At 67.9% G+C, this 224,402-nt stretch carries 223 protein-coding genes and 3 tRNA genes (1 of these 226 running past the window's edge); 102 read left to right on the forward strand and 124 right to left on the reverse strand.

The features are described 5' to 3' along the window. Together ASG37_RS11270 and ASG37_RS11275 are read right to left on the reverse strand one after the other, a co-directional pair. Window positions 1–1,519, reverse strand: partial view of an NAD(+) synthase gene (locus tag ASG37_RS11270; RefSeq protein ID WP_055759827.1) — the 5' portion only. The gene continues 536 nt to the left of window position 1, outside the view; 1,519 of the gene's 2,055 nt are visible here — the first part of the coding sequence; the start codon lies at window positions 1,517–1,519; the stop codon falls past the left edge of the window. A gap of 209 nt (window positions 1,520–1,728) precedes the next feature. After that, window positions 1,729–2,430: a murein L,D-transpeptidase catalytic domain family protein gene (locus ASG37_RS11275; RefSeq protein ID WP_321163618.1), complete on the reverse strand. Its 702-nt coding sequence runs from the start codon at window positions 2,428–2,430 to the stop codon at window positions 1,729–1,731. 170 nt (window positions 2,431–2,600) lie between these two features. On the opposite strand from ASG37_RS11275, the gene ASG37_RS11280 reads away from it, so the two are divergent. Both ASG37_RS11280 and ASG37_RS11285 read left to right on the forward strand, forming a co-directional pair. Beyond that, the gene (locus ASG37_RS11280; RefSeq protein WP_055759833.1) at window positions 2,601–3,200 is read left to right on the forward strand and encodes a L,D-transpeptidase family protein; all 600 of its coding nucleotides are present in this window, start codon (window positions 2,601–2,603) and stop codon (window positions 3,198–3,200) included. Beyond that, window positions 3,190–3,918: a hypothetical protein gene (locus tag ASG37_RS11285; protein ID WP_156349129.1), complete on the forward strand. Its 729-nt coding sequence runs from the start codon at window positions 3,190–3,192 to the stop codon at window positions 3,916–3,918. Before ASG37_RS11280 ends, ASG37_RS11285 begins: the two co-directional genes overlap by 11 nt. On the opposite strand, the gene ASG37_RS11290 is transcribed toward ASG37_RS11285, so the two are convergent. The 12 genes from ASG37_RS11290 to ASG37_RS11345 all read right to left on the reverse strand — a co-directional run bounded on the left by ASG37_RS11290 (window position 3,890) and on the right by ASG37_RS11345 (window position 19,355). Then, on the reverse strand, window positions 3,890–5,689 hold the full coding sequence (locus ASG37_RS11290) for a response regulator (protein WP_055759839.1): 1,800 nt from the start codon (window positions 5,687–5,689) through the stop codon (window positions 3,890–3,892). The two genes, ASG37_RS11285 and ASG37_RS11290, sit on opposite strands and share 29 nt — an antisense overlap. Then, entirely contained in the window at window positions 5,689–7,344 is a 1,656-nt protein-coding gene (locus tag ASG37_RS11295) for an ATP-binding protein (RefSeq protein WP_055759842.1), read from the reverse strand. Before ASG37_RS11295 ends, ASG37_RS11290 begins: the two co-directional genes overlap by 1 nt. After that, the gene (locus ASG37_RS11300; RefSeq protein WP_200909743.1) at window positions 7,341–8,384 is read right to left on the reverse strand and encodes a chemotaxis protein CheB; all 1,044 of its coding nucleotides are present in this window, start codon (window positions 8,382–8,384) and stop codon (window positions 7,341–7,343) included. Before ASG37_RS11300 ends, ASG37_RS11295 begins: the two co-directional genes overlap by 4 nt. An 8-nt stretch (window positions 8,385–8,392) precedes the next feature. Next, window positions 8,393–10,393 carry a response regulator gene (locus tag ASG37_RS11305; protein ID WP_156349130.1) on the reverse strand — a complete coding sequence of 667 codons (2,001 nt, stop codon included), beginning with the start codon at window positions 10,391–10,393 and terminating at the stop codon, window positions 8,393–8,395. 5 nt (window positions 10,394–10,398) lie between these two features. Continuing rightward, window positions 10,399–12,057, reverse strand: coding sequence for a methyl-accepting chemotaxis protein (locus tag ASG37_RS11310; protein ID WP_055759854.1), 1,659 nt, complete (start codon window positions 12,055–12,057; stop codon window positions 10,399–10,401). Window positions 12,058–12,060: 3 nt separating this feature from the next. Then, window positions 12,061–12,576, reverse strand: a complete 516-nt coding sequence (locus tag ASG37_RS11315; protein ID WP_055759857.1) for a chemotaxis protein CheW — start codon at window positions 12,574–12,576, stop codon at window positions 12,061–12,063. Further along, on the reverse strand, window positions 12,573–13,844 hold the full coding sequence (locus ASG37_RS11320) for a CheR family methyltransferase (RefSeq protein ID WP_200909745.1): 1,272 nt from the start codon (window positions 13,842–13,844) through the stop codon (window positions 12,573–12,575). The genes ASG37_RS11315 and ASG37_RS11320 overlap by 4 nt, the downstream gene beginning before the upstream one ends. Next, window positions 13,841–14,317, reverse strand: a complete 477-nt coding sequence (locus ASG37_RS11325) for a chemotaxis protein CheW (protein ID WP_055759863.1) — start codon at window positions 14,315–14,317, stop codon at window positions 13,841–13,843. Before ASG37_RS11325 ends, ASG37_RS11320 begins: the two co-directional genes overlap by 4 nt. 32 nt (window positions 14,318–14,349) lie before the next feature. After that, a complete protein-coding gene (locus tag ASG37_RS11330) occupies window positions 14,350–14,898 on the reverse strand; it encodes a molybdenum cofactor guanylyltransferase (RefSeq protein WP_055759866.1) in 549 nt (182 codons plus the stop codon). Beyond that, the gene (fdhD, locus tag ASG37_RS11335) at window positions 14,898–15,677 is read right to left on the reverse strand and encodes a formate dehydrogenase accessory sulfurtransferase FdhD (protein WP_055759869.1); all 780 of its coding nucleotides are present in this window, start codon (window positions 15,675–15,677) and stop codon (window positions 14,898–14,900) included. Before fdhD ends, ASG37_RS11330 begins: the two co-directional genes overlap by 1 nt. Further along, window positions 15,674–17,887 (reverse strand): FdhF/YdeP family oxidoreductase, encoded by a 2,214-nt coding sequence (locus tag ASG37_RS11340; RefSeq protein ID WP_235525202.1) that lies wholly within the window; start codon window positions 17,885–17,887, stop codon window positions 15,674–15,676. Before ASG37_RS11340 ends, fdhD begins: the two co-directional genes overlap by 4 nt. Window positions 17,888–18,170: 283 nt before the next feature. Continuing rightward, on the reverse strand, window positions 18,171–19,355 hold the full coding sequence (locus ASG37_RS11345) for an acetyl-CoA C-acyltransferase (RefSeq protein ID WP_055759874.1): 1,185 nt from the start codon (window positions 19,353–19,355) through the stop codon (window positions 18,171–18,173). A gap of 110 nt (window positions 19,356–19,465) precedes the next feature. On the opposite strand from ASG37_RS11345, the gene ASG37_RS11350 reads away from it, so the two are divergent. Continuing rightward, window positions 19,466–20,209: a prepilin peptidase gene (locus tag ASG37_RS11350; RefSeq protein WP_055759877.1), complete on the forward strand. Its 744-nt coding sequence runs from the start codon at window positions 19,466–19,468 to the stop codon at window positions 20,207–20,209. Between the two features lie 100 nt (window positions 20,210–20,309). Here the strand turns inward: ASG37_RS11350 and ASG37_RS11355 are convergent, their stop codons facing one another. Together ASG37_RS11355 and gntA are read right to left on the reverse strand one after the other, a co-directional pair. Then, window positions 20,310–20,897 (reverse strand): DUF1989 domain-containing protein, encoded by a 588-nt coding sequence (locus tag ASG37_RS11355; protein ID WP_055759879.1) that lies wholly within the window; start codon window positions 20,895–20,897, stop codon window positions 20,310–20,312. Next, window positions 20,894–21,580: a guanitoxin biosynthesis heme-dependent pre-guanitoxin N-hydroxylase GntA gene (gene gntA, locus ASG37_RS11360; RefSeq protein ID WP_055759882.1), complete on the reverse strand. Its 687-nt coding sequence runs from the start codon at window positions 21,578–21,580 to the stop codon at window positions 20,894–20,896. The genes ASG37_RS11355 and gntA overlap by 4 nt, the downstream gene beginning before the upstream one ends. Window positions 21,581–21,664: 84 nt before the next feature. Between gntA and ASG37_RS11365 the strand changes: the two genes are divergently transcribed. Beyond that, on the forward strand, window positions 21,665–22,147 hold the full coding sequence (locus ASG37_RS11365; protein ID WP_055759886.1) for a MarR family winged helix-turn-helix transcriptional regulator: 483 nt from the start codon (window positions 21,665–21,667) through the stop codon (window positions 22,145–22,147). On the opposite strand, the gene ASG37_RS11370 is transcribed toward ASG37_RS11365, so the two are convergent. After that, on the reverse strand, window positions 22,141–23,145 hold the full coding sequence (locus tag ASG37_RS11370) for a YihY/virulence factor BrkB family protein (RefSeq protein ID WP_235525192.1): 1,005 nt from the start codon (window positions 23,143–23,145) through the stop codon (window positions 22,141–22,143). The two genes, ASG37_RS11365 and ASG37_RS11370, sit on opposite strands and share 7 nt — an antisense overlap. A 212-nt stretch (window positions 23,146–23,357) precedes the next feature. Between ASG37_RS11370 and ASG37_RS11375 the strand changes: the two genes are divergently transcribed. The 3 genes from ASG37_RS11375 (at window position 23,358) to ASG37_RS11385 (ending at window position 31,412) form a co-directional block, all read left to right on the forward strand. Beyond that, window positions 23,358–25,493, forward strand: coding sequence for an autotransporter assembly complex protein TamA (locus ASG37_RS11375; protein ID WP_055759889.1), 2,136 nt, complete (start codon window positions 23,358–23,360; stop codon window positions 25,491–25,493). Beyond that, window positions 25,493–29,713, forward strand: coding sequence for a translocation/assembly module TamB domain-containing protein (locus ASG37_RS11380; protein WP_055759892.1), 4,221 nt, complete (start codon window positions 25,493–25,495; stop codon window positions 29,711–29,713). Before ASG37_RS11375 ends, ASG37_RS11380 begins: the two co-directional genes overlap by 1 nt. Before the next feature lie 253 nt (window positions 29,714–29,966). Next, the gene (locus ASG37_RS11385) at window positions 29,967–31,412 is read left to right on the forward strand and encodes a flavin-containing monooxygenase (RefSeq protein WP_055759895.1); all 1,446 of its coding nucleotides are present in this window, start codon (window positions 29,967–29,969) and stop codon (window positions 31,410–31,412) included. A gap of 127 nt (window positions 31,413–31,539) precedes the next feature. Here ASG37_RS11385 and ASG37_RS11390 read toward each other — a convergent pair whose 3' ends face one another. From ASG37_RS11390 to ASG37_RS11400, 3 genes are read right to left on the reverse strand one after another with little or no spacing between them, the layout of a single operon-like run. Further along, complete coding sequence (locus ASG37_RS11390; protein WP_055759898.1) at window positions 31,540–32,754, reverse strand: flavin monoamine oxidase family protein; 1,215 nt, start codon at window positions 32,752–32,754, stop codon at window positions 31,540–31,542. Between the two features lie 58 nt (window positions 32,755–32,812). Further along, window positions 32,813–33,967, reverse strand: a complete 1,155-nt coding sequence (locus tag ASG37_RS11395; protein ID WP_055759901.1) for an endo-1,4-beta-xylanase — start codon at window positions 33,965–33,967, stop codon at window positions 32,813–32,815. Next, window positions 33,964–35,280: an MFS transporter gene (locus tag ASG37_RS11400; protein WP_055759904.1), complete on the reverse strand. Its 1,317-nt coding sequence runs from the start codon at window positions 35,278–35,280 to the stop codon at window positions 33,964–33,966. Before ASG37_RS11400 ends, ASG37_RS11395 begins: the two co-directional genes overlap by 4 nt. Window positions 35,281–35,387: 107 nt before the next feature. Between ASG37_RS11400 and ASG37_RS11405 the strand changes: the two genes are divergently transcribed. Together ASG37_RS11405 and ASG37_RS11410 are read left to right on the forward strand one after the other, a co-directional pair. Then, window positions 35,388–37,526 carry an alpha-glucuronidase family glycosyl hydrolase gene (locus tag ASG37_RS11405; protein WP_200909747.1) on the forward strand — a complete coding sequence of 713 codons (2,139 nt, stop codon included), beginning with the start codon at window positions 35,388–35,390 and terminating at the stop codon, window positions 37,524–37,526. Beyond that, window positions 37,523–38,215, forward strand: a complete 693-nt coding sequence (locus ASG37_RS11410) for a DUF6445 family protein (RefSeq protein WP_055759906.1) — start codon at window positions 37,523–37,525, stop codon at window positions 38,213–38,215. Before ASG37_RS11405 ends, ASG37_RS11410 begins: the two co-directional genes overlap by 4 nt. 74 nt (window positions 38,216–38,289) lie before the next feature. On the opposite strand, the gene ASG37_RS11415 is transcribed toward ASG37_RS11410, so the two are convergent. The 5 genes from ASG37_RS11415 to ASG37_RS11435 all read right to left on the reverse strand — a co-directional run bounded on the left by ASG37_RS11415 (window position 38,290) and on the right by ASG37_RS11435 (window position 40,502). After that, a tRNA-Glu gene (locus ASG37_RS11415) sits at window positions 38,290–38,364 on the reverse strand. A 348-nt stretch (window positions 38,365–38,712) separates the two neighbouring features. Next, on the reverse strand, window positions 38,713–39,303 hold the full coding sequence (gene rplI, locus ASG37_RS11420) for a 50S ribosomal protein L9 (RefSeq protein WP_055759909.1): 591 nt from the start codon (window positions 39,301–39,303) through the stop codon (window positions 38,713–38,715). Window positions 39,304–39,314: 11 nt separating this feature from the next. Beyond that, window positions 39,315–39,539: a 30S ribosomal protein S18 gene (gene rpsR / locus ASG37_RS11425; protein ID WP_010543816.1), complete on the reverse strand. Its 225-nt coding sequence runs from the start codon at window positions 39,537–39,539 to the stop codon at window positions 39,315–39,317. A gap of 12 nt (window positions 39,540–39,551) precedes the next feature. Beyond that, entirely contained in the window at window positions 39,552–39,974 is a 423-nt protein-coding gene (gene rpsF, locus ASG37_RS11430; protein WP_055759912.1) for a 30S ribosomal protein S6, read from the reverse strand. Between the two features lie 150 nt (window positions 39,975–40,124). After that, window positions 40,125–40,502 (reverse strand): RcnB family protein, encoded by a 378-nt coding sequence (locus ASG37_RS11435; RefSeq protein ID WP_055759915.1) that lies wholly within the window; start codon window positions 40,500–40,502, stop codon window positions 40,125–40,127. A 169-nt stretch (window positions 40,503–40,671) separates the two neighbouring features. Here ASG37_RS11435 and fabD point away from each other — a divergent pair, with 169 nt between their 5' ends. The 8 genes from fabD to ASG37_RS11475 all read left to right on the forward strand — a co-directional run bounded on the left by fabD (window position 40,672) and on the right by ASG37_RS11475 (window position 46,477). After that, window positions 40,672–41,607, forward strand: coding sequence for an ACP S-malonyltransferase (fabD, locus tag ASG37_RS11440; RefSeq protein ID WP_055759917.1), 936 nt, complete (start codon window positions 40,672–40,674; stop codon window positions 41,605–41,607). Between the two features lie 86 nt (window positions 41,608–41,693). Further along, entirely contained in the window at window positions 41,694–42,119 is a 426-nt protein-coding gene (locus tag ASG37_RS11445) for a GxxExxY protein (RefSeq protein WP_055759920.1), read from the forward strand. 2 nt (window positions 42,120–42,121) lie between these two features. Then, window positions 42,122–42,859, forward strand: a complete 738-nt coding sequence (fabG, locus tag ASG37_RS11450; protein WP_055759923.1) for a 3-oxoacyl-[acyl-carrier-protein] reductase — start codon at window positions 42,122–42,124, stop codon at window positions 42,857–42,859. After that, entirely contained in the window at window positions 42,856–43,371 is a 516-nt protein-coding gene (locus ASG37_RS11455) for a hypothetical protein (protein WP_055759926.1), read from the forward strand. Before fabG ends, ASG37_RS11455 begins: the two co-directional genes overlap by 4 nt. Window positions 43,372–43,533: 162 nt before the next feature. Continuing rightward, window positions 43,534–43,770: an acyl carrier protein gene (locus ASG37_RS11460; protein WP_055760552.1), complete on the forward strand. Its 237-nt coding sequence runs from the start codon at window positions 43,534–43,536 to the stop codon at window positions 43,768–43,770. A 123-nt stretch (window positions 43,771–43,893) separates the two neighbouring features. Continuing rightward, window positions 43,894–45,153, forward strand: coding sequence for a beta-ketoacyl-ACP synthase II (fabF, locus tag ASG37_RS11465; protein ID WP_055759929.1), 1,260 nt, complete (start codon window positions 43,894–43,896; stop codon window positions 45,151–45,153). A gap of 5 nt (window positions 45,154–45,158) precedes the next feature. Beyond that, window positions 45,159–46,127 carry an endolytic transglycosylase MltG gene (gene mltG, locus ASG37_RS11470; protein WP_055759932.1) on the forward strand — a complete coding sequence of 323 codons (969 nt, stop codon included), beginning with the start codon at window positions 45,159–45,161 and terminating at the stop codon, window positions 46,125–46,127. Then, on the forward strand, window positions 46,127–46,477 hold the full coding sequence (locus ASG37_RS11475; RefSeq protein WP_156349131.1) for a hypothetical protein: 351 nt from the start codon (window positions 46,127–46,129) through the stop codon (window positions 46,475–46,477). The genes mltG and ASG37_RS11475 overlap by 1 nt, the downstream gene beginning before the upstream one ends. Window positions 46,478–46,774: 297 nt before the next feature. On the opposite strand, the gene eda is transcribed toward ASG37_RS11475, so the two are convergent. From eda to ASG37_RS11515, 8 genes are all read right to left on the reverse strand, one after another. Then, window positions 46,775–47,383, reverse strand: coding sequence for a bifunctional 4-hydroxy-2-oxoglutarate aldolase/2-dehydro-3-deoxy-phosphogluconate aldolase (gene eda, locus ASG37_RS11480; RefSeq protein ID WP_055759936.1), 609 nt, complete (start codon window positions 47,381–47,383; stop codon window positions 46,775–46,777). Further along, on the reverse strand, window positions 47,380–48,348 hold the full coding sequence (locus ASG37_RS11485; protein ID WP_055759939.1) for a glucokinase: 969 nt from the start codon (window positions 48,346–48,348) through the stop codon (window positions 47,380–47,382). The genes eda and ASG37_RS11485 overlap by 4 nt, the downstream gene beginning before the upstream one ends. A 40-nt stretch (window positions 48,349–48,388) precedes the next feature. Beyond that, window positions 48,389–50,212 (reverse strand): phosphogluconate dehydratase, encoded by a 1,824-nt coding sequence (gene edd, locus ASG37_RS11490; RefSeq protein ID WP_055759942.1) that lies wholly within the window; start codon window positions 50,210–50,212, stop codon window positions 48,389–48,391. Continuing rightward, window positions 50,209–50,913 (reverse strand): 6-phosphogluconolactonase, encoded by a 705-nt coding sequence (gene pgl / locus ASG37_RS11495; protein WP_055759945.1) that lies wholly within the window; start codon window positions 50,911–50,913, stop codon window positions 50,209–50,211. The genes edd and pgl overlap by 4 nt, the downstream gene beginning before the upstream one ends. 51 nt (window positions 50,914–50,964) lie before the next feature. After that, a complete protein-coding gene (gene zwf / locus ASG37_RS11500; protein ID WP_055759947.1) occupies window positions 50,965–52,425 on the reverse strand; it encodes a glucose-6-phosphate dehydrogenase in 1,461 nt (486 codons plus the stop codon). A 429-nt stretch (window positions 52,426–52,854) separates the two neighbouring features. Further along, window positions 52,855–53,781 (reverse strand): N-acetyl-gamma-glutamyl-phosphate reductase, encoded by a 927-nt coding sequence (argC, locus tag ASG37_RS11505; protein WP_055759950.1) that lies wholly within the window; start codon window positions 53,779–53,781, stop codon window positions 52,855–52,857. Beyond that, a complete protein-coding gene (locus ASG37_RS11510; protein ID WP_162233464.1) occupies window positions 53,778–54,671 on the reverse strand; it encodes an NlpC/P60 family protein in 894 nt (297 codons plus the stop codon). Before ASG37_RS11510 ends, argC begins: the two co-directional genes overlap by 4 nt. Continuing rightward, window positions 54,601–54,927: a MarR family transcriptional regulator gene (locus ASG37_RS11515; RefSeq protein WP_055760554.1), complete on the reverse strand. Its 327-nt coding sequence runs from the start codon at window positions 54,925–54,927 to the stop codon at window positions 54,601–54,603. Before ASG37_RS11515 ends, ASG37_RS11510 begins: the two co-directional genes overlap by 71 nt. A gap of 1,160 nt (window positions 54,928–56,087) precedes the next feature. Between ASG37_RS11515 and ASG37_RS11520 the strand changes: the two genes are divergently transcribed. The 5 genes from ASG37_RS11520 to ASG37_RS11540 all read left to right on the forward strand — a co-directional run bounded on the left by ASG37_RS11520 (window position 56,088) and on the right by ASG37_RS11540 (window position 60,686). Then, on the forward strand, window positions 56,088–57,338 hold the full coding sequence (locus ASG37_RS11520; RefSeq protein ID WP_055759958.1) for a lipoprotein-releasing ABC transporter permease subunit: 1,251 nt from the start codon (window positions 56,088–56,090) through the stop codon (window positions 57,336–57,338). Continuing rightward, on the forward strand, window positions 57,331–58,005 hold the full coding sequence (locus tag ASG37_RS11525; RefSeq protein WP_055759960.1) for an ABC transporter ATP-binding protein: 675 nt from the start codon (window positions 57,331–57,333) through the stop codon (window positions 58,003–58,005). The genes ASG37_RS11520 and ASG37_RS11525 overlap by 8 nt, the downstream gene beginning before the upstream one ends. Next, window positions 58,002–58,484, forward strand: coding sequence for a glutathione peroxidase (locus tag ASG37_RS11530; RefSeq protein WP_055759964.1), 483 nt, complete (start codon window positions 58,002–58,004; stop codon window positions 58,482–58,484). Before ASG37_RS11525 ends, ASG37_RS11530 begins: the two co-directional genes overlap by 4 nt. Before the next feature lie 97 nt (window positions 58,485–58,581). Further along, window positions 58,582–58,941: a preprotein translocase subunit SecG gene (secG, locus tag ASG37_RS11535; protein WP_055759967.1), complete on the forward strand. Its 360-nt coding sequence runs from the start codon at window positions 58,582–58,584 to the stop codon at window positions 58,939–58,941. 95 nt (window positions 58,942–59,036) lie between these two features. Continuing rightward, window positions 59,037–60,686 (forward strand): CTP synthase, encoded by a 1,650-nt coding sequence (locus ASG37_RS11540; protein ID WP_055759970.1) that lies wholly within the window; start codon window positions 59,037–59,039, stop codon window positions 60,684–60,686. A gap of 282 nt (window positions 60,687–60,968) precedes the next feature. On the opposite strand, the gene ASG37_RS11545 is transcribed toward ASG37_RS11540, so the two are convergent. Further along, window positions 60,969–61,442: an Hsp20 family protein gene (locus ASG37_RS11545; protein ID WP_055760558.1), complete on the reverse strand. Its 474-nt coding sequence runs from the start codon at window positions 61,440–61,442 to the stop codon at window positions 60,969–60,971. A gap of 234 nt (window positions 61,443–61,676) precedes the next feature. On the opposite strand from ASG37_RS11545, the gene ASG37_RS11550 reads away from it, so the two are divergent. Next, complete coding sequence (locus tag ASG37_RS11550; protein WP_055759973.1) at window positions 61,677–64,184, forward strand: TonB-dependent receptor; 2,508 nt, start codon at window positions 61,677–61,679, stop codon at window positions 64,182–64,184. A gap of 42 nt (window positions 64,185–64,226) precedes the next feature. On the opposite strand, the gene ASG37_RS11555 is transcribed toward ASG37_RS11550, so the two are convergent. Further along, window positions 64,227–64,766 carry an HdeD family acid-resistance protein gene (locus ASG37_RS11555; RefSeq protein WP_055759975.1) on the reverse strand — a complete coding sequence of 180 codons (540 nt, stop codon included), beginning with the start codon at window positions 64,764–64,766 and terminating at the stop codon, window positions 64,227–64,229. A gap of 96 nt (window positions 64,767–64,862) precedes the next feature. Here ASG37_RS11555 and dnaE point away from each other — a divergent pair, with 96 nt between their 5' ends. Both dnaE and ASG37_RS11565 read left to right on the forward strand, forming a co-directional pair. Continuing rightward, the gene (gene dnaE, locus ASG37_RS11560; protein WP_055759978.1) at window positions 64,863–68,447 is read left to right on the forward strand and encodes a DNA polymerase III subunit alpha; all 3,585 of its coding nucleotides are present in this window, start codon (window positions 64,863–64,865) and stop codon (window positions 68,445–68,447) included. 39 nt (window positions 68,448–68,486) lie between these two features. Next, window positions 68,487–70,073: a long-chain fatty acid--CoA ligase gene (locus ASG37_RS11565; RefSeq protein ID WP_055759980.1), complete on the forward strand. Its 1,587-nt coding sequence runs from the start codon at window positions 68,487–68,489 to the stop codon at window positions 70,071–70,073. Here the strand turns inward: ASG37_RS11565 and ASG37_RS11570 are convergent. Beyond that, the gene (locus tag ASG37_RS11570; protein WP_055759983.1) at window positions 70,070–71,287 is read right to left on the reverse strand and encodes a TetR/AcrR family transcriptional regulator; all 1,218 of its coding nucleotides are present in this window, start codon (window positions 71,285–71,287) and stop codon (window positions 70,070–70,072) included. The genes ASG37_RS11565 and ASG37_RS11570 overlap by 4 nt on opposite strands. A gap of 212 nt (window positions 71,288–71,499) precedes the next feature. Between ASG37_RS11570 and ASG37_RS11575 the strand changes: the two genes are divergently transcribed. Further along, window positions 71,500–72,585, forward strand: coding sequence for a catalase family protein (locus ASG37_RS11575; RefSeq protein WP_055760561.1), 1,086 nt, complete (start codon window positions 71,500–71,502; stop codon window positions 72,583–72,585). A 224-nt stretch (window positions 72,586–72,809) separates the two neighbouring features. Here ASG37_RS11575 and lexA read toward each other — a convergent pair whose 3' ends face one another. The 6 genes from lexA to ASG37_RS11605 form a co-directional block, all read right to left on the reverse strand. Beyond that, on the reverse strand, window positions 72,810–73,469 hold the full coding sequence (gene lexA, locus ASG37_RS11580) for a transcriptional repressor LexA (protein ID WP_055759986.1): 660 nt from the start codon (window positions 73,467–73,469) through the stop codon (window positions 72,810–72,812). A gap of 53 nt (window positions 73,470–73,522) precedes the next feature. Then, window positions 73,523–74,701, reverse strand: coding sequence for a molybdopterin molybdotransferase MoeA (locus ASG37_RS11585; protein WP_055759989.1), 1,179 nt, complete (start codon window positions 74,699–74,701; stop codon window positions 73,523–73,525). 165 nt (window positions 74,702–74,866) lie between these two features. Further along, a complete protein-coding gene (moaC, locus tag ASG37_RS11590; RefSeq protein WP_055759992.1) occupies window positions 74,867–75,334 on the reverse strand; it encodes a cyclic pyranopterin monophosphate synthase MoaC in 468 nt (155 codons plus the stop codon). Next, complete coding sequence (gene trpC / locus ASG37_RS11595) at window positions 75,331–76,107, reverse strand: indole-3-glycerol phosphate synthase TrpC (RefSeq protein ID WP_055759995.1); 777 nt, start codon at window positions 76,105–76,107, stop codon at window positions 75,331–75,333. The genes moaC and trpC overlap by 4 nt, the downstream gene beginning before the upstream one ends. Then, window positions 76,104–77,096 carry an anthranilate phosphoribosyltransferase gene (gene trpD, locus ASG37_RS11600; RefSeq protein ID WP_055759998.1) on the reverse strand — a complete coding sequence of 331 codons (993 nt, stop codon included), beginning with the start codon at window positions 77,094–77,096 and terminating at the stop codon, window positions 76,104–76,106. Before trpD ends, trpC begins: the two co-directional genes overlap by 4 nt. Further along, a complete protein-coding gene (locus ASG37_RS11605) occupies window positions 77,093–77,665 on the reverse strand; it encodes an anthranilate synthase component II (protein ID WP_055760001.1) in 573 nt (190 codons plus the stop codon). Before ASG37_RS11605 ends, trpD begins: the two co-directional genes overlap by 4 nt. Window positions 77,666–77,775: 110 nt before the next feature. On the opposite strand from ASG37_RS11605, the gene ASG37_RS11610 reads away from it, so the two are divergent. Beyond that, the gene (locus ASG37_RS11610; RefSeq protein ID WP_235525194.1) at window positions 77,776–78,180 is read left to right on the forward strand and encodes a hypothetical protein; all 405 of its coding nucleotides are present in this window, start codon (window positions 77,776–77,778) and stop codon (window positions 78,178–78,180) included. Window positions 78,181–78,230: 50 nt separating this feature from the next. Here ASG37_RS11610 and ASG37_RS11615 read toward each other — a convergent pair whose 3' ends face one another. From ASG37_RS11615 to ASG37_RS11625, 4 genes are read right to left on the reverse strand one after another with little or no spacing between them, the layout of a single operon-like run. Next, a complete protein-coding gene (locus ASG37_RS11615) occupies window positions 78,231–79,397 on the reverse strand; it encodes a GGDEF domain-containing protein (RefSeq protein WP_055760007.1) in 1,167 nt (388 codons plus the stop codon). A 52-nt stretch (window positions 79,398–79,449) separates the two neighbouring features. Beyond that, entirely contained in the window at window positions 79,450–79,614 is a 165-nt protein-coding gene (locus tag ASG37_RS17360; RefSeq protein WP_082448266.1) for a DUF2256 domain-containing protein, read from the reverse strand. Continuing rightward, the gene (gene aroB, locus ASG37_RS11620; RefSeq protein ID WP_055760009.1) at window positions 79,614–80,714 is read right to left on the reverse strand and encodes a 3-dehydroquinate synthase; all 1,101 of its coding nucleotides are present in this window, start codon (window positions 80,712–80,714) and stop codon (window positions 79,614–79,616) included. Before aroB ends, ASG37_RS17360 begins: the two co-directional genes overlap by 1 nt. Beyond that, complete coding sequence (locus tag ASG37_RS11625; protein WP_055760012.1) at window positions 80,711–81,262, reverse strand: shikimate kinase; 552 nt, start codon at window positions 81,260–81,262, stop codon at window positions 80,711–80,713. The genes aroB and ASG37_RS11625 overlap by 4 nt, the downstream gene beginning before the upstream one ends. An 88-nt stretch (window positions 81,263–81,350) precedes the next feature. Here ASG37_RS11625 and ASG37_RS17920 point away from each other — a divergent pair, with 88 nt between their 5' ends. The 4 genes from ASG37_RS17920 to ASG37_RS11640 all read left to right on the forward strand — a co-directional run bounded on the left by ASG37_RS17920 (window position 81,351) and on the right by ASG37_RS11640 (window position 85,296). Then, window positions 81,351–81,488 (forward strand): hypothetical protein, encoded by a 138-nt coding sequence (locus ASG37_RS17920; RefSeq protein ID WP_164490760.1) that lies wholly within the window; start codon window positions 81,351–81,353, stop codon window positions 81,486–81,488. Further along, window positions 81,469–83,283, forward strand: coding sequence for a hypothetical protein (locus ASG37_RS11630; protein ID WP_055760015.1), 1,815 nt, complete (start codon window positions 81,469–81,471; stop codon window positions 83,281–83,283). Before ASG37_RS17920 ends, ASG37_RS11630 begins: the two co-directional genes overlap by 20 nt. 154 nt (window positions 83,284–83,437) lie before the next feature. Then, window positions 83,438–84,337, forward strand: a complete 900-nt coding sequence (locus ASG37_RS11635) for a tyrosine-type recombinase/integrase (RefSeq protein WP_082448268.1) — start codon at window positions 83,438–83,440, stop codon at window positions 84,335–84,337. A gap of 11 nt (window positions 84,338–84,348) precedes the next feature. Then, a complete protein-coding gene (locus tag ASG37_RS11640) occupies window positions 84,349–85,296 on the forward strand; it encodes an acetyl-CoA carboxylase carboxyltransferase subunit alpha (protein WP_055760018.1) in 948 nt (315 codons plus the stop codon). Between the two features lie 99 nt (window positions 85,297–85,395). On the opposite strand, the gene ASG37_RS11645 is transcribed toward ASG37_RS11640, so the two are convergent. Further along, a complete protein-coding gene (locus tag ASG37_RS11645; protein WP_055760567.1) occupies window positions 85,396–85,572 on the reverse strand; it encodes a Flp family type IVb pilin in 177 nt (58 codons plus the stop codon). A 131-nt stretch (window positions 85,573–85,703) separates the two neighbouring features. Continuing rightward, window positions 85,704–85,895, reverse strand: a complete 192-nt coding sequence (locus ASG37_RS11650) for a Flp family type IVb pilin (protein WP_055760021.1) — start codon at window positions 85,893–85,895, stop codon at window positions 85,704–85,706. A gap of 59 nt (window positions 85,896–85,954) precedes the next feature. On the opposite strand from ASG37_RS11650, the gene ASG37_RS11655 reads away from it, so the two are divergent. Continuing rightward, a complete protein-coding gene (locus ASG37_RS11655) occupies window positions 85,955–86,353 on the forward strand; it encodes a (deoxy)nucleoside triphosphate pyrophosphohydrolase (RefSeq protein ID WP_055760024.1) in 399 nt (132 codons plus the stop codon). A gap of 34 nt (window positions 86,354–86,387) precedes the next feature. On the opposite strand, the gene ASG37_RS11660 is transcribed toward ASG37_RS11655, so the two are convergent. Continuing rightward, window positions 86,388–87,224, reverse strand: a complete 837-nt coding sequence (locus tag ASG37_RS11660) for a class I SAM-dependent methyltransferase (protein ID WP_156351497.1) — start codon at window positions 87,222–87,224, stop codon at window positions 86,388–86,390. 44 nt (window positions 87,225–87,268) lie between these two features. On the opposite strand from ASG37_RS11660, the gene ASG37_RS11665 reads away from it, so the two are divergent. The 5 genes from ASG37_RS11665 (at window position 87,269) to ASG37_RS11685 (ending at window position 89,641) form a co-directional block, all read left to right on the forward strand. Beyond that, complete coding sequence (locus ASG37_RS11665; RefSeq protein WP_055760030.1) at window positions 87,269–87,982, forward strand: ComF family protein; 714 nt, start codon at window positions 87,269–87,271, stop codon at window positions 87,980–87,982. Between the two features lie 31 nt (window positions 87,983–88,013). Continuing rightward, window positions 88,014–88,271, forward strand: a complete 258-nt coding sequence (grxC, locus tag ASG37_RS11670) for a glutaredoxin 3 (protein WP_055760033.1) — start codon at window positions 88,014–88,016, stop codon at window positions 88,269–88,271. Next, complete coding sequence (locus ASG37_RS11675; RefSeq protein WP_055760036.1) at window positions 88,268–89,092, forward strand: carbon-nitrogen hydrolase family protein; 825 nt, start codon at window positions 88,268–88,270, stop codon at window positions 89,090–89,092. Before grxC ends, ASG37_RS11675 begins: the two co-directional genes overlap by 4 nt. After that, entirely contained in the window at window positions 89,089–89,514 is a 426-nt protein-coding gene (locus ASG37_RS11680; protein WP_055760039.1) for a DUF1178 family protein, read from the forward strand. The genes ASG37_RS11675 and ASG37_RS11680 overlap by 4 nt, the downstream gene beginning before the upstream one ends. A 50-nt stretch (window positions 89,515–89,564) precedes the next feature. Beyond that, window positions 89,565–89,641: transfer RNA gene (locus tag ASG37_RS11685), tRNA-Arg, on the forward strand. 414 nt (window positions 89,642–90,055) lie between these two features. Here the strand turns inward: ASG37_RS11685 and ASG37_RS11690 are convergent. Beyond that, the gene (locus ASG37_RS11690) at window positions 90,056–90,601 is read right to left on the reverse strand and encodes a hypothetical protein (RefSeq protein WP_156349133.1); all 546 of its coding nucleotides are present in this window, start codon (window positions 90,599–90,601) and stop codon (window positions 90,056–90,058) included. Between the two features lie 41 nt (window positions 90,602–90,642). Continuing rightward, window positions 90,643–91,266 carry a GTP cyclohydrolase I FolE gene (gene folE, locus ASG37_RS11695; protein WP_055760570.1) on the reverse strand — a complete coding sequence of 208 codons (624 nt, stop codon included), beginning with the start codon at window positions 91,264–91,266 and terminating at the stop codon, window positions 90,643–90,645. Between the two features lie 201 nt (window positions 91,267–91,467). On the opposite strand from folE, the gene ASG37_RS11700 reads away from it, so the two are divergent. The 3 genes from ASG37_RS11700 to ASG37_RS11710 all read left to right on the forward strand — a co-directional run bounded on the left by ASG37_RS11700 (window position 91,468) and on the right by ASG37_RS11710 (window position 95,921). Next, window positions 91,468–94,122 (forward strand): TonB-dependent receptor, encoded by a 2,655-nt coding sequence (locus tag ASG37_RS11700; protein ID WP_055760046.1) that lies wholly within the window; start codon window positions 91,468–91,470, stop codon window positions 94,120–94,122. Window positions 94,123–94,265: 143 nt separating this feature from the next. Further along, window positions 94,266–94,547, forward strand: coding sequence for an SWIB/MDM2 domain-containing protein (locus tag ASG37_RS11705; RefSeq protein ID WP_055760049.1), 282 nt, complete (start codon window positions 94,266–94,268; stop codon window positions 94,545–94,547). Window positions 94,548–94,697: 150 nt separating this feature from the next. Continuing rightward, window positions 94,698–95,921 carry a threonine synthase gene (locus ASG37_RS11710; protein ID WP_055760051.1) on the forward strand — a complete coding sequence of 408 codons (1,224 nt, stop codon included), beginning with the start codon at window positions 94,698–94,700 and terminating at the stop codon, window positions 95,919–95,921. A 212-nt stretch (window positions 95,922–96,133) separates the two neighbouring features. On the opposite strand, the gene leuA is transcribed toward ASG37_RS11710, so the two are convergent. Then, complete coding sequence (gene leuA / locus ASG37_RS11715) at window positions 96,134–97,807, reverse strand: 2-isopropylmalate synthase (protein WP_055760054.1); 1,674 nt, start codon at window positions 97,805–97,807, stop codon at window positions 96,134–96,136. 146 nt (window positions 97,808–97,953) lie between these two features. On the opposite strand from leuA, the gene ASG37_RS18150 reads away from it, so the two are divergent. Beyond that, window positions 97,954–98,082, forward strand: a complete 129-nt coding sequence (locus tag ASG37_RS18150; RefSeq protein ID WP_268795741.1) for a hypothetical protein — start codon at window positions 97,954–97,956, stop codon at window positions 98,080–98,082. A 38-nt stretch (window positions 98,083–98,120) separates the two neighbouring features. Here the strand turns inward: ASG37_RS18150 and ASG37_RS11720 are convergent, their stop codons facing one another. From ASG37_RS11720 to miaA, 6 genes are all read right to left on the reverse strand, one after another. Continuing rightward, the gene (locus ASG37_RS11720) at window positions 98,121–98,726 is read right to left on the reverse strand and encodes a YceI family protein (protein ID WP_055760056.1); all 606 of its coding nucleotides are present in this window, start codon (window positions 98,724–98,726) and stop codon (window positions 98,121–98,123) included. 526 nt (window positions 98,727–99,252) lie between these two features. Continuing rightward, window positions 99,253–100,272, reverse strand: coding sequence for a ketol-acid reductoisomerase (gene ilvC / locus ASG37_RS11725; protein WP_055760059.1), 1,020 nt, complete (start codon window positions 100,270–100,272; stop codon window positions 99,253–99,255). A 55-nt stretch (window positions 100,273–100,327) separates the two neighbouring features. Further along, a complete protein-coding gene (ilvN, locus tag ASG37_RS11730; protein ID WP_055760063.1) occupies window positions 100,328–100,843 on the reverse strand; it encodes an acetolactate synthase small subunit in 516 nt (171 codons plus the stop codon). A 5-nt stretch (window positions 100,844–100,848) separates the two neighbouring features. Then, entirely contained in the window at window positions 100,849–101,043 is a 195-nt protein-coding gene (locus ASG37_RS11735) for a hypothetical protein (protein ID WP_055760066.1), read from the reverse strand. After that, window positions 101,043–102,788 (reverse strand): acetolactate synthase 3 large subunit, encoded by a 1,746-nt coding sequence (locus ASG37_RS11740; RefSeq protein ID WP_055760070.1) that lies wholly within the window; start codon window positions 102,786–102,788, stop codon window positions 101,043–101,045. The genes ASG37_RS11735 and ASG37_RS11740 overlap by 1 nt, the downstream gene beginning before the upstream one ends. Before the next feature lie 89 nt (window positions 102,789–102,877). Further along, entirely contained in the window at window positions 102,878–103,816 is a 939-nt protein-coding gene (gene miaA, locus ASG37_RS11745; protein WP_055760073.1) for a tRNA (adenosine(37)-N6)-dimethylallyltransferase MiaA, read from the reverse strand. Here miaA and serB point away from each other — a divergent pair. Next, window positions 103,809–104,687, forward strand: coding sequence for a phosphoserine phosphatase SerB (gene serB, locus ASG37_RS11750; protein ID WP_055760076.1), 879 nt, complete (start codon window positions 103,809–103,811; stop codon window positions 104,685–104,687). The two genes, miaA and serB, sit on opposite strands and share 8 nt — an antisense overlap. A 232-nt stretch (window positions 104,688–104,919) precedes the next feature. Here serB and ASG37_RS11755 read toward each other — a convergent pair whose 3' ends face one another. Continuing rightward, on the reverse strand, window positions 104,920–105,849 hold the full coding sequence (locus ASG37_RS11755; RefSeq protein ID WP_055760081.1) for an SPOR domain-containing protein: 930 nt from the start codon (window positions 105,847–105,849) through the stop codon (window positions 104,920–104,922). A 148-nt stretch (window positions 105,850–105,997) separates the two neighbouring features. Here ASG37_RS11755 and ASG37_RS11760 point away from each other — a divergent pair, with 148 nt between their 5' ends. The 3 genes from ASG37_RS11760 to ASG37_RS11770 are packed head-to-tail and all read left to right on the forward strand — an operon-like array spanning window position 105,998 to window position 108,395. Then, window positions 105,998–106,699 carry an AAA family ATPase gene (locus ASG37_RS11760; protein ID WP_055760084.1) on the forward strand — a complete coding sequence of 234 codons (702 nt, stop codon included), beginning with the start codon at window positions 105,998–106,000 and terminating at the stop codon, window positions 106,697–106,699. Next, the gene (locus tag ASG37_RS11765) at window positions 106,699–107,124 is read left to right on the forward strand and encodes a hypothetical protein (RefSeq protein WP_055760086.1); all 426 of its coding nucleotides are present in this window, start codon (window positions 106,699–106,701) and stop codon (window positions 107,122–107,124) included. The genes ASG37_RS11760 and ASG37_RS11765 overlap by 1 nt, the downstream gene beginning before the upstream one ends. Beyond that, window positions 107,121–108,395 (forward strand): SPOR domain-containing protein, encoded by a 1,275-nt coding sequence (locus ASG37_RS11770; RefSeq protein ID WP_055760088.1) that lies wholly within the window; start codon window positions 107,121–107,123, stop codon window positions 108,393–108,395. The genes ASG37_RS11765 and ASG37_RS11770 overlap by 4 nt, the downstream gene beginning before the upstream one ends. A 43-nt stretch (window positions 108,396–108,438) precedes the next feature. On the opposite strand, the gene ASG37_RS11775 is transcribed toward ASG37_RS11770, so the two are convergent. The 6 genes from ASG37_RS11775 to ASG37_RS11800 form a co-directional block, all read right to left on the reverse strand. Then, window positions 108,439–109,647, reverse strand: a complete 1,209-nt coding sequence (locus ASG37_RS11775; RefSeq protein ID WP_055760090.1) for a dihydroorotase — start codon at window positions 109,645–109,647, stop codon at window positions 108,439–108,441. Next, window positions 109,644–110,633 carry an aspartate carbamoyltransferase catalytic subunit gene (locus tag ASG37_RS11780; protein ID WP_055760093.1) on the reverse strand — a complete coding sequence of 330 codons (990 nt, stop codon included), beginning with the start codon at window positions 110,631–110,633 and terminating at the stop codon, window positions 109,644–109,646. The genes ASG37_RS11775 and ASG37_RS11780 overlap by 4 nt, the downstream gene beginning before the upstream one ends. An 11-nt stretch (window positions 110,634–110,644) precedes the next feature. Beyond that, window positions 110,645–111,580, reverse strand: a complete 936-nt coding sequence (locus ASG37_RS11785; RefSeq protein WP_055760096.1) for a cobalamin-binding protein — start codon at window positions 111,578–111,580, stop codon at window positions 110,645–110,647. Between the two features lie 182 nt (window positions 111,581–111,762). Next, window positions 111,763–112,296: a hypothetical protein gene (locus ASG37_RS11790; protein ID WP_156349134.1), complete on the reverse strand. Its 534-nt coding sequence runs from the start codon at window positions 112,294–112,296 to the stop codon at window positions 111,763–111,765. A gap of 56 nt (window positions 112,297–112,352) precedes the next feature. Then, window positions 112,353–112,823: a Holliday junction resolvase RuvX gene (gene ruvX / locus ASG37_RS11795; RefSeq protein ID WP_055760102.1), complete on the reverse strand. Its 471-nt coding sequence runs from the start codon at window positions 112,821–112,823 to the stop codon at window positions 112,353–112,355. Next, window positions 112,820–113,932 carry a DUF3089 domain-containing protein gene (locus ASG37_RS11800; protein ID WP_055760105.1) on the reverse strand — a complete coding sequence of 371 codons (1,113 nt, stop codon included), beginning with the start codon at window positions 113,930–113,932 and terminating at the stop codon, window positions 112,820–112,822. Before ASG37_RS11800 ends, ruvX begins: the two co-directional genes overlap by 4 nt. Before the next feature lie 247 nt (window positions 113,933–114,179). Here ASG37_RS11800 and ASG37_RS11805 point away from each other — a divergent pair, with 247 nt between their 5' ends. The 3 genes from ASG37_RS11805 to ASG37_RS11815 are packed head-to-tail and all read left to right on the forward strand — an operon-like array spanning window position 114,180 to window position 116,943. Beyond that, window positions 114,180–114,974 (forward strand): type III pantothenate kinase, encoded by a 795-nt coding sequence (locus ASG37_RS11805; protein WP_055760108.1) that lies wholly within the window; start codon window positions 114,180–114,182, stop codon window positions 114,972–114,974. 44 nt (window positions 114,975–115,018) lie between these two features. Continuing rightward, window positions 115,019–116,659 (forward strand): ribonuclease J, encoded by a 1,641-nt coding sequence (locus tag ASG37_RS11810; RefSeq protein WP_055760111.1) that lies wholly within the window; start codon window positions 115,019–115,021, stop codon window positions 116,657–116,659. A gap of 20 nt (window positions 116,660–116,679) precedes the next feature. Continuing rightward, window positions 116,680–116,943: a DUF1467 family protein gene (locus ASG37_RS11815; RefSeq protein ID WP_055760114.1), complete on the forward strand. Its 264-nt coding sequence runs from the start codon at window positions 116,680–116,682 to the stop codon at window positions 116,941–116,943. 323 nt (window positions 116,944–117,266) lie between these two features. Here ASG37_RS11815 and ASG37_RS11820 read toward each other — a convergent pair whose 3' ends face one another. The 3 genes from ASG37_RS11820 to ASG37_RS11830 all read right to left on the reverse strand — a co-directional run bounded on the left by ASG37_RS11820 (window position 117,267) and on the right by ASG37_RS11830 (window position 122,141). Next, on the reverse strand, window positions 117,267–117,656 hold the full coding sequence (locus ASG37_RS11820; protein ID WP_200909753.1) for a GNAT family N-acetyltransferase: 390 nt from the start codon (window positions 117,654–117,656) through the stop codon (window positions 117,267–117,269). A gap of 219 nt (window positions 117,657–117,875) precedes the next feature. Beyond that, the gene (locus ASG37_RS11825) at window positions 117,876–118,958 is read right to left on the reverse strand and encodes a biotin carboxylase (protein ID WP_055760116.1); all 1,083 of its coding nucleotides are present in this window, start codon (window positions 118,956–118,958) and stop codon (window positions 117,876–117,878) included. A gap of 57 nt (window positions 118,959–119,015) precedes the next feature. Then, window positions 119,016–122,141: a hypothetical protein gene (locus ASG37_RS11830; RefSeq protein WP_055760119.1), complete on the reverse strand. Its 3,126-nt coding sequence runs from the start codon at window positions 122,139–122,141 to the stop codon at window positions 119,016–119,018. Window positions 122,142–122,221: 80 nt separating this feature from the next. On the opposite strand from ASG37_RS11830, the gene ASG37_RS11835 reads away from it, so the two are divergent. Then, window positions 122,222–122,512, forward strand: a complete 291-nt coding sequence (locus tag ASG37_RS11835) for a hypothetical protein (RefSeq protein ID WP_055760123.1) — start codon at window positions 122,222–122,224, stop codon at window positions 122,510–122,512. 6 nt (window positions 122,513–122,518) lie between these two features. On the opposite strand, the gene ASG37_RS11840 is transcribed toward ASG37_RS11835, so the two are convergent. From ASG37_RS11840 to ASG37_RS11865, 6 genes are all read right to left on the reverse strand, one after another. Continuing rightward, complete coding sequence (locus ASG37_RS11840; RefSeq protein WP_055760126.1) at window positions 122,519–123,886, reverse strand: hypothetical protein; 1,368 nt, start codon at window positions 123,884–123,886, stop codon at window positions 122,519–122,521. Between the two features lie 73 nt (window positions 123,887–123,959). Beyond that, the gene (locus ASG37_RS11845) at window positions 123,960–124,502 is read right to left on the reverse strand and encodes a CHAP domain-containing protein (RefSeq protein WP_055760129.1); all 543 of its coding nucleotides are present in this window, start codon (window positions 124,500–124,502) and stop codon (window positions 123,960–123,962) included. Window positions 124,503–124,613: 111 nt separating this feature from the next. Then, window positions 124,614–125,258 (reverse strand): DUF6975 family protein, encoded by a 645-nt coding sequence (locus tag ASG37_RS11850; protein ID WP_055760132.1) that lies wholly within the window; start codon window positions 125,256–125,258, stop codon window positions 124,614–124,616. A gap of 161 nt (window positions 125,259–125,419) precedes the next feature. Beyond that, complete coding sequence (gene rpoD / locus ASG37_RS11855; protein ID WP_055760135.1) at window positions 125,420–127,459, reverse strand: RNA polymerase sigma factor RpoD; 2,040 nt, start codon at window positions 127,457–127,459, stop codon at window positions 125,420–125,422. Between the two features lie 168 nt (window positions 127,460–127,627). Beyond that, window positions 127,628–129,433, reverse strand: coding sequence for a DNA primase (gene dnaG, locus ASG37_RS11860; protein ID WP_055760138.1), 1,806 nt, complete (start codon window positions 129,431–129,433; stop codon window positions 127,628–127,630). Between the two features lie 54 nt (window positions 129,434–129,487). Further along, window positions 129,488–129,940 carry a GatB/YqeY domain-containing protein gene (locus ASG37_RS11865; RefSeq protein WP_055760573.1) on the reverse strand — a complete coding sequence of 151 codons (453 nt, stop codon included), beginning with the start codon at window positions 129,938–129,940 and terminating at the stop codon, window positions 129,488–129,490. A 146-nt stretch (window positions 129,941–130,086) separates the two neighbouring features. Here ASG37_RS11865 and carA point away from each other — a divergent pair, with 146 nt between their 5' ends. From carA to ASG37_RS11885, 5 genes are all read left to right on the forward strand, one after another. Beyond that, window positions 130,087–131,277 carry a glutamine-hydrolyzing carbamoyl-phosphate synthase small subunit gene (gene carA, locus ASG37_RS11870; RefSeq protein WP_055760141.1) on the forward strand — a complete coding sequence of 397 codons (1,191 nt, stop codon included), beginning with the start codon at window positions 130,087–130,089 and terminating at the stop codon, window positions 131,275–131,277. Beyond that, window positions 131,274–131,558, forward strand: coding sequence for a hypothetical protein (locus ASG37_RS17695; protein ID WP_156349135.1), 285 nt, complete (start codon window positions 131,274–131,276; stop codon window positions 131,556–131,558). Before carA ends, ASG37_RS17695 begins: the two co-directional genes overlap by 4 nt. Before the next feature lies 1 nt (window position 131,559). Further along, the gene (carB, locus tag ASG37_RS11875) at window positions 131,560–134,892 is read left to right on the forward strand and encodes a carbamoyl-phosphate synthase large subunit (protein ID WP_055760144.1); all 3,333 of its coding nucleotides are present in this window, start codon (window positions 131,560–131,562) and stop codon (window positions 134,890–134,892) included. A 93-nt stretch (window positions 134,893–134,985) separates the two neighbouring features. Further along, window positions 134,986–135,462: a transcription elongation factor GreA gene (gene greA / locus ASG37_RS11880; RefSeq protein WP_055760147.1), complete on the forward strand. Its 477-nt coding sequence runs from the start codon at window positions 134,986–134,988 to the stop codon at window positions 135,460–135,462. Between the two features lie 5 nt (window positions 135,463–135,467). After that, window positions 135,468–136,124 (forward strand): rhomboid family intramembrane serine protease, encoded by a 657-nt coding sequence (locus ASG37_RS11885; RefSeq protein ID WP_235525195.1) that lies wholly within the window; start codon window positions 135,468–135,470, stop codon window positions 136,122–136,124. A 31-nt stretch (window positions 136,125–136,155) separates the two neighbouring features. On the opposite strand, the gene ASG37_RS11890 is transcribed toward ASG37_RS11885, so the two are convergent. From ASG37_RS11890 to ASG37_RS11910, 5 genes are all read right to left on the reverse strand, one after another. After that, the gene (locus ASG37_RS11890) at window positions 136,156–136,377 is read right to left on the reverse strand and encodes a DUF4170 domain-containing protein (protein WP_055760580.1); all 222 of its coding nucleotides are present in this window, start codon (window positions 136,375–136,377) and stop codon (window positions 136,156–136,158) included. 83 nt (window positions 136,378–136,460) lie between these two features. Then, the gene (locus ASG37_RS11895) at window positions 136,461–136,892 is read right to left on the reverse strand and encodes a DUF883 family protein (RefSeq protein WP_055760150.1); all 432 of its coding nucleotides are present in this window, start codon (window positions 136,890–136,892) and stop codon (window positions 136,461–136,463) included. Further along, a complete protein-coding gene (locus ASG37_RS11900) occupies window positions 136,889–137,194 on the reverse strand; it encodes a hypothetical protein (protein WP_055760153.1) in 306 nt (101 codons plus the stop codon). Before ASG37_RS11900 ends, ASG37_RS11895 begins: the two co-directional genes overlap by 4 nt. After that, complete coding sequence (locus ASG37_RS11905) at window positions 137,191–137,526, reverse strand: phage holin family protein (protein WP_055760156.1); 336 nt, start codon at window positions 137,524–137,526, stop codon at window positions 137,191–137,193. The genes ASG37_RS11900 and ASG37_RS11905 overlap by 4 nt, the downstream gene beginning before the upstream one ends. Before the next feature lie 7 nt (window positions 137,527–137,533). Next, window positions 137,534–138,091, reverse strand: coding sequence for a hypothetical protein (locus tag ASG37_RS11910; RefSeq protein ID WP_156349136.1), 558 nt, complete (start codon window positions 138,089–138,091; stop codon window positions 137,534–137,536). 145 nt (window positions 138,092–138,236) lie between these two features. On the opposite strand from ASG37_RS11910, the gene eno reads away from it, so the two are divergent. Together eno and ASG37_RS11920 are read left to right on the forward strand one after the other, a co-directional pair. Further along, window positions 138,237–139,511 carry a phosphopyruvate hydratase gene (gene eno, locus ASG37_RS11915; protein WP_055760159.1) on the forward strand — a complete coding sequence of 425 codons (1,275 nt, stop codon included), beginning with the start codon at window positions 138,237–138,239 and terminating at the stop codon, window positions 139,509–139,511. 134 nt (window positions 139,512–139,645) lie between these two features. Then, window positions 139,646–140,560: a hypothetical protein gene (locus ASG37_RS11920; RefSeq protein ID WP_055760162.1), complete on the forward strand. Its 915-nt coding sequence runs from the start codon at window positions 139,646–139,648 to the stop codon at window positions 140,558–140,560. Between the two features lie 64 nt (window positions 140,561–140,624). On the opposite strand, the gene ASG37_RS11925 is transcribed toward ASG37_RS11920, so the two are convergent. Then, on the reverse strand, window positions 140,625–140,993 hold the full coding sequence (locus ASG37_RS11925; RefSeq protein ID WP_055760165.1) for a tRNA-binding protein: 369 nt from the start codon (window positions 140,991–140,993) through the stop codon (window positions 140,625–140,627). 63 nt (window positions 140,994–141,056) lie between these two features. Here ASG37_RS11925 and ASG37_RS11930 point away from each other — a divergent pair, with 63 nt between their 5' ends. From ASG37_RS11930 to ASG37_RS11940, 3 genes are all read left to right on the forward strand, one after another. Beyond that, a complete protein-coding gene (locus ASG37_RS11930; RefSeq protein WP_055760587.1) occupies window positions 141,057–141,413 on the forward strand; it encodes an FtsB family cell division protein in 357 nt (118 codons plus the stop codon). 98 nt (window positions 141,414–141,511) lie between these two features. Continuing rightward, a complete protein-coding gene (gene pdhA, locus ASG37_RS11935) occupies window positions 141,512–142,561 on the forward strand; it encodes a pyruvate dehydrogenase (acetyl-transferring) E1 component subunit alpha (protein WP_055760168.1) in 1,050 nt (349 codons plus the stop codon). Between the two features lies 1 nt (window position 142,562). Further along, entirely contained in the window at window positions 142,563–144,002 is a 1,440-nt protein-coding gene (locus tag ASG37_RS11940; RefSeq protein ID WP_055760171.1) for a pyruvate dehydrogenase complex E1 component subunit beta, read from the forward strand. Window positions 144,003–144,060: 58 nt separating this feature from the next. Here ASG37_RS11940 and ASG37_RS11945 read toward each other — a convergent pair whose 3' ends face one another. From ASG37_RS11945 to ASG37_RS11955, 3 genes are read right to left on the reverse strand one after another with little or no spacing between them, the layout of a single operon-like run. Continuing rightward, on the reverse strand, window positions 144,061–144,759 hold the full coding sequence (locus ASG37_RS11945; protein ID WP_055760590.1) for a TadE/TadG family type IV pilus assembly protein: 699 nt from the start codon (window positions 144,757–144,759) through the stop codon (window positions 144,061–144,063). Window positions 144,760–144,797: 38 nt separating this feature from the next. Beyond that, entirely contained in the window at window positions 144,798–145,388 is a 591-nt protein-coding gene (locus tag ASG37_RS11950; protein ID WP_055760173.1) for a TadE/TadG family type IV pilus assembly protein, read from the reverse strand. Beyond that, the gene (locus tag ASG37_RS11955) at window positions 145,385–147,355 is read right to left on the reverse strand and encodes a TadE/TadG family type IV pilus assembly protein (RefSeq protein WP_055760176.1); all 1,971 of its coding nucleotides are present in this window, start codon (window positions 147,353–147,355) and stop codon (window positions 145,385–145,387) included. The genes ASG37_RS11950 and ASG37_RS11955 overlap by 4 nt, the downstream gene beginning before the upstream one ends. A 106-nt stretch (window positions 147,356–147,461) precedes the next feature. On the opposite strand from ASG37_RS11955, the gene ASG37_RS11960 reads away from it, so the two are divergent. From ASG37_RS11960 to ASG37_RS11975, 4 genes are read left to right on the forward strand one after another with little or no spacing between them, the layout of a single operon-like run. Next, a complete protein-coding gene (locus tag ASG37_RS11960) occupies window positions 147,462–148,097 on the forward strand; it encodes a squalene/phytoene synthase family protein (protein ID WP_200909755.1) in 636 nt (211 codons plus the stop codon). Window positions 148,098–148,149: 52 nt separating this feature from the next. Then, on the forward strand, window positions 148,150–148,617 hold the full coding sequence (locus tag ASG37_RS11965) for an EF-hand domain-containing protein (RefSeq protein ID WP_055760183.1): 468 nt from the start codon (window positions 148,150–148,152) through the stop codon (window positions 148,615–148,617). A gap of 31 nt (window positions 148,618–148,648) precedes the next feature. Next, window positions 148,649–149,083 (forward strand): MerR family transcriptional regulator, encoded by a 435-nt coding sequence (locus tag ASG37_RS11970; RefSeq protein WP_055760186.1) that lies wholly within the window; start codon window positions 148,649–148,651, stop codon window positions 149,081–149,083. Window positions 149,084–149,087: 4 nt separating this feature from the next. Continuing rightward, window positions 149,088–150,890 carry an acyl-CoA dehydrogenase C-terminal domain-containing protein gene (locus ASG37_RS11975; RefSeq protein WP_055760190.1) on the forward strand — a complete coding sequence of 601 codons (1,803 nt, stop codon included), beginning with the start codon at window positions 149,088–149,090 and terminating at the stop codon, window positions 150,888–150,890. 51 nt (window positions 150,891–150,941) lie between these two features. On the opposite strand, the gene purC is transcribed toward ASG37_RS11975, so the two are convergent. The 3 genes from purC to ASG37_RS11990 all read right to left on the reverse strand — a co-directional run bounded on the left by purC (window position 150,942) and on the right by ASG37_RS11990 (window position 153,575). After that, complete coding sequence (gene purC, locus ASG37_RS11980) at window positions 150,942–151,721, reverse strand: phosphoribosylaminoimidazolesuccinocarboxamide synthase (protein ID WP_055760193.1); 780 nt, start codon at window positions 151,719–151,721, stop codon at window positions 150,942–150,944. An 85-nt stretch (window positions 151,722–151,806) separates the two neighbouring features. Further along, on the reverse strand, window positions 151,807–152,640 hold the full coding sequence (locus ASG37_RS11985; protein ID WP_055760196.1) for a hypothetical protein: 834 nt from the start codon (window positions 152,638–152,640) through the stop codon (window positions 151,807–151,809). A gap of 71 nt (window positions 152,641–152,711) precedes the next feature. Continuing rightward, the gene (locus tag ASG37_RS11990; protein WP_235525196.1) at window positions 152,712–153,575 is read right to left on the reverse strand and encodes an alpha/beta hydrolase family protein; all 864 of its coding nucleotides are present in this window, start codon (window positions 153,573–153,575) and stop codon (window positions 152,712–152,714) included. A 177-nt stretch (window positions 153,576–153,752) separates the two neighbouring features. On the opposite strand from ASG37_RS11990, the gene ASG37_RS11995 reads away from it, so the two are divergent. The 3 genes from ASG37_RS11995 to ASG37_RS12005 are packed head-to-tail and all read left to right on the forward strand — an operon-like array spanning window position 153,753 to window position 158,444. Then, on the forward strand, window positions 153,753–154,334 hold the full coding sequence (locus ASG37_RS11995) for a TetR/AcrR family transcriptional regulator (protein ID WP_055760202.1): 582 nt from the start codon (window positions 153,753–153,755) through the stop codon (window positions 154,332–154,334). 60 nt (window positions 154,335–154,394) lie between these two features. Further along, entirely contained in the window at window positions 154,395–156,647 is a 2,253-nt protein-coding gene (parC, locus tag ASG37_RS12000; RefSeq protein ID WP_055760205.1) for a DNA topoisomerase IV subunit A, read from the forward strand. Window positions 156,648–156,704: 57 nt separating this feature from the next. Further along, window positions 156,705–158,444, forward strand: coding sequence for a putative bifunctional diguanylate cyclase/phosphodiesterase (locus tag ASG37_RS12005; protein ID WP_082448278.1), 1,740 nt, complete (start codon window positions 156,705–156,707; stop codon window positions 158,442–158,444). Here ASG37_RS12005 and ASG37_RS12010 read toward each other — a convergent pair. The 4 genes from ASG37_RS12010 to ASG37_RS12025 all read right to left on the reverse strand — a co-directional run bounded on the left by ASG37_RS12010 (window position 158,414) and on the right by ASG37_RS12025 (window position 161,317). After that, a complete protein-coding gene (locus tag ASG37_RS12010) occupies window positions 158,414–159,613 on the reverse strand; it encodes a CCA tRNA nucleotidyltransferase (RefSeq protein WP_055760208.1) in 1,200 nt (399 codons plus the stop codon). The genes ASG37_RS12005 and ASG37_RS12010 overlap by 31 nt on opposite strands. After that, on the reverse strand, window positions 159,604–160,194 hold the full coding sequence (locus ASG37_RS12015) for a CoA pyrophosphatase (protein WP_055760211.1): 591 nt from the start codon (window positions 160,192–160,194) through the stop codon (window positions 159,604–159,606). Before ASG37_RS12015 ends, ASG37_RS12010 begins: the two co-directional genes overlap by 10 nt. Further along, entirely contained in the window at window positions 160,191–160,754 is a 564-nt protein-coding gene (locus ASG37_RS12020; RefSeq protein WP_055760213.1) for a DUF1285 domain-containing protein, read from the reverse strand. The genes ASG37_RS12015 and ASG37_RS12020 overlap by 4 nt, the downstream gene beginning before the upstream one ends. Before the next feature lie 65 nt (window positions 160,755–160,819). Beyond that, window positions 160,820–161,317: a GNAT family N-acetyltransferase gene (locus ASG37_RS12025; protein ID WP_055760216.1), complete on the reverse strand. Its 498-nt coding sequence runs from the start codon at window positions 161,315–161,317 to the stop codon at window positions 160,820–160,822. 114 nt (window positions 161,318–161,431) lie between these two features. On the opposite strand from ASG37_RS12025, the gene ASG37_RS12030 reads away from it, so the two are divergent. Together ASG37_RS12030 and ASG37_RS12035 are read left to right on the forward strand one after the other, a co-directional pair. Continuing rightward, complete coding sequence (locus ASG37_RS12030; protein WP_055760597.1) at window positions 161,432–161,803, forward strand: dihydroneopterin aldolase; 372 nt, start codon at window positions 161,432–161,434, stop codon at window positions 161,801–161,803. Then, window positions 161,800–162,558 (forward strand): SDR family oxidoreductase, encoded by a 759-nt coding sequence (locus tag ASG37_RS12035; RefSeq protein ID WP_055760219.1) that lies wholly within the window; start codon window positions 161,800–161,802, stop codon window positions 162,556–162,558. The genes ASG37_RS12030 and ASG37_RS12035 overlap by 4 nt, the downstream gene beginning before the upstream one ends. Here ASG37_RS12035 and ASG37_RS12040 read toward each other — a convergent pair. Beyond that, window positions 162,546–163,412, reverse strand: a complete 867-nt coding sequence (locus tag ASG37_RS12040; RefSeq protein ID WP_156349137.1) for a hypothetical protein — start codon at window positions 163,410–163,412, stop codon at window positions 162,546–162,548. The two genes, ASG37_RS12035 and ASG37_RS12040, sit on opposite strands and share 13 nt — an antisense overlap. A 222-nt stretch (window positions 163,413–163,634) precedes the next feature. Between ASG37_RS12040 and ASG37_RS12045 the strand changes: the two genes are divergently transcribed. The 5 genes from ASG37_RS12045 to ASG37_RS12065 all read left to right on the forward strand — a co-directional run bounded on the left by ASG37_RS12045 (window position 163,635) and on the right by ASG37_RS12065 (window position 166,741). After that, entirely contained in the window at window positions 163,635–164,327 is a 693-nt protein-coding gene (locus tag ASG37_RS12045; protein WP_055760222.1) for a TonB family protein, read from the forward strand. A gap of 84 nt (window positions 164,328–164,411) precedes the next feature. Next, the gene (locus ASG37_RS12050) at window positions 164,412–165,209 is read left to right on the forward strand and encodes a MotA/TolQ/ExbB proton channel family protein (protein ID WP_055760225.1); all 798 of its coding nucleotides are present in this window, start codon (window positions 164,412–164,414) and stop codon (window positions 165,207–165,209) included. 75 nt (window positions 165,210–165,284) lie between these two features. Next, window positions 165,285–165,770: an ExbD/TolR family protein gene (locus ASG37_RS12055; RefSeq protein ID WP_055760228.1), complete on the forward strand. Its 486-nt coding sequence runs from the start codon at window positions 165,285–165,287 to the stop codon at window positions 165,768–165,770. Window positions 165,771–165,782: 12 nt separating this feature from the next. Then, window positions 165,783–166,211: an ExbD/TolR family protein gene (locus ASG37_RS12060; RefSeq protein ID WP_055760231.1), complete on the forward strand. Its 429-nt coding sequence runs from the start codon at window positions 165,783–165,785 to the stop codon at window positions 166,209–166,211. A gap of 158 nt (window positions 166,212–166,369) precedes the next feature. Beyond that, the gene (locus ASG37_RS12065) at window positions 166,370–166,741 is read left to right on the forward strand and encodes a hypothetical protein (protein WP_055760235.1); all 372 of its coding nucleotides are present in this window, start codon (window positions 166,370–166,372) and stop codon (window positions 166,739–166,741) included. 132 nt (window positions 166,742–166,873) lie between these two features. Here ASG37_RS12065 and tyrS read toward each other — a convergent pair whose 3' ends face one another. After that, window positions 166,874–168,097, reverse strand: coding sequence for a tyrosine--tRNA ligase (tyrS, locus tag ASG37_RS12070; protein WP_055760239.1), 1,224 nt, complete (start codon window positions 168,095–168,097; stop codon window positions 166,874–166,876). A 105-nt stretch (window positions 168,098–168,202) separates the two neighbouring features. On the opposite strand from tyrS, the gene ASG37_RS12075 reads away from it, so the two are divergent. From ASG37_RS12075 to ASG37_RS12090, 4 genes are read left to right on the forward strand one after another with little or no spacing between them, the layout of a single operon-like run. Further along, entirely contained in the window at window positions 168,203–169,324 is a 1,122-nt protein-coding gene (locus ASG37_RS12075) for an anhydro-N-acetylmuramic acid kinase (protein ID WP_082448279.1), read from the forward strand. 9 nt (window positions 169,325–169,333) lie between these two features. Further along, complete coding sequence (locus ASG37_RS12080; protein WP_055760243.1) at window positions 169,334–170,509, forward strand: hypothetical protein; 1,176 nt, start codon at window positions 169,334–169,336, stop codon at window positions 170,507–170,509. A 36-nt stretch (window positions 170,510–170,545) separates the two neighbouring features. After that, complete coding sequence (locus ASG37_RS12085; RefSeq protein WP_055760246.1) at window positions 170,546–171,640, forward strand: DUF2336 domain-containing protein; 1,095 nt, start codon at window positions 170,546–170,548, stop codon at window positions 171,638–171,640. Beyond that, complete coding sequence (locus tag ASG37_RS12090) at window positions 171,637–173,001, forward strand: sensor histidine kinase (protein ID WP_055760250.1); 1,365 nt, start codon at window positions 171,637–171,639, stop codon at window positions 172,999–173,001. The genes ASG37_RS12085 and ASG37_RS12090 overlap by 4 nt, the downstream gene beginning before the upstream one ends. A gap of 10 nt (window positions 173,002–173,011) precedes the next feature. Here the strand turns inward: ASG37_RS12090 and ASG37_RS12095 are convergent, their stop codons facing one another. From ASG37_RS12095 to gltX, 4 genes are all read right to left on the reverse strand, one after another. After that, window positions 173,012–173,437 (reverse strand): hypothetical protein, encoded by a 426-nt coding sequence (locus tag ASG37_RS12095; protein WP_055760252.1) that lies wholly within the window; start codon window positions 173,435–173,437, stop codon window positions 173,012–173,014. A 68-nt stretch (window positions 173,438–173,505) separates the two neighbouring features. Beyond that, window positions 173,506–173,712: a hypothetical protein gene (locus tag ASG37_RS12100; protein ID WP_055760256.1), complete on the reverse strand. Its 207-nt coding sequence runs from the start codon at window positions 173,710–173,712 to the stop codon at window positions 173,506–173,508. Continuing rightward, the gene (locus ASG37_RS12105; RefSeq protein ID WP_055760259.1) at window positions 173,712–174,995 is read right to left on the reverse strand and encodes a citrate synthase; all 1,284 of its coding nucleotides are present in this window, start codon (window positions 174,993–174,995) and stop codon (window positions 173,712–173,714) included. Before ASG37_RS12105 ends, ASG37_RS12100 begins: the two co-directional genes overlap by 1 nt. A gap of 19 nt (window positions 174,996–175,014) precedes the next feature. Next, window positions 175,015–176,445 (reverse strand): glutamate--tRNA ligase, encoded by a 1,431-nt coding sequence (gltX, locus tag ASG37_RS12110; RefSeq protein ID WP_055760262.1) that lies wholly within the window; start codon window positions 176,443–176,445, stop codon window positions 175,015–175,017. A gap of 65 nt (window positions 176,446–176,510) precedes the next feature. Between gltX and ASG37_RS12115 the strand changes: the two genes are divergently transcribed. Both ASG37_RS12115 and ASG37_RS12120 read left to right on the forward strand, forming a co-directional pair. Beyond that, complete coding sequence (locus ASG37_RS12115; RefSeq protein WP_200909759.1) at window positions 176,511–178,616, forward strand: ComEC/Rec2 family competence protein; 2,106 nt, start codon at window positions 176,511–176,513, stop codon at window positions 178,614–178,616. A gap of 53 nt (window positions 178,617–178,669) precedes the next feature. After that, entirely contained in the window at window positions 178,670–179,665 is a 996-nt protein-coding gene (locus tag ASG37_RS12120) for an SDR family oxidoreductase (protein WP_055760265.1), read from the forward strand. Window positions 179,666–179,698: 33 nt separating this feature from the next. Here ASG37_RS12120 and dcd read toward each other — a convergent pair whose 3' ends face one another. From dcd to ASG37_RS12140, 4 genes are read right to left on the reverse strand one after another with little or no spacing between them, the layout of a single operon-like run. Then, complete coding sequence (dcd, locus tag ASG37_RS12125) at window positions 179,699–180,253, reverse strand: dCTP deaminase (RefSeq protein WP_055760268.1); 555 nt, start codon at window positions 180,251–180,253, stop codon at window positions 179,699–179,701. Continuing rightward, window positions 180,250–180,696 (reverse strand): cytidine deaminase, encoded by a 447-nt coding sequence (locus ASG37_RS12130; protein ID WP_055760271.1) that lies wholly within the window; start codon window positions 180,694–180,696, stop codon window positions 180,250–180,252. The genes dcd and ASG37_RS12130 overlap by 4 nt, the downstream gene beginning before the upstream one ends. Beyond that, entirely contained in the window at window positions 180,693–181,364 is a 672-nt protein-coding gene (locus tag ASG37_RS12135) for a GH25 family lysozyme (protein WP_055760274.1), read from the reverse strand. Before ASG37_RS12135 ends, ASG37_RS12130 begins: the two co-directional genes overlap by 4 nt. Next, window positions 181,361–181,843, reverse strand: coding sequence for a UPF0262 family protein (locus tag ASG37_RS12140; protein ID WP_055760277.1), 483 nt, complete (start codon window positions 181,841–181,843; stop codon window positions 181,361–181,363). The genes ASG37_RS12135 and ASG37_RS12140 overlap by 4 nt, the downstream gene beginning before the upstream one ends. Window positions 181,844–181,922: 79 nt before the next feature. On the opposite strand from ASG37_RS12140, the gene ASG37_RS12145 reads away from it, so the two are divergent. Beyond that, a complete protein-coding gene (locus ASG37_RS12145; RefSeq protein WP_055760280.1) occupies window positions 181,923–183,434 on the forward strand; it encodes a replicative DNA helicase in 1,512 nt (503 codons plus the stop codon). 199 nt (window positions 183,435–183,633) lie between these two features. Here ASG37_RS12145 and ASG37_RS12150 read toward each other — a convergent pair whose 3' ends face one another. From ASG37_RS12150 to ASG37_RS12190, 9 genes are all read right to left on the reverse strand, one after another. After that, window positions 183,634–184,083 carry a hypothetical protein gene (locus tag ASG37_RS12150; RefSeq protein WP_055760283.1) on the reverse strand — a complete coding sequence of 150 codons (450 nt, stop codon included), beginning with the start codon at window positions 184,081–184,083 and terminating at the stop codon, window positions 183,634–183,636. Between the two features lie 93 nt (window positions 184,084–184,176). Then, the gene (locus ASG37_RS12155) at window positions 184,177–184,956 is read right to left on the reverse strand and encodes a phosphoadenylyl-sulfate reductase (RefSeq protein WP_055760286.1); all 780 of its coding nucleotides are present in this window, start codon (window positions 184,954–184,956) and stop codon (window positions 184,177–184,179) included. Continuing rightward, window positions 184,949–185,374, reverse strand: a complete 426-nt coding sequence (locus ASG37_RS12160) for a DUF934 domain-containing protein (protein ID WP_055760289.1) — start codon at window positions 185,372–185,374, stop codon at window positions 184,949–184,951. The genes ASG37_RS12155 and ASG37_RS12160 overlap by 8 nt, the downstream gene beginning before the upstream one ends. Further along, window positions 185,367–187,001 carry a nitrite/sulfite reductase gene (locus tag ASG37_RS12165; RefSeq protein ID WP_055760293.1) on the reverse strand — a complete coding sequence of 545 codons (1,635 nt, stop codon included), beginning with the start codon at window positions 186,999–187,001 and terminating at the stop codon, window positions 185,367–185,369. Before ASG37_RS12165 ends, ASG37_RS12160 begins: the two co-directional genes overlap by 8 nt. Window positions 187,002–187,037: 36 nt before the next feature. Next, entirely contained in the window at window positions 187,038–187,334 is a 297-nt protein-coding gene (locus ASG37_RS12170) for a DUF2849 domain-containing protein (protein ID WP_055760609.1), read from the reverse strand. Next, window positions 187,331–188,119 (reverse strand): uroporphyrinogen-III C-methyltransferase, encoded by a 789-nt coding sequence (cobA, locus tag ASG37_RS12175; RefSeq protein ID WP_055760296.1) that lies wholly within the window; start codon window positions 188,117–188,119, stop codon window positions 187,331–187,333. Before cobA ends, ASG37_RS12170 begins: the two co-directional genes overlap by 4 nt. A 195-nt stretch (window positions 188,120–188,314) precedes the next feature. Beyond that, window positions 188,315–189,643 (reverse strand): glycoside hydrolase 5 family protein, encoded by a 1,329-nt coding sequence (locus ASG37_RS12180; RefSeq protein WP_055760299.1) that lies wholly within the window; start codon window positions 189,641–189,643, stop codon window positions 188,315–188,317. Window positions 189,644–189,900: 257 nt separating this feature from the next. Continuing rightward, window positions 189,901–191,310, reverse strand: coding sequence for a succinylglutamate-semialdehyde dehydrogenase (astD, locus tag ASG37_RS12185; protein WP_414888155.1), 1,410 nt, complete (start codon window positions 191,308–191,310; stop codon window positions 189,901–189,903). A gap of 342 nt (window positions 191,311–191,652) precedes the next feature. Further along, the gene (locus ASG37_RS12190; RefSeq protein WP_055760302.1) at window positions 191,653–193,143 is read right to left on the reverse strand and encodes a protein adenylyltransferase SelO family protein; all 1,491 of its coding nucleotides are present in this window, start codon (window positions 193,141–193,143) and stop codon (window positions 191,653–191,655) included. Window positions 193,144–193,161: 18 nt separating this feature from the next. Between ASG37_RS12190 and ASG37_RS12195 the strand changes: the two genes are divergently transcribed. From ASG37_RS12195 to ASG37_RS12215, 6 genes are read left to right on the forward strand one after another with little or no spacing between them, the layout of a single operon-like run. Continuing rightward, entirely contained in the window at window positions 193,162–194,040 is an 879-nt protein-coding gene (locus ASG37_RS12195; RefSeq protein WP_055760305.1) for an alpha/beta fold hydrolase, read from the forward strand. Then, the gene (locus ASG37_RS12200) at window positions 194,037–195,173 is read left to right on the forward strand and encodes a glycosyltransferase (protein WP_055760307.1); all 1,137 of its coding nucleotides are present in this window, start codon (window positions 194,037–194,039) and stop codon (window positions 195,171–195,173) included. The genes ASG37_RS12195 and ASG37_RS12200 overlap by 4 nt, the downstream gene beginning before the upstream one ends. A 26-nt stretch (window positions 195,174–195,199) precedes the next feature. Then, window positions 195,200–195,694 carry a hypothetical protein gene (locus tag ASG37_RS12205; RefSeq protein ID WP_156349138.1) on the forward strand — a complete coding sequence of 165 codons (495 nt, stop codon included), beginning with the start codon at window positions 195,200–195,202 and terminating at the stop codon, window positions 195,692–195,694. 18 nt (window positions 195,695–195,712) lie between these two features. Beyond that, window positions 195,713–195,907 (forward strand): hypothetical protein, encoded by a 195-nt coding sequence (locus ASG37_RS17700; protein ID WP_156349139.1) that lies wholly within the window; start codon window positions 195,713–195,715, stop codon window positions 195,905–195,907. A gap of 60 nt (window positions 195,908–195,967) precedes the next feature. Next, window positions 195,968–197,371: an NAD(P)H-dependent flavin oxidoreductase gene (locus ASG37_RS12210; RefSeq protein WP_055760613.1), complete on the forward strand. Its 1,404-nt coding sequence runs from the start codon at window positions 195,968–195,970 to the stop codon at window positions 197,369–197,371. Next, window positions 197,371–197,850, forward strand: a complete 480-nt coding sequence (locus ASG37_RS12215; RefSeq protein WP_055760312.1) for a hypothetical protein — start codon at window positions 197,371–197,373, stop codon at window positions 197,848–197,850. The genes ASG37_RS12210 and ASG37_RS12215 overlap by 1 nt, the downstream gene beginning before the upstream one ends. Window positions 197,851–197,877: 27 nt before the next feature. Here ASG37_RS12215 and ASG37_RS12220 read toward each other — a convergent pair whose 3' ends face one another. After that, complete coding sequence (locus tag ASG37_RS12220) at window positions 197,878–198,072, reverse strand: hypothetical protein (protein WP_055760315.1); 195 nt, start codon at window positions 198,070–198,072, stop codon at window positions 197,878–197,880. 129 nt (window positions 198,073–198,201) lie between these two features. On the opposite strand from ASG37_RS12220, the gene ASG37_RS12225 reads away from it, so the two are divergent. Further along, window positions 198,202–198,882 carry a glutamine amidotransferase gene (locus ASG37_RS12225; RefSeq protein ID WP_055760617.1) on the forward strand — a complete coding sequence of 227 codons (681 nt, stop codon included), beginning with the start codon at window positions 198,202–198,204 and terminating at the stop codon, window positions 198,880–198,882. Window positions 198,883–198,888: 6 nt separating this feature from the next. Here ASG37_RS12225 and ASG37_RS12230 read toward each other — a convergent pair whose 3' ends face one another. Next, the gene (locus ASG37_RS12230) at window positions 198,889–199,101 is read right to left on the reverse strand and encodes a hypothetical protein (RefSeq protein ID WP_055760318.1); all 213 of its coding nucleotides are present in this window, start codon (window positions 199,099–199,101) and stop codon (window positions 198,889–198,891) included. A gap of 107 nt (window positions 199,102–199,208) precedes the next feature. Continuing rightward, window positions 199,209–200,213: a 2-hydroxyacid dehydrogenase gene (locus ASG37_RS12235; protein WP_055760321.1), complete on the reverse strand. Its 1,005-nt coding sequence runs from the start codon at window positions 200,211–200,213 to the stop codon at window positions 199,209–199,211. Between the two features lie 95 nt (window positions 200,214–200,308). Here ASG37_RS12235 and ASG37_RS12240 point away from each other — a divergent pair, with 95 nt between their 5' ends. From ASG37_RS12240 to ASG37_RS18195, 5 genes are all read left to right on the forward strand, one after another. Continuing rightward, window positions 200,309–200,794 carry an SH3 domain-containing protein gene (locus tag ASG37_RS12240; RefSeq protein WP_055760324.1) on the forward strand — a complete coding sequence of 162 codons (486 nt, stop codon included), beginning with the start codon at window positions 200,309–200,311 and terminating at the stop codon, window positions 200,792–200,794. Window positions 200,795–200,994: 200 nt separating this feature from the next. Next, window positions 200,995–203,223 carry a S9 family peptidase gene (locus tag ASG37_RS12245; protein ID WP_055760327.1) on the forward strand — a complete coding sequence of 743 codons (2,229 nt, stop codon included), beginning with the start codon at window positions 200,995–200,997 and terminating at the stop codon, window positions 203,221–203,223. 73 nt (window positions 203,224–203,296) lie between these two features. Then, window positions 203,297–204,652 carry a DUF418 domain-containing protein gene (locus tag ASG37_RS12250; protein WP_055760330.1) on the forward strand — a complete coding sequence of 452 codons (1,356 nt, stop codon included), beginning with the start codon at window positions 203,297–203,299 and terminating at the stop codon, window positions 204,650–204,652. A gap of 59 nt (window positions 204,653–204,711) precedes the next feature. Next, window positions 204,712–205,737 carry an aspartate-semialdehyde dehydrogenase gene (locus tag ASG37_RS12255; protein WP_055760333.1) on the forward strand — a complete coding sequence of 342 codons (1,026 nt, stop codon included), beginning with the start codon at window positions 204,712–204,714 and terminating at the stop codon, window positions 205,735–205,737. A 102-nt stretch (window positions 205,738–205,839) separates the two neighbouring features. After that, window positions 205,840–206,523, forward strand: coding sequence for a methyl-accepting chemotaxis protein (locus ASG37_RS18195; protein WP_055760336.1), 684 nt, complete (start codon window positions 205,840–205,842; stop codon window positions 206,521–206,523). Between the two features lie 24 nt (window positions 206,524–206,547). On the opposite strand, the gene ASG37_RS12265 is transcribed toward ASG37_RS18195, so the two are convergent. Continuing rightward, window positions 206,548–207,195 (reverse strand): YitT family protein, encoded by a 648-nt coding sequence (locus tag ASG37_RS12265; protein WP_055760338.1) that lies wholly within the window; start codon window positions 207,193–207,195, stop codon window positions 206,548–206,550. A 137-nt stretch (window positions 207,196–207,332) separates the two neighbouring features. Here ASG37_RS12265 and ASG37_RS12270 point away from each other — a divergent pair, with 137 nt between their 5' ends. After that, window positions 207,333–208,088, forward strand: coding sequence for an alpha/beta fold hydrolase (locus tag ASG37_RS12270; protein ID WP_055760342.1), 756 nt, complete (start codon window positions 207,333–207,335; stop codon window positions 208,086–208,088). Between the two features lie 114 nt (window positions 208,089–208,202). Here ASG37_RS12270 and ASG37_RS12275 read toward each other — a convergent pair whose 3' ends face one another. Both ASG37_RS12275 and ASG37_RS12280 read right to left on the reverse strand, forming a co-directional pair. Then, window positions 208,203–208,598 (reverse strand): VOC family protein, encoded by a 396-nt coding sequence (locus tag ASG37_RS12275; protein ID WP_055760345.1) that lies wholly within the window; start codon window positions 208,596–208,598, stop codon window positions 208,203–208,205. Window positions 208,599–208,610: 12 nt separating this feature from the next. Further along, window positions 208,611–209,279 (reverse strand): glutathione S-transferase, encoded by a 669-nt coding sequence (locus tag ASG37_RS12280; RefSeq protein WP_200909761.1) that lies wholly within the window; start codon window positions 209,277–209,279, stop codon window positions 208,611–208,613. Between ASG37_RS12280 and ASG37_RS12285 the strand changes: the two genes are divergently transcribed. Next, entirely contained in the window at window positions 209,266–209,481 is a 216-nt protein-coding gene (locus ASG37_RS12285; RefSeq protein WP_162233465.1) for a hypothetical protein, read from the forward strand. The two genes, ASG37_RS12280 and ASG37_RS12285, sit on opposite strands and share 14 nt — an antisense overlap. Before the next feature lie 51 nt (window positions 209,482–209,532). On the opposite strand, the gene yihA is transcribed toward ASG37_RS12285, so the two are convergent. The 6 genes from yihA to ASG37_RS12315 form a co-directional block, all read right to left on the reverse strand. Next, the gene (yihA, locus tag ASG37_RS12290; RefSeq protein WP_055760351.1) at window positions 209,533–210,204 is read right to left on the reverse strand and encodes a ribosome biogenesis GTP-binding protein YihA/YsxC; all 672 of its coding nucleotides are present in this window, start codon (window positions 210,202–210,204) and stop codon (window positions 209,533–209,535) included. Further along, the gene (gene yidC / locus ASG37_RS12295; protein WP_055760353.1) at window positions 210,201–211,898 is read right to left on the reverse strand and encodes a membrane protein insertase YidC; all 1,698 of its coding nucleotides are present in this window, start codon (window positions 211,896–211,898) and stop codon (window positions 210,201–210,203) included. The genes yihA and yidC overlap by 4 nt, the downstream gene beginning before the upstream one ends. A gap of 27 nt (window positions 211,899–211,925) precedes the next feature. After that, the gene (gene yidD, locus ASG37_RS12300; protein WP_055760623.1) at window positions 211,926–212,138 is read right to left on the reverse strand and encodes a membrane protein insertion efficiency factor YidD; all 213 of its coding nucleotides are present in this window, start codon (window positions 212,136–212,138) and stop codon (window positions 211,926–211,928) included. Window positions 212,139–212,167: 29 nt separating this feature from the next. Next, on the reverse strand, window positions 212,168–212,515 hold the full coding sequence (rnpA, locus tag ASG37_RS12305; RefSeq protein WP_055760356.1) for a ribonuclease P protein component: 348 nt from the start codon (window positions 212,513–212,515) through the stop codon (window positions 212,168–212,170). A gap of 5 nt (window positions 212,516–212,520) precedes the next feature. Further along, window positions 212,521–212,655, reverse strand: a complete 135-nt coding sequence (gene rpmH / locus ASG37_RS12310; RefSeq protein WP_055760361.1) for a 50S ribosomal protein L34 — start codon at window positions 212,653–212,655, stop codon at window positions 212,521–212,523. 105 nt (window positions 212,656–212,760) lie between these two features. Next, on the reverse strand, window positions 212,761–213,000 hold the full coding sequence (locus ASG37_RS12315) for a hypothetical protein (RefSeq protein WP_055760626.1): 240 nt from the start codon (window positions 212,998–213,000) through the stop codon (window positions 212,761–212,763). A gap of 429 nt (window positions 213,001–213,429) precedes the next feature. On the opposite strand from ASG37_RS12315, the gene ASG37_RS12320 reads away from it, so the two are divergent. The 5 genes from ASG37_RS12320 (at window position 213,430) to ASG37_RS12340 (ending at window position 218,478) form a co-directional block, all read left to right on the forward strand. After that, a complete protein-coding gene (locus tag ASG37_RS12320) occupies window positions 213,430–214,935 on the forward strand; it encodes a YifB family Mg chelatase-like AAA ATPase (RefSeq protein WP_055760629.1) in 1,506 nt (501 codons plus the stop codon). Between the two features lie 25 nt (window positions 214,936–214,960). Further along, window positions 214,961–215,419, forward strand: a complete 459-nt coding sequence (locus tag ASG37_RS12325; RefSeq protein ID WP_055760364.1) for a DUF805 domain-containing protein — start codon at window positions 214,961–214,963, stop codon at window positions 215,417–215,419. 39 nt (window positions 215,420–215,458) lie between these two features. Beyond that, a tRNA-Leu gene (locus ASG37_RS12330) sits at window positions 215,459–215,543 on the forward strand. A gap of 75 nt (window positions 215,544–215,618) precedes the next feature. Beyond that, entirely contained in the window at window positions 215,619–215,987 is a 369-nt protein-coding gene (locus tag ASG37_RS12335) for a PilZ domain-containing protein (RefSeq protein WP_055760366.1), read from the forward strand. 136 nt (window positions 215,988–216,123) lie between these two features. Further along, the gene (locus ASG37_RS12340) at window positions 216,124–218,478 is read left to right on the forward strand and encodes a glycosyl hydrolase family 95 catalytic domain-containing protein (protein WP_055760369.1); all 2,355 of its coding nucleotides are present in this window, start codon (window positions 216,124–216,126) and stop codon (window positions 218,476–218,478) included. A 64-nt stretch (window positions 218,479–218,542) separates the two neighbouring features. Here ASG37_RS12340 and nhaA read toward each other — a convergent pair whose 3' ends face one another. Continuing rightward, a complete protein-coding gene (gene nhaA / locus ASG37_RS12345) occupies window positions 218,543–219,697 on the reverse strand; it encodes a Na+/H+ antiporter NhaA (RefSeq protein ID WP_055760371.1) in 1,155 nt (384 codons plus the stop codon). 96 nt (window positions 219,698–219,793) lie between these two features. Between nhaA and ASG37_RS12350 the strand changes: the two genes are divergently transcribed. The 3 genes from ASG37_RS12350 to ASG37_RS12360 are packed head-to-tail and all read left to right on the forward strand — an operon-like array spanning window position 219,794 to window position 222,837. Continuing rightward, window positions 219,794–221,161, forward strand: a complete 1,368-nt coding sequence (locus tag ASG37_RS12350) for an FAD/NAD(P)-binding protein (RefSeq protein WP_055760374.1) — start codon at window positions 219,794–219,796, stop codon at window positions 221,159–221,161. 40 nt (window positions 221,162–221,201) lie between these two features. Beyond that, window positions 221,202–222,056, forward strand: coding sequence for a fatty acid desaturase (locus ASG37_RS12355; RefSeq protein WP_055760377.1), 855 nt, complete (start codon window positions 221,202–221,204; stop codon window positions 222,054–222,056). Continuing rightward, the gene (locus tag ASG37_RS12360) at window positions 222,049–222,837 is read left to right on the forward strand and encodes a phosphate/phosphite/phosphonate ABC transporter substrate-binding protein (RefSeq protein WP_162233466.1); all 789 of its coding nucleotides are present in this window, start codon (window positions 222,049–222,051) and stop codon (window positions 222,835–222,837) included. Before ASG37_RS12355 ends, ASG37_RS12360 begins: the two co-directional genes overlap by 8 nt. A gap of 4 nt (window positions 222,838–222,841) precedes the next feature. On the opposite strand, the gene epsC is transcribed toward ASG37_RS12360, so the two are convergent. Beyond that, a complete protein-coding gene (gene epsC / locus ASG37_RS12365) occupies window positions 222,842–223,759 on the reverse strand; it encodes a serine O-acetyltransferase EpsC (protein ID WP_055760632.1) in 918 nt (305 codons plus the stop codon). Between the two features lie 134 nt (window positions 223,760–223,893). Continuing rightward, the gene (locus tag ASG37_RS12370; protein WP_055760383.1) at window positions 223,894–224,157 is read right to left on the reverse strand and encodes a hypothetical protein; all 264 of its coding nucleotides are present in this window, start codon (window positions 224,155–224,157) and stop codon (window positions 223,894–223,896) included. Window positions 224,158–224,402 lie beyond the last annotated feature (245 nt).

The following is a 224,402-nucleotide window of genomic DNA, read 5'->3' on the forward strand; positions in this document are numbered from 1 at the left end:
CGTAATGGCTCATCTGGTCGCCGACGCCATAGGTACACCAGCCCAGCGCCAGTTCGGACAGGTCGCCGGTGCCGAGTACGATCCCCTGCCGCTGGTTGGCGAGGCGGAAGAGATAGTCGGTGCGCAGCCCCGCCTGCACATTCTCGAACGTGACGTCGTAGACCGCTTCGCCGCGCGCGAAGGGGTGGTCCATGTCGGCGAGCATCTGGCGCGCGGCGGGGCGGATGTCGATCTCCGCGCCGGTGATGCCGAGCGCGTGCATCAGTGCCCACGCATTGGCCTTGGTCGCCTCGCCGGTCGCGAAGCCGGGCATGGTGAAGCCGAGGATGTCGCTGCGTGGGCGCTCCAGCCGGTCGAACGCCTTGGCGGCGACGATCAGCGCATGGGTGGAGTCCAGCCCGCCCGACACGCCGATCACCAGTCGTTTGGTGCCCGAGGCGACGAGGCGCTGGCGCAGCGCCTCGACCTGGATGTTGAACGCCTCGTAACAGTCGTCGTCGAGCCGGTCGGGGGTGTTGGGCACGAACGGGTAGCGCCGCACCGCGCGCATCAGGCCGATGTCGGTGAAGCCCGGCCGGTGATCGAAGGCGATGCGGCGGAAGCGGGTTTCGGGATGGCCGTTGGCGGCGGCGCAATCGTTGAAGGTGCCGTTGCGCATCCGCTCCAGCCGCAGCCGGGCGAGATCGACATCGGCATAGATCGCGCCGTTCGCCCGGTCGAACCGCTGCGACTGGGCGAGCAGTTCGCCCAGTTCGTGGATCATGCCCTGGCCGTCCCACGACAGGTCGGTCGTGCTCTCGCCCATGCCCGCCGCCGAATAGACATAGGCCGACAGCGTGCGCGCCGATTGCGAGGCGCACAGCAGTTCGCGTTCGCGTGCCTTGCCGATGACGATGTTCGACGCGCTGAGGTTGCACAGCACCAGCGCCCCCGCCAGCGCCCCGGCGGTGGAGGGGGGGAGGGGCGCCCAGTAATCCTCGCAGATTTCGGCGTGGAACACGAAGTCGGGCAGGTCGCTGGCCGCGAAGAGCAGGTCGGTGCCGAACGGCGCGTCCTGTCCGGCGACGCCGATCGACAGGCCGGTCAGGCCGACGCCGGGGGCGAACCAGCGCTTCTCGTAATATTCGCGGTAGTTGGGGAGGTACGTCTTGGGCACGACGCCCAAGATGCGCCCGCGCGATACCGCCACCGCGCAATTGTAGAGCCGGCCGCCGCGCCGCAGCGCCGCGCCGAGCAGCAGGACGGGGTTCAGGTCCGCGCTGGCGGCGACGACCTCGGCCAGTGCCGCTTCGGTCGCGTCGCACAGCGCGTCCTGAAGATGCAGGTCGTCGATCGCATAGGAGGTGAGGTTGAGTTCGGGAAAGACCAGCAGGTCGGCCCCGGCATCATGCCCCTCGCGCGCTAGGTCGATCGCGGCGCGGGCGTTGGCGGCGGGATCGCCGACGCTGGCGGGCGGCGTGCAGGCCCCGACGCGGAGCAGGCCATGGGTGTGGATCGAGGCGAAGAGGTGCGCGGTCATGGGCGCGATTGTACCGGCGCGGGTGGGGGGATGCCAGCGCGAAGGGGTGGTGGTTTGGGGGCTTCGATACCCCTCAGCGTCACCCCGGACTTGTTCCGGGGTCTACCTCGCCGCAAACGATGACGATGGAGGCGCGACGGGCATCGCCTGTTGCCCGGTGGACCCCGGAACAAGTCCGGGGTGACGACGGTATGAGGGGTGGCTGGGCGTTACACCTTGGCGGCGTAGAGCATCCGCCCTTCGCCGATCAGGTCGAACACACGCGCCAGATCACCCTCGGCGACCGCGAAACAGCCCTGGCTGCGGCCGAGCTTGCCGTGCTGGGCGATCATTTCCGGGTTGGCATACCATGCGCCGTGGATGACGATCGCGCGCATCAGCGCGTTGTCGTTGGTCGGATCGAGGCCGACCAGCCGCTGCGAGCGGCCATGCTTGCCGATATAGTAATTGTCGGTGGTGAACGCGCCTTCGGAGGTCGCGTTGGAATCGGGGATGTTGCTGAAGCGTTCGAGCTGGCCGCGATGCGCCGGGTCCGATCCGCTGCCATGCGTCACGCGCATCGCCGATACGACGCCGCTGTGCATGTCGATGAACTGGAACCGGGGGTGCGCCGAATCGAGCGCGAAGTCGGCGATGACGATGCGATCGGTGCGGCGCAGCCTGTGCGAGTGGCGGTCGAGCGCGGCGACGGCGCGTTCGAACAGCTTGGGATTGACCGTGGCCGGCGCGGCCATCGTCCGCACCGGTTGGGCGGGCATCCGCGCCAGCGACGGATAGGGCGCATGCGGCACCGGAGCCGAGGCGACCGGACCGACCGATGGACGGACGCAGCCCTGTGTCAGCAGCAGACCGGCGAGCCCGCCCGCCGCCTTCAATACCGCTCGCCGCGACCGAACCTCTGCGTCCTGCATCCACATCCTCGTGATTCCGCTGTTCCGTATAATTAAACGACTACTGGAACCGGTTCAATTGTCGGCGGTTTGTGCGTTCCGCCGTCTGCCGCAGCGTTGCAACGGCCGGTCGCCTGCGTATCGTTAACGGCGCGTTTGCCAAACCCGATGCGCTGTTCGATAGTGTGGCGATGCGACTGTCTCTGGCCCTGATCCTGTCGGTGCTGCCGTGCCCTGCGATGGCGCAGGACGCGGACACGCTGGCGATCGAGCGGGCGGTGCTGACGATGCGGCCGGGCGACCATCGCTGGGCCGACGATCCGGCGCAGGGCGGTGAGATCAGCATGGTGGTGAGCGTGCCGATGCAGATGGCGTTCGTCTATCGCGGCGATCGGCTGGTGGGAGCGTCGACCGTGTCGACCGGCAAGCCGGGCAAGCGCACCCCGATCGGCGAATATGTCATCCTGCAAAAGCGGCCGTTCCACCGCTCCAACCTCTACAACAACGCGCCGATGCCGTTCATGCAGCGGCTGACATGGGGCGGGGTGGCGCTGCATGCCGGCAGCCTGCCGGGCTATCCTGCGTCGCATGGCTGCATCCGCATCCCGACGCCGTTCGCGCGCGCGCTGTTTCAGGTGACGCGGCTGGGCGGGCAGGTGGCGGTGGTGAACGAGGTCATCGCCTTTCCGGCGCGGCGCCCGGCGGATGCGGCGCCGGTGCTCGACGGCACGATCGCGGGCATGCTGGCGGCGCGTGACGACCGGGTGAGCGGGGGCGGGCGTGCGCGCTAGAGTGGCGATCGGGCTGGCGGCGTTGCTCGCCGGATGCGGTGGCGCGCCGTCGCCCGCGCCCGAACCGGTCGCGACCGTCGTTATGTCGGTGGCGACGCCGACGCCGACGCCGACGCCGGTCCCGACCGCGACCTCGGCAATCCCCGATGCGGTGACGGCGACGACCAACGAACCTTTTTATGCCGCCGCGATCGATGGCGATGCAATCCGCCTGTCGGGGGTCGACCTGCCCGAGCGGCGGCTGGCGATCGTCGCGCGCGACGCGGTGCCGGACGGGCGGCGGTGGCGGGCCGAGGGCGTCAGCGTCACCGTGACCGACCGGGCGTGCGCGGACGACATGTCGGGCGAGCCGCGCCCGTTCCGCAGCGTGTTGACGGTGGGCGGACGGACCGCGCGCGGCTGTGCCTTTCCGACGCCGCGCGCGCAGGCGACGATCCCGGCGGCGTTCCTCGGGCGGTGGGATCGCGACGCGGCGGCCTGTGCCGCGCCCGCCACCTCGATCGAAGGCGTGACGATCTCCCCGCGCGAGCTGCGCTTCCACGAAAGCCTTGGCGACGTGACGGCGGTGACGCCGGTCGCCGGGGGCGTGTCGATCGCGGTGGCCTATAGCGGCGAGGGCGAACGCTGGACGACGCGGCAGACGCTGCGAGTCGCGGGCGACGTGCTGACGATCGCGGGCGAGGGCGCGCCTATCCGCCGGGTGCGCTGTCCACGTTGAGGACGCCGGCGATCGCCGCGTGCAACTGATCGCTGCTGAACGGTTTGGTCAGGACGGGCAGATCGACCTGCCGTTCACCGATCTCGGCGAAGCCGGTGATGAGCAGCACCGGCAGTCCCGGACAACAGGCATGGACCCGCTGTGCCAGCTCGACGCCCGACAGCAGCGGCATGGCGTAATCGGTGATGAGCAGGTCGCAGCAATAGCCCGGCCGGAGCGCGGCGAGCGCGCGGTCGGCGGTGGCGCAGGCGGTGACGTGATGGCCCATCGCCTCGAGCTGCGCGGTGACGACGTGGCGCACCTCGGCATCGTCCTCGACCAGCAGGACGCGGCGCGGCGCAACCGGCCCGGCGGCGGCCGCCGGTGCGGCCAGCGCTTCGGCAGCGACCGGCGGGAGCCAGAGGTGGACGGTGGTGCCTTCCCCCAAACGGCTGTCGATCGTCACCTCGCCGCCCGCCGCCCGGGCCATCGCCCGCACCATCGGCAGGCCGAGCCCGGTGCCGACCCCCTGCGCCTTGGTGGTGAAGAACGGTTCGAACACCCGTTCGCGCAAGGCATCGTCGATGCCGGTGCCGGTGTCGCCCACCGAGATGCGGACGAACGGACCCGACAGGCCGGGGGCCATGCCGGTGGCGTCGGCAATGTTGGCGGTGGCGATCGACACGATCCCCTGACCCCCCATCGCGTCGCGCGCGTTGATCGCGAGATTCAGGAGCGCGAGTTCGAACTGCCCCGGATCGGTCCGTACCGCCCACGCCGGATCGGCGAAATCATAAGTGAGGCGGATGCGCCCGGCGGCGGTGCGGACGATCAGTTCCTCGACCGCGCGGATCGCCGTGTCGGGGTGGAAGGTTTCGGCGGCAAGGTCGCGCTGGCGGCTGAAGCTGAGCAGGCGGCGGGTGATCGCGCTGCCCCGCCCCGCCGCTTCGCGCGCGGCGGACAGAAAACGCTGCAGCCGGACGGGATCGTCGATCCGCCGCTGCGCCAGTTCGAGATTGCCGAGGATGGCGGCGAGCAGATTGTTGAAATCATGCGCGATCCCGCCTGCCAGCGTCCCCAGTGCCTCCAGCTTTTCCGACTGGTGCCGACGCCGCTGGGCGAGGCGGCGTTCGGTGTCGTCGCGCTCGATCCGCAGCAGGAACCGCCGGTCGGGCGGGCCGAAGGGAATGCGCTGAACCAGTGTCCAGCGTTCGCCGCCGCCGGCCTCGCCGTCCTGCCGTTCCTCCTCGGCCATCGCCTCGCCGGCCAGTGCGGCCCGATCGGCGAAGTCGGCGGGAGCGCCGTCGCCGCGCACGACGGCGCCGTCGTGGTCGAGGATGACGACATGGTCGCCCGAGCTGCGCATCAGCCCGTCGAACGCCGCCCGCTCGAACGCCAGCGCCCGGCGCAACGCGAAGCGGGTCGCGGCGGCATCGATCATCGCGCGCAGCGCGTCGCCGTCCCACGGCTTGTTGGCATAGCCGCTGATCGCGCCGTCGTTGAGCGCGGCGACGACCGCCGACAGATCGGCATAGCCGGTCAGCAGGATCGCCTCCGCATCGGTCGTCGGCCGCGCCTGTCCCAGAAACTGGCTGCCGGTCAATTCGGGCATCCGCTGGTCGGAGACGATCACCGAGATGTCGGGGTTCGCCGCGACCAGCCCCAGCGCCTCGACCGGCGAGGTGGTGGCGAGCACCCGGTAGCGATCCTCGAGCAGATCGGTCAGCGCGACGAGGATCTCGCGCTCGTCATCGACCAGCAGCAGTAGGGGCGGGGTGCCGGGTTTTTCCATTACGGCCGTTCCGGTATCGTGATTACGAATGCCGCGCCACCCTGCGCGGCGGTTTCGATGGCGATGGTCCCGCCGTGCGAGCGGACCACGCCGTACGCGATGGCGAGGCCGAGGCCGGTGCCGGCCCCGACGTCCTTGGTGGTGAAGAACGGTTCGAACACCCGTTCGCGCCGGTCGGGCGGGATGCCGGGGCCGTTGTCGGCGATGCGGATGGTGAAGCGGCCGCCGTCCGACGCGGTCGACACGGTGATGTGACCGCCGGCGGGATCGACCGCGTCGGCGGCATTGGCGACGATGTTCATCACCACCTGATTGACCAGCGCCCCCGAACATTCGAGCAGCCGCAGCGGGCCATAGTCGCGCGTCACGCCGACGGTGCCGAGCCGCGGGGCGAGCAGCGTCAGCACCGAATCGATCGCTTCGGGCACGTCGATCCGCGATACCTCGCCATCGTCGAGCCGCGAGAAGCGGCGCAGCTTTACCACCAGTTCCTGGATACGGGTAAGGCCCGAGCGGATCGAGTCGAGCCGGTCTGACGCCTTGGTCAGATGCGTCTCGCGCGTCGCATCGTCGGTCGCGCCGCGCGCCGCGCCGACCGCGCGTTCGACGGTCGATTGATGCGCGAGGATGAAGGCGAGCGGGTTGTTGATCTCGTGCGCGATGCCGGCGACCAGTTCGCCGAGCGACGCCATCTTGGCCGATTGCACCAGTTGCGCCTGCGTCTCGCGCAGCAGCGCGTTGGCCCCGGCCAGTTCGGCATTGGCATGGGCGAGGCGTTCGGCCGATTCGGCCTCGGCCCGCGCCTGCGCCAGCGCCACCGCCTGTGTCCGGTCGCGCTCCAGCGCCGCCGCTTCCTCGTCGCGGGCGAGCTTGCGGCGGACGATCGCGCGGATGCGGACGAGCAGCATGTCGCCGTCGCGCCCCTGCGGCACCACGTCGTCCGCCCCGGCGGCGAGCCCGGCGAGGACGGTCGCGGGATCGGCATCGTCGGTCAGCGCGACCAGCGCGATGCCGCTGGCGCGCGCGGTACGGCGCGCGTCGAGCAGGCGCGTCGTCTGGAACCGGGTCGCGCCATCGTGTTCGACGATCAGGATGCCGTCGGCCCCGTCCGTGTCGATCGCGGCGAGCGCCGCGACGCGCGTGCCGATGTCACCGACGTCATAGCCATCGGCGGTCAGCCGCACGAACAACGTGTCGCGGTCCGCGCTCACCCCGCCCAGCAGGAACAGGCGGGCGCGGCGCAGCGCGGGGGCGGGGCCGTCCTCGACCGGGCGGGACCGTGCCTGCCGCAGCAGCGCGCGGACCCGCGAGACGATCAGTTCGCCGCCGCCGCGCTTGGGGACATAGGCGTTGGCACCGCTGTCCAGCCCCTGCCGTTCGATGTCGGACGCATCGTCGCCGGTCAGCATCAGGACAGGCAGGGTACGGGTCGCGGTCGTCTGGCGGACGATACGGACCAGTTCGTCGCCGTTCATGCCGGGCAGGCGATAGTCGACGACGAGCAGGTCGGGGCGGCGGACGTTGAGCATGCCGAGCGCCGTTTCGGCGTCGCGCGTGCGCTCGACGGTCATGCCGGCGCGTTCGAACATGCGGCGCAGTTGCAGCGCCTGCGTATCCGAATCCTCGACCAGCAGGATCGACGCGGCGTCGCTCATGCCCGTCGTTCCACGATCCGGCGGACATGCGGGCCGATCATGCCGAGCGGCAGCGAGAGGGCACCGGCGCGCTGCGCGGCGGCGGGCATGCCATAGACGACGGCGGTGGTCGCGTCCTCCGCCACCGCCGATCCGCCGGCCGCGAGCAGGGTCTGGACCCCGGCCCCGCCATCATCGCCCATGCCGGTCAGCACGATGGCGAGCGCCGCGCCGTCGAGCGCGGTCGCCCCGCTTTCGATCAGGCGGGTGGCCGAGGGGCGCTGCCCGCCGACCGGTGGGTCGGTCGAGACGGTCATCGTGCCGGCGCAGCCGATCGTCAGGTGACTGTCGCCCGGTGCCACATGGATGGTGCCAGGGCGCGGCAGGTCGCCGTGACGGGCCAGTTCCACCTGCTGCGGCACGACGCTGCCCAGCCAGTTGGCAAAGCCCTGCATGAAGCCCGCCCCCATGTGCTGGACGAGCAGGATCGGCAGCGGAAAGTCGGCGGGAAGCGCCGCGAACAGCCGGGCGAGCGCGGGCGGCCCGCCGGTCGAGGCGGCGACCAGCAGGACGCGGGGCGCGCGGGTGCGCGGCGGCATGACCGGTGGCGACAGCGCCGGTTCGCGCATCCGCCGGCGAACCACCGCCACCTCGCTCATGATCGCCAGTTGGGTGCGGATTTCGGCGGCGACCTGCACATAGGCGGCGTCCGCCAGCCCGACCGGCTTTTCGACGACCGACAGCGCACCGGCGCGCAACGCGTCCATGCTGTTGCCCAGTTCGCCGCGATCGATCGAGGCGGAAATCACGACGATCGGTGTGGGATGATCGGCCATGATCCGCCGCGTCGCTTCCAGCCCGTCGATGCCGGGCAGGCGGATGTCCATCGAGATGACGTCGGGCCGGACGCTCGGGATCGCGGCGATCGCTTCCTCCGCGCTGGCCACCGCCGCCGCGACGGTGAGGCGCGGATCGCCCGCGACGATATGGGTCAACAGACGGCGGACGACCGCCGAATCCTCGACGATCATCACGCGGGCGGGGGTGGTGCGACGTGGCATGAGGGACGTCAGAGCAGTTGCTGGACCACGCCGATCAGCGTTCCCTGATCGAAATCCTGCTTGGTGACATAGGCATCGGCCCCGAGGCCGAGGCCGCGTTCGATGTCGTCGGGGCTGTTGCGCGAGGTCATCATGACGACGGGTAGCGTTTTCAGTGCCGGATCGTTCCGTATTGCAGCAAGCAATCCGAACCCGTCCATGCGCGGCATTTCGACATCGGCGACGACGAGGTCGATCGCATCGATGCCCGAGCGCAGCCGCTCCAGCCCGGCAAGGCCGTCGACCTCGACCAGCACGCGGTAGCCCTGCGCTTCGAGGATGCTGCGTTCCAGCGTGCGGGTGGTGATCGAATCGTCGACCACCAGGATGGTGCGCGTGCGCGCCGCATCGGTGGCGGTCGCGGCGGGCAGCAGCGGCATGCCGGGGCGGTCGCGCACCAGTTGCGCCGGATCGAGCACGAGGACGACTGCGCCGCCGACCAGCACCGTGCCCAGCACCAGCGGCACGTCGGCGGCGATCGCCTGCGGATCGCCGACCAGCAGCGCGCGGACTTCGCGCAAGGTATCGACCACCAGCACGCGGCGCTGCCCGTCGGCAATGAGCACCAGGGCATTCAGCATCGTACTCCCGGCGCCGTGCGCTTCGCCCAGCACGTCGCCCAGCCGCGTGACCGGCACGGGATCGCCATCCACGACCAGCATCGTCGCATCGCCGCTGGCGTGCAGGTCGGCGGGCGCGATCCGCCGGACATGGCGGACCGCGTCGGCGGGCAGCGCGCAGAGCATCGTGCCCACCTCGACCAGCAACAGCGTGCGGCGGGTGAGGGTGAGCGGCACGGTGAGGCGGATCGCGGTGCCGCCGCCCGCCGCCGGGGCGATCGTCGCCGATCCGTGCAGCCGCCGCGCCGTCTCCGCGACGACCGACAGGCCGATGCCGCGCCCGGCGACCTCGTCCAGCCGATCGGCGGTCGAAAACCCCTGTTCGAACAGCAGCGCGTGGAGTGCCGCCGGGGCGGGACGCGGCGCATCGGGCGCGATCAGGCCGGCGGCGCGCGCGCGGGCGAGGATCGCGCCGTCGTCCAGCCCGCGCCCGTCGTCGCGCACGGTCAGCGTCAGCCGGCCGCGATCGATCCGCGCTTCGATCGCGATCAGCCCCTCGTCGGTCTTGCCCGCTGCCACGCGGACGCCGGGCGGTTCGATGCCATGGCGCACCGCGTTGCGCAGCAGGTGGAGCAGCGGATCGCGCAAGGCGGCCAGCACCCGCCGGTCAGCCTCGCCCTCCACGTCGGGCAGCAGCAGCCGCGCGGTCTTGCCCTCGGCGGTGGCGAGGTCGCGCACGGCGCGTTCATATCCGTCGAACAGCGTGGCGACGGGTTGCAGCAGCAGCCGTTCGCCGTCGCGTTCCAGTTCGGCCGAGGAGCGTTCGAGCTGGTCGGCCAACCGGCGGTGCAGGCGGCGGATGCGCTCGGCCTCGGTCGTCGCCTGCGCGACGCGGCGGACCGCCTCGGCATTGCCGCCCTGCGCCACCAGCGCCTGCAATCCCGCCAGATCGTCGCACAGCGCCTGCAACCGGTCAGTGACGGCACCCTGATCGGCGATCTGCGTGGCAAGGACGCTCAGCGACCGGCCGAGCCGTTCGACGCGGTGGCCGGGCAGCGCGACGCGGCGATCATCCTCCGCCACGGGCAGCGCGGGATCGGGGGCGGGGGCCGCGCCGTCCTCGATCGCGTCGGCATATGCCCGCAGCGCAGCGATCGTCGCGGCATCGAGTGCCGCCTCGCCGCGCTCGACGCCGAGCAGCAGCGCCTCCATCTCGTGCGCCGCCGCCTCGGTATCGGGCAGGTCGACGGCGCGCGCCGCCCCCTTCAGGCTGTGCGCCCGGCGGCTGAATTCGCGCAGGTCGACCGCGCGGCCGGCATCGGCATCGGCAAGGCTCCCGCGGATGCCCGCCATATGCTCGGCCAGTTCCGACGCGAACGCCGCCAGCAATTCAGCCTCAAGCTCGTCCACGACGGTTACAGCCGATAGCGTTCGGTCAGCGACACCAACGTGCGCGACAGGTCGCTGAGGTCGCCGGCCGCCTGATCGAGCTGGCGGGTCGAGGCGGCGGTCTGCTGCGATGCCTGGCGGATGTTCTGCAGCGCGATCGTGACCTGTTCGATGCCGATCTGCTGCTGGTTGGTCGACGCGACGATCTGCTGGAAGGTCTGGACATTCTCCTGCACCCGCGCGGCCAGTTCCTCGATCGCGGCATGGCCCTGATCGGTGCGTTCCTTGCCAGAGGCGATGCGCTTGACCGCTTCCTCGGTCAGCATCACCGACGAATTGATGCCGCGCTGAATGTCGCCCAAGATCGAGCGGACGTTGCGCGTCGCGCCCTTCGCCTGATCGGCCAGCATCTTCATTTCTGCCGCGACGATCGCGAAGCTGCGACCCTGTTCGCCCGCCGCCGCCGCCTCGATCGAGGCGTTGAGCGCGAGCAGATGCGAGCGTTCGGACACGTCGTTGACGGTCGCGATGATGTCGCCGATTGCCTGCGTCTTTTCGGACAGGGCGACGATGTTGGTCGCTACCGCCTCCGCCTGATCGCGGATCGCGTCCATCGCACGCGCGGTGTCGGCGACGGCGGTGAGACCCGAATCGCTTACCTGCGCGGTCGCCTGTGCCGCCGCGATCACTTCCTGCGCGCGGCGGCTGATCTGCGCGCCGCTGTGGGTGATCTCGTCGACGGTCGCCGCTGTTTCCTGCACCGCCGCCAACTGTTCCTCGACCGAAGCGGCCTGTTCCTGCGTCGAGGCGCGGATTTCGGTGGCGGCGGCGTTCAGGTTCTCGGTCGCGGCGCGGTTCTGGGTGGCGATGGTGCGTAGCCCCGAAACCATGTCGTTCAGGGTAACGCCCAGCCGCCCCAGTTCGTCCTTGCCCGTGGCGGCGGTGGTGGTCGACAGGTCGCCGCCGCCGATCCGGCCGACGAAGCCCATGAACTCGCTCAACGGGCCTACCACCGACCGGCGGATCGTCACCGCGACCACCACGCTGATGACGACCGCGAGCAGCAGGCCGATCAGGATCGAGCGCCGGCTGGTATCATATACGTCGCGCGTCGCCTCGCTGCCGCGCTGGATCGCGATGTTCAGCGTCTCGCGCGCCTGCGCCAGCCGGGCGACGGTCGCGGCATGATCGCGCACGATGCCGGTTTCGGCGGCCAGCACCGCCGCGCGATCCCCGCCGCGCACCGCCGCCAGTTGCGCCTCGACATCGCCGCGCGTGCGCGACAGCGCCGCTTCGGCGTCGCCCAGTTGCGCGACCATCCGCGTCCATTGTTCGGCGCGCGCGTTGGTGATCGCATCGGCGCGGTAGCTTTCGGCGGCGCGCTGCTGTTCGGCGATGTCGCGGGTCGCATCGTCGATCGCGGCGCGCCATGCGACCGTGCCGTCGCGCACGCCCGCCGTATCGTTGGTCAGGAACGCGCGGACGATCGTGCCGCGCGCCTCGACCTTGCGCGACAGCGCCTGATCGATCCGGCCGAGCGCCTGGATCGAGGCAAGGTCACGCCCGACGATCTGGTCGACGGTCGTGCGCACGTCGCCGATCTGCGCCAGCGCATAGACGCCGAGGGCGAGCAGGATGGCGGTGATCGCGGCGAACCCCGCGGCGATGCGGGTGGAAACGGACAAGGCTTATCCTTCCTGAAGACGCTTCGGGAGCAGGTGATCGATCAGTTGCGCAGGGTCGATCCGGGTCAGGCGATCACCGCCGCCGGTATCGACCAGCCGGGTGAGCGTCGGGGGTGCCGGATCCACGCCCGCGGTGACGACGCCGAGCAGCCGGTCGACCGCCAGCGCGATACGCGGCTTATCGTGGCGCAGCACGATCATCGCCCCCGCCGCCGTCGCCTCGCGCCCCAGTGCGGCGGCGGGCGCGAACAGGTTCACCACCGCCCCGCGCCACGCGACCAACCCCAACAAAGCGCCCGGCGTCTGCGGTACGCGCGACACCGGCGGCAGCGCGGCGACGGCGCGCACGTCGCCGATCGGCAGGGCATGGGCGATGCCGCCCAGATCGAAGGCGAGCAGCGTTTCGGTCGGATGGGCGGCGGTGTCGCCTGCCTGCGCCACCCGTCGCTGCCGATCGCGCAGCACGGCGGCGATCGCGGCGTCGTCCAGCCCGTCGGCGATGATGGTGAGCACCGTCACAGTGTGGTAATCGCGTGGCGGGCGGCGGCGGCCATCGCGCCGGCGGTCATCCCCTCGCCCTCGGCCAGTTCGGCATCGGGCGGAAGGGCGGCGGCGACGCGCAGCGCGTTGGTCAGGCTGCGGCGGCCATCGTCGGTGCGCCCCTGCGCCAGCAGGTGCCGGCCGAGCAGATAATGCGCCATCGCGAACGACCGGTCGAGGTAGAGCGCGTCGCGAAAGCCGCGCTCGGCCCGCTCGCGCTCGCCCGCCGCCATCGCGCCGAGCGCGGTGAGGTAGCAGGCGACCGCATCGGGCGCGCGCGCGACGACTGGTGGCGGGACGGGCGGCAGTGGCACGGCGCGGGGCGGCAGCGCGATGCGTGGTTCGCGGCGGACCGGCGGGGCGACCGGGCGGGACGGTTCGGGCGCCGGCGCGGACGGGCGCGGCACCGAGCCATGCGGGCGATAGGCGAGGATGCCGCCGACCTGCACCGGATCGGCCACGGCATCGAACGTCGGATTGGGTTCGGCATGGCCGAGCAGCAACAGCCCGTCGCCCGCCAGCCGGTCGGCCAGCGCGCCGACGATCCGCGTCGCATCGTCATGCGCGAAATAGATCAGCACGTTGCGGCACAGGATCAGGTCGTAGCCATCGAAATGCAGCGGCGCGGCATCGGCGATCATCGCCATCAGATTGTGCCGTTCGAACCGGGCGATCCCGCGATAGCGGTCCTTCAACCGGTAGCGGTCGCCGCTGCGGTCGAACAGTCGGGCGCGTTCGGCCTCGCCCAGCGTGCGCAGCGACCATGCACCATAGTCGGCCTGCCGCGCGACCTCCAGTGCCGCCTCGTCGATGTCGGTGCCGGTCAGCGCGACCCGCCAGTCGGCGATGGCGTCGCCCAGCAGGTCGGTGAGCAGCACCGCGATCGAATGCGCTTCCGCGCCGGTCGAGCAGCCGACGCTCCAGATGCGCAGCCGCTTGTCCATCCGGTGCGCCTCGATCAGCGCGGGCAGGATATGCGTCCGCAGCGCGTCGAACTGTTCGGCGAAGCGGAAGAAGAACGTCTCGTTGATCGTGACCGCGCTTTCGAGGTGCGGCCATTCGTCGCCATCGGCCCGCAGCAGCCGGTCGCGATAGGCGGCGAGCGTGGCGTCGCCGCGATCGGCCATGCGCTGCGCGATGCGTTCGAAAAGCTGCCCGTCCTTGTCGATATAATAATGGTGGCCGGTGCGTTCGATCACCATCGCCTTCACCTGCGCGAAGACGGGGTCGTTGCGCGGCAGCGTCATGCCGCCACCCATTGGTTGCGCCGCGCGGTGGCGGCGGCGGCAAGCCGGTCGATCGTATTGCGTTCGGCCGACAGCAGCAGCCGGTCGGGATCGATCACATGCGCGACCGTGTCGCCGACCGCCAGTTCGCCGATGATCGCTTCGTTCAGGCTGAGCGTGGGGTCGATGTCGCCGACCTCGCCCGACACGACATCTTCCGCGCGGTCGACCAGCAGGCAGGGAGCGTCCGCGCCCTTCAGATGGACGAGGTGTGCGAACAGCCCGACCGGCCCGACCGGCGCGGCGGGATCGAGCAGCGCCAGCGGGTGGAGCACCGCCACCATTTGCCCGCGCAGATCGATGAAGCCCAGCAGCGGGCGCGGCAGCCCTGGCGTCGTCTCGACCGGCAGCAGCGGCAGAACGCCACGCACCGCCGCCATCGGCAGCGCGAGCCGCTGTGCGCCGGTGCGCAGGATCAGGAAGGGGCCGGTCATCCTGCGCGCTATATCGATCGGGGGACGGCCTGTCAGTCGTGTTGCGCAAGCCGCGCGAGATCGTCGGCGGTGTTGACGTTGGCGATGGCGGGCGCGGCGACGGCGGTCGCGCCGATCCGGTCGCCGAACGCGCGGACCGATCGCGATCCGGTTCCGGCGAGGAGGGTATCGAGCGCGGGCAACGCAGTGGCGGGCCACCAGCCGATGACCGGCAGGTCGGCGAAGTAGGCGGCGCTCCCCTCCCTTCCAGGGAGGGGAGCGGCGTTGAGCAACTGACGCAGATCACCCGGCAGGAACGGGGCGTCGCACGGCACCGTCAGGACGTGCGTGAACCCTCTCACCACCGCATGATGCAACGCCCCCGCGATGCCGCCGAGCGGCCCCAGACCCGGCGCGGGGCGATCGGGTACCGACGCCAGCGTGCCATGATCGCGCCCGACGACGACGACCGCATCGACCTGTGGGGCAAGCGCGTCCGCCACCCGGTCGATCAGCGCGCGTCCGTCGAGCAGCGCCAGCGCCTTGTCGCTGCCGAAGCGGCTGGCCTGCCCGCCGGCGATGATCGCGCCCAGCACCCGCATCACGACGCCAGCATCGCGTCGCCGCGAACGGCAGTGCGCAAGGGAAGCCCGGCGGTGGCGGCGCGATCGATCGCGAGGCTGGTCGCGGCCGACAGGGTGGCGAGCAGCGGGCAGCCGGCCAGCACCGCCTTTTCGACCAGCTCGAACGAGCAGCGCGACGAGAGTAGCGCAAAGCCGCCGTCCCAGTCATGGCCCTCGCGCCGCATCGCGCCGATCAGCTTGTCGAAGGCATTGTGCCGGCCGACATCCTCGCGGACGAGACGGATCGTGCCGTCGGCGGCGCACAGCGCGGCGGCATGCGCGGCCCCCGTCGCGCGCGACAGCGGCTGATGGTCGCGCAAGCCGGCGGCGGCGGCAAGGATCGCCGCCGGCGTCGCATCGCTATGCGCGGTGAGCGGCGGCAGCGGCCGCAGCGCCTGTTCGAGATTTTCGATCCCGCACAATCCGCACGACGATTCGGACACGCGATGGCGCACCCGTTCGGCGACGCGGTCGTGGCGGTCGGGGATCAGCGTCAGGCGCAGCAACGTACCGCGATCGATCGCATGCGCGTCCACGTCGACCAGTTCGCCGCCATGGTCGATCAACCGCTCGGCCAGCGCGAACCCGGTCGCGAGGTCGGCCAGATCGGCGGGCGTCGCCATCAGCACAGCATAGCCCAGCCCGTCGATCTCGATCGCGACCGGCGCCTCGACCGCGACCGGCTGGTCGGTGGGCGAGGGGGTGCCGGCAGCCGCCACCCGCGCGAAGCTGCGGATGGCGCTGGGGGCATCGCTCATCCGGCGTGGATGCGGACCGGCACGGCCTTGGCCGCCGGGGTCTTCGATTCGCGGTCGTGCCAGCCGATCGGGATCAGCGGGTTGAGTTCGGGATAATAGCCGGCGATGCAGCCGTCGGGCAGGTCGAACGGCACGACCTTCAATCCGCCGACGCGGCGGTCGATGCCGTCGTCGCCATCGCCGACGATCGTCACCATCTGACCCTTATGCAGCCCGGCCTTGGCGATCTCCTTCGGGTTCATCATCACCACGTCGCGCGTGCCCGAAATGCCGCGGAAACGATCGTCATAGCCATAGATCGTCGTGTTGAACTGATCGTTCGACCGCAGCGTGATGAGCCGCAGCCGGCCCGGCGCATCGGGAATATCGGTGCCCGACAGCGTCTTGGGCACGGTGAACTCCGCCTTGCCGCTCTGCGTCTTCCACACCCGCTCGCGCGCCGAATTGCCGCGATAGAAGCCGCCGGGGGTGAACATCCGTTCCTCGAAATCGTGGAACTCTTCCGGATAGGTCAGCTCGATCTGCTTGCGGACCTTCGCATAGTCGGCGGTCCACCCGTCCCAGTCGACCTTGGGGTTCGGCGCCAGCGTCGCCTTGGCGATGCCGGCGAGGATCGCGATCTCCGATTTCAGATGCTCGCTGGCCGGCGGATGAGTCGCGATCGATCCGTGGATGTGGCTGAACGTATCCTCGATCGACACGATCTGCTCGCCGCCGGCCTGCACGTCGACCTCGGTACGGACAAGGCAGGGGAGAAGATAGGCGACCTTGCCGTTGATGAGGTGGCTGCGGTTGAGCTTGGTCGCGATCTGCACGGTGAGGCGTATCGCCGGCCACGCCGCCTCGATCCGTTCGAGATCGGGGATCGCGCGCAGGAAATTGCCGCCGAGCGAGACGAAGGCGTCGATCTCGCCCTTCAATATCCCTTCGCAGGCGGTGACGGTGTTGTGGCCATGCTCCATCGGCGGATCGAAGCCGTAGAGTTCGCGCAACCGGTCGTTGGGCACCAGTTCGGGCTTTTCCGAAATGCCGACGGTGCGCTGGCCCTGCACGTTGCTGTGCCCGCGCACCGGCGACATGCCGGTCCCGTCGCGGCCTATATTGCCCTTCATCAGCAGCAGGTTGACGTAGGTCGCGACATTGTCGAACCCGTTGACCTGCTGCGTCAGGCCCATGCCGTAGATGCCGATCGTCCGGTCGGCCTCGACATAGACCTGTCCCGCCGCCTCGATCGCGGCGCGGGTCAGGCCGCTCTCCGCCTCGATCGCCGCCCAGTCGGTCGCGCGGACCATCTTCGCGAACTCGTCGAAGCCGTTGGTATGCTGTTCGATGAAATCGACGTCGAGCACATGGACCCTGTGTTCGGCCCAGCTCCGGTCCTCGGCAGCAAGGACGTGTTTGGCGAGGCCGATCATGACCGCCACGTCGCCGCCGGGGCGGACCTGATGATATTGGCACGAGATCTTGGTTTCGGCGCGCGTCGCCATCTCGAACGGGTTCTGCGGATCGGTGAAGGCAATCAGCCCCGGTTCCCTGACCGGATTGAACGTCACCACCTTGCACCCGCGCTTCACCGCGTCGCGTAAAGGATGGAGGAAACGCGGGCTGTTCGATCCGGTGTTCTGCCCGAAGAAGAAGATCGCGTCGCACGATTCGAAATCATCGAGGATCGAGGTGCCGACCGGCGCGCCGATCGTCTTCTTGAGCGCGACCGAGGTCGTCTCATGGCACATGTTCGAACTGTCGGGCAGGTTGTTGTGGCCATAGAGCCGCGCGAACAACGCCCACAGATACGAGGTCTCCAAGCTGGCCCGGCCCGAGGCGTAGAAGATCGCCTTCTTCGGATCGATCGCCTTCAATTCGGCGCCGATCGCGGCGAACGCCTCGTCCCAGGTACATTCGACATAATGGTCGGTCGCATGGTCGTAGCGCAGCGGATGGGTCAGGCGACCTTCGTGTTCGAGGTCGAAGTCCTTCCAGCGCTTCAGTTCGGTGACGCTGTGCTTCGCGAAGAATTCGGGGGTGCAGCGGTTGGGGGTCAGGTCCCACAATGTCGCCTTCGCGCCATTCTCGCAGAATTCGAACGGGTGCGGCTCGGCGGGCTTGCCCCATGCGCAGGAGGTACACATGAACCCCTTCGACTTGTTCTGGCGGGCAAGCTGGGCCAGCGCGGCGGGGCGGTTCTTCTCCTTGCCGAGAATCTTCGACATGCCCTTGACCGAACCCCAGCCGCCGGCCGGACCGTCATATCCAACCGTATCTTCGCGATCCGCCACGCTTGTTCCTTCCGGCTACGCCTAAGCGTAGGCTACGCCGGGGGATGCTGGAAAGTTCCGCTGTAGCGTGGGAGGGTACGCTCCGCTTGTCGTCCTGTCGTCACCCCGGACTTGTTCCGGGGTCCACCGATCGGCCAACGATGCCATCTGACGATCGCGGGACGGCGCGTGCGGGCAGGTGGACCCCGGAACAAGTCCGGGGTGACAAGGGAAGTCGTCAGTCGAGTAGTTCCATCGCCATCGCCGTCGCCTCGCCGCCGCCGATGCACAGCGAGGCGAGGCCGCGCCGCTGGCCGGTCGTCTCCAGCGCCGAGAGCAGGGTGGCCAGCACCCGCACACCGCTCGCCCCGATCGGATGGCCGAGCGCACACGCCCCGCCGTGGATGTTGAGCGTATCATGCGACAGCCCGAGGTCGCGCATCGCGATCATCGCGACGCAGGCGAAGGCCTCGTTCACCTCGAACAAATCGATGTCGCCCACCGACCAGCCGGCGCGCGCCATCGCCTTGCGCATCGCGAACACCGGGGCGGTGGCGAACTTCGCGGGGGCATGGGCATGGCCGGCATGCGCCACGACCCGCGCGACCGGGGTCAGCCCCAGCCGGTCGGCGACCGACTGTCGCGTCAGCACCAGCGCCGCCGCCCCGTCCGAAATCGACGAGGCGTTGGCGGCGGTGATCGTGCCGTCCTTCGCAAAGGCGGGTTTCAGCGTCGGGATCTTCGCCACGTCGCCGCGCGCGGGCTGTTCGTCCTCGCGTACGCTCGTCGTGCCCTTGCGGCCGGCCACTTCGACCGCGACGATCTCGCGGTCGAATGCGCCCGATTTCTGCGCGCGCTGGGCACGGTGGAGCGATTCGATCGCATAGTCGTCCTGCGCGGCACGGGTGAACTGATACTCGGCCGCCGTCTCCTCGGCGAAGCTGCCCATCAGCTTGCCCGGATCATAGGCATCCTCCAGCCCGTCGAGATACATATGGTCGAGCAGCCGGTCGTGGCCGATCCGCGCGCCCGAACGGTGACGGGTCGAGAGGTATGGCGCGTTGGTCATGCTTTCCATGCCGCCCGCCACGATCAGCTCGGCCGATCCCGCCGCCAGCGCATCGGCGGCCATGATCGCCGCCTGCATCCCCGATCCGCACATCTTGTTGACCGTCGTCGCCTCGACATGGGTCGGCAGCCCCGCGCCGAGCGCCGCCTGTCGCGCCGGGGCCTGTCCCAAGCCGGCGGGGAGGACGCAGCCCATGTAGATACGCTCGATCGCCTCGCCCGACAGGCCGGCCCGCTCGACCGCCGCGCCGACCGCCGTCGCGCCGAGCTGCGTCGCGCTCGCCCCGGCAAGGCTGCCCTGGAAACTGCCCATCGGCGTGCGGGCATAGGACAGGATGACGATGGGATCGGACATCGGGGCTCTCCAAACACGATTATGTTTCGTTTGATACCGTATCTAGGGCGTGGGTTCGGGGGATGCCAGCGGCGTTGCGTCGGCGGGTCGGGCAGGGGATAGGCGGCATCATGGTGAGTCCTCTCTTCTGGCCGATCCTGCTGGGACTGCTGGGCGGCGTATTCGGCAGCTTTATCGGCGCGCTGGCGATCCGCTGGCCGGCGGGACGAAGCGTCGCCGCCGGCCGATCGGCATGTGACGGGTGCGGGCGGACGTTGCGGCCGGTCGAACTTGTGCCGATCGTCAGCTTTCTCGCCGTGCGCGGTCGATGCCGGACCTGTGACGCGGCCATCGCGCCTGGCCAGTTCGTCACCGAAGTGCTGGGCGCGGCGATCGGCATCGTCGCCGGGCTGGTCGCGCCGGGGATCGACGGGGTGGCCGGCGCGACGTGCGGCTGGCTGTTGCTGGCATCGGGCGCGATCGATCTTGCCGCCTTCTGGCTGCCCGACCGGCTGACGATCGCGCTGGCGCTGGTGGCGTCGTTGGGGGGACTTGGCGGAATCGCGCCCGATTTCAGCGACCGGGCGATCGGCGGGCTGGCCGGGTTCGGCAGCCTGTGGCTGGTGGCGACGCTCTATCGCGCGACGCGCGGGCGGACCGGGCTGGGCGGGGGCGATCCCAAGCTGTTCGGCGCGATCGGATTGTGGCTTGGCTGGCGTGCGTTGCCGGTGGTGTTGCTGGTCTCGACCGTCGCCGGGCTGTGCGTCGTGGTGGCGATGCGGATCACCGGGCGCGAGGTAAAGGCGACCGACCGGTTGCCGCTCGGCACGCTGCTCGCGATCGCCGCCTTCCTCGTCTGGAGTGTTGGCGGTTAGGGCCGGATCGACATTCAACGAAATGCCGTCCCAATTTTCTCCCCTCCCTGACAGGGAGGGGAGACGCATGAGCCGCCGTCCGGCTGAATGTCGATCGGTCCTAGGCCGGTTCGATGCGATACTCGATCGGCTTGAAACTGCCGCCATTCGACGCCGGAGCCGAACAGGCGGTGAGGCCGATCACCAGATTCATGGCTGCGCGCAAGGTGATCGAATCGCCCGCCTTGCTGACCGGCGGCAGGACCGACAGCTTGCCCGTCGCGCCATCGACCGGCACGTTCATGAAGCAGTTGAACGCCACCGGTATCCGGTCGGGCACCACGCCATACGGTTCGAGCGCCGCCGCCAGATTGCCGAAACAGCCACGATGCGGCGGCAGGTCGGGATAGAAATGGTGGAAGGTGTCATAGGAGCACGGCGTCAGCAGGAAATCATGCGTGCCGACCGTATCGGCGATAATCTCCAGCATCACCCGGCTGCGATTGGAATAGAGCGCGTGGCCGGTCGTCAGCCGGATCGTCTCGGCATAATCGAGCGTCCGCCCCGACGAGATCACCTCGTCCAGATCATCGGCGTTGAACGCCAGCAGGTCGGCGACCTGTTCCCCCTTCTGATCGATCACCACCAGCGTCTCGCCTTTCGCCAGCCGGAAGGCGGTGCCCGACCGTTCGGGGATGGTCGTCGTCACTTGGCCTCCCCCGAATAGTGGAACGGGCAGGCCCAGCGGTCATCGACCACGCGCCCGCTATATTGCCGCGCCTCGCTGGCGGCACCATGCCGTTCGAGCATCGGGTTGCGGCTGCCCGCCAGCGCCTCGTCGCGCACGAGAATCTTCTCGCGCATCGTCTCGTACTTGCCCTCGGCGCGCAGCCGTTCGAACTGGTCGTGCAGGTTGAAGACCAATGTCGGCCGCTCGAACCGGCGCGCCGGGCGGCTGGCATTGGGGTGCAGCCCGACGATGAAGAACGCCTCGCCGCCGAAGCTCAGCGAGAAATGCGGATTGTCGGGATCGGTGCTGACCCGCGTGTCATATTCCTGCCTGCGCCACACGTCCTTGTCCGACAGCGACTGGACCCGCTGCCACAGCGCACGCTCGAACGCATTTTCGCTCAGGTCGTCCGGCCCCTCGAAGATCACCGCGAAGCTGCGGTACATCGCCCGGTCGCGGCGATAGGCCTCGGCAAGCCGCATCAGCGCATCGTGGATGCGGACATCGTCCCACGCGCTGTCGATCCGCGAGCAGACGAGCACGTCGAGCGTGCCCTTCGCCATCGCCGATTTCGCCCCGACGCAGGGAAAGACGCGGTCGTCGACATGGGCGAACAACATCGCCTGCAGGCGATCCTGCGCTTCGTGCTTCCAGTTGAACATCGCGGAGGTCCCGGCCCGGTTGTTGGACGAACACTACGTTTCGCTGCCGTTCCCGGTTCCAAGTCGTTGACGACCCGTCACTAAATGGTAACAGTCGGGGTCGTGAACAAACGGCTGCTCCTCGACGATTTCCTGCCCTATCGCCTGTCGATCGCGTCGAACCGCGTATCCGACGCGGTGGCCTCCACCTATCGCGCGCTGTTCGGGCTGCGCATCCCCGAATGGCGGCTGGTGACGGTGATCGCCGAACATCACGGCATCACCCAGCAGGCGCTGTGCGTGGCGACCCGGATGGACAAGGTGACGGTCAGCCGCGCGGCGATCGCGCTGGTCGATCGCGGCCTCGTCGACCGCCATGCCAATGCCGGCGACCAGCGTTCGCACCTGCTCGCGCTGACCGAGGCGGGGCGGACGCTCTACGAAGAGGTGGCCCCCCGGGCGCTGACGATCGAACGCGACCTGTTCGCCGGCTTCACGCCGCAGGAGATCGAGGTGCTGCGCGACATGCTGGCGCGGATTCAGGACGCCGCCGACGTGCTGGAGGAACGCACCGCCGCCGCTCAATAGGCGCCACGCCTGGGCTTCAACTGGCGCTTGCTCGGCAGTGTGTCGGCCAGCCGCGCGCCGCGATGGCCCATCGGCCGGGGATGACCGACGGTCGAATCGATCGCGGTCTGGCGTTCGGCCTCGGCATTGATCTCCGCGCCGATCAGGATCGCGAGGCTGGAGACGAACAGCCACATCAGCAGCACGACGACCGCGCCGAGCGCGCCATAGGTCGCGTTGTAATTGGCGAAATTGGCGGCATAGACCCCGAAGCCGACCGTCGCCAGCAACCACAGGATTGTGGCGGCGACCGATCCGACCGACAGCCAGCGCCATTGTGCCCGCGTCCGGTCCGGCCCGTAGCGATAGGCAAAGGCGATGCCCGCGCTGGTGATCGCGCCCGCTACGCCCCAGGTGACGATCTGGATCATCACCGCGCCCGCCGTACCGAGGAACGCGACCGCGCTCTGCAACCATGTCAGCACGCCCGCCGACACGATGCCGACGATGACCGCGAAAATCGCCGCCAGCGTAATCATTGCCGACAATAGCGTGGTGGTGACGATGCTGCGTTCGTCCTCCTCTTCGTAGATCACGTTCAGCGCCTGGATGATCGCGCTCGCCGCGCGCATCGCGCCATAGACGGCGAGCAGCAGCGCGATGACGAGGCCGAGGCCCGCCTGCCGCGACGCGGTGGTGACGACCGCGATCAACTGGTCGGAGATCAGTCGCGCGGCATCGGCCGGCACCAGTTCGAAGATCGTCTGCATGTGCCGCGCGACCGTGGCGGTATCGGCGACGAGGCCATAGGTCATCACGATCGCGCCGAGCATCGGCACGATCGACAGGAACGCATAAAAGGCGACCCCCGCCGCCATCAGCGTCAGATTGTGATAGCCGACCATGGTGTAGACGCGCGTTAGAATCGCCTTCCACGCCGCCCATGGATGCGCCCATGGATGGGTCGATCCACTCCCCGGAATCGTGGCCGGATCGATTTGCGTCCTGCTTTCCGTCACATCAGTCCCCTTCGCCGACATGCAACGCCCGCACCGCAAAACGGATGCAAGTGGGTAGAAATGAACCAAATCCGCCGAACGCGCGTTTGGGGTCGCAAGGGGGGTTGTGCGCTGCAACCCAAGGTTGAACGACACGGGGATAGCAGTTGGCGGAAATTCGCGCGCGCACGGTCGCTATCCTGCTGGCAGGAACGATGATTCCTTGCGGAGTCATGGCGCAGACGGCCCCGTCGGTATCGACCGACCGTCCGCAAACCACCATGCCACCTGCCAACACCGACGACGGCCCGATCGTTCCCGATGCCGAATTCGATGCGGCGTTGCCCAGCCTGTCGGGCGACATCAACGCCCCGCTGGAACCGATCGCCGGGTTCGAGGCATCCGCCGCGCCAAAGCCCGCGACGACGACCACCGCCACGGCACAGGCCGCGCCCGCGCCGGTCCGCCCGACGGTGCCGGCGACGGAAAACGCCGTCGTGCCCGAAACCCTGCCCGATGCGATACTGCCCGAGGCGGCCGAACTGGCGCAGCCGCTGCCGCCGCTCGGCACCTTCGACGTGACCCCGGTCGAGGTCGCGGGCGTCGATGACAAGCGTGCGGTCGAAATCCGCTACGACACCGTCGTCAAGGGCCTCGACGCGATCGGGGGGACGGCGCAGTTCCGCGCGCTCTCCTCGCTGGAGGAAGGCGACGGCAAGGCCGCGAACGCGACGATGGTGCAGGCGCGCGCCAAGGAAGACGAATCGCTCGCGCTGCGCATCCTGCGCGCCAAGGGATATTACGACGGCACCGTCAGCTCAATGATCGAACAGCCGCAGGGCGGACGCATCCGCGCGGTCGTGACCGCGCTGCCGGGCAAGCTCTACACCCTGTCGTCGATCCGCATCGATACCCAGCCGACGGTGCCGCCGAACCTCGTCGACCGCGAACTGCCGCTGAAGGTCGGCGATCCGATCGACGCCGAACGAATCCAGGCGGCCGAGGCGAACGTCAGCCTGAAGCTGCCGCAACAGGGCTATCCGTTCGTGCAGGTCGGGCAGCGCGACATCCTGCTCGACGATGCGACGGTGACGGGTGGCTACACCCTACCGGTCGATACCGGGCCGCGCTCGTCGTTCGGCACCTATTCCACCACCGGCAAGCTGGCGTTCGATGCCGAGCATGTCGGCGTGCTGGCGCGTTTCCGGCAGGGCGAGCTGTACGACAATCGCAAGGTCGACGATCTGCGCGCCGCGCTGGTCGCGACGGGGCTGTTCTCCAGCGTCTCGGTCGAACCGCAGCGCACCGGACAGGTCGCCGCCGACGGGACCGAGGCGGTCAACCTGCTCGTCCGGCAGGACGCCGGCCCGGCGCGCACGCTGGCGGGCGAGGCGGGATATGGCACCGGACAGGGGCTCCGGGTTGAGGGATCATGGACCCACCGCAACCTGTTCCCGCCCGAAGGCGCACTGATCGTGCGCGGCGTGGCGGGCACGCAGGAACAGGGCGCGGGCGTCACCTTCCGCCGGTCGAACGCCGGCCGGCGCGACCGCACCTTCCAGATTCTCGCCAACGCCAGCCGCAGCAATTACGATGCGTTCGAGGCGTTCACCGGCACGCTCGGCATCCGCTGGTCGTATGATTCGACGCCGATCTGGCAGAAGCGCTTCACCTATGCCTATGGCGCCGAACTGATCGGCACCAACGAGGACACCTACGACTTCACCGTCGGCGAGCGTCGCCGCCGCACCTATGGCATCGCCGCGCTGCCGCTGTTCGCCGGGTTCGACACGTCGGACAATCTGCTGAACCCCACCAAAGGCTTCCGCGTGAAGCTGAACGTCAGCCCCGAAGGATCGGTGTCCGACGGCGTGCGCCCGTACGGCCGCTTCATGGTCGAGGGCACCGGCTATTATCCGATCGGGCAGAGCATCGTCATCGCCGGGCGCGCCCGTGCCGGATCGATCCAGGGGATCGACCGCGACGACCTTGCGCCCTCGCGGCGCTATTACGCCGGTGGCGGCGGATCGGTGCGCGGCTTCGGCTTCCAGGAACTGGGTCCGCGCACCCCCGAGGTGGACGAGGACGGCAACAACCTCGCCCGGCCGATCGGCGGGCGCAGCCTCAACGAATTCGCGATCGAGGCGCGCTACCGCTTCGGCAACTTCGGCATCGTGCCGTTCCTCGACGCGGGGCAGGTGTACGAAGGGGCGTTGCCCGATGCGTCCGACCTGCGCTTCGGCGCGGGGATCGGCGGCCGCTTCTATACCAATTTCGGGCCGATGCGGGTCGATGTGGCGACGCCGATCGCCCGGCGTCCCGGTGAGTCCAAAATCGCACTCTATATCTCGATCGGGCAGGCATTCTGATGGCCGAGGATTACTCCGCGACCGAGACCGTCGTCGTGCGCAAGCAGCCGCTGTGGGTCCGCATCCTGAAATGGATCGGCATCGCCATCGCCGTGCTGTTCGTGGCGGTCGTCGCGTTGGTCTTCGCGCTCAATACCGGACCGGGGCGGGGCTTCGTCGTCCGCCAGCTCGACGGGTACACCACCGCATCGGGGCTGAAGGTCAATATCGGCCGGATCGACGGGTCGCTCTACGGCGCGCTGACCCTTCGTGACCTGCGGCTGTCCGATACGCGCGGCGTCTTCGCCTATTCGCCGCAGGTCGCGCTCGACTGGCGGCCGTTCGCCTTCACCAACGGCCATGTCGATGTGCGCAGCCTCACCAGTCCGCTGGTGCGCTATGCGCGCAACCCGGTGTTGAAGGATACCCCGCCGGGCGATCCCAACGCGCCGCTGCTGCCCGATTACGACATCGACGTGAACCGTCTGCGCGTCGACCGGATCGAGGTCGGCCCGGCCGTCACCGGCCAGCGCCATATCGCCCGGATCGACGGTGCGGTGCATATCGCCGATCGCCGCGCGCAGGTGTCCGCCAACGCGCTGACCATCGCCGCGCCGGGCTTGGGCGGCGGCGACAGCGTCACGCTGAAACTCGACGCGGTGCCCGACGACGACAAATTCGATGTCGATGCGCGCGTGACCGGCCCGGCGAACGGCATGATCGCCGGCATGGCGGGTCTCAAGCAACCGATCGCTGCGACGATCGACGGCCGGGGTAGCTGGACCAACTGGCAGGGGCGTCTCGCCGGCACGCTCGGCGGGCGTCCGCTCGCCGATCTGACGATCACCGGCCGCAACGGCAGCTTCACCGTGCGCGGATCGACCCAGCCGGGGCTGATCCTGCAAGGACCGGTCGAACGGCTGACGTCGCCGCGCCTCGACGTCGCGATCGACGCGACGCTCGCGGACCGCAAGGCCGATACCCGTATCCAGCTTCGCTCCAGCGCGCTGGCGGTCAACGCCGCCGGCATCCTCGATCTCGGGGGCAGCCGCTTCGGCAATTTCCGCACCGAGGCGATGCTGCTGACGCCGGGCGCGATCGCCCCCAATCTCAACGGTCGTTCGGTCCGGGCGGCGGTGGTGCTCGACGGCGGCTTCGGCACGCCGACCGTGGACTACAAGATTCAGGCGGCGGCGTTGGGCTTCGGCGAGATGGCCGTCGAACAACTGTATGCCGAAGGGCGCGCGACCGTCGACGCCGACCGCATCCTGATCCCGATCAAGGCGCGCGCCAAACGGATCACCGGGCTGAACGCCGCCGTCGGCGGGCTCGTCACCAACGTTTCGATCAACGGCGATCTGGCGATCAACGGCGATCAGGTGCTGTCCGACAATCTGCGCATCCGTTCCGACCGGATCGATGCGACCGCGATCGTTGCCGCCAACCTGTCGACCGGGCGCTATACCGGCGCGATCAAGGGGCGGATCAACGACTACGAAGTCGCCAGCATCGGCATCCTCAACCTGTCGACCGACGCGAACCTCTATGCCGCGCCGAATGGCGGTTTCGGCATTAAGGGGCGGGTGGTCGCGCAGACCACGCGGCTGTTCAACGAAGGCGTGCGCAATTTCCTCGGCGGCAATGTGTCGACCACGCGGGTCGATGTCGGCGTCGATCCGAACGGGCTCATTACCTTTTCCAACCTGCGGATGAACGCGCCGCAGTTCCGCATCCTGAACGGGTCGGGCCGCTATGACCCGGCGGGGCCGCTGCTGGTCAACGCGCAGGCGGTATCGACGCAATACGGTCCGCTGACCGCGCAGGTGACGGGCAGCGTCGCCGCACCGCAGATCCTGTTGCGCGCGGCCCGGCCCGGCGTCGGCATCGGCCTCGTCAACCTCGAAGCAAGGGTACGCGGGATCGGCGACCGTTATGCGATCCAGGCGAGCGGCGGCACCGATTATGGTCCGTTCCGCGCCGACGTGCTGGTTTCGACCGCACCGCGCCTCGTCGCCGATATTCGCTCGGCGACCTTCGCCGGCATGAACATCGACGGCCGGGTCGAGGCAACGAATGCCGGACCGTTCGCCGGCCGGGTCAATTTCGCCGGATCGGGCGTGGCGGGTGTCGCGCGGCTCTCGGCACAGGGCCGCTACCAGCGCGCCGATGTGAACGCGCGCGCCTATAACGCGGTCATCCCCGGCGACATGGGGCTGCGCATCAGCCGTGCGATCGTCACCGCCAGCGCGGTGCTCTACGACCAGCCCGAGATCGTCGCCGACGTGCAGGTCGCCAATTTGTCGATGGGCGACTTCGTCCTCGAACGCAGCCGCGCCAAGGTGAATTATCGCGGCGGCAACGGACTGGCGCAGGTCTTCGCCGAAGGATCGTCGGGCGTGCCGTTCCGCGTCGCCGCCAATGCCCGGTTGCAGCCGAACGAATATCTCGTCGCGTTGCAGGGCGTCGCCAACAACATCCCGTTCCGCACGATCAACCCGGCGCGGATCACGCCTGCGACCGGCGGCTATCGCCTCTACCCGACGCGGATCGACTTCGCGCAAGGCTCGATCCGTGCGGCGGGCGTCTATGGCAATGGCATGTCGATCCAGACGCGGCTCGACCGGCTCGACCTCGGCATCGTCAACGCTTTCGTTCCCGGCACCGGGATCGGCGGCACCGCCACCGGCAGCCTCGATTTTGCGCAGGCCGCCGATCAGAGCTTCCCGCGCGCCGATGCCCGGCTGACCATCCGCAATTTCCAGCGGACCAGCCTTGCCTCGGTCTCCGAACCGGTCGACATCGTGTTCGCCGGCGACCTCAGGCCCGAAGGCGGCAGTGGCCGGGCGCTGATCCAGCGCGGCACGACCACGGTCGGGCGGATGGTCGCCAACCTGCGGCCGTTGCCGCCGGGCAGCGGGTCGTGGGTCACGCGGATGCTGGCGGCGCCGCTGTCGGGCGGTATCCGCTACAACGGCCCGGCGGGCGTGCTGTTCTCGTTCGCGGGGCTGGCCGACCAGCAACTGACCGGCGCGATCGGCATCGCCGCCGATTTCGGCGGGCGGGTGCAGGCGCCGCAACTGACCGGCGTGGTCCGCGCCAATACGCTGACCTATGAGAATGAGACGCTGGGCACGCGGCTGACCAACCTCGGCATTAACGGGCGCTTCACCAACGACCGGTTCGAACTGGTGCAGTTGCGCGCCACGGCGGGCGAAGGCACGGTCGCGGCGCAGGGAAGCGTCGGACTGGCGGCGAACAGCGGCTTCCCGGTCGATATTCGCGCGCAGTTGCGCAATGCCCAACTGGCGCGGAGCGACGCGCTGGGAGCATCGGCCACTGGCGACGTCCGAATCCAGAACGGGGCGGACGGCGGGCTGATCTCGGGCGATCTCGTCATCCCCGAGGCGCGCTATCAGATCATCCGCCAGGGCGCGGCCGAAGTCCCCGAGCTGACCGGGGTGCGCCGCAAGAGCGACGCGACCCGCGCGGCGCAACCGCCGAGACAGGCCGCCGCTTCGGCCGGGCTGTTCCGCCTCGCGCTGCGTGTCCGCGCCGACAACCGGCTGTTCGTGTCGGGCATGGGCCTCGAATCCGAATGGGAGGCCGATCTGCGTATCGCCGGCACCTCGGCCGCGCCGACGATCAACGGACAGTTGCGCCTCGTGCGCGGCACCTATTCGTTCGCCGGCAAGCGGTTCGAGGTCGAACGCGGCAACATCCGCTTCGAAGGGTCGGACTTCACCAACCCGGTGATCGACATCTCCGCCACCACCACCGCCGAAGGCGTGACCGCCGTCATCAACGTGACCGGCACGGCGCAGGCCCCGCAGATCGCGTTTACCTCGACCCCGGCGCTCGCGCAGGACGAGGTGCTTTCGCGGCTGCTCTTCGGCAGTTCGGTGACGAACCTGTCGGCGACCGAGGCGATCCAGCTCGCCGCCGCGCTCAATTCGCTGCGCGGATCGGGCGGGGGCGGGTTGAACCCGCTCGGCAAGCTGCGCTCGGCGACCGGGTTCGATCGCCTGCGCGTGCTGGGCGGTGACGAGGCGACCGGGCGGGGCACCAGCCTTGCGGCGGGCAAATACCTGACCGACGACATCTACATCGAGATCATCACCGACGCGCGTGGCTTTACCGCCACGCAGATCCAGATCGCACTGACCAAGACGCTGTCGGTGCTGTCGCAGACCGGATCGTTCGGCGGATCGAACGCCTCGGTACGCTACAGCCGCGATTACTGAGCGTTCGTTTGGAAACTAGCGGAAGCGCGGGTTTCTTGTGCGGTGCCGGCCCGCTCCCCCTCGGGTCCTAGCAAAGTGTTACTTTGCTGGGCTACCCTCTCCCGACCACCCAGCAGGATACTCAAGTGGGTGGTCGGGAGGGGGGAGCGGGCCGGCACCGTAAAACGCGCAACCGCGCTTTTCAAACAGCCTCTTCGCTTGAGCCGATCCCCCGGTTGAGGGCATAGCGGCGGCGCAAGGAGAGGCGGCCGCTATGCCCGACAAGTTCGATGTGATCGTGGTGGGGGCAGGGCTGTCGGGCATCGGCGCGGCGCATCACCTGCAACGGCTGTGCCCCGATCGCAGCTTCGCGGTGCTGGAGGGGCGGGGCGCACTTGGCGGCACATGGGACCTGTTCCGCTATCCCGGCGTGCGATCGGATTCGGACATGTTCACGCTCGGCTACGGCTTTCGGCCATGGGCGGGGGAGAAGGCGATCGCCGATGGCGCGACCATCCGCGACTATATCGCCGACACCGCGCGCGAGAGCGGGATCGATTCGCACATCCGCTATCACCACCGCATGGTCCATGCCGCCTGGTCGAGCGCCGACGCCCGCTGGACGCTGACGATCGAGCGGCCCGACACGGGCGAGACGACGACGCTGTCGTGCGGCTTCCTGTATCTCTGCACCGGCTATTACGATTATGCGCAGGGCTATCGCCCGACCTTCGCCGGGGAGGGGGATTTCGCCGGGACGATCGTCCATCCGCAATTCTGGCCCGCCGATCTCGATTACAGCGGCAAGCAGGTCGTCGTGATCGGCAGCGGCGCGACGGCGGTAACGTTGGTCCCGGCGATGACCGACCGCGCGGCGAAGGTGACGATGCTGCAACGCTCGCCGAGCTATGTGCTGACTACGCCCGCGCGCGATCCGTTGCTGGGCGTCCTGCGCCGGGTGCTGCCGTGGCGTGCCGCATATGGCATCGCCCGCTGGCTGCGGATCGGGATCAGCCAGTATTTCTACGTCCGCTCGCGCCGCAAGCCCGAGGCGGTCCGCCGCTGGCTGCTGAAACAGGTCCGCGCCGCGCTGCCGCCGGGCTATGACGTCAAGAAGCATTTCTCACCCAGCTATGATCCATGGGACCAGCGGCTGTGCATTGTCCCCGACGGCGACCTGTTCCGGGTGATCCGCGAGGGGCACGCCGAGGTCGCGACCGGCCATGTCGACCGTTTCACTGCTAGCGGCATCCGCCTGACCGACGGCACCCACCTCCCCGCCGATGTGGTCGTCACCGCCACCGGCCTCGAACTGCAACTCTTCGGCGCGGCGACGCTGTCGATCGACGGGCAACCGGTCGATCCGAGCAAGGCGATGAACTACAAGGGAATGATGTTCAGCGACCTGCCGAACCTCGCCTATGCGTTCGGCTATACCAACGCCTCGTGGACGCTGCGCGCCGACCTGACCGCCGCCTATGTCTGCCGCCTGCTCAACACGATGAAGGCACGGGGTGCCGTGCAGGCGACGCCGCGTATCGCCGATACCGATCTGACCGAGGAGCCGCTGCTCGACTTCACCTCCAGCTATGTGAAGCGCGGCATCGACCGGTTGCCGCGGCAGGGATCGAAGGCGCCGTGGCGCGTCCGGCAAAGCTATCTGCGCGACCGGATCACGATGCGTTTCGGCGACGTGACCGAGCAGATGGAGTTTCGGTAAGGGGGCGAAAGGCTCTCCCCTCCCTGACAAGGGAGGGGGTGGGGGTGGGTAGGTTTGGGGCGGATGCTGTCGTTCCCTCGCAGGCCGACCCACCCCCGGCCCTTCCCTTGTCAGGGAGGGGAGTCTTTCAGTCCCGAAGCAACACCTCCGCCGCCGCGACCCCGGTCGCATACGCCCCATGCGCGGTCGAAAAGTCGGTCGGCGACACCGCCTCCCCCGCGATCAGGATATGGTCGTGCCGCCGCTCTCCCAGCACCGCGCGCGCATTCGCATGGCCGGGCCGCGCATGGCTGTACGATCCGCCGAAATGGCTCGCCCGGCCCCATGCCGATCCGGCGATCAGCGCCATCCGGTCGACCAGCCTTGCGCCGAGCAACGCTGCCAGTTCCGCCTTCGCGAAGGCTGCCGCGCCGTCCAGCCCCTCGCGCTCCAGCGCCCGCGCGCCGCTGCCGCCGACGAAACATTCGACGACCGGTCGCCCGAACGGGCAGAGATAATAGCTGCCCGTCGCCGCGCGGTGCGGATTGCCGAGCAGATGGCTCTCCGCCGCCAGCCCGTGATCGTCGGGCAGCGCGAAGAACAGCTTGTCGGCCAGCCCCAGCGGCAGGTGGCTCGCGGCATGGAGGCTCGGGTCGAAACACCCCGGCAGCGCGATCCCGCCACGCGACAGCACCGCGGTCGATACGGTGATGATCGCCGCGCGCGCCTTCACGCTGCCGCGCGGCGTGACGATCGCGACGCCGTCCGCGCGTTCCTCGATGCCCCGGACCGGTGTGCCAAGGTACAGCGGCACCGGCGGCAGGCTGGCGGCGACCAGCGTGCCATAGCCATCGGGCAGCCGCCAGTCGTCGTCGGTCGCCGCATCGTCATAGGCAAGGTAATCGGCCACCGAGAGCGAGGCGAGATCGGCCCCGTTCAGATAGCCCGACATCGCATCGAGGAAGCCGTTCCATGGCCCGGCGGGGTCCAGCGCGTCGGCGGCGCGGTCGCTCGCCGGTGGATCATTCCGCAACCGTGCCTCGAACGCGGCGCGCGCGGCATTCGCCGCCTGCCGCTCGGCGGCGGAGAAACCGAGGTCGCGGTACTGCTGGCCCCAGCTCGGACGGCTGCGATCGATCGCGAACCCGACGTCCCCGGCGATGGCGACCCACGGATTGCGCCCGGCCGAATGGAGATAGCCGCAGCCGAGATCGAGCGTCATGCCGTCGATCGTGACGCTATGCGCCCGCCCGCCGACCCGGTCGCCCGCTTCGAACACCGCGACCGATCGCCCGGCGGCATGGAGCGCGCGCGCCGCGCCGATCCCGGCGGCACCGGCTCCGATGATGGCGACGTCGATCATAAGCGCGGGTCCTGTCGTGACGGACCGCTACAGTGCGCCATCCGTGGCCGGGTTCCGCTCAGATGATCCGTAGTTCGCGTGCATTCGCCAGCGCGCCGACCATCGCGCCGTACAGCGGCTTGGGCGCGAAGCGGTCGTCATAGGGGCAGCCACGGTTGATGACCGCATCGGTGCGCGGCTCGAACGTGCGCAGCCAGCTATAGCGGTCGCTCATCCCCCATGCGAGCACGTCGCGCAGTTGCGGGTAGGACAGCATGATGTCGAGATAGGCGCGCGCGAAATCGGCGACCCCCTTGTCGCGCGGGGCGATCGCGGCGGGCAGGCCCTTGTCGCGCACGTCGAATTCGGTGACGATCAGGCGATACCCCATCGCCACCACCGCATCGAGGAAGCGGCGCCATTCGGGCTCCAGCCGCCGCGCCAGCGCGCCGGCATCGGGGCTCGGCGCGAACAGCCCGATATGCGACTGCACCCCCAGCGTATCGACCGGCACGCCGCGCCGGCGAAATCCTTCGAGCAGTTTGAGCACGCCGGCGCGGTGCTTCCCGTTGCCGTCCTCCCAGCTCATATAGTCGTTGTAGACCAGTTCGGCATGCGGCGCGGCGGCGCGGGCGGTGCGGAACGCATGGTCGAGCACCGCCTCGGTCCCGCCCATCGCGGTCGACAGCGACGTGACGCGAAGGGCTCCGGTATCGGGATCGACCGCTTCGTTCACCACGTCATAGCTGGTGATCTTGCGGCCATAGCGGCGGGTGACAGTGTCGATATGGCTGGACAGCACCCGCGCTCCCTCGCTCGCCGGACGCGCGCCGTAATCGTAGTTGTTGAGCCACGCCGGGAACCAGCGCGAATAGGCCCAGAGCAGCGTATGCCCGCGCAAGGCGAAGCCGTTGGCCACCGCCCAGTCGACCATCGGGTCGAACCGGCTGAAATCGAACAGGTCGGGGGCAGGGCGGATCGCCTGCCACTTCATCTCGTTCTCGGGCACCAGCACGCTGCAGTCGCGGCGCAGCAGCGCGGCATAGGCCGGGTTGGCGAACGAGGCGCGATCCGCGCCCGCCGTGCCGAAGGCGAACGCCGATCCGAAGCGCCGCCCGCGCGACTGGGCGGCGGCGTTCAGCGTGTCGGCGGGCGCGGCCAGCGCCGGGGTGGCCCCGGCGGCGAGCAACGCGGCGCCGCCCGCCAGCGCCTGTCGGCGATCGATCATGGTCATGCGGTGACTTGCCTTGCATCGACGGGGGTGTAGCGGGGAACGATCAGGTGGATCACGCCGACCGCGACCAGATAGGCACAGGCGGCGACCAGGAAGATCGGTTGATAGCTGCCGACCGTTTCGAGGATCATGCCCGCGAACTTCGCCATCAACATGCCGCCGACCGCGCCGGCAAGTCCGCCGATCCCGATCACCGATCCCGCCATCCAGCGCGGGAACAGGTCGCCGGGCAAGGCATAGAGGTTGGCCGAAAACCCCTGATGTCCGGCGCAGGCGAGGCCGATCAGCCCTACCGCGATCCACATGCTGGGCGCATGGGTCGCAAAGGCGATCGGCACCGCGCACAGCGCCGCGCAGACCATCGCCGTCTTGCGGCCCCGCCCGATCGACATGCCCCGCCCGATCAACCGGGTGCTGAGCCACCCGCCCGCCACCGATCCGACATCGGCGAGCAGATAGACCGCGATCAGCGGCGGCCCGAACTGCTTCATCGACAGGTTGAACGATTTGGCGAAATAATCGGGCAGCCAGAACAGGAAGGTCCACCACACCGGATCGATCAGGAACCGCCCGGCGATATAGGCCCAGGTCTGGCGGATGCGGAACATCCGGCTCCACGGCACCGCCCGCTGCGGCTCGACCGGATCGGCCTCGATCCACGCCAGTTCCTCCGCCGATAGCGACGCCTTGTCGCGCGGCCGGCGATAGAAGCCGAACCATGCCGCCAGCCACACCAGCGACAGTGCGCCGGTGATCCAGAACGCGGCGCGCCACCCAAGATCGAGCGTCACGACGATGAACGGCACCAGCAGCGGCGTCAGCAGCGCGCCGACGTTCGACCCGGCGTTAAAGATGCCGATGGCCAGCGCCCGCTCGCGCTTGGGAAACCATTCGTTGGTCGCGGCGATCGCGGCGGGGAAGGTGCCCGCCTCGCCCGCCGCCAGCGGCATCCGCGCGAGTATCATGCCGCTGGTCGAGGTAAAGGCGGTGTGCAGCACATGGCCGACCGTCCACACGATCATCGCCAGCGCATAGCCGGCCTTCGCTCCCACCTTGTCGACGATCCGCCCGGCGACGACATAGGCGAGGCCATAGGCAAGCTGGAAATAGAAGGCGAGATCGGCATAGCCCGTTTCCGACCAGCCATAGGTCTGCGCCAGATCGGGTTTGAGCACTGCCAGCACCAGCCGGTCGACATAGGACAGCACGACCGCGAAGAAGAGCAGCGCACACACGATCCAGCGCACCCGGCCGGCCGGCTTGGCCAGCGGCGGCAGCGAGGAGGCCGGCGATTCGGGCGGATTCGGGGACATGCGCTCTCCTGTACGCCACGTTCTCTGACGTGGTAGCGCTACCATGACCGTCATGCTATGCCACTGTCAACGCCGTCGGTCAGACGGGACGAGAAAGAGGATGCGGCATGGTGAAATGGATCGGGCTGGTCGCGCTGGCGGGTATGCTGTGGAGCGCGCCAGCGTGCGCCGAGGATGGCTATGACCTGTGGCTGCGCTATCGCGCGTCGCCCGCCACGACCGCGCAGGCTGCCGTAGCGACCGGCGTGGTGCGCGACGAACGCGACCCGACGATCGATCTCGCCGCCGCCGAACTGGCGCGCGGATTGTCGGGGCTGATCGGGCGCAGCGTCGGCGAATCGGCGATCGGCGACGGCAGCGTGGTGATCGGCACGCCGCGTTCGCCGCGCATCGCTGCGCTGCGCCTGCCGCTCGAAGGGCTGGGGCGAGAGGGCTATGTGCTGCGCTCGGCAACCATCGACGGCCGGCGGGTGACGGTGGTCGCCGCCAACGCGCCGGTCGGCGTGCTGTACGGCAGCTTCCGGTTGCTGCGCACGCTCCAGACCGGGGCGTCGATCGCCGCGCTGAACGTGCGCGACCGGCCGAAACTCGATTTGCGCCTCCTCAACCACTGGGACAATCCCGATCGCTATGTCGAGCGCGGCTATGCCGGGCGGTCGCTGTGGGACTGGCAGAAACTGCCCGGCTTCGCCGATCCGCGCTATACCGAATACGCCCGCGCCAACGCCTCGATCGGGATCAACGGCACGGTCCTCAACAACGTCAACGCCAGTGCCGACATGCTGACCCCGGCGTTCCTGCCGAAGATCGAGACGCTCGCCGGCATCTTCCGGCCATGGGGGATCAAGGTCTATCTGTCGGCGCGCTTCTCTGCCCCGATCGAGGTCGGCGGCCTCAAGACCGCCGATCCGCTCGACCCGCAGGTCGCGGCATGGTGGAAGGCGAAGGCCGATGAGATCTACGCGCGCATTCCCGATTTCGGCGGCTTTCTGGTCAAGGCCAATTCGGAAGGCCAGCCGGGCCCCGGCGACTATCACCGCAGCCATGCCGAGGGGGCGAACATGCTCGCCGCCGCGCTCAAGCCGCACGGCGGCGTCGTGATGTGGCGTGCGTTCGTCTATGCCAGCGAAAAGCCCGAGGACCGCGTCCGTCAGGCCTATAGCGAGTTCGCGCCATTGGACGGCAAGTTCGCCGACAACGTCATCGTCCAGGTCAAGAACGGCGCGATCGATTTCCAGCCGCGCGAACCCTTCCACCAGCTTTTCGGCGCGATGCCGCGCACGCCGCTGATGATGGAAGTGCAGATCACCAAGGAATATTTGGGCTTCGCCACCCATCTCGCCTATCTCGGCACGATGTGGGAGGAGGTGCTCAAGAGCGACACCTACCGCCCCCGTGCCGGCACCACCGTCGCCGACACGCTCGAACGCCCGGTGCGGCCCGGCGCGCCGACCGGCATCGCCGGGGTGGCCAACATCGGCACCGACCGCAACTGGTCGGGATCGCAGTTCGATCAGGCCAACTGGTACGCCTTCGGCCGGTTGGCGTGGGACCCGCAGGGGTCGGCCGGCGAGATCGCACGCGACTGGGCGGCGACGACGTGGAGCCCCGATCCGGCGGTCGTCGCCCCCGTCACCGCGATGATGCTGCGCTCGCGCGAGGCGGTGGTCGATTACATGATGCCGCTCGGCCTCAACCATCTCTTCGCGACCGGCCATCATTATGGCCCGGGGCCATGGGTGAACGATCTGGCGCGCGAGGACTGGAACCCGACCTATTTCCACAAGGCCGACCGCAGCGGCATCGGCTTCGACCGGACCCGCACCGGCAGCGACGCGGTGTCGCAATATGCCCCGGCGCTGACGCGGACCTGGGGCGATCCGAAGCGGGTTCCCGAAAAGCTGCTGCTGTGGTTCCATCACGTCTCGTGGGACCGGCGGATGGAATCGGGCCGGACGCTGTGGGAGGAACTGGTGGCGCACTACGATCACGGCGTGGCCGAGGTCGCGGCGATGCAGGAACAATGGGCCGCGCTGGAGGGCAAGGTCGATCCGCAGCGCTTTGCCGAAGTCACGCAGTTCCTCGCCATCCAGCGCGGCGAGGCACAATGGTGGCGCGACGCCTCCATCGCCTATTTCGCCGAGGTGTCGGGCCGGCCGCTTCCTGCCGGCACCGTGCCCCCGCCGCAGCCGCTCGCCTATTACAAGGCGATCCGCACCCCCTATGCGCCGGGCAACGGCAAATGATCTTCGCGCTCGATCCCGCCGCCGCGCCGCGTACCGCGCGGATCGGGACCGAGCGTGAGCCGCTGCTGCTGATCGACGGCGCGCTGCTCGATCCGCAGCGGCTGGTCGAGATCGCCGCCGCCGGCAGCTTCGCTCCGGCCTATGGCCCGGCAGGCGGCTATCCCGGCATCCGAGCGCCGATGCCGAGCGCCTATGCCGATACCGTGGTCCGCGCGCTCGACCCGCTGTTGCGCGATGCCTTTGCATTGAGCGACGTCCGGCTCGGGCGTGCCGAATGTTCGTTCTCGATCGTGACCCGCCCCGCCGCCGACCTCGTCCCCACGCAGCGCGCGCCGCATGTCGACACGGTCGATCCGCTCCAGTTCGCCATCCTCCATTATCTGTGCGATCCGGCGCATGGCGGCACCGCCTTCTATCGTCACCGCGCGACCGGGTATGAAACGCTGACCGCCGATCGCCTGCCGCAGTATGAAGCGGTGCGGGCAGGGGAGGCGGACCCACCCGGCTATATCGACGGCACCACCCCCGCATTCGAACAGACCGCGATCGTCGCGGGCCGCTGGAACCGGCTGGTCGTCTATCGCAGCCGGGTGCTGCATTCGGGGCAGGTCCATGGGGCACTCGATCCCGACCCGCGCCGGGGGCGGCTGACCGCGAACATCTTCCTGACCTACCGCGCGAATGGGTAGCGCACGATCGCCCCGGCGCCGTCGCGGAACCCAATGATGGAGAGGTGGCGGAGCATCATGGTGCCCGGAACCGCTGGTGACCCCTACGAGAATCGAACTCGTGCTTACGCCGTGAGAGGGCGTCGTCCTAACCGCTAGACGAAGGGGCCGTGTAGCGGAGCGCGGCCTCTATGCCCGATCGCCGTTGCCGTCAAGCGGCTTGTCGGCGGGAGCAAACGCCTTTTGTCATCGGTCGCCCGGGAAAAGTTGCGGAATGATATTCATCTCCGCGAAACCTTTCGCGCGTTCCGGCTTTGAAACGCCAAACTCTCCATGATCGGATCATCGCATGAGCAAGGCCGTTCCCGTCATCCTTTCGCTGATTCCGCTGGCCGCCGTCATCGGTGCCTGCGTGGCCTGCCCGTAAAGCCCCACCGCTTGCCACACACCATAACGAAAAAGGCCGCCGGGATCGCTCCCGACGGCCTTTTCCATTAATCCCGAAGGACAGGGCTGGATCAGCCCTGCTGGCCCTCGTCCGCGTCGTCGCGGGCGATGTCGCCCGGCTCGGCGTTGGGGTCATAATCCTCGGTGAAGCCGGCGTCGTCACGCTCGAACATCGATGCCATGACATCGACGCCCTGCGCCTGCATCTCGGCCTCTTCGGGCGAGCGCGCGACGTTGACCTTGACGATCGTCGTCACTTCGGGGTGCAGCGCGACCTTCACGTCGTACAGGCCGATGGCCTTGATCGGACGGTCGAGCACGACCTGCGACTTGTCGACCTTGTGGCCGTCGGCGACGAGCGCGTCGACCAGATCGCGAACTGCGACCGAACCGTAGAGCTGGCCGGTGTTCGACGACTGACGGATCAGCGTGACCGACACGCCTTCCAGCGTCTTGGCTTCGGCTTCCGCGTCGGTACGACGGGCGGCGTTGTCGGCGACGATCCGGTCACGGTTCGCCTCGAACACCTTCTTATTGGCTTCGTTGGCGCGCAGCGCCTTCTTGCGCGGCAGCAGGAAATTCCGGGCGAACCCGTCCTTCACCTTCACCACGTCGCCGATGGCGCCGAGCTTCTCGACGCGCTCCAGCAGAATGACGTCCATGGGGGCGCTCCTTACTTAACGATGTAGGGCAGCAGGCCCAGATGACGGGCGCGCTTGATGGCCTGGGCCAGTTCGCGCTGCTTCTTCGCGCTCACCGACGTGATGCGTGAGGGGACGATCTTGCCACGCTCGGACACGAAGCCCTGCAGCAGCCGGACATCCTTATAGTCGATCCGGGGAGCGTCCTTCGCGGAGAAGGGGCAGCTCTTGCGGCGGCGGAAAAACGGACGTGCCATGGGTGTTCTTCCTTACGCTTCGGCGTCGGCGGGGGCCGACTGCTCGCGGTCGCGGCGCGGGCCGCGGTCATCACGGTCGCGGCCACCGCGACGTTCGCCACGCTCCGAACGCTCGCTCTTGCGCATCATCACGGTCGGACCTTCCTCGTGGCCGTCAACCTTGACGGTCATGAAGCGGATCACGTCCTCGTTGATCTGCGTCTGACGCTCCAGCTCGGCCACGACGTCGCCCGGCGCGTCGATTTCGAGCATGACGTAATGCGCCTTGCGGTTTTTCGCGATGCGATAGGCGAGGCTGCGCAGGCCCCAGGTCTCGGTCTTCACGACCTTGCCGTTCATGTCCTGAACAATTTTCGTGGCGGTTTCCGCCAGCGCGTCCACCTGCGCCTGTGCCAGATCCTGGCGCGCAAGGAACACGTGCTCGTAGAGAGCCATATTCTGATCCGTCTGTTGGCCGATCGCTGACGCCGCGCCAATCGCGGTCGCCCCTCCGGCTGTCGTCGTCAAATGCAATCCGGGGCGGCAGGTACGACCTGCCACCCCGGATGCTCATGGCCCATACCCGAATCGGGCAGGAAAGCAAGGTCAGTTCAGGATCGCGCCGCCGATCACCGCGCCGATGACCCCACTGGCCAGCGCGACCAGCACCGCGTCGTTGCCCGAGCGCACCCACTGATAGCCGCGCGGCGGGGCATAGACGCCGCGCTGGCGATAGCTGCGGTAATCGATCACCCGGTAGTTGGCGGCGCGGTTGCGGTCGAACCGCTGGCCGCGCTGCCACTTGGCATAGCGTGCCGGCTGCTGACGGACCACCGTCTTGCGGACGTTCTGGCCGTGGCGGTTCTTTTCGACCACGACCGTGCGGCCGGGGCGTTCCTTGATGACGGTGCGGCCCTGCGCCGACGCTGCCATCGGGGTGGCGAACAACGACGCGGTCATCGCGGCAAGGATCAGCTTCTTCATCGTACAGGCTCCTGATTGCGTTTCGATGAAGCCAAGATGGGCGCCCCGTGTCGCAGGCGTTTGTCGCAAATGCCGCAAAACGGTCGCATCCTGTCGCGAGCCCGCCCCTTGCGTTCAGCTTGGCCGAGCGATTAGGCGCGCGGGCTTGGAATTTGCAGGAGAGACGGCGATGCGGGCATTCATCTTCCCAGGGCAAGGCAGCCAGTCGGTCGGCATGGGCGCAGCCTTGGCCGCTGCCAGCCCCTATGCGCGCGAAGTGTTTCAGGAGGTCGACGACGCGCTCGGCCAGCATCTCTTTCGCCTGATGGCCGACGGCCCCGACGCCGACTTGCTGCTGACCGAAAATGCCCAGCCCGCGATCATGGCTAATGCCATCGCGACGCTGCGCGTGCTGGAGCGCGAGGGCGGCATCCGCTTGGCCGAAAAGGCCGATTTCGTGGCGGGCCACTCGCTCGGCGAATATACCGCGCTGTGCGCGGCCGGTGCGCTCGACCTGTCGACCACCGCGCGGCTACTGAAGCTGCGCGGACAGGCGATGCAGGCGGCGGTGCCGGTGGGCGAGGGGGCGATGGCCGCGCTGCTCGGCGCCGATCTCGCCAAGGCGCAGGCGCTGGCGGAAGCGGCCGCGCAGGGCGACGTCTGCACCGTCGCCAACGACAATGATCCGTCGCAAGTGGTGATCTCGGGCGCGAAGGCCGCGATCGACCGCGCGGTGCCGCTGGCCAAGGAAATGGGCATCAAGCGCGCGGTGATTCTGCCGGTGTCGGCCCCGTTCCACTGCCCGCTGATGCAGCCCGCCGCTGATGCAATGGCCGAGGCGCTGGCGAAGGTGACGCTGTCTGCCCCGCTGGTCCCGCTCTACGCCAACGTCACCGCCGCCCCGGTGGCCGATGCCGATACGATCCGTCGCCTGCTGGTCGAACAGGTGACGGGCATGGTCCGCTGGCGCGAATCGGTGCTGGCAATGCAGGACGCGGGCGTCACCGACTTCGTCGAACTGGGCGGCAAGGTGCTCGGCACGATGGTAAAACGCATCGCCCCCGACGCCACTGTCACCAGCGTCACAACGATGGCCGACATCGAGGCTTTGGTCGGGCGGTTGTAAGGTCGGTTCACGCGGAGGCGCGGAGACGCGGAGGCGCGGAGACGCGGAGACGCGGAGGCGCGGAGACGCGGAGACGCGGAGGAAGTATGGACCTGGAAGCGGTTTCCGGTGATGTGGTCGACGTTGCCCTGCGACTGCACCGGGAACTGGGGCCGGGGCTTCTCGAAAGCGTCTATGAAATGCTGCTTGCAGGACGGCTCGAAGCAATGGGCTACGCCGTCGTCCGGCAACAGCCGATCGACGTCATCTTCGACGGCCTCCGCTTTGAAAAAGCATTCAAGATTGATCTGTTGGTGGCCGGACGGCTGCTGATCGAGATAAAATCGGTCGAAAAGCTCCTTCCGGTCCATGGGAAGCAATTGCTGACCTATTTGCGCCTGACCAAACAGCCCGTAGGGCTACTCATCAATTTCGGCGGCGAAACGCTCAAGGAGGGGCTGCGCCGGATCGTCAACGACTACCGCCCCTCCGCCCCTCCGCGCCTCCGCGTGAATCAATCTTCCGGAGAATAACGATGTTCGACCTAACGGGAATGACCGCTCTCGTCACCGGCGCCAGCGGCGGCCTCGGTTCCGCCATCGCCAAGGGCCTTGCCGCGCAGGGTGCGCGCCTCGCGCTGTCCGGCTCCAACCAGGCCAAGCTCGAAGCCTTCGCCGCTACCCTTCCCGGCGATCACGTCACGCTCGTCTGCGACCTGTCCGACGGCGCGCAGGTCGACGCGCTGGTGCCGCAGGCGGTGGCGGCGCTCGGCAAGCTCGACATCCTCGTCAACAACGCCGGCGTCACCCGCGACAACCTCGCGATGCGGATGAAGGACGATGAATGGGATCAGGTGATCCGCGTCAATCTCGAAGCCGCGTTCCGCCTCTGCCGCGCCGCCGCCCGGCCGATGATGAAGGCGCGCTTCGGCCGCATCGTCTCGATCACCTCGGTCGTCGGGCAGACCGGCAATCCGGGGCAGGCCAATTACGCCGCGTCAAAGGCCGGCCTCGTCGGCATGTCCAAGGCGCTGGGCCAGGAACTCGCCAGCCGCGGCATCACCGTCAACTGCGTCGCCCCCGGCTTCATGGCCTCGGCGATGACCGAGGTGCTGCCCGAGGCGCAGAAAACCGCCCTGCTGGGCAAGATTCCCACCGGGGCGCTCGGCACGGGCGATGACGTGGCGGCGGCGGTCGCCTATCTTGCCAGCCGCGAGGCCGGGTACGTTACCGGGCAGACGATCCATGTGAACGGCGGGATGGCGATGGTATGAGCGTATTTCTGATGGTCGCGGCGATGGCGGCGGCGGGCGACGGCAATGTCGTCAAATGCGCGGTCGCCAAGATGCCGAAGCTCGAACTGGCGAAGCTCCAGCAGGGCATGATCGTCGGCGTGCTGGAGGGCAAGAAACCCGCCCCGCCGATCGAGGCGCTGGTGAAGAAGGCGCGCGCCCATGCCGCCACCTGCCAGCCGGGCACCGGCAAGGCCGATACCCGCGCGGGCGAACTGGTCGTCACCAGCATCGCGGTCGAGGCACTGGCCTCCGGGCTCGGCGCCAACGGCGTCGATCCGGTGGCGATCAACCGCCGCCTCAGCCAGACCCCGCCCGCCGTCCTCAACGCCTTCCTCGCGCGCAAGCAGACGGCGGAGGTGGATGCGTTCATGAACGGCATGCTGGAACTGGCCGGTGCCAAGAAGGCGCAGGTGCGCGTGCAGCGGCTGATGGGCGGCTATGCGTTCAACGCCGCGACGCTGGCCCGGCTGTTCGCATCGCGCGCGGCCTGAGGGTTCGGTTGAAAACTGGCGGAGGGGGGCGCCGGTGCCGCGAAATGCGCTTCGGCGCATTTCCGAACGGACCCCGATGAAGCCGCGCCGGGTCTTGCGCGCGGCATTCGTGCGTTCTAGGGGCGTTCAGGAATACACCCCGCAGGTGAAGAGGGAATGAATATGAGCGAGACCGCCGAGCGCGTGAAGAAAATCGTCGTCGAGCATCTGGGCGTCGAAGCCGAGAAGGTCACCGAGGACGCGAGCTTCATCGACGATCTGGGCGCGGACAGCCTCGACATCGTCGAGCTGGTCATGGCGTTCGAGGAAGAATTCGGGGTCGAGATTCCCGACGATGCCGCCGAGAAGATCACGACCGTCAAGGACGCGATCACCTATATCGACGAGCACAAGGGCTGATCCGGCCGGGGCGGCCTGGAGCCGCCCCGCCGACATGCCAGAGAGTTTCACGGCCCCCCGTCCCGGCGTAAAGCCATGGGCGGGGGGTCGTTCGTATCGACGCTGAACGAAAGAGGAATGCCCATGCGCCGCGTAGTCGTGACCGGCCTCGGCCTCGTGACCCCGCTGGGTGCCGAGGTCGAGGTCGCCTGGAAGAACCTGATCGCCGGTAAATCGGGCGCGGGGCCGATCACCCATTTCGATGCGTCGAACCAGAAGTGCCGCATCGCGTGCGAAGTGAAGCCCGCCGGCCATGAATATGGCTTCGACGCAGGGCTGCGCGTCGATCACAAGATCCAGCGGCAGGTCGATCCGTTCATCGTCTTCGGCATCGACGCCGCCGGACAGGCGCTGGAAGACGCCGGCCTGACCGACATGACCGAGGAAGAGCGCTACCGCGCCGGCTGCTCGATCGGTGCCGGCATCGGCGGCCTGCCCGGCATCGCCAGCGAATCGCTGGTGTGCGAGAACAAGGGCCCGTCGCGCGTCAGCCCGCACTTCGTCCACGGCCGGCTCATCAACCTGATCTCGGGTCAGGTTTCGATCAAATACGGGTTGATGGGGCCGAACCACGCCGTCGTCACCGCCTGTTCGACCGGCGCGCACTCGATCGGCGACGCCGCGCGGATGATCGCGATGGACGATGCCGACGTGATGCTCGCCGGCGGTTCGGAGGGCGCGATCTGCCCCTTGGGCATCGCCGGCTTTGCGCAGGCGCGTGCGCTGTCGACCGCGTTCAACGATAGCCCCGAAAAGGCATCGCGCCCCTATGACCGCGACCGCGACGGCTTCGTGATGGGCGAGGGTGCCGGTGTCGTCGTGCTTGAGGAATATGAGCGCGCCAAGGCGCGTGGTGCCAAGATCTATGCCGAAGTCATCGGCTATGGCCTGTCGGGCGACGCCTATCACGTAACGGCACCGCATCCGCAGGGGTCGGGCGCGTTCCGGTCGATGGAAATGGCGATGCGCAAGTCGGGCCTGTCGCTGACCGACATCGACTATATCAACGCGCACGGCACCTCGACTCCGCTGGGCGACGAGCTGGAGCTGGGCGCGGTGCGGCGGTTGTTCGGCGATGCGATCGGCGACATCGCCATGTCGTCGACCAAGTCGGCGATTGGCCATCTGCTGGGCGGCGCGGGCGCGGTCGAGAGCATCTTCTGCATCCTTGCGATGCGCGACGGCATCGTGCCGCCGACGCTCAATCTCGACAATCCGTCGGAAAATTGCGCGGGCGTCAACCTCGTCCCCCACACCGCGCAGGAGCGCAAGGTGAAGGCGGTGCTGAACAACTCGTTCGGCTTCGGCGGCACCAACGCTTCGCTGGTGATGAAGGCGCTCTGAGCCCCATGCGCCGGATCGGTTGCCTCGGCCTGATCGTCGGACTGCTCGGGATCGCCGCGCTGTTTGTCGTGATGCAGGGCTGGGGCGGGGCCGGTCCGGCGACGCGGACGCTGACCGTCGTCATCCCCGAAGGCGCGAGCCTGACGGCGGCGGCGGGCGAACTGGAAAAGGCCGGGGCGATCCGCTCTGCCGATCGCTTCCGCCTCTACGCCCGTTTCCTCGGCAGCGGCGATCCGATCCGCGCCGGCGAGTATCAGGTGCCCGCCGGCCTCAGCCAGTCGGACATCCTGAAACTGCTGCAAGGCGGCCGCACGCTACGCCGCTTCGTCACCGTCCCCGAAGGCTGGCCGTCGGTGCTGGTGCAGGAAGCGGTCGCCAAGGCACCCCAGTTGGAGGGGCCGACCCCGCTTCCGCCCGAAGGCAGCATCCTGCCCGACAGCTATGATTATCAGCGCGGTGACACCCGCGCCGCCTATGTCGCGCGGATGCAGGCGGCGATGGACCGCTACCTCACCGCCGCATGGGCCAGCCGCAAGCCGACCACGGTCGCCAAGACCCCGCGCGAGGCGATCATCCTCGCCTCGATCGTCGAGAAGGAGACGGGCAAGCCGTCCGAACGGCGGATGGTCGCGGCGGTCTATTCCAACCGGCTCCGCATCGGCATGCCGCTTCAGGCCGACCCGACCGTCATCTACCCGATCACGAAGGGCAAGCCGCTCGGCCGACGCATCCTGCGCTCCGAACTGCTGGCGAAGAATGGCTACAACACCTATGCCTCGCGTGGGCTGCCGGTCGGGCCGATCGCCAACCCCGGCCGTGCCTCGATCGACGCGGTGCTCGATCCCGAGGACAGCAAGGCGCTGTATTTCGTGGCCGACGGCAGCGGCGGCCATGTGTTCGCGAACACGCTTGCCGAACACAATGCCAACGTCCAGAAATGGTATGCCATTCGGCGGGCGCGGGGAGAGATGTGATGCGGAGGATGGTGCTGGTTGCCGCGCTGGGCGTGGTCGCGCAGCCCGCCGTCGCCTGCACCGTCTCCAGTCCCTATCGCCCGCTAACTGCGCGTCCGGCGGGTACCCAGACCGCGCTGCTGGTCGATGTCGTGTCGCTCGACCTGCGCCGCTATCCCGCGATCGCCACGGTCCGCATCGTGCGCGGCGGCAAGCCCGTCATCCGCACCATCCCCTATTGGCGCGCGATCTGCGGCGGCCGCCGCGATCCGGCGAAGGGCGACCGGCTGGTCGTCTATCTACACGGGTCCGACGCGCTCGGCTGGGCGACGCCGGCCGAGGCGAAGAGGCTCGAGCGCAGTTTCGGCTGAACCCTGCTCTCCTCCCTGACAAGGGAGGGGCCGGGGGTGGGTAGGCCCGCGAGGGAACGGCTCACCTGCCACCGGCCGACCCACCCCCAACCCAGTTTCGGGTGAACAGTGCCCCGCACTGTTCAGGTCATGCCGGGGGCATGACCGACCCGAAACTCTTGTCAGGGAGGGGACGGACTTGTTCCGGGGTCCACCGTGCCGCGAACGCACGGATCGCGGTGTGTGCGGAACCGTGGACCCCGGAACAAGTCCGGGGTGACGGTAGCGGTCGCTACAGGGCGGCCGCTACACTAACTCTCACCCCCGCAACCCACTCGCCGCATGCGCGCGCGTTTCGGTTTCGGCATGGGTCGCGCCGACGATCCAGCTTCCGCCGACGCACAGCACCGGATCGAACGCCAGCCATTCGGGCGCGCTCGCCTCGGTGATCCCGCCGGTCGGGCAGAATTTCGCCTGATAGAAGGGCGCGGCCAGCGCCTTGAGCGCCTTCAGCCCGCCCGACGCCTCGGCCGGAAAGAATTTGAAATGGGTGAGCCCAAGGTCCAGCCCGCGCATGATGTCGCCGGCATTGGCGATGCCCGGCAGGAACGGCACGCCGCTGTCGAGGATCGGCCGGGCGATTGTCTCGGTCAGGCCGGGCGACACGATGAACTCGCTGCCCGCATCCATCGCCTGCGCGAACTGCTGCGCGCTCACCACGGTCCCGGCACCGACGATCGCGCCCTCGACCTTCTTCATCTCGGCGATCGCTTCCAGCGCGGCGGGGGTGCGCAGCGTGACTTCCAGCACGCGCAGGCCGCCCTTCACCAGCGCCTCGGCCATCGGTCGCGCCTGTGCGGCGTCGTGGACGACCAGTACCGGGATGACCGGGCTGGTCTGCATAATCTCGGCAATCGAAACGGTCATCGTGCGTGCTCCTGCGCGAAGGCTGCGGCGGCCCCGAACAGGCCGGGCTGGGGATGGGTGATGAGCTTGACCGGTATCCCGGCCATCAACGTCTGGAACCGCCCCTTGGCGGTGAAGCGCGTGCCGAAGCCCGATTCGAGCAGATGGTCCTTGAGGCGCAGGCCGAGGCCGCCGGCGATCACCACCGCCTTGGCCCCCTGTGCCAGCGCCAGATCGCCCGCGACCGCGCCCAGCGTCAGGCAGAAGCGGTCGAGCGCGGCGACGGCGATGCTGTCGGTCCCCTCCAGCGCGGCGGTCCAGATCGTCTTGTCGTCGCTATGCGGCACCGACACGCCCTCGATCTCGGCCAGCGTCTCATACCATGCCACGATCGACGGCCCGGCGCAGGCGCGTTCGGCCGACCCCCGGCCATGCGCGCGGCGCAACCGCTTGAGCAACGCATCCTCGATCCCGTCGAGTGGCGCGAAATCCTGATGCCCGCCCTCGGTTTCCAGCACATGATAGCGTTCGTCGGTGCGCAGCAACTGCGCCACGCCGAGGCCCGTGCCCGGACCGCAGATCGTCACCACGCCGCGCGTCGGCAATGGCCCTTCCGGGCCGCACAGATGGATGAAATCATCGTCCGACACCTGGGCCACGGCATGGCCGACCGCGCCGAAATCGTTGATGATCGACCACACGTCGACGCCCAGCCGCTCGTTCATCAGCGGCGGGCGGATGATCCACGGATTGTTGGTCAGCTTGATGAGCGTGTCGTTGACCGGCGAGGCGACGGCAAGGCTGGCGGCACGCGGCAGCGGCCGGCCGAGATCACGCTCGAACGCACGCCACGCCAGTTGCAGGCTGCCATGCTCGGCCACCTTCTGCGTGACCGGTTCGCCCAGATGCACCACGCGCCCGCCCGCGACCTCGGCGATGGCGAAGCGCGCGTGCGTTCCGCCGATGTCCACCGCTACGACTTCCATAGCCTCTCCTCTTGTCGTTCTTTGGGGACGGCGGGCTGTTTTACAGCCCCGCCGCCGCCAGCATCGCCGATCCACCGGCTTCCGCCTCGCTGGCACCCTGGCGCATCATCGCGAAAATCTCGCGACCGGTGCCATCGGCGGGCGGCGGCACGGGCACATGCTCGCGCGCGGCCCATTCGTCGGCGGGCACCAGCGCCTCGAGCGTATTGGCATTGGCATCCAGCCGGATGACATCGCCATCGCGCAGCTTACCGATCGGCCCGCCGCCTAGCGCCTCGGGCGACAGGTGGATCGCGGCGGGCACCTTGCCCGACGCGCCCGACATGCGGCCATCGGTGACGAGCGCCACCCGATACCCACGGTTCTGAAGCACGCCCAGCGCCGGGGTCAGCTTGTGCAACTCGGGCATGCCATTGGCCTTGGGCCCCTGATGGCGCACCACCACCACGACGTCGCGGTCGAGTTCGCCCGCCTTGAACGCTGCCTGCACCGATGCCTGGTCGCTGAACACGCGCGCCGGTGCCTCGATCACCCAGCGGTCGCGGTCGACCGCCGATACCTTGATGCAGGCCCGGCCGATATTGCCCGACAGGATGCGGAAGCCGCCTTCCTCGCTGAACGGATCGTCGATCGTGCGGACGATGGTGTCGTCGCCGCTCGTCGGCGCATGGTCGCGCCAGACGAGCTGGTCGTCCTCGATCACCGACTGACGGCCATAGGCGGCCATGCCGTCTTTCGCGATGGTCAGCGTGTCGGCGTGCATCAATCCGCCGCGCAGCAGTTCGCGGATCACGAACGAGGGGCCACCGGCATCCTCGAAGCCGTTCACATCGGCCGATCCGTTGGGATAGACCCGCGTCAGCAGCGGCACGACCTCGCTCAACCGGTTGAAATCCTCCCAGTCGATCACGATCCCCGCCGATCGCGCGATCGCGGGCAGGTGGATCAGGTGGTTGGTCGACCCGCCGGTCGCCAGCAGCACGATGGCGGCGTTGACGATCGCCTTTTCATCGACGACGCGCCCGATCGGGCGATAATCGTCGCCGTCCCAGCCGATCTCGGCGAGGCGATGCACGGCGGCGCGGGTCAGCTCCTGCCGCCGCTTCGTCCCCGGATTGGCGAACGAAGCGTCGGGGACATGCAGCCCCAGCGCTTCCATCATCATCTGGTTGCTGTTCGCGGTGCCGTAAAAGGTACAGGTGCCCTTGCCGTGATACGCCGCGATCTCGGCGTCGAGCAGTTCCTCGCGCCCCACCTTGCCCTCGGCATAGGCTTCGCGCACCGCCGCCTTCTGCTTGTTGGCGATGCCGGTGCGCATCGGCCCGCCGGGGATCAGCACCATCGGCAGGTGGCCGAAGCGCAGCGCGCCCATCAGCAATCCGGGCACGATCTTGTCGCAGATGCCGAGCAGCGCGGCGCCCTCGAACGTGCCATGGCTGAGCGCGATCGCGGTCGACAGCGCGATGGTGTCGCGGCTGAACAGCGACAGCTCCATGCCGGCATAGCCCTGCGTCACGCCGTCGCACATCGCCGGCACGCCGCCCGCGACCTGCGCCGTCACGCCCGCCTCGCGCGCCCACACCTTCATCTGTTCGGGATAGCGGTAATAGGGCGCGTGCGCCGACAGCATGTCGTTATAGGCGGTGACGATGCCGATGTTCATCCGGTTCGCCGGCCGCATCGCGTCGCGATCCTCGTCGGTCCCGGCATAGGCGTGCGCGAGGTTCGCGCAGCCGAGCATCGGCCGGTCGACGCCCGACTCGCGCTCGCGGTCGATCAGCGCGAGGTACGCGGCGCGTCTGTCGCGCGACGCTTCGATGATGCGGTCGGTGACGGCGGCGATCGTGGCGTTCAGGGCCATCATGCGCTCCAGTGAATATCGACGGGAAGTTCGACTTCGGCCAGCACCCGGCCGATGGGATAGGGCGACGACGCCCCCTGATCGATCGCGCGTTCGAGGACCGACTTCTTCTCGTCCCCGGTGATCGCGATCATCAGCGCGCGGGCCGACGCAATTGCCGCATGAGAGAGCGTCACCCGCGCGACCGGTGCCTCGGGCGGCAGCGGATCGGGCATCACGCCCAGCGCGCGGCGCTCCTTGGGGCCGGTCAGCGCTTCGGTGAGGTCGGGGCCGGGGAAGATCGACGCGGTATGTCCGTCGCCGCCCATGCCGAGCAGGCACAGGTCCAGCGGCCAGTGGAGGTCCTGCAACCGCGCGTCGGCGGCGCGCCCGGCGGCCTTGTAGTCCGCCGCTTTCTCGGCGGTCAGCGGGATCACGCGGGCACCCTTGGGCAGAAAGATCTTGGCAAGGCCGGTGACGTTCGACAGCGCGTCGCCCATCGGCACGATGCGATCGTCGGTCGGCACGATCGTCACGCGCTTCCAGTCGATCTTGGCCTTGACCAGCTTGTCATAGATCGGGGCAGGGGTGCGCCCGCCCGCCAGCGCGATCACCGCCGCGCCGCGTGCGTCGATCGCCGATTCGATGATGAACTGGATGTCGCCGGCAAGGGCTGCGGCGAACTCGGCGGGTTCGTCATATTCCCACCATTCGATCTCGGTCATGTCTCTCAATTCCGTAGTATAATGTTCAGCGGGTCAAGCGAGCGACCAACGCTACTCGTTCCACGTTACCCCGTCGCGCTCGGTCAGCGCGACGCTGGCGTTCGGCCCCCAGCTTCCCGAGGGATAGGGCTTGGGCGCGGTGCCATTGGCCTTCCACCCGTCGCGGATCGCGTCGATCCACTGCCACTGCGCCTCTACCTCGTCGCGGCGGACGAACAGCGTCGGATCGCCTTCGATCAGGTCGAGCAGCAAGCGCTCATAGGCGATCCGCCGCCGCGTGCCCGCGAACGCGGTGGTCAGCGACAGGTCGAGCGGGACTTCGCGCAACCGCACCCCGTCGCGGTCGAGGCCGGGTTCCTTGGCCATCACCAGCAACCGGACATATTCCTCGGGCTGCAACCGGATCACCAGCGTGTTGGGCTGCAACCGCCCGCCGCGATCGGCGAAGATCGAATGCGGCACCGGCTTGAACTGGATCGAGATTTCGGAATGGCGGTCGGTCATCCGCTTGCCGGTGCGCAGGTAGAAGGGCACCCCCTGCCAGCGCCAGTTGTCGACATGCGCCTTTACCGCGACGAACGTCTCGGTATCCGAATCCTTGCCCAGCTCCTCGTCATAGCCGCGCACGATCTCGCCCTTCACCGCGCCGGCGTCATACTGGCCGGTGACGGTGTGGGTGCCGACCTCGGCCGGCCCGATCGGGCGGAGCGAGCGCAGGACCTTGACCTTTTCGTCGCGGATCGCGGTGCCGTCGAACTTGGCGGGTGGCTCCATCGCGATGAGGGCCACCAGTTGCAGCACATGGTTCTGCACCATGTCGCGCAGCGCGCCGACCTCGTCGTAATAGCCCGCGCGGCCTTCCAGCCCGACCGTTTCCGAAATGGTGATCTGGACATGGTCGATGCCGCGCGCGTTCCACACCGGCTCGAACATCGCGTTGCCAAAGCGCAGCGCGAGGATGTTCTGGACGGTTTCCTTGCCCAGATAATGGTCGATCCGGTAGGTCCGCTCCTCGGGAAAGCCGGCGGCGACCAGATCGTTGATCTCGCGGCTCGACGCGAGATCCTTGCCGAGCGGTTTCTCGAGACTGATCCGCACGTTCGGCCCGGCGAGGCCCGCGCCCTGCAACCCGGTGATCGTCGGCCCGAACAGCCATGGCGCGGTCGACAGGAAGATCGCGAGGCCACCCGAGATGTCGCCCAGCTTTTCGGCCAAGACGCCGAAGCCGTCGACGTTCGACGCATCGAGCGGCTGATAGTGCAACCGCGCGAGGAAGGCGTCGATCGCGCTCTCGTCCTTGCGGTCGTCGCTCAGGAATTCGTCGAGCGCGTGGCGCGCGAAGGCGCGGAAACCCTCGTCGTCATGCTCGTGGCGCGCGGTGCCGGTGATCGTCAGCCCCTGCGGCAACAGCCCGTCGGCATGCAGCCCATAGAGCGAGGGGAGCAACATCCGCTGCGACAAATCCCCCGTCGCGCCGAACAACAGCAGCTTCGCTACCGGTTGCCTCGTCATGCCTGCTCCTTGGTCCAATCGTCGCTCGTGCGCGCTCCTAGCAGCCAATTTCGCAAACGCGAAGGCGGCATAGGTATGCGACTTGTGAAAACGATTGTCTGGCAGGGGCCGGTCTTGTGCCGAACCCTCGTCATTCCCGCGAAGGCGGGAATCCATACACGCCAACGGTCCGGAAAGGGTCGAGGCGGCAGCGTGTATGGATTCCCGCCTTCGCGGGAATGACGAGGGTGAATACGGCCGCCTCAGCCCCGAACATAAGGACGGACCCCACCCCGAAACCCCGTCATTCCGGCGCAGGCCGGAATCCACGGATACAAGCCGGTGCGCCTCTTGCGATGCGTGCCGTATCCATGGATTCCGGCCTGCGCCGGAATGACGATCCTACTCACGCTACCGCTCGGCAGATCAGCGGACGTCCAGAACGTCCCCTTACAACACCAACCCGGCAGTCTGGTCGAACCCGGCCATCAGGTTAAAATTCTGCACCGCCGCGCCCGCCGCACCCTTGCCCAGATTGTCGAGCGTCGCGATCAGCCGGGCCTGTCCCGTCTCCATATTGCCGAACACCCGGAGCGACAGCCGGTCGGTGCCGGCATCCGCCTCGATCTCCACCACCGCCTCATCGCCCGGCAATACGCGGACGACCGGCGATTCGCGGTACGCATCCTGCAACGCCTGTTCCATCGCGGTCAGGCTCGGCCGCCGCTGGAACGCGAACAGCGGCAACGGCACCTCGACCACCATGCCGCGATAGGTATCGACCACGGCGGGGGTGAACAGCGGCGGATGGGCGAGCCGCGCGTGGCGCTGCATCTCGCCGACGTGCTTGTGCGCGAGACCGAGGCCATAGCCGCGATACGCCGTGTCGGCACCGCCACCCTCGAACTCGGCGATCATCGCCTTGCCGCCGCCAGAATAGCCCGACACCGCGTTGACGCTGACCGGCCAGTCGTGCGGGATCAGCCCGGCGCGCACCAGCGGCCGCACCAGCGCGAGGAAGCCGGTGGGATAACAACCCGGGTTCGACACGCGCATCGCCGTGGCGATCGCGCCGGGCTGCGACGGTTCCAGCTCGGCCATGCCATAGGTCCAGCCATCGGCGGTGCGGTGCGCGGTCGATGCGTCGATCACCCGCGTGGTGTCGTTGTCGATCAGCGCCACCGCCTGCCGCGCGGCATCGTCGGGCAGGCACAGGATCACGAAATCGGCGGCGTTCAGCGCGTCGCGCCGCGCCGCCGGGTCCTTCCGCTGCGTGTCGTCGAGCGTGATGAACTCGACGCCCGCGCGCCCGGCCAGCCGGTCGGCGATCTCGAGGCCGGTGGTGCCGGCGGCACCATCGATGAACAAACGGGTCATGCGGGGCGTCTCCGAGCAAGTACGGGGCCGAACCGGTCGAGCGCGGCGATCGGCTCGACCGTCACGCTGCCATCGGCATGGATCGCGGTATCGCCGTCGACCAGCATCGCGACATGATCGGCAAAGAACAACAGGTCGCCGCGTCGCAGCGGATCGCCGCCGGCCAAGGCCACGCCGAACTCGGCCGCCTGCAAATCGACGAAGCGGGCAGGGGCCTCGCCATTGATGCCATGGGCAAGGAACACCAGCCCCGCCGCATCGACCCCGGCACCCGACCGGCCACCCGCCACCACGGCCACGTCGCGCAGCGCCAGCGCCGCCGCCACGGCATCGCCCGACAGGTCGGACAGCGCGCGCAGGTGATCGGCCGGCGCATAGCCGCCATCGACCTCGGCCCAGTCGCCCGTTACCGTCGCGGCGACGCGCGCGCCCATCGGCAACGGCATCGGCAGGGGGGTAGCGGTCGAGCGGTCGGCGTAGACCACGCTCTCGCGCACCACCACGATATGGCTGACGGCATATTCGCCGATCAGCGCGTCGCGCGCGACCAGCCCGACGCTGCCATCGATCGGCGAGCGACCCCAAGCGTGGGTCGAGGTGAATTCGAGGACGTCGAACGGCTCGCCCGGCAGCAGTTGCGAGAGGACAGGGCCGCCCGCGCTCGTCGTCACGTCGGTCATGCGCCCCACGCTGCGCCGTACCGCCACCGCATAATGCGGCGCGAACACTCGGTCGGCGAGACGAATGTCGGCGAGGTCGCGCCGGACCGCCTCGGTCCGCCCGTCGAGCCGGACCGATCGCCCGCGCAGCGCGAAACGGCTACGCGGTGGCGTGTCGCCGATTGAAGTCGCCGACTCCGTCGCCGTCCATGAACTGCCCGAACTCTGCAAGAAAATTGGCCCCTTCGCTCGTCTGCGCGACGAAGATGTTGCGCTTGTCGGCGTCGTCGCGTTGACGGCGCAGATAGCCGAGCGTGCCCAGTCTGTTCAAGGCGCGTGTCACGACGGGCTTCGACACGTTCAAGGCGCGCGCCAGTCCGCGCACGGTATGCGGTCCGGGCTGGAGGTAGACGATCATCATCAACGCCATCTGACGGTTCGTCAGATCGGGTTCGCCCGACCGGACGTAATCGACGAGCCCGTCCATCCATTTCTTGAGCAACGCAGCTTGGAACATCACTGGAACCTAACGTTCAAAACGACCGTACGGCGGGGTCGGAAACAGGAACGTCGCAGTCGCGCGCTTAGTTTCCCGTTCGATACGATTATGTTACGGATGTACGTTCAGGTGCGCTGCGGAAACGGTCGAACCGATGCCGCCGGTCGGCCGGGTTCGCAAAGGCAGGTTGGATCACGCCGAGACGCGGAGGCGTCCCGCCTGCCGCAAGCGTGGCGTGCAGGCCTTGGCCGGCGTCATCACGTCAGGCACCCCGGACCCAGATCGTGCAGCGGATGATTTAGTCCCCCAACGCCCACCCGCCACCACCGGAGTCGCAAGGTCGCGCTCAACCCATGGGCGCAACTCCACCTTCCTTGCTTCAGCGCCCGCCCGAAACGATAAGAAGCCTGTCCGGCATCTCCATGATCCGCCCGACCGGCCGCGTCCCAAAAGCGCCCTGCCGTTTGGCATCGTCGATCCCGCAACCGCGGCACCGGTGCCTTGAGCGTAGACTTCCGCGCCCGAAACCGAGGCTTCGGTTGCACCCAAGCGACCCAGGGCAAACAAAACACTTCCCGGGAATCACCCCGAACGGTCATCGAGTCGTATAAACTTCGCACCCCGGGGAAGCCGCCCCGGCGCACCGCCGGCGTGTGATCCATCCGCATAGAACCGTCGCCCCGGCGAAAGCCGAAGCCTCAGGCGACTCCCGTCGCGCGCTGTTCTCGGAAGATCCCGGCCGTGGCCGGCACTATGTGAAAGGACCAGCCCCCGGAACCGGCCGTCACGTACCAAAGTTTACACCGCCGACAAAACCGGCGTGCCCCGAACGGCAAACGGCCGGACTGTCGCCAGCCCGGCCGCCTGCGTGACGATCGCTCGTCAGCCCCCTTGTCAGCCACCGCTTCTACGCCCCTTCCCCCCTTCCAGGGCGGAGCCGGTTGGCCTCCCCGAACCGTGGCCTGTTGTGCCTGCGTTTCGTGAGGTCTTCGATACGTGTCCGAACTGTTGCTGTCACCAGCCCAGCGACCCTGTGCTTACGCTTTCCTTCACCATGTGTTCATTGTGCAACAGCCGCCCTTGCGGGGGGGGCGGGGCGTACCTACAGCGACAGGCGAACCGTATTTGTCAGGACCAGAACCACCCCCATGCTGCTGTCGCGCTACGAGCGGATGATCGCCCGCCGCTATCTGCTGCCCGGTCGGGGGGAGGCGTTCATCGCGCTCGTCGCCTCGATCAGCCTCGTCGCGGTGATGCTCGGCGTCGCCGCGCTGGTCATCGTCATGAGCGTCATGAACGGCTTCCGCGCCGAACTGTTCGACAAGATCGTCGGGCTGAACGGCCATGCCATCATCCAGGGCTACAACAACCAGTTGCCCGACTGGAAACGCATCGCCGCCGAGGCGCGCCGGACGCCCGGCGTCACCAGCGCGACCCCGCTGATCGAACAGCCGCTGTTCGCGACCTACAACGGGCGGTCCGAATTCATCCTGACCCGCGGCATGCGCGTCGAGGACATCCGTTCGACCCCGACGATCCGCGACAATGTGAAGCTGGGCTCGCTCGGTCCGGTGACGGCGGGCAGCGGCAACGTCGTCATCGGCTCGCGGCTGGCGCAGGCGCTGGGCGTGACGGTCGGCAGCGAGATGACGATCATCAGCCCGCAGGGGCCGACCACGCCGTTCGGCACGATGATCCGTCAGGTGCCCTACCGCGTGGCGGCGATCGTCGAGGTCGGTGTGTATGATTACGACAAGGCGTTCGTCATCATGCCGATCGAGGATGCGCAGCAACTGCTCCTCACCGGCGACTCGGTCGGCATGATCGAGATCGAGACGAACGACCCCGACGACATCGACCGGATCATGGCTCCGTTGCGCGAAAAATTCGTCGCGCAGGCGCAGGTGTCCGACTGGCGGCAGCTCAATTCGGAACTGTTCCAGGCGTTGTCGGTCGACCGCATCGTGACTTTTACCGTATTGTCGATCATCATCCTGATCGCGGTCTTTAACATCCTGTCGTCGCTCATCATGCTGGTGCGTGCCAAGACGCGCGACATCGCGATCCTGCGCACCATGGGCGCGACGCGCGGCGCGCTGCTGCGCATCTTCATGACGGTGGGCACCGCCATCGGCGCGCTGGGCGTCGGGGCGGGGCTGGTGCTGGGCTTCGTGTTCCTCGCCTTCCGCCAGCAGGTGGTCGCCGGGATCGGCAAGGTGACGGGGATCGAGATATGGGACCCGACGATGCGGTATCTGACCGAACTGCCGTCGAAGGTCGATCCGGTCGAGATCGTCGGCATCGCGCTTACCGCGCTGCTCTTTTCGTTCCTCGCCACGCTGTATCCGGCGTTCAAGGCGGCCAATACCGATCCCGTCCAGGTGCTGCGCTATGACTGAAGCCGTCCTCGAAACCCGCGACCTCCGCCGCAGCTTCACGCAAGGGGAGGCGACGATCGACGTCCTGCGCGGCGTGAACCTGCGCGTCGCGCCGGGCGAGATCGTGGCACTCCTCGGCCCCTCCGGCTCGGGCAAGTCGACGCTGCTGCAAGCGGTCGGGCTATTGGAAGGTGGCTTCAAGGGCGAGATTCTGGTCTGCGGCCAGCAGGTCGCTCGCGCCAGCGCCAACGGCCGGACCGAGGTCCGCCGCGACCGGATGGGCTTCATCTATCAGTTCCATCATCTGCTGCCCGATTTCAACGCGCTGGAAAACGTCGTCCTGCCGCAGATGGTGCGCGGCAGCCACCGCAAGGACGCCGACGCCCGCGCCACCGAACTGCTGACCGCGCTTGGCCTCGGCAACCGCCTGACCCACCGCCCCAGCCAGTTGTCGGGCGGCGAGCAGCAGCGCGTCGCGGTCGCCCGTGCGCTCGCCAACCGTCCCGCACTGGTGCTGGCCGACGAGCCGACCGGCAATCTGGACGAGGCGACCGCCGATGTCGTGTTTGCCGAATTCCTTCGGCTGGTGCGCGGGCAGGGGTCGGCGGCGCTGGTCGCGACGCATAACGAACGCCTCGCCGCGCGGATGGACCGGGTGGTGCGGCTCCACGACGGGGTACTGGCATGACCGACCTCCACGCGTTGCCGGTCACGGCCGCCGACGGCACCACGACCACGCTGGAGGCCTGTCGCGGGCAGGTGCTGCTGGTGGTCAACGTTGCCTCGAAATGTGGCTTCACTCCGCAATATGCCGGGCTGGAGGCGCTGCACCGCCGTTATGGCCCGCAGGGCTTTGCGGTGCTCGGCTTTCCCTGCAACCAGTTCGGCGGGCAGGAACCGGGCGACGCGGCGGAAATCGCCAATTTTTGTTCGCTGACCTACGACGTGAGTTTCCCGCTCTTCGCCAAGGTCGACGTCAACGGCGCGGATGCCGCCCCGCTGTTTCGCCACCTCAAGGCGGCGGCGCCCGGCGTGCTGGGCAGCGAGGGGATCAAATGGAACTTTACCAAGTTCCTGATCGACCGCACCGGGCAGGTCGTGAAGCGCTATGCTCCTACCACCAAACCGGAAGAACTGACCGCCGACATCGAGCGGCTGTTCGGCTGAACCGCCGCCGCCCGGTTGATCGCGGGCGACGTGTCGCCTATGTGCGCCGCTTCACGGCCGTGCGCGGTCGCACCAACTTCGGAAATGTTCCCCGCCCATGTTCACCTTCCTGCTTGTCGTCCATGCGATCATCGCCGCGTTGCTCGTGACGGTGATCCTCATGCAGAAGTCGGAAGGCGGCGGGCTGACCACGGGCGGCAGCCCCTCGGGGCTGATGTCGGCGCGCGGCGCGGCCGATTTCCTGACGCGGGCGACGGCGGTGCTGGCGGGACTGTTCATCACGATGAGCATCGCGCTGGCGGTGATCGCGGCGAATCGCGGCACGGGCACGATCGATACCTCGCTCGCGCGGCCGACGACTCCGCCGCCGGCCGCGACCGGTCCGGTCAATCCGGCCGCCGATCCGGTTGGCAATCTGACCGGGGCCGACAACGGCGCCGTTCCGCTCGTCCGCTAAAACCCTTATCCATCAACCGGTCCGTCGTATTTCGCGGGCGTGGGGGCAACCCCGCGCTTGGCGGCGATGGCGTTCGACGCTAGGCGATTTCTCCCATGGCGCGGTATATCTTCATCACCGGCGGCGTGGTCTCGTCGCTCGGCAAGGGCCTCATGGCGGCCTCTCTCGCAGCACTCTTGCAGGCGCGGGGCTACAAGGTCCGCATCCGCAAGTTCGACCCCTATCTCAACGTCGATCCGGGCACGATGTCGCCCTATCAGCACGGTGAGGTCTATGTGACCGACGACGGGGCCGAAACCGACCTCGACCTCGGCCATTACGAACGCTTCACCGGCGTCGCGGCGCACCAGTCGGACAACGTCACCTCGGGGCGCATCTATCAGACGATCATCCAGCGCGAACGGCGCGGCGATTATCTGGGCGCGACGGTGCAGGTGGTCCCCCACGTCACCGACGCGATCAAGGCGTTCGCGCAGGCCGATACCGTCGACGACGACGGGCAGGACCTCGACTTCGTGCTGTGCGAGATCGGCGGGACAGTCGGCGACATCGAATCGCTGCCGTTCATCGAGGCGATCCGCCAGTTGAAGAACGAACTGGGTCGCGGCCGCTCGATCAGCATCCACGTCACGCTGGTGCCGTACATCGCGGCGGCGGGCGAGCTGAAGACCAAGCCGACGCAGCATTCGGTGCGCGAACTGGCGGCGCTGGGCGTGCAGCCCGACGTGCTGGTGTGCCGTTGCGAAAAGCCGCTGCCGGCCAGCGAACGCGCCAAGATCGCGCTGTTCTGCAACGTGCCCGCCGCCGCCGTCATCCCCGCGCTCGACGCATCGAGCATTTATGCGGTGCCCGAACAATATCATGCCGAGGGCCTCGACGCCGAAGTGCTGCGCGCGTTCGGCATCGAACCCGGCGACGCACCCGACCTGTCGCGCTGGTCCGACATCATGGACCGGTTGCAGAACCCCGAGGGGCAGGTGACGATCGGCGTGGTCGGCAAATATGTCGGGCTGCAGGACGCCTACAAGTCGCTCAACGAGGCGCTGGTCCATGGCGGCATCGCCAACCGGGTGAAGGTCAACATCCGCTGGATCGACGCCGAACTGTTCGAGGGCGACCACGATACCGTCGCCGCCGAACTGGAGCCGTGCCACGCGATCCTCGTCCCCGGCGCGTTCGGCGAACGCGGTGCCGAGGGCAAGATCGCCAGCGTCCGCTTCGCCCGCGAACGCCGCGTGCCCTATTTCGGCATCTGCTTCGGCATGCAGATGGCGTGTATCGAGGGGGTCCGCGATCTGGGCGGCGTTCCGCATGCGTCGTCGACCGAATTCGGCCCGACCGAGCAACCGGTCGTCGGCATGATTACCGAATGGATGACCCCCGAGGGTATCCAGAAGCGCGAATCGGACGGCGATCTGGGCGGTACGATGCGGCTGGGTGCCTATGAAGCGTCGCTCGCCGGCAATTCGGTCGTCGCCTCGATCTATGGCGGCACGACGATCAGCGAACGCCACCGCCATCGCTACGAGGTGAACACGGGATACCGTGAGATGCTCGAACAGGGCGGGCTGGTATTCTCCGGCATGTCGCCCGATGGCATGCTGCCCGAGATCGTCGAGCGCCCCGACCATCCGTGGTTCGTCGGCGTGCAGTTCCACCCGGAGCTGAAGTCAAAGCCGTTCGACCCGCACCCGCTGTTCGCCAGCTTCATCGCGGCGGCGGTGAAGCAGTCGCGGCTGGTCTGACCCGTTCGCCTGTCGGTCCGACGTAGGCGTGGGAAAAGAAGGTTGGTTCACGCGGAGGCGCGGAGGAGACGCGGCTCCCCACTAGTTGCGCGCCGCAGGCGACATCGACCTTGGCGCTGCCGGATACGAGAGCGACGCTGCCGCGTCCGATACACCTCCGCGCCTCCGCGCCTCCGCGTGAACCAGCCTTCTGCTGCTACATGCACCACAAAGCAGAACGGGCACCCGGACCATCGTCCGGGCGCCCGCCCACGGCGCGCAAGGGGAAACGCGCCGTAGCGCTTACGCGGCCTGCGCGGTGTCGTTGGCGATCACCGGCGCGGCAGGCGTTTCGTTGCCGATCGCCACGCGGCGCGGCTTCATCGCATCGGGAACTTCGCGACGCAGGTCGATCGTCAGCAGCCCGTCGGCCAGATCGGCCGCCTCCACCACGATGAAATCGGCCAGCTCGAAGCGCCGCTCGAAGCTGCGGTTGGCGATGCCCAGATGCAGCACGGCGCTCTTCTGCGCGTCGGTCTGCTCCGCCTTGCGACCCGACACGACCAGCAGATTCTGCTGCGCGGTGATCTCGACCTCGTCGCGCTTGAAGCCCGCGATCGCCAGCGTGATGCGATAGCGATCCTCGGCGACGCGCTCGAGATTGAACGGCGGATAATTCTCGCCCGCATTGGTGCGGGTGTTGCTTTCCAGCATGTCGAACAGCCGGTCGAAGCCGACGGTCGAACGGCGGTAGGGGGTGAAGTCGAAGCTACGCATGTCAAATCCTCCAATCGAAGCGATGTGAACGTCCTCGGCATCCGTCATCACGCGATACCGGTTCGTGAGCGACCCGAATGGCATCGCTCGATAACCGATATGGTTCGGCCACGATCGGCTTCAAGGCACTCGCGTGAACAATTCAACCTTCATGGGGCGCAACTGCTTCTTTCTACCAAATCCCTATAGGTAAAATAGGGTATTGGCATAAGCAGAACCGATCAGGGGGTCTCCATGCGCCGTTTCCGTTCGTTCGCTGTGCTGAGCGCAGCGACCATGTTCACGCCCGCCGCCTTTGCCCAGGCAGGCCCGCCGGGGCAGTTGGCGATGCTCGTGCCGCCCGCCGCACCCGTGACGGCGGCCGCGCCGGCGGACGACCCGGTCGAACCGGTGGTCGACCAGCGCAATTCCGGCGACATCGTCGTCACCGCGCGCCGGCGCGAGGAGAATGTGCAGGACGTGCCGGTCGCGCTGTCGGTCATCGGCGGCGCGCAACTGGAAGCGCAGGGGACCTACAACCTCAACCGGCTGACGCAGTTGCAGCCGACGCTCCAGTTCTTTTCCACCAATCCGCGCAACACCTTCATCAACATCCGCGGCATCGGCGCGCCGTTCGGGCTGACCAACGATGGGTTCGAGCAGGGCGTCGGCATCTATATCGATCAGGTCTATTACAACCGTATCGCCGCCGCGACGCTCGACTTCGTCGATGTCGAACGGATCGAGGTGCTGCGCGGGCCGCAGGGCACGCTCTACGGCAAGAACACCACCGCCGGCGCGATCAACGTCACCACCCGCGCGCCGAGCTTCGCGTTCGAGGGACGCGCCGAAGTGTCGGTCGGCGATTATAATTTCAAGCAGGCCAAGGTTTCGGTGTCCGGTCCATTGGCCGACAATCTCGCCGCGCGGATCAGCGTGTCGAGCACCGACCGGCGCGGCACGATCTATAATGTCGCCACCGGCCAGTGGATCAATTCGCAGGACAATCTCGGCGTGCGCGGCGCATTGCTGTGGAAGCCGACCGACAGTCTGAACGTGACGCTGGCCGGCGATTTCAACGTCCAGGACCCGATCTGCTGCGGCCAGATCTACGCTCGCGTCGGCACGACGCAGCGCGCCGCCAACCGGCAATATGCCGCGCTGACCGCGCTGTTCCCCGGCTACCGCGTGCCCAGCACCGATCCGTTCGACCGTGTGACCGATCTCGACGCGCAACTGCGCGCGCGCAACGAGATGGGCGGCGCATCGCTGCGGGCCGAATGGGATGTCGGTTCGGGCACCGTCACCTCGGTCACGGCGTGGCGCTATTGGGACTGGCAACCGGCCAACGACCGCGATTTCACCGGGCTGCCGGTCTATCTGCGGGTCAACAACCCGACCAAGCAGGACCAGTACACCCAGGAACTGCGCTATGCGCATGAGGGGACCGGTTACGACTTCGTCGTCGGCGCGTTCGGCTTCTATCAGAAGATCCACACCACCGGCGTGCAGGAAACCGGCACGGCGGCGAGCGCGTGGCTGCTCAACCCCACCAGCGCCTTGTCGCGCAACCCGGCGGTGCTGAACCGGGTAATCGCCGAGAACGACATCCGCCTCGACAATCTGAGCGTCGCGGCGTTCGGCAAGCTCAACTGGCACGCGACCGATGCGCTGACGATCTCGCCGGGCGTCCGCGTCAATTACGATCGCAAGAGCGGCCTCTATAATTCGGTCGTCACCGGCACCGCGTCGGACGGCACGCGACAGGTGGTCAGCAGCACCCCGGGCAGCCCCTATTACAACGATCCGTGGACGGCAGCGCAGCGCGGGGTGCAGGCGTCGCAGTTCTTCGAGCCGAAGTTCAGCGCGTGGAACCTCTCCTACGACCTGAACCTCGCCTATGAGGTCACGCCCGACGTGCTGACCTATGCGACCTATGCGCGGTCGTTCAAGACCGGCGGCATCAACCTGAACGGCGTGCCCAGCCGTGCCGACGGCACGCCTGCGCTCGACGTGGCGCAGATTGATCCCGAAAAGGTCGACCATCTCGAGCTGGGGCTGAAGACCCAGTTCTGGGATCGGCGGATCACCTTCAACGTCGCCGGCTTCTGGACGATCATCAAGGATTTCCAGGCGAGCGTCATCAGCAACGTCAGCGGCATCAACGTGCTGCGCGGCTATCTCGCCAATGCCGACCGGGTGCGCTCGCGCGGCGTCGAGGCGGATTTCTCGATCCGGCCGTCCGATCGCCTGAGCGCCTATGCGAGCGGTGCGTTCACCGATGCGAAGTTCGTCCGCTTCGTCGATGCACCATGCCCGCCCGAACTGGCGGGCGGCGGCACCGGCCTGCCGGTCGGGGCAGCAGCGACGCCGGGGGCGAACAGCCCGGCCAACTGCAACGTCTCGGGCCAGTGGCTGCCGGGCATCTCGAAATGGGCGTTTTCGTGGGGGACCGAATATGCGCTTCCCGCCAAGCTGCTCGATCGCGATGGCAAATTCTATGTCGGCTATGACGCCAATTATCGCTCTAAATTCTCGTCCAACGCCTCGCGGTCGGCCTATACAGACATCGACGGTTATTCGATCCACAATTTCCGGGCGGGCTATCGCACCGGGGAGTTCGATATTTTCGGCTGGGTGCGCAATGCGTTCGACCAGAATTACTTCGAATCGCTCGCCGTCACGCCGGGCAATACCGGGCTGATCTCGGCGCAACTGGGCGATCCCCGGACATGGGGCGGTACGGTCAAACTGTCTTTCTGACGGGGAAAACGGGCCGGTGTCCTGCACCGGCCCGTTCGCGGTTCAGGCTTCCTTGCGGTCCGACAGCGCGCTGACGATCGCCACGATCCCGCCGAACAGGAAGCTTGCGCCAAGGATATAGCCGGGCAGGGTCAGCGCCGACCATGGCACCGTCGTATAGAGTGCGATCGCCAGCAAGACGTTCAGCGCGCCGAGGACCAGCATCGGCCAGCGCAGTCGCCGGAAGCGGAAGGCGACGATCAATTCCATGACGCCGCGCACGCCGAGCCACAGGATGACCATCAGCGTCAGCGACAATGCTCCGCCGACCGGCATGAGGATCATATACCCGCCGGCGAGCACCGAGAGCGCCCCGAACAGGATCGAATAGGCGCGGTGCCCCTGGCGGTTGCGAAACCCCGCCACCAGCGAGGCGATGCCGCCCGCCAGAAAGAAGAAGCCCACGACCAGCGTCGCCGCCAGCGTGGCGGGGAAGGGCGCGGCAAAGGCGAGGATGCCGACCAGCACCGATACGATGCCATAGGCAAGGGTCCAGCCCCATCCGGCCGGAGCGATACGGGTGTCGCGGGCGAAATCGGTCATGCTTGTCCTCCTGTTCCGGCCCGAACGGGCGCGGCGGACGGGGGTTCCGTCGCACCCGCACTGGTCGAATCAGGATGCCGGGAGTAGGCATGCGGCATGTCGCATTCCGGGTTCGTGCCGCTCCGCATCTTTTCGTCCTACACCATGCTGGAAGGCGCGATCGATCCGAAGGCGATCGCCAAGACCGCGCGCAAGCTGAATTTTCCCGCCGCCGGGCTGACCGACCGCAACGGCCTGTATGCCGCGATGGCCTTTTCGGACGGGTGCAAGGATTCGGGTGTGCAGCCGGTGGTCGGCACGCTGCTGGCGGTCGCGCGACCCGATCACCCGGGCGATGTCCAGATCGACTGGCTGGCGCTCTATGCGCAGAACCCGACCGGTTATGACAATCTGTGCGCGCTGGTGTCGATTGCACACCTCGACCGGCCGGTCGAAATCCCGGCGCATGTTCCGCTCGAGGCGCTGGTCGGGCGCAGCGAGGGGCTGATCGCGCTGACCGGGGCGGGCGACGGCGCGCTCACCCGGCTGTTGGGCGAGGGGCAGACCAAGGCGGCGCATGCCTATGCCGACCGGTTGCAGGCGCTGTTCGGCGACCGGCTCTATGTCGAGCTGGCCCGTCGTGGCGAGGTGGTGGAGGAACGTGCCGAGGCGGCGCTGATCGACCTCGCCTATGCCCGCGATCTGCCGCTGGTCGCGACCAATCCGTGCTGCTTCGCCGAACCCGATTTTCATGACGCGCACGACGCGATGCTCTGCATCGCCTCGTCGAGCTATGTCGTCAGTGAGGACCGGCAGCGCTCGTCGCCCGAAGCATGGCTGAAGCCCGCGCCGGTGATGCGGACGCTGTTCGCCGACCTGCCCGAAGCGCTCGCCAACACATTGGTCGTGGCGCAGCGCTGCGCGGTCGCCGCCCCCAAGCGCAAGCCGATCCTCCCCAGCCTTGCGGGCGACCGCGAGGGCGAGGCGCAGAAGCTGCGCGTCGATTCGCGCGCCGGGCTGGTCGACCGGCTGCGCAAGATCGTGGCACTCGACGCCGGGCTGGTGCAGGCCGAGGTCGCGGTCGCGGAACCGGCACCATGGGAGGATGCGCCGACCCCGGCCGAGGTCAACGGCACCGTGCCCGAGATTTCCGAAGCCGAGTTGGTCGAGCGCTTCCCCGATTACTTCGCCCGGCTCGACTTCGAACTCGACGTCATCTGCCAGATGGGGTTTCCCGGCTATTTCCTGATCGTCGCCGACTTCATCAAATGGGCTAAGGACCATGACATTCCGGTCGGGCCGGGCCGTGGTTCGGGTGCGGGTTCGGCGGTCGCCTGGGCGCTGACCATCACCGATCTCGATCCGATCAAGCTGGGCCTGCTATTCGAGCGCTTTCTGAACCCCGAGCGCGTGTCGATGCCCGACTTCGACATCGATTTCTGCGAAACGCGGCGCGGCGAGGTCATCCGGTACGTCCAGCAGAAATATGGCCGCGACCAGGTGGCGCAGATCATTACCTTCGGGAAGCTGAAGGCGCGCGCGGTGCTGAAGGACACCGGCCGCGTGCTGCAAATGAGCTATGGCCAGGTCGATCGCCTCGCCAAGCTGGTGCCCAACCATCCGACCGATCCATGGACGCTGACCCGCGCGCTGAACGGCGTGTCGGAACTGCACCAGCAATATACCCGCGAGGACGACGTCCGCCGGCTGCTCGATCTGGCGATGAAGCTGGAGGGGTTGCCGCGCCACTCCTCGACCCACGCCGCCGGCGTGGTGATCGGCGACCGGCCGCTGAGCGAACTGGTGCCGCTCTACCGCGATCCGCGCTCCGACATGCCCGTTACCCAGTTCGACATGAAATATGTCGAGGGTGCCGGGCTGGTGAAGTTCGACTTCCTCGGCCTGAAAACGCTGTCGGTGCTGAAATTCGCGGTCGAGCTGCTGGCGCGGCGTGGGGTGGTGGTCGATCTCGACAGCCTCGGCTGGGACGACGAGGCGACCTACGACCTGCTCAAGCGTGGCGATACCGTCGGCGTGTTCCAGTTGGAATCGGAGGGCATGCGCCGCACGCTGACGGCGGTGCGGCCGACCAACTTCGGCGACATCATCGCGCTCGTCTCGCTCTATCGCCCCGGACCGATGGACAACATCCCGATGTTCGGCGCGCGCAAGGCCGGGCGCGAGCCGATCGTCTATCCGCACGACGCGCTCGAACCGATATTGAACGAGACCTACGGCATCTTCGTCTATCAGGAACAGGTGATGCAGGCGGCGCAGATCCTCGCCGGCTACAGCCTTGGCGGCGCGGACATGCTGCGCCGCGCGATGGGCAAGAAGGTGCAGGCGGAGATGGACGCGCAGCGCTCGATCTTCGTCGAGGGCTGCGCCAAGGTGAACGGCATCAAGGAGGCGAAGGCCAACGAACTGTTCGACCTGATCGACAAGTTCGCCGGATACGGATTCAACAAGAGCCACGCCGCCGCCTATGCGCTGCTCGCCTATCAAACCGCGTGGTTGAAGGCGCATCATCCGCACGAATTCTTCGCCGCGTCGATGGCGTTCGACTATGCGCAGACCGACAAGCTGGCGATCTTCGTCGACGATATGAAGCGGCTGCGCATCGACTGCCTCCCGCCGTGCGTGAATGCCAGCGACGCGACCTTCGGCGTCGAGGCGGTCGGTGACGGGCTGGCGGTACGCTATGCGCTGTCGGCGCTGAAAGGCGTGGGCGAGCGCGCGATGGAGCTGATGGTGGTCGAACGTGCCGCCAACGGACCGTACAAGTCGCTCGACGATTTCGCCGCGCGGGTCGATCCCAAGCTGCTCAACAAGCGCCAGATCGAAACGCTGGCGGCGGCCGGGGCATTCGACTGCATGCACGCCGACCGGGCTGGCGTCCACGCGCTGGCCGATACGCTGATGGCGACGGCCCAGCGGACCGAGGCCAATCGGACGAGCGGGCAGGGCGGCCTGTTCGGTGAGGCGACCGGTGCCGCCGAAGCGGCGATCCGGCTGCCGGATGTCCACTGGTCGCTGACCGAGGCGATCGCGGCGGAAAAGGATGCGTTCGGCTTCTATTTCTCGGCGCATCCGCTCGACCGTTATGCCCATCTGGCGAGCGCGCACGGCGCGCGGCAGATCGCCGATCTGGCGTCGACGGCGGTGCCCGAAGGCGGGCGGGTCGGCGCGACCGTGGCCGCGCTGGTCGAGGATGCCCGCTGGCGGACCTCGGCGCGGGGCAAGCGGTACATGATGGCGACGCTGTCCGATGCGTCGGGGCAGGTGCCTGTCACCTGTTTCGAAGATGATCCTTCTGCCGCGCTGGAAGCGGCGGGCAAGATCGGCGGTTGTGGACTGTTCACCCTCGAACTCGATCGCCGCGCGGGCGACGAAAGCGCGCGGGCGACGGTCAAGGCGATCAAGCCGTTCGACATGATCGCGAAGGACGTGCGGCTGCGGCTCGACCTGACGATCGACGATGCCGTGGCGTTTCCGGCCCTTGCGGCGCTGGTCGATGGCGAACGCGGCGGACGGAGTGAAATCTGGGTACAGGCGCCGGCGGACGGTGGAATCGAAGCCTGGGTATGCCTCGGCCGGACCTATCGCATCGATGGCGAGCTTGCCGAACGCGCGCGCAGGTTGCAGGGTGTGACCCATGCGGCGTTCGACACGGTGAAGGCACCGCTCGCCGCCGTGGGTTGAGCGCGCTGTCCCCCGCGCTCATCGGTTAAGGAGAGCGTGATGCTGGGCGGGATGCAGGACTTCGAGCTTCGGGTGCCGCGACTGCTCGACCATGCCGAACGCGAGCATGGCGCCCGCGAGATCGTCACCCGCTGGGCCGATGGCAGCGAGAGCCGGACCGACTGGGCCGGGATCGCCCGCGACGCGCGGCGGCTGGCGCAGGCGCTGGCGGCGATGGGGATCCGCCCCGGCGACCGGGTGGCGACGCTGGCGATGAACCATGCCCATCATCTGGTCGCATGGTACGGCGTGATCGGGATGGGCGGGCTGATCCATACCATCAATCCGCGGCTGTTCGACGACCAACTGGCCTATATCGCGACTCATGCCGGTGACCGGGTGCTGCTCCATGACCGTGCCTTCGCTCCCATTGTCGAGCGGATGCGGTCGCGCTGGCCGACGATCGAGCGCTATGTCGTGATGGACGGCGACGGCCCCGACAGCCTGCGCGCGCTGATCGAGGCGCAGGACGGCGATTATGCGTGGGTAGAAGGAAGCGAGCGCGAGCCGTGCATGGTCTGCTACACCAGCGGCACGACCGGCGATCCCAAGGGCGTGGTCTATTCGCATCGCTCCAACGTGCTGCATGCCATCGCCGAGCTGCAACCGGCCGAGTTCGACCTGTCGAGCCGCTCGGTCTGTCTGCCGGTGGTGCCGATGTTCCATGCGGTCGGATGGGGCCTGCCGTTCGCCGCCCCTGCTGTGGGGGCGAAGCTGGTATTGTCGGCGGTGAACGATGCGGGGGTGCTGTGCGAGTTGATGAACCGCGAGCGCGTGACCCATTCGGCAGGGGTGCCGACGGTGTGGTTCGCGATGTTCGAGCATATCGACCGCACCGGCACCCGGCCCGAACATCTGAAGATCGTCACCATTGGTGGATCGGCCGCGCCACGTGCGATGATCGAGCGGATCATGGGCATGGGCGTGCGGGTCAACCATGCGTGGGGCATGACCGAGACGTCGCCGATCGGCACGATGGGTGCGCCCAGTCTCGACTGGGATGACCTCAGCTTCGAGGCACGGGTCGATCAGGTCTGTCGACAGGGCAAGGTGCCGTTCGGCGTCGAGCTGCGCACCGTCGACGACGCCGACCGGCTGCTGCCGCGTGATGGGGTAACGTCGGGCCGGTTGCAGGTGCGCGGACCATGGGTCATCAAACGCTACTTCCTTGACGAAAGCGGCGATGCGCTGACCGCCGATGGCTGGTTCGATACCGGCGATGTCGCGGTGATGCACCCCGACGGCACGATGCAGATCACCGATCGCGACAAGGACGTCATCAAGTCCGGTGGCGAATGGATCAGTTCGGTCGAGCTGGAGAATGCGGCGGTCGGTTGTGCCGGCGTCGCCGAGGCGGCGGCGATCGGCGTGCCGCATCCACGCTGGGACGAACGGCCAATCCTGCTGATCGTGCGGCAGGCGGGGAGCGCGGTGGACGAGGCGACCATCCACGCCCATCTGGCCGGGCGGGTGGCGAAATGGTGGCTGCCCGATGCGATCCTGTTCGTCGAGCAGCTACCGCACAGCGCGACCGGCAAGCTGCGCAAGAACGAGCTTCGTGCGCAATATCGTGACTATCCGATTTAAAGCACGCGGTCGTCGAACAGGCCGGTCATGACGGTGGAGGCATAGAGCCGCACCGCGCGGTCGCGTTCCATCGTCGCGGCCCAGTTGCGCATGTCGAACGCCGCGTTCTGGAGCGCCATCAGCGCCTGTGCCGCGATCAGCGGGTCGACCGCGCGGACCGATCCTTCGGCGATACCGTCGCTGATCGTGCCGGCGAAGCGGCGGGCGATGCGGTTCGACCGGTCGACCATCGCCTGCCGCACGCCGAGCGGCAGGCCCGAGAGCGCGGTGGTGCGCAGCAACGGGCCCTGTTCGGCGAACTGCGCGTCGACCAGCAGCGCGATCGCGCTCGACAGGCGTTGCCAGTGGCTCCCCCCGGCGCGATCGGCGGCGCGTTGCGCTTCGCCGATCGTGTCGAAGCTGCGGCGATAGCAGGCGGTGACGAGATCGTCCTTGGCATCGAGATGATGGTAGAACGAGCCCTTGGTCACGTTCAGCTCGGATGCGATCCGCTGGACCGAGGCCCCGCGATAGCCCAGTTCGTTGATGAGCCGGGTGGCCGCGCGCAGAAAGGCGTCGCGGCCGGGTTCCTCGCTGGCAGGGGCGAGGGCGAGCGGGGCCGGGTTCCAGTGCTGGCTGAGCGCGGCGAGGCCGTGGGTGAACACGTCCATCAACCGCGCTTCGACCCGGTCGTACTGGTCGGGTTCGTAGCGATCGAGCCATACCGTCAGCCAGAAGCTGTTTTCGAGCAGGACATGGGCGCGCGCGCTGTTCAGGTCCTTGTGCGCGCGGTCGCTGTCGGGTCCCCATAGCGTGCGGGTCTTGCGGAACACGTCGCGCCAGCCGGCGAGCAGCCGCGCCTTGAACGGGTCGTCCATCGCGCGCAGATCGGCGAGGACGGCGGTCGGGCGTTCCTCGCCCGCCTCGATCCGGCGCTGGCGTTCGAAATGGATGGCGAGGAAGCGGGCGACGCGCGCCTGTGGGGTAGGCTCGGTCAGCGATTCGTCGAGCGTCGCCTGCAACCAGCCGAGCGTATGGTCGAACGCGGCGGCGGCAAGGTCTTCCTTGCGCTTGAAATAATAGGTGACGCTCGTGGTGTTCAGCCCCACCCGGCGTGCCACGTCGGCGAAGGTCATGCCCTTGGCGCTGGCTTCGTTGATCGCTTCTGCTGCTGCGGCGAGGATGGCGTCGCGCTTGGCGCGGTAGCGTTTGGTGGCCACGGGGCTGGTCGTCATAGTCGCGATCCTAGCAGATCGGGTGTGCGTCCCAACCCCCTTTTTCCGGCAATGGACGTTCATTACCGAAATCAGGGTATGGCCGGAACGGCATGCGTTGGCCGCGATGTCGGCGCGACCGATACCGTACCGGCAGCGGCCCGCCCGGAACGAACGGAATGCCCGGCGCTTGATCAGGGGATATTCCGTTGCCGAGGTGCCCGATGGCCGACATGTTGACCCCGCCGATCCGCTTCACCCCCGCGCTGGAACAGCGTGAGCCGGACGAGGCGGAGACGATCGCCGATCTGAACCGGTCGTTCGACACCATCCTCGACACGACGGCGACGGATTATGGCAAGGCGGTGCGGGCGGTACATGCCAAGGCGCATGGCATCGTGAAGGCCGAACTGACGGTCCACGACGGACTGCCGGACGAATATGCGCAAGGGCTGTTCGCCACGCCGGGCCGCCATGCGGTGTGGATGCGCTTTTCGACCAATCCGGGTGATATTCTCGACGATGCGATCGGGTTGCCGCGGGGCCTCGCATGGAAGGTGCTGGACGTCGATGGCGAGCGGCTGGCGGGGGCCGAGGGGCGGACGCAGGACTTCGTGATGGTCAACGCGCCGGCCTTCGCCGCGCCCAACCCGAAGAAGTTCGCCGGCAATCTGAAGCTGCTCGCCAGGACGACGGACAAGGCGGAATGGGCGAAGAAGGCGCTGTCGTTCGTGCTGCGGGGGGCCGAAGCGGCGCTGGAGGCGGTCGGGACCGAGAGTAGCTTGCTGAAAACAATGGGTGGGGCCAAGAACGTCCATCCGCTGGGCGAAACCTATTTTTCCGCCACGCCGTTTCGCCATGGCGACTATGTCGCGAAATATCAGGTGGTTCCGGTATCGGGCGATCTGACCGCGCTGACCGATACGGTCGTGGATACCAGCGGGCGGCCCAATGCCATCCGTGAGGATATGCAGGCATCGATGCGCGGCGCGCATGGTGTATGGGAAGTCCGCGTCCAGTTGCTGCGCGATACCGAGAAACAGCCGATCGAGGATGCCGCGACGCCATGGGACGAAGCCGACAGCCCGTTCGTCACCGTGGCAACGATCCGCGCCGAACCGCAGGATAGCTGGGCCGATGACAAGGTCGCGCAGGTCGATGAGAATCTGCGGTTCAGCGTGTGGACCGGCCTTGCCGCGCATCAGCCGCTGGGCGGGGTCAACCGGGTGCGCAAGCCGGTGTATCAGCATTCGGCGGACTATCGGAAGCGGGTCAATGGATGCCCGATGTATGAGCCAGACGCGCCGGGCAAGGCGTAGCGAAGCTACGCCGAGCCGCACTAGGCGCGTCCGGCCGGCGGCGCGAGAAGCGCCGACCGACGACACAGGCTTTGCCCGTGGCGGGCTCCGGAACTACCGGGGGACAAGAGCCGCGTCGTCAGCGTGTATGGATTGCGGCCTTCGCCGGAATGACGGAGTAGGGGGCCCGCCAATTCCCCCCAAAGTTTACAAAGTTTACACTAACGACATGGTTCGCCGGTATCTCAATACCGGCGAAGCAGTCCCGCCAGCCTGCCCTGTACCCGCACCTGATCCGGGCGATAGCGTTGTGGATCGTAGCTGCGGTTCGCCGGGTCGAGGCGGATCATCGCACCTTCGCGGCGGAAATATTTGAGCGTCGCCTCGCTCTCCTCGATCAACGCCACGACGATCTCGCCGTCGCGCGCGGTTTCGGTGCGGCGGACCAGCGCGTAATCGCCGTCGAGGATGCCGGCTTCGACCATCGAGTCACCGGCGACTTCAAGCGCGTAATGATCGCCAGCCCCCAGCAGCGCAGCGGGAACGGGGAGCGTCGCCTGCCCCTCGATCGCCTCGATCGGCAGGCCGGCGGCGATGCGGCCGTGCAGCGGCAGTTCGACCACGTCGTTGGCGGGAGTGGGAATGGCGCGCGGTGCCGCCGCCTTGACCACCGGCTTCTTTTCGTCCGGCCGGTCGGGCATCCGCAACACTTCCAGCGCGCGGGCGCGGTTGGGCAGGCGGCGGATGAATTCGCGTTCTTCCAGCGCGCTGATGAGGCGGTGGACGCCCGACTTCGATTTGAGGTCGAGCGCGTCCTTCATTTCCTCGAACGAAGGCGACACGCCGGTCGCGCGCAACCGGTCGTCGATGAAGCAGATCAACTCGTGCTGCTTACGGGTCAGCATACCATCCTCCGTCGGAACAGACGTGGAACCAATAGGAAACGTTATCCTTGCCGTCAAGCGAGTTGCAGGATTTCCGCCGAGTCGCCCGCCATTGCCGCCGGGGCATGGGGCGCGCGGATGATGAGGCAGTCCGAGCGCGCCAGCGTGCGCAGCATCGAACTGTCCTGGATCGCGGCGGTCGACACCGTGCCGCCGATCAGCGTCGCGCGCAGATAATCCTGGCGTGGGCCATTGGCGGGCAGTGGATGGGCCAATGTCGCGGCGATCGGGCGGGGCAGCGGGTCGGCCGCGCCGGCGATCCGCGCGACCAGCGGGCGGACGAACAGTATCGCGGTGATGCAGGCCGACACGGGATTGCCGGGCAGCCCCAGCACGGCGGCATCGCCCCGCCGCCCGGCGAGCATCGGCTTGCCCGGCCGGAGCGCGATCCGCCAGAAGTCGAGACTGCCCCCGGCGGCGATCAGCGCGGGCTTGACCAGATCGTGGTCGCCGACCGACGCGCCGCCGGTCGTGACCAGCAGGTCGCAATCGACCGCGCGGAACGCCGCTTCCAGCGCATCCATCCGGTCGGGCAGAATGCCGAGATCGATCCGGTCGACCGGCAGGTCGGCGAGCAGCCCGGCAAGCATCAGCCCGTTGGTTTCGGGGAGTTGATCGGGGCCGATCGCGCTGCCCGCCGGAACCAGTTCGTCACCGGTCGCGGCGATCGCGACGCGGACGCGGCGGCCGACCGGCAGCGTGCCGTGCCCGCCGATCGCGGCCAGCGCGGCGCGGGTGGGGGTGATGCGTTCCCCCGCGGCGATCAGCACCTCGCCCTCGCGAAAGTCGAGGCCGGCGCGGCGGACGTTGCCGCCGCGCACCGGGCCTTCGCCTGCCAGCGTCAGCCGGTCGCCTTCGCGAGCGGCCTCTTCCTGCACCAGCACGCAATCGGTGCCGGCGGGCATCGCCGCGCCGGTGAAGATGCGGGTGGCCTGTCCGGGGGTGACGGTGCCGGGGAAGGATGCGCCGGCAGCGGATTCGCCGATGACGTCCCATGGGCCGGGCAGGTCGTCGAAGCGGATAGCATAGCCGTCCATCGCCGACAGCGGCCGCGCGGGCTGGGTGCGCAGTGCCACGATGTCGGCGGCGGCGTAGCGGCCGATGGTGTCGGCGATCGGCAGCGTTTCGGGTCGGACGGCGCGACCGAGGGCGAGGACGCGGGTCTGGGCGTCGGCGACGGGGAGGAGGGTCATGGCGCAGCCTTTGCGGACTATAGGTTATTCACCGCCAGCGTACCCCGGCGAAGGCCGGGGTCCAGGTGGGAGACGGTCGCGATATGTCACCCGCGTTACCCGACTGGGCCCCGGCCTTCGCCGGGGTACGGTAGAGGGTGGTGAACTGCATTCACCGGCGTTCGCTCACCCGCGCACCCAGTCGCCCGACTTGCCGCCGCGCTTTTCGAGGAGGCAGACGCCTTCGATCACCATCGTCTTGTCGATCGCCTTGGCCATGTCGTAGACGGTGAGCAGCGCGACCGAGGCAGCGGTCAGTGCCTCCATTTCCACCCCGGTCTGGCCGGCGGTGGCGGCGGTGGCGGTGGCGCGGATCGCGCCTTCCTCGAACGCGAAGTCGACCGACAGCTTCGTCAGCGGCAGCGGATGGCACAGCGGGATCAGGTCGCTGGTGCGCTTGGCCGCCATGATCCCGGCGACGCGCGCGACGGCGAGGACGTCGCCCTTCTTGACGAGGCCATCGCGAATCGCGGTGATGGCTTCGTCCGACAGAGTGATGCGGCCGGTGGCGATCGCCTGCCGCTGCGTTACCGCCTTGCCACCGACGTCGACCATGTGCGCGCTGCCGTCGGCGTCGAGGTGGGTCAGGCTCATCCGATCATCGCCCGCGTCGCGCCCTCGACATCGGCGTGGCGCATCAGCGCCTCGCCGATCAGGAAGCAGCGGACGCCATGGGCGGCCATCGCGTCGAGATCGGTGCGCGAGGTCAGGCCGCTTTCGGCGACGAAGGTGCAGCCTGCCGGCGCATGGCCGACTAGTTCGTAGGTACGGTCGAAGCTGACCGAAAAGTCCTTGAGGTTGCGGTTGTTGACCCCGATCAGCCGCGAGTGCAGCGCCAGCGCGCGGTCGAGTTCGGCGCGGTCGTGGACCTCGACCAGCACGTCCATGTTCCGCTCGATCGCCGCCGCCTCGATCTCCTGCATTTGGCTGTCGGAGAGGGCGGCGACGATGATGAGGATCGCGTCGGCGCCGATCGCGCGGGCCTCGGTGACCTGCCACGGATCGACGTTGAAGTCCTTGCGCAGCACCGGGAGAGTACAGGCGGCGCGGGCGGCGATCAGATAGTCGTCGGCCCCCTGAAAATACTCCACATCGGTCAGCACCGAGAGGCAGGCGGCACCCCCGGCGGCATAGGCGCGGGCGTGGGCGGGCGGATCGAAGTCGGCGCGGATCAGCCCCTTCGACGGGCTGGCCTTCTTGATCTCGGCGATCAGCGCATGGCCGGGCGCGGCGTCGAGCGCGGCGCGGAAGCCGCGTGGCGCGCTTTGTTCGCTGGCCCGTGCGTCGAGGTCGGCGATCGAGGCTTTGGCCGAACGCTCGGCGACTTCGGCGCGCTTGGTCGCGAGGATGGTGTCGAGCATCGTCATGAATAGGCGATCCATTGGTCGAGCAGCCGGTCGGCTGCGCCATTGTCGAGCGTTTCGGCGGCGCGCTCTGCCCCGTCGGTGAGGTCGGCGGCGGTGCCGGCGATCAGCAGCGCGGCGGCGGCGTTGAGCAGCACCGCGCCGCGGTAGGCCCCGCGCTCGCCCTGCAACAACCGGCGCAGCGCCAGCGCATTGTGCGCGGCGTCGCCGCCGCGAATCGCGCTGATCGGGTGGCGCGGCAGGCCGGCGTCCTCGGGCACGATACGGTCGGACAGCGTCATGCCGACGGGGACGACGATCGTCGGGCCGGCGCCCGAAATCTCGTCCAGCCCTTCCTCGCCCGACACGATCAGCGCGGTTTCGGCACCGAGCAACTCCATCGCCTGCGCATAGACCGGCGCATAGTCGGGGCGGGCGATGCCGATCAACTGGCGCGTCACGCGGGCGGGATTGGCGAGCGGCCCCATCAGGTTGAAGATGGTGCGGCTGCCGATCTGCTGGCGGATCGGGGTGATGCGCTTCATCGCCGGATGGTGATTGGCGGCGAAGAGGAAGGCGATACCGAGGTCGGCGAGCGTCGCTTCCGCCTGTCCCCCGGCGCGCGCCATGTCGAGGCCGAGTGCCTCGAGCGTGTCGGCCGCGCCCGCCTTGCTGGAGGCGGCGCGGTTGCCGTGCTTGGCGACGGGCACGCCCGATGCCGCCACGACGAGGCTGACGGCGGTCGAGACGTTGAGCGTGTGGTGGCCGTCGCCGCCGGTGCCGCAGACGTCGATCGCTCCCTCCGGCGCGTGGATCGGGATCATCCGGGCGCGCAGCGCGCGGGCGGCCTCGGCGATCTCGATGCTGGTTTCGCCGCGCTGCGTCAGCGCGATCAGGAAGCCGGCGATGGCATCGTCCGCCACGGTGCCGTCGAGGATCGCGGCGAAGGCTTCGGCCGCGCTTTCGTGGGACAGCGGCGTCGACGGATCGGGGAGCAGCGTGCGCGTGGTCATGCGCGTACCCCGGCGTCCTTCAGGAAATTGGCGAGCATGGCGTGGCCGTGTTCGGTGGCGATGCTTTCGGGGTGGAACTGGACGCCGTGGATCGGGAGGTCACGGTGGCGGAAGCCCATGACGCTGGCGTCCGATGCGGTCGCGTTGACGTGGAGGCAGTCGGGCACGTTGGTGACGATCAGCGAATGATAGCGCGTCGCGGTGAATGGCGAGGGGAGGCCGGCGAACATGCCGGTGCCGTCATGCTCGACCGGGCAGGTCTTGCCGTGCATCAACCCGCCGCGCACCACCTTGCCGCCGAAATGCTGGCCGATCGCCTGATGGCCGAGACACACGCCGAGCAGCGGGCGCTTCGCTTCGGCACAGGCGGCGACGAGGTCGAGCGAGATGCCGGCTTCGTTGGGGGTGCAGGGGCCGGGCGAGATCAGCAGGGCGTCGGCCCCGGTCGCCAGTGCCTCCGCCGCGGTCATGGCGTCGTTGCGTTCGACGCGGACCGGGGCGCCCAGTTCCATCAGATAATGGACGAGGTTCCAGGTGAAGCTGTCGTAATTGTCGATGACGAGGATCATGCCCCCGCCATAGCGTGCGATGTCCGCCGTGCAACATCCCGAAATCCTCGTGCGTTCAGCCAATGCTAATCGAGGGCACCGGTATGAGTGGGGTCATGAGGAGATCGGCGATGATGCGGACGGGTTTGGCGGGGCTGGCGTTGCTGTTCGTGGTTCCGGCGCTGGCGCAGGACGCGCCGGCCGATCCGCCGCGCAAGGTGCGCAACGCCACCGTCTATGGCGAGGAGCCATGCCCCAAGGCGGCCGACCCCGAGGAGATCGTGGTGTGCGCGCGGCTGGGCGAGAGCGAGCGCTATCGCATCCCCAAGCGCTTCCGCGACCAGCCGTCGCAGGCGAGCGGCGATTCGGCATGGTCGGCGCGGGTCGATACCGCGATGGAGGCGGCGCGGATCGGGCGGCCCAACAGTTGTTCGCCGGTCGGCGATGGCGGGCAGACCGGCTGTACCCAGGCGATGCTGCGGCAATGGTTCGCCGAACGGCGGCAGACCCGGGCGGCGGAAAGCGATATTCCTTGATCTGATCCGCTCACGCGGATGCGGCGGTGCCGGCCGCATCGCGAACAACTTCACGCCGCGCTGCTGAAACGATCGCCGGGGCGGGGCGCGTAGCGGCGGCCGGTGCCCTTGCCATCGTCCTTGGCGGCATAGAGCGCAGCGTCGGCGCGGGTGCGCAGCTCGGCACTGGTCGCGGCATCCTCGGGGAAACAGGCATAGCCGATGCTGGCCCCCACCATCGCCGACCCCGTGTCGCCGACGTCGTAGGAGCCGCCGGCGATGCGGTCGATCAATCCACTGGCGAAGGCGTCGACGGCGGCCGGGGGCATGTGGCGGACGACGATCATGAATTCGTCCCCGCCCAGTCGCGCGACGATGTCGTCGGGGCCGGTCGCGGCGAGCAGGCGCGCGGCGACGCCCGCCAGCAACCGGTCGCCCGCGGCATGGCCCAGCCGGTCGTTCACGCCCTTGAACCCGTCGAGGTCGAGGCACAGCACCGCCATCGCCCGGTCGTCGGCATGGGGCAGCATGGTCAGCGCCTCGTCCAGCCCATAGCGGTTGAGCAGGCCGGTCAGCGCGTCGTGGCGCGCGAGATGGCGGTTCGCTTCCTCCGCCTCCAGCGTGGCGATCAGCGTGCGGTTGAAATTGCCGAGCACGAAGCGGATGCCCAGCACGAACGGGATCATCATCGGCAGGATCGCGAGGAGCAGCGGAATGCCCGAGAGCGCCGCGCCAAGCTTGAACGGCACGTCGCATAACAGGACCAGCAGCATCGCAAGGCGCGGCGCGGCGTAATTGCGCGCGCAGATCGGCGCGATGACGCCCATAATCATCGTCGTCGACACGATTATCAGCACCGGTTCGGCCCGCAGCATGATCGTGGCCGCGACCGCCCCCTGCAACGCGCACCACAGGATCGACAGCACGACCGAGGCGTCGATCGCCGGTATCTCGCCACGGGCACGTTCCGCCTCGATCCGGCGGACGGTGCGAACGCGCACGGTCAGCAACGCCAGTTCGATCGCGGCGAAGGCGAGGAACACGGCGGCGTGCGTCGAGAACCATGCGACGCCAAGTACGAGCAGGCCGTTCGCCGCGCCGAGGAACAGCGCGACCGGCGACGACAGCAGCTCGGCCAGCAGCATCGGCCGGGCGTTCGCGCGGACCGGTGCGCCGGGCTGGACCAGCCAGGACAGCAGCGGATTGCGCGACGACAATCTGGCCCGTGGTCGGTTCATCAGGGCTTTTCCCTCCAACCCGGCAGCATGACCGAAGGGTCCTGCGATTCGGTTAAGACGCCGGCGTCGATCCCTTGCGCGACTCGCGGCGGCAGCGGTCGGAGCAATAGACGACATTGTCCCAGTCGCGCTCCCATTTCTTGCGCCACGCGAACGGCCGCTGGCACACCGGGCACACCTTGGTCGGCAAATTCGCCTTGGCGACGCCCTGCGGCATCAGCGCGGCTGCGCGTTCAAGAAGGCGGCGACGTCGCCGAGGTCGACGCTGCGGTCGAGATAGGTCGCTCCGATGCCGCGCACGAGCAGGAACGGCAGCGTGCCGCCCTCGCGCTTCTTGTCGTGGAGCATATGGCCGACCAGCGTCTCGCCCGAGGCGGATATGCCGGTGGCGGCAAGCCCGTCGGGCAGGCCGGCGGCGCGCAGATGCGCGGCGACCCGCGCGGCGTCTTCCGGCGGGCACAGGCCCTTGGCGGCGGAATAGGCGAAGGCCAGCGCCATGCCGGCCGCCACGCCCTCGCCGTGGAGCAGCGATCCGTCGTATCCGGCCTCCGCCTCCAGCGCATGGCCGAACGTATGGCCGAGGTTGAGCAGCGCGCGCCGCCCGCTCGTCTCGCGCTCGTCCTCGCCGACGATGCGTGCCTTGGCGGCGACCGAGCGGGCGATGGCGTGGGTGCGGGCGGCGGGTTCACCCGCCAGCAGCGCGGCGACGTTGGCTTCGCACCAGTCGAAGAAATCGGGATCGTCGATCAGCCCGTATTTGACGACCTCGGCATAGCCGGCGCGGACCTCGCGGGGAGGCAGCGTGTCGAGCGTCTGCGGGTCGATCAGCACCAGCGCAGGCTGGTGGAACGCGCCAACCAGATTCTTGCCGGCGCGGGTGTTGATCCCGGTCTTGCCGCCGACAGACGAATCGACCTGTGCCAAGAGCGTCGTCGGCACCTGCACGAAGCCGCAGCCGCGTTTCAGGATCGCGGCGGCGAAGCCGACGAGATCGCCGATCACCCCGCCGCCCAGCGCGACGATATGGTCGCCGCGCTCGATACCCAGCGCGAGGAGCGAATCGAGCAGCCGTTCGAGCGTCGCCCAGCTTTTCGAGCCTTCGCCCGCCGCGATCGTGACCGCCTCGCTCGCCACGCCCGCCGCCGATAGCGAGTTGGTGAGCGTCGCGAGGTGGCCGGCGACATTGGCGTCGGCGACGATCACCATCCGCCGTCCGCGTGCGATGGGGGCCAGCCGTTCGCCGCTGCGCGCCAGCACCCCGTCCTCGATCACGATGTCATAGCCGCGCTCGGCAAGGGCGACGGGGATGATGGTCATTGGCCGATGGCTTTCAGGATGGCGGTGACGGTGGCGTCGTGCGGCGCATGCTGGCTGACGACATGGACGGGGGCGAGCGCATAGACCGGATTGCGCACGCGGGCGAGGTCGGTCAGCACCCGTTTGGGGTCCTTGCCGCGCAGCAGCGGGCGGGTGTCGCGGCGGCGGACGCGGTCGGCGAGTACGTCGGGCGACGCATCGAGCCAGATCGCCAGCGCCTGGTCGAGAATCAGGTCGCGCGTCTCCGCCTGCATGAACGCGCCGCCGCCGGTCGCGATCACCTTCGGGCGGCCGTCGATCAGCCGGGCGATGACCCGGCGTTCGCCGTCGCGGAAATGATCCTCGCCGAAGCGCTGGAAGATTTCGGCGATGGTCATGCCGGCGGCATGTTCGATCTCGTTGTCGGCATCGACGAAATCCAGCTTCATCCGCTGCGCCAGACGGCGGCCGACGGTGGATTTGCCGACGCCCATCAGCCCGATCAGCACGATCGGCTTGCCGCTCCAGCGGGGCGGCACGGGGGGGCGGGGGTCTTGGGTTTGCAGCATTGCGCCGGGGGCTATACAGCCGCCCCGCCGATCGGGCAAAAGGCGCGTCGTCGCAACCCACCCCCTTTGTTTCGGGACGATCTGATCCATGTCGCGTTCGCTTCTAGTGCTTCTCGTCGTCCTTGTCGCCCTGATCGGCGGCATGTTCCTGTTGGCGGGGCGGTCGACCGAGCAGCAGCCGGTGCAGGTCGAAAAGGCGGTTGCGCTTGAAAATCTCGCCAACTGATCGCTGGCGCATCGCCGCCGGCCTGACGATCGCCCTGGTCGCGGGCGTGCCGGCGATCGGGCAGGACGTGCCCGAATCGCTGTTGCCGCCGGGCTTCGGTGACAGCCCTGCGCCGACTCCCGCCCCCACGCCGACCCCGCGGCCCAGCGCGTCGGCAGCGCCGGGCGGGCAGAGCTTCGCGCCGCCCGCGCCGATCGTCCAGCCGTTGCCCGGCACGATCGGCCTGCCGGTGCCCGGCGCGACTCCTGCCGCGACGCCGATGCCGACCCCGGTCGATGCGCAGGCGCTGCGCGAATATGAACTGCCCGACTATGCCCGCCGCTCGACCGCCGAGATCGGCATCGCCGGCGAAGCGGGTGCGGCGTTCGGGGCGAATGCGTTCGGCGATGCCGGCGGGCCGTGGCTGCAGGCGCTGATGCGGCGGCTCGACGCGCCGGTCGCCTCGCGCTGGCTGTCGATCGCGCTGCGCCGCGCGCTGGTCGCGAACGTCGCGACCCCGGGCGGCGTGAACGGCGCGGATTTCGCCGCCGAGCGCGCATGGCTGCTGCTGCGCATGGGCGAGGCACCCGCCGCCCGCGCGATGGTGCAGGCGGTCGACATCGAGAATTATACGCCCAAGCTGTACCAGATCGCGTTGCAGGCGATGCTGGCGACAGGCGATCCGGGCGGGCTGTGCCCGCTGGTCGACGGTGGGCTTGCCAGTTCGAACGAGCGCGGCTGGCGGCTGGCGAACGCGATGTGCCTCGGCCTGTCGGGCGAACCGCGCCAGGCGGGGCGGATCGTCGATCAGGCGAAGCGACAGGCGCCGGGCGGCGGCGCGATCGACGTGGCGCTGGCCGAAAAGATCGTCGGCGCCGGCGCGCAGGGCCGCCGCGCGGTGACGATCGAATGGGACGGCGTCGATCGCCTCAGCGCATGGCGCTATGGCCTCGCCGCCGCCAGCGCGACCGAGGTGCCGGGATCGCTCTATGCCACGGTCGGCCCGCAGGTCCGCTACTGGCATGCGACCGCGCCGCAATATGCGGCGGGCGCGCGGCTTGCCGATGCCGATCTGGCGGCGGCGCAGGGCGTGTTGTCGAGCGGGGCGCTGGTCGATCTCTATGCGCAGCTCGGCACCGATGAGGATGCGACGAGCACCCAGACCGCGCTGTCGAGCGACCTGCGCACCGCCTTTACCGGCAGCGATGCCGACCGGCTGGCGATGCTCAAGCAGTTCTGGGCGGTCGAGGGCAGCGGCCCGCTGGGGTTCGCGCGGCGGGTGCTGACCGCGCGCGCGGCGGCGATGATCGCCCCGGTCGCGGCGCATGTCGCCGATGCCGATGCGCTGATCGCGTCGATGCTGACCGCCGGGCTCGACCTGCCGGCGATGCGCTGGGCGGGGGTGGTCGCGCCCGCCAGCGATGGCTGGGCGATGCTGGCGCTGGCCGATCCGGTCGGGCGGATGGTGCAGCCGGGCGCGGTGTCGGACTATGCCGGGAGCAACGAGCGCAAGGGGCAATTGCTGTTCGCCGGGCTGGCGGGCCTCGGTCGGTTGCCGCAGGGTGAGGTGCGGGGGCTGGCCAGCGACCTTGGCGTCGCGATCGGCGCGCGCAATCCGTGGACCGATGCGATCGATCGCGCCGGGGTGAACGGGGAAGCCGGAACCGTGCTGCTGCTCGCGGCGGTCGGCATGCAGACCCGCGACTGGCGCGGGGTGGGGCCGGAGACGCTGTTCCACATCGTCGCCGCGCTGCGCGCCGCCGGCCGCGAGGGCGAAGCGCGGATGATCGCGGCCGAAGCGATCGCGCGGGGGTGAGCGGAGCGATCCGGTACTCCCGTCGTCACCCCGGACCTGTTCCGGGGTCCACCCATCGGCAGGTGTTGCCGCTTGTGGATCGAGCGTTACCGCTCACGGCACGGTGGACCCCGGAACAAGTCCGGGGTGACGACGGTGTTCGGGGCGGCGGCTTGTGACCACCGACCGCATCCTGATCGACCGGTTCCTCGAAATGATGACGGCCGAGGCCGGCGCGGCGCGCAACACGATCGCCGCCTATCGCACCGACCTGACGCTCGCCTCCGACACGTTGAACGGCCGGCTGGGCGAGGCCGATGCGGCGGCGATCGGGCGGGTGGCGGACGAATGGCATACCCTCGCCAAGTCGACGGTCGCGCGCAAGAGCGCGGCGCTGCGCCGGTTCTTTGCCTTCCTGCTCGACGATGGCCTGCGCGCCGACGATCCGGGCGAGGCATTGCCCCGGCCCGGCGCGCATCGTGCGTTGCCGCGCACCTTGTCGACCGGCGATATAGACGCGATGTTCGCCGCGATCGCCGACCGGATCGCGCGCGTGCCGCCCGACCGCAACGACCTGCGCCTGTCCGCGCTGTTCGAGCTGCTCTATGGATCGGGGCTGCGCGCGACCGAGCTGGTGTCGTTGCCGCGCGGCGGGATCGCCAGCGATCGGCCCTATCTGATCCTGAAGGGCAAGGGCGGGCGCGAGCGGATGGTGCCGCTGTCCGACCGCGCGCGCGCCGCCGTGGTGCGCTGGCGCGCGAATGTTCCCGCCGACAGCGCGTGGCTGTTCCCCTCGGGCAAGGGGCATCTGACGCGGGTGCGGCTGTACCAGATCGTCCGCGCGCTGGCCGGCGAGGCGGGCATCGCGCCCGACCGGATCAGCCCGCACGTCCTGCGCCATGCCTTTGCCACCCATCTGCTGGAGGGGGGCGCGGACCTGCGCGCGTTACAGGCGATGCTGGGCCATGCCGACATCGCCACGACCGAGATCTACACCCATGTCGACACGTCGCGGCTGGTGCGGCTGGTCAACGAACGCCACCCGCTGATTGACGAAGGGCGGGTGCGGCCATAGGGCGCGGGACCATGGCCACCTTTCTCGACTTCGAAAAACCCATCGCCGAACTGCAGGCGCGGATCGACGAACTGCGCGATACCGCCGCCGATGGCGCGGTCGATATTGCCGCCGAGATCGGCCGGTTGCAGACCAAGTCCGACCGGCTGCTGCGCGAGACCTATGCCCGGCTGACCCCGTGGCAGAAGACGCAGGTCGCGCGCCACCCCGAACGGCCGCACTTCAAACATTATGTCGCCGCGCTGGTCGAGGATTTCATGGAGCTGGGCGGCGACCGCGCCTTTGCCGACGACAGCGCGATCCTGGGCGGGATCGGCCGGTTGCGCGGGCGCCGGGTGATGGTGATCGGCCATGAGAAGGGCGACGATACCGCGTCGCGGCTGCGCCACAATTTCGGCATGGGCAAGCCCGAGGGCTATCGCAAGGCGATCCGGCTGATGCAGATCGCCGACCGCTTCGGCCTGCCGGTGGTGACATTGGTCGACACGTCGGGCGCGTTCCCCGGCATCCAGGCCGAGGAGCGCGGCCAGGCCGAGGCGATCGCGCGCTCCACGGAAGCGGCGCTGAACCTCGGCGTGCCGATGGTGTCGGCGATTCTGGGCGAGGGGGGCTCGGGTGGCGCGATCGCGCTGGCGGCGGGCAACCGGGTGCTGATGATGGAGCACGCGGTCTATTCGGTGATCTCGCCCGAGGGGTGCGCGTCGATCCTGTGGCGCACCGCCGACAAGGCGCCCGAGGCGGCCGAGGCGATGCGGGTGACGGCGCAGGACCTCAAGGCACTGGGCGTGATCGACACGATCGTCACCGAACCGCTGGGCGCGGCGCACCGCGATCCGGCGGCGGCCATCGCCGCGCTGGGCGATGCGATCGAGGGGGTGCTGACCACGCTGGTGGGGCAGGACGCGGCGAGCCTGCGGGCGGCGCGGCGGCAGAAGTTCCTGGCGATGGGGCGGCTGTAACGTCGTCCGCCATCCCAAAACGGGGGCGTCGATACACGAACGGGCGGCGGAACCATCGTTCCGCCGCCCGTCGCGTATAATCGATCCTTGGAACGATTATCAGGTAGCCGGCGTGTTCTTCATGTTCGACGTCACGTTGTTGAAGGTCGACGTGAGCTGACCGCCCAGACCCTTCATCGCGGTGATGGCGGCAACGGCGATCAGCGCGGCGATCAGGCCGTACTCGATTGCGGTCGCGCCCTTGCTGTTCTTCACGAAATTACGAATCTGCTGCATTCCGGTCTCCATGGTTCTGCGTGGTTCGACTTACCCGGCCGTTCGGATGATCCACCCGTTCAGCACCACCCTTGTACCGATCCGCTGGTTGAGAAAGTTTTAAGACCGGGAACCCGACGCGATGCGCAATGTTATGGGCGCGGCCCGTTTTGGATCACTTTTTCGCTGACGTGCGCCCACATGTCGGTCGTGGTGCCGGCCAGCAGCTTCAGGCTGACGATCAGCACGACCACCACCAGCCCGAGAATCATGCCATATTCGATCGCGGTGCCGCCACGCCGGTCGCGCCATAGTTTGCGTGCGAAACGCAGGACCGATCGCATACAGCCACCCCTCCCCGGACTAGGTTCGCCCCGATTGATAACGATACGAGGTTAATGAAATGTCGATGCTGTTCGTCACCGCCGCCGCCATGGTCGATCGCGACGGGCGCGTGCTGGTCCAGCAACGGCCGCCGGGCACGCACATGGCCGGGCTGTGGGAATTTCCCGGCGGCAAGGTGGAGCCGGGCGAAACGCCCGAAGCGGCGCTGGTGCGCGAATTGTACGAGGAACTGGGGATCGTGGTCGACCATAGCTGCCTCGCCCCCGCCGCCTTCGCCAGCGAACCGTTGGGCGAGCGGCATCTGCTGCTGCTGCTCTATGCGCTGCGCAAATGGACGGGCATTCCGCAAGCGCTTCAGGCGACGGCACTCAAATGGGTCCGCCCGGTCGAACTCCACGCACTGGCGATGCCACCCGCCGACCGCCCGCTGATCGCGCTGCTCGAAGCGTTGATCTGAAACTCGCACTTTCGCGCGTTTTCAAATCAGCTTCTTACCCCTCCTTGCGTCCCAGCGCATCGGCGAGCGAGGCGGTGGCGCTGCCCCGGCGGGCGGGTTGCGGCTGGCTGGGGGCGGGGGCCCAGCCGGTCAGGTAGATCACTTCGAACGTCTCGGTCGTGCGGCCATCGGCGTCGGCCTGCGCCGCGAAGCTTTCGGCGGCGGCGGCGAGCGTGTCGCGCGCCAGCGGCGCCTGCCCGAGCAGGCTGGTCGCGCCCATGCCGCGCAGGTCGCCGATCAGCCGGCCGATCCCGGCATAGCGCACGCGCAGCACTTCCGAATCGGCGACCGGCAGCGCGAATCCGGCGCGCACCAGCAGATCGCCGGCCGATCGCAGGTCGATCTGCGGATGTACCCGCGCCGCCGGCCGTTCGCTCTCGGCAGTCAGCAGCGCGCGGCGCAGCGTGGCGAGCGTCGACCCGCCGGTGAAGGCGGCGAGGAACAGCCCATCGGGGCGCAGCGCGCGGCGAATCAAAGTCAGCGCGCCGGGCAGGTCGTTGACGCTGTCGAGCGTCCCCACCGATACCACCAGATCGAACGCGCCATCGGCGAACGGTAGCCGGTCCTCCTCCCCCTGCACGCCACCGGCGGCGCGGGCGAAGGCGAAGCCGGGATCGAAGCGCACGACCCGCGCCCCCGCCGGGGGGACGAATGCGGCATCGGCACAACCGAGGTCGAGCACGTCGGCAAAGCTGCGGGTGACGGCGTCGAGCCGTTCGGCGACTCCCTCCAGCATGAAGCGATGCAGGAAATCGGCCCCGGCGAAGCCGGTGGCGGCACGGTCGCGGTGCGCGCGGCGGCGGCGGCGGGCGAAAAGATCGGGAACACTCACGCCGCCGCTTGTGCCGGGCGCGACCGCCGCCGACAAGGGCGGGCATGCGCCCCGCCGCCCTTCTTGCCGGACTCGCCGCACTGGCGCTGCCGCCGCGCTGTCCGGGGTGTGGCGTGGTGGTGGAGGCGGATCACCGCTTCTGCGCCGGTTGCTGGGCAGGCTTGCGGTTCCTCGGCGATCCGGCCTGCGCGCGCTGCGGCATTCCGTTCGCGGTGGCGGGGGAGGCGGTGTGCGATCCCTGCCGCCGCCGCCCGCCGGCGCATGGCGGGGTGCGCGCCGCCGTCGCCTATGGTCCGGTCGCGCGCGATGTGGCGTTGAAGCTCAAATATGGCGGGCGGCTGGCGCTGGCCGACACGATGGCGCGGCTGATGCGGCGACAGGTGCCGGGCGACGTAACCCTGATCGTGCCGGTGCCGCTCCACCGGCGGCGGCTGTGGGTGCGCGGGTATAATCAGGCGGTGCTGATCGCCGATGCGCTGGCACGGACGACCGGCCTGCCGGTCGAGCGCCATGCGCTCACCCGTATCCGCGCCACGCCGCCGCTGCGCGCGATGGGCCGGTCGGCGCGGGCGAAGGCGGTCGCGGGGGCGTTCGCCTGTGGCGATCCGGCGCTATTCCGGGGGCAGGCGGTGCTGCTGGTCGACGATGTCCACACCAGCGGATCGACCACCGACGGCTGCGCGCGGGTGCTGCTGGCGGCCGGGGCGGCGTCGGTCCGGGTGCTGTGCTGGGCGCGGGTCGTGGGGACGGACGATTGACAAGGGGGCGCTCACGCCACACCTCCACCCCATGGCTACCATTCTCATCTACACCAAGGCGTTCTGCCCATACTGCGTCCGTGCCAAGCGGCTGCTCGACGAAAAGGGCGCGGCCTATGACGAGATCGACATCTCGATGGGCGGGGCCAAGCGGCAGGAGATGCTGGCGCGCAGCAACGGGCGGACCACCGTGCCGCAGATCTTCATCGGCGATACCCATGTCGGCGGGTCGGACGATCTGGCGGCGCTGGAGCGTGCCGGCAAGCTGGACCCGCTGCTGGCATCGTGAAGCTCGCGCTGCTCCAGATGACGGCGGGGATCGATCCCGCCGCCAATGCCCAAGTGCTGGTCGATGCCGTCGAACGGGCGGCGGCGGGCGGGGCGGCGATGCTGTTCACTCCCGAGATGTCGGGGCTGGTCGACCGCGACCGCGACCGGGCGGCGGCCAATCTGTTTGCGCAAGACGACGATCCGGTGCTGGCGGCGGTGCGCGAGGCGGCGGCGCGCGCCGGACTCTGGGTCCATCTCGGCTCGCTCGCGGTGCGGCGGGACGACGGGCGGCTCGCCAATCGCGGCTATGTGATCGACGCTGCCGGCACCGTCCGCGCGACCTATGACAAGCTGCACCTGTTCGATGTGACGCTGCCGACCGGCGAGGCATGGCGCGAATCGGCCAGTTACGCGCCGGGCGATGCCGCGCGGGTCGTCGCGACCCCGGTCGGGATGTTCGGCCTGTCGATCTGTTACGACCTGCGCTTTTCCGACCTGTTCCGCGCGATGGGCGATGCCGGGGCGCAGGTCCTGGCGGTGCCCGCCGCCTTCACCGTGCCGACCGGCCACGCCCACTGGCACGTTCTGCTGCGCGCCCGCGCGATCGAGGCTGGCGCGTTCGTCATCGCGGCGGCGCAGACCGGCCACCATGCCGATGGTCGCACCACCTATGGCCATTCGCTGGTCGTGGGACCGTGGGGCGAGGTGATGCTCGATATGGGGAGCGACGCCGGCATCGGCTTCGTCACGATCGATCCGGCGCAGGTGGCGGTGGCGCGCGCGCGCATTCCGGTCGCGCGCCACCGCCGGCCGATCCCGCCGGTCGAGGTGGTGGCGTGATCGTTTTCGACCTGCGCTGCGGGCAGGGCCATGTGTTCGAGGCGTGGTTCGCCTCCAGCACCGCCTATGACGAGCAGCGTGTCGCGAAGCTGATCCACTGCCCGATGTGCGACGACGCCGATGTCGCCAAGGCGGTGATGGCCCCGAACATCGCCGCTAAGGGCGGGGGCGAGCGGCCCTCGCCACAGGCGGTGAAGGCGGCGCTGACGATGCTTGCCGAGGCGCAGCGCAAGGCGCTGTCGGGCAGCGAATGGGTCGGGCGCGGTTTTGCCGACCGCGCGCGGGCGATGCACAGCGGCGCGGCGGACGTGGCCCCGATCCACGGACAGGCGACCCGTGCCGAGGCGAAGGCGCTGGTCGAGGAAGGCGTGCCGATCGCACCGCTGCCGCTGCCGGTCGTGCCGCCCGAACAGGCGAACTGATCCGCAAGCGTTGCGTCGGCGGATCGGGAGCGATAAAGCGTCGAACGATCGGCCGCGTAGCTCAGCTGGACAGAGCGCCGCTTTCCTAAAGCGGGCGTCGGGGGTTCGAGTCCCTCCGTGGCCACCAGATTTCCAAGGTCAGATCCAGCTACCCTGAAGCAAGCGTCATCCCAGCGAAGGCTGGGGTCCATATACGCCGACGCCGGTGATCGAATTGCACCCGCTGCGTCTATAGGTTCCCGCCTGCGCGGGAACGACGAAAAGCCGTGGCGTTAGCCGCATATCGATCCGATCCAGGACCGATCGATATTCAGCCAGACGGCGGCTCCTGCATCTCCCCTCCCTGACAAGGGAGGGGCCGGGGGTGGGTCGGCCCGCGAGGAAACGCAAGCGCTCCACAACCGGCCTACCCACCCTCAACCCAGTTTCGGGTGAACAGTGCCCCACACTGTTCAGGTCATGCCGGGAGCATGACCGACCCGAAACTCTTGTCAGGGAGGGGAGCAGATTGGGAAGGCATTTCGTTGAATATCGATCCGGCCTAACTGCCACAGTCCCAGCGGCCGCCCTGATATACGGTCTCGCCATTGTCGGCGGTGCGCATGGTCAGGCTCGCCGGCCGGCTTTGCGTCGAATCGCTCGTCTGGACCGGATCGCCCAGCTGCGGCGTGAGGATGAACGACACGCCGTCGCCCGCCGCGATGCCGCCGAGTGCGATCGCCTCGCGCCCCGGCGTGGCGGCGGCGATGCGGCGCAGGCGGTTGCCGTATTTGACCAGCCCGTCGCCCTCGTCGCGCAGGTGGAGCAGGATCGCGCCCGATCCGGTGTCGCGATAATCGCATCCGCTGCCGAGCAACTGCCTGTCCTGAAAATCGGCGCGCACCATCGGCTGGAGGTCGGGCGCGGGGTGGGGGTCGGGCTCCTCGGGAACGCCGGGCAGCACGCTCGGCAGCGGGCGGGGCGAGGGCGTGACGCCGCCGCCCGACCCCGCCGGCACCGCCGCTGCCATGGCGTTGTTCGCCTCGCGCGGCGGATCGGCCGAACAGGCGACGAGCAGCAAGGCGGCAAGCAGGGGCGTGCGGATCATCATGGGTGCGAAACGTTTCGCCTTGCGGCGGCGTTCCGCGCCTATCCCCGCCCGATCAACGCCAGCACTTCCTTGCGGCTGCGCTCGTCGTCGCGGAACACGCCCATCATCCGGCTGGTCGTCATGGTGACGCCGGGCGTGCGCACCCCGCGCGCGGTCATGCAGCCGTGCGTCGCCTCGATCACCACCGCGACCCCGCGCGGCTTCAATCCGTTCCAGATACAGTCGGCGACCTGCGCGGTCAGCCGCTCCTGCACCTGCAACCGCCGGGCATAGCCGTGCAGCACCCGCGCCAGCTTGGAAATGCCGACGACATGGTCGCGCGGCAGATAGGCGATATGCGCCTTGCCGGTGATCGGCGCCATGTGGTGTTCGCAGTGCGACTGGAACGGAATGTCGCGCAGCAGCACGATCTCGTCATAGCCGCCGACTTCCTCGAACACGCGCGCCAGATGCCGCGCCGGGTCCTCGCCATAGCCCTGGGTATATTCCTTCCATGCCCGCGCCACGCGCTGCGGCGTGTCGAGCAGCCCCTCGCGCGTCGGGTCCTCGCCGGTCCAGCGGATGAGCGTGCGGATCGCTTCGGCCACATCCTCGGGCACGGGAAGTTTCGGCGCGGGCGCGACCGGATCGCCGTCGCGCATGTCGTCTGTCGCGTCACCCATCTTCGATTCCATTCCCGATCTTCTGCCACGCAGGGTTCAGCGCGTCGGCGCTCTGTATACGGGCAAGTGTGGCTTCCATACCCGTTCAAGGAGAGAAAGTGCATGCACCACCGCCTTCCCCGTTGACGGGCGGTGGTTGCTACGTCACCAAATACAAATAATTCGACCGGTATCAATCGGCGGTTAGCAGGAGGGGATGCCATGACCAAGTTCGACCTGTTGGGGGCGACCGCGCTCTCGGTGTTCATCGCCGCCGCCCCGGTCCACGCGCAGACGACCGAAACCCCGGTCGCGCCCGCCACGGTTGCTGCCCCGGCAGCGCAGCCGGACGCGGAGGAAGGGTGGGGCAACGACATCATCGTCACCGCCAACCGCCGTGCCGAACCAATCCAGGACGTGCCGATCGCGGTGACGGCGGTGAACGCGCAGTTGCTCGACGACGCCGGGGTGCGCGACATTCGCGGCCTCGAACAGCTCGCCCCCTCGCTCCAGACCACGACCGGCCAGTCGTCGGCGGTGTCGACCTCGCTGTCGATCCGTGGCGTCGGCACGGCGGGCGACAATCCGGGGTTCGAACCGGCGGTCGGCGTGTTCATCGACGGCGTGTTCCGCTCGCGCGCGGGCATCGCCATCGCCGAACTGCCCGAAGTCGAACGGATCGAGGTGCTGCGCGGGCCGCAGGGCACGCTGTTCGGCCGCAACACCTCGGCGGGGGCGCTGTCGGTGTTCACCGCGCAGCCCAAGTTCGATCTGGGCGGCTATGTCGAGGGCGAATACGGCAATTTCAACGCCTATGAGATCAAGGGTGCGCTGACCGGTCCGGTTGCCGAAAGCCTCGCGCTGCGCGTCGACGGCGGCTATCGCAAGCGCGACGGGTACATCGATGATGTCAATTCCGACCGCTCGTTCAACGACATCAACCGCTGGTACGTGCGCGGACAGGCGCTCTACGACACCTCGACCTTCAGCTTCCGGCTGATCGGCGATTATTACAAGACCGACGAACAATGCTGCGGCGTCGTCAGCGGCACGCGCGGCAGCACGGCGGCGGCGATTCAGGCGATCGCGGCGGGGCAGGGGCGCACCGGCATCTACACCGGCTCGCCGTCCGAGCGGCGGATGGCGGCATCGCCCGGCCGCGATTATGGCGAGGCGGTGCGCGACTGGGGCGTGTCGGGTGAGATCAACGCCGATGTCGGCGATTTCAAGCTGACCTCGATCAGCGCGTATCGCGACTTCCGCGTGCTGCGCAATCAGGACATCGACTATTCGGGGATCGATCGCGCGTACCGCGAAGGCTATCGCTCGGCGCTGCGCGACATCACGCAGGAAGTGCGCTTCCAGGGGCAGTTGTTCGACGGCAAGGTCGATTTCCTGGTCGGTGCCTTTTACCTCAACGAAAAGCTGCAACTGCGCGACACGGTGCGGCTGGGCAACGACGCCAACCGCTATGTCGACACGCTTCTGGCCGGCGCGCTCGCCGCACCGCCGTCGGCGGGCGGGATCGGGCGGCAGGCGCAATTCTACGGCAGCTTCAACGTGCCGACCTTCACCCAGCTCGTCACCGCGCTGCGCGGCGGGCCGGCGCTGCCCGCCGGCACCGTGCCGCTGTTCGGCCAGTTGCTCTATGCGCAGAGCGCCGCGCTGCAACAGGCGGCCCCGCCGGGATCGGCGCTGTTCAACTATCTCAACACCCCGCTGACCCCGAACCAGCCGGGGCAGGGCAACAACAACGACGAGTTCCAGGTCGATACCAACGCCTTCGCGCTGTTCACCCACAATATCATCAACGTCAGCGACAAATTGTCGGTGACGCTCGGCCTGCGCTACAATTACGAGCGCAAGGAACTGGCGGCGTCGATCAACAGCAACCCGGCGGCGTGCAACTTCTTCCTCGGCACCGATGCCAACGCCGTTACCTATCGCAACCTGATTCGGCAGGCGAGCCCGGCGCTGTTCCAGAACCTGTTCCTGCTGAGCTGCAACCCGGCGATCAGCAGCGAATTCAACGGCAACTACACCCATGACCGCAGCGAAAGCCGCCTGACCGGCACCGCCAAGCTCGCCTATAAATTCACCTCCGACGTGCTGGGCTATGCCAGCTATGATCGCGGCTTCAAATCGGGCGGCTATAATCTCGACCAGGCGAGCTTCAACACGCGGGTGCTGGGCGGCGACGGCGCGCAGGCGACCGATCTGGAGTTCGGCGCGGAGACGGTCGACAGCTACGAACTGGGGCTGAAAACCAGCCTGTCGCGGCAATTCTCGTTCAACGCCGCGCTGTTCTACCAGAAGTTCAAGGGGCTCCAGTCGCTGATCTTCGCGGGCAACAGCTTCGTCGTGCAGAACGTGCCCAAATCCACCGCCAAGGGTATCGAGCTGGAATCGGTGATCCAGCCGATCCGCGCGCTGAACTTCCGGCTGGGCTACACGCTGCTCGACGCCGCCTATGACGCGAGCAACGACTTTACCGGCACCCCGCTCCAGAACCAGAACGGTCGCCAGTTCCTGAACCAGCCGCGCAACGTCTTCACCGTCGCCGCGACATGGACCCCGCGCCTGACCAGCACGCTCAACGCGCTGTTCCATGTCGACATGCGCTACAACAGCGACGTGTCGATCGTGCGCGACGGGACGGGGACGACGACGGTCGGCAACGATGCCTATCCGCTGCTCAACGGCAAGATCGGTGTCGCGACCGACGACCGCCGGATCTCGGCGGAATTCTTCGTCGAGAATATCACCAACCAATATTATAATATTTCCGGTTTCGCGATTCCCGAGCAGACCGGAACGTATGGCGTCTATCCGGCAATGCCGCGTTTCTATGGCGTGCGCGCCCGCTTCGGGTTTTAAAACCCGTCGGACGTAGCGTCATTCAGGGTTCGTTTCGACCGGTCGTGGCAATTCCCCCGCGACAACCGCATCGGAACATTGCATAACCGCCAACCTGCCGCGCCCTGACCGGCGCGGCCCTGTAGGGGGATTAGGAGATTATCATGGCCAAGGAACCCAAGACGACCGGTACGACCGGCGCTGCCAAGGGCGGAATTGCAAAGCCGGTGACGCCTTCGGCGGACCTCGCGAAGATCACCGGATCGGACCCGTTGCCCCGCAGCGAAGTCGTGAGCAAGATGTGGGAATACATCAAGAAGCACGATCTGCAGGATCCCAAGGACAAGCGCCAGATCCTCGCCGACGAGACGCTGGAAAAGCTGTTCGGCAAGAAGTCGTGCAGCATGTTCGAAATGAACAAGCTGCTCAGCGCGCATATGAAGTAAGCTGGTCGAGGGCATCCGCTCTCTTTCGGTTTTATCGACGCCGCTTCGGGGACAGGCCCCGGGGCGGCGTCGTTCGTTTCGGTGCATCGCGCCGGACCGATTGCCCGCGCCCCGGTCGTGCCGATCGCCACCGCTTCGGAAAGGATGTCCATGAACGAGAATTGCACCGCCGATCGCCCGAGCTTCGTCACCCATCTCGAATGTTCGCTGACCGGCGAGCGCTACCCCGCCGACCAGCTCCACGGCCTGTCGCGCGCCGGGCGGCCGCTGCTCGTACGCTATGATCTGGACGCGGTCGGCCGTGCATTGTCGCGCGACACGCTGGCCGCGCGGCCGACCGATCTGTGGCGCTGGCGCGAACTGCTGCCGGTGCGGGATTCCGGCAATATCGTCACTCTCGGCGAGATCGAGACACCGCTGATCGAACTCGCCGCCGAACCCGGCCGGCCGATCGTCAAGGACGAGGGGCGGCTGCCGACCGGCTCGTTCAAGGCGCGCGGGCTGGTGATGGCGGTGGCGATGGCGAAGGCACTGGGCGTGAAGCGCATCGCCATGCCGACCAACGGCAACGCCGGCGCGGCGCTCGCCGCCTATGCCGCGCGCGCCGGCATCGCCACGACCATCTTCTGCCCGGCCGACACCCCCGAGATCAACGTGCGCGAGATCGCGATGCAGGGCGGTGATGTGTGGCGGGTCGATGGCCTGATCGACGATTGCGGCGCGATCGTCGGGAAGGGCGCGGCCGAGGGGCTGTGGTTCGACTTCTCGACGCTGAAAGAGCCGTACCGGATCGAGGGCAAGAAGACGATGGGCCTCGAACTCGCTGCGCAGCTCGGCTGGACGTTGCCCGATGCGATCTTCTATCCGACCGGCGGCGGCACCGGGCTGATCGGCATGTGGAAGGCGTTCGACGAGCTGGAGGCGCTGGGCTGGATCGGATCGCAGCGGCCGCGCATGTATGCGGTGCAGGCGTCGGGCTGCGCGCCGATCGTCAAGGCGTATGACGACGGCGTCGAACATGCCGATCGCTGGGAGGACGCCCACACCGTCGCCGCCGGCATCCGCGTGCCGCGCGCGGTTGGCGACTTCCTGATCCTGCGCGCGGTCCGCGCAAGCGGCGGCCGCGCGCTGGCGGTCGACGACGACGCGATCCTGCAAGCGGTCGACGACACCGCGCGGCACGACGGGCTGCTGCTGTGCCCCGAAGGCGGCGCGACGCTGGCGGCGTATCGCGGCGCGCTGGCCGACGGGCTGGTCGGGGTGGAGGAGCGGGCGGTGCTGTTCAACTGCGCCACCGGCCTCAAATATCCGATGCCGCCCGCCGAGCAGTTCCTGTCGAAAGACGCGCCGATCGATTTCGATCGCTGGCGGTAGGGGGCGTTCAGCAGCGCTGCCCTCTCCCCTGAATAGGGGAGAGGGATACCGCAGCTTGCCAGCTCGCTGGCTAGCGCAGGTTGGGTGAGGGGCGAAGCGAGCCGAAGGCTCGCATGCCGCTCCCTCTCCCAGCTCCGACTAGGCCTTTGCTTGTGCAAAGACCAAGTCTGCGCATCCCTATCCCCTTGTCAGGGGGAGAGGGAGCAGTAGCGTTACCGCCCCGCCGCGTTCGCCGCGCTCAGCGCCGCGCGGACCGTCGCGGTGGCCACATCGCCGTCGATGCCGACGCCGAACACCCGCCGCCCGTCGGGCAGGGTGCATTCGAGATAGGCCGCCGCCTGCGCATCCGCGCCGTGGCCGATCGCATGTTCGCTGTAATCGACCACGTCCATGTCGACGCCGCCATCCTCGCGCAGCGCCGCGAGCAGCCCCGAGAGCAACCCGTTGCCCTTGCCCGAGATCGCGCGCTCCTCACCGTCCAGCCGGACGCGCCCGACGAAGGTGCGCGGCGGCCCGCCGCCCGGCGCATGCGTTTCGGCATAGTCGATCAGCGCATAGCGCTCCGATCCGTGCGGCAGATAGGCTCCGGCGAACGCGGTCCAGATGTCGGCGGCGTTCAGCTCGCGGCCGAGGTCGTCGGCCATCTGCTGGACGTGGCGGCTGAAATCGGCCTGCAACCGCTTGGGCAGTTTCAGCCCCTTGTCCTGTTCGAGCACCCACGCGACGCCGCCCTTGCCCGACTGCGAATTGACGCGAATCACCGCTTCGTAGCTGCGGCCCAGGTCGGCGGGATCGATCGGCAGATAGGGGACTTCCCACAGGCCGTCGTTGCGCAGCGCCTGCGTCGCCATGCCCTTCTTGATCGCGTCCTGATGGCTGCCCGAAAAGGCGGTGAACACCAGATCGCCGGCATAGGGCGTGCGCGGATGGACCGGCAGGCTGGTGCAGTAATTGACCGTGTTGACCACCTCGTCGATGTCCGACAGGTCCAGCTTCGGGTCGACGCCCTGCGTGTAGAGGTTCAGCGCGACGGTCACGAGATCGCAATTGCCGGTGCGCTCGCCATTGCCGAGCAGGCAGCCCTCGACCCGGTCGGCCCCGGCCATCAGCCCCAGTTCGGCCGCCGCCACCCCGGTCCCACGATCGTTGTGCGTGTGCAGCGAGATGACGACGCTGTCGCGGTTCGGCACGTTGCGGCAGAACCATTCGATCTGGTCGGCATAGATATTGGGCGTCGCCGCCTCGACGGTCGCCGGCAAGTTCAGGATCAGCGGCCGGTCCGCCGTCGGCTGCAACACCTCCATCACCGCCGCGCAGACCTCAACCGAGAAATCGAGTTCGGCGGTCGAGAAGGTTTCCGGGCTGTATTCGAAGCGCCAGTCGGTGTTCGGGCGCTTGCCGGCCTCGTCGCGCAGCACCTTCGCGCCGGCGACGGCGATCGCCTTCACCTCGGGCCGTTCCATGCCGAACACGATCCGCCGCCACGCCGGGCTGACCGCGTTGTAGAGGTGGACGATCGCCTGTTTCGCCCCGTCGAGGCTCTCGAAGCTGCGCTCGATCAGGTCGCGGCGCGACTGGGTCAGCACCTGCACCCACACGTCGTCGGGGATGCGATCCTGCCGGACGAGGCCGGAAATGAAATCGAACTCGGTCGCCCCGGCCGACGGGAAACCGACCTCGATCTCCTTCAGCCCGACCTTCAGCAACAGGTCGAAGAACCGGTTCTTCTTCTCCGCGCCCATCGGATCGATCAGCGCCTGATTGCCGTCGCGCAGGTCGGTCGAAAGCCAGCGCGGCGCGCGGGTGATGGTGCGCGACGGCCATTGCCGGTCGGGCAGGGCGATGGCGGGGAAGGGGCGGTATTTGGTCGAAGGATCGCGCAACATGGTGTCTTCAGCCTGTCAGGGGCGCATCGCTCATGGGTGCGCCGGTATCTGCCTTAGGGTTCGATACTCCCTCAGGGAAGGCGCACGCCGGTGCGTTCCTCCCCTAAGGGCGGCTAAGTCGAAGAAGGCGGAGCGTCTGCCCGATCATGGCGGTGATGTGGCGGCTCGGCGCGCGATTGTCCAGCGCGATCGGCGCGCGGGCGCGGAAACCGGCCAAAGGTGCCGCACCCAGCGTGCGCGGCACCTTCGACGGGTTGGTCAGGCTGGCGGCCTGAGGGGGCCAGGGGAGCGGCAACGCTTCCCCCGGCAATGCTTATGCGCCGACGAACGCGGCGTTGATCGTCAGGTCGACCTTGTCCGACACGGCGGGCACGGCATAGCCCAGACCAAACTGGCTGCGCATGATGCTGCCGGTCGCGGTGAAGCCGACATTGGCCTTCTTGTTCATCGGGTTCTGGCCCGCGCCCATGAAGCGGACGGTGAGCTGCACCGGCTTGGTCTGGTCCTTGATCGTCAGATTGCCGGTCATCATCCAATGGTCGCCCATCGGCTGGATGCGGGTCGAGACGAATTTGGCGGTCGGATAGGTCGCCACGTCGAAGAAATCCTTCGACTTCAGATGGCCGGCGAACTGCGGGCTGGTAACGCTCAGCGTGTCGGCAACGTTGAAGTCGATCGTGACCTTGCTGGCCGCCGGGTTCTTCGGATCGATCGTCGCGCTGCCGCCGGTCGCGCCGAACAGCCCGTCGAGCATCGTGAAGCCCATGTGGTTGACCTTCCACGCGACCTGCGTGTGCGCGGTGTCGACGGTGTAGGTGCCGGCGGTAACGCGCGACTTGTCGGGTGCGCCGGGCATCTGCGCGACGGTGGGAGCGGCGACCGCGAACAACGTCGCGGCAAGGATCAGGGGGGTGCGCATGGGAAAAGCTCTCCGGTTCGAAGGCGAAAGGATATGCCGCCCTTGTCGGGGGCAGGGACCTTCGGGTCAAATACCGGATGCGAAACGATCGGTTTCGTGGTTGGTGCCGTGGTGGAAAGGGTCGGTACGGTGGCAGGCGCAGTAGATGCGCGCCCGTTCACGCCCTTCTTGCGAAGGCCTGTCCACATGCACGCCGTCATTCCGGCGGAGGCCGGAATCCATTGTGTCGGGTGCTGTCGATCGATCCGCGACCGTGCCGCGTCCATGGGTCCCGGCCTCCGCCGGGACGACGGACGTGGATAGCCGCAAACCATCCGTCGTTCCCGCGCAAGGGGGGAACCCATATCCGCAGCGTTCGTGCTGGAGCCGAAACGGCAGCGTCCATGGATTCCCGCCTTCGCGGGAAGGACGGGCGCGCATGCGGCCCGCCCGCCCGTCGGTCGCGGCAAAGCCGCGCCCCGAAGGGCGGGCTTTGTCGCGCCAGCCGGTCGAAGAATTTGACGGTGCAGCGTTGCCGCTGCGCCGATCAATTCTTCGACTGATCCACCAGCTTGTTTGCCCCGATCCATGGCATCATCGCGCGCAGTTCGGCACCGGTCTTTTCGATCGGATGCGCCGCCGCCTGCTTGCGCGCCGCCTTCAGCTCGGGCTGGCCGGCGCGGTTGTCGAGCACGAAGTTCTTCACGAAGCGGCCCGACTGGATGTCGGCCAGCACGCGCTTCATTTCCTTCTTCGTCTCGTCGGTGATGATGCGCGGACCGGTCACGATGTCGCCGTACTCGGCGGTGTTCGAGATCGAATAGCGCATGTTGGCGATGCCGCCCTCATACAGCAGGTCGACGATCAGCTTGGTTTCGTGGAGGCACTCGAAATACGCCATTTCGGGGGCATAGCCCGCCTCGACCAGCGTCTCGAACCCGGCCTGGATCAGATGGGTGACGCCGCCGCACAGCACGGCCTGCTCGCCGAACAGGTCGGTTTCGCATTCCTCGCGGAAGTTCGTCTCGATGATGCCCGACCGGCCGCCGCCGACGCCCGACGCATAGGCGAGCGCGATGTCGTGTGCGTTGCCGCTGGCATCCTGATGGATCGCGACTAGGCAGGGCACGCCGCCGCCCTTCACATATTCGCTGCGCACGGTGTGGCCCGGGCCCTTGGGCGCGATCATGATGACGTCCACGTCGCTACGCGGCTCGATTAGCCCGAAGTGGACGTTCAGCCCGTGCGCAAAGGCCAGCGCCGCGCCGGGCTTCAGGTTCGCGTGAATGTCGTCGGCATAGATCGCCGCCTGATGCTCGTCGGGCGCCAGGATCATCAGGATGTCGGCCCAGCCAGCGGCTTCGGCATTCGGCATCACCGTGAAGCCGGCACCTTCGGCCTTGGCGGCGCTGGCCGAACCGGGGCGCAGCGCGATGGCGACGTTCTTCACGCCCGAATCGCGCAGGTTCTGCGCATGGGCATGGCCCTGCGAGCCATAGCCGAGGATCGCGATCTTCTTGTCCGAGATCAGGTTCAGATCGGCGTCGCGATCGTAATAGACACGCATGATGATTTCCCTTTGCAGATGATGGCGTCGTCCGGTTCGGCGACGCGAATAGATTTCAGGCGGCCTCTCGTCCGCGGGCGATGGCGGCGATGCCGGTGCGGGCGACCTCGACCAGCCCGACCTGCGCCATCAATTCGGTGAACTTGTCGATCTTTTCGATCGATCCCGTCACCTCGAACACGAAGCTCGATACCGTCGCGTCGACCACGCGCGCGCGGTAGACTTCGGCGAGGCGCAGCGCCTCGATCCGGTGCTCGCCGGTGCCGACGACCTTGACCAGCGCCAGCTCGCGCTCGACATGCGCGCCCTGCACCGTCAGGTCGATGACCTTGTGGACCGGCACCAGCCGGTCGAGCTGGGCGATGATCTGTTCCATCACCGGCGGCGACGCGCTGGTGACGATGGTGATCCGGCTGACCGCCTTGTCGGCGGTGATCTCCGACACGGTCAGGCTCTCGATATTATAGCCACGCCCCGAGAACAGCCCGGCGATGCGCGCGAGGATGCCGGGTTCGTTGTCGACGAGCACGGCCAGCGTGTGCCGTTCGGTCTGTTCGGTCTTAATGTGCATGGGTTCTACCGTGGAAGATCGATTGTGACGGCGTGCGTCGGGATCGGCATGAGAAGAAGAATGGCGAGAGCGGAAAGTGTCACGATCAGACTGACGACGCCCCACACCGTCTGCCCTGCGGCAAAGTCGCGGTACGTGCGAACGGCACAGTAGATCGTGACGACGATCAGGAGCCATGCCTGGCTCTGCACCATCGCCATCACACCAGCGCCTTGGCCTCGTCGTCCATCTCGCCCGACACTTCGTTGGCCTGCAGGATCATGTCGGTATGCGCCGCACCCGACGGGATCATCGGGAAGCAGTTGGCGAGTTTCGCGACCATGCAGTCGACCATCACCGGCCCGTCATGGTCGAGCATCGCCTGAATCCCCGCGTCCAACTGGTCCGGCCGCTCGATGCGGATGCCCTTCCAGCCATAGGCTTCAGCCAGCTTCACGAAATCGGGCAGCGAGTCCGAATAGCTGTTCGAATAGCGCGAGCTATAGGTCAGTTCCTGCCACTGGCGGACCATGCCCATATATTCGTTGTTCAGGATGAAGACCTTCACCGGCAACCGGTACTGCGTCGCCGTCGCCAGTTCCTGAATGTTCATCTGGATCGACGCTTCGCCCGCGATGTCGATGCACAGCGCCCCCGGATTGCCGAGCTGCGCGCCGATCGCGGCGGGCAGGCCATAGCCCATCGTGCCGAGACCGCCGCTGGTCAGCCACTTGTTCGGCGCCTCGAACCCGAAATGCTGCGCGGCCCACATCTGGTGCTGGCCCACCTCGGTCGACACGATCGGCGCGCGATGCTTGGTCGCCTCGTACAGCGCGCGGACGGCGCGCTGCGGCATGATTTCCTTGGCATTTTCGGGGAAGTCGAGGCAGCGCTTGGCGCGCCAGCCGTCGATCTTGCTCCACCACGCCGACAGGTCAGGCTTGGGATGCTGGCGTGCCTTCCACACCCGCACCATATCCTCCATCGCATGGCCCGCATCGGCGATGATGCCCAGATCGGCGCGGACGATCTTGTTCACGCTGGAGCGGTCGATGTCGATATGGACCTTGCGGCTGCGCGGGGAAAAGGCATCGAGCCGCCCCGTCACCCGGTCGTCGAAGCGCGCACCGATGGCGACGACCAGATCGGCCTCGTTCATCACCATATTGGCTTCATAGGTGCCGTGCATGCCGAGCATGCCGAGCCACTGCGGGCTGGACGCGGGCAGCGCGCCCAGACCCATCAGCGTCGACGTGACCGGCGCGCCGGTGATCCGCGCCAGTTCGCGCAGCAGTTGCGACGCCGCCGGCCCCGAATTGATGATGCCGCCGCCGGTGTAGAACACCGGACGCTCGGCCGCCGCCAGCATGTCGACGACCTGCTCGATCTGCGCACGATCGGCCTTCACCTTGGGGCGATAGGTCTTGTGCTGGATCGGGCCGGGCTTGGTATAGCGCGCGGTCGCGACCTGCACGTCCTTCGGAATGTCGACCACGACCGGGCCGGGGCGGCCGGCGGTGGCGATATGGAACGCCTCGTGGATGATATGGCCGAGCTTGCCCGGGTCCTTCACCAGATAATTATGCTTGCAGCAATGGCGCGTGATGCCGACGGTGTCGGCTTCCTGAAACGCATCGGTGCCGATCAGCGCGGTCGGCACCTGTCCGGTGATGACCACCATCGGGATCGAATCGAGCAGCGCGTCGGTGATGCCGGTGATCGCGTTGGTCGCACCGGGGCCGGAGGTGACGAGCACCACGCCGGGCTTGCCGGTCGAGCGGGCATAGCCTTCCGCCGCATGCGTCGCCGCCTGTTCGTGACGCACGAGGATATGCTTGATCCGGCTATGTTCGAACAGCGCGTCATAGATCGGCAGCACCGCGCCGCCGGGATAGCCGAAGACGACCTCTACGCCGAGGTCGACCAGCGCTTCGACCAATATGTCGGCTCCGCTTTTCTCGGGCATGGGACGGCTCCTTCACTCACACGATTTCGCAGGCGCGATAACAGATTTGGAGTGGCGTCGCTAGTCGCATGAAACGTGCGTGTCAACCATCAATTGCGTAATATAATGTCGAACTTTGCAGATAATGCGCATGTTTCGGTTTCACCGATGCGAAGCCAATCGCCCGGCGGCTGATTGCGGAACCAGGTGTATTGCCGCTTGGCATATTGCCGCGTCGCTGCCCGCGCCCGCTCCAGCGCCGCGTCGCGGGTCAGCTCGCCGCTCAGCCAGCCCGCCACCTCGGCCACGCCGATCGCCCGGCGGACCGGCGCATCCGCGCCGATGTCGTCGCGGGCGAGCAGCGCCGCCACTTCGTCGCGCGCGCCATGGTCGAACATCTGCGCCAGTCGCCGGTCGCACCGGTCGGTCAGCCAGTCCCGGTCGGGCAGCAGCAGAAGGGCGCGCAGGTCGATCTCCGCGCCGATGCCGCCCGTGCGGTCGCGCTGCCAGTCGGCAAGGCTCCGTCCGGTCGAGCGCACCACCTCCAGCGCGCGCGCCACCCGCGTCGTATCGCTGGCCAGCAGCCGCGCGGCGGCGGCCGGATCGGCCTGGGCCAGCGCGGCATGCGCCTCGGCGACCGGCAGCGCGCGCACCGCCGCGCGCACTGCCGGGTCAATGTCGGGCACCGGCGCGATCCCGTCGAGCAGCGTGCGCAGATACAACCCGGTCCCGCCGACCAGCACCGGCAGCTTCCCCGCCGCCAGCACCTCGCCCACCACCGCCGCCGCGTCGCGCGCCCATGCCGCGGCGGAATAGGCGTTGGCCCCGTCGACATGGCCGAACAGCCGATGCGGCGCGCTCGCCGCTTCCTCAGGGGAGGGGCGGGCCGACAGCACGCGCAGGTCGCGGTACACCTGCGCGCTGTCGGCGTTGACGACCACGCCGTCGTGCGCCTGCGCCACCGCGATCGCCAGCGCGGACTTGCCGCTGGCGGTCGGGCCTGCGATGAGCGCCACCCTCGGACGGTCAGGAGATTTCGCCATGTTCATCGCCACGCTGATAGCAGCCGAATCGATCGCCGAGCGCGATATTTCCGATGCGGTGGCCCGCATGGACGACCTCTGTGGAGTCTCCGAGTGGCGCTGGGTCGAAGTAGGCCGCGTTGCCGACATTTATTTCAAGGAGGACCCGGCCTGGGCCGATGGCGTTCTGTCGCCGTGGTTCGACCGGACCGACGTCGCGATCCAGCCTGCCGCCAATCGCGAAAAGAAACTCCTCATCGCCGACATGGATTCGACGATGATTACCGTCGAGTGCATCGACGAACTGGCCGATTACGCCGGGATCAAGCCGCAGATCGCCGACGTCACCGAACGGGCGATGCGCGGCGAACTCGACTTCGCCTCGGCACTCGACGCCCGCGTCGCGCTGCTGGAGGGGCTGGAGGAAGCCGCGATCCAGCGCTGCCTCGACGAACGGGTCACGCTGATGCCCGGCGCGAAGACGCTCATCCAGACGATGCGCGCACGCGGGGCCACGACGATCCTCGTCTCGGGCGGCTTCACCCGCTTTGCCGAGCCGGTCGGGCACGAACTGGGCTTTCACCGCATGATCGCCAACCGCCTGCTGATCGAGGACGGCCGCCTGACCGGCAAGGTGCGCAAACCGATCGTCGATGCGACCACCAAGGAAGTGACGCTGCTCGCCGCGATCGACGAACTGGGCATCGATCCGGCCGCCACGCTGGCCGTCGGCGACGGCGCCAACGACCTGCCGATGATCCGCCGCGCGGGATTGGGCGTGGCCTATCACGCCAAGCCGATCGTTGCTGCCGAAGCGGCGGTGCGCATCGACCACAACGACCTCACCGCGCTGCTCCACATTCAGGGCATCCCGCGCGGCGAGTGGGTCGAGGGCTAAGGCAGCCGAACTCCCCTCCCTGACAAGAGTTTCGGGTCGGTCATGCCCCCGGCATGACCTGAACAGTGCGGGGCACTGTTCACCCGAAACTGGGCTGGGGGTGGGTAGGCTCGTGGCAGGCGCTGTCGTACCCTCGCAGGCCGACCCACCCCCGACCCCTCCCTTGTCAGGGAGGGGAGAGGCCAAACCCGCCCGTTCCGACCCCGATCGCCTGACGCCAGCGCCGTGAAGATCAGCGCTTCACCGCCACGCACGTCGTCGGCCGGATCGCGCCACACGCCCGCGTCGCTTCCGCGCTCGAAGCAAACGGGCCGATCTGCAATTTGGTAATCCCGCCTGCCGCCTCGAAATAGGGTTGGCGACCGGCGAACTTGCCCGACACCTGCGACCACAGCCCGCGCGCGTTGCCGGCATCGCGGAACGCGCCGAGCTGCACCCGCCAGCCACCGTCGCGCACCGCTGCGGCCGGGGCAGGGGCGGCAGGCTTCGGGCGAGGCGCGGGAGTCGCTTCCGCCACCCGCGTCGGGACAGGGCGGGGCGTGACCACGCGCGGCGGGACCGGACGCGCCGTCGCCGTGCGCACCGGCTGCGTCGGCAACCGGCCGGCGCCCGCTTCCAGATCGCGCGCCATCGCCAGCGCCGCCTGCCGGTCGGGCAGGGGGACATAGCGGTCCATCTCGGCCAGCGTCGATGCCGCCTGCGGCAGCCCGGCCGACGACGCGCGCGTCATCAGCGCATAGGCCCGCCGCCAGTCCTTAGGCACCGAATCGCCGTTGAACAGCATCGTCCCCAGCACGAACTGGCTGCGCGGCTCGCCGCGCGTCGCCGATTTCTCCAGCCATTGCACCGCATCGGCGCGCTTGCCGTTCTGGAACAGGATCAGGCCGTAATTGTCCTGCGCCTGCGGATGGCCCTGCTGCGCCGCCTTGGCATACCATTGTTCGGCCTGCGCCAGATCGAGCGGTACGCCACGGCCCAGCTTGTATGCCTGCGCCAGATTGAACTGCGCATCGGCATCGCCGCCGATCGCCGGCTGGCGCCATTCGCGCACCGCCGTGGCCCAGTCGCCGCGCGACCAGGCGTCGACCCCGGCCTTCACATCGGCGATCGCCGGTGCCGCCAGCACCGCCGCACCCATCGCCAGCCAACCGTGTACGCGCATCGAAATTCCCCTTGCGATCGGGGCGACCGTACCAGCGGTTCACCATGTTCCGCAAAGCCTTTCCGGTGGATGGCGCGCCCGCGTTAACGCCTTTTTATCCCGCCGCTGCGACAACGGCGCTGAACGGACACAGGGATACGACAGCGGCATGCGCGTTCTGGCGGTGGCATCGCAAAAAGGCGGATCGGGCAAGACGACCTTGTCCGGCCACCTTGCCGTGCAGGCCGAACGGGCCGGCTGCGGGCCGGTCGTGATGATCGACATCGATCCGCAGGGGTCGCTGGCCGACTGGTGGAACGAACGCACCACCGATCTGCCCGCCTTCGCCCAGACATTGGTCGCGCGCCTCGCCGCCGATCTGGAAACGTTGCGCGCGCACGGCTTCAAGCTGGCGGTGATCGACACGCCGCCGGCGATCACCATGGCGATCCAGAGCGTGATCGCCGTCGCCGAACTGATCGTCGTGCCGACCCGCCCCAGCCCGCACGATCTGCGCGCGGTGGGGGCTACCGTCGATCTGTGCGGTCGCGCCGGCAAGCCGCTGGTATTCGTCGTCAATGCCGCGACGCCGGGCACCCGCGTCACCACCGAAGCGACGATGGCCTTGTCGCAGCACGGCACGGTCGCCCCGGTCATCGTCCATCACCGCGTCGATTTCGCCTCGTCGATGATCGACGGCCGCACCGTCATGGAACTCGACCCCGATTCGAAATCGAGCGCCGAGATCGCGCAACTGTGGACCTATCTCCACGACCGGCTGGAAAAGAATTTCCGCCGCACGGTGTTCGCCGTGCCGGCCGCGCCCGCCGGTGCGCTCGGCTTCGGCCGGCGGGGCATGGGGCAGGGCTGATGGCACCGATCGATCGCCCCGCGCCGCTCGTTCCCGGCCTGCTCGCCCGCAGGGGCGAGGCGCGCCCGGCGATGCGCCCCGGCGGCATCGCCGGCATGCTGGTCGAGGACGACGACCTCGGCTGGAACGATTTCGGCCAAAGTCCCGACCCGCGCGCCGAACTGCCCGCCGTGCTGCAACAGCGCGCGCAACTCCAGCAATTGACGCTCGGCAGCGATGCCGTGCCGGTCGCCCCGCCCGAAGGGGAAGTGGCGGCGCTCACCCTGACGCTCGACCCTGACCGGCTGTGGCGCCTCCGCCTCGCCGCCGCCGCGCGCGGCCTGTCGGTCGAGGCGTGGCTGGTCGATGCGATCGACCGGCTCCTGCCGCCGCCCTCCGACCCCTCGTCCACTCCCGTTTCCGATGCTCCGAAGGTGCAGCCATGACCAACCGCCTGTTCGTCTCGATCGGCCTTGCCACCGCCATGCTCGGCGGCTCGCTCGGCATCGTCGCCATGGGCACCGGTGCGGTCGCCGCCGGCGGGGATGCCGCCGCGCCGCGCCTCGCCGCCAAGGCTGCCGCGATGCTGGGCAAGGACAAGGGCGCGCAGGCGGTCGGCTTTGCCGAACAGGCGGTGGCGCTCGCCCCGCGCGACGCGAGCTACCGCGCGCTGCTCGGCCGCGCCTATCTCCAGGCCGGGCGCTTCGCCTCGGCGACGCAGGCGTTCAGCGATGTGCTGGCGCTCGACCCCGCCGACGGCCGCGCCGCGCTGAACCTCGCGCTGGCGCAGACCGCGACCGGCGACTGGGTCGGCGCACGCGGCACGCTCACCGCCCACGCCGAACGCATCGCGCCCGCCGACCGGGGCCTCGCCCTCGCGCTCGCCGGCGATCCGGCCGGCGGCATCGCGCTGCTGGCCCAGGCCGCGCGCGATCCCGCCGCGACCGCCACCGTCCGCCAGAATCTCGCGCTCGCGCTCGCGCTCGACGGCCGCTGGATCGAGGCGCGCTCGGTCGCCTCGGTCGACATGGCCCCGGCGCTGGTCGATCAGCGGCTGGTCGAATGGGCCGCCTTCGCCCGTCCGGGCAACGCCGCGCAGCAGGTCGCCGCGCTGCTGAAAGTCACCACCGCCGAGGATCGCGGCCAGCCGGTGCAACTGGCGCTGGTCGCACCCGCCGATCCGGTGGCAGTCGCTGCCGCCGATCCCGCGCCCACCGCCGTCGCAAGCGTCGATCCGGCACCGGTCGAGGGTCTGCAAACCGTCTCCCCCGCGCCGGTTCAGGTCGCGACGGTCGAGGTCCCCCGCCCGGCGATCAGCTTCGCTCCGCGCCGCGAGATCGTGCAGGCGCTCCCCACCGCCTACGCCAAGCTCGCCGCCGCCGCCGCCCCGGCCCGTATCCAGACGGCTTCCGTCCCGGCGAAAGGCAATTATTACGTCCAGCTCGGCGCCTATGAGAACGCCGCCGTCGCGCGCGACGCATGGGCGTGGATCAGCCGCCACGTCCCCCGCCTCGCCGGCCACGCGCCGCAGGGGATGCGCGCGACGATCCGGGGCAATGCCTATTACCGGCTGTCGGTCGGCGGCCTCGCCCGCGCCGATGCCACCGGCCTGTGCGGCACGCTGCGCGCATCTGGCAGTCGCTGCTTCGTCCGCGCCCATGCCGGCGAGCAACTCGCCGTCTGGGCGCGCGGCGGCAACCAGGTCGCCGCGCGCTAAATCCTTTTCCCGAGCCTCTCCCAGGAGGAGGCGGCGCGTTCCCTCACAGGAACGCGCCGCCCTTTATCACCCGCAGTACCCGGCCCTGCACCGGCAGCCCGTCGAACGGGGTATTGCCCGCCTTGCCGGCGAAGCCATCGGCGCGGACCTGCCACGGCGCATCGGCATCGATGACGATCAGATCGGCCGGTCCCCCTTGCGCCAGCGTGCCCGACTCCAGCCCGAGCAGCTTCGCCGGGTTCTGGGCAAGCAAGGCGAACAGCCGCTCGATCGTCACCACCCCGTCGCGCACCAGCCCCAGTCCCAGCGCCAGCAGCGTCTCCGCGCCCGCCATGCCCGGCTCGCTGTCGGCGAACGGCAGGCGCTTGGCCTCCGGCCCGCGCGGATCGTGCCCCGAACACAGCACGTCGATCGTCCCGTCGGACAGCGCGGCGCGCGCCGCCTGCCGGTCGCTCTCGTCACGCAGTGGCGGCGAGAGATGCGCGAAGGTGCGGAAATCGCTCATCGAAATATCGGAGAGATAGAGGTGCGCCGGGGTGATCCCGCACGTCACCGCTACCCCCCGGCGCTTGGCGGCGCGGACAGCCTCGAACCCGGCCGCCGTCGTCACCTGCCGGAAATGCAGCCGCGCGCCGGTTTCCTCGGCCAGCGCCACGTCGCGCGCGATCGCCAGCGCTTCGGCGAGGGCAGGGGCGGCGGGCAGCCCCAGCCGCGTCGCCGTCTCGCCCGCCGTCGCCACCGCGTCCCCGGCAAGGCCACCGTCCTCGGCATGGGCGATCACCGTCAGGCCGCAGTCGCGGGCATAGGCCAGCACCTTGCGCATCACTCCGCTGTCGGCGATCCAGCGCCGGCCGGTCGCCACCGCGCTCGCCCCCGCCTCGGCATTGATCGCCATTTCGGCGAGGTCGCGCCCTTGCAACCCTTGCGTCGCCGCCGCGATCGGATGGATCCACAGATCGGGTTTGCCCATATGCGCCGACCTTGCGACCACGCCCGGTTCATCGAGGACCGGCGTCTGGTCGGGCATCAACCCGACGCGCACGATCCCGCCCGCGCGGCACGCCGCCGGGTCGCTGGCGAATACGCCCAGATCGACGATCGCCGGCGCGATCAGCCTGCCGCCCAGATCGATCGTCTCGCCAGCAGCGACGGTGTCCGGGCCGCCGATCACCTCGCCCGCGACATGCAGCGGCGCGTCGCTCACCCCGCCTGTCGGACAGACGCGGGTGCCGTTCACGAAGCTGACGTTCATGCCCAACCCTCCACGCCACGGCTGCGCCGGGTCAACACGTCGAGGCACGCCATCCGCACCGCGACCCCCATCTCGACCTGTTCGGTGATCGCCGACACCTGTGGGTCGTCGGCGACGTCGCTGGTGATCTCGATCCCCCGGTTCATCGGCCCGGGGTGCATCACCAGCGCGCCCGGCTCGGCACGTTTCAGCCGCTCGCGGGTCAGGCCATAGCGCAGATGATATTCGCGGGTGGACGGGATGAAGCCGCCGTTCATCCGCTCGTTCTGCAACCGCAGCATCATCACCACGTCCGCCCCCTCCAGCGCCGCGTCGAAATCGGTGAACGGCGTCACGCCCATCCGCTCGATCGCGGCGGGCAGCAGCGTGGCGGGGGCGACGACGCGCACCTCGGCCGCCAGCGTGGTGAGCGCGAGAATGTTCGACCGCGCGACCCGGCTGTGCAGGATGTCGCCGCAGATCACGACCCGCTTGTGCGCGATCCCGCCCAGCCGCCGCCGGATGGTCAGCGCGTCGAGCAGTGCCTGCGTCGGATGCTCGTGCCATCCGTCGCCCGCGTTCAGCACCGGACAGTCGACCTTGTCGGCGATCAACTGCACCGCGCCCGACGACGAATGGCGGATCACGATGACGTCGGCGCGCATCGCGTTCAATGTCACCGCCGTATCGATCAGCGTCTCGCCCTTCTTCACGCTCGACTGGCCGGCGTGCATGTTGACCACGTCGGCCCCCAGCCGCTTGCCGGCGATCTCGAACGACAGCAACGTGCGTGTGCTGTTCTCGAAGAAGGCGTTGATCTGGGTGATGCCGCCCAGCCGCCGGTCGCCGGGGGCGCGGCTGCGGTTCGCGTCGATCCATTGTTCCGCCTCGTCGAGCAGGAACAGGATCTCGTGCGGTTGCAGCCCCTCGATCCCGGTCAGGTGGCGATGCGGAAAGACGGCGCCGCCATCGATCATGGCGGCGGGGCGGTGGTCGGATGCGCGCATGACGGCGGCGGTTAGGCCGCTTGGGTTCCCCGCGCAAGCCGAACCCAGCCGCGCCCCTCATGCCCGAAGGAAAAAGCGTGCCCGTGGAGGATCTCGGCAAGGATCTCCGCCGATTCGACCAGCCGGGGGCCGGGGCGGTTGAAGAAATGATGCCCGTCGGCGACGAACACCCGATCCTCGCGCACCGCCTTCAGGTCCCGCCAGCCCGGCCGCTGCGTCAGCGGCGACAGGTCGCCCAATGTCTGCGGAATCTGGAACCCGCACGGCATCATCACGATGACGTCGGGATTGGCCGCGACCAGCGCGTCCCATTCCGCCCATGGCGAATGCTGCCCGGCCTGCGCGAACAGGCTGACGCCGCCCGCCGCCTCGATCAGTTCGGGCACCCAGTTGCCCGCGACCATCAACGGGTCGATCCACTCGACCGCCACCACCGTGGGCCGGGTCGGCTGCGCGGCGGCGGTCGCGGCGATTGCCGCCAGCCGCGCCTTCAGTCCGGCGACGACTGGCCCGGCGCGCTCGGGGACGCCCAGCGCCTGCGCCACCCGCCCGAAATCACCCCACACGTCGCCAAGATCGTCGGGGGCGAGCGACACCAGCACCGGATCGCTCCCCTGCCAGTCGGTCAGCGCGCCGATGAGGTCGTCGGGCGTCACCGCGCAGACCGCGCATTGCGACTGGGTGAGCACCACCTGCGGTTGCAGCGAGCGCAACGCCGCCGCATCGACCTCGTAGCACGACAGCCCGGCGGTCACGATCGCCTGCACCCGGTCGTCGATCAGCCGCGAGGGCAGCCCCTTCTCGATCTTGGTCGCGGTCAGCCGGGGCAGGGCGGTCATCTCGGGCGGGAAGTCGCACTCATGGCTCCGCCCGACCAGATCGGGACCAAACCCCAGCGCGACCGCGATCTCGGTGGCGCTGGGCAGGAGCGAGACGATACGGGCCATGGGGTTTCCTGATACGCTGCGAAGAAATCGAAACGACGATTAGGCGGCGGCAGGGCGAACCGCAAACTCTCCCCTCCCTGACAAGGGAGGGGCCGGGGGTGGGTAGGTTCGGGGCGGGTGCTGCCATTCCCTCGCAACCCGACCTACCCCCAACCCCTCCCTTGTCAGGGAGGGGAGCCACATCACCCCAGCCACCACCACCCGATCGCCCCGAACAGCACCAGCGCCGCCCAGCCGCCCTTGGCGGTCAACAGATAGAACATCCCGACCAGCCCGACCCCGGCGAGGATGCCGCGCAACGCCTCGTCGTCGGCGATCCACGGCAGGATCAGCACCCCGCCGATCAGATTGCCCGCAGCATTGGCCGCGATCCACAGATAGGACAGCCCGGCGCCGATCGATCCGAGCAATGGCAGCTTGATCGTCGCGTAGCCGCGCATCTTCCCCGGAAACAGGTCGGCGGCCAGATGCAGCCCGATGCCGAAGCCGAGGCCAGCGGCCACCCCCCATGTCCGCGCATCGAGCAGCGCGACCAGCATCGGGATCACCCCGTGCAGCAAGGCGCTGCGATGGTTGAGGTTGAGCGGCGTGTCGAGATCGGGCAGCCGCGTGCCCGACGCCGCCGCCGTCACCACGGTCGCCACCACCACCCATGGCGCATGGCCACCGGTGAACGCCAATATCACGCTTAGCAAAAGAAACAGGGAAGGCGCCACCGCCGCCCCCTAACCGCCATGTACTCGTTATGTCCACCGCCCAGAGGAAATTTCCTCTACGCCAGCGGCACGCTGACCAGTGCGTCGATCGCGCCTTGCAGGATGTACGCCGCCGCCAGCTTGTCGACCCGCTCGGCACGCTTGGCGCGGCTCAGGTCCTCGGCGATCATCTGCCGCTCGACCGCGACCGTCGACCAGCGTTCGTCCCACAGGAAGATCGGCAGCGCCAGATCATCCAGATTGCGCGCGAACGCCCGCACCGATTGCGTGCGGGGGCTGTCGCTCCCGTCCATGTTGAGCGGCAGGCCGATCACGATCCCGCGCACCGATTGCTGGCGGATCAGCGTCTGCAACTGCGCCTTGTCCGCGCTGAACTTCGTCCGGTTGACCAGCACCGCCGGGCTGGCGAAGCTCCACCCGGCATCGCACAGCGCGGTCCCGATCGTCTTGGTGCCCACGTCCAGCCCGATCAGCCGCCCACCCTCGGGCAGTGCCTCGCGATATATCGTCCGGTCCTCGGTAATCATCGCGCCCGCTCCCACGTCGCCAGCCGCCGCAGCGCATCGGCGCGCACGTTCGCCCAGAACAGGCTGTAGTCATACACATGCCAGTTGTTGCCCGGCAGCACATAGGGGCCAAGGTCGGGCAGCTCGCTCCCGATCGACAATATGCCGCGCCCCTCGCACCGGGCCGGCACCAGCCCCGGCGTCAGCACCGCGCTCGTCAGCGCCGCGTCGGGCACCAGCGTGCCGAGATTGGCGCTGGCCGGCGCGGCGGCATCGGGCGTGCCGGTCAGCGGGTTGGTACACACCATCGGCGTCGCCGCGCGCGATCGGCCGTCGAACCCGGTCGTCGCGTCATAGGTGTCGAAGATCAGCGACGGATCGGCCGGATCGGCGAAGCTCTGCCACGACAACAGACACCCCGCCTGCTCCGCGCCGCGACATTCGGGCAGCCCCAGCGCCGCCAGATCGGTGACACGCGACACCGGCCACCCGACGACATAAGCCGCGACGATGCGCCGGGCGAGGCGCGTCCCCGCCACCTTCTCGCGCAGCAGCCGCGTCAGGTGCAGCGCCCCCTGGCTATGCCCGGCGAGGATGATCGGCCGTTTCGGATCGGCCTCGGCCACGAACCGGTCGAATGCCGCCGCCACGTCGCGATAGGCGAGGTCGAGCGCCTGCGTCGCCGCGCCCTCGCTGGTCAGGAACGCGCCGAACGTCGCCTGACGATAGCGCGGCGCCCACACCCGCCCGGCGGCGCTGAACGCGCTGGCCTGTCCGCGCAGGAACACCTGCGCGCGGCCATTGGTCTCGCCATCGTCGAGCGCGGCGTTCCACCGGTCGGTCCCGACGAACGAGGTCGGATGGATGAAGAAGATCTCGGCATTGCCAGGCGTGGTCGGCGCTACCCCCGGCGGTAGCCAGTCGACCGGTGTGTTGGTCAACCCCGGCCGCGCGAACCACATCTCGCGTTTGGCATAGGCATCGCCCGCCACCGCCGGCGCGCCCTGAAACGCGACGCCGGGCACCATCGCCCGCCGCAACAGTGCCACCCCGAACAGGCGATAGGCAAACGCCGCCACGATCGCCAGCACGATCAGCGTCGCCACGACATATAGGAACTTGCGCGCCAACCGGCTCTCCTCAGGGATTTGCGCCTAGGTGCGCGAAAGGACGAAAGAGCGCAACGCCCCCCCGCCGTCATTCCGGCGAAGGCCGGAATCCACGGACACGCAACGCCCGCGCCTCCATCGATACGGTCCGTATCCATGGATTCCGGCCTTCGCCGGAATGACGAGCGGCGTGCAACCCTTGTCCCCACCGCCCACATTCTCTAGGCGGGTAGGCGCAAGCGCCCGTCGGGCGCCCCCGGGAACCCCAATGCTGCTCGCGATCGACGCCGGCAATACGAACGTGGTCTGCGCGCTGGTCGACGGCGACACCATCGTCGCGCGCTGGCGCATCGCCACCGATCCGAGGCGCACCGCCGATGAATATGCCGTCTGGCTCAGCCAGTTGCTGGCGCTCGACGGGCGCGACCGGTCGTGCATCGACGGCGTCATCATCGGCACCGTCGTGCCCCGCGCGCTCCACAATCTCGAAGTGCTGGCGTCCAAATATTTCGGCGTGACCGCGCTGGTCGCCGGACGCGGCACCGCCGATTACGGCATCGCGCTCGACGTCGACGAACCCCATGCGGTGGGTGCCGACCGCGCGCTCAACGCCATCGCCGCGCATGCGGCGCACCCCGGCGACCTGATCGTCGTCGATTTCGGCACGGCGGCCACCTTCGACGTCGTCGACTATACCGGCGCGTACAAGGGCGGGATCATCGCGCCGGGCATCAACCTGTCGCTCGACGCGCTCGTCACCGCCGCCGCGAAGCTGCCGCGCATCGCCATCGAGGCCCCGGCGACCACCTCGGTCATCGGACGCAATACGGTGGACCAGATGCACATCGGCATCTATTGGGGCTATATCGCGATGATCGAGGGGCTGGTCGCGCGCATGAAGGCCGAGATCGGCCGACCCGTGCGCGTGATCGCTACCGGCGGCCTCGCCATCCTGTTCGAGAAACACACGCAGGTGTTCGATCGCGTAGAACAGGACCTGACCATCACGGGACTGGCGATGCTGTGGCGCCGAACCCATATGTCCCGAGCAAACAGCGACTGAAACCAAGACCCTCGCGAATAGGCGCGAGTTTAGAAAGAGACTTAGTGACCCCAAAGAAAGAACTGCTCTTCGTCGCGCTCGGCGGATCGGGCGAGATCGGCATGAACGTCAACCTGTACGGCACCGCCGGCAAATGGCTGATGGTCGATTGCGGCGTGACCTTCGCCGACCCGGCCTACCCCGGCATCGACGTGATGCTCCCCGACCTCCAGTTCATCGAGGAACGCGGCGACCAGCTCACCGGCATCGTCATCACCCACGGGCATGAGGACCATATCGGCGCGCTGCCGTATCTCGCCGCCGATCTCGGCGTGCCGATCTACGCCACGCCGTTCACCGCCGGCCTCATCCGCGGCAAGCTGGACGAGGAAGGCATTTCCGACCGCGTGAAACTGAAGATCGTGCAACTGGGCGGCGACGTGAAGGTCGGCCCGTTCGGCGTGCGCTTCGTGCCGATGGCGCATTCGATTCCCGAGGCGACCGCGCTGGTCATCGACACCCCGCACGGCAAAATCTTCCATTCGGGCGACTGGAAGCTCGACCGCGAACCGATGGTCGCCACCCCGGCGACCCCCGAGGAACTCACCGCGATCGGTGACGAGGGCATCCTCGCGCTGGTGTGCGATTCGACCAACGTGTTCAACAACGAAGCCTCGGGCTCCGAAGCCGATGTGCGGCAGGGCCTGTTCGAGCAGGTATCCTCGGCCAAGGGCCGCCGGGTGATGGTGACGAGCTTCGCCTCGAACGCCGCGCGGCTCCACACGCTGGGGCAGGTCGCGCGCGATACCAACCGCAAGATCTGCGTCGCGGGCCGCTCGCTCGACCGCATCCTGAAGGTCGCCAAGGCCACCGGCTACCTCAAGGACTTCCCGCAGCCGGTCGATTACGACACCGCGATGCGCCTGCCGCGCGATCAGGTGCTCATCATCGCCACCGGCGGGCAGGGCGAACAGCGCGCGGCACTCGCCCGCGTCGCCAACCGCGAACACCAGTTGTCGCTCGAAGCGGGCGACCGGGTGATCTTCTCGTCCAAGCAGATTCCCGGCAACGAAGTCGCGATCGGCCGCATCCAGAATCAGCTCGCCGCCGCCGGCATCGAGATGATTACCGATCGTCAGGCGCACGTCCACGTCTCGGGCCATCCCGGCCGCCCCGAACTGGCCAAGCTCTATAAATGGATCCGGCCCAAGGTGCTTGTGCCGGTCCATGGCGAGATGCGCCACCTGATGGAACATGCCCGCTACGGTCTGTCGCAGGGCGTCGGCCAGACGCTGGTCCAGACCAACGGCGACATCGTGCGGCTTGCGCCGGGCAATGCGACCAAGATCGGCAAGGCCGTGGTCGGTCGTCTGGCGCTCGACGGCGACGTGATCCTGCCGGCCGAGGGCAGCACGATCAACGAACGGCGCAAGCTCGCCGCGTTCGGCCATATGTCGGTCGCGGTCGCGGTCGATCGCCGGGGCCAATTGGTCGGTGATCCGCAGATCCGCGTGCAGGGCGTGCCGGTCGAGGAAGACCGCGAACCCTTCCTCGAGGAAGCGGTCGACGCCGCCGCCGAGGCGGTGAACGCCAAGAGCCGTGAACGCGGCAAGCTTCCGGAAGCGATCCGGCTGGCGGTCCGCCGCGTGGCGACGCGCTGGACCGGCAAGAAGCCGGTGGTCGACGTCCTCATCATCAACGCCTGACGACGGGGAGGGGCGGGCGCATGGCATGGCAGTCGGCGCTCGCCATCTGGATGCTGTTCTGGGTACTGGCGATGTTCCTCGTCCTGCCCTTCGGCATCCGCACCACCCACGAAGCCGGCGAACCCCCCGTCGCGGGCCAGGCCGACAGCGCCCCCGCCGGCTTCCGACTCCGCCCGATCCTCTGGCGCACGACCATCGTGTCGCTGGTGCTGTTCGGCGCGTTCTACCTGAACTACGTCTACGGCTGGGTCACGTCCGACATGCTGGACTATTATAACGGGTGAGGGGGGCGGCGGTGCATTCGACCGTCAGCAAATATTGGCGTATAGCCGTCGCGCTTGCGCCCAGCATCGTGCTCGGCGCGGTAATGCGGCCGTGGTTACAGGCATTCGGATACAGCCGGCTGGAATCGCTCGTTATCCGGTGCGCTGCTGGCGTGGCCGTAGCGATAGTCCTCTTGTGGTTGATGGACCGCCTACTGCCCGGGTCGAGGAATAATTTGGAATAATATCCGCTCGACCGAACTGGATCACCTTCACCGAACCACATACGCCTTCTGTACGATGCCCACCGGCTCCCGATACGTCCGGAACCCCATCGCCTCGTATTAGCGCAGACCGGACGCATTATCCGCCGCGATACAGGCGTCGATTGTCTCCAGCCCCGCCTGTTCCGCCGCCTCGCGGCTGGAACGGAACAGCGCGCTGCCGACGCCCTGCCGGTGCGCACGCGGGCTGATGTGCGTACCGATGATGCCCCATCCTTCGGGCACGTCGTACCGGTTGCCGCCTTCTGCGCGGAGCAGCGACTGGAAGCCGACGACCTCGCCGGCAGCGTCGATCGCCACCGTGCAACGGATGCTGGCGGGGTTTGCCAGATACTGCCGGATCACGAATGCCTCGTCGCTGGGGCGTTCGCCGCCGGTATGCTCGATGACCTCGCGCAGCACCCGGCACAGGGCGGCGGCATCGCTGGTTGATGCCAGGCGCGTATCCATGGTCTTCCTCCCGATCGACCATCGCGGTCCGATGGTTCGACTGTCCTACACGCCCCGCAGGTGACAGAATATTATGATCCCGCTCTTTCCGATCGTACACCCCGCCCGAACTGCAGGCTGCGCCGGCCGGTGTAAGAAACCTGCGACAAGTCATTGATTCTGGGTAAACGCAGTACCGCCGAAACGACGCTATTGTGTAAACTTTGTAAACTTTGCCGCCTATCCGGCCACCCACCGCGCCGCTAGCATCGCCAGCAACAGATCGGCGTACTCCCAACCATCTGCCTGCGCCGCGATCGCCGACAGGCAATCCTGATCGTCGCGCCCCGGCCGTCCCGGACCGGTCATGTTAGGCTTCATGTTGAGGTCGAACAGATGGAAGTTTCCACCGGCATCTGCCCGGCAATCGATGCGGATCGCGCTGCGCGACCCGACCATCGCCGCCGCCGCCTCGCACGCCGCGACCATTGCCACCACCGCCGGCTCGTCCATCCGCGCTGCGGCAATTGCCACGCTGTTCGCGCTCACCGGCACGTCGCCATTATACGGCGCGACGCCACCGCGCTGATCGAACCGCAGCACCGGGCGCAGCGCATGCTGCCCTCCGGCCACCCGCCCGTCGGGTCGGGGCGCGTCCGGCGGCAGGACGGTGATCGTCATCTCCTCACCCGGCAGATAGGCCTCTACCATCAGCATGTCGCCGAACGTCGCCGCCGCGATCAACACCCCGGCCGCTGCCACCAGTCCGGGCAGATCCACAACCAGCGTCACTCCCTGGCTGCCACGCCCGCGTACCGGCTTCACGATCAACGGAAACGCCATGCCCCGCGCGGCGATCGCCCCGGCGACGCCGTCCAGCGCGACCACCCCAGGCCGGGCGCTACCGCTCAACAGGAACGATCCCGCCACTGGCAACCCGGCGTCGCCTAGCATGCGATTGGTGGCGAACTTGTCGTCGAACCGCTGCATCGCCGCCGGTTCCTGCCCAACGATGCCGACCGGCGCCCGCACCTGCTCCAGCGGATGCCCCGCGAACAGCACGGTATTGGCCCAGATCGTGTCCGCCCCTGCCGCAATCGCCGCCGCGATACCCGCAGCGGTATCGGGAAACACCCAGTCGAGCGCCACCGCCGGATCGGGTGCCGCGACCGGCGTCGCGACCGTTACGCCCCGCCCCCGCAGCGCGACGGCGATGTCGGCCCCGCCATCCGAATAGCCGCCGGGCTTGGCATCCTTGCGCAATCCGTCGATCACCGGTGGCGGCAGCGCTTGGTACAGGATCGCGACGCAACGCTGGGTCACAAGGGGCACCTCCGCTTCGGAATGGTGCCCGCCTACCCCTCGGGCGTTATCTGTCAATCAGTTACGCAACCGCTCGATCGCCTGCGCCAGCACGACGTACAGCTTGCCCATGTCCGACGACAGCAACGTCACCCCCATCGACGATCCGTCGCGCAAACTCAGCACCTGCCGCAGCATCGCCTCGAAATCATGGATGTAGCGGTTCACCTGATCGCTGAACCCCTCGTCGCCGTCGTACAGCAGCGCGATGTCACGCGCCTCCGCCCCCTCGACCAGCCGCACCGCGCGCCTTGTGAACACGCCCCGGTCGCCCTTCAGATACGCGGCCCATGCCGTGTCCGACACATCGGTGGACAGCGACTTGGCGATGTCGATCGACGCCGAATTCATCGCCTCGATCAACGTCGTTACCCGGCGGGAGAATTGCTCGCTGTCGGCCACTTCACGCTCGGCGCGCGCGGCGGCCATCCGGGTTTCCAGCTCCTCGCCGGTTTCAGTGATCTTGACCATCTGTCGCGACAATCGCTCGCCCGCCTCGATCGCAGAGGCGACCGCCTGATTGGCGATCGACGACAGTTCCGCCACCTGATTGGTGACGGCGCGGTCGACCGCATTGGCCAGCGCGCGCGTCCCCTGCGCCTCCAGATCGCGGGCGACGTCGGGCAGCACCTTGGCCAGCGTCTGCCGCGCCTTGGCGCTGGCGCTCTCGGCGGTATCGCGGATGCGCAGCATCGCTTCGGACAGGCGCGGCGCGGCATCCTCGGCGAAGCGCACGGTGGTCGCGATCGTCTCGTCCGCGATCTCGCGGACCTCGGAAATCCGGTCCTTGCCCAGATCTAGCGTGTCGAGCAGCTTCTGCTGCACGTTCGTCAGTGTCTCGCGCTGCATGTCGACCACGCCGGCGATCGCCTCGATCGCCTCATGCGTGCTCTCGGCCGCCGTGACCAGCGCCAGCAGCTCGGGCTTGGCGCGTGCCACGATGTCGCGGCTGGCCGTGACCCGCGTGTCGAGCCGGTCGAGCGCGCCGGGCAGCGTCTCGTCCATCTCGCGCGCGGCGGCATCCAGCGCGGTCAGCACCTCCTCGGCGGTCCTGACCACGCGGCGCGCGGTTTCGTCGTTGCCGTCCAGTGCCTCGGTCAGTGCATCGGCGACCTGGCTCAGCACCTCGATCGATCCCGCGACCGCCTGCACCCGCTCGACGCCGCTGACGCGCAGCGCATCGAACTTTTCATCGAACCCGGTCAGCCCGTCGTCGAGCATCGCCAGCAGCGCCTCGCCATCGCGGCGTCGTTCGGCCAGCCGCGCCTCGATCGTGCCGGCGATCGACTGGATCCGCTCGATCCCGTCGTGGCGCATCGTCTCGAACCGGCTGTCGAACGCATCCAGTCCTTCGCCCAGCGTCGCGAGCATCGCCTCGCTGTCGCGTCGCCGTTCGGCCAGTCGTTCGTCGATCGCGTTGGACAATGCCTGTACCCGTGCGATGCCCTGCGCCTCGATCGCCGCGAACTGCGCGTCGAAGCTTTCCAGTCCTTGTCCCAGCGTCGCGAACATCGCCTCGCCATCGCGCTGGCGCTCGGCCAGCCGTTCGGCAATCGCGTCGGAAGCCGCCTGCGCGCGGGAGATGCCATGCGACTGGACCGCCGCGAACTGCGCGTCGAAGCTTTCGAGTCCTTGACCCAGCGTTTCAAACATCGCCTCACCGTCACGCTGCCGTTCGGCCAGCCGCTCGCCGATCGCGTCGGACGCCGCCTGCGCGCGGGCGATCCCGTGCGACTGGACCGCCGCGAACTGCGCGTCGAAGCTTTCGAGTCCCTGACCCAGCGTCTCGAACATCGCCTCGCCGTCACGCCGTCGCTCGGCCAGCCGCTCGCCGATCGCGTCGGAAGCCGCCTGCGCGCGGGCGATGCCATGCGACTGGACCGCCGCGAACTGCGCGTCGAAGCTTTCAAGCCCCTGACCCAGCGTCTCGAACATCGCCTCGCCGTCCCGCCGTCGTTCGGCCAGCCGCTCGCCGATCGCGTCGGACACCGCCTGCGCCCGGGCGATGCCCTGCGTTTCGACGGCGGCGAACCGCTCGTCGAACGCGCCGAGGCCGGTCTGCAACGTCGCCAGCAGCGCCTCGCTGTCGCGCCGCCGCTCGTCGATCTGCCCGGCCAGCGTGCGGATCGCCCCGTCGATCTGGCCCATGCGCTCGGCGAGCTGGTCGGCCCCCTCGCGCCCGGCGCGCTCGATCGCCGCGCCATTGGCCTCGATCATCGCGATCGTCGCATCGCCCTGCGCGGTGATCGCCTTGCGCGATTCGTCGATCGCATTGGCCGCCCGGTCGAGCACCTCGTCGATCGCGCCCGACATGGTGCCGATGACCGATTCGAGCCGCGTGCCGGCACTCTCGCTGGTGGCTTCCATCCGTGCGATATGCGCTGCCAGCCGCTGCGCCGCGCCGCCCGCGACCTCGTCTGCATCGCGGCCGCGTTGCGCCACCGCCGCCAGCGCGGCGTCGAGCGCGGCGATCCGTTCGCTGGCGGCAAGACCGGTCGCCTCCAGCCGCTGCGAGATCGATTCGGTTTCGGCATGCGCGCGCGGCAACGTGTCGAGCAGCGTGCCCAGCCGATGTTCGGCATGCGTCGCCGCGAGGGTCAGCGCCTCGGTCGTCATGTCGATCGCCGCGACCTGCTCGGCGATGCCGGCACGGACGCCGCGCAGCCGGTCGGTCGCGCCTTCGCCCAGCATCATCAACTGCCCGGTATGCTCGGCCAGTTCGCTGCGCGATTCGGCGATGCTGCGCCGGACGGTCGCCACGACCTGTTCCAGCGCCAGCGCCTCGCTCCGCATCGCCTGCGCGGTGGCGGTGAAGCGGCGCGCTTCCGATCGGCTACCCTGGCGTAGCAACAGCCAGACGATCCCGATCAGCAACGGCGGCACGCACAGCGCGGCGACGAACGACGACAGTTCGACCGGCTGTAACCGCCCGAGCGTCGCCCCGGCCCACACCAGCATGCCGCCGACCCATGCGATGACCGCAACCATCGCCAGCGTCGGCGCGATCCATTCGCGCGGCATGGGTTCAGGCTCCAGCGGCGCTTCGGCCAGCCAGTGCGGTGCTTCGTCCTGCTCGACGAACCTGTCGTCGTCGGCGTCGTGGTGCGAGTGTTCCCGCAGCCCGCTAATCGTGCCCCCGTTCATATGCAGGCGCTTATCATGATCGATCGGGGCAGGACAGATGCCGTAACGTTCGCTTAACCTTCGGCGCTTACGCTTTTCGCATGGTCTATGATCCCGGGGCGATCGACGCGACACTGGCGGCAGCGGTGGGGGACGAACCCTCGCTGATCGCCGAATTGCGCGGTGCGTTTCTGGACAGCACCCACCGCGCGCTCGCCGCGCTTGAGGCGGCCGGTGCCGACGAATGGGCCAATGCCGCCTTTCGTTTGAAGGGCTTGGCCGCCAGTTTCGGGGCGGTGCAGTTGATGACTCTCGCCGGGGAAGCCGCCGGCCATCCGCCGGGGGACGCCGCGATGCTGCGTCGCCTCAACCGCGCCGTCGCCCAGCTCTGAGCGTCGCTACCGCGTGTACAGCCGCCAGTGCGACCCCGATACCGCCGTCGGGTCGCCCCGCGCGATCTCGCGATAACGTCGGCCACACAGGATGACCGCATCGGGAAAGGCGGCATCGCCATCGCGCTCGACGAATCGATATGGCGCGGCGGGGCAGGGGGCGTTGACGATCTCCAAGGGATAGCGTCGCTGCCGCGCCGCGACGGACAGGATCGCCGAGGATCGCGGATACTCGATCGACACCGTCGTGCCCGTGAGGCTTCGCGCCGCCATCGCATCGAGCGCGCGTCCGGGATCGCCGCGCAGATTGCCCGCCAGTTGCCGGTCGCGCACCGCCGCGCCGACGACGAAGCTCACCCCGATCACGACCGTGACCGCCCGCAACTCCCGCCCGGCGGCCCAGCCCCGCGGCAAGGCGATCGCCGCCCACAGCAGCAACGGCGGCAACGCCACGACATAATAGCGCGCCGCGCCGCTGTTCGGCAGTCCGAGCAGCGCGACCGCCAACGGCAGCAACCCGGCGGCGATCACCGCCAGCAGGCCGATCCGGTCCGCCACGATCCGCCCGAACCCGCCGAGCAGCAGGACCATGGCGGACAGCCCCAGCGTCCAGCCGAAAAGCTGGTCCAGCCCGCTTGCCCAGCGCGCCCAGTCATGCGCCTCGCGACTGCCGAACCGGAACCCCGCCGGGTCCGCGCGCACCGCCGCCCATGCCAGCGCCGCGAACAGCCCCACGGCGACCACCGCTGGCGCGAACAGGCGAACCAGCTCGCCGGTCGTCGTCCGCAGGCCGGCGGACCGCAGCCGAACGATCGCCACCCACAACGCCAGCGATGCGAGCGCGAACACCATCGTCGCCTGCGCCATGCACCCGAGCAGCGCAGCGAGGGCGAGCGCCGTCGCCGGCAACGGTGCGCTGGGCTTCGCCAGCCAGCGATCGACGACATGGATCGCGCATCCCCATGCGAACAGCATCGGCGCATAGCCCCGCGCTTCCGAACCATAGGCGACGAGGAAGGGGGCGACTGCGAAACCGATCGCCGCGAGGATCGCACTCGCGCCGCTACGCCGCCCGGCGATCACCGCTGCCAACGGTATCAGCGCGGTTCCCGCCGCGATCGACAGCGCGCGCTGCATTAACGGCGCTGCCCCGGGACCGACCCATTGCAGCCACAAGCTGTTCAGATGATGGTTGTTGTCGTGGTTGATCGACAGGAACACGCCCGCCGGGGTCGCGACCTCGTGCGCGAACACCGCCGACCATGCCTCGTCGAGCCACAATGCCCCGCGCGCCGCGACGCAGCGCAGGATCAGCCCGCCCAGCGTGATCGCTACGACGGCAAGGACCGTCGGGTCGTGCCATCGTCTGGCCATTTCGTCTGCCCCCGCACGCCCGCCTGTTCCCACTGGCTCCTAGCCGGTGGGCGGAACAGGGGGAAGCGGCGCGTCAGCGGGCATAGGCGTCGATCAGCGACCCGACATAATCGGGATGGGCGCTGCTCAACCCGGCGGCGGGGCTGGGGCCATAGATGAAGCCATGGGTCGGATATTCCGAACTGCCCAGACCCTGCGTATCGCGATACCACACCTTCACCCGCGTCCAGTCGCCATTGCGTGATACGTCGAACACGGTGACGTCCTGCTCCACGCCGCCGCGCACGCCGTTGATCCGCGACCAGTTGGCATGGGTGACCATCGCGACGCGCGGATCGACCACCCGGCTGATGACGAGGACATGGCCCAGCGGCAGGCGCGACGTCTTGGCGAAGGCGAGCACCGCGCCGACCTTCGGCTGCTGACCGCGCGGATAGCGGCCCGCCGCCTGATCCCACCATGTCCACGCATCGCCGTAAATCTGCACCCCCGACGCGGCACGGGCGAAGGGCACGCATTGCCCGACGTAGTTGAGCAGCGACCTGGCTTCCAGCGGGATGCTGGCGGCACCGGCGAAGGCAAGGAGCAGGGCGCCCCGGATAAGCGAACCAACCATGGCCGTAATGCTGCGCCAGGGAAGATGGCTATCGGGTGTGCGATTTTGGTTAAGAACCGCTTGCCGAACGATGCCGCGCCGAACCGCCCGGGATGAGCGATGAAACGTGGGTCAGCCGCGCAGCGCGCGGCGCGCATCGGCGCGCGCGTCGAGCAGCGCCCACAGACCCCGGTGCTGGGCGAGCAGTTGCTGCATGCCAAAGGTCATCGCGCGGACCATCGGCGCTTCGCCGTCGATCGCCTCGATCATCCGTACGGTCTCGAAGCAGGTCGGCAGGTCGAGCGGGGCGGGGGCGATGTCGAGCCGCGCCGCCGCCATGTCGAGCGATCGACGGATCGCCGGCCAGTCGAGCACCAGCGCGATTGCCGCGCCCAGCGCGCAGCCGGGCCGGACCGATGCCCCGAGCAGGTCGATCGCATGACGCTGCGCGGTCATCGCCGCTTCGGCGGCGGCCTGCCCCGGCGTGCCCGGCGGCGGCCCGGCGGCGGCGGCGAGCCGGATTAGATAGGCACGTTCACCGGCAAAGGCGGCGGCGGCGGTTCGCAGCCATGGGCGGATATGCGGATCGTCGATGCCGTTCATCGCCTGATCGACGAGCCCCGGATGCCGGGCATGGAGCGCGCCCAGTTGATGCAGCGCATCGGCCAGATCGTGGAGCGGGCGATTGTTCAGCGCGAGCCGGGCAAGGTAGGCATGGGCGGCGCTACCGTCGTGTTCGACGATGCGGGCAAGGCCAATCCCCGGACCGGGCGCCACCCTATCGCTTGCCGCCCCCGTCACTGCCGCGTCCCCCGTGCTGCCACGGGTATTCCCCGCAGCCACGGTAATGACGGCGAAGCATGACGCAAACGTCCAGAGACACGGTTAGCGAGTCGTTAACCGTCGCCCCGGCAAGTCCTTGCCGGGGCGAAACGGCCTTATTGGTCGAGGAACGACCGCATCTTGCGGCTGCGGCTCGGGTGCTTGAGCTTGCGCAGCGCCTTCGCCTCGATCTGGCGGATGCGTTCGCGGGTCACGCTGAACTGCTGGCCGACTTCCTCCAGCGTGTGATCGGTGTTCATGCCGATGCCGAAGCGCATGCGCAGCACCCGCTCCTCACGCGGGGTGAGCGAGGCCAGCACCCGCGTCACGGTTTCCTTCAGGTTGGCCTGAATCGCCGCATCGACAGGGATGATCGCGTTCTTGTCCTCGATGAAGTCACCCAGATGCGAATCCTCCTCGTCGCCGATCGGCGTTTCGAGGCTGATCGGCTCCTTGGCGATCTTCATCACCTTGCGCACCTTCTCCAGCGGCATCGAGAGGCGTTCGGCCATCTCCTCCGGGGTCGGTTCGCGGCCCTGTTCGTGCAGGAACTGGCGGCTGGTGCGCACCAGCTTGTTGATCGTCTCGATCATATGCACCGGGATACGGATGGTGCGCGCCTGATCAGCGATCGAGCGGGTGATCGCCTGCCGGATCCACCACGTCGCATAGGTGCTGAACTTGTAGCCGCGACGGTATTCGAACTTGTCGACCGCCTTCATCAGCCCGATGTTGCCTTCCTGGATCAGATCAAGGAACTGCAACCCGCGATTGGTGTATTTCTTGGCGATCGAGATGACGAGGCGTAGATTGGCCTCGACCATTTCCTTCTTGGCGATCCGCGCCTCGCGCTCGCCCTTCTGCACCATGTTGACGATGCGGCGGAACTCGCCCAGCGCCATGCCGGTCTGCTGCGCGATCTCGGCGATCTCGGTGCGGATGCGATCGGCGGCGGCGGATTCATTCTCGACGAACGCCTTCCACTTCTTGTCGAGCTTCGCGACCGAAGCCAGCCACTGCTCGTCCAGCTCATGATCGACATAGCTGTCGAGGAACGCCTTGCGCGGCACCTTGTGACGCTCGGCGAGGCGCAGCATCTGCCCGCCCAGCGCGGTCAGGCGACGGTTATAGGCATAGAGCTGGTCGACGAGATATTCGATCTTCGCCTGATGGAACTGCACGCTCTCGACCTCGGCGGTCAGTTCCTCGCGCAGCTTCTGATACTTCCGCTCCTCGGCGGTGGTGAGGCCATCGCCGGTCGCCATCGCGTCGAGACGCTGCGACTGCATCTTCGAGAATTTCTTGAAGATCGCGGTGATGTTGGCGAACTTCTCCAGCGCCTGGGGCTTGAGCTGTTCTTCCATCTGCGCGAGGCTGAGGGTGTTGTCCTCGTCATCGTCGTCGCTCGGACGCGGGGTGCGGCGCTCGCCGTCCTCGTCCTCGTCGGCCGATGCCTCCTCGGGCTCTTCCTCTTCCTTGAAGGTGGGCCCCGCGTTCTTCGACGAAATCTCGCCGTTGTCGTCGGCATCCTCGTCGTCCGACAGCGATTCTGGCGCCGGGTCCTTCGAGAGCATCGCGTCGAGATCGAGAATCTCGCGGAGCTGCATCGTGCCTTCGTTGAGCGCGGTCGACCAGCCGATGATCGCGTTGAAGGTGATCGGCGATTCGCACAGGCCGAAGATCATCGTGTCGCGACCGGCCTCGATCCGCTTGGCGATGGCAATCTCGCCCTCGCGGCTGAGCAGTTCGACCGCGCCCATCTCGCGCAGGTACATCCGCACCGGATCATCGGTGCGGTCGACGGTTTCCTTCTTCTTGACCGGCTCGTACGCGGCGGCGGCATCGTCCTGATCGGTCGTTGCCTCTTCGTCGCTCTCTTCGTCCTGCTTGGCGCGTTCGTCGGTTTCGCCGTCCTCGCCCGCGTCCTCGTTCTCGACGACGTTGACGCCCATGTCGTTCAGCGCCGACATGATGTCCTCGATCTGCTCCGAGGTCATCTGATCCTGCGGCAGCATTTCGTTGAGCTGGTCGACGGTGATGTAGCCGCGCTTCTTGGCGCGGGCGACCAGCTTCTTGATCGACCCTTCGTTCAGGTCGATCAGCGGCGCGTCGCCCGTTTCGATCGTGTCGTCGCCGCCACCATTCGCCTTGGCCATCAATAACCCTCAAAGAAAATCAAGCGGCACCGGAAACCCGCACCGTATTTTACCCGTCGTCTTCGTCCGCCGCCGCGCGATTTGCAAGTCGCGAGCACACCTTCGGCGGCGTTCGTCGGATCGTCGGGCTTCGCTAAGCCGGCGATATGGGAGCAGCGCCGCCCCGGATCAAGCTGCCTCGTCCAGCTCGTCCATCCAGTCGCGAATCCGCGCCTGCACCGCCGCATGGTCGGACCGCGCCTGCTGATAATCGGCGAAGGTCCGCTCGGTCGTGTCATGACGGCAGCGTTCGCGCGCGGCATTTTCTGCGCGGTGCGAGGCATGTTCCTCGACCAATATGTGGATCACGCGCAGCAGATCGGTCTGCGCCACCGCCGGATCGATTCCGCGCTGCCAGAAGCTGAACGCGAGATCGGTTTCCTTGTTGCGGCGCGCGATGTCGACCAGTTGGCGGTCGACGGCGACGGTATCGGCGAGCAGGCTCTCGCACAGATCGTCGCGATAGATCGCGAGGTCGATCAGGTGATCGCGCCAGCGCCGGAGCGTCCCGTTGACGATCGGCAGTTGCGCGATCAGCTCGCAATGCCGGGTCAGCACCGCGACATGCTGCATCAACCCCATCAGGACCGCGCGCTGGAACGCGAAGACCAGATCGACCCGCTGCACCTCGGCCGCAGCCGCCATATCGTTGGCGACGATCCGCAGCCGCCGGTCCTTGGCCCCGAACAGCGCGAAGAACTGGTCCTTGAACGTGCGGAAATATTCGCGGCGGATGCCTTCGTGACCGATCGTCCCGGCAAGTCGTGCCAGTTCATGCTCGAACGCGGCGCGCTCGTCGGGGCCGGCGTTGGCGGGCAGGCTGGCGAGTTCCATTCGCCACAGAAAGTCCGAGAGCGATTCGCGGGTGGCGATCAGGTCCTCGAACGCCTGCGCGCCCTCCGCCCGCACCAGATCGTCGGGGTCCATGCCGTTCGGGATGGTGACGATCGCGATGCTCTTGCCCGGCGTCAGCAGCGGCAGCGCGCGTTCGGCGGCGCGGCGCGCGGCCTTGATCCCCGCCGCATCGCCGTCGAAGCACAGGATCGGGCAGTCGGCCATCCGCCACAGCCGTTCGAGCTGATGCTCGGTCAGCGCGGTGCCGAGCGGGGCGACGACCTCGTCGAACCCGGCCTGCGCCAGCGCGATGACGTCCATATAGCCCTCGACCGCGATGACACGCCTAGCCTTGCGCGCGGCGGCCTGCGCCCGGTCGATATTGTAGAGCGTGCGGCCCTTGTCGAAGAGCGGCGTCTCGGGCGAGTTCAGATATTTGGGTTCGCCGTCGCCGAGGATGCGCCCGCCGAACGCGACCGTGCGACCCCGCGCATCGCGAATCGGGATCATCAGCCGACCCCGGAACCGGTCGTACGGTTCCTTCCCCTCGACCGAGATCAGCATGCCCGATTCGACGAGCATCGGATCGCCATAGGACGTCAGCGCAGTTTTCAACTTGCCGCGCGAATCCGGCGCATAGCCGATGCCGAACGTCCGTGCCGTCTCGGGCTTGATACCGCGGTTGGCGAGCGCATCGCGGGCGATGCCGCCTTCGTCGGTCAGGCGATCGACGAACCATGTCTGCGCATCGGCCATCAACTCGTGCAGGCCCTTGGCGCGCTCGGCCGCCCTTGCCGATTGCGCGTCCTGCGCGGGCATCTCCATGCCGGCGGCGGCGACCAGTTCCTTCACCGCGTCGATGAAGGGCAGGCCGCGCTGGTCGGTCATCCAGCGGATCGCATCGCCATGCGCCCCGCAGCCGAAACAATGATAGAAGCCCTTGTCGTCGTTGACCCAGAAGCTCGGCGTCTTCTCGGTATGGAACGGGCAGCACGCCTTGAACTCGTTGCCCGAGCGCTGGAGCTTGACCGACTTCGCCACCAGCGCCGACAGCGTGGTGCGTGCCCGAAGTTCGTCGAGAAATTGGGGCGAAAGAGTCATGCCGCCATATGCGCCAACCGGAACGTATTGGGCAATACGTTCCGTATCGGTTCCTTACGCCAGCGCCGCCTTCACCGCCGCGCTGGCCTTGCTCATGTCGAGCTGCGAACCGTGGCGCGCCTTCAACTCGGCCATCACCCGGCCCATGTCCTTCATGCCGGTAGCGCCGAGGTCGCCCTTGATGGCCTCGATCGCGGCGGCGGCGGCTTCGGCGTCCATCTGCGCGGGCAGGAAGCGTTCGATCACCGCCACTTCGCGCCCCTCGGCGGCGGCGAGTTCGGGGCGGTTGCCCTGTTCGTACATCTCGATCGATTCCCGGCGCTGCTTCACCATCTTTTGCAGCACCTCGACCACCAGCGTGTCGTCGTCAGCGGGGGCGCCGCCGGTGCGCGCCTCAATGTCGCGGTTCTTGATCGCCGACTGGATCAGGCGGATCGTGCCGGTCGTCTCCTTGTCGCCGCCCTTCATGGCGGTGACGAGCGCGTCCTTGATGGTATCGCGAATCATGGGGTGTCCGATATGGTTCGTTGCGGTCAAGCGGACGCCCTTAGCCGCAATCGATCCGCGATCACAGGATTGACGGCGGGCCGCCATGCCACTAGCCGCCACGGCTTAGCGACATCATCAGACAAACCCAGGAGTGCCCGCCTATCATGGCCGACGCCAAGCCATTCGCCATGCCCGAAGGAGCGACCGGAGTATTGGTCCTCGCGACCGGCGATGTCCTGTGGGGACGTGGGTTCGGGGCCGAAGGCGCGGCGGTCGGCGAGGTGTGCTTCCACACCGCGATGACCGGCTATCAGGAGATCATGACCGATCCGTCGTTCGCCGGACAGGTCATCACCTTCACCTTTCCGCACATCGGCAACACCGGCACCAACGTCGACGATGTCGAGGCGAACGATCCCCACGCGCTGGGCATGATCGTGCGCGAGGACGTGACCGCGCCGTCGAACTTCCGTTCGACCGAGCATCTGGCGGCGTGGATGGCACGGCACAACCGCATCGGCCTGTCGGGCATCGACACGCGGGCGCTGACCCGTCGTATCCGTCAGGCCGGCGCGCCGAACGGCGTCATCGCCCATTCGGCGACCGGCGAGTTCGACATTGCCGCGCTGCTGGAACAGGCGCGCGCGTGGCCGGGCCTCGAAGGCATGGACCTTGCCAAGACCGTGTCGTGCGAGACGCATTACGGCTGGCAGGGCGGTGCATGGCATCTCGGCAAGGGCTATGACGATAGCACCACGCCGGCGAACGCCGAACCGGTGGCCGATACCCGCCGCCCGCACGTCGTGGCGATCGATTACGGCAGCAAGCGCAACATCTTCCGCAACCTCGTTCATGCCGGTGCCGAAGTCACCGTACTGCCCGCCACCGCGACCTATGATGAGGTGATGGCGGCCAACCCCGACGGCATCTTCCTGTCGAACGGTCCGGGCGATCCCGCCGCGACCGGCACCTATGCCGTGCCGGTGATCCGCCAGTTGCTCGACACCGGCAAGCCGCTGTTCGGCATCTGCCTCGGCCACCAGTTGCTCGGGCTGGCATTGGGCGCGACGACGACCAAGATGCACCAGGGCCATCGCGGCGCGAACCATCCGGTCAAGCGCCTGTCCGACGGCGCGGTCGAGATCACCAGCATGAACCACGGCTTCGCGGTCGAGCGGGACTCGTTGCCGGAGCATGTGCGCGAGACGCATGTGTCGCTGTTCGACGGGTCAAACGCCGGGCTGGAACTGGCCGATGGCCGCGCGTTCTCGGTCCAGTACCACCCCGAGGCATCGCCGGGGCCGCAGGACAGCTTCTATCTGTTCGAGCGGTTCGTGGGGATGATGAAAGCGTGAAGCGGATCGGCTTCATCTTTTTGACAGGTCTTGCGGCGGGTAGCTGTTTCCAGGCTACTCCCCCCAAGACCAGAGCAGAAGCGATCGAGGCGATAGCAGCACGCTGCAACCTTCCGAACGGGACATTGACCCTGACCGGTCCCGAAGAGCTACGTTTTCAGCCGCCCGCAGACGCAAAATACGAGTCTATCGATTGCGCTCTGATGGAACTCAAGAAGCTGAAATTTCCAATGAAGATGGGTTTCGTCGGTAACGAAGCCTTTGCGCCGGAAGCAAAATAACATGCCCAAACGCACCGACATTTCGTCCATCCTCGTCATCGGCGCGGGGCCGATCGTTATCGGCCAGGCTTGCGAGTTCGATTATTCGGGCGTGCAGGCGATCAAGGCGTTGAAGGAGGAGGGCTATCGCATCGTCCTCGTCAACTCCAACCCCGCGACGATCATGACCGATCCCGATCTGGCCGACGCGACCTATGTCGAGCCGATTACGCCGGCGGTGGTCGCCAAGATCATCGAGAAGGAGCGCCCCGATGCGGTGCTGCCGACGATGGGCGGGCAGACGGCGCTCAACACCGCGCTGGCGCTAGCGAACGATGGCACGCTCGAAAAATTCGGCGTGACGATGATCGGTGCCGATGCCGAGGCGATCGACAAGGCCGAGGATCGCCAGAAGTTCAAGGTGGCGATGGAGAAGATCGGGCTGGAATCGGCCCGCAGCCACATCGCCCATACCGAGGCGGAAGCGCTTGCCGGCCTCGATCATGTCGGGCTGCCCGCGATCATCCGCCCGTCGTTCACGCTGGGCGGCACCGGCGGCGGCGTGGCGTACAACCGCGACGAGTTCCTCAAGATCGTCCGCGAGGGCCTCGATGCCTCGCCGACCACCGAGGTGCTGATCGAGGAATCGCTGCTCGGCTGGAAGGAATATGAGATGGAAGTCGTGCGCGACCGCGCCGACAACGCCATCATCGTCTGCTCGATCGAGAATATCGATCCGATGGGCGTCCACACCGGCGATTCGATCACCGTCGCGCCCGCGCTGACGCTGACCGACAAGGAATATCAGATCATGCGCAACGCATCGATCGCGGTACTCCGCGAAATCGGTGTGGAAACCGGGGGTTCGAACGTCCAGTTCGCGGTCAATCCGAAGGACGGCCGCCTGATCGTTATCGAGATGAACCCGCGCGTGTCGCGCTCTTCGGCGCTGGCGTCCAAGGCGACCGGCTTCCCGATCGCCAAGGTCGCCGCCAAGCTCGCGGTCGGCTATACGCTCGACGAGATCACCAACGACATCACCGGCGCGACGCCGGCGTCGTTCGAGCCGACGATCGACTATGTCGTCACCAAGATTCCGCGCTTCGCCTTTGAAAAGTTCAAGGGGTCGCAGGCGGTGCTGTCGACCGCGATGAAGTCGGTCGGCGAAGTGATGGCGATCGGCCGCAACATCCATGAATCGCTGCAAAAGGCGCTACGTGGGCTGGAAACCGGGCTGTCGGGCTTCAACGGCGTCGAACGGTTGATCGGTGCGCCCAAGGCGGAGATCGAGGCGGCGCTGGCGATTGCCTCGCCCGACCGGCTGCTGGTCGCGGCGCAGGCACTGCGCGAAGGATTCACGGTCGCCGAAATCCACGCCATCGCCAAGTACGATCCGTGGTTCCTCGAACGCATCGCCGAGATCGTCGCCGCCGAAACCGAAGTCTGCACCAATGGCTTGCCGCAGGATGCGGCGGGCATGCGCCGGCTGAAGTCGATGGGGTTCAGCGACAAGCGCCTCGCGTGGCTGGCGCTGCAATCGGCGAACCTGCGCGGCATGGAGCGCGGCATCGCCCGTGGGTCGGGCCTGATCCACGAGGTCGTCAAGATGATGACCGGCGGCGTGACCGAGGAAGAGGTGCGCCAGCATCGCCACAAGCTGGGCGTCCGGCCGGTGTTCAAGCGGATCGACACCTGCGCCGCCGAGTTCGAGGCGAAGACGCCGTACATGTATTCGACTTATGAGGCGCCGACCTTCGGCGAGCCCGAGGACGAGAGCCAGCCGTCGGATCGCCGCAAGATCGTGATCCTGGGCGGCGGACCGAACCGGATCGGGCAGGGGATCGAGTTCGATTACTGCTGCTGCCATGCCTGTTTCGCGCTCAGCGATGCTGGGTATGAGACGATCATGGTCAACTGCAACCCGGAGACGGTGTCGACCGATTACGACACGTCGGACCGGCTGTATTTCGAGCCGCTGACCGCCGAGGACGTGCTGGAGATCCTGCATGTCGAGGCGTCGAAGGGCGAGCTGGTCGGGGTGATCGTGCAGTTCGGCGGGCAGACGCCGCTGAACCTCGCCCGCGCGCTGGAGGCCGCCGGCATCCCGATTCTGGGCACCACCCCCGATTCGATCGATCTGGCCGAGGACCGCGAGCGGTTCGCCGATCTGGTCACGCGGCTGGGGCTCCTCCAGCCGGCCAACGGCCTCGCACGCAGCCGGGACGAGGCGGCGACGATCGCCGAGCGGATCGGCTATCCGGTGCTGATGCGCCCCAGCTATGTGCTGGGAGGCCGGGCGATGGAGATCGTCGATTCGCTCCAGCAACTCGACGATTACATCCAGACCGCGGTGCAGGTGTCGGGCGACTCACCCGTCCTGATCGACCAGTATCTGCGCGACGCGATCGAGGTCGATGTCGATGCGGTGGCGGACGGCGACGACGTGGTCGTGGCCGGCGTGCTCCAGCATATCGAGGAAGCGGGCGTCCATTCGGGCGACAGCGCGTGTTCGATGCCGCCCTATTCGCTGTCGGCCGAGATCATCGCCGAGATCGAGCGGCAGACGGTGGCACTGGCCAAGGCGTTGAACGTCAAGGGCCTGATGAACATCCAGTTCGCGGTGAAGGACGGCAACGTCTATCTGATCGAGGTCAATCCGCGCGCCAGCCGCACGGTGCCGTTCGTCGCCAAGGCGATCGGCACCCCGGTCGCCAAGATCGCCGCGCGGGTGATGGCGGGCGAGAAGCTGGCCGCATTGCCGGTGATCGACCGCCACATCGATCATGTCGCGGTCAAGGAAGCGGTGTTCCCATGGGGCCGCTTCCCCGGGGTCGATCCGGTGCTGAGCCCGGAGATGAAGTCGACCGGCGAAGTGATGGGCATCGACCTGGATTTCGCCACCGCCTTCGCCAAGGCGCAGATGGGTGCGAGCATCGTGCTGCCCCGCACCGGCACGGTATTCGTATCGGTCAAGGATGGCGACAAGCCGGTCATCCTGCCCGGCGTGGAGCTGCTGGTACGGATGGGGTTCGCGATCGTCGCGACCAGCGGCACCGCCGATTATCTGGAAGCGCAGGGCGTCCCGGTCGAGCGGGTCAACAAGGTGGCGCAGGGTCGGCCGCATATCGTCGACCGCATCTTCGACGGCGACATCGCGATGATCTTCAACACCACCGAGGGGTGGCAGTCGTTGAAGGATTCCGAATCGATCCGTGCATCGGCCCAGTCGCAGAAGGTGCCGTATTTCACCACGGCCCCGGCAAGCGTCGCGGTGGCACGCGCGATCGAGGCATTGGCGAGCCGGTCCCTTGAAGTGCGCCCGCTCCAGTCCTATTATTCGCAATCGCACAACTGATCCCCGGCAAGCGACGAGAGATTGCGTGCGGGCGGGCCGGCAACGGCCCGTTCGTGCGAACGGGGTACATGACGGAAAAGGGACGCGCGCGCGATGGCGACGGTCGATAAGATGCCGATGTTGCAGGAGGGCTATGACCGCCTGACGGTTCACCTGAAGCAGTTGAAGGTGGAGCGACCGCAGATCATCGACGCGATCGAGGAAGCGCGCGCCCACGGCGATCTGTCGGAAAACGCCGAATATCATGCCGCCAAGGAGCGGCAGGGCCAGATCGAGGCGTCGATTGCCGACATCGAGGACAAGCTCACCCGGGCGCAGGTGATCGACCCGCGCGACCTGTCGGGCGACAAGGTGGTGTTCGGTGCGACCGTGACGATGACCGACGAGGACGACAAGCCGGTCCGCTACCAGATCGTCGGCCAGACCGAGGCGGACGCCAAGTCGGGCCGCATCTCGTACAACTCGCCGCTCGGCCGCGCGCTGATCGGGCGCAAGGTCGATGACGAGGTGGAGGTAACGGTGCCGTCGGGCGATCGCTATTATCTGATCTCGAAAATCGAGTTCATCTAACCCCCGTGTTCGAGCGGCGCCCGACCCGCACGGTCTGGACGATCGTCGCGATCGTCGCGCTGGCGGGTGCGCTGTTGATCGTGACCGGCCGGATCGACTGGGCGGCGGTGATCGGCGGGTTCATTCCGGCCCGGATCGGGATTGATCCGGCGCTGGTCGCCGGGCTGCCGCTGGTGCCGGTGTGGATTACGCCGCTGAGCGCGACGCTGATCCACGATGGCTGGCCGCATCTCGGCTTCAATCTGTTTTCGGTGTTGGTCGTGGCGACGCCGACGCAGCGTGCCGTTGGTACGCGCGGGTTGGTGGTGTTGTGGCTGGTCGGTGCCTATGCCGCCGCTGCGGCGCAATGGGCGGTCGACCCGGCATCGACGGTGCCGGCGATCGGGGCGAGCGGGGCGATCTCGGCACTCATCGGCGCCTATGCGCTGCTGTTCGGGCAGGGCAAGGCAAAGGCGATCGGGCCGGTGCCCGCGCACGTCGTCCACGCGGTGTGGCTGGGGGCCGGCTGGACGATGCTGAACCTGCTGATCGGCTGGGCCAGTGCGCAGGGCGGCGCGCCGATCGGCTGGGCGGCGCATATCGGCGGGTTCGTCGCCGGCATGCTCTTACTCCGCCCGCTGCTGAAATGGCGCTGGCGGGCGAAGGGCGTGGTCGGCGTCTGATCCCCGGCGCCGTCGCCGGGGATCGTATCGCTCAGGCCGAGGGCAGTTCAGGTTCGAGCAGGCGGTGGAGATGGACCACCACATATTTCATCTCGGCATCGTCGACCGTGCGCTGCGCGGCGGCGCGCCATGCCTTTTCGGCACTGGCATAGTCGCCGAACACGCCGACGACGTCGATCGCCTTGAGATCGGCGAAGTCGAGCGTGCGCGGATCGCTGACGCGACCGCCGAAGACGAGGTGGAGTTTGCTCATGGTCATCTCGCAACTGCAAAAAGGAAACGCCCCATCCGCATAGCGGACAGGGCGTAGCCTTCAACCCATAAGTTGGGACGGGATCAGCCCTTGACGGCGGCCTTGCCGCTGTCGGTTGCGGCCTGCACCACGGTGCCGAACGCCGAACGGAGCTGTTCCTTCGCGCCGTCCTTGCTGGGCAGTGCGGCGGCGAGCTGTTCCTTGCCGACGTCCCGCGCGGTGGCGGCAGCGGCGGTCGCGGCGGCGGACAGGCGCTTGCCGAGCGGGCCGAGCACCTTGGCTTCCTGCGCCGACTTCGGGATCAGCGCACCGGCGAGCGCGCCGAGCGCGAGGCCGCCGGCCAGCACGGCCAGCGGGTTGGCGTCGATACCGTCCGACGCGCGCTGCGCGGCATCATGCGCGGCATCGCTCGTGACATGCGCGGCGTGCGACGCCTTATCCTTGACCGTGTCGGCAGTCGTGGCGGCCTTTTCCTTCAGCGTGTCGATGGTCGATTGGGTCGAATGATCGGTCATGGTGCGGTTCCTTGTACGGGAGCAGGCAGGACGGGGGGACGGGGCTTTGGCTTGCGGAACAGCCGCCGCAGCCGCTTGCGGGCGAGGAAGGCGACGAGTGTCGTGGCGATACCGGCGGCGACCGCCGGGCGTTCGCGGACGATCGCCACGCCTTCCTCCGCACGGTCGCGCAGATCGTCGGCAACGCCGCCGGCGATCGTCGCCGGGGCCAGCCGGTGTTTCGCTTCGGCAAAACTGGCTTTCAGCCTTGCACGCTTGACGAGAACATCGGCCCGGGCGGCGGCGAGCGAAGACGTGGTCATAGCTCGTCTCCCAGTGGCGCAGTGACGCGGCGAACCCGGCCCATCGCCATCCGCGCCATCAACGCCGCGACCAGCAGCGCGACGACGACCACGATCAGCGTCGCCCAGCCCGGCCCGACGAGCGTCGCCAGCGTCAGGATCAGCCCGACCAGCAACGCGGTGAGCGCGGCCAGCGCGACCAGCGCCGCGCCGACCCCCAGGCCGGCGGCGATGCCGGCCTGCGCGCCGCGCGTCGTCGCCACGCTTTTCCACAGCGTGAACTCCGCCTGGGCATAGGCCTTGCCGTCGCTGACGACCCGGCTGATGACGGTGCCGAGACCCTCGTCCCCCATGTCGGGATCAGACCTTGCTGATCGGGTCGATGGGGGTGGCCGGCGTGTCGACGCCCGCCTTCACGATGCGGGCAAGCACGAAGCCGAGCGCGGCGGCGGTGCCGATCGCGATGGCCGGGCTCTTGCGCACGAAGTCGCGCGCGTCCTCCAGCAGTTCGTCGACTTCCTTGCCGCGCAGATTGTCGGAAAAGCCCGAGATCGCCTGCGCCGCCGAACGGGCATATTGGCCGTACTGCTCGCCCAGCTTCTCGTCGACGGTGCCGGCAGCATCGTCCATCATCTTCGAGAATTCGTCGAGTGCGCTGGTCGCGCGCAGCTTGCCCTCATCGGCGAGGCCGCGTGCCTTTTCGGTGGCCTTGGCCGACAATTTGCCGGCTTCGTCCTTCAACGTCGCCTTGGTGCCGCTGGCAGTCGCGCCGATGTCCGATGACAGCGGTTCGACCGAGGCCGGCGTGAAGGTCGTCGGCGTGACGGCAGGCTCCGCCAGATCGGCGTTGAATTCGACAGCGGTGTCGTTGGTCGTCGGCGTGTCCGTGGTGCCCGGAGTCCGATTAAAGTCGGTCATAACGAATCCTTTCATCGTTTCGCCACCAAAACCATGCGGATAGCCCTAGGGTTCCACGCAGCCTCGCAGGATTTGCCGAGCGGCGGTGCAGCCGATAGAGAGCGCCGCGACAGAGCCCGAACCCGACCATAAAAGGAGTCGTTACGTGACCGCAATCATTCAGGTCCATGGCCGCCAGATCCTCGACAGCCGCGGCAACCCGACCGTCGAGGTCGATGTGCTGCTGGAGGATGGCAGCTTCGGCCGCGCGGCGGTCCCTTCGGGCGCGTCGACCGGGGCGCACGAAGCGGTCGAGAAGCGCGACGGCGACAAGTCGGTCTATCTGGGCAAGGGCGTGCTGGCGGCGATCGAGGCGGTCAACGGCGACATCGCCGAAGCGGTGCTGGGCATGGATGCCGAGGACCAGAGCGACATCGACACCGCCATGATCCAGCTCGACGGCACCGAGAACAAGGGCCGGCTGGGCGCGAACGCGATCCTCGGCGTCAGCCTTGCGGTCGCCAAGGCGGCGGCGGATGCCCGCGGGCTGCCGCTGTATCGCTATGTCGGCGGCGTCTCGGCGCATCTGCTGCCCGTGCCGATGATGAACATCATCAACGGCGGCGAGCATGCCGACAACCCGATCGATTTCCAGGAATTCATGGTGATGCCGGTCGGTGCCGACAGCATCGCCGAGGCGGTGCGCTGCGGCTCGGAGATCTTCCACACGCTCAAGAAGGGGCTGTCGGAAAAGGGCCTGTCGACCTCGGTCGGTGATGAGGGCGGCTTCGCGCCGGCGCTCAACAGCACGATCGATGCGCTCGACTTCATCATGGCGAGCATCGAGCGTGCCGGCTACAAGCCCGGCGAGGACGTGATGCTGGCGCTCGACTGCGCGGCGACCGAGTTCTTCAAGAACGGCCGCTACGAAATGGTCGGCGAGGGCAAGTCGCTTTCCCCGCACGAAATGGCCGATTATCTGGCGGACCTCGCCGCGCGCTACCCGATCCTGTCCATCGAGGACGGCATGGGCGAGGATGATTTCGAAGGCTGGAAGGCGCTGACCGACAAGATCGGCGACAAGGTCCAGTTGGTCGGCGACGACCTGTTCGTGACCAACCCGAAGCGCCTCGCGATGGGACTGGAACAGGGCCTCGCCAACTCGCTGCTGGTGAAGGTCAACCAGATCGGTACGCTCAGTGAAACGCTGGAGGCGGTGAACCTCGCCCACCGCAACCGCTACACCGCCGTCATGTCGCACCGTTCGGGCGAGACCGAGGATTCGACGATCGCCGACCTCGCCGTCGCGACCAACTGCGGCCAGATCAAGACCGGCTCGCTCGCCCGCTCGGACCGGCTCGCCAAGTACAACCAGCTCATCCGTATCGAGGAAGAACTGGCCGGCGCGGCGCGCTATGCCGGGCGTTCGATCCTGCGCTGAGCGACGTTCGATTTGCGGCAGGAAGGGGGCACCGGTTTCGACCGGTGCCTTTTTTTTTCATGGGCGACGGCCCGACATCGCTTCGTATCCGATTCGGGATTGCGGCGGTGGGATCGGGCAGTAGGCATGATGCCATGCGCATGCTTCCCTTCGCCGTCGCCGCAACATTGGCTGGTCTGCTGGCCGCCGTCCCGCCAGCGGCACGCGCGGCGGAGCGATGCAGCTTGCCCGACGGCTGGGCCGACGTGGTGCGGCGCGATCCGCGCTATGTCGTGTTCGGAGAGATACACGGAACCCGGCAGTCGCCGGCGTTCATCGGCAATCTCGCCTGTGCCCTTGCAGCGCGCGGTGAGCGGGTTCTGGTCGCGGTGGAACTGGGATCACCCTATGACGCCGCGTTCCAGGCCGCGTGGCGGCTGCCGCCGACACGGTTTCCCGCAGCCTTGCTGAAGGATGGCTGGGCCGGTCGGAACGACGGGATCGGCAGTGTCGCGATGCGCGACATGCTGGTCCGGCTCCACGCGCTCAAAAGCGCTGGCAGGCCGATCGCCCTGGTCGCGTTCAACGGTGCGCGCAATGCGGCGCAACAGGCGAAGTTCGCCGACCAGCCGGGGCAGGGGCCCCACGAGGCGGCGCAGGCCGAGAACATCCGCAACGCCGCCGTCGCCGGACGCTACGACCGCGTGCTGGTGCTGGCCGGGAACCTGCATGCGCGCAAGCAACCGATCGAGCGCGGGGCGGTGATCTTTCGGCCGATGGCGATGCAGCTCGCACCTGCAAGCGAGGTCGTCTCGCTGAACATGGCGAGTGCCGGCGGATCGACATGGACTTGCGAATTGCGAGCCGGTGTCAAGTTCGAACCCGGCAAGCCGATACCGAAAGACGCGATCGAATGTGCTGGCCACCCGGTCCGGAGCGATGCGGTGATCGAACGCACGCCTTTCGTGACGCTCCAATCATTGCCGGGGACGCAGCGCGATCCGGCCTATGACGGCAGCTTCTGGCTGGGCGCGGTCAGCGCGTCGCCGCCCGCACTTCCCGAACGCTGACCACGTCGGTCGAGGTCGCTCGGTCCCCGGAACAGCGCGAGCCGCGTTCGGGGCACTGCACCGGTCAGAACAACCGTCCGCCGTCGGGTACGCGGCGGTCCGGCGCAAACAGGACGACCGCGCCGTTCTCATCCGGGAAACCCAGCGTCAGCACTTCGGAGACGAACTTGCCGATCTGACGCGGCGGGAAGTTGACGACCGCCGCGACCTGCCGCCCGACCAACCCCTCGCAATCATAATGTTCGGTGATCTGCGCGCTCGACCGCTTCACCCCGATCACCGGACCGAAATCGATCGACAGCTTGATCGCGGGCTTGCGCGCTTGCGGATAGGGTTCGGCGGCGACGATCGTGCCGACGCGGATGTCGATTTTCAGGTACGTATCGAAATCGGTCGGATCGGTCAGCGTCGCGGGATCGTGCAGCAGGTGCATGGCGTGTCTTTCAGGCAGCCGGTGCCGCTTGCGCGCGCCGGTGGGATGGCCGAAATACGCCTGATGCCGCGTTCCTCGCCCCTTCGCCAGATGCTTGCCCGCGCGGGATGGCCCGCGCTCGTCATCCTCGTTATCGGCTTCTTTGCCTATCATGCCATCCTCGGGCCGAACGGCGTCCTTGCCTACCGTGACTATCAGCGCAAACTGGCGCAGCGATCGCTGCAATATGCCTGTCTCGACAAGGTGCGCGCGGAGATGCGCAACCGGGTGGAACTGCTCGATCCGCGCCATGCCGATCCCGACATGGTCGACGAACTGGTACGGCGGAAGCTGAACGTCGCCCACCCCGACGAATTCATCGTGCCCATCGGCAAGGAACAGGCGGCGCGCACCCGTTGCGGAATCCGTATCGATGAATGAATCCGGTACGGATTGCCGGCGGTTCGGTTGCGCATGGTCGCAAATCGGGCCATAGGCGCGGCTCCAACCCATCCTTTCAGGAACGAGGCATCCGAACCGTGGCAAAAGCACCGGCGCAAGGCCGCACCAGCGAACCCGTCAGTCCCAATCGCGAACGGCCGGGGGAGCCAAAGCGGTACGAAGCGTCGAAGGAAGAACTGCTCGCCTTCTACAAGGAAATGCTGCTGATCCGGCGTTTCGAGGAGAAGGCCGGCCAGTTGTACGGCCTTGGCCTGATCGGTGGCTTCTGCCACCTCTACATCGGGCAGGAAGCCGTCGCCGTCGGCCTGCAGTCGGCGCTCGAAGTCGGCAAGGATTCGGTCATCACCGGCTACCGCGATCATGGTCACATGCTCGCCTATGGCATCGATCCCAAGGTCATCATGGCCGAGCTGACCGGGCGCGAAGCCGGCATCAGCCGCGGCAAGGGCGGGTCGATGCACATGTTCTCGACCGAGCATAAATTCTACGGCGGCCACGGCATCGTCGGCGCGCAGGTGTCGCTCGGCGCGGGGCTCGCGTTCGGGCACAAGTACGCCGACGATGGTGGCGTCTGCATGGCCTATTTCGGCGATGGCGCGGCGAACCAGGGCCAGGTGTACGAATCGTTCAACATGGCCGAGCTGTGGAAGCTTCCGATCATCTTCGTGATCGAGAACAACCAGTATGCCATGGGCACCAGCGTCAATCGCGCGTCGGCCGAGGACCAGCTCTACAAGCGTGGCGAAAGCTTCCGCATTCCGGGCATCCAGGTCGATGGCATGGACGTGCTGGCGTGCCGCGGCGCGGCCGAAACCGCACTGGAATGGGTGCGCGCGGGCAAGGGTCCGGTCATCCTCGAGATGAAGACCTATCGCTATCGCGGCCATTCGATGTCCGATCCGGCCAAATATCGCAGCCGCGACGAAGTGCAGGCAATGCGCGACAATTCGGACCCGATCGAGGGGCTGAAGCGCGAGCTGGCCGCCGCCGGCGTCGAGGAAGCCGAACTGAAGACGATCGAGGCCGACATCCGCAAGCGGGTGGCGGAAGCCGCCGACTTCGCCGAAAGCGCGCCGGAACCGAACCCGGAAGAACTGTACACCGACGTCCTGGTGGAGAGCTACTGAGATGCCGATCGAACTGAAGATGCCAGCATTGTCGCCGACGATGGAAGAGGGCACGCTGGCCAAGTGGCTGGTCAAGGAAGGCGATACCGTCAAGTCCGGCGACATCATGGCCGAGATCGAAACCGACAAGGCGACGATGGAATTCGAAGCCGTCGACGAAGGCACGATCGCGCAGATCCTGATCGCCGAGGGCACCGATAACGTGAAGGTCGGCGCGGTCATCGCGATCCTCGCCGCCGAGGGCGAGGACGTCGACGCGGCGAAGTCGTCAGGCGGTGGCGAGGCGCGCTCGGGCGAGGCGGTCGCCGCCGAACCCAAGGCCGAAACGAAGAACGACGACAAGGCCCCGCCCGCGCCCGAAGGCACGACGGAGCAGCACGCCGAAACTGGCGCGCGCCAGTTGTTCGACGCCGCCGATCAGGAAGGCGAAACCGCGCCCGAGATTCCGGAAGGGACCGAGATGGTCAAGACCACGGTCCGCGACGCGCTGCGCGACGCGATGGCCGAGGAAATGCGGGCCGACGACCGCGTGTTCGTGATGGGCGAGGAAGTCGCCGAATATCAGGGCGCGTACAAGGTCACGCAGGGGCTGCTCGCCGAATTCGGCCCGCGCCGCGTCATCGATACGCCGATCACCGAATACGGCTTTGCCGGCATCGGCACCGGCGCGGCGATGGGTGGTCTGCGTCCGGTCATCGAGTTCATGACCTTTAACTTCGCCATGCAGGCGATCGATCACATCATCAATTCGGCGGCCAAGACCAACTACATGTCGGGCGGCCAGATGCGTTGCCCGATCGTGTTCCGTGGTCCCAACGGCGCGGCCAGCCGCGTTGGTGCGCAGCACAGCCAGAATTATGCGCCATGGTACGCATCGGTCCCCGGGCTGATCGTGATCGCGCCGTATGACGCCGCCGATGCCAAGGGGCTGCTCAAGGCCGCGATCCGCTCCACCGATCCGGTCGTGTTCCTCGAGAACGAGCTGATGTACGGCCGGTCGTTCGACGTGCCCAAGCTCGACGATTTCGTGCTGCCGATCGGCAAGGCGCGGATCATGAAGCCCGGCAAGGACGTGACGATCGTCAGCTATTCGATCGGCGTCGGCCTTGCGCTCGAAGCCGCCGAGAAGCTGGCGGGCGAGGGCATCGACGCGGAGGTCATCGATCTGCGCACGCTGCGTCCGCTCGATACCAAGACGGTGCTGAAGTCGCTCAAGAAGACCAATCGCATCGTCGTGGTCGAGGAAGGCTGGCCGACCTGTTCGATCGCGGCGGAAATCGCCGCCGTCGTGATGGAAGAGGGTTTCGACGACCTCGACGCGCCGGTGCTGCGCGTGGCCAACGAAGACGTGCCGCTGCCCTATGCCGCCAACCTCGAGAAGCTGGCGCTCATCACCAGCGACAAGGTAGTCGCGGCGGTGAAGAAGGTGACGTACCGCTAAGGCGGTCGATCCCGCCGATCCGAAAGGCCCCCCGGTCACGACGACCGGGGGGCTTTTTTCATGTCGCGGAATAGAGGTCGCAGAAATATTGCCGCGCGGGCGGCGATGGATTGTAGATTTGCGAGAAGTCGCGCCGGTCGCGCACGACATAGGAGGCGGTGTAGCGAATCCGCGCCGCCTTGGCCCCGCCCGGCAGCCATGCGGCGACGACGACGGGTTTATAGTCATAGACGATTTCGATGACCATCACGCCCGATCCGACCGGCGAGTTCACCTTCGACCCCGTCTCACCCATGCCGGTCGGCTGGTTCACCCCCCCGTTCCACCAGTTGGTGCCGGTGCCGTCGTCACGATCCATCGTACCGAGGGTGCGGTCGTAGGTCGAATCATAGCCGGCACCGCCCTTCATCCCCAGGCAGCGTTGCCAGTGGAGATATTGCACCCCGGCCACCGCCTGTTCCAGACTGGAGATGGTGATCCGCCCGCGCTGGGTGAGTTCCAGCCGCTTGCCCTGTTCGGCGGCGGCGATCAGCACGTCGTTGATGTCGATCTCGCGCAACTGCTTGGTATTGTCGTTGTTGAGCGAGCCGACGCGCGAGGCGTTGTCGGCGAGGTTCAGCGCGATCTGGCTGACGCGCAGGTTGGCGATCGCCAGATTCGCCGTTTCGGTGGCATAGAGGCCGATGCCAAGAACCAGCGGCAGGCCGAAGGCGAATTCGAGCAGCGCGACACCACGCGAATCGCGTCGCAGCCGCATACCCCGTTCGTGCCAGCGCGAAAGCGAAACGGCGAGCGTCATGGCAGGCAGACCTTAGGGATCGTGAACGTCGTCTGGTTCTTGTACGGCTGGTTCTTGAGCAGCGTGGTCGCGCTGACTTCCATCGTCTGCGAGAAGCCGAGCAGCCTCGCTACCGGGAACGGCCGGGTATAGACGACGCGCATCGTATAGCGGGCGATGTCGTCCGCGCCGCCCTGACCGGTGCGCGACGGATCGGTGTCGCGCACGCCATTGCCGTTGACGTCGTCGAAACATTCCTTGGAATCGAGCGTACCGTTGCCGTTCTTGTCATAGATCGGCTCGGGCTTGATGAGCGCGTAGGACGCGAAATAATCGCGCTTCGGATAGAATTTGGCGTCCTTGGCGATCAGTTGGATCGCCGTCTGCACCCTCTGGTCGATCGCGCTGTTGCCCGAGGCATTGTCCTCCAGCGCCGAATCGCGTCCGGCCTTCTGCATCTCTCCGTCGAGAATCCCCTGGACATAGGTCTGGAACATCAGATCGCCCAGACCCATGATGAGCGCCACCAGCACGGGAATAATCAGTGCAAATTCGATGATCGTGGCACCACGCCGGTCGGCGAAGAGGAAGCGCGCGCGCCGGATCATTTCGAGATCCGCAGCATCGCGACCGCCTTGGCGATCTTGCGAAAGGTATCCGACAGGCCGCTGCCGGACTCGGTCGCCAGCGCCTGGTCGGGCGTGCTGGCGCACTGGGTCAGCTCGTCGGTGGAATCGGTGCCGAGCGCCACGGTCCACACATCGATGTTCGCCGCCGCCGCCTGCTGGCACAGCGCGAGGAAGCGGGCGTTGTGATACGCCTTGAGATCACCGGTATCCCCGTTGGCGATGCGCCGATCCCAAGCCTCCATGCCGTACAGGCCATAGAGGGTGTCGTTGGGCGACATCGCGCCATCGGTCAGGAACACGATAACGCGCTTGGGTGCGCCGCGCCCGCTCTGCACGGCGTTGTCGCTGGCGAACACGCCGGTGCGCGACAGCAGTCGCATCGCCCACAGCATGCCGGTGTCGTGATAGGTGCCGCCGAGCGGCGCGAAATCGGCGGCGTTGACGTAGGAGCGAACCTGGTCGCGGTTCAGTTCGGAAAGACGCTGAACGGGCTTCCCGCACGAGACGTTACCCGAGTTCTGCATACCGACCGATCCCATCCACGGCCCCAGATTGGTGTCGTCGCCGTTGGTCGTGATCTGGTCAGACGTGGGATAATAGGCGACCTGCCAGCCATAGTAATAATACCAATAGGCATATCTCCGTTGGTATTCGACTTCTGGCCACATCGGTTGCCAGCGCAAGGCACCACTGGGGATCAGGTTGGGGTCGAGGTTGGGCGGCGGATTGGTCGTGCTGTAGCTCTTCGATCCACTGTTGCTGCTGTCGGGTTCCTCGATACAGCCGAGCCAGGCCGAGGTGGACAGCGGGAAGCGGTTCGGCGTCGTGACCGCAGCGTTGCTGACATAGCCGCTGACATCGACGGGATAGCGGTTGTAGGTCCACACCGGGGCCAGATTGCGATTGAAGTTCTGGCATCTTTTGGTCGAGCTGTTCCATTCCTGCCCGGTACGGGTGGCGGTGCCGTCCGATTTGAAGGTTCGCTCGGTGGCCGGATCCCGAACGGAGTTGAAGTTCGTACCACAGGCGGACTGCGCGCGGTTGACGGTGGTCGTGACCGTGCGTGACGCTTCATATTCGCCGGTGATCGTGCGTGACTGGTAGTCGGCAGTATCGCCCGCTCCATTGCCGCCGACGATATAGCTGGTTCCCATCGCGCGGACCGACGCGCCGACGTTGACCGTCGAGGTATAGGGAACGAACGCATAGCGGACGCGCGTCGTCGGCTGTTTCGCGGCGGCCATGGTATCGAAGAAATCGACCACGGCGGTGCGCAGCGCGGCGATGCGCGATCCAGACCGTTCCGCCACCGAATAGCCCGTCGTGCCGACATAGCCGGGCGTGACATTGGCGGTGCTGGTTGCGGGACGGCTATAGGTGATCTTGGTCGCGGTGCCGGCATAGTTGCTGCACGAATCGTCGTCGTCGCCGGGCAGGCAGGCCATTGACCCGGTCGTGTCGAGCACGAACATCACATCGGTATCGGCGATGTCTAGCCGCGCCTCGCAGGTGGTCGTCAGCGTCACGTCGGCGGCGCCGAACATCTTCATCACCGTCATCGGCACGCGCGCGGTCGCGGTGCCGGCGACACGGTTCTGCGCGGTCCTGACAGGTACGAAGGTATAGTCGGATGCGCGCATCCACCCCTGGGCGATATTGTTGTTGAAGAAGTTGCGCGCCTGAAGCGTGGCGTTGGCGTCGAGCGTGTTGTTGCTCGAATCGACCATGAACTTGCGGCCGGCGAGGACGCCCGCGTCGCAGGCCTGTTGCAGCCGGGTCTTGACGACATAGATCCGCGCGGTGTCGACCGCCGATCCGCCCAGCGCGGTAAGCGGGATCATCGAGATCGCCATCATCGCCAGGGTGTTGCCGCGCCGGTCGCGCGACAGCCGGGTGAGCAGCGCGGCGCGGGGAGGCTCCTTCGTTCGCGCCGTCGTATCGTTCATTCGCCCCGCCCACCGTCGATGCCGCGACCGGTTCGCGGCACCTATCCCCCTTGCGCTCTGCACCAATGGGGTTGACGCGGCGTTAAGGGCGGCGATGGACGAAGGTATGAGCAACGACCCCGAACGCGCGCTGGCGCTGACCTATGCCCCCGCCGGCCGCCGGCCTGCGCTGGCGGCGCTGCTGGCGCTCGACGATGCGCTGGGCGATGTGGTGCGCACCACGACCCAGCCGGCGATCGGGCAGATCCGGCTGGCGTGGTGGCGCGATTCGCTCAAACGGCTCGACAGCGCGCCCCCGCCGGCGATGCCGGTGCTGGAGGCGCTGGCGGCGCATGTCCTGCCGCTGGGAGTGAGCGGTGCGCGGCTGGCGGCGGTGGTCGACGGCTGGGACGTACTGATCGAGCGTGAGGTGCTGGACGACGTGGCGCTCCGCGAATTTGCCGAAGCGCGGGGCGGGGTGTTGTTCGCGATTGCCGCCGGGGTGCTGGGCGGCGACGCCGGACGCCCGGCGTCGCCGGGCGAGGGATGGGCGCTGGTCGATCTGGCGCGCTATGCCGATGATGCCGGGGTCGTGGCGCGGGCGATGGCGCTGGCGGACGTATCGCTTGGGCAATCGCTGGCCGGCGTGCCGCGGGCGCTGGGGCTGCTGGCGCTGTCGGCGCGGCTCGACCGGGCGGGGGTGCCGCATGGCGGGCCGAAGCGCGCGGCGCGGCTGGCGTGGTTCGGCCTCACCGGGCGGTGACTCTTGCGCCGCCGCTCGCCCCGCGTAGGATCGTGGCGAAGGGGAGCGGCAGATGGGGCGATTCTTGGCGGGGGTCGGGGCGGCGCTGGCGCTGATGCTGGCGGGGCTGTTCCTGTTCCGCAGCGATGCGGCGAGCGAGGCATTGCCACCGCCGCCCAGGATGGTCGCGCTGGCCGATGCGCCGACGGTCCCGGAGGTGCAGGCCGATGCGCCTGCCGCCTTGCCCCGGACCCGCGAGCAGAAGCGCTTCGGCCGGTATGACAAGGACCGCGACGGGCGGATCACCCGCGACGAATATCTGGCGTCACGGCGCAAGGCCTATGCGAAGCTCGACACCAACGGCGACGGGCGGCTGAGCTTCGACGAATGGGCGGCGAAGACGACGACCAAGTTCGCGACCGCCGACAAGGGGCGCGACGGCGCGCTCGACGCCACCGAGTTCGCGACGACGGCGGTGAAGCGCAAGGCACCGAAGCGGACCAATTGTCCGCCAGCGACCCAGCCGGCGGACGAAGGTTGACGTTCACGTAAACGTAAGGCAGCATCACGCGATGGTTGCCGTTGCCGTGTCGCCGGAGTCCGCCTCCGACCAGTTTTCGATCACCGACATGTGCGCCGAATTCGGCGTGACGCCGCGCGCGCTGCGCTTCTACGAGGATGAAGGGCTGATCGCGCCCGAGCGGCGTGGCCTAGCCCGCATCTATTCGCAGCGCGACCGTGCGCGCCTTGCGTGGATTTTGCGCGGCAAGCGGGTCGGGTTCAGCCTCGCCGACATCCGCGAGATGATCGACCTGTACGACATCGGTGACGGGCGGCGGGTGCAGCGGCAGGTGACGGTGCAGAAGTGCCGTGACCGGATCGCGCTGCTCGAAAACCAGCGGCGCGACATCGATGCCGCGATCGCCGAACTGACCGATTTCGTGACGATGCTCGACGCGCTGCCCCAACAAACCGCGCCGCAGACGCGCGGGACGGAGAAGGATTGATCCCATGCCCAGCTATACCCCGCCGGTTCGCGATACCCGCTTCATCCTCGATCATGTGCTGCGCGTCGGCGATCATGGCAATCTGCCGGGATTCGCCAATGCGACTCCCGACGTGATCGAACAGGTGCTGGAGGAAGGCGGACGCTTCGTCGCGGAGGTGCTGTTCCCGCTCAACCAGTCGGGCGATCGGGAAGGCTGTACCCGCCACGCCGATGGCAGCGTGACGACGCCCAAGGGGTTCAGGGAAGCCTATCGCCAGTTCGTCGAGAGCGGCTGGGGCACGCTGGCCGCGCCCGAACAGTTCGGCGGGCAGGGGATGCCGCATGTCGTCGCCACCGCGTTCGAGGAATATCTGATCTCGGCCAACATGGCGTTCGCGATGTATCCCGGGCTGACGCAGGGCGCGACCGCCGCGCTGCTGGCCAAGGGCAGCCCCGAACAACAGGCGATGTACGTGCCCAAGATGGTGTCGGGCGAATGGGGCGGCACCATGAACCTGACCGAGCCGCAGTGCGGCACCGACCTCGGCCTCATCAAGACGCGCGCGGTGCCGAACGACGACGGATCGTGGGCGATCACCGGCACCAAGATCTTCATCTCGTCGGGCGAGCACGACCTGACCGACAACATCATCCATCTGGTGCTCGCCAAGACGCCGGATGCGCCGGACAATGTGAAGGGCATCTCGCTGTTCGTGGTGCCCAAGTTCATCGTGAACGACGACGGGACGCCCGGCGCGCGCAACGCGGTGTCGTGCGGGTCGATCGAGCACAAGATGGGCATCCACGCCAATTCGACCTGCGTGATGAATTACGACGGGGCGACCGGCTGGCTGGTTGGCGAGGAGATGAAGGGGCTGGCCGCGATGTTCATCATGATGAACGCCGCGCGGCTAGGCGTGGGGTTGCAGGGGCTGGGCGTCGCCGAGACGGCGTATCAGAACGCGGTGGCCTATGCCGGCGACCGGCGGCAGGGGCGCGGGCTGACCGGGCCGCAGGAGCCGGGCGAGAAGGCCGACACGCTGTTCGTCCATCCCGACGTGCGCCGCATGCTGATGGAGGGCAAGGCGCTGACCGAGGGGCTGCGCGCGCTGTGCCTGTGGGGCGCGCTCCAGGTCGATATTGCGCATATGGGCGCCGACGAGGCGAGCCGCGAACTGGCCGACGATCTGGTCGGGCTGCTGACCCCGGTCATCAAGGGCTATGGCACCGACAAGGGCTATGACGTCGCGACCAACGCGCAGCAGGTCTATGGCGGGCACGGCTACATCGCCGAATGGGGCATGGAGCAATATGTCCGCGATGCCCGGATCGCGATGATCTACGAAGGCACCAACGGCGTGCAGGCGATGGACTTGGTCGGGCGCAAGCTGGCCAAGAACGGCGGGCGCGCGGTACAGCATTTCTTCCGCATCGTTACGGAAGAGATCGCGACCGCGAAGGAGAGCGACGCGACACGCGACTTCGCGGAACGGCTGGGCAAGGCGCTGAACGATCTTCAGGCGGCGACGATGTGGTTCGTCGCCAATGGCATGCAGAACCCGAACAACGTCGGCGCGGGGGCGCATTCGTACATGCACGTCATGGGGATCGTCGCGACGGGACTGATGTGGCTGCGGATGCTGACCGCCGCCGAGGCGCTGGCCGCATCGGGCGAGGGCGAGGCGGCGTTCATCGCGGCCAAGCGGGTGACGGCGCGCTTCTATGCCGAGCGCATCCTGCCCGACACCGGCGCGCTGCGCCGCAAGATCGAGGGGGGCAGCGAGGCCGTCATGGCGCTCGACCCGGCGCTGTTCGCGCGGGGGTAGTCCCCCCGCTCAAAACCGTCATCCCGGCCTTCGCCGGGATGACGAAATCGATTACTTTTCGCGCTTCTTGCGATGCGTTTCGAGGTCGAGGACCGCCGAGTCCGCGCCTTCGGGCAGCAGGCCCAGACGCCGCGCGACTTCCTGATACGCCTCGACTTCGCCGCCGAGGTCGCGGCGGAAGCGGTCCTTGTCGAGCTTTTCGTTGGTGACCATGTCCCACAGGCGGCAGCCGTCGGGACTGATTTCGTCCGCGAGGATGATGCGGCTGAAATCATTGTCCCAGATGCGGCCGAATTCGAGCTTGAAGTCGACCAGCCGGATGCCGATTCCCGCGAACAGGCCGGACAGGAAATCGTTCACCCGGATCGCCATGTCGGCCATCTCGTGCAGCTCGTCCTGCGCCGCCCAGCCGAAGCACAGGATATGTTCGTCCGACACCATCGGATCGCCGAGCGCATCGTCCTTGTAATAATATTCGATGATCGTGCGGGGCAACTGCTGCCCCTCCTCGATGCCGAGGCGCTTGCTGATCGATCCGGCGGCGACGTTGCGCACCACGACCTCGATCGGCACGATCTCGACCTGACGGATGAGCTGTTCGCGCATGTTCAGGCGGCGGATGAAGTGCGTCGGCACGCCGATGTTGCCGAGCAGTGTGAACACATGCTCGGAAATCCGGTTGTTGAGCACGCCCTTGCCGTTGATCGTGCCCTTCTTCTGGGCGTTGAAGGCGGTGGCGTCATCCTTAAAATACTGGATGAGCGTGCCTGGCTCGGGACCCTCGTAGAGAATCTTTGCCTTGCCTTCGTAAATCTGGCGACGGCGGGCCATGCGTTTTCCTTCGACGTGATGGTGCGGGGCGGCGGACCCCTGCGATAGAAGCCCGCCGCATAGCCGAAGGGGTGCGCCGGTGCAATCAGGCGCCGTGCGCCATGCGCCGCTCCCACAGCCGCCGGCCGCGCACCCACAGCCACAGGCCGAGCAGCGCCACCGCCAGCGGCGGCAGGCCCACGCCCAGCGCCGCCAGCACCGTGCCGAGCGTCCAGCGCGCCGAGGTGACGGCAAGGTCGGCGGCATGGGTCAGCGGCGAGGCGGGATCGAAGCTGCGGATCGCCTGTCCGGCGCGATAGTCGAACACCACCGGCGTTGCCGCGAGTGACGCGCGCTGTTCGGCGATCGCGGCCTGCGCGGTGCGCGCGGCGTCGATGGCGGTGGCGCGCTGGCGTTCGAGTTCGGCGCGCGCTTCCCGGCCGGTGCCGATACTGCGCGCGTCGATCGTGCGGGTATCGGCGGTCGCGGCGTCGCGGGTGCGGGTCAGTTGCCCGATCTTTGCACCCGCATCCTCGCCGGTGATCTGTGCATCAAGGACCATGCCCTCGGCCGCCTCGACCGCGCGGATGCCGTCGCGGCCGAAGGCGCGCGCCAATTCCGGCGCCAGCAGGAAGCCGAGCCGCGCATCGACGTCGTTGTCGGCATCGCGGCTGTAGCGCATCGCGGTGATCCGGCAGCGGTTGACGCCCAGCCGCTCGCAGGCGGCGGCATGCGCTTCCTGGACCGCCGCGATCCGCTCGGCCGGCAGGCGAAAGCCATAATGATATTGAAAGGCCACACCGGGCGCGGCGGTGACATCGACGCCGGGGGCGCTGTCGGCGGTGGTCGCATCGTCAGCGGTCGTGGTCCCGTCGTCACGGGCGGGATTGCTGCATCCGGCGACGAAAATGAGGGCGAGGATCGAAACGGTAGCGCGCATGAACCACTCCTGTCTTGATTATGGCAAGAATGTGTCATGATTGGGGCAGCCGCGTCAAGTCTTGGCCGTAATCAGTCCGGTAGCGCCAACGCCCGCAGCGTCGCCGCCCTGACCGCGTCCCATGCGGCAGTGCCCGGCGCGATCAGTTCGACATGACCGGCATCCGCGACCCAGTGCAGCCCGACCCGGTCGCCGGCAGCCCGCGCGGCGGTGACATGGTCGTCGGCCATATAGCCGGGCACGATCCGGTCGACGCGGCCGTTCACCAGCGTGTGGGGCACGCCGATCGGCAGCAGCGGCGGGATCGAGGTGTCGGCGAAGCGGTCCGGCCGGTCGCCGACCAGCCGGGCAATGACCTCCGTACCGCAGCCATTGGCGGGATCGCGCTCGACCGCCGCCAGATCGGGCAGGCCGCCGACCGAGACGACATGGGCGATCGGCAGCGGATCGGCGTGGGCGAGCAGGCTGTCGCGCGGCAGGCGCGGCCGTGCCGCCAGCCACAGCGCGAGGTGCCCGCCGGCGGAATGGCCGATCGCCACGATTCGCGACGTGTCGAGCACATGGATCGCGGCATGGTCGCGAAGATGGTCGGCCGCCGCCGCGACGTCGTGGAACGTACCGGGATAACCGCCGCCAGAGCGGTCGACGCCGCGATAATCGATGTTCCACACCGCGATTCCCGCATCCCGCAGGTCCGCCGCGGCCCAGTCCATCAGCCGCCGGTCGGCGATCGAACTCTGCCAGCAGCCGCCATGGACCATCACGACGACCGGCCATCGCCCGTCCGGGCTGCCCGCCGGAAGCCAGAGGTCGACGCACTGAAGCGAATCGGGACCATAGGCGAAATGATGATCGGGCTCGGATCGCGGCCGCTGCGTCAGGTCGGGCCATGTCATCGGCGACGCGGGCGGTGGCGGCGAAAGGGTATCGGCCAAGGCTATGCTCCGGGTCAGTATCGGTATTGATAGTATTGTTGCACTATTGGAAACGTTCTCAATCAGTCGAAACGTATTTTCGTATAATAATTTTGCGAATTGAACATATTCTAGGTTAAGGGCGACGCCGTGGCGGGGGACGCCCGGAATGATTGCAGGACGTTAGGGGCCAGAGACGTGGGACGAATTCGTACGATCGAACGCGACGGTATTCTCGACGCGGCGGAGGCGGTGACGCTGGCAAAGGGACCTTCCGGGCTGACGATCGCGGCGGTGGCCGAACAGATGGGCATTACCAACGGCGGCGTGCAGTACAGCTTCCGCAGCAAGGAAGCGCTGATTACGGCGATGTTCGAGCGGTGGCAGGACGAATATGCCCAGCGGATGGCGTCGTCGTGCGACGATCCAACAAGCGACCATGCGCTGACCCGCGCCCACATCGCCTATGCGGCCAATTATGACGATCGCTCGCGGCGCGGCGCGCCGAGCCTGCTCGTCTCGCTGCTCAATTCGCCGCAGCACATGGTCGCGACGCGCAAATGGTATCGTGAGCGGCTCGACGCGCTCGACATTTCGACCGCCGAGGGGCGCCAGTTGCGGCTGGCGTTCCTGGCGATGGAAGGCGCGTTCCTGATGCGGCTGTTCGGGCTGATCGAGATCGGGTCCGACGAGTGGCGGGGCATCGTCAACGACGTCGTGGCGCTGAGCGATGGCGAGATGCCGCACGAACAGGTGAACGCGCGGTCCTGCGCCGCCTGATCCCGGTTTGTTCCATTTCGCCCCTCGCATGGGGGGCGCTCCCCTGCTAAGGCGGGGGCAATGGCTACCGACCTGACCGACCCTGCGACGCCGATCGGCGTGTTCGATGCGCCGTTCGACAGCGCGCTGTCCGAACGCTACCTTGTCTATGCGCTCTCGACGATCACCGCGCGATCGCTGCCCGATGTGCGCGACGGGTTGAAGCCGGTCCATCGCCGGCTGCTGTGGGCGATGCGGCTGCTCAAGCTCGATCCGGCGTCGGGGTACAAGAAATGCGCGCGCGTCGTCGGCGACGTGATCGGCAAATATCACCCGCATGGCGACCAGTCGGTCTATGACGCGATGGTGCGGTTGGCGCAGGACTTCGCGCTGCGCTATCCGCTGGTCGACGGGCAGGGCAATTTCGGCAACATCGACGGCGATAACGCCGCCGCATATCGCTATACCGAGGCACGGCTGACCCAGGTCGCGATCGACCTGATGGCCGGGCTCGACGAGGATGCGACCGACTTTCGCGCGACTTATAACGGCGAGGAGCAGGAGCCCGAGCTGTTCCCCGGCATGTTCCCCAACCTGCTCGCCAATGGCGCCAGCGGCATCGCGGTCGGCATGGCGACGAGCGTGCCGCCGCACAACGCCGCCGAACTGCTCAACGCCGCAATCATCCTGGTCGATCAGCCGGAGGCGGACGATGCGGCGGTGCTGGCGCAGGTGCAGGGACCGGACTTCCCGACCGGTGGACAGGTGGTCGACAGCCCGGCGTCGATCCGCGACGCCTATGCGACCGGGCGCGGCGGCTTTCGCGTGCGCGCGCGCTACACGATCGAGCGCGAGAAGGGCGGCGGGTGGCAGATCGTCGTCAGCCAGATTCCCTATGGCGTGCAGAAGGGCAAGCTGATCGAACAGATCGCCGCGCTCATCAACGACAAGAAGCTGCCGATCCTAAGCGACGTGCGCGACGAATCGGACGCCGAAATCCGCATCGTCCTCGAACCGCGCAGCCGGACGGTGGACGCGGGCGTGCTGATGGACGGGCTGTTCCGCCTCACCGACCTCGAATCGCGGGTGCCGCTCAATCTCAACGTGCTCGACAAGGACCGCACCCCGCGGGTCATGTCGCTGCGCGAGGCATTGAAGGCGTGGCTCGACCATCAGTTTGTCGTGCTGCGCCGGCGCAGCGAACACCGGCTGGCGAAGATCGCCGACCGGATCGAACTGCTCGACGGCTATCTCGCCGCCTATCTCAACCTCGACCGGGTGATCGCGATCATTCGCGGCGAGGACGAGCCCAAACCGGTGCTGATCGCCGAGTTTTCGCTTACCGACCGGCAGGCCGAGGCGATCCTCAACATGCGGTTGCGCAGCTTGCGCAAGCTGGAGGAGATGGAAATCCGGGGCGAGCGCGCCAAGCTGGAGAAGGAACAGGCCGAGCTGACGCTGCTGCTGTCGAGCGAGGGGCGGCAGCGGACGCGGATGAAGCGCGATCTGGGCAAGCTGCGCGACCGCTATGGCCTCGATACGCCGCTGGGCGCGCGACGGACGATGATCGAGGAAGCCGCGCCGGCACGCGAGATTCCGGCCGAGGCGATGATCGAGCGCGAGCCGCTGACCGTCATCCTGTCGAAACGCGGCTGGGTGCGGGCGCTCAAGGGCCATGTCGAGCTGGCGTCGGCCGATACCGCCAAGTTCAAGGAAGGCGACGGCCCGGCCTTCGCGTTCCACGCGCATACGACCGACAAATTGCTGCTCGCCACCGATGGCGGGCGATTCTTCACGATCGGCGCCGACCGGCTGCCCGGCGGACGCGGCTTCGGCGAGCCGGTGCGGGCGATGATCGACCTCGACGGCGATGCGCAGATCGTCGCGCTGTTGAAGGCCGCCGCGTCCGATCGGCTGCTGCTGGCGGCGAGCGACGGGCGTGGTTTCGCGGTGCGGGTGGCCGATGTGCTGGCCGAAACCCGCAAGGGCAAGCAGGTGATGACGCCCAAGGCCGGCGCGCGGATGAAGCTGATCCGGCCGATCGACCCGGCGCACGACTATGTCGCGGCGATCGGCGACAATCGCAAGCTGGTGCTGTTCCCGATCACCGAACTGGCCGAAATGGCGCGGGGGCAGGGGGTGCAGTTGCAACGGTTCCGCGAGGGTGGACTGTCGGATGCGCGCACGCTGCGCTTCGCCGACGGGCTGCACTGGGCGATGGGCGGCGAGACCGGGCGGACCCGGACCGAGGCCGACCTGTCGCCGTGGCGCGCGGCGCGCGGCGCGGCGGGGCGGATGCCGCCGGTCGGCTTTCCGCGCGACAATCGCTTTTAAAAAACCATCCGCTGGTTTTCAGAAGGTCTTAACTACCGCTGCCCTACACCATCGGAGATGGGGTTCCGCCGGTCGATCTTTCCCGCACTGAAGGCGGCTGTTCCGCTTCCCGCGAACGAGGCGTCGGGCGAGGCGTTGGCGTCGCCGCCCGCGCCGACGGCGGGGCAGGCGTCCGAAGCGATCCTCGACCTGTTCCCGGTGCCGACCGCGGTCCTGACGATCGAACATGGTGCTCTGACGTTCGAGGCGGTGAACCAGCCGTTCCGCGCGGCGGGCTTCGGCAGCGATGCGGTGACGTCGCCGTTGATCGCGGTGATCGGCGAGCGGGTCGAGGCCTTTCTCCTGTCCGACGATACGCGCCACTCGTTCACGCTGCGGCTGGGTGACGCGATCGATTGCCGCTGTTTCGACGTGGTGATGGCGCGGCGGGCGATGGCGCGCAGTTTTCCGCGCTGCCTCATCACGCTGGTCGACCAGACGCCCGAACAGCGCACCGAGATCAGCCTGCGCCGCGAGATGAACACCGATTCGCTGACCGGGCTGCTCAACCGCGCCGGGTTCGGCGACCGGATCGACGAGCAGATCACCGACAGCAACCGGTCGAACTATGCGGTGCTGGCGATCAACCTCGACCGGTTCAGCCGGGTCAATGCCTGCATGGGATCGCTGTCGGGCGACGAATTGCTGATCTCGGTCGCGCGCCGGTTGAAAGGGGCGCTGCGCGGGCGCGACATCCTGGCGCGGACCGGCGGCGACGAATTCGCGGTGCTGCTGACGCTCAGCGACGGACCCGACGATGCGCAGCAGGTCGCGCGGCGCATCCATCAGGCGCTGGTCCAGCCGTTCCGCCTGTCCGACTTCAACATCCGCATCGATTGTTCGATCGGCATCGCACTCGGCGAGGATGCGATCGACGAAACCGAGGATCTGATCCGCCACGCCCAGTTCGCGGTGAAGCGGGCGAAGAAGACCGGGCAGACCGAAATCTATCGCCCGCACCTGTTCGACATCGTCCGCAACCAGTTTTCGATCGAAACCGAGCTGCGCCATGCGGTCGAACAGAATCTGCTCCACCTGAATTTCCAGCCGATCTGCGACCTGTCGACCGGGCGGATCAGCAGCTTCGAGGCGCTGGCGCGATGGACCACGCCCGATGGCCGGTCGATCTCACCGGTCGATTTCATTCCGGTCGCCGAGGAAGCGGGGCTGATCGTCTCGCTCGGCCGCTGGGCGATGGAGGAGGCGGCGCGGACGCTGGCTGACTGGGACCGGCAGGCGGGGGGAAATTGCGGAGTTCACATGGCGGTGAACCTGTCGGCGGTGCAGTTGCAGCGCGACCAGATCGAAACGGTGGTCGCGGGCGTGCTGTCGCGCCATCGGCTGGGCGGCGACCGGTTCGTCATCGAACTCACCGAAAGCGCGTTCATCGTCGATCCCGACCGGACGTTGCGCACGATGCTGGCGCTGAAGGATCTGGGGGCCAGCATCGCCATGGACGATTTCGGCACGGGATATTCGAATCTCGCCTATCTCCAGAAACTGCCGATCGACAAGTTGAAGATCGATCGCAGCTTCATCACCGGTATGCTGGCCGATCGCGACAAGGTGGCGATCGTCCGCGCGATCCTCAGTCTGTCGCAGGCGCTGGGCATGCGGACCACCGCCGAGGGGATCGAGACGCGCGAGCTGGAGCAGACGCTGGTCGCGCTCGGCTGCGCGTTCGGGCAGGGCTATTATTATTCGCGGCCGGTCGACGCGGATGCCGCCTATGGATTGCTGACTGCGCGCAACCACTGATCGGCGACCGCATCGGCGATGGCCGCCGTGCGCGCAGCATCGGGGAAACCTTCGGCGATCCAGCGATCCTCGACCATTCTGAGCGCGCGCGCGACATCGGGACCGCGCGCCAGCCCGCGTTCGACCAGCGCACCGCCGGTCAGCGGGAACGCCGGCCGCTCCCAGCGCGACAGCCGCATCGCCGCCGCCACATCGCGGCCGAGCAGCAGCCGGTCGACCGCGCCTTCCACGCCGATACGATAGCCCAGCTCCTCGGGGGCCATCGCCTCGTCCCGCCCCAGCGCGAGGGCGACTCGCTTGCGCTGGGCTTTGGACAGTTTGAGCCGTGCGGTGACACCTTCGGCCTGCGCCGACGTGAGCAGCGCGGCGAGGCGGCGGATCGCATCGGGCGCGACACCGGCGGCAAGTTCGGCCCCGGTCAGTCCGGCGAGGCGATCGGCGGCAGCGCTGTCGATCTCGGGCAGGACGGGGCGGAAGATGCCGCGATCGACCATCAACCGCACGACCCCGACCGCATCCCGCGCGACGAGCAGCTTGCGCACCTCGTCGGCGATGCGTTCGCGCGACAAGGCCATCAGGTCGTTGGCACGGGCGGTGCAGGCGGCCAGCCCGTCGGCATCGGGCGTATCGCCGAAACGGGCAAGGAAGCGGAAGAAGCGCAGGATGCGCAGATGATCCTCGGCGATGCGCTGCAACGGATCGCCGATGAAACGTACCCGCCCGGTCGCAAGATCGTCGGTGCCGCCGAAATAATCGTGGATCGCCCCGCCCGACATATCGGCGTAGAGCGCGTTGATGGTGAAGTCGCGCCGCGCGGCATCGGCGCGCCAGTCGTCGGTGAAGGCGACCTCGGCATGGCGACCGTCGGTGGTGACGTCGCGGCGCAGCGTCGTGACCTCGACGACGGTGCCGTCAGTGACGGCGGTGATCGTGCCATGCGCGATGCCGGTCGGGATCGCCTTGATGCCCGCTGCCTGCAACCGGCGGACGACCTCGTCCGGCGCATGGATCGTCGCCACGTCGATGTCGGAGACGGGCAGCCCCAGCAGCGTGTCGCGCACCGCCCCGCCGACATAGCGTGCGCCGCCGTCATCGGCACCCAGCGCAAGACCGAGCCGGTCGAGCCCGGGGCGGGTGCGCCAGTCGGCGGCGGGAAGAGTCAATGCCATGTCAGTCGCCGGCTCAGGTTCACGATCATCGCGGCGGTCGCACCCCAGATGCGCCTGTGCCCGAAGACCAGTTCGTAATACTGCCGCTCGCGCCCGTCGTGCCAGCGGCTGCCGGTCGCCAGATGCGCCGGATCGAGCAGAAACGCCAGCGGCACCTCGAAGATCGCCGCGACCTCGCCCGGTGCGGGGACGAGCGGCAGGTCGGGCGGGACGACCGCCAGCACCGGCGTCACCGCGAAGCCGGTGACGGTATGATAGCGATCGAGCGTCGTGACCACGCTCGCGGCGGCCGGGGGCAGGGCGATTTCTTCCCACGCCTCGCGCAGCGCGGCGGCGGGCGCATCGGCGTCGCCGGGATCGATCGCGCCGCCGGGAAAGGCGATCTGCCCGGCGTGGGTGCGAAGCGATTCGGTCCGTTCGGTCAGCAACACGCCCGGTTCGGGCCGGTTGGTAATGGCGATCAGCACCGCCGCCGCGCGCCAGCCCTCCGCCGGCATGGTCGCATCGCCGTTCAGATCGCCGGTCAGCAACTCGCCGCGCGGTTGCCCGAGCGCAGCCGACAACCGCTCCGCCAGCGTCACGCCGCCTCGAACGGAAAAAACGTCCCTTCGCTCCACAGCCCGCTTGCGCCATCCGGCCCGACGACCAGTCGCTCGACCAGTTCGTAGAACACCGGCCGGGCGATCAGCGCGTCGAGTCCGCCGCGGACGTGAAGATAGGGGCGGGGAGCATCGGCGCTCCCTTCGATCCGGATCGCGTGCGCCGCATCGGCGACGACCGGTTCGTCGGTATTGAGCCGGAAGGCGATGCGCTGTCCCTCGCCCTCGCCCGAAAATTTCGCCTCGACCGCGATGAACGCCGCGTCCTCGACCGCGATCGACAGTTTCTCGACCGGCGTGACCAGCACATGGCTGCCGTCGCTTTCGCGCCGCAGGATGGTGGCGAACAGCCGGACCATTTCGGCGCGGGTGATCGGGCTGCCCTGATGATGCCAGCTTCCGTCGGCGGCGATCCGCATTTCGCTGTCGCCGCAATGCGTCGGGTTCCAGCGGTCGACCGGCGGCAGCTTCGCATCGGCGGCAAGCCGCGCGACTTCGGCGAGGGAGAGACTGGCGAAATCGGCGGGCGGCTGCATCGGCATGGGTCCCCGTTACCGTGGCAATGCGCGTCGCGACAAGAGCTTGTTGCCGTTTCGTACCCGTCGGGTCAGACGGACACCGCTGCGCGCGGCGCGATCATCCCCGCGATGGCCGGCACCGCGCCCATCGCGAGCAGCCGGTGCTGTTCGTAGGGACCGGGCAGGCGCCATCCGCCCGTGCGCGCGGCGGTGAAGCCGAAGCGACCATAATAGGCGGGATCGCCGATCAGCATCAGCGGCGCATCGGCACCCGCCACGGCGATCGCGCGAGCCATCAGCGCGCGGCCGATCCCCTGTCCCTGTCGGTCGGGCGTGACCGCGACCGGGCCGACCATCACCATCGGCACGGCGGCGCCATCGTCGCCGTCGATCTGTACCGGCCAACACTGGATGCTGCCGATCAGATCGCCGTCCTCGATCAGCGCGAGGCTCATCGCCCCGATCGGCTGCAATCCCGCGCGCACGCGATAGGCGGTACGCTGACGACGATCGGGGCCGAAGGCGGCATCGAGCAGCGTCTCGACCCGATCGGGGGCGATGGTCGACAGGGGAACGAGGTCGGGCAAACGGCAGGTCCAGTCAGCGGCAGATACGGATCGCGCCTGTACCGCCGATCCGGCGCGACGCAAGCGGATCGCTCTGCTAGGGGGTCAATGTTCCGGGATGATGACAGGTGCGGCTTGCGCGATTCGCTACAATTGGAAGTCCATGATTTCGAAGTGAACGTCCTGACCGGCGTCTATTCCGAGGAGACGCATCTGCCGCAGCCGTTGCGCATCTCGATGACGGTCGATCTCGACTGTCCCGAGCATTTCGCGCCCGATACGCCGCTGTCGGCGTCGAAAAGCTATCTCGACCTCAAGCATGCCGCGTCGACCGCGCTGCCGCAGGGGGTGCATTTCACGCTGATCGAAGGCGTGGCGGATCATATCGTCGATACGCTGTTCCTGTCCGATCCTCGCGTGCAGCGGGTGACGATCAAGATCGTCAAGCTGGCGATCGCCGAGGCGGGCGAGCGAATCGGCATCACCATGGTCCGGCACCGGCGTTGATCCGGCCGCTCGCGCTCGTCACCGGCAGTTTCCGCCGGTTGGGCGCGGCGATCGCGCAGCGGCTGGCAGAGGGCGGGCATGACGTCGCGCTCCATGCGACGCGACCGGGTGAGCCGGACGCGGCACTGGTCGCGGCGATCGAGAAGGTCGGCGCGCGATGCGAATGGTTCGCCGCCGATCTGGCCGATGGTGCGGCGGCGGCGGGACTGGTCGCGGCGGTCGCAGCACGATTCGGGCGGCGGGTCGACCTGCTGGTCAACAATGCGTCGTGTTTCCGCGCGAGCGACGATGCCACGCCGGGTGCGGAGTCGCTCGTCGCCCATTTCGCGGTCAACGCCGCCGCGCCGTTCGTGCTGGCCACCGCGCTGGCCGGGCAGGGGGGATCGGCGGTGGTCAACATCCTCGACCAGCGTATCGCCCATCCCCACCGCGACCAGCTTGCCTATACCCTGTCGAAACAGGCGCTGGCCGAAGCGACGCGGACGCTCGCCGCCGCGCTGGCCCCGGCGGTGCGGGTCAACGGCGTCGCGCCGGGGCTGACGCTGGCGACCGGGGACTATGATGCCGACCAGCTCGACCGGTTGCGTGGGTTGATGCCGCTCGGCCGGCTGCCGACCACCGACGATGTCGCCGATGCGGTGCTGTTCCTCGCCACTGCCCGGTCGAGTACTGGACAGCTACTCTATGTCGACGGCGGGGCGGGCATGGTGCGGTTCGAACGCGACTTCGTGCATCTGGCGCGTCAGCCCGGCTGATCGCTCCGCCCGTCGTCGCAGGTGCCGAGCGCGTCGCGGACGAAGCGGTAATCCTCGCGCGCGATCGCCGCGTCGGCCCCCTCCGACTGGACGCTCGCGTCGGGCAGCGTCGCCGGCAGCGTGCAGGCGAGGCGATACCATGCCAGCGTGTCGCGACGCGGCGGTCCGCCCGCCTCGTCGATGATGTCGCCCAGCGCCAGCGCCCAGCGGCGTTCCTCGCCTGGCCGGCGCAAAACCAGCAGCGACACCGGATCGCCGGTTGTCGTCTGGAGGAAGATCTGCGTCTCGCCTTCGCCGGGCAGCGTGCCGGGAACGTGGAAGGCATTGCCGACGGCGGTGATCGTCGGCGGTGCGGCGGGATCGACGACCTCGCGCACCACGCCGCGCACCCGCGCATCGAGTGCCGGGTCCCAGGCGAACTGCGCGTCGGGCGTCACGAGCTGAATCTGGTCGGCGGCACCGGCGACCGGGCGAGCAAAGGCGATGATCCGCTGACGCTTGAGGCTTGGCGCGCGCCCGCGCGGATCGAACGGTACATCGACCAGATAACCGATCCGTGCCGGCAACGCGCCACCCGCGCGGATCAGCGCCCCGACATCGGCGATCACGAAATAGCGGACATGCCCCGGGGCAAGCCCGGTCGCCTCCGCCGGCGGGATACGTGCGGCGGAGCGAATCACCGCATCCACCACCACCGGCGACTGCAGCGCCAGCCGGGCGAGCCGGGCATAGGCCGGACCCGGCGAATCGGCGTTAGCGGTATCATCGACGGCGATGGTCTGACGGGCCTGCAGCGACGTGCAAGCCGCGCAAAGGAGCGATGCGCCGACCAGCGCGACCGAAATTTGCTTCATGCTTCGGTTATAGGCCCCGGATTCCCATGGTTACAGACTTATTTTCGTCATCGCGCGATTGTACGAATGTTTCGTCCGACAAAGCGTTTGCGTCGTCGAAAAGGCCGCGATAGACAATCGCGGTCCGGAATGCCGTGTAGCCCCGGACGTACGATCATTGCGTGCGGGTTGTTCCGTGTGACGATGGTCCAATGTACCGGGCTAGAGGAGTTTGGTTGCTGAATGGCTTATGCTGACCAGAGAGCAGGTAATGGCCGGATTGTCGCGCTCGTTCTCGTGGGGATTCTCCACGTATTGATCGGGTATGCGTTCATCTCCGGTCTTGCCTATAAATATGTGAAGAAGGCGGTCGAGGATACCGAGACGTTCGACGTCGTCGAGCCGCCGCCCCCGCCGGAGGAAGTTCCTCCGCCCCCGCCACCGCCCGATCAGCCGCAGCCGCAGTCGCCGCCGCCGGTCGTCACGCCTCCGCCGATCGTGCGGACCCAGGCGCCGCCGCCCGTCGTGGTGCAGTCGGTAACGACGCCGCCGCCAACCTATGCGCCGATTCCGACCGCGGGCCCGCCCGCGCCGCCGGCACCGGTCGCTCCGCCCGCGCCTCCCGCGCCGGTGGTCAGCAAGGCCGCGGGTGCCAAGGGCGATCCGTCGCAATGGATCACGCAGGACGATTACCCGGCTTCCGCGCTGAACAGCGGGGACGAAGGTGTCAGCGCGATCTCGTGGGACATCAACGCTCAGGGTCGTGTCGAAAATTGTCGCGTGACCTCGTCGAGCGGCTCGGCGGCACTGGACCGGGCAGCATGCGCCGCTCTTCAGCGTCGCGCCCGCTACACGCCGGCGCTCGACCAGTCGGGCAACCCGATCCGGTCGAGTTCGTCGCGCCGCGTCCGCTGGCAGTTGCCCGCCGACCGGTAAGCCGGCGCTCCCCATGGCCGCGTGCCATGGGGCCGACCGGGTCTCTCTTCACGAAAAACAACTGGCTTTAAGGAAACTCTCCCGATGCTCACCCCCATTCTCGCCGCCGGGGCGCCCGCCGGTCAGCCGAACTTCGGTTTCTTCGAAGCGCTGCAGCAGGGTGGCGCGATCGCGTTCACCACGCTCGGCATCCTCGTCATCATGTCGGTCGGTTCGTTCTACATCCTGTTCACCAAGCTGGTCGAACAGCAGAAGATCATGAACCAGGCGAAGCGCGTCCGCGCCAGCTTCTGGCAGTCGAACTCGCTGCGCGAAGGCGCCGCGAAGCTCGAGAAGAACTCGGCCTATCGCCAGATCGTCGACGACGGCCTTGCCGCCCAGGAACAGCATGGCAAGCTGACCGATCCGGTCGAGGCGCATGACTGGCTGCACGGTTCGCTGGCGCGTTCGGAAGCGGCGATCAACTCGAAGCTCAACGGCGGCCTCGCCTTCCTCGCGACCGTCGGCGCGACCTCGCCGTTCGTCGGTCTGTTCGGCACCGTGGTCGGCATCTACCGCGCGCTCGTGAAGATTGGTGCCGCCGGTCAGGCCGCCATCGGCGACGTCGCCGGTCCGGTCGGTGAAGCGCTCATCATGACCGCCATCGGTCTGGTCGTCGCGGTTCCCGCCGTGCTCGCCTACAACTGGCTGCAGCGCCGTAACAAGGGCATCGCGGAAGACCTGTCGGCGTTCTCGAACGACGTGCTGGGCTTCCTTGCCTCGAACGGCGCCGTCCGTCCGGCCGCCGCTGCTCGCGGCCCGGTGCCGACCGCCAAGCCGGTCACGACCGGTTCGACGACTGCCGGCCAGGCCGGTGGCGTCCCGACCGCGCCGCGCTCGTAAGCCGACGCTGACACCGCCGGGCCGGAATTCTCCGGCCCGGCGGTTCGACTGAGTAAATGTGGATAGGATAGCCTCATGGCGATGAGTGTTGGCGGCGGCGGCGATGAAGCCCCCCTCTCGGACATCAATACCACGCCGCTCGTGGACGTCATGCTCGTGCTGCTGATCATCTTCCTGATCGCGGTTCCGGTCGTGGTCCAGCAGGTGAGCGGCCTGAAAGTGCCCAAGGTCGTGTTCGAACCGACGACGACCAAGCCCGAGAATGTTTCGCTCTCGGTGCAGGGTCTCGACGGTCAGTGCGCGGTGTACTGGGGTCTGACCCGTGTCGACGCGGGTGAGTTGCAGAAGCGTGCGGTCGACAAGCTGAAGTTCGAGATCGAGCGGCAGGGCGGCGTCGGCAACCCGAAGCTCGAACTGCCCGAAGTGCATATTCGCGGCGACATCAATACGCCGTACCGTTGCATCGGCGGCACCATCTATACGATGCAGTCGGCCGGGTTCACCAAGGTCGGGTTCATTTCCGAACCGGACCCCAATACCACCCCTCGCGCGCGTCAATAGGAGTAGCCTGACATGGCAATGAGTGCTGGCGGTCGCGCAGACGACGAACCGATGATGGACATGAACACGACGCCGTTGATCGACGTGCTGCTCGTGCTGCTCATCATGTTCATCATCACCATCCCGATCCAGAGCCACGCAGTTAAGGTTGATCTGCCGCAGCCGGATACCCGGCAGCAGCAGAACATCGATCCGCAAAAGAACAAGATCACGATCAACGCGCAAGGCGCGGTGGCGTGGAACGGGACGCCGGTCGACGAGGTCACGCTGACCCAGTATCTTGACCAGACGGTGGCGATGGACCCGCAGCCCGAACTTCACTTCCAGCCGGACGCTACCGCGCGGTACGAAGTGGTCGACGGCGTGATGGCGATCATCAAGCGGTCGAACGTGACGAAGCTCGGCTTCGTCGGCAACGAACAGTATCGCAATGATTTCTGATCGGGTGATCTGATCCTTCCTGCCGCAAGGCGGGTCCCGAGGGGGCGGCATTTGCCGCCCCTTTTTTTGTGCCCGATACACCGAAAAGCGCACTTGTCAGCATGTCGCAAAAGTGAAACATTGATGTCATCAAAACGAAACAAACAGGAGATGATGACATGCGACTCGGAACCTTCACCCGCCTTGCCGTGGCGCTGTCGGCGGTTGGCTTCGCTGGCAGCGCGATGGCGCAGGACGCGCAATATGTGCATGCGGCGATCGTCGGCGGAAAGCTGGCGCAGGCCGAACGCGATCTGGAGCGCGATACCCGCGCCGGCAGCCGCGAGCCCGAGGTCTTGCTGAACCTCGCCGCCGTCTATGCGATGACCGACCGTGGCGATCAGGCACGCGGATTGTACCAGCAGGTCCTCAAGCGCGGCGATGCGTCGCTGCTGCTGTCGGGATCGCGCGTGGCCAGCGCGCATGACGTCGCCCGCAAGGGGCTGAGCCTGCTCGACCGCGACACCGCGATCCAGATGACGTCGCGCTGAGCGACACACCGAGCCCTGCTGCCCATCTTCGGATGCGCGGCAGGATCGGTGTTATTGGGCGATCCTGGCGGCTATGCTGATCGCCCGACGCTTTCGAAACAATAACCGGGGCGAACGAGCCCGCCGATCCGGTCAGGCCGGAACGAGCAGCCCGTGATGCTTTTTTCCGGCGGATACCCGGACCGGCGCCACGACCGCGATCGACTGCCCTTCGTCGACGATCTTTTCGCCATCGACCCGGGCACCGCCGCCCTTGATGAGCCGCCGTGCCTCACCCTTCGACGTCGCCAGCCCCAGCGCGACCAGTGCATCGACGACATTGATCGCGCCAGCGACGGCATGAGTCGGCAGCGCATCGCCCGCTGCCCCTTCCTCGAACGTGCGCCGGGCGGTTTCCGCAGCTTCGGCGGCAGCATCGGCACCACGGCACATCGCCGTCGCCGCGTCAGCCAGCACTTTCTTCGCCTCGTTGATCTCGGCACCCGGCAGCGATTCCAGCCGTGCGATCTCGTCGAGCGGCAGGTCGGTGAACAGCCGCAGGAACCGGCCGACATCGCGATCGTCGGTGTTCCGCCAGAACTGCCAATAATCATATGCCGATAGCTGCTCGGCATTCAGCCACACCGCGCCCGACATGGTCTTGCCCATCTTGCTGCCGTCAGCGGTCGTGATGAGCGGGGTGGTAATGCCATACACCTCGGTCCCGTCCATGCGGCGGGTAAGCTCGATGCCGTTGACGATATTGCCCCATTGGTCCGACCCGCCCATTTGCAGGCGACAGCCGGCACGGCGCGACAATTCCATGAAATCATACGCCTGGAGGATCATGTAGTTGAATTCGAGGAACGACAGCGACTGTTCGCGGTCGAGCCGAAGCTTGACCGAATCGAAGCTGAGCATCCGGTTGACCGAGAAATGCTGGCCGACGTCGCGCAGGAACGGGATATATTCGAGCGCGTCGAGCCACTGGGCGTTGTCGAGCATGACCGCATCGGTCGGCCCGTCGCCAAAGGTCAGGAAGCGTTCGAACACCGTCTTGATCGACGCGACGTTGCTGGCGATCACCTCGTTGGTCAACAGGCGGCGTGCCTCGTCCTTGAAGCTCGGATCGCCGATCTTGCCGGTGCCGCCGCCCATCAGCACGATCGGCTTGTGGCCCGCTTGTTGCAGTCGGCGCAGCAGCATGATCTGGACGAGGCTGCCGACATGCAGCGACGGCGCGGTCGGATCGAAACCGATATAGCCCGGCACGATCTGCCGGGTGGCGAGCGCGTCGAGGCCCGCCGCGTCGGTCAACTGATGGATATACCCGCGCGAGGACAGCAGGCGCAGCAGATCGGAAGCATAGTCGGTCATGATCTGGCGCTGTAGCGCTCCGGCGGGGGGCAAGTCCACGCCTCTCGACTTGCCCGCCGGGGACGATAGAGTGGCCGGCCAATGTTTGGTTACGAAGGCCGCCCCATGCTCGCGATCGGTTTGATGTCCGGAACCTCGCTCGACGGGATCGATGCCGCGTTGATCGAAACCGATGGCGAGGACCAGGTCCGCGCGATAGCCTTCGTCGGCCAACCCTATACCGACGACGATCGCGCGACGCTGGCCGCTGGGACCGAGCTGGCGTTGCTGTTCGACGATCCGGGCGAGCACCCGCTGCTGACCCGGGCCGAACAGTTGCTGACCCGCACCCATGCGGCGGCGGTCGCGGCGTTGCTTGCGCAAGCCGATGTGGCGGCACGCGCGGTCGAGGTGATCGGTTTTCATGGGCAGACGGTGGCGCACCGTCCCGATCGCGGCTGGACATGGCAGTTGGGTGACGGCGCCGCGCTGGCGGCGGCGACAGGAATCGATGTGGTGGCCGGTCTGCGCACGGCGGATGTCGCGGCCGGGGGGCAGGGCGCGCCGCTGCTGCCGATCTATCATGCCGCACTTGCCGCCGACATGGCGCGGCCGGTGGCGGTGCTGAACCTCGGCGGGGTCGGCAATATCACGTGGATCGGCGCGGACGGCGACCTGATCGCGTTCGACACCGGCCCGGCCAACGGGCTGGTCGATAGCTGGGTCGAGCAGGAAACCGGCGCGCGCTTCGATGCCGATGGCGCGCTCGCGGCGGCGGGACGAATCAACGAGACGGTGCTGACCGGCATGCTCGACCATTCATTCTTCGATCTGGCACCGCCCAAATCGCTCGACCGGCACGACTTCACCATCCAGCCGGCGCGGGGACTGAGCGCGGCGGACGGCGCGGCGACGCTGACCGCGTTCACCGCCGCCTGTGTCGCCGAAGCGATCGACCGGCTGCCGGTGCGGCCGCAGGCGTTGATCGTCGCGGGCGGCGGGCGGCGCAATCCGACGATGCTGACGATGATCGCCGAGCGCACCGGACTGACGCCGATCCCCAGTGACGGCGTCGGCTGGAACGGCGATGCGGTGGAGGCGGAAGGCTTCGCCTATCTCGCGGTGCGGTCGCGCAGGGGATTGCCGATCAGCTTTCCGGGAACGACCGGGGTGCCGATGCCGCTCACCGGGGGCAGCTTTCACGCCGCGCTGCGTGCGGGGCTGGCGCTTCGCGTCGTGGGGGCCTAACCGGCGGGGATGCGCACCGGCCTGATTTTCGCGACCGAGGAAGCCGAACGCCAGCCCGGCGTCCTCGCGGCGACACTGCCGTTCGGCGGCATGACGCTGATCGAGTATCAGGCGCGGCTGCTGATCGGCGCGGGCGTAACCCAGTTGCTGGTTGCCGTGGCGCGGGTAACGCCGACGCTGGCGGCGGCGATCAACCGGATCGGCCGGCGCGGAGCGAGCGTCGATCTGGTCCGGTCAGCGGAGGAAGCCGTCGCGCGCGCGCATCCGCTGGGGACGATCCTCGCGCTTGCCGACGGGCTCGTCACCACCGATGCGGTAGTCGCGGCGATGGCGCTGGAGCCGGCCGATACGCTGCTGGTCACGCCCGACGACGATGCCGCGACGGCGGTGGAGCGGGTCGATGCCGGGCATTGTTGGGCCGGAGTCGCGACGCTGTCGGTCGATCGGCTGCACGATGTAGTGCGATTGCCGCGCGAATATGATTTCCAGTCGACGTTGCTGAGGGTCGCGACCCAGGCGGGGGCGGGGCATGTCCTGCTCCCGGCGCGCGCGATCCGTGCCGGCCACGGCGTCGAGCGCGATGCCGCCACGCTCGAAGTGCGCAGCCGCGACGTGCTGGCGTCGCTGGCCGAGGCGCGCAGCGGCTGGATCGACCGCTATTGTTTCACGCCGCTGACCCGGCTGATCCTGCCGTTGTTCGTCCGGCGGCGGGTGCCGGCGGTCGGTGTTCTCGGCGCGGGTGCGGCCATTGCCCTGGGCGGACTAGCGGCGATTCCGTGGTGGGGAGCGGGGCCGGCGGCGGTGGTGATGGTCGTCGCGATGGTGTTGTTGTCGGCGGGGTCGCTGCTCGGCTGGCTGCGGGGCGAGGATGCGCAGGCGCGGCTCGGCGAACAGGGTATTGCCGTGCTGGGCGTGCTGAGCGTGCTCGGCATCGCCGGGGTTCAGGCGTCGAGCGTCGGCAGCGGGACGGCGGCGGTGCTCGGGCTGGCCGGCATGGCGGCGACGCTGATCGGCGAGCGGGTGCCGGGGCCGGTCGCGCCGTGGGCGGCATCGGCCGCGACCGCGCTCGTGCTGCTCGTACCATTTGCGCTGGGTGGCATGACGACCATTGGGCTGGCACTGATCGCGCTGCACGGCGCGGTCAGCCTGACGATGGCGATTGAGACATTGCGGCGGCGGGTTTAGTTCAACCTTAACCGCCGCCGTTCTAGGGCCGTTCCAATGGCATACGACCCGCTCGATCCTCTCTCTCCCCCGGCGGCGATTTCGCCGCTGCTCGATCGTGTCGCATCGGCCGAACGGGTCGGGGCATCCCGCCTGCGGGCGGCGGCCGACACCTTTCATCTGACCGACGATGCCCGGATCGACGACCGTACCGCCACCGCGCTCCACGGTGCGATGCGAGGCGTGGTCGGCGCGGTCGAGGCGGAGGTGCGCGATCATGCCGTCCGGCTGCTGACCACGCGCGGCGAGGCGGCACTGGCGCAGCAGTTGCGCGGCTGCGGCGGAACGTTCGACCGCGTCAACCGCGCCGGGCTGTTCCGCGATGGCGCATTGTTCGGCGAACTGCTGGCGCGGGTCCGGCTGGCGCATATCGCCGCCGCGCTGCCGGTCACGCTGCCCGAGGGGCTGGAGCGGCCGACGATGATCGCGCGCATGGCGCAGGCGAGCGACCGGCTGGTCGCGGCGGCGGCGGTGGCGATGCTGGCGGCGCAGGCCCGGCGCGGTCCGCGCTGGGATGGCGATGTCACGGTCGTAGACCTTGTCCGGCCGCTGCACCAGCGGGTCGCATGGTGGGTCGCGGCGGCGCTGCGCGAGGCAGTGGCGGCCGGCGATGCGACGACGCTGCTCGATGCCGCGCTGTCCGAATCGGTCCGCCGCGCGCTTGATCCGCAGGCGGAGCTGGTGCCGCTGGAGGTCGCGGCGATGCGGCTGGCGCAGGCGGTCGATGCCCAGCGCGACGAACTGCCCGGCCTGCTGATCGAGGCGATCGGCGACGGGCGGCTGGTGTTCTTCGTCGCCTTGCTGGCCAAGGCGAGCGGGTTGGCGTTCGCCCGGGTGCGCGACCTGTTGATCGATCGCGACGGCACCCGGCTGTGGGTCGTGCTGCGCGCGGTCGATCTCGATCGGACGGTGATCGCCCGGATCGGCTTCGCACTGGCCGAGGCGGAGCCGGCACGCGATGTCGAGGCGCTGGCCGAAGCGATCGATTCGATCATGGCGTTCACGCCCGCCGCCGCGCGGCTGGCGCTGGCGCCGATGGCGCTCGACCCCGACTATCATGCGGCGATGCTGGCGCTGGGCGGACAGACGTGATCGCGCGCGATTCCGGTCTGCCGCCGGCGTTCGGCCGGGTGTCGGCGGACGGAGTGCTGCTCGATGCCGAACCACGCCTTGCCGAGTTGAACCGGCGGGCAGGTGGTGCTGTGGGGCAGCCGGTGGCGGTGCCGCAGATCGCGGCGCTCGTCCGGCTGGTGCAGCGGCTGGGCATCGAACTGACCCGGACCATCACCGCCGCCGATGGCGAGGACGACCTCGAACTCACCGTCACCGCGCGGCCCGACGATCTCGGCATCCGGCTGGAGGCGGCCGGATGGCATGCCGGTGCCCCGTGGCAGGGAGAGGACACCGGGCGCGAGGCGGATTTCCTGCGCGCCGATGCCGACTGGTTGTGGACGACCGATGCGTCGCTGCACCTGACCCATGTTTCGGATCATGCGGGGGTGAGCCATGGCTTCGATCCGCTGACGGTGCTGGGCCAGCCGGTGACGCGATTGTTCGTGCTCGACGATGATGGCGAGGGCGGTTTCCCGCTGCTAGGCGCCGTCGCCTCGCAGGCGATGTTCGACGAGCAGGAGGCGGGCGTTCGCGGGACGCCACACCGCGTCCGGCTGGCGGCGGTGCCACGGCGCGACGCGGCGGGGCGCTTCGCCGGATTCGACGGCGCGGCCTATGCCATCGCGCCCGACGAGCCGATCGTCGTGGAAGCACCGCCGCCCGGCGACCTGTCCGAAGCGTTCAGCCGCCGCGTCGGTCGGGCGCTGCGTGATCCGCTCGGCCGGATCATCGCCGATGCCGACAGCATGTCGGCACGGACCGAGGGGCCGTTGACCGACGACTACACCGGCTATGCCACCGACATCGCCAGCGCGGCGCGCCACCTGCTGGGGCTGGTCGACGATCTGGAGGATCTGTCGGCGATCGAGCGCGCCGATTTCGTCGTCAGCGTCGAGGACCTTGACCTCGCCGATGTCGCCCGGCGTGCGGCGGGGCTGCTGGCGGTACGGGCGTCACAGGGCGACGTGCGGATCGACCGCCCTTCGTTCGACGATTCGATGGCGGCGAGCGGCGAGTTTCGCCGGGTGCTCCAAATCCTTGTCAACCTGATCGGCAATGCGGTGCGCTATTCGCCGCCGGGCGGCATGGTGTGGATCCGTCTCGAACGCGATCGCGAGAGCGCCTGCGTGATCGTCGCCGATCAGGGCAAGGGCATCGCGCCCGAGGATCATGAACGCATCTTCGAGAAATTCGGCCGGGTCGATCCGGGCGAGCCGGGCGGTAGCGGGCTCGGCCTCTATATCGCGCGGCGGCTGGCGCGGGCGATGGACGGCGACATCCTGCTCGACAGCGCGCCGGGCGAGGGCGCGCGGTTCGTGCTGCTGCTACCGGCGCGATAGGTCGCTGCGGTCAACGGGTCGTCGGCCAGATCGCCTCGATACCGCCGGTCAACGCCGCGACCGCGACATCGTCGTTCGCCATGATGTCCATCACCATCGCCGCCGGTGTAAGCTTTGGATCGAGCGTACAGCGCATCGTCAGCCGGACGGTGCGAAATTCCTTCATCCGGTGGACCACGCTCGACTCGCCGATCTTGCGATCGGTGCATAGCTTCAGGATCTGCGCGAAGTCGGCGCGGGTCGCCGGCGCACCGAAGTCGCCGGTGAACATCACCGTGAACTGGTGGGTGGTTCGCTGGAACGCGGCATCATCGCCGGCGTCGGTGGCCTCCAGCAGACGCTGCGCCGTGCGGACGGTGCCCTGCGCCGTCGGTGGGCCGGACGGAGTCAGGCCCGGTTGCGCGAGCATCAATGCCGCCGTCAGCAGGCCCGTCATCCGGTCATCCCCCCATTTTTATCAGGGGAAAGGTGGCACGACCGGTGGTCGCGGGCAAGCCGGTTCGCCTACCGCCGTGGCAACCGCCGCGCGATCAGCACCAGCAACAGCCCGAGTGCTGCGACTACCGATCCGGTGACGACCCACAGATACTGGTCGATCATGAACGAACTGGCGGGCCAGCGGATGATGCCCATCCCCTGACCCAGCCAGAACAGTCCGACGAACGCCAGGATCGCGCCCGCGATCGTCAGCACGCGCCGGACGATGCGCATCAGCGTTCGCCGACCGATACGTAATCACGCTGCGCCGGCCCGGTGTAGAGCTGACGCGGGCGGCCGATCTTCTGTTCGGGGTCCGAGATCATCTCGTTCCACTGCGCGACCCAGCCGACGGTGCGGGCGAGCGCGAACAGCGCGGTGAACATCGTGGTCGGGAAGCCGATCGCCGACAGGATGACGCCCGAATAGAAGTCGACGTTCGGGAACAGCTTCTTCTCGACGAAATAATCGTCCGACAGCGCGATTTCTTCCAGACGCAGCGCGGTTTCGAACACCGGATCGGTGACGCCGAGCGATTCGAACACTTCGCGCACGGTCTTCTGCATCACGGTCGCGCGCGGATCGTAGTTCTTGTAGACGCGGTGGCCGAAGCCCATCAGGCGGAACGGATCGTCCTTGTTCTTGGCACGGGCGATATATTCCGGGATGCGGTCGGGCGTGCCGATCTCGCGCAGCATGTTGAGCGCGGCTTCGTTCGCGCCGCCATGCGCCGGACCCCACAGGCAGGCGATGCCCGCCGCCATGCACGCGAACGGATTCGCACCCGACGAACCGGCAAGCCGCACGGTCGAGGTCGAGGCGTTCTGTTCATGGTCGGCATGCAGGATGAAGATGCGGTCCAGCGCCTTTTCGACGACCGGATTCACTTCATAGGGCTCGGCCGGCACGCCGAAGGTCATCTTCAGGAAATTGCCGGTGTAGCTGAGCGAATTGTCGGGATACTGGAACGGCTGACCGACGCTGTACTTGTACGCCATGGCGGCGATCGTCGGCATCTTCGCGATCAGCCGGTGCGACGCGATCGTCCGCTGGTGCGGATCGGTGATGTCGGTCGAATCGTGATAGAAGGCCGACAGCGCGCCGACGACGCCGCACATGATCGCCATCGGATGCGCATCGCGGCGGAACCCGCGATAGAAGGTCGCAAGCTGTTCGTGCAGCATCGTGTGGCGGCTGATCGTCGTGGTGAAATTGCCCAGCTCGTCGCCCGACGGCAGTTCGCCGTTCAGCAACAGATAGGCGACTTCCATGAAGCTCGACTGTTCGGCGAGCTGGCCGATCGGATAGCCGCGGTGCAGCAGCACACCTTCGTCACCGTCGATATAGGTGAGCGCGGAATCGCAGCTCGCGGTCGAGGTGAAGCCCGGATCATAGGTGAAGGTGCCGGTCTGGGCATAGAGCTTGCGGATGTCGATGACATCCGGGCCGATGGTGCCCGATCGTACCGGATACTGGACGTCCTTGCCCGCTACCTGCAGTTTCGCGTCTTCAGCCATGCGGCGTCTCCTGTTTCCGTTATGCGGCCGGTGCGGCCATCTGGTCCTTGATGCGTCCGAGGCTTTCGTCGCGGCCCAGCAGGGCAAGCACGTCGAAAATCCCCGGTGAGGTGCGCGAGCCCGTCAGCGCGGCGCGAAGCGGTTGCGCGGCGGCACCCAGCTTCAACGCCGCTGCCTCCGCCACTTCGCGTACCGCAGCTTCGATCGTCTCCGTATCCCATGCTGCGAGTGCGTCAAGCTTGGCGTGCAGCCGCGTCAGGATCGCGCGTGCTTCCGGTGTCAGCAGCGTGGTGGCACCGTCATCCATCGCGAGCGGGCGTGACCGGAAGAAGAAGCCGGCGTTGGCGGCCAGTTCGTTCAGATCGGCGGCGCGGACCTTCAGCACCGGCATGGCGCGCTGCAACAGATCGCGGTCGATCCCGTCGGGCAGTCGTGCCGCCACCAGATCGGTGAGCCGGGCATCGTCGGCCTCGCGGATATAATGGCCGTTGAGATGCAGCAGCTTTTTCGTGTCGAAGCGCGACGGCGAGCGGCCGACGCCGCCGAGGCCAAAGATTTCGATCGCGCGGTCGCGATCGATGATCTCCTCGTCGCCATGCCCCCAGCCGAGCCGCAACAGATAATTGTTGAGCGCCTCGGGCAGCACGCCCAGTTCGTCGCGATACGCCTCGACGCCCAGCGCGCCGTGACGCTTGGACAGCTTTGCGCCATCCGCGCCGTGGATGAGCGGCACATGCGCATAGATCGGGTCGGGCCAGCCGCCCTCGATCGCATCCATCGCGCGGATGAGCGCCAGTTGGCGGAAAGCGTTGTTGAGGTGATCGTCGCCACGAATGACATGGGTGACGCCCATGTCATGATCGTCGACCACCACCGCCAGCATATAGGTCGGCGTGCCGTCGGAGCGCAGCAGCACGAAATCATCGAGTTCGGCGTTGGCGACGGTGACGTCGCCCTGCACCTGATCCGAAATCGTGACCGCGCCTTCCTTCGGCGCCTTCAACCGGACGACGAACGGCGCGTCCTCGGGCGCATCCTCCGGCGACCGGTCACGCCAGCGGCCGTCGTAGCGGATCGGCTTGCCGGCCGCGCGTTGCTCCTCGCGCAACGCGGTCAGTTCCTCCGGCGTGGCGTAGCAGCGATAGGCATGGCCGGCGTCCAGCAACTGGCGAGCAACGGCGGCATGGCGATCGGCGCGGGCAAACTGGAACACGGCATCGCCGTCCCAGTCGAGGCCGAGCCAGCGCATACCGTCGAGAATCGCATCGATCGCCGGCTGCGTCGAACGCGCCCGGTCGGTATCCTCGATCCGCAGCAGGAACCGTCCGCCGTGGCGGCGGGCATAGAGCCAGTTGAACAAGGCGGTACGCGCCCCTCCGATATGGAGGAAGCCGGTCGGCGACGGCGCGAAACGGGTGACGACTTGCGCCGTGGAATTGGTTGCGCCCAAGCGCGGATGCTCCCAGACATCGGGTGGATAAGACTATGGCCGGTACAGCCGCGAGCGCCTCTAGCATGGCCCCCCGCCTGCTTCAAACCTTGGGCACCCCCGCCGGGTTCCTCGGGCAAATCGAGCTGTGGCTGGAGGCGGAGCGGGCGCAATTGCCGCTGTGGCTGCCGGTTGCGCTGGGTGGCGGGATCGCGGCGTGGTTCCTGTTGCCGGACGTGGCCGGGTGGGGCGGCTTCCTGTTCGCCGCCGCCGCCGTCGCCTTAGCCGGGCTGGCGCTGCCATGGTCGAGCCGGGCGGGGCGGGTGCTGTTGTGGGGCGGGGTGCTGGCGATGCTCGGCTGCGCGCTGGTGTGGTGGCGTGCCGAACGGGTCGCGACACCGGTGCTGGCGCGGCCCGCCATCGTCGCGCTCACGGCGAAGGTCGAACGGGTCGAGCCGCTGCCAGCGCGCGAACTGGTGCGCCTGACGCTGCGGACCGACGATTCCGGCATGCCGCCGCGCGTGCGGGTGAACGTCGCGCAGGGCGACCTGCCGCCCGAGGTGACGCCGGGGGCGATGGTGGCGCTGCGCGCGCGCCTGATGCCGCCGCCCGATGCGGCGGTGCCGGGGGCCTATGATTTCCGCCGCGTCGCGTGGTTTCAGGGGATCGGCGCGACCGGGCGCGGCTTTGCGCCGATCGCGGTGCTGCAACCCGGCGATGCGGGGAATGCCGGGCTGCGGTCCCGACTGACGAACCATATTCAGTCACGGGTGGAGGGCAGCGCGGGCGGGATCGCGGCGGCGTTCGTCACCGGCGACCGGGGGGCGATCGCCGAGGCGGATGCCGAGGCGATGCGCCGTTCGGGCCTCGCCCATCTGCTGTCGATCAGCGGACTGCACGTCACGGCGGTGGTCGTGGGCACGATGACGGTGGTGTTGAAGCTGCTCGCGCTGTTTCCACCGATCGCGTTGCGGATCCGGTTGCCGGTCGTCGCGGCGGGGGCGGGGGCAGGCGCGGCGATCTTCTACACATGGCTGTCGGGGGCGGACGTGCCGACGGTGCGGTCGTGCATCGCCGCGCTGCTCGTGCTGGCCGCATTGTCGCTGGGGCGCGAGGCGATCACGCTGCGGATGATCGCGACCGGGGCGTTACTGGTCCTGCTGGTGCTGCCCGAATCGCTCGCGGGGCCGAGCTTCCAGTTAAGCTTCGCCGCCGTGACCGCGATCGTCGCGCTCCACGAACATCCCCGCGTCACCCGCTGGTTCCGCGCGCGCGACGAAGGCGTCGCGCGGCGGCTGGCGCGGGGCCTCGCCTCGCTATTGCTGACCGGGGTGGTGGTCGAGGCGGCGTTGATGCCGATCGGGCTGTATCATTTCCACAAGGCCGGGCTGTACGGCGCGCTGGCCAATATCGTCGCCATTCCGCTCACTACCTTCGTCACCATGCCGCTCGAAGCGCTGGCGCTGGCGCTCGACATGGTCGGGTTCGGCGCGCCGGCGTGGTGGGCGGTCGAGGTGTCGCTGTCATTGCTGTTGTGGATCGCGCGGAGCGTCGCCGCCGCGCCGGGATCGGTCGCGGCGCTGCCCGCGATGCCGGGCGGCGCGTTCGCGCTGATGGTGGGTGGCGGCCTGTGGGTCGCGCTGTGGCGCACGTCGCTCAGGCGATGGGGCGTGGTGCCGTTCGTCATCGGCGGACTATGGGCGCTGGCGACCCCCGCGCCCGACCTGCTGGTGACGGGCGACGGGCGGCATCTGGCGCTGCGCGGGCCGGATGGCGGCATGGCGATCCTGCGCGACCGGGCGGGGGACTATGTCCGCTCGACGCTGGGCGAGGGCGGCGGGGTGGAGGGCGATCTGCCGACGCTGTCCGAACAGCCGGGAACGGCGTGCAGCCCCGATCTGTGCATCGCGACGCGGACGGCGGGCGGGCGGCGCTGGACGATCGTCGCGACGCGCAGCGGCTATGCGGTGCCATGGGCCGAACTGATCGCGGTTTGCCGGCGCGCCGACATTGTGGTCAGCGACCGACGGCTGCCGGCGGCCTGCATTCCGCGCTGGTTGAAGCTCGACCGGGCGATGCTCGCGCGGACCGGCGGGGTGGCGGTGTCGCTGGCCGACGGCCGGGTGCGCGCGGTGCGATCGGGCCGGCGGCATCCTTGGGAACGGGCCGAAACGGTACGCCCAAGCCACTGAACCAAAGGACGATCCGAACCGTTGGCGCGATTGACGAACAGGGAAATCGCACGATGGAATACGGACCTTCACGGCGGGCAGTTCTGGGCGCAGCGACGGTCGGCTTGGGCGGCATCGCCTCCGCCGGTTTCGCCGGACAGGGCGCGGCCTCCACCCCGGCGGCGGGGCCGACGCTACGCGACCCGCGCACCGCTTATACCTGCGACCCCTTCCCGGAGCAGCGCCAGCCATGGCCGGGGCTGCAATCGAAGATGAGCCCACGCCCCGATTGCGGCGAGCGCAGCTATCGCGGATCGGGCAAGCTCGCCGGGCGCAAGGCGCTGGTGACGGGCGGGGATTCCGGCATCGGCCGGGCGGCGGCCATCGCCTTTGCGCGCGAAGGAGCGGACGTCGCGATCAACTATCACCCCGACGAGGAAAGCGATGCCCGTGAGGTGATCGACCTGATCCGGCAGGCGGGGCGCAAGGGGGTGGCGATCCCGCGCGACCTGCGCACGCTGGAGGGGTGTCAGGCGATCGTCGCGGCTGCGAAGAGGGGGCTGGGCGGGGTCGACCTGCTGGTCAACAACGCGGCCTATCAGCAGTCGAAGGAAGACATTTTCCAGATCAGCGACGAACAGATGGTGCGGACGTTCGAGACCAATATCTTTTCCTATTTCCGCATCGCGAAGGAAGTGGCGCGCGACATGGTGCCGGGGTCGGTGATCCTGAACGTCGGGTCGGTCAACAGCTACGACCCCGGTGTCGAACTGCTCGACTATGCCTCGACCAAGGGCGCGATCCTGATCTTCACCAAGGGGCTGGCCAAGCAACTGGCGAAGCGCGGCATCCGGGTGAACATGATCGCGCCCGGCCCGATCTGGACCCCGCTCCAGGTCGCGGGCGGACAGTTGCCGGGCGACATGGGCGAGTTCGGGCAGGACACGCCGCTGGGCCGCGCGGGCCAGCCCGCCGAACTCGCCGGGCTGTTCGTGATGCTGGCGGAAAGCGGCGCCAGCTTCTCGACCGGCACGGCGGTCGGCGCGCATGGCGGCAAGGGCAGCCCATGATTTCCTGGCCCCTCCCTTCCAGGGAGGGGAGAGTTACAGCTTCGGCAGCGTCACCCCGCGCTGGCCCATATATTTGCCCGCGCGATCGGCGTAGCTCGTCTCGCACGGCTGGTCGCCCTTCAGGAACAGGAACTGGCACGCGCCTTCGTTGGCATAGATCTTGGCGGGGAGCGGAGTGGTGTTCGAGAACTCCAGCGTCACATGCCCCTCCCATTCGGGCTCCAGCGGCGTGACGTTCACGATGATGCCGCAGCGGGCGTAGGTCGATTTGCCGAGACAGATGACCAGCACGTCGCGCGGCACCCGGAAATATTCGACGGTGCGGGCCAGCGCAAAGCTGTTGGGCGGGATGATGCACACGTCGGTCTTGCGGTCGACGAAGCTGTTCTGCGCGAAGTCCTTTGGGTCGACCACCGCCGAATCGACGTTGGTGAAGATCTTGAACTCGTCCGAGACGCGCGCGTCATAGCCGTAGGACGACAGGCCGTAGCTGATGCAGCCGTCGCGACGTTGCGATTCGACGAACGGTTCGATCATGCCCGTCGCGAGCGCGGTTTCGCGAATCCAGCGATCCGACAAGATGCTCATGCGTGTCCCCCGATTTTCAGATTGGCCGGTCCGAACGCATTGGGCAGCAGGTCGGACAGGCGATATGTTTCAGTCTTACCCCCGGTGAGCCCCGAACAATAAATGTCGAGGTTGCCAAGCGGCCCCATCTGCGCGGCTTCGTTGAGGACCTGCCGGCAACGGCCGCAGGGGAGGATCGGGTCGGTATCGGCGTGTCCGATCCGCCCGCCGACGATGCCGACCGCGACGATCTCGCGCAGGCGGCCGCTGGCGCTGGCGGTGGCGGTGGCGACCGTCTCTGCGCAGAGCGACAGGCCGTAGCTGGCATTCTCGAAATTCGCGCCGGTCACGATCGATCCGTCGGCGAGCAGCAGCGCCGCGCCGACCGCGAACTTCGAATAGGGCGCATGGGCATGGGCGGCGGCCTCGCGCGCGGCGGCGATCAAGCGGTCGGGATCGGTCATGGCGCGGCGACACTCCAGGCAACGGGACGGGCGACGCCGTCGATGCGGCGAGCGGGGTTCGCCTGCCACAGTCGCCAAGGTCGCGCCAGATAGCCGGGTTCGAGAAAGGCGCGTTCGGCCCACAGCGGGCGGACGATCGCCTCGCTCACCCGGTATTCGTCCTCGAACGCTGCCGACACGCGCAGCATCATCGGGCGGCCGTCGTGATATTCCGCCGGCCCCAGGAAACCGCGGATCGCGCTCAGCACCTGCGCGCGGTTGGGGTGGGCGTCGCAATCCTCGGCGACATCCAGCGCCAGCGCGGCGGGCAGCGCATCGGCCGCGCGCGGCACGGTGGTCAGATACGCCGTCACCTGATCGGCGGTCGACTCGCACAGCGAGAAACGGTGGAGCGCGCCGTGGCGCAGGCCCGCGGCATGGGCGGCGTTCCAGTTGCCCTCGAACGCCGGATCGCGCGCCGTGCCCGTCGATGCGGTGACGAAGGCGAAGTCCGCCCCCTGCGCGCGCACCATCGGCCAGTCGATCGCGCCGTCCGCCGCCGACACGGTGACGCCCTGCACCGCGAAGCGCGCCGTCGCCGGTGCCCAGCCGAGCGACCAGCGCCAGCCAATGAGCGCAGCGACCGCCAGCACGGCGGCCACGATCAGGACGATCCGTGCCCGGGTCATTGCTTGATGTGCAGCACGCAGATGAGCGTGAACAGCCGCCGCGCGGTATCGAAATCGATCGCGACCTTGCCGGTCAGCCGTTCTTTCAGCGCCTCGGCGGCGTCGTTGTGGATGCCGCGCCTGGCCATGTCGATCGTCTCGATCTCGTGCGGGGTCGCCTGGCGGATCGCCTTGTAATAGCTGTCGCAGATCGCGAAATAGTCGCGGATCGGGCGACGCAGCCGTGCCATGCCCAGCACCAGCGTTTCGATCAGGCTCCCGTCCTCGCGCATGATGTCGATCGCGAGGCGGCCTTCGGGCACCGACAGCGCGATGCGGTACGGCCCGGCATAGGCATCGGCGGGGGTGCGATCGGGCGCGAAATGATTCGCCTCCAGCAGATCGAAGATCGCGATGCGCCGTTCCTGCTCAATATCGGCGCTGCGCCATAGGATGGTGCGCTCGTCCAGCGTGACGTCGATGATCCGGGGGTCGGCCATGGCATCCTCTTGCCGCTCCCGCGCGCGGCGTCCACCGCAAAATCATTGTGGGCAAGCCCAAGGTCTGGGAAAAGGGGCGATGGCCACTGTTCACAACATCGCCGGGGGCAATCCCCCCGCGCCGCCGCGCGTGCCCCACAACGTCGACGCCGAAGCCGCGCTGCTGGGGGCGATGATGATCGACAACGGCCTTGCCGACGACATGGTCGAACGGCTCGACGCCGAGCATTTCTACGATCCCGCGCACGTCCGTATCTTCGAGCGGATCCGCGACGTGCGCCGCACCGGCATGATCGCCAGTCCGGTGACGCTGAAGCCGATGTTCGATGGCGACGAGCTGCTCGCCCCGCGCGGCGGCGTGCAATATCTGGTCGAGATCACCGGATCGAACGCCAGCCTGCTGGGTGCCCGCCAGTTCGCGCAGCAGATCTATGACCTGGCGCAGCTCCGCGCGCTCATCACCGTGGGCCGCACCCTCGTCGAGAATGCCACCGACACCTCGACCGAGGTCGACCCCAAGAAACAGATCGAGGCGGCCGAGGAAGCGCTGTTCAAGGTCGCCGCCGAGGGCAATTCGGCCAATGCGGTCAAGTCGTTCGCACAGGCGACGACGATGGCGGTCCGCATGGCCGAGCGGGCGATGAATTCGGGTGGCGGCCTGTCGGGCGTCACCACCGGGCTCGATTCGCTCAACGGCCGGATCGGCGGCATGCACCACAGCGATCTCATCATCCTCGCCGGCCGTCCGGGCATGGGCAAGACCTCGCTCGCCACCAACATCGCGTTCAACGCCGCGCAGCGCTACATGGACGATCAGCGCGCGGGGATGGAGAAGGGCAAGTCGGTCGGGGCGAAGGTCGCGTTCTTCAGCCTCGAAATGTCGGCCGACCAGCTCGCCACCCGTATCCTTGCCGAACAGGCGGCGATCAGTTCCGAATCGCTGCGCATGGGCAAGATCCGCAAGGAGGATTTCACCCGGCTGGCCAATGCCGCCGCCGACCTCGAACAACTGCCGCTGTATATCGACGATACCGCCGGGCTCTCGATCTCGGGCCTGCACACCCGCGTCCGCCGGCTGCACCGCAAGCTCGACGGCGAGCTGGGGCTGGTGGTGGTCGATTACCTCCAGCTCCTGCAAGGGTCGGGCAAGGGCAGCGACAACCGGGTGCAGGAAATCTCCGAAATCTCGCGCGGATTGAAGACCCTGGCCAAGGACATCGGCGTGCCGGTGGTGGCGCTGTCGCAGCTTTCCCGCGCGGTCGAGCAGCGCGAGGACAAGCGCCCGCAATTGTCCGATCTTCGCGAATCGGGGTCGATCGAGCAGGACGCCGACATGGTCTGGTTCGTCTATCGCGAGGATTATTACGTCGCGGCCAAGGAGCCCAAACGCCCGCGCGACGGCGACGATGCCCGCGTGTTCGAGGACCATGCCAAATGGGCGATGGACATGGAACGGGTCTACGGCCTCGCCGAGCTCATCATCGCCAAGCAGCGCCATGGCGCGACCGGCAAGGTGACGCTGAAGTTCGAGCCGTCGATCACCAAGTTCAGCGACTATGCCGGCGGCGGGTTCAGCGGGCTGGACGAGTAGGGCGGCGTCCAAAGTTTACAAAGTTTACACTCGCGGCGCGAAACGGGGCCGGATTGCGGCGGGATTTCGGTCAAATCGGTCGGGCATGATCGGCGCTCCTGTGGTGGTCCGTGGGGAGCGTAGCAGCGCTGCGGCGTGTAGGAAAAGCTTGGCTGTCTTGCATCGTCACCCCGGAACAAGTCCAGGGTGACGATGCGGCCTAGGCGCTCGGGGCCGGGCGCAGGCCGAGCAGGTGGAGCAACGTTCCGGCGACCGCGTCGGAGTCGGTGGCGGGGACGGTGACCGCGTCGCCGTCGTTCGGCTCGAACCCATTGCTGGGGCCGAGGTTGGTGAGGGGCGTCAGCGTCACCCGCGCGCCATCGGAGTCGAGGTCGACGCAGTGGGCGTCGCGCATGAAGGTCTTGAAGTTCTTGACCCCGGCGGCGTCCTGGAACGGAATGAAGTTGCGTTTCGCCTGCTCTGGAATGAGATCGGGCAGCGGGGACGTGGCGGCGGCCATTGCGTCGGCGATCGCTGCGGCAAGGATCGGTTTCTTGACCGACTTTCCGAACCAGCGCGGGCTGTGCGCCAGCATGATCCCCGATGGGGTGGGCGAGACAGGCGCGACAATCAGGCGGGCGTTGGTGAAATAGGCGACGGCGGATGGCATCGCGCGGCTGTGCGCCGGTTGGCGAGGTTGGGCAAGGGGGGTGGCGTGTTCTCCCCTCCCTGWCAGGGAGGGGAGTACTTATCTTTTGCCCCGTCAGAAACTCGGCAGGTTCGGATCGCCGTCGCCCAGCGGCACATGGATGCCGCATTCGACCTTTTCCCAGCCGGCCCAGCGGCCCGAGCGGGGGTCTTCGCCGGGCTTCACCCGGTTGGTGCAGGGCGCGCAGCCGATCGAGGGGAAGCCCTGTTCGACCAGCGGGTGACGCGGCAGGTCGTGTTCGGCGAAATAGGCGTCGATGTCGGCCGGGGTCCAGGTGATGAGCGGATTGACCTTCAACCGGCCCGCTGTGTCCGACGTGTCGAGTTCGAAGCGGGGGAGCGCGGTGCGCGTCGCCGACTGGAACGCCTTGCGCCCGGTGAAGCTGGCGTCGAAGCCGGTCATCGCGCGGGCCAGCGGTTCGACCTTGCGGATGTCGCAGCAGCCATCGGGGTCGTAGGACCAGCGCAGGCCGGTCGAATCCTTCGCCGCCAGCAGCGCGGGGTCGGGTTCGAGGTTGCGGAAGTCGGTGAGGCCGAGCCGGCGCACCAGCAGGTCGCGATAGGCGAGCGTTTCGGGGAAATGCTTGCCCGTCTCCAGGAACAGCACCGGCACCGAAGCGTCGATCGTGGCGACGAGGTGGAGCAGCACCGCCGATTCCGCGCCGAACGACGAGACGATCGCGACCTCGCCCAGCATCCGCTCCTTGAGGACGGTGGCGAGCATCTCCTGCGTCGTGGCACCGCGGAACAGGTTGTTGAGGCGGTGCGCGTCGGCGGTGGTGAAGCGCGGGCCGGTGTCGATCCGGTCGCGGATGCGGCTGTCGATCTCAGCCATGCCGGCGCTTCCATACGGGCACATGCCCGTCGGCCGCGGCCTGATAGACATCGTCGTAGCGGGTGAGGGCGCGTTCCAGCGCGGCGGAATCGATCGGCTGGGCGGGGGCGAAACTGTCGAAGCCGCAGCGGCGCATCAGCGGCAACTGGTCGACCAGCACATCGCCCTCGGCGCGCAGTTCGCCGGTATAGCCCGCTTCGCGCAGGATGCGGCCGGCGGAATAGCCGCGCCCGTCGCGGAACTTGGGAAAGCTGACCTCGATCAGCGAGAGCCGGTCGAGGTGCGGCAACAGCTCGCGCGCGTCGTCGCCCGCCTCGATCCGCACGGCGGTGGCGTTCGATTGCCCCAGAAAGGCGTCGAGGGTGACGGCGGGTTCGTCATGGCCCGCGTCGTCGCGGAAGCGCAGCGCCTCAACCATAGATGGCCTCCTTGAACGGTTCCATGCCGATCCGGCGATAGGTGTCGACGAACCGCTCGCCCTGTTCGCGTGTCGCCAGATAGCGCTCGGTCACGCGCTCGATCGCATCGACCACGCCGTCCTCCGAGAAGCCGGGGCCGGTGATCTTGCCGAGGCTCACGTCCTCCGCGCCCGATCCGCCCAGCAGCAACTGGTAATTCTCGGTGCCCTTCCGATCGACGCCAAGGATTCCGATGTGGCCCGCGTGATGATGGCCGCAGGCGTTGATGCAGCCGCTGATCTTGAGCTTCAGTTCGCCCAGATCGCGCTGGCGCACCGGATCGGCGAAGCGGTCGGCAATCTTTTGCGCGAGCGGGATCGAGCGCGCGTTGGCGAGGCTGCAATAGTCGAGGCCGGGGCAGGCGATGATGTCGGTGATGAGGTCGAGGTTCGCCTCGGCCAGCCCGATCTCGACCAGCCGGTCGTAGACGCTACGCAGATCGGCCGAGCGGACATGCGGCAGGACGATGTTCTGCGCGTGGGTGACGCGCAGTTCGTCGAAGCTGTATGCTTCGGCCAGATCGGCCATCGCATCGATCTGATCGGCAGAGGCATCGCCGGGGATGCCGCCGGCGGGCTTCAGGCTGATCGTGACGATCGTATAGCCCGCACGCTTGTGGGCGTGGGTATTCTGGTCGAGCCATGCGGCGAAGCCGGCATCGCTGCGATCGACCGGGGCATCGCCGGAGGTGTCGGCGAAGGCCGGGTCGGCGAAGAAGGCGGCGATGCGGTCGAACTCCGCCTGTGGCGGATCGATGCCCAGCGTTTTGATATGCGCGAATTCCTCCGCCACCTCGGCGCGATATTTGTCGACGCCGATCTCGTGGATCAGGATCTTGATCCGCGCCTTGTACATATTGTCGCGCCGGCCGTAGCGGTTGTAGACCCGCAGGCAGGCTTCGAGATAGCTCATCAGGTCGGGCAGGGCCACGAAGTCGTTGACCAGCGGCGCGATCATCGGGGTACGGCCCATGCCACCGCCGACATAGACCTGCGCGCCGGCAACGCCGTCGCGCTCAACGATACGCAGGCCGATGTCGTGGAGGCGCATCGCGGCGCGGTCCTCGTCCGCCGCGATCACCGCGATCTTGAACTTGCGCGGCAGGTAGCTGAATTCGGGGTGGAAGGTCGACCATTGTCGCAGCAGCTCGGCCCAGGGGCGCGGGTCGGTCGTCTCGTCGGCGGCGGCGCCGGCGAACTGGTCGGAACTGATGTTGCGGATGCAGTTGCCGCTGGTCTGGATGGCGTGCATCTCGACCTTGGCCAGCTTTTCGAGAATGTCGGGCGTGTCGGCCAGCTTGATCCAGTTGAACTGGAGATTCTGGCGCGTAGTGAAATGGCCGTAATCGCGGTCATAGGTGCGCGCGATGTCGGCCAGCGTCCGCATCTGCAGCCCCGAGAGCGTGCCATAGGGGATGGCGACGCGCAGCATATAGGCGTGGAGCTGGAGATAGAGGCCGTTCATCAGCCTGAGCGGCTTGAACTGGTCCTCGGTCAGATGGCCCGACAGGCGGCGTTCGACCTGATCGCGGAACTCGGCCACGCGGGCGTCGACGATCGACTGGTCATAGGTGTCGTATTGATACATCGCTTGCTTCCTAGACCTTCGCGGGGGCGGCGAGGTTCAAATGACCCACGCGCCCGCTTGCGCGTCGGCGGGCTTGAGCGTCAGGTCGGTACGCACGGTGGGGCCGAGCGCGCGGATGCGGTCCTTGATATGGGCCGGGCGGGGTCCGTCGGGCGTCGCCACCGCGTCGATCACATAGGGCACGTTGACGCGGCGCGCGGCTTCCTCGGTCTGGGCGATGCGCTCGCCGTCCTCGCCGACATCGGCGGCATCCTCGACATGGCGCGACCAGTCGGTCCCGGTCCACCATGTCACGTCGCCGGTGGGCAAGTCGTTGCCCGTGAGCAGCTTCATGCCATTGCCTCCGCTGCGGTCGCCCATGCGCCGAGCTTGTCCTCGGCATCGGCCAGTTGCACCACTTCGCCCACCACGATCACCGCCGGGCTGCCGACGCGCTCGCGCGCGACCATCGGCCCCAGATCGGCGAGGAGGGTGCGCAGCGCGCGGGCATCGGCATAGGTGCCGCGTTCGAGCACCGCGACCGGCATATCGGGGGCGACGCCGTCGGCCATCAGCTTGTCGGCGATGGCCTCGGCGGTGGCGACGCCCATGTAGATCACCAGCGTCCGCCCCTGTCCGGCAAGGCCCGACCAATCCTGTTCCGACAGGCCCTTGCACTGGCCGGCGACGAAGCTGACCGCCGACGACCAGTCGCGGTGGGTGAGCGGCAGCATCGCGCCCGCCGCGCAGCCGAGCGCCGCCGAGACACCGGGGATGACCTCGACGGGGAGGCCGGCGGCGCGGACCGCTTCGACTTCCTCGCCGCCGCGGCCGAAGATGAACGGATCGCCGCCCTTCAGCCGGACGACGATCGCGCCGGTCTTTACGTGGGCGACGATCAGCGCGTTGATCGCCTCCTGCGGCAGCGTGTGGCGGGCGCGCTGCTTGGCGACCGAGATGCGCTGCGCGGTGGCGGGGGCATGGTCGAGAACGCGCGGGTCGATCAGCCCGTCGTGGACGACAACGTCGGCAGATTTCAGCGCCTCGACCGCGCGGACGGTCAGCAGGCCCGGATCGCCCGGCCCGGCGCCGACGAGGATGACGCGCCCGCGCGCGGTGGGATCGAGTAGACTTGCCATGGTGGAATAGATGCGGGGCGGGCGGGGTTTGCGCAACCGACGCTTGCTTGGGGGACGGGTAGGGATTCTTTTCCTGTACCCGACCACCCCGTCATTCCGGCGCAGGCCGGAATCCATGGATACGGGCGGGTGCGATGGAGCCGCTACCGTCGCCTGTCCATGGATCCCGGCCTGCGCCGGGATGACGGGTGGGTGTCACCCGATCGCCTGCATCGCCCTTGCCTGCGCGGCGACCAGTGCCAGCGTCGAGGCGTCGGTGTCGAACACGCCGTACCAGCCCTGCGGTTCGTGCGGGGGGTCGCCCATGTACTGGAGGTCGCCGGGGTGGAAGCGCCAGTCGGCGTTTTTCGTCCGCGCCTCGCCGTTCCATGCCCAGAAGTTGGTGCCGGCGGTCGGCCCGCCGCTTTGCGCGTCGGCGAGTGCCAGGCGGTGGAGCAACTGGTAGAAGCGGTCCTTGTAGACGATCGATGCTTTCGGATCGTTGCTGCCGCCGTCGCGCGGATAGCCGAATTCTTCGATCACCATCGGCTTGTTCAGGTCGCGGGCGATGGCGATGTGCTTGCGGACATAGTCCTCGACCAGCGTCTCGCCCCGGGCATAGGTTCGCGCCAAGTCCTTCTGGTCGACCCAGGTCCAGTTGTTCGGCCAGACATGGACCGTCAGATAGTCGATCGAATCGAACGCATGTTCGGTGCGGACGATGTCGGTCTGTTCGAGGCTGCCCTTCAACCCCTCGCTGCCGGTCGACACCAGATGATTGGCGTCGAGCGACTTGATGAGGCGGGCGGTGCCGTCGACCCAGCCGTAGAAGTCGGGCAGCTTCGCATGCGCCAGATCACCCGCCGGGCGCGGTTCGTTGCAGAGCTGCCACGCCATCACCGCCGGATCGTCGCGGTACGGCTTGCCGGTCACGCGGTTGGTGCGCGTCACGACCGCGCGGACATAGGCGTGGTAGAGCGCCACCGCGCGGGCATTGCCGTAGAAGCGCGAATTGGAATTGGGGAATTCGGGCCATGGGTGCTTGGGGTCGCCCATGTCGATCCACGGTTCGCCGACATAGCTGAGATAGGTCATCAGCCCGCCCGACCATTCCCAGAAGTTGGTCAGGCACAACACGGCGGTCATCCCCCGCCGCGCGATCTCCGCCATCGCCCAGTCGAGCCCGGCGAGCATCGTTTCGTTATAATCGGCGCTGGCGGTGCGGAAGCCGGGCTTGATCGAATTGTTGAGCGGACCTTCCTCGGCCGAGGCCATGATGCGCAGGTTGGTGACGCCCGCCGCCTTCAACCGGTCGAGTTCGCGCGACAGGCGGGCGCGGTCCCCGTAAGGCGCATTGGCACCGAGCCATGCCGCATACCACAGGTTCGCGCCGGCGAAGCGATAGGGCCTGTCGCCCTGCATCAGCCGCATGCCGTCGCGGCGGATGAACGGGCTGGCCGCCGTGGTGCCGGGCGGGGTCTGTCCGGTGGCGGCGCATCCCGCCAGAACCAGCCCGCCCGCAAGGACGGAACGACGATCGACCACGGCTCATCTCCCTATTTGTTTTTCTTATTCCTTTCTATCGCAACCGGCGGCGCTCGCAACCTTCTTCGTCGGGGCGAATCGACATTCAACGATATGCCGTCCCGATCTGCTCCCCTCCCTGGAAGGGAGGGGTTGGGGGTGGGTCGGCCGGTTGCGGAGCGCTTGCATTTCCTCGCGGGCCGACCCACCCCCGGCCCCTCCCTTGTCGGGGAGGGGAGCAGCCAAGCGCCGCCGTCTGGCTGAATGTCGATCCGGCCCTATTCGTTGGCAAGGCCGATGCCGATCGAGGCGCGCGGCTGTTCCGCTTCGGCCGAGACGACCGGATAGGCGCAGTAATCGGCGGCGTAATAGGCCGAGGGGCGGTGATTGCCCGACCAGCCGACCCCGCCAAACGGTGCTGCGGACGAAGCGCCGTTGGTCGGCCGGTTCCAGTTGACGATCCCCGCGCGGATATTGGCCCAGAAGGCGTCGTAGAGCCGCGGGTCCTGCGCCACCAGCGCGGCGGACAGGCCGTAATTGGTGTTGTTCGCCTCGGCGATTGCATCCTCGAAACTGTCGACGCGGAACACCTGCAGCAGCGGGCCGAACAGTTCGATGTCGCTGCGCTCGGCGGTGTCGGACATGTCGATGATGCCGGGGGTGAGGAACGGCCGCCCCTCGATCAGCCGGCGCAGATAGCGCAACGGGCGACCGCCGCGCGCCGATAAGGACAGGAAGCTTTCGGTCAACTGGTCGGCGGCGTCGTTGTCGATCACCGGCCCCATGAACGGTGCCGGATCGGCATGGGGTTCGCCGATGATGAGCCGGTCGCACAGCCGGCCGATCTCCGCCAGCAGCGGTTCGGCCAGCCGCCGCTCGACGATCAGCCGGCGCGCGGCGGTGCAGCGTTGTCCGGCACTGGTGAAGGCGGACTGCACCACCAGCACGGCGGCCGAATAGAGGTCGGGCGTGCCCCACACCACGATCGGATTGTTGCCGCCCATCTCCAGCGCGAGGATCTTGCCCGGCGTCTCGGCGAACTGGCGGTTGAGCGCGACGCCGGTGCGCGCCGATCCGGTGAACAGCAGCCCGTCGATGTCGGGGTGTTGCGACAGCGCGCGCCCTTCGTCCGCGCCGCCGATCAGCAGCCGCACGCACGCTTCGGGCACGCCCGCCGCGCGGTAGCAGTCGATCAGGAACGCACCCGATGCCGGGGTCTTTTCCGACGGCTTGAACACGATCGCATTGCCCGCGATCAGCGCGGGGACGATGTGGCCGTTGGGCAGGTGCGCCGGGAAATTATACGGCCCCAGCACCGCCAGCACGCCATGCGGCTTGTGGCGCAGCGCCATGCGCGTGTTCATCGGCGATTCGAGCCGGCGCTGGCTGGTCCGATCGCTATAGGCGGTGACGGAGATGTCGACCTTGGCGACGACCGTCTCGACCTCGCTGCGCGCTTCCCACAGCGGCTTGCCGGTTTCGCGGGCGATCACGTCGGCGAACGCCTCGGCGCGCTGGCGCACGACATTGGCGAAGCGGCGCAGCGTTTCGACGCGGAAGGTGAGCGGACGCGACGCCCAGTCGGCCCAGCCGGCGCGCGCGGCGGCGACTTCGGCATCGGCATCGCCGATGGCACCGCGCCACAGCGTTGCCCCGGTGGCGGGTTCGGTCGAGACGAGTTCGGCCATGATAGGGTGATCGACTCCTGAAACTAAGTCGTTCTTGGACCAGAACGGACCGGGATGCCAGATTTGTGGAATGGTGGCGGGTGCGCCACCCCGCCCCGTCGTCATTCCCGCGCAGGCGGGAATCCATACGCGCCGACGTTGCGTCTCCAGCGCAGCCGTTGCGGCAATGGATCCCCGCCTGCGCGGGGATGACGAGGGTTGGGTAGATGCTTTAACCTCCGTCATTCCGGCGAAGGCCGGAATCCATGGACACGAGCCGGTTGGATGGAAGCGCGACGTCACCCCATCCATGGATTCCGGCTTTCGCCGGAATGACGGGGGGAGGCCGGAATGACGATGGGATCAGCGCAGCGCGTCCCCCATCCGCCGGATCGCGGCGACCTTGGCGTCCAGCGGCCCCCAGTCGTCGTGGTCGGCGATCGCCGCCCAGATCGCCTCCAACTCGTCGATCAGCATCGAGCAGGGCGCGGCGTCGGACCAATAGGGGTGCGAGCGGTCCTTGCGCGGCCGATAGTCGGACAGCAGCGCGCGGACCTCCTCGAACGGTGTCCAGTCGTCGCCTTCGGGCAGCCAGCCGCCGAACGCCGCGTGATAGAAGCGGTCGAGCGGCATGCGGGAAGCGGCAAGCGCGCGGACGACCGCGTCGTGCAGCGCGCCGTTCTCCGCTTCCCCGCGCGGGGACACGCCCAGCCGCCACAACAACGCATCGGCGGCGGCGCGGGCGAAGCGGGCGGGATAGGTTTCGAGGATCGCGATCAGCGGCTCGGCCGGGACGATGGTGCGCAGCGCCACCGCCAGTTGCATCGCGTTCCAGTGCATCGCATCGGGCTGGCGGCCATAGGCATAGAGCCCCTGATGATCGAAATAGGCGGCGGTGAAGCCGGTATCCCACGATGGCGCGAACCGCCACGGGCCGTAATCGAAGCTCTCGCCGGTCAGGTTGATATTGTCGGTATTGAGCACGCCATGGACGAACCCCGCCTCCATGAACTGCGCGGCAAGCGTGGCGATGCGGCCGACCGCCGCATCGAACAGCTCGACCGCCGGCTCGGCACCGGGGTCACGACGATAGAGGCGGATCAGCACATAATCGACCAGCCGCGCCATCGCCTCGCCGTCGCGCTCATAGGCGAGGCGCTGGAACGTCCCGATGCGGACATGGCTGTGGTTCAGCCGCACCATCACCGCCGACCGGGTGGGCGAGGGTTCGTCGCCGCGCACCAGTTCCTCGTGCGTCTCGATCAGCGACAGGGTGCGCGAGGTGGTGACGCCCAGCGCCTCGAGCATCTCGGTCGCGAGGATTTCGCGCACCCCGCCTTTCAGCGTCAGCCGGCCGTCGCCGAACCGGCTGTATGGTGTCTGCCCCGATCCTTTGGTGCCCAAATCCATCAGCCGACCCGCGCCATCCTCAAGCTGCGCGAAGAGGAAGCCGCGCCCATCGCCGATGTCGGGGTTGTAGTGCTGGAACTGATGACCGTGATAGCGCAGCGCCAGCGGCTGCGGCAGGCTGCCGGGGAGGGCGGCGAAGCGGGCGAAATGGGTGATCCATTGCGCATCGGTCAGGGCGAGGCGATCGTTCCGCACGTCCGTACCCCCGCGCAGGCGGGGGTCCAGAGCGTTATCCGCCGACGTCGGTTCTGCTTGACCCTGGACCCCCGCCTGCGCGGGGGTACGGCTGGGGACCATCCCGATCTCCGCCGCCGCGCGGTCGTTGCGGTAGCGCAGTGTCGCTTGCGGGAACGCCGCCGCCTCGACGGGATCAAAGAACGGATCGCCCAACGTCAGAATATCGGTGCGGGGACGATAGCGAGCGGGTTGCGGGTTTTCGGCCATGCGGCGATATGGGGGGCGATGGCGCTCCCCGACAAGCAACGCTGCACCGATGGCTATTGGTGGTCGAACGACGGCCTGCGGCTGCATTACCGCGACTATGCCGGCCGCGCCGATCGCCCGGCGATCCTGTGCCTCCACGGCCTGACGCGCAATGCGCGCGACTGGGACGAGGTGGCCGGGCGGCTGGCCGGCGAATGGCGGCTGATCGTGCCCGAGATGCGCGGGCGTGGCGAGAGCGGTTATGCGCGCGATCCGATGACCTATGTGCCGCTCGTCTATCTTCAGGATGTCGAGGCGCTGCTCAACCAGCTCGACCTGCCGCGCGTCGTGGCGTTCGGCACCTCGCTCGGCGGCATATTGACGATGCTGCTGGCGGCGACCGATCGCGACCGGATCGCCGCCGCGCTGCTGAACGACGTCGGGCCGGAACTGGACCCGGTGGGGTTGGGGCGGATTCGCGGCTATGTCGGCAAGCAGGTGAGCCACCCGACATGGATGCACGCCGCGCGCTGCATGGCCGAGGGGAACGCGGCGGTCTATCCAGGCTATGACGTCCATGACTGGCTGCACATGGCCAAGCGGCTGCACCGGCTGACCTCGGCCGGGCGCATCCAGCTCGACTACGACATGCGCATCGCCGAGCCGTTCCGCGTGCCGGGCAACGAGGCGGGGCCGGACATGTGGCGCGCGTACGAGGCACTGGCAGGCAAGCCGGTGGCGATCGTGCGCGGCGCGCTGTCCGACATCCTGCCCGCGCGGGTGGCCGAGGCGATGGCGGCGCGGATCGACGGCGCGGAACTGACCGTCGTGCCCGACACCGGCCATGCCCCGACGCTGAACGAAGCGCCGGCGCAAGCCGCGATCGACCGGCTGCTCGCACGGGTGGCGGGCGCATGAGCGCGCCGGTCCGCATCCTCCACCTCCATTCCTCCTTCGCCTATGGTGGCAAGGAGGCGCGCGCGATCCGGCTGATGCATGCCTTTGGCCGCAACGCGACGCACACCATCGTCTCGGGCGTGCCCGAGCGGGTCGAGGCGCAGGCGGCGATCGGCCGCCATATCGACTGGCAGATCGCGCAGAACCCGCCGCCGCTGACCGGCAAACCCTCGGTCGCGCGGTACGAGGCGATCGCGAATTTCCTGCGCCGGTTCGATCTCGTGCTGACCTATAACTGGGGCGCGATCGACGGGGTGATGGCCAGGCGCGTATTCACCAGGGGCCTGCCCCCGGTGATCCACCACGAGGATGGTTTCAACGAGGACGAGGCGGTCCGGCTGAACCCGGTGCGCAACATGTATCGCCGGGTCGCGCTGTCCGCCGCCCACGCGCTGGTCGTGCCGTCGGACAAGCTGATGGCCGTCGCGCGGGGACCGTGGAAACAGCCCGAGGCGCGGCTGCACCTGATCGGCAACGGCGTGCCGGTCGACAGGTTCGCGCAAGGCGTCGCGGCGGATGCCATCCCCGGCTTCCGCCGCAAGACCGGCGAAGTGGTGATCGGCGCGGTGGCGGGCCTGCGCGACGTGAAGGACCTGCCGCTGCTGGTCCGCGCGGTCGGCGGGATCGCGGTCAAGGTGCGGCTGGTGATCGTCGGCGAAGGGCCGGAGCGGCAGGCGATCCTCGACGCCGCCGAGGCGATGGGCATCGACGACCGCGTCCATCTGCCAGGCTTCCTGCCCGACGCATGGCGCTACATGGGACTGTTCGACATTTTCGCGCTGTCGTCGAAGAGCGAGCAGCAGCCGATCTCGGTCATGGAGGCGATGGCGGCGGGGCTGCCGGTCGTCGCGCCACCGGTCGGCGACATCAAGTCGATGGTGGCGGAAGAGAACGCGCCCTACATGGGTATCGACCGCCACGAAGTGCATCTGCGCGACCGGTTGCAGGCGCTGGCCACCGATGCGGTCGCACGCCGCAAGGTGGGCGAGGCGAACCAGGCCAAGGCCCGCGCCGCGTTCGACGAGGCGGTAATGATCGCGCGGTACAAGGCGTTGTATGAGGATGCGATCGGGCGGCCCGGGGCGCTGGGCTGACGCGAGGCAGCGACGCAGGGGGGTGCATGGTGCGATCGATCGGTGGGATGGTGGCAATGGCGATGCTGTCGAGCGCGACCGCCCCGCAAGGCGCGTCGTTGCAGGTGGATGTCGACGAGGACGGTCGTTCCGATCGGTTCGAATTGCAGGTCGATCCGCCGAGGAAGATGTTCTGGGTCACGGTGACGATGGGGAACGGGCTGCGGCTCGTGCCGCTGTCGGGGGCGATCGATCCCGATCGTGCCCGGCTGTCGCTGGCGCTGCGCGATCATACGGGACGCGGCGACATTCGCTGTGCCGAATGGCGGCCGGCGACGTCGGGTAACGGGGTCGGATGCGGCGTTCCGGTGACGTCGCATTCGCAGCCTGATCGGCTGGTCGTGGTCGATACCGGGGTGGCGAAATATCTGCTGATCTATGGCCGACGACTGGAATGGGGTGGCCGGAAACCGTCGGCCGACGTGCCGGTCCATTTCGAGGTTATGCCGGCGATCGAGGGTGCGCCGCAGCCGTTACCCTGAACCTCCGGAGGGCCCGACATGCGGCGATGGTTGGATCGCATGCGCGTCGGTGATGGCGACATGCGCGACGCGATCGGCATGATGCCGGGCGGTGATTCCGAACGCCCGCCGGGCGGTGCCTGCGCTGCGCCGCGCCAATGCTCGGCTTCGTACCGGTCGATGGCCAGAGGGCACCCACGCAATTTGCTCGCGTTCCTGCTACCCAGCCAGTAATGACGCGCGATGCGGTCGGCACGAATGCCGTCGACCGGCTTGGTTCCAGCGGAGGTCACGTTGTTCAAAGGTCTGTCGCCCATCGTCTATAACGGCCGCGAAGTCTGGCCGCTGATCGAAGGGGGCAAGGGCGTCGCCGCGACCAATCACGCATCCGCCGGCGCATGGGCGGCGGCGGGCGGCATCGGCACCGTCTCGGCGGTCAACGCCGACAGCTACGACCCCGACGGCAAGATCATTCCGCAGGTGTACAAGGCGCTCACCCGCCGCGAGCGCCATGAGGAACTGATCGAATATGCCATCGAGGGCGCGGTGCAGCAGGTCCGCCGCGCGTGGGAGATCGCCGGCGGCAACGGCGCGATCAACATCAACGTGCTGTGGGAAATGGGCGGGGCGCAGCGCATCCTGCACGGCGTGCTGGAGCGCACGCGCGGCCTCGTCTCGGGCGTCACCTGTGGTGCGGGCATGCCCTACAAGCTGTCGGAGATCACCGCATCCTACGGCGTCAGCTATCTGCCGATCGTGTCGTCGGGCCGGGCGTTCCGCGCACTGTGGAAGCGCGCCTATTCCAAGGCGTCGGAATGGCTGGCGGCGGTGGTGTACGAGGACCCGTGGCTGGCGGGCGGCCACAACGGCCTGTCGAACGCCGAGGACCCGCTCAAGCCCCAGGACCCCTATCCGCGCGTCCGCGACCTGCGCGCGACGATGCGCGAGGGCGGTATTTCCGACGACGTCCCGATCGTGATGGCCGGCGGCGTATGGTATTTGCGCGACTGGAGCGACTGGATCGACAATCCCGAACTGGGCAGGATCGCGTTCCAGTTCGGCACGCGTCCGCTGCTGACGCAGGAAAGCCCGATCCCGCAAGGGTGGAAGCAGAAGCTGATGGAGATCGAGGAAGGCGACGTGCTGCTGCACCGTTTCTCGCCGACCGGTTTCTATTCGTCGGCGGTGCGCAACCCGTTCCTGCGCCAGCTCGAAGCGCGTTCCGAACGCCAGATCGCCTTTTCCAGGCAGGAAGCGGGCGACCATGTGTTCCAGCTCGACGTGGGCGTGAAGGGCAGGAACTTCTGGGTGACGCAGGGCGACCTGCTGCGCGCGCGCGAATGGTTCGGCCACGGCTTCACCGATGCGCTCAAGACGCCGGACAACACGCTGGTGTTCGTGACGCCGGAAGAAAAGGGCGAAATCCGCAAGGACCAGACCGACTGCATGGGTTGCCTGTCGCAGTGCAGCTTTTCGAGCTGGGCCGACAGCGAAACGAACTCGACCGGACGGCTGGCCGATCCGCGCAGCTTCTGCATCCAGAAGACGTTGCAGGACATCGCGCACGGCGGCGATACCGACCGCAACCTGATGTTCGCCGGCCACGCCGCGTACAACTTCAAGCGCGATCCGTTCTATTCCAACGGCTTCGTGCCGAGCGTGAAGCAACTGGTCGACCGCATCCTGACCGGCGACTGATGCGGACGGCACCCGGGTTGACGCTGTCGCATCGGGCGGCGCTGGCCCGGGTGGCGCACATCCTTGGGGCCGCGCGATCGCCGTGGTGGGTGATCGCGGGGGCGGCCGTCGCGCTGCACGGCGTTCCGGGAACCATGGTCGACGACACCGACGTCCTCATCGACGCGGACGATTTCGGGCTTGTCACGGCGGTGCCCGAGGTCTGGTCGCTCGATCCTGGTCACAGCGACCATTTCCGGTCGGCCCGCTATGCGGTTGCCGTACTTGCGGACATCCATGTCGAGTTCATGGCCGGGCTGACGGTCCGGCAGCGTGGGGACTGGGTTCCGGTCGTACCACGGTCGCGCGAAGCGGTGCGTCTTGCAGGGGGAACCGTGTTCATCCCCGATCGCATCGACCTTGCCGAAATGCTGACGCTGTTCGATCGCCCGAAGGATGTGCGCCGGGCGGCACAGTTGCGCGGGATGGCCGGGGGGTAGCGGTCCGCCCCGGCCGTTCCCGTTCGATCAATCGTCGGCAACGGTGCCGACCACCGCGCCGCCGACGCCGCCGACTGCTGCGCCCTTTTCCACGCTGCCGCCGGTCGCGGCGGCGATGCCGGCACCGCCCGCCGCGCCGATCGCGCCGCCGCGCAGCGTCGAACAGGCGGCCAGCGACGAGCCGGCGGCAAGGGCGAGGACGAGCGTTGCGAATTTCTTCATGGGTTTACCTCCTGTTACGCGGGACGCCCCATGAAATGGCTTGCGCCGCGACAGGTTCCGAACCGTCGCTTGGGCCACACAAAGAAACATTGCAGCGTCGGTTCAGCTCGCCCAGACTAGGTTGCGATGATGAAGTCCGCCCTGATCGTTCGTCATGTCCCCTACGAAGGCTGCGCCGGCTATCGCGCGCCGATCGAGGCGGCGGGCTATGCGCTCGACCGGATCGACGTGACCGATCCGGCGTTCGCCACCGCCGATCTGACCGCGCCCGACCTGCTGATCGTGATGGGCGGGCCGATGGGGGTGTACGACACCGCCGACCACCCGTGGATTCCCGGCGAGATCGCTGCACTTGCCCGACGGCTGGCGGCGGATCGCCCGACGCTCGGCATCTGCCTTGGCGCGCAGATGGTCGCGGCGGCGCTGGGCGCGGCGGTCTACAAGGGGCCGGCGTGTGAGATCGGCTTCGATGCCATCGACCTGACGCCAGGGATCGCCTCGCCGCTGCGCCATGTTGCGCAGGTGCCGGTGCTGCACTGGCACGGCGATACCTTCGACCTGCCGCACGGGACCGAGCTGCTGGCGACCACCGCGCGCTATCGGCAGGGGTTCCGGCGAGGGAACAACCTGCTGGCGCTGCAATTCCATGCCGAGATGGGCGAGGACGAACGCTTTACCGCATGGCTCGACTATCTCGACTGTCCGATGCACCGGGCGGGGCTGGTCGAGGCCTATCGCACCCATGGCCCGGCGGCGGTGCGCGCCGGACAGGCGATGATCGCCGAGTGGCTGACCGGGCTGGGGGTGTAAAGCCCCTCAGCGGTCGAAATGCGGGTGCGGCTGGCGGTGGATGTTGCCGTCGCGGCGGCTGTTGAAGCGGTGCCAGCGGCCGTGCATGTCGCGGCGCAGCGGTGCGCCGCAGCCGAGGCAGCGCGAGCGCGCATCGATATTGTCGTGCCAGATCGACCGCTTGCGCGGCGTATGCTTGCCGAGCGCGCAAGAGAAAAGCGCGACGATTCGCCGGATCATCTTCGATTCCCCAAGTAATGCTGCACTACAGCATAGCGTGATCCGGGCGATAGGACGAGGCACGTAAACGAAGCGTTGCGACGAAGCGCGATGTGCGTGAAACCGCTCTACCGTCGCAACCCGTCGAGCACCTGATCGGGCGGGCGGTGGCCGTCGGCCCAGACGCGGATGTTGGTGATGACCTTTTCGCCCATCGCGATTCGGCCCTCTAATGTCGCCGACCCCATGTGCGGCGTCATCATGACGTTGGGCAGCGCCAGCAGCCGCGGATCGATCCGCGGTTCATGCGCCCATACGTCGAGCCCCGCGCCCGCCAGCCGCCCGGCCTCCAGCGCGTCGACCAGCGCCTCCTCGTCGACGATCCCGCCGCGCGAGGCGTTGATGAGATAGACATGGGCACCCAGCAGCGCGATCCGCCGCGCGTCGATCAGGTTCTCGCTGTCGGCGTTGCGCGGCGTGTGGATCGTCAGCAGGTCGACCGTGCGCAGCATCGCGTCGAGGTCGCCATGCCATGTCGCGCTGAGGTCCGCCTCGACGACGGCGGGCAGGCGGTGGCGGTTGTGATAATGGATCGACAGGCCGAACGCGCGCGCCCGCCTAGCCACCGCCTGGCCGATGCGCCCCATGCCGACGATGCCCAGCGCCTTGCCGCCGATGCGGTGGCCGAGCATTCCGCCGGGGCTCCACCCCTTCCACTCGCCCGATCGCACCAGCTTCTCGCCCTCGGCCAGCCGGCGCGGCACGGCGAGGATCAGCGCCATCACCATGTCGGCGGTATCCTCGCTCAGCACGCCCGGCGTGTTGGTGACGGGGATGCGCCGCGCGCGGGCGGCAGCGAGGTCGATATGGTTGACCCCCGCGCCGTAGCTGGCGATCAGCCGCAGCCGGTCGGGCGCCTGCGCGATCAGCGTCGCATCGATACTGTCGGTGACGGCGGGGACCAGCACGTCGCAATCGGCCATCGCCGCCGCCAGCTCATCGCGCGAAAAACCATGGTCGTCGGCGTTCAGCACCGCATCGAACAAGGTCGTCATGCGTTCCTCGACGGCACGTGGCAATTGCCGCGTCACATACACGCGCGGACGGCGGAGCGGGGGCGAAGCGGCGACCATATCCACGGATTGGCGGCAAGCCGGGGAATCGTCAACGGGCTGTCCGATGCGCGGCCGTGACGATAGAGGCAGAATTTGGTTCAAGGGGACAGGAAATGAAGCGGTTCGGACGACAGGCGTTGCTGGCGAGTGCGGTGGCGACGCTGCTCACCACTCTTCCGGCCGATGCGCAGCGTCGCAAGCCGCCCTATTACGCCTCGGTCGCGGCGGGCGAGGCGCGGATGCGCAGCGGGCCGGGCAAGAATTATCCGACGCAATGGGTCTATCGCCGCGCCGACCTGCCGATCAAGGTGGTCGACGTGTATCAGGACTGGCGCCGGGTCGAGGACCCCGACGGTACGCGTGGCTGGTTTCAGGTTGGGCTCTTGAGCGATCGGCGCACCGCCTATGTCGCGCAGGACATGGTCGAGCTGCGCGCCTCGCCGCAACCGGGCGCGGCGGTGGCGTGGCGCGCGGCGAAGGGCGTGGTCGGGCGGCTGTCGCGCTGCACCGGCGGCTGGTGCTATTTCGACGTGCGCGGGCGCGGCGGCTATGTCGAACAGGCACGGCTGTGGGGCGTCGATCCGGGCGAGGCGATGTAGGCCATGCTGCTCCCCTCCCTGACAAGGGAGGGGCCGGGGATGGGTAGGCCCGTGGCAGGCGCGACATCCCCTCGCAGACCGACCCACCCCCGACCCCATCCCTTGTCAGGGAGGGGAGGAACAGCTCCAGCACGTTTTCCGCCATTTACTGCCCCGCCGTATCGGGCGATACCATCCGGCACTATCGGAGACGGGGCAGCATGGTGAAATGGTGGTTGGGCGTGGCGTTGCTGGCATTGGGACAGGCAGGCATGGCGAGTGAGGCACCGGTCCCGGCCAAACCGGGCGACCTGACGCTGGAGCGGGTCTTCGCCAGCCCCGACCTCAACGGATCGGCCCCGCAGAGCCTGAAACTCTCGCCCGACGGCAAATACGTCACGCTGCTGCGCAACCGCGCCGACGAGCGCGAGCGGTTCGATTTGTGGGCGATGGACACCACGACGCGCGAATGGCGGATGCTGGTCGACAGCAAGAAGGTCGGCACTGGCGCGGCGCTGTCCGAAGCCGAAAAGATGCAGCGCGAGCGCGACCGCTCGCTGACCGGCAAGCGTGGCATCCTCGCCTATGACTGGTCGCCCGACGGCAAGTCGATCCTCGTGCCGCTCGACGGCGACCTGTATCTCGCGACGATCAGCGGCGACGTCCGCCGCCTGACCAACAGCGAGAGCGGCGAGTTGAACCCGGTGGTCAGCCCGGCCGGCGGCTATGTCAGCTTCGTGCGCGACCAGAATCTCGTCGCGCTCGACCTCAAGTCGGGGCGCGAGACGCCGCTGACGATCGAGGGCAGGGACACCGTCCATTTCGGCGAGGCGGAGTTCGTCGCGCAGGAGGAAATGGGCCGGCGCACCGGATACTGGTGGTCACCCGGCGACCGGCTGGTCGCGGTCGAACGCTTCGACGAGGCCCCGGTCGGCATCGTCACCCGCTCGGCGATCGGTGCCGAGGGGACGAGCATCTACCAGCAACGCTATCCCAAGGCGGGCACGCCCAACGTGCTGGTCGACCTCTACGTCATGAAGCCCGATGGCTCGGGCAAGGTGAAGGTCGATCTCGGCCCCGATCCCGACATCTATCTGGCGCGGGTCGACTGGACGCCCGATGGCAAGGCGCTGCTGGTCCAGCGGCAGAACCGCGCGCAGACCCGGCTCGACATGCTGCGCGTCGATCCGGCCACGGGTACGTCCACCGTGCTGTTCACCGAACAATCGGGGCCGGATAGCTGGATCAACCTGTCCGACGCCTATCAGCCGATGAAGGACGGCAGCATGTTGTGGTGGTCCGAACGCGACGGCCACGGCCATCTCTATCGCTGGAAGGCGGGCAACTGGACGCAGTTGACCAAGGGCGACTGGGCGGTCGGCGATCTGGCGGGTGTCGACGAGGCGAAGGGCCGCGTCTATTTCCTCGGCAACAAGGACGATGTCCTCGAACGCCAGCTCTATTATGTCGACATCGCGCGTCCCGGCGCCGTCACCCGGCTGACCGAGCGTGGCTGGTCGTACGGCGCGTCGATGGACGGCAAGGCCAGCCGGCTGATCGTCACCCGCTCCAACCCCGATCAGCCCGCGCAAATCTATCTGGCGGATACCACCGCCAAGCGCCTTGCATGGATCAACGAGAATGCGCTGAAGGGCGATCACCCCTATGCGCCCTATGTCGCCAGCCACCGTCCGACGCAGTTCGGCACGGTGAAGGCGAAGGACGGATCGACGCTCTACTGGAACATGATTACGCCAGTGATCGAGCCGGGCAAGCGCTATCCGGTGTTTTTCTCGCACTATGGCGGCCCGCACAGCCAGGTCGTGCGTCGGGCATGGGGCGGGGCGCTGCGGCAATATCTGGTCGACCGCGGCTGGATCTGGTTCGAGATCGACAATCGCGGCTCGCCCGATCGCGGCAAGGCGTTCGAGGATCAGATCCACCACGCGATGGGCAGCGTCGAGGTCGAGGATCAACTGGCCGGCGCCGAGTATCTGAAATCGCTGCCGTTCGTCGCGTCCGATAGGATCGCGACCTATGGCTGGTCGTACGGCGGCTATATGACCTTGAAGCTGCTGGAGAAGGCGCCGGGCGTGTTCGCCGCCGGCGTGGCGGGCGCTCCGGTCAGCCGGTGGGAGCTGTACGACACCCATTATACCGAACGCTACATGGGCGATCCGCGTCAGGTGCCCGAGGCATACGCCGCGTCGGCGACCGTGGCGGACGCGGCGAAGATCACCGATCCGCTGCTGCTGATCCACGGCATGGCCGACGATAACGTCGTGCTCGAACATTCGACCGCGATGATGGCGGCGATGCAGAAGTCCAAGACGCCGTTCGAACTGATGCTCTATCCGGGGCAGACCCACCGCGTCGGTGGTCCGGGGATCAGCGAACATCTGTGGGGAACGATCCTCGACTTCCTCGACCGGACCGTTGCGGCCAAGTAACGACCGCTTTTGATTGCGGGAAGACTTGCCCCCGTGGTACGGTAACGTCCGTACTTCGGGGGGAGTCGGACCAATGAGCGAAGCAGGGGTTTCCATCGCACCGGTAACGGGCCGTGCGCGGATCGATGTGCTGGACGTGCTGCGGGGCCTCGCGATCCTCGGCATCTTCTACATGAATGTCCCGACCCAGGCGTCGTCGGTGACGAAACTGTTCGCCGACCCGCGCCTGGTCGGCTGGACCCCGCTCGACAAATGGGTGTGGGTCGCGGTCGACGTGTTCCTCGAAGGGACGCAGCGCGGCGTGCTCGAACTGTTGTTCGGCGCGGGGTTCATGGTGCTGACCGCGCGGGCGATGCGCCCCGACGGACCGGTGGCGATCGCCGACCTGTTCTTCCGTCGCACGCTCTGGCTGCTCGCCTTCGGCCTCGTCAACGTGTTCGTCGTGCTGTGGGTCGGCGATATTCTGACGGTCTATGCCATCGCCTCGCTGTTCCTGTTTCCCTTCCGCCTGCTGGGGCCAAAGGCACTGGTCGCGATCGGCAGCCTGTTCGCGCTGACCATGGGGGTGATGGGCACCTTGGATTATGTCGAGCGCGTGCCGATGGTCGCCGGGGTCGAGCGCGCGCAGGCGGCGCAGGCGGCGGGCCGCCCGGTCGCGGCGGTCGACGCCAAGGCGCTCAAGACATGGAACGAGAAGATCGCCAAGCGCCAGCCGACGGAGAAGATGGCGAAGGATCTGGTCGAGGAACGCAAGGCGCATGCCGGCGGCTGGCTGCCCTATGCGCACTATATGTGGACGGCATGGCTGACCTTCATGGTCGGCAAGGGCTTCCTCGGCATCGCCATCGTCGAGGCGTTCTGCATGATGCTGATCGGCGTCGCGCTGTGGAAATGGGGCGTGACGCAGGGGCTGCGCAGCGCGCGCTTCTATCTGGGGCTGATGGTCGTCACCTATGGGCTGGGGCTGGGCGCGCGCATCGTCGGGGTGAGCGAGTTCCTCGCCTTCCTGCCGATTCCCAAGACGCTCTGGATCACCGAGGAGGCGGGGCGCATCCTCACCTCGATCGGCCATGTCGCGGCGGTCAACCTCGCGATGAAGTCGCTCGGCGGCATGGCGGTGTTGAAACCGTTCAAGGCGGTCGGGCGGATGGCGTTCTCGGTCTATTTCCTCGAACAGATCATCGGGCTGCATATCCTGTTCGCGCCGTACGGCTTCGACCTGTGGGACCGGTACGGCCATGCCGCGCAGTTCGCCATCGGCACCGCCGTCATCATCGTCTGCACCATCGTCGCGAACCTGTGGGCGCGGTCGTTCGTCAACGGGCCGCTGGAATGGGCATGGCGCAGCCTCGCCTATTGGCAATGGCAGCCGTTTCGCCATCCGCGGCTCCGCGAACCGCTGCCTGGCCCCACGCTGGCGGCGGCCTGACTTTACAATTCGGTCCGATTGGCTATGCCGCGCGCAAGATTTGATCGCGGAGTAGGCTAGTGGGTTATCGGGTAGTGGTCGCCGGCGCGACCGGCAATGTCGGTCGCGAAATGCTGAACATCCTCGCCGAGCGGGAATTCCCGATCGACGATCTGGCGGTGCTCGCCTCGTCGCGTTCGGCCGGCGAGATGGCCGACTTCGGCGAGACCGGCAAGCAGTACAAGATCCAGAACATCGAGCATTTCGATCCGGCCGGCTGGGACATGGCGTTGTTCGCGATCGGCAGCGACGCGACCAAAATCTATGCGCCCAAGTTCGCGGCGGCGGGCTGCGTGGTGATCGACAATTCGTCGCTCTACCGCATGGACCCCGACGTGCCGCTGATCGTGCCCGAGGTGAACCCGGAGGCGATCGACGGCTACAAGGTCAAGAACATCATCGCCAACCCCAATTGCTCGACCGCGCAGATGGTGGTGGCCCTGAAGCCGCTGCACGATGCCGCGACGATCAAGCGCGTCGTCGTCGCCACCTATCAATCGGTGTCGGGCGCGGGCAAGGCGGGGATGGACGAGCTGTTCGAACAGAGCCGCAACATCTTCGTCGGCGATTCGGCCGATCCGGTGAAGTTCACCAAGCAGATCGCGTTCAACGTGATCCCGCACATCGACAGCTTCCTCGACGACGGGTCGACCAAGGAAGAATGGAAGATGGTGGTCGAAACCAAGAAGATCCTCGATCCCAAGATCAAGGTCGTCGCCACCTGCGTCCGCGTGCCGGTGTTCGTCGGCCATAGCGAAGCGATCAACATCGAGCTGGAAAACGAACTGTCGGCGCAGGACGCGCAGAACATCCTGCGCGAAGCGCCCGGCATCATGCTGGTCGACAAGCGTGAGGACGGCGGATACGTCACGCCGATCGAATGCGTCGGCGAATTCGCGACCTATGTCAGCCGCGTGCGCGAGGATTCGACCGTCGAGAACGGCCTGGCGCTGTGGTGCGTCTCGGACAATCTGCGGAAAGGTGCCGCGCTGAACGCGGTGCAGATCGCCGAACTGCTGGGTCGCCGGCATCTGAAAAAGGACTGACCGGTACGGTATCGCACCGGGCCTGCGGCCCGGTGGCGAGCCACTCCTAAGCAAATCTTAAGTCCGCCAGCCGTATACCCTTTGCTATCGCAGGAGGGATGGATGGACGATTCCATCGGATATGTCGGGACGTGGGATGCGATCTGCCGGTCGCAGGCCGTGGTCGAATTCGGTCTGGACGGCGTGGTGTTGTGGGCCAACGACCGCTTCCTCAAGGTGATGGAATACCGGCTCGACGAGGTGGCCGGGCGGCACCACCGCATGTTCTGCACCGTCCATGATACCGCCGAACCGGACTATGGCGATTTCTGGCGCAAGCTGGGCAGCGGCGCGTTCGACACCGGACTGTATCGCCGCGTCTCGCGCAGCGGCGAAGAACGCTGGTTGCAGGCGACCTACAACCCGATCCTCGACGAGCACGGCCGCCCGGTCAAGATCGTCAAGATCGCTACCGACCAGACGCGGCAGGTACGGCTCGAACTCGAAGTGCAGCAGCGTTTCGACGAAGGCATGCGCTATCACCGCGAATTGCAGGACCAGCGCAACGAATTGCAGACGGCGGTGACGCAGCTTGCCGGTATCGTCGCGACGATCGGCGGCATCGCGTCGCAGACCCGGCTGGTGGCGCTCAACGCCGCGATCGAGGCGGCGCGCGCCGGCGATGCCGGGCGCGGCTTCGCGGTGGTCGCGACCGAGGTGCGCAAACTGGCCGACGACACCCGCAGCGCCACCGAACGCGCCTCGGCGATGCTGAAGGACCATGAAGGCGTGATGCTGGCGGCGTGAAGCCGGCAGCGTGATCCCCGCCCATCAATACCCGGTATAGCGCCCCGGCCGGTGCCACGCGATCAGGATGCCGCTGATCGCCGCCGCGCTCAGCGCCGACCATGCGATCAGCGTCGGCGTGACGACCGCGAACGACGCGAGCAGGATGGCGATGTCGATCGCCACCTGCGTGCGGCCTGCATTCCACCCGCGCGTGCGTTGCAGCCACAATGTCACCACGCCGGTTCCGCCGACCCCGGCATCGTGCCGCGCGAGCGCGAGGATGCCCATGCCGATTACGGTCCCCCCGGCGATCGCGGCAAAGGCCGGATGTACCTCGACGATGCGGATGCCATAGCGCGCGAGGCTGGAGAACAGCGCGATCCCGCCGTTGACCGCGATCGTCCGCCACATGAAGCGGCTGCCCATCGCCGCGCGCGCGAACAGGAAGAACGGGATATTGAGGAGCGTGAACAGCACCCCGGTCGGCAACGGCACCAGATAGCCGACCAGCAGCGCCACCCCGGCGATCCCGCCCGTCACCAGCCCGGCGGCGCGCAGCAGCGCGAGGCCGAGCGCGATCATCACGCAGCCGACGGTGATGGCATAGACATCCTCGGACCGGCTGTGCGGTACGGCGTGCGGGGGGACGGCTGGGGCGATGGCGGCGGACTCCGGCGAAGAAACCGGCACCCTCTCCCACGTTGTTCTTTTGTTGCGTCGGCTGTAGCGGGGTGCGGCCCGGCGGGGAAGGGGGCGCGTTGCTCGACTTGGGGCCGCCACCCGCCTATCGCTCGGGACGACGATCCTTTTTTCGCGGAGCCGCTGCCTTGTCCGACGTCGCCACCCATCGCTTCGCCAGCTTCGACGGACAGGAAATCGTCTGGCACGAGGTCGGCGAAGGCCGGCCGGTGGTGCTGATCCACGGCTATTTCAGCGACGCGATGACCAACTGGATCCGCTATGGCCACGCCGCGAAGATCGCCGCCACCGGCTGTCGCGTCATCATGCCCGACCTGCGCGCGCACGGGGGCAGCGCCCGGCCGCACGATGCCGCCGCCTATCCGCCCGATGCGCTGGCACACGACGGCATGGCGTTGCTCGCGCACCTTGGCCTGACCGACTATGATCTCGGCGGCTATTCGCTGGGCGCGCGGACGGTGGTGCGAATGCTGACGATGGGCGCGGCCCCGGCCAAGGTCGTGCTGAGCGGCATGGGGCTGGAAGGGCTACTCGACACCGGCGCACGCGCGGCGCATTTCCGCAACATCCTCACCAACCTCGGCAGTTTCGAGCGCGGATCGCCCGAATGGATGGCGGAGGCGTTCCTCAAGACCACCGGTGGCGATGCGGTCGCCTTGCTCGGCATCCTCGACACTTTCGTCGACACGTCGCGCGACGAAGTGGCGGCAATCCGCCAGCCGGTGCTGGTGCTGGCCGGAAAGGACGACGACGACAACGGCAGTCACGCCGCGCTCGCCGACCTGCTGCCCGACGCGCGACTGGCCGAAACGCCGGGCAACCACATGAGCGCGGTGACGAAACGCGAACTGGGCGAGACGATCGCGGGGTTTCTTGGGGAATAACCTCCCCTCCCTGACAAGGGAGGGGCCGGGGGTGGGTAGGTTCGCGAGGAAACGTTGCGCCAGCCAACCGGCCGACCCACCCCAACCCCTCCCTGTCAGGGAGGGGCTTTGAGGCTATTCCCTGACCGGCCCGCCGATCGACCATGTGAACCCGAACGGGTCGGCGACCTGCCCATAGCGGTCGCCCCAGAACTGGTTGTCGAGCGGCATCGTCACCGTAGCCCCCGCCGTCGTCGCCCGATCGAACGCGGCATCGGTGTCGGCCACTTGCAGATGCAGCGTCATCGCCGCCGGAGCGCCAGTCGCCCCGTGATATTCGGGGAAATCGTCGTTCAGCATCACCGACCCGCCGTTGATCTTCAGATGCGCGTGCATCACCCGCCCGTCCTCGGTCGGCATCCGCTGCACCAGCTCCGCGCCGAACGCAGTCTGGTAGAAACCGATCGCCTCGTCGGCGCGACGGTCGGCGATGGTCAGATGGGGAATGACGCCGGGATAGTCGTCGGACATGGCTCGCTCCTTTCAGGTGACGGGTTGCTCGAACTTCTCCAGCACCCATTCCTCTTCCTGCGCGGCGGCGATCCAGTCCTGCAGCCACGGGTGATTGAGCAGGGTGATGATATAGCCCATCGCGAAACGCGGGCAGGGCAGCGAATAGGTGACGATGCGCGTCGCCACCGGCGCGAACATCGCGTCGACCGCGCCGAAGCCGCCGAACAGGAAATCGCCGCCATGGCCAAAGCGCGCCCGCGCCTGCGCCCATAGCTCGTAGATGCGCGACAGGTCGGCCAGCACGTCGTCGTCGGGCTGCACCGGGTCGTACACCTGCCGCACGTTCATGCTGTGCTTGCGGCGCAGCGCGGCAAAGCCCGAGTGCATTTCCGCCGCCATCGACCGCGCCATCGCCCGTGCGGCGGCGTCGGCGGGCCAGAACCGGTCGCCACCCGATTTCTCGTTCAGATATTCGACGATCGCCAGACTGTCCCACACGACGATCTCGTCGCCGTCCCACAGGATCGGGACCTTGCCCGACGACGGGGCGAACTCGTCACCCTCGCGCCGCTTGTCCCAGTCGGCGTCGTAGAGCGGCACGACGACCTCCTCGAACGGCAGGCCCGACAGCTTGGCCGCCAGCCAGCCGCGCAGCGACCATGAGGAATAGGCCTTGTTCCCGATGATGAGCTTCAGCATGGGGCGGGTGGTGCCACGCCCGGCGGGACGTGTCGAGCGGTTGGAACTGACTGTTTGGCAGAACGATCAAGGCAGCGACCCGCACAGCGTCGGCGGGCTGCACGATCGGTCGTGCGAACGGGGTGCAGCGGCGATCATGGCGTTCGGCATCGCGCTGCTGCTGTCGGTGGGCGCGGGGTTGTTGGCGTTGCGGGGCGTCTGATCCCGGGGCACGAATCGTCATTCCGGCGTAGGCCGGAATGACGAGGTGGGTTCAGCCGAGCGACTCGATCACCGCCGCGCGCAACTCCGCGATCCCCATGCCCTTCTCGCTCGATGTCGAGATGACGTCAGGGTGCGCCGCCGGGCGCTTGCGCACTTCCTCGGCCACCGCGGCATAGACCGCGTCCAGCTCGCTCGCCTTGATCTTGTCGGTCTTGGTCAGCACGATGCGATAGCTGGTCGCCGCCTTGTCGAGCATCGTGAAGACCTCGCGGTCGACATCCTTGATGCCGTGGCGCGAATCGACCAGCACCAGCGTGCGTTTCAGCACCTGCCGCCCGCGCAGATAATCGTTCACCAGATAGCGCCACTTGCGCACCATGTCCTTGGGCGCCTTGGCGAAGCCATAGCCCGGCATGTCGACCAGCCGGAATTTCAGCGGCGTGCCGATGTCGAAGAAGTTCAGCTCCTGCGTCCGCCCCGGCGTGACCGAGGTCCGCGCCAGCGACGTGCGCCCGGTCAGTGCGTTGAGCAGCGACGACTTGCCGACGTTCGATCGCCCGGCAAAGGCGATCTCGGACACGTCGGGGCTGGGCAGATGTTCGAGCGATGGTGCCGATTTCAGGAACTGGATCGGGCCGGCGAAGATTTTGCGCGCCGACTCGATCAGGTCCTCGTCGAAGCGCGCGTCGCCCGGCGGGGCGGGGGGAGGCGTGTCGCTCACTTCGCCGCCGCCTGCTTGAGCGCGGGATGCCGTGCGTACAGCAACTGCTGCTGCGCGATGGTCAGCAGATTCGACGTGATCCAGTAGACCTGCAGGCCCACCGCGAACGGGGCCATGACGAACATCAGCACCCATGGCATCAACCCGAAGACCTGCTTCTGCATGTCGTCCATCGGCGCCGGGTTCAGCTTGAACTGGAAGTACATCGAAATGCCCAGCAGCACCGGCACGATGCCGATCGCGAGGAAATGCGGCGGGGTGAAGTCGAGATAGCCGAACAGGTTCAGGATCGTCGCCGGATCGGGCGCCGACAGATCCTTGATCCACCCGACGAACGGCTGGTGCCGCATCTCGATGGTCAGCAACAGCACCTTGTACAGCGCGTAGAAGATCGGAATCTGGATCAGCGTCGGCAGACAGCCGGCAACCGGATTGACCTTTTCCTCCTTGTAGAGCTGCATCATCTTCTGCTGCAACTGCGCCTTGTCGTCCTTGTAGCGCTCCTGCAGCACCTTCAACTTGGGCTGGACCGCGCGCATCGCCGCCATCGACGCGAACTGGCGCTGTGCGACCGGGAACATCAGGCCACGGATCGTCAGCGTCAGCAGGATGATCGCCACGCCGAAGTTGCCGACGAGGCGGAACAGCCAGTCGAGATAGACGAAGATCGGCTCTTCGACGATGCGGAACCAGCCCCAGTCGATCGAGCGCGAGAAATAGGGCACGCCCTGCTCCTCATAGGCGTTGAGGAGCTTGTTCTCCTTGGCACCGGCGAAGAAGCGCGTCGTCTGCGACAGCGCCTGTCCTGGTGCTACCGCCGCCAGCGTCGGCGAACGATAGTCCGCCTGATGCCGCTGGTCGCCACCGCGCAGCGAGAGGGTGTGCTGCACGCCCTGATCGGGGATCAGCGCGGTCATCCAATAATGGTCGGTGAAGCCGAGCCAGCCGCCCTTGGTGGCGAAGGTCTCGGGCTTCTCGTCGATGTCGGTGTAGTTGACGTCGAACTTCACGCCGTTGCCGGCTTCATAGACCGGGCCGACCTGGATCGTCATCGTATCCTTGTCGACCGGCGCGCCGCGCCGGCTGAGCAGGCCATAGGTCGCGACCTGCACCGGCTGCGCCCCCGCATTCGCCACGCTCTGGCGGATGGTGAACATATAGCCGGTGTCGACCGCGATCTGCATTTGATACCGCTGGGTGCCGACCGTCGTCGACAGCGTCACCGGCGTCTGCGGGGTCAGCTTCGTCGCGCTCGCGGTCCACAGCGCGTCGGCGGGCGGCGCGGTGATGCCGGTGCCGCTCCAGCCGAACTGCGCGAAATACGCATCGGCGGTGCCCGATGGCGACAGGAGGCGGACCGGCGGCGAATCGGGAGCGATCGTCTCGTTGTGGCGCACCAGCACGAGGTCGTCGATCCGCCCGCCGCGCAGGTTGATCGACCCGCGCACGCTGGGCGTCTCGATTGCGATGCGTGGGCTCTCGCGCAACACCAGATTGCGGTCGCGGATCGCGTTCACGCTATCGGCGGCGGGATCGGCCGATGGATTGGCGACGGGCTTGGCCTTGCCGTCCTCGACCTTCACGACCGGCGGATTGGCGGCCGGAAAGAAGCGGTTGGCGACATAGGGCCAGCCGAACAGCACCAGCGCCGCCAGCACCGCGAACAGCAGGAAATTCTTCTGATCGTCTTTCACGCGCTTGGTCCTTACGGCGTCAGTCTTTCAAGGCACCGGATCATGGCCGTGCCCACCCCAGGGATGGCAGCGCGCGATACGTTTCGCGGCCAGCCAGCCCCCCTTGGCCGCGCCATAGCGGTGAAGGGCGGTGATTGCATAGGCCGAACACGACGGTTGATAGCGGCACGAGGGCGGCAGGATCAGCGACGGCCCCAATTGCCACCCGCGCGCGACGAGCATCAACGCGCGCGCGGCGATGCTCGGGGCAGGGGGGCGGGTGCCGTCGCTCACCGGCGGACCTTGCGCAACGCCTTGGTCAGTTCGACCTTGAGGTCGTCGAACGGGCGCTCGATCCCGCCGGCGCGGCCGATCAGCACATGATCGGCACCGGCCAGCCCGTGGTCGGGCAGCAGTTCGGCAGCGAGCGCGCGAAAGCGCCGTTTCATCCGGTTGCGGATGACGGCGTTGCCGACCTTCTTCGATACGGTGATGCCGATTCGCATCGCCCTGTCGGCTGTAGCGTCGGCGGTGGTGGCCAGCTCGCCCTCGCGGCGCTGGCGCACCAGCAGGACAAAGCCGGGCATCGGTGCCCGGCGTCCCGCATTCGCCGCCAGATAATCCTGGCGGCGCAGCATCTTGATTATGCCGACAGCTTCTTGCGGCCGCGCGAACGACGCGCGCGGATCACGTTGCGGCCGCCCGGCGTCGCCATGCGCGAACGGAAGCCGTGACGACGGGCCCGCACCAGGTTGCTCGGCTGAAAAGTCCGCTTCATCACTCATCCCCAGGTATTCGAACTGCAATAGAACGTAAAAAGCCGCCAGTTACGGCGGCCGCGTGGTTGGAGCCCTTAGCGATCGGTCGGTCGCAAGTCAACGGATCACCCGCGCAGGCGACGCCGCTTCGCACTCGCCCGGCGCAGCACCCGGTCGACCAGCGCCGAGGTGCGCGGATAACGCCGCATCACCCGCGCGAACCGGCGCCTGGCCCATGGCGAATTGCGCAGGATCAGCGCCAGCCCGGCGGCAAAGGTGAACATGCCCCCCGGCCCCGGCAGCAACGCGACCAGCGGCGTCGCGAGAATCAGCATCGAACCAAGTATCAGGAGCAGGATCTGCATGGCCACCATCCATGCCACCAGTGTGTTGCAGCCACAAGACGGCGTGCGCCGTGTTCCATCGGATGGCAAAGGCAGTCCGTCGGAAAACGCCTCTCCCTGACAAGGGAGGGGCCGGGGGTGGGTCGGCCGGCGAGGAAACGTCACGCCCGCCCCAGACCTGTGAATCCCCGATGCTGATCGAAATGCACAGCCGCATCGTCACCCCGGACTTGTTCCGGGGTCCACGGCGCGGCGATCGATGCCGCCTGATGCACGACCGACAACCTGCGCAGCCGGGTGGACCCCGGAACAAGTCCGGGGTGACGAAGACAGGCAGCCCTTCCGTTCAAGCACTGTACCGGATGCGAAACCGGATGCGAAAACCCGGCTCGACGCCCCATCGAACACCGCTTAAGTCCACAGATGGGAAACAAGGCAGGGGGCTGGCTTTTGGTCGCGATCGTATCGACGGCGGCGTATCTCGGGCTGGAGGCGCGCCGGGTCGAGGTGCAGGTGCAGCTTTCGCCCGGCATCCCCGCCTTCGTCGTCGTCGGGCTGGCCGACAAGGCCGTCGGCGAGAGCCGCGAACGGGTCCGCGCCGCCATCGCCGCGATCGGCCTTGCCCTTCCGCCCAAGCGGATCACCGTCAACCTCTCGCCCGCTGATCTGCCCAAGGAAGGATCGCACTACGACCTGCCGATCGCGCTCGGCCTGCTGGCGGCGATGGGCGTGGTCGATGCCGAGGCGCTGGCCGAGTATCTGGTCGTCGGCGAACTGGGGCTCGACGGCCGCATCGCCGCTTCGCCCGGCGTGTTGCTGGCGGCGATGCTGGCGGCGGGCGAGGGGCTGTCGCTGATCTGCCCCGCCGCGCAAGGGTCCGACGCGGCATGGGCCGGCACGACCATCGCCGCCGCGCCCGACCTGCTGGCGTTGCTGAATCATCTGAAGGGCGAACAACTGCTCGCCGGTCCGGTCGCCGGCCATGCCGAGGATATGCCGACCGGCAATGATCTGGCCCAAGTGAAGGGGCAGGAAGTCGCCAAGCGCGCGCTGGAGATCGCCGCCGCCGGCGGCCACAATCTGTTGATGGTCGGCCCACCGGGCGCGGGCAAGTCGCTGCTTGCTTCCTGCCTGCCCGGCATCCTGCCACCGCTCGACGCCGCCGAGGCGCTGGAGGTGTCGATGGTCGCCTCGGTCGCCGGCACGCTGACCGGCGGGCGGATGACCCGCGCCCGCCCGTTCCGCTCGCCGCATCACTCCGCATCGATGGCGGCGCTCACCGGCGGCGGGCTGAAGGTGAAGCCTGGCGAGATCAGTATGGCGCATCTGGGCGTCCTGTTCCTCGACGAACTGCCCGAATTCCAGCGCGCCGTGCTCGATTCGCTGCGCCAGCCGCTGGAAACCGGCGAGGTCAGCGTCGCGCGCGCCAACGCCCATGTCACCTTTCCGGCGCGGGTGCAGTTGATCGCGGCGATGAATCCGTGCCGCTGCGGCCATCTCGGCGACGCCGCGCTCGCCTGCGCCCGCGCGCCGCGCTGCGCCGCCGACTATCAGGCGAAGGTGTCGGGGCCTTTGCTTGACCGGATCGACCTGGTGATCGAGATGACGGCGGTCAGCGCCGCCGACCTTGTCCTGCCGCCCCCGGCGGAAGGCTCGACGCAGGTCGCCGCCCGCGTCGCCCGCGCCCGCACCGTCCAGCGTACCCGCTATGGCGCGGACGGCCCGCGCACCAATGCCGAGGCCGATGGCGCGGTACTCGCGCAGGCGGCGGTGCTCGACGATGGCGCGCGCGCCCTGCTCGCGCAGGCGGCGGCGGCGATGCGGCTGTCGGCGCGCGGCTACACCCGCGTCCTGCGCGTCGCGCGCACCATCGCCGATCTGGCGGATGTCGCGACGATCGGTCGCGCCCATGTCGCCGAGGCGCTCGGCTATCGCCGGCGCGCGCCGGTCAACTGAACGAACCGCTCAAGGAGTCTCGACGATGTACTGGATGCTGCTGCCGCTCAAACGCTACGCCGATTTCCGTGGTCGGTCGCGCCGCAAGGAACTCTGGATGTTCGTCCTCGGCTATGTGCTGATCTTCGCCGTTCTCGGCACGATCCTCGGCACCCTCGGGGCCTTTTCGCTGCTGCAGGAAGATGCCCCCTCGCAGGACGTGAACGGTCCGATGCTGGGCGTTTTCGGCATCCTCGGGCTGATCGGCCTCGGGCTGTTCATCCCCTCGCTCGCGGTGCAGGTCCGCCGGCTGCACGACCGCGACATGAGCGGCTGGTGGCTGTTGCTGTTCTATGTCCTGAGCCTCGTGCCGCTCGTCGGCTTTTTCGTATGGGTTGCGCAGATCGTGCTGATGATCCTGCCCGGCACGCCCGGCCCCAACCGCTTCGGTCCCGATCCCAAGGATCCCTATGGCCGGCTCGACGATACCGACGTCTTCGCCTAGTTGCAGCGGCGCGCGGCCTTTGCTAACGGAGCCCCGCGTGCCCCTGTGGTGAAATTGGTAGACGCGTCCGACTCAAAATCGGATTCCGCAAGGAGTGCTGGTTCGAGCCCGGCCAGGGGCACCAATTCCCAACCCATACCGGTCGTTACGCTGCGCGATTAACGCAGCTTTAGGACCCCCGGGGCGATACCGCGTAGCGATGACCGATCCCGCGAACGATGTCCCTGAACGCGAACGCCGCAGCAGCGTCATCCTGCGCGCGCTCGTCGAAACCAGCGACGCGGCGATCGAATGCCGCGTCCGCAACCTCTCCGCCTCGGGCGCCTGTATCGACAACGAGGCCGAACTGGCCACCGGTGCCCGCGTGCTGGTGTCGATGGGCACGCTCCACCATCTGCGCGGCGAAGTGGTGTGGGCGACCGAACGGCTGGCCGGGCTGCGCTTCGACAAGGCGAACATCGACATTGATTCGGCCCGCAAACCCCGCGGCACGGTGGCTAAGACCTCACCGGCAGGGGCCGGCTGGCTGGCCCAGCTCGACGACCCGCACCGGCGGCGCCCGCGCTGACCACCAGTTGAATATCCGCATCCCGTCCTTTTCGGCAGAATCATATAAAGACTTTGTTATATCCTTATGTAATGCCGGATTTGACCTTCCGTGGTCAGATAAATAGGGTCTGTCAAAACAGCGGGGAGATGGCGGGATGACGGACGATCATACAGGCGGATTGACCCGCCGGGCCATGCTCGAAGCCTCGCTCGCCGCGTCGGCGGCACTGGCGCTGCCCGATGTCGCGGTCGCCAACGCGCTGCCGCCGCGCCCCGACCGGCTGTGGTACACCGCCCCCGCCGTGAAGTGGACCGAGGCGCTGCCGGTCGGCAACGGCCGGCTGGGCGCGATGGTGTTCGGCGGGACGGCGCGCGAACGGCTGCAACTGAACGAGGACACCTTCTATGCCGGCGGTCCGCACAACCCGCTGAATCCGAAGGCAAAAGCATCCCTGCCCGAAGTCCGCCGCTTGATCGCCGCCGGACGCTATGCCGAAGCGCAGGCGCTGGCGCAGAGCGACCTGATGGGCGTGCCGATCAAGCAGATGCCGTATCAGACGATCGGCGACCTGCTGCTGACCATGCCCGGCCTCGGCGCGGTGCGCGACTATCAGCGCGCGCTCGACCTCGACACCGCGCGCTGCACGACCGGTTTCATCGCCGGCGACGTCGCCTATCGGCGCGACGTGGTGGTATCGCCCGACGATCAGGTGATCGCCGTTCGCGTGAGTGCCGCCCGCAAGGGAGCACTCGACCTCGACATCGCGCTCACCACGCCGCAGTCCGCCGAAGTCACCGCGCAGAACAACGGGTTGCGCATGATTGGCAAGGGGCGGGCAGCCGAAGGAATCCCCGGCGCACTGCGGTTCGCGACGCTGGTCCGCGTGCTGCCCTCGGGCGGGGCGATGCAGTCGGTCGGCGACGCCGTGCAGGTGCGCGGCGCCGACAGCGTCACGATCCTGATCGCGATGGCGACCAGCTACCGCCGGTTCGACGACATCACCGCCGACCCGGTGGCGATCGTCGAACGACAGATTGCCCGCGCGGCGACCCGCCCGTTCGACCGCATCGCCGCCGACACCGCGACCAGCCACCAGCGGCTCTATCGTCGCGTCTCGATCGACCTCGGCGACAACGCGGGCGCCGACTTGCCGACTGACCGGCGGATCGTCGCCGGCGTGACCGCCGACGATCCGGGGCTGGCGGCGCTGTACTTCAACTATGCGCGCTATCTGCTCATCACCTCGTCGCGCGCCGGCAGTCAGCCGGGCAATCTGCAAGGCATCTGGAACGACAGCGTCGATCCGCCATGGGGCTGCAAATTCACGATCAATATCAATACCCAGATGAATTACTGGCCGGCCCAGCCGCTGGCGCTGGGCGAATGCGTCCAGCCGCTCGTCGCGATGCTCAAGGACCTCGCGATCACCGGTGCCGTGACCGCGCGCGAGATGTATGGCGCGCGGGGATGGGTGGTCCATCACAATACCGATCTGTGGCGGTCGACCGCACCGGTCGATGGCGCGAAATGGGGCATGTGGCCGACCGGCGGGGCATGGCTGTGTACCCATTTATGGGAGCATTACGACTATCACCGCGACACCGCGTTCCTGCGCGACGTCTATCCGGTGATGGCCGGGGCATGCCGCTTCTTCCTCGACACGCTCGTCACCGACCCGGCGACGGGCAGCCTGATGACCAGCCCGTCGCTCTCGCCCGAGAACGAACATCGCCCCGGTATCGCGATCTGCGAAGGGCCGGCGATGGACCAGCAGATCCTGCGCGACCTGTTCGCCCAGACCGCTGAGGCCGCCGGAATCCTGAAGATCGACGCCGGTTTCGTCCGCGAACTGACGGCGGCGCGCGCCCGCCTTGCCCCCGATCGGATCGGCGCGCAGGGCCAGTTGCAGGAATGGCAGGCCGATTGGGACGCGACCGCGCCCGAACAGAACCACCGCCATGTATCGCATCTCTACGCGCTGTTTCCCAGCGACCAGATCTCACTCGACCGGACGCCGGCGCTGGCCGCCGCCGCGCGCAAGTCGCTCGAAGTGCGCGGCGACGAGGCGACCGGCTGGGCAACGGCGTGGCGCATCAACCTGTGGGCACGGCTGCGTGACGGCGAGCATGCGCACCGCATCCTGCGCTTCCTGCTCGGGCCGGAGCGGACCTATCCCAACATGTTCGACGCCCATCCCCCGTTCCAGATCGACGGGAATTTCGGCGGGGCGCGGGCGATCGGCGAGATGCTGATGCAGAGCGAGGGCGATACCATCCGCCTGCTGCCGGCGCTGCCCGGCGCGTGGAGCGGCGGCCGGATCGCAGGGCTGCGCGCGCGGGGCGGGTGCGGCGTCGATCTGCGCTGGCAGGGCGGGCGGCTGGTCGAGGCGACCTTGCGACCCGACCGCGCGGGTACGCGCACGCTGATCCTCGGCAATGTTCGCCGGCCGGTGACGCTGGTCGCCGGGCGGCCGCTGCGGCTGGTCGGGCCGGAACTGCGTCCGGCCTGAGAGTCTGTTTTGCGGGCTGGCACCGTCTGAAAACTCGCGGAAGAGCGAGTTTTCAGAGAGCCTTTCACCGCCGCGCGAGGATCGCCCAGCCGACCAGCCCGGAGAGCAGCGAGCCGCCGAGCACGCCGATCCTGACCGCGTCCATCACCGGCCCTTCGCCAAAGGCGAGGCCGCCGATGAACAGGCTCATGGTGAAGCCGATTCCGCACAGCGCGGCCATGCCCCACACCTGCCGCCAGCCCGCATGGTCGGGCATGGTGGTCAGGCCGAGGTGCACCATCGCCCAGACGGTGGCGAAGATGCCCGCCTGCTTGCCGAGGAACAGCCCGGCCATGATCCCGAGCGGCAGCGGCGCGATGAGATCGGCGGGGCCGGTCCCGGCGAACGACACGCCGGCGTTGGCGAAGCCGAACAGCGGCACGATGGCAAAGGCGACCCATGGCTGGATCGCATGTTCCAGCCGTTCGAGCGGCGGCGTCCCGCCAGCCCCACGCAACGGAATCGTCAGCGCCACCGCGACCCCGGCCAGCGTCGCATGGACGCCCGACAGCAGCACCGCGACCCACACCCCGGCCCCGACCAGCAGATAGGGGACGAGCGAGCGGACGCCCATCCGGTTGAAACCAAGCAGGATCGTCAGCCCGACGATCGCCAGCCCCAGCGGCACCACCGCGATCGATTCGGTGTAGAAGACGGCGATGACGACAATCGCCAGCAGGTCGTCGATCACCGCGATCGCGGTCAGCAGCACCTTGAGCGACAGCGGTACGCGCGGTCCGAGCAGCGCGACGATGCCGAGCGCGAAGGCGATGTCGGTCGCCGCCGGAATCGCCCAGCCGCGCAGCGCCGGGGTGCCGGCGTTGATCGCGCTGTAGAGCAGCGCCGGCACCGCCATGCCCGCCACCGCCGCTGCGCCGGGCAGGATACGCTGGTCCCACGCCGACAATTGTCCGGCGATCAGCTCGCGCTTCACCTCCAGCCCGATCAGCAGGAAGAACAGCGTCATCAGCCCGTCGTCGATCCAGTGGCGGATGCTGAGCGGCCCGACATGCGCCTCCAGTCCCGCGAAATAGGCCGGGGCGGCCGGCGAATTGGCGACAAGCAGCGCCAGCACCGCCGCGCCGAGCAGCACCAGCCCCCCGGCGGCCTGTCCGGCGAAGAAGCGGCGGATCGCGCGGGTGGCACGGCGCGGCCGCGAGGATGGCGACGGGGAGGACATCAGGCTTACACTCGCGTTCGGGGCGGTCGCTGCCCCTTTGCCCGCTGCCGCCCGCTTCGCCTATAGCCGCCGGACCACCCGCCGTGCCGGAGGCCGATGATGACCTTGCCCGACCCCCATGTCCTGATCGTCGGCGGCGGTGCCTCGGGCACGTTGCTCGCCGTCAATCTGTTGCGGCAGGAGGGGCCACGGGTGACGCTGGTCGAGCGCCGGCCGGGGCAACTGGCGCGCGGCGTCGCCTATAGCGCGGCGGACGACAGCCATCTGCTCAACGTGCGCGCGGCGAACATGAGCGCCTTTCCCGACGATCGCGATCATTTCGTCCGCTGGTTGGGCCAGGCGGGGCTGGGCGACGGGCGCAGCTTCGTGCGCCGGACGGTCTATGGCGCCTATCTCCGCCACCTGCTCGCCGAGGCGAAGGCGACGGCGGGCGATCGGCTGACGCTGATCGCCGACGAGGTCGTCGCACTGACGCAGAATGACGCGGGCGTCACCGCGCGTTTCGCCGACGGGCGCGAAGAGGAATTCGACCGGGCGGTGCTGGCGCTCGGCAACCTGCCGCCGCATCCGCCGGCGGGGATCGATCTCGCAGCCTTGCCCGCCGGGGTCTATCGCGACGATCCATGGGCGGGCGACATCGCCGACGGCCTGTCGGCCGATGATGCCGTGCTGTTGCTCGGATCGGGGCTGACCGCCGTCGACGCCGCGCTGCTGCTCGACAGGCGCGGGTTCGCGGGGCGCATCACCGCCATGTCGCGCCGCGGCCTGCGCCCGCGCCCGCACGATGATGGCCAGCCGCCGGTCATGCCGCGTAGCGAAAAGCCGGCGCGCAGCGTCGCCGCGCTGGTCCGCGAGGTGCGACAGGCGGCGGCAGGCGACGGCTGGCGCGGCGCGGTCGATGCGTTGCGGCCGGTGACGCAATTGCTGTGGTCGGGGGCGGACGGGGCCGAACGGCGGCGGTTCCTGCGGCACCTGCGGCCGTTCTGGGACGTGCATCGCCATCGGCTGGCCCCGGCGGTCGGCGCGCGGATCGACGCGATGGTCGCCGCCGGCCGGTTGCGGTTCGCGGCGGGCAAGCTGGTCGAGGTGACGGGCGCGGGCGATGCCGCGCTGGTCCGCCATCGCCCGCGTGGGCGCGATACGGTCGAGACGGCGCGCTATGCCCGGATCGTCAACTGCACCGGACCGCAGGGCGATCTGTCGCGCAGCCGCGAGCCGTTGCTCGAACAATTGACCGGCGCGGGGCTGATCCGGCCCGATGCCTGCCACCTCGGCATCGATGTTGATGCCGCCACCCGGACGATCGGCGCGGACGGGAACTCCAACCCGACCCTCCACGCGATCGGCCCGATGACGCGCGGCATGTGGTGGGAAGTCGTCGCGATCCCCGACATTCGCGTCCAGTGCTGGACGCTCGCCCGGAGCCTCGCGAACACCCACTGGGTCGGCGGCGAGGGGCTGTAGCAGGGGTTGTCATTATTTATCCCATCGATATGATGGGAATATGAAACGGACGACGAGGATCGAATGGCCGACGCTCGCACTGGCGGTGGCGATCTATGGCGGATGGATGGCGGTGACGGCGGCGCATGCGCTGCTGCCGGTGCCGCTGCTGATGCTGGCGGGCGGCTGGTTCCTCGGCTGGCACGGATCGTTGCAGCACGAGACGATCCACGGCCATCCGACCCGCTATCGCCCAGTCAATGACCTGATCGGCGGCGTGCCGCTGTCGCTGTGGCTGCCCTATGGCGTGTACCGTCGGACGCATGTCGCGCATCATCGCTCGCCCGAACCGACGCATCCGCGGCATGACCCGGAGTCGCGCTATGTCGCGGGCGATGGATGGAGCGCGCGGATCGCGCGGGCACGATCAACGCTGGTCGGGCAGATGATCGTCGGACCGGTTGCCAGCATCGCGCTGTTCCTCGCCGACGAAGCCGCGCGGGCTTGGCGGCAGCCGGCGGCGTTCGCGCGCGAATGGGGGCCGCATCTGATCGGCGTCGCGCTGGTGCTGGCGTGGTTGCGCGTGGTCGACTTGCCGATCCTGACCTATCTGGTCTGTTTCGTGTTGCCGGGGCAGGCGGCGTCGTTGCTGCGCGGCTATGCCGAACATCGCGCCGATGCACCGGGGCCGTCGCGCGCGGCGACGGTGGTGTCGCGCGGGCCGCTGGCGCTCCTGTTCCTCAACAACAATCTCCACGCCGCGCACCATGCCGATCCGGGCGCGCCGTGGTATCGCCTGCCTGCCGTCGAGGCGCAGCGTCACGGACGGGGCGAGCCGCGCTATCGCGGCTATCGCGACGTGATCCGCCGGTTCGCGTTCCATGCCCATGACGCGGTGCGCCATCCCCGTGGATGAGATCGCATGGCTCGGCATGTACGACCATGCCGGACAGCAGGCGGCGAACGATCGCTGGTGGGCGACGATCCGCGATCACCTGCGCGATGTCGGGGTGCGGCGGGTGCCGGCGACATTGACGCGCGGGGTGTCGACGGCGGCGGTGTGGGGCCATCCCCGGCTGTTGCTCGGCATGATCTGCACCCGGCCATGGGCGCTGGAGCATAGTGGACTGCGCCTGCTCGGCCATCCGGCCTATGCCGGGACCGGGGTGGCGGGCGAACACCGCAGCCTGATCGTGGTGCGGCAGGGCGATCCCGCGACCGGGCTGGCCGATCTGCGCGGGCGGCGGGTGGCGATCAACGATGCGGGGTCGAATACCGGTGTGGCGCTGCTGCGCGATGCGGTCGCGCCGCTGGCATGGGATGGCCGGTTCTTCGGAGCGATCGTCCCGACCGGCGCGCACCGCGTCAGCGCGCAGGCGGTCGCGAACGGAGAGGCGGACGTCGCATCGATCGACGAAGTGACGTTCGCCGCGCTCGCCCGGTTCGAACCCGAACTGACCGGACGATTGCGCGTGCTGGCCCGCAGCGCGCCGGCCGCGACCCCGGCGTTCGTCACCGCCGCCGCGACGCCGATCGATGTTGTCGCCCGGCTGCGGATCGCGCTCGAGCGGGCGGTGGCCGACGCGCCGGAGGAACTGGGCATCACCGGTCTGGTCGCGAGCCGGCCCGGTCTGCGCGACCGAATCGTCGCGCAGGACGCCGCCGCGCTGGCGGCGGGCTACCCGGTCCTCGCCTGAAGCGTCAGCGTGGTGCCACGACCGCTTCGGGTTGCAGCACCAGACTGCGCGGCGGCACGTCGCTCAGCAGCCACACGTTGCCGCCGATCACGGTGCCGTCGCCGATCCGCACCCTCCCCAGAATCGTCGCCCCGGCATAGATCAGCACGTCATCGCCGATGATTGGATGGCGCGCCTCGCGTTCGCCATGCGGGCCGCGTTCGGGTTCGTGGCCGTTGGCGCGCCGTCCGCGCCCGCCGAGCGTCACATGCTGATAGAGGCGGACGCGCGCGCCGATCACCGCCGTCTCGCCGATCACCACGCCGGTGCCGTGATCGATGAAGAAGCTGGGGCCGATCGTCGCGCCGGGATGGATGTCGATTCCCGTGCGTTCGTTGGCCAGTTCGGACACGATCCGCGCGACGATCGGCGCGCCGAGCGAATCGAGTTCATGCGCGATCCGGTGGTGCAGGATCGCGGTGGCGCCGGGATAGCAGATCAGGATCTCATCGACGCTGCGCGCCGCCGGATCGCCGCGAAAGATCGCCGCGACATCGGTATCGAGCAGCGAGCGGATGCGCGACAGCGTGCCGGCGAACAGCCGGACGATCTGGCGCGGCCGGTCGGCGTCGGAAACCAGCCCCTGCACGTCGTGCCAATAGGCCAGTTCCTGCGCGATCTCGCCTTCGATCAGGTGCAGCGCCTCGCCGATCCGGTCGGCGACGAAGGCGTCCTCGTCCGCCGCGTCGCCGCGAAACCGGCCGATCCGCGCCGGGAACAGCGCGTCGGCGAGCAGCGACACCGCGCGCGCCAGCGGATCGCGCGACGGAAAGCGCGCCGGGGCGGGGCGGCTGGGCTGGGCATGCCGCCACGCCGCCCGCGCGGCGGACAGCGCGCGCACTGCCTGTTGCACCGCCTGGGTATGATCGGCATCGGCGGTCATCGATTGGACCCTCTTCGTCGGATACAAAGCGGCCGGGCGACGGATCGCCCGGCCTTGAGGCTACGCTTGGTCGCTTAGGGAGCCTCACCAGAGCGTTGTCGGTGGCGGGCGGCCGTGGGCGGCCGCCGCCGAAATCAGAGCGCGGAGCCGTTCTCGATCGCATTGCCGATCGGGTCGGCGGCGTTCAGCCCGGCGCCTTCGAGCGGTTCGCTGGCGTTGCCATAGGCGGTGTCGTTCAGCAGCGCGGCGTCATTGCCGAAGGCCGCATCGTTCGCCGGCAGTTCGTCGATGGTCGTCAGGTTGGTTTCGGCGACCGAATTGTCGACGCCGTTCGATCCCGAACATCCGGCGACGCCCGCCGCCAGAACCAGTCCGAATGCTGCAACGATGGTCTTCAACCTGCTTCTCCCAAAATTCGCCGGTCGCGGTCGCCCCCGGCGTCGCGAGCCGCCTTTGCTGGCGGTATGGCTATCCTAGCCGGCTGGCGGGCGATGGCACTATTCCCATTCGTTTAGTGGGATAATGTTTATCTTTAGGCGACGTGACAAGAATGCTGGCTTGGCCGACACTCGCCGACGATGATGGTTGGACGGGGATCGATATGCGCAAGGCTGCGGTACTATTCGGGTTATTGGTGGCTGCC

Origin of the sequence: Sphingomonas sp. Leaf407 (assembly GCF_001425385.1) — a bacterium.
GTDB lineage: Bacteria > Pseudomonadota > Alphaproteobacteria > Sphingomonadales > Sphingomonadaceae > Sphingomonas.

Bases quoted from the DNA above. Each gene is read 5' to 3' on its own strand.
- parC (WP_055760205.1), top strand. From the start codon at position 154,395: ATGGCTACCGACCTGACCGACCCTGCGACGCCGATCGGCGTGTTCGAT.
- ASG37_RS11390 (WP_055759898.1), bottom strand. From the start codon at position 32,754: ATGATCGACGTCGCCATCATCGGAGCCGGTGCCGCCGGGATCGGCGCG.
- argC (WP_055759950.1), bottom strand. From the start codon at position 53,781: ATGACCCGTTTGTTCATCGATGGTGCCGCCGGCACCACCGGCCTCGAG.
- ASG37_RS11930 (WP_055760587.1), top strand. From the start codon at position 141,057: ATGCCGCGTTCCTCGCCCCTTCGCCAGATGCTTGCCCGCGCGGGATGG.
- ASG37_RS11610 (WP_235525194.1), top strand. From the start codon at position 77,776: ATGATGCGGACGGGTTTGGCGGGGCTGGCGTTGCTGTTCGTGGTTCCG.
- ASG37_RS11945 (WP_055760590.1), bottom strand. From the start codon at position 144,759: ATGCGGCTGCGACGCGATTCGCGTGGTGTCGCGCTGCTCGAATTCGCC.
- ASG37_RS11615 (WP_055760007.1), bottom strand. From the start codon at position 79,397: ATGAACCGACCACGGGCCAGATTGTCGTCGCGCAATCCGCTGCTGTCC.
- ASG37_RS12120 (WP_055760265.1), top strand. From the start codon at position 178,670: ATGGAATACGGACCTTCACGGCGGGCAGTTCTGGGCGCAGCGACGGTC.
- ASG37_RS11805 (WP_055760108.1), top strand. From the start codon at position 114,180: ATGCTGCTCGCGATCGACGCCGGCAATACGAACGTGGTCTGCGCGCTG.
- ASG37_RS11520 (WP_055759958.1), top strand. From the start codon at position 56,088: ATGCTGCTGTCGCGCTACGAGCGGATGATCGCCCGCCGCTATCTGCTG.
- ASG37_RS12010 (WP_055760208.1), bottom strand. From the start codon at position 159,613: ATGGCATTGACTCTTCCCGCCGCCGACTGGCGCACCCGCCCCGGGCTC.
- ASG37_RS12170 (WP_055760609.1), bottom strand. From the start codon at position 187,334: ATGAAGCTGCTCACGGGCAACGACTTGCCCACCGGCGACGTGACATGG.
- ASG37_RS11555 (WP_055759975.1), bottom strand. From the start codon at position 64,766: ATGACCGATTTCGCCCGCGACACCCGTATCGCTCCGGCCGGATGGGGC.
- grxC (WP_055760033.1), top strand. From the start codon at position 88,014: ATGGCTACCATTCTCATCTACACCAAGGCGTTCTGCCCATACTGCGTC.
- ASG37_RS12085 (WP_055760246.1), top strand. From the start codon at position 170,546: ATGGCATACGACCCGCTCGATCCTCTCTCTCCCCCGGCGGCGATTTCG.
- ASG37_RS17920 (WP_164490760.1), top strand. From the start codon at position 81,351: ATGTCGCGTTCGCTTCTAGTGCTTCTCGTCGTCCTTGTCGCCCTGATC.
- ASG37_RS17700 (WP_156349139.1), top strand. From the start codon at position 195,713: ATGCGGCGATGGTTGGATCGCATGCGCGTCGGTGATGGCGACATGCGC.
- ASG37_RS11385 (WP_055759895.1), top strand. From the start codon at position 29,967: ATGCCCGACAAGTTCGATGTGATCGTGGTGGGGGCAGGGCTGTCGGGC.
- ASG37_RS11640 (WP_055760018.1), top strand. From the start codon at position 84,349: ATGGCCACCTTTCTCGACTTCGAAAAACCCATCGCCGAACTGCAGGCG.
- ASG37_RS12145 (WP_055760280.1), top strand. From the start codon at position 181,923: ATGGCCACTGTTCACAACATCGCCGGGGGCAATCCCCCCGCGCCGCCG.
- ASG37_RS11400 (WP_055759904.1), bottom strand. From the start codon at position 35,280: ATGTCCCCGAATCCGCCCGAATCGCCGGCCTCCTCGCTGCCGCCGCTG.
- leuA (WP_055760054.1), bottom strand. From the start codon at position 97,807: ATGTTGCGCGATCCTTCGACCAAATACCGCCCCTTCCCCGCCATCGCC.
- ASG37_RS11740 (WP_055760070.1), bottom strand. From the start codon at position 102,788: ATGCCCGAGAAAAGCGGAGCCGACATATTGGTCGAAGCGCTGGTCGAC.
- ASG37_RS11645 (WP_055760567.1), bottom strand. From the start codon at position 85,572: ATGCAGCAGATTCGTAATTTCGTGAAGAACAGCAAGGGCGCGACCGCA.
- zwf (WP_055759947.1), bottom strand. From the start codon at position 52,425: ATGACGAGGCAACCGGTAGCGAAGCTGCTGTTGTTCGGCGCGACGGGG.
- ASG37_RS12160 (WP_055760289.1), bottom strand. From the start codon at position 185,374: ATGGTTGAGGCGCTGCGCTTCCGCGACGACGCGGGCCATGACGAACCC.
- ASG37_RS11755 (WP_055760081.1), bottom strand. From the start codon at position 105,849: ATGCGCGTACACGGTTGGCTGGCGATGGGTGCGGCGGTGCTGGCGGCA.
- ASG37_RS11295 (WP_055759842.1), bottom strand. From the start codon at position 7,344: ATGAGCGACGCCGCGTCGATCCTGCTGGTCGAGGATTCGGATACGCAG.
- ASG37_RS11545 (WP_055760558.1), bottom strand. From the start codon at position 61,442: ATGCGTAGCTTCGACTTCACCCCCTACCGCCGTTCGACCGTCGGCTTC.
- ASG37_RS11900 (WP_055760153.1), bottom strand. From the start codon at position 137,194: ATGACCACGTCTTCGCTCGCCGCCGCCCGGGCCGATGTTCTCGTCAAG.
- ASG37_RS11970 (WP_055760186.1), top strand. From the start codon at position 148,649: ATGGTTGCCGTTGCCGTGTCGCCGGAGTCCGCCTCCGACCAGTTTTCG.
- ASG37_RS11485 (WP_055759939.1), bottom strand. From the start codon at position 48,348: ATGGAAGTCGTAGCGGTGGACATCGGCGGAACGCACGCGCGCTTCGCC.
- ASG37_RS11925 (WP_055760165.1), bottom strand. From the start codon at position 140,993: ATGCACCTGCTGCACGATCCCGCGACGCTGACCGATCCGACCGATTTC.
- ASG37_RS12230 (WP_055760318.1), bottom strand. From the start codon at position 199,101: ATGATCCGGCGAATCGTCGCGCTTTTCTCTTGCGCGCTCGGCAAGCAT.
- ASG37_RS12065 (WP_055760235.1), top strand. From the start codon at position 166,370: ATGCGACTCGGAACCTTCACCCGCCTTGCCGTGGCGCTGTCGGCGGTT.
- ASG37_RS18150 (WP_268795741.1), top strand. From the start codon at position 97,954: ATGGCGGTGATGTGGCGGCTCGGCGCGCGATTGTCCAGCGCGATCGGC.
- ASG37_RS12060 (WP_055760231.1), top strand. From the start codon at position 165,783: ATGGCAATGAGTGCTGGCGGTCGCGCAGACGACGAACCGATGATGGAC.
- ASG37_RS11690 (WP_156349133.1), bottom strand. From the start codon at position 90,601: ATGATCCGCACGCCCCTGCTTGCCGCCTTGCTGCTCGTCGCCTGTTCG.
- ASG37_RS12155 (WP_055760286.1), bottom strand. From the start codon at position 184,956: ATGGCTGAGATCGACAGCCGCATCCGCGACCGGATCGACACCGGCCCG.
- nhaA (WP_055760371.1), bottom strand. From the start codon at position 219,697: ATGTCCTCCCCGTCGCCATCCTCGCGGCCGCGCCGTGCCACCCGCGCG.
- ASG37_RS11965 (WP_055760183.1), top strand. From the start codon at position 148,150: ATGGGGCGATTCTTGGCGGGGGTCGGGGCGGCGCTGGCGCTGATGCTG.
- ASG37_RS12115 (WP_200909759.1), top strand. From the start codon at position 176,511: ATGGCCCCCCGCCTGCTTCAAACCTTGGGCACCCCCGCCGGGTTCCTC.
- ASG37_RS12135 (WP_055760274.1), bottom strand. From the start codon at position 181,364: ATGACCCGGGCACGGATCGTCCTGATCGTGGCCGCCGTGCTGGCGGTC.
- ASG37_RS12095 (WP_055760252.1), bottom strand. From the start codon at position 173,437: ATGACGGGCCTGCTGACGGCGGCATTGATGCTCGCGCAACCGGGCCTG.
- ASG37_RS12285 (WP_162233465.1), top strand. From the start codon at position 209,266: ATGAGCTTCAGCATGGGGCGGGTGGTGCCACGCCCGGCGGGACGTGTC.
- ASG37_RS11710 (WP_055760051.1), top strand. From the start codon at position 94,698: ATGAACGAGAATTGCACCGCCGATCGCCCGAGCTTCGTCACCCATCTC.
- dcd (WP_055760268.1), bottom strand. From the start codon at position 180,253: ATGAGCATCTTGTCGGATCGCTGGATTCGCGAAACCGCGCTCGCGACG.
- ASG37_RS12005 (WP_082448278.1), top strand. From the start codon at position 156,705: ATGGGGTTCCGCCGGTCGATCTTTCCCGCACTGAAGGCGGCTGTTCCG.
- ASG37_RS11665 (WP_055760030.1), top strand. From the start codon at position 87,269: ATGCGCCCCGCCGCCCTTCTTGCCGGACTCGCCGCACTGGCGCTGCCG.
- dnaE (WP_055759978.1), top strand. From the start codon at position 64,863: ATGTCGCATTCCGGGTTCGTGCCGCTCCGCATCTTTTCGTCCTACACC.
- ASG37_RS11830 (WP_055760119.1), bottom strand. From the start codon at position 122,141: ATGAACGGGGGCACGATTAGCGGGCTGCGGGAACACTCGCACCACGAC.
- ASG37_RS12325 (WP_055760364.1), top strand. From the start codon at position 214,961: ATGTACTGGATGCTGCTGCCGCTCAAACGCTACGCCGATTTCCGTGGT.
- ASG37_RS11275 (WP_321163618.1), bottom strand. From the start codon at position 2,430: ATGCAGGACGCAGAGGTTCGGTCGCGGCGAGCGGTATTGAAGGCGGCG.
- ASG37_RS11330 (WP_055759866.1), bottom strand. From the start codon at position 14,898: ATGCGGGTGCTGGGCGCGATCATCGCCGGCGGGCAGGCCAGCCGCTTC.
- ASG37_RS11540 (WP_055759970.1), top strand. From the start codon at position 59,037: ATGGCGCGGTATATCTTCATCACCGGCGGCGTGGTCTCGTCGCTCGGC.
- ASG37_RS11460 (WP_055760552.1), top strand. From the start codon at position 43,534: ATGAGCGAGACCGCCGAGCGCGTGAAGAAAATCGTCGTCGAGCATCTG.
- ASG37_RS11445 (WP_055759920.1), top strand. From the start codon at position 41,694: ATGGACCTGGAAGCGGTTTCCGGTGATGTGGTCGACGTTGCCCTGCGA.
- ASG37_RS12050 (WP_055760225.1), top strand. From the start codon at position 164,412: ATGCTCACCCCCATTCTCGCCGCCGGGGCGCCCGCCGGTCAGCCGAAC.
- ASG37_RS11955 (WP_055760176.1), bottom strand. From the start codon at position 147,355: ATGAACGATACGACGGCGCGAACGAAGGAGCCTCCCCGCGCCGCGCTG.
- serB (WP_055760076.1), top strand. From the start codon at position 103,809: ATGTTCATCGCCACGCTGATAGCAGCCGAATCGATCGCCGAGCGCGAT.
- pgl (WP_055759945.1), bottom strand. From the start codon at position 50,913: ATGACCGAGATCGAATGGTGGGAATATGACGAACCCGCCGAGTTCGCC.
- ASG37_RS11325 (WP_055759863.1), bottom strand. From the start codon at position 14,317: ATGACCGGCCCCTTCCTGATCCTGCGCACCGGCGCACAGCGGCTCGCG.
- ASG37_RS12055 (WP_055760228.1), top strand. From the start codon at position 165,285: ATGGCGATGAGTGTTGGCGGCGGCGGCGATGAAGCCCCCCTCTCGGAC.
- ASG37_RS11920 (WP_055760162.1), top strand. From the start codon at position 139,646: ATGCGCATGCTTCCCTTCGCCGTCGCCGCAACATTGGCTGGTCTGCTG.
- ASG37_RS11515 (WP_055760554.1), bottom strand. From the start codon at position 54,927: ATGGACGGGCTCGTCGATTACGTCCGGTCGGGCGAACCCGATCTGACG.
- ASG37_RS12215 (WP_055760312.1), top strand. From the start codon at position 197,371: ATGCGGACGGCACCCGGGTTGACGCTGTCGCATCGGGCGGCGCTGGCC.
- ASG37_RS12335 (WP_055760366.1), top strand. From the start codon at position 215,619: ATGACCGATCCCGCGAACGATGTCCCTGAACGCGAACGCCGCAGCAGC.
- gntA (WP_055759882.1), bottom strand. From the start codon at position 21,580: ATGTTCAACTGGAAGCACGAAGCGCAGGATCGCCTGCAGGCGATGTTG.
- ASG37_RS11455 (WP_055759926.1), top strand. From the start codon at position 42,856: ATGAGCGTATTTCTGATGGTCGCGGCGATGGCGGCGGCGGGCGACGGC.
- ASG37_RS12220 (WP_055760315.1), bottom strand. From the start codon at position 198,072: ATGAAGAAATTCGCAACGCTCGTCCTCGCCCTTGCCGCCGGCTCGTCG.
- ASG37_RS11550 (WP_055759973.1), top strand. From the start codon at position 61,677: ATGCGCCGTTTCCGTTCGTTCGCTGTGCTGAGCGCAGCGACCATGTTC.
- ASG37_RS12165 (WP_055760293.1), bottom strand. From the start codon at position 187,001: ATGTATCAATACGACACCTATGACCAGTCGATCGTCGACGCCCGCGTG.
- tyrS (WP_055760239.1), bottom strand. From the start codon at position 168,097: ATGACCGACTATGCTTCCGATCTGCTGCGCCTGCTGTCCTCGCGCGGG.
- ASG37_RS12235 (WP_055760321.1), bottom strand. From the start codon at position 200,213: ATGGTCGCCGCTTCGCCCCCGCTCCGCCGTCCGCGCGTGTATGTGACG.
- ASG37_RS11290 (WP_055759839.1), bottom strand. From the start codon at position 5,689: ATGGAAAAACCCGGCACCCCGCCCCTACTGCTGCTGGTCGATGACGAG.
- ASG37_RS12150 (WP_055760283.1), bottom strand. From the start codon at position 184,083: ATGCCATCCGCCGTCGCCTATTTCACCAACGCCCGCCTGATTGTCGCG.
- secG (WP_055759967.1), top strand. From the start codon at position 58,582: ATGTTCACCTTCCTGCTTGTCGTCCATGCGATCATCGCCGCGTTGCTC.
- ASG37_RS11910 (WP_156349136.1), bottom strand. From the start codon at position 138,091: ATGACCGACTTTAATCGGACTCCGGGCACCACGGACACGCCGACGACC.
- ASG37_RS12280 (WP_200909761.1), bottom strand. From the start codon at position 209,279: ATGCTGAAGCTCATCATCGGGAACAAGGCCTATTCCTCATGGTCGCTG.
- ASG37_RS12080 (WP_055760243.1), top strand. From the start codon at position 169,334: ATGCGCACCGGCCTGATTTTCGCGACCGAGGAAGCCGAACGCCAGCCC.
- purC (WP_055760193.1), bottom strand. From the start codon at position 151,721: ATGGCCCGCCGTCGCCAGATTTACGAAGGCAAGGCAAAGATTCTCTAC.
- ASG37_RS11410 (WP_055759906.1), top strand. From the start codon at position 37,523: ATGATCTTCGCGCTCGATCCCGCCGCCGCGCCGCGTACCGCGCGGATC.
- ASG37_RS18195 (WP_055760336.1), top strand. From the start codon at position 205,840: ATGGACGATTCCATCGGATATGTCGGGACGTGGGATGCGATCTGCCGG.
- ASG37_RS12355 (WP_055760377.1), top strand. From the start codon at position 221,202: ATGAAACGGACGACGAGGATCGAATGGCCGACGCTCGCACTGGCGGTG.
- rpmH (WP_055760361.1), bottom strand. From the start codon at position 212,655: ATGAAGCGGACTTTTCAGCCGAGCAACCTGGTGCGGGCCCGTCGTCAC.
- ASG37_RS11300 (WP_200909743.1), bottom strand. From the start codon at position 8,384: ATGCCACGTCGCACCACCCCCGCCCGCGTGATGATCGTCGAGGATTCG.
- ASG37_RS12040 (WP_156349137.1), bottom strand. From the start codon at position 163,412: ATGAAGCAAATTTCGGTCGCGCTGGTCGGCGCATCGCTCCTTTGCGCG.
- ASG37_RS11975 (WP_055760190.1), top strand. From the start codon at position 149,088: ATGCCCAGCTATACCCCGCCGGTTCGCGATACCCGCTTCATCCTCGAT.
- ASG37_RS12315 (WP_055760626.1), bottom strand. From the start codon at position 213,000: ATGCAGATCCTGCTCCTGATACTTGGTTCGATGCTGATTCTCGCGACG.
- eda (WP_055759936.1), bottom strand. From the start codon at position 47,383: ATGACCGTTTCGATTGCCGAGATTATGCAGACCAGCCCGGTCATCCCG.
- ASG37_RS11575 (WP_055760561.1), top strand. From the start codon at position 71,500: ATGTTGACCCCGCCGATCCGCTTCACCCCCGCGCTGGAACAGCGTGAG.
- ASG37_RS11890 (WP_055760580.1), bottom strand. From the start codon at position 136,377: ATGAGCAAACTCCACCTCGTCTTCGGCGGTCGCGTCAGCGATCCGCGC.
- lexA (WP_055759986.1), bottom strand. From the start codon at position 73,469: ATGCTGACCCGTAAGCAGCACGAGTTGATCTGCTTCATCGACGACCGG.
- ASG37_RS11405 (WP_200909747.1), top strand. From the start codon at position 35,388: ATGGTGAAATGGATCGGGCTGGTCGCGCTGGCGGGTATGCTGTGGAGC.
- ASG37_RS12020 (WP_055760213.1), bottom strand. From the start codon at position 160,754: ATGCCGATGCAGCCGCCCGCCGATTTCGCCAGTCTCTCCCTCGCCGAA.
- rnpA (WP_055760356.1), bottom strand. From the start codon at position 212,515: ATGCTGCGCCGCCAGGATTATCTGGCGGCGAATGCGGGACGCCGGGCA.
- ASG37_RS12190 (WP_055760302.1), bottom strand. From the start codon at position 193,143: ATGGCCGAAAACCCGCAACCCGCTCGCTATCGTCCCCGCACCGATATT.
- ASG37_RS11375 (WP_055759889.1), top strand. From the start codon at position 23,358: ATGGCGCAGACGGCCCCGTCGGTATCGACCGACCGTCCGCAAACCACC.
- fabG (WP_055759923.1), top strand. From the start codon at position 42,122: ATGTTCGACCTAACGGGAATGACCGCTCTCGTCACCGGCGCCAGCGGC.
- ASG37_RS11650 (WP_055760021.1), bottom strand. From the start codon at position 85,895: ATGCGATCGGTCCTGCGTTTCGCACGCAAACTATGGCGCGACCGGCGT.
- ASG37_RS12240 (WP_055760324.1), top strand. From the start codon at position 200,309: ATGAAGCGGTTCGGACGACAGGCGTTGCTGGCGAGTGCGGTGGCGACG.
- ASG37_RS12350 (WP_055760374.1), top strand. From the start codon at position 219,794: ATGATGACCTTGCCCGACCCCCATGTCCTGATCGTCGGCGGCGGTGCC.
- rpsF (WP_055759912.1), bottom strand. From the start codon at position 39,974: ATGGCTCTCTACGAGCACGTGTTCCTTGCGCGCCAGGATCTGGCACAG.
- ASG37_RS11950 (WP_055760173.1), bottom strand. From the start codon at position 145,388: ATGATCCGGCGCGCGCGCTTCCTCTTCGCCGACCGGCGTGGTGCCACG.
- ASG37_RS11845 (WP_055760129.1), bottom strand. From the start codon at position 124,502: ATGGTTGGTTCGCTTATCCGGGGCGCCCTGCTCCTTGCCTTCGCCGGT.
- ASG37_RS12205 (WP_156349138.1), top strand. From the start codon at position 195,200: ATGGTGCGATCGATCGGTGGGATGGTGGCAATGGCGATGCTGTCGAGC.
- ASG37_RS11340 (WP_235525202.1), bottom strand. From the start codon at position 17,887: ATGTCGAAGATTCTCGGCAAGGAGAAGAACCGCCCCGCCGCGCTGGCC.
- ASG37_RS11815 (WP_055760114.1), top strand. From the start codon at position 116,680: ATGGCATGGCAGTCGGCGCTCGCCATCTGGATGCTGTTCTGGGTACTG.
- carB (WP_055760144.1), top strand. From the start codon at position 131,560: ATGCCCAAACGCACCGACATTTCGTCCATCCTCGTCATCGGCGCGGGG.
- trpC (WP_055759995.1), bottom strand. From the start codon at position 76,107: ATGACGATGCTCGACACCATCCTCGCGACCAAGCGCGCCGAAGTCGCC.
- ilvC (WP_055760059.1), bottom strand. From the start codon at position 100,272: ATGCGTGTCTATTACGATCGCGACGCCGATCTGAACCTGATCTCGGAC.
- ASG37_RS12340 (WP_055760369.1), top strand. From the start codon at position 216,124: ATGACGGACGATCATACAGGCGGATTGACCCGCCGGGCCATGCTCGAA.
- ASG37_RS11960 (WP_200909755.1), top strand. From the start codon at position 147,462: ATGAGCAACGACCCCGAACGCGCGCTGGCGCTGACCTATGCCCCCGCC.
- ASG37_RS11820 (WP_200909753.1), bottom strand. From the start codon at position 117,656: ATGGATACGCGCCTGGCATCAACCAGCGATGCCGCCGCCCTGTGCCGG.
- ASG37_RS12195 (WP_055760305.1), top strand. From the start codon at position 193,162: ATGGCGCTCCCCGACAAGCAACGCTGCACCGATGGCTATTGGTGGTCG.
- rpoD (WP_055760135.1), bottom strand. From the start codon at position 127,459: ATGGCCAAGGCGAATGGTGGCGGCGACGACACGATCGAAACGGGCGAC.
- ASG37_RS11775 (WP_055760090.1), bottom strand. From the start codon at position 109,647: ATGAACGTCAGCTTCGTGAACGGCACCCGCGTCTGTCCGACAGGCGGG.
- ASG37_RS11345 (WP_055759874.1), bottom strand. From the start codon at position 19,355: ATGTCCGATCCCATCGTCATCCTGTCCTATGCCCGCACGCCGATGGGC.
- ASG37_RS11780 (WP_055760093.1), bottom strand. From the start codon at position 110,633: ATGCGCGCATCCGACCACCGCCCCGCCGCCATGATCGATGGCGGCGCC.
- fabF (WP_055759929.1), top strand. From the start codon at position 43,894: ATGCGCCGCGTAGTCGTGACCGGCCTCGGCCTCGTGACCCCGCTGGGT.
- greA (WP_055760147.1), top strand. From the start codon at position 134,986: ATGGCGACGGTCGATAAGATGCCGATGTTGCAGGAGGGCTATGACCGC.
- ASG37_RS12105 (WP_055760259.1), bottom strand. From the start codon at position 174,995: ATGGCTGAAGACGCGAAACTGCAGGTAGCGGGCAAGGACGTCCAGTAT.
- ASG37_RS11895 (WP_055760150.1), bottom strand. From the start codon at position 136,892: ATGACCGATCATTCGACCCAATCGACCATCGACACGCTGAAGGAAAAG.
- ASG37_RS12225 (WP_055760617.1), top strand. From the start codon at position 198,202: ATGAAGTCCGCCCTGATCGTTCGTCATGTCCCCTACGAAGGCTGCGCC.
- cobA (WP_055760296.1), bottom strand. From the start codon at position 188,119: ATGGCAAGTCTACTCGATCCCACCGCGCGCGGGCGCGTCATCCTCGTC.
- ASG37_RS11625 (WP_055760012.1), bottom strand. From the start codon at position 81,262: ATGCTGCAAACCCAAGACCCCCGCCCCCCCGTGCCGCCCCGCTGGAGC.
- ASG37_RS11735 (WP_055760066.1), bottom strand. From the start codon at position 101,043: ATGGCGATGGTGCAGAGCCAGGCATGGCTCCTGATCGTCGTCACGATC.
- dnaG (WP_055760138.1), bottom strand. From the start codon at position 129,433: ATGACTCTTTCGCCCCAATTTCTCGACGAACTTCGGGCACGCACCACG.
- ASG37_RS11700 (WP_055760046.1), top strand. From the start codon at position 91,468: ATGACCAAGTTCGACCTGTTGGGGGCGACCGCGCTCTCGGTGTTCATC.
- ASG37_RS11320 (WP_200909745.1), bottom strand. From the start codon at position 13,844: ATGACGCTGCCGCGCAACGACCCCGTCTTCGCGCAGGTGAAGGCGATG.
- ASG37_RS12275 (WP_055760345.1), bottom strand. From the start codon at position 208,598: ATGTCCGACGACTATCCCGGCGTCATTCCCCATCTGACCATCGCCGAC.
- ASG37_RS12250 (WP_055760330.1), top strand. From the start codon at position 203,297: ATGAGCGAAGCAGGGGTTTCCATCGCACCGGTAACGGGCCGTGCGCGG.
- ASG37_RS11570 (WP_055759983.1), bottom strand. From the start codon at position 71,287: ATGACGACCAGCCCCGTGGCCACCAAACGCTACCGCGCCAAGCGCGAC.
- aroB (WP_055760009.1), bottom strand. From the start codon at position 80,714: ATGACCATCATCCCCGTCGCCCTTGCCGAGCGCGGCTATGACATCGTG.
- ASG37_RS11655 (WP_055760024.1), top strand. From the start codon at position 85,955: ATGTCGATGCTGTTCGTCACCGCCGCCGCCATGGTCGATCGCGACGGG.
- ruvX (WP_055760102.1), bottom strand. From the start codon at position 112,823: ATGATTACCGAGGACCGGACGATATATCGCGAGGCACTGCCCGAGGGT.
- ASG37_RS11530 (WP_055759964.1), top strand. From the start codon at position 58,002: ATGACCGACCTCCACGCGTTGCCGGTCACGGCCGCCGACGGCACCACG.
- ASG37_RS12100 (WP_055760256.1), bottom strand. From the start codon at position 173,712: ATGCGCATCGTCCGGCGCGTGCTGACGATCGCGGGCGCGATCCTGGCG.
- ASG37_RS11365 (WP_055759886.1), top strand. From the start codon at position 21,665: ATGGTAACAGTCGGGGTCGTGAACAAACGGCTGCTCCTCGACGATTTC.
- ASG37_RS11905 (WP_055760156.1), bottom strand. From the start codon at position 137,526: ATGGGGGACGAGGGTCTCGGCACCGTCATCAGCCGGGTCGTCAGCGAC.
- ASG37_RS12045 (WP_055760222.1), top strand. From the start codon at position 163,635: ATGGCTTATGCTGACCAGAGAGCAGGTAATGGCCGGATTGTCGCGCTC.
- ASG37_RS11350 (WP_055759877.1), top strand. From the start codon at position 19,466: ATGGTGAGTCCTCTCTTCTGGCCGATCCTGCTGGGACTGCTGGGCGGC.
- ASG37_RS12130 (WP_055760271.1), bottom strand. From the start codon at position 180,696: ATGACCGATCCCGACCGCTTGATCGCCGCCGCGCGCGAGGCCGCCGCC.
- ASG37_RS11525 (WP_055759960.1), top strand. From the start codon at position 57,331: ATGACTGAAGCCGTCCTCGAAACCCGCGACCTCCGCCGCAGCTTCACG.
- ASG37_RS11475 (WP_156349131.1), top strand. From the start codon at position 46,127: ATGCGGAGGATGGTGCTGGTTGCCGCGCTGGGCGTGGTCGCGCAGCCC.
- folE (WP_055760570.1), bottom strand. From the start codon at position 91,266: ATGGGTGACGCGACAGACGACATGCGCGACGGCGATCCGGTCGCGCCC.
- ASG37_RS11380 (WP_055759892.1), top strand. From the start codon at position 25,493: ATGGCCGAGGATTACTCCGCGACCGAGACCGTCGTCGTGCGCAAGCAG.
- ASG37_RS11985 (WP_055760196.1), bottom strand. From the start codon at position 152,640: ATGCGCGCTACCGTTTCGATCCTCGCCCTCATTTTCGTCGCCGGATGC.
- ASG37_RS11705 (WP_055760049.1), top strand. From the start codon at position 94,266: ATGGCCAAGGAACCCAAGACGACCGGTACGACCGGCGCTGCCAAGGGC.
- ASG37_RS11770 (WP_055760088.1), top strand. From the start codon at position 107,121: ATGACCAACCGCCTGTTCGTCTCGATCGGCCTTGCCACCGCCATGCTC.
- ASG37_RS11760 (WP_055760084.1), top strand. From the start codon at position 105,998: ATGCGCGTTCTGGCGGTGGCATCGCAAAAAGGCGGATCGGGCAAGACG.
- ASG37_RS17360 (WP_082448266.1), bottom strand. From the start codon at position 79,614: ATGCCGCAGGGCGTCGCCAAGGCGAATTTGCCGACCAAGGTGTGCCCG.
- edd (WP_055759942.1), bottom strand. From the start codon at position 50,212: ATGATGGCCCTGAACGCCACGATCGCCGCCGTCACCGACCGCATCATC.
- ASG37_RS11585 (WP_055759989.1), bottom strand. From the start codon at position 74,701: ATGACCCTCCTCCCCGTCGCCGACGCCCAGACCCGCGTCCTCGCCCTC.
- ASG37_RS11720 (WP_055760056.1), bottom strand. From the start codon at position 98,726: ATGCGCACCCCCCTGATCCTTGCCGCGACGTTGTTCGCGGTCGCCGCT.
- ASG37_RS11835 (WP_055760123.1), top strand. From the start codon at position 122,222: ATGGTCTATGATCCCGGGGCGATCGACGCGACACTGGCGGCAGCGGTG.
- ASG37_RS11280 (WP_055759833.1), top strand. From the start codon at position 2,601: ATGCGACTGTCTCTGGCCCTGATCCTGTCGGTGCTGCCGTGCCCTGCG.
- ASG37_RS12200 (WP_055760307.1), top strand. From the start codon at position 194,037: ATGAGCGCGCCGGTCCGCATCCTCCACCTCCATTCCTCCTTCGCCTAT.
- miaA (WP_055760073.1), bottom strand. From the start codon at position 103,816: ATGAACATGGCGAAATCTCCTGACCGTCCGAGGGTGGCGCTCATCGCA.
- ASG37_RS11785 (WP_055760096.1), bottom strand. From the start codon at position 111,580: ATGGCCCGTATCGTCTCGCTCCTGCCCAGCGCCACCGAGATCGCGGTC.
- ASG37_RS11940 (WP_055760171.1), top strand. From the start codon at position 142,563: ATGCCGATCGAACTGAAGATGCCAGCATTGTCGCCGACGATGGAAGAG.
- moaC (WP_055759992.1), bottom strand. From the start codon at position 75,334: ATGAGCCTGACCCACCTCGACGCCGACGGCAGCGCGCACATGGTCGAC.
- ASG37_RS11435 (WP_055759915.1), bottom strand. From the start codon at position 40,502: ATGAAGAAGCTGATCCTTGCCGCGATGACCGCGTCGTTGTTCGCCACC.
- ASG37_RS11565 (WP_055759980.1), top strand. From the start codon at position 68,487: ATGCTGGGCGGGATGCAGGACTTCGAGCTTCGGGTGCCGCGACTGCTC.
- ilvN (WP_055760063.1), bottom strand. From the start codon at position 100,843: ATGCACATTAAGACCGAACAGACCGAACGGCACACGCTGGCCGTGCTC.
- ASG37_RS12245 (WP_055760327.1), top strand. From the start codon at position 200,995: ATGGTGAAATGGTGGTTGGGCGTGGCGTTGCTGGCATTGGGACAGGCA.
- ASG37_RS11840 (WP_055760126.1), bottom strand. From the start codon at position 123,886: ATGGCCAGACGATGGCACGACCCGACGGTCCTTGCCGTCGTAGCGATC.
- rpsR (WP_010543816.1), bottom strand. From the start codon at position 39,539: ATGGCACGTCCGTTTTTCCGCCGCCGCAAGAGCTGCCCCTTCTCCGCG.
- ASG37_RS11605 (WP_055760001.1), bottom strand. From the start codon at position 77,665: ATGATCCTCGTCATCGACAATTACGACAGCTTCACCTGGAACCTCGTC.
- astD (WP_414888155.1), bottom strand. From the start codon at position 191,310: ATGGCCGAACTCGTCTCGACCGAACCCGCCACCGGGGCAACGCTGTGG.
- ASG37_RS11765 (WP_055760086.1), top strand. From the start codon at position 106,699: ATGGCACCGATCGATCGCCCCGCGCCGCTCGTTCCCGGCCTGCTCGCC.
- mltG (WP_055759932.1), top strand. From the start codon at position 45,159: ATGCGCCGGATCGGTTGCCTCGGCCTGATCGTCGGACTGCTCGGGATC.
- ASG37_RS11395 (WP_055759901.1), bottom strand. From the start codon at position 33,967: ATGACCATGATCGATCGCCGACAGGCGCTGGCGGGCGGCGCCGCGTTG.
- fdhD (WP_055759869.1), bottom strand. From the start codon at position 15,677: ATGAGCGATGCCCCCAGCGCCATCCGCAGCTTCGCGCGGGTGGCGGCT.
- trpD (WP_055759998.1), bottom strand. From the start codon at position 77,096: ATGACCACGCGCACGCTGCTCCCCGATCCGTCGACGCCGCTGTCCCAC.
- ASG37_RS12140 (WP_055760277.1), bottom strand. From the start codon at position 181,843: ATGGCCGACCCCCGGATCATCGACGTCACGCTGGACGAGCGCACCATC.
- fabD (WP_055759917.1), top strand. From the start codon at position 40,672: ATGCGGGCATTCATCTTCCCAGGGCAAGGCAGCCAGTCGGTCGGCATG.
- epsC (WP_055760632.1), bottom strand. From the start codon at position 223,759: ATGACCGCCGATGCCGATCATACCCAGGCGGTGCAACAGGCAGTGCGC.
- rplI (WP_055759909.1), bottom strand. From the start codon at position 39,303: ATGGACGTCATTCTGCTGGAGCGCGTCGAGAAGCTCGGCGCCATCGGC.
- ASG37_RS12075 (WP_082448279.1), top strand. From the start codon at position 168,203: ATGCTCGCGATCGGTTTGATGTCCGGAACCTCGCTCGACGGGATCGAT.
- ASG37_RS11865 (WP_055760573.1), bottom strand. From the start codon at position 129,940: ATGATTCGCGATACCATCAAGGACGCGCTCGTCACCGCCATGAAGGGC.
- carA (WP_055760141.1), top strand. From the start codon at position 130,087: ATGGCCGACGCCAAGCCATTCGCCATGCCCGAAGGAGCGACCGGAGTA.